Annotated in this window: 202 protein-coding genes, 6 tRNA genes, 4 pseudogenes, 2 riboswitches and 1 other annotated feature (1 of these 215 running past the window's edge); of the genes and pseudogenes, 52 read left to right on the plus strand and 160 right to left on the minus strand. The window is 46.8% G+C overall.

Annotation, left to right across the window (positions count from 1 at the left end):
- Positions 1-79: 79 nt before the first annotated feature.
- Positions 80-1168 (plus strand): M24 family metallopeptidase, encoded by a 1089-nt coding sequence (locus QF041_RS13085; RefSeq protein WP_307414514.1) that lies wholly within the window; start codon positions 80-82, stop codon positions 1166-1168.
- Positions 1169-1458: 290 nt separating this feature from the next.
- On the opposite strand, the gene QF041_RS13090 is transcribed toward QF041_RS13085, so the two are convergent.
- The 3 genes from QF041_RS13090 to QF041_RS13100 form a co-directional block, all read right to left on the minus strand.
- On the minus strand, positions 1459-1812 hold the full coding sequence (locus tag QF041_RS13090; RefSeq protein WP_307414515.1) for a hypothetical protein: 354 nt from the start codon (positions 1810-1812) through the stop codon (positions 1459-1461).
- A gap of 204 nt (positions 1813-2016) precedes the next feature.
- A complete protein-coding gene (locus QF041_RS13095) occupies positions 2017-2700 on the minus strand; it encodes a queuosine precursor transporter (RefSeq protein WP_062833172.1) in 684 nt (227 codons plus the stop codon).
- A 372-nt stretch (positions 2701-3072) separates the two neighbouring features.
- Positions 3073-4470 (minus strand): L-cystine transporter, encoded by a 1398-nt coding sequence (locus QF041_RS13100; RefSeq protein WP_307414516.1) that lies wholly within the window; start codon positions 4468-4470, stop codon positions 3073-3075.
- A gap of 352 nt (positions 4471-4822) precedes the next feature.
- Between QF041_RS13100 and QF041_RS13105 the strand changes: the two genes are divergently transcribed.
- Positions 4823-6523 (plus strand): methyl-accepting chemotaxis protein, encoded by a 1701-nt coding sequence (locus QF041_RS13105; protein WP_307414517.1) that lies wholly within the window; start codon positions 4823-4825, stop codon positions 6521-6523.
- A 126-nt stretch (positions 6524-6649) separates the two neighbouring features.
- On the opposite strand, the gene QF041_RS13110 is transcribed toward QF041_RS13105, so the two are convergent.
- The 11 genes from QF041_RS13110 to cobD all read right to left on the minus strand — a co-directional run bounded on the left by QF041_RS13110 (position 6650) and on the right by cobD (position 18014).
- Entirely contained in the window at positions 6650-8194 is a 1545-nt protein-coding gene (locus tag QF041_RS13110; protein ID WP_307416957.1) for a cobyric acid synthase, read from the minus strand.
- Positions 8195-8319: 125 nt separating this feature from the next.
- The gene (gene cobS / locus QF041_RS13115; RefSeq protein WP_307414518.1) at positions 8320-9210 is read right to left on the minus strand and encodes an adenosylcobinamide-GDP ribazoletransferase; all 891 of its coding nucleotides are present in this window, start codon (positions 9208-9210) and stop codon (positions 8320-8322) included.
- Entirely contained in the window at positions 9207-9767 is a 561-nt protein-coding gene (gene cobU / locus QF041_RS13120; RefSeq protein WP_307414519.1) for a bifunctional adenosylcobinamide kinase/adenosylcobinamide-phosphate guanylyltransferase, read from the minus strand. The genes cobS and cobU overlap by 4 nt, the downstream gene beginning before the upstream one ends.
- Positions 9764-10885, minus strand: coding sequence for a nicotinate-nucleotide--dimethylbenzimidazole phosphoribosyltransferase (cobT, locus tag QF041_RS13125; RefSeq protein WP_307414520.1), 1122 nt, complete (start codon positions 10883-10885; stop codon positions 9764-9766). The genes cobU and cobT overlap by 4 nt, the downstream gene beginning before the upstream one ends.
- A 45-nt stretch (positions 10886-10930) precedes the next feature.
- Positions 10931-11743: an ABC transporter ATP-binding protein gene (locus QF041_RS13130; RefSeq protein WP_307414521.1), complete on the minus strand. Its 813-nt coding sequence runs from the start codon at positions 11741-11743 to the stop codon at positions 10931-10933.
- The gene (locus QF041_RS13135; protein WP_307414522.1) at positions 11740-12786 is read right to left on the minus strand and encodes a FecCD family ABC transporter permease; all 1047 of its coding nucleotides are present in this window, start codon (positions 12784-12786) and stop codon (positions 11740-11742) included. Before QF041_RS13135 ends, QF041_RS13130 begins: the two co-directional genes overlap by 4 nt.
- Positions 12783-13781, minus strand: a complete 999-nt coding sequence (locus QF041_RS13140; protein ID WP_307414523.1) for an ABC transporter substrate-binding protein — start codon at positions 13779-13781, stop codon at positions 12783-12785. The genes QF041_RS13135 and QF041_RS13140 overlap by 4 nt, the downstream gene beginning before the upstream one ends.
- Before the next feature lie 217 nt (positions 13782-13998).
- A riboswitch (cobalamin riboswitch) is annotated at positions 13999-14147 on the minus strand.
- A 147-nt stretch (positions 14148-14294) separates the two neighbouring features.
- On the minus strand, positions 14295-14981 hold the full coding sequence (locus QF041_RS13145; RefSeq protein ID WP_307414524.1) for a histidine phosphatase family protein: 687 nt from the start codon (positions 14979-14981) through the stop codon (positions 14295-14297).
- Complete coding sequence (gene cbiB / locus QF041_RS13150; RefSeq protein WP_307416958.1) at positions 14972-15952, minus strand: adenosylcobinamide-phosphate synthase CbiB; 981 nt, start codon at positions 15950-15952, stop codon at positions 14972-14974. The genes QF041_RS13145 and cbiB overlap by 10 nt, the downstream gene beginning before the upstream one ends.
- Positions 15953-15996: 44 nt before the next feature.
- Complete coding sequence (locus tag QF041_RS13155; RefSeq protein ID WP_307414525.1) at positions 15997-16827, minus strand: adenosylcobinamide amidohydrolase; 831 nt, start codon at positions 16825-16827, stop codon at positions 15997-15999.
- Positions 16824-18014 (minus strand): threonine-phosphate decarboxylase CobD, encoded by a 1191-nt coding sequence (gene cobD / locus QF041_RS13160; RefSeq protein ID WP_307414527.1) that lies wholly within the window; start codon positions 18012-18014, stop codon positions 16824-16826. Before cobD ends, QF041_RS13155 begins: the two co-directional genes overlap by 4 nt.
- A gap of 189 nt (positions 18015-18203) precedes the next feature.
- Here cobD and lplA point away from each other — a divergent pair, with 189 nt between their 5' ends.
- Positions 18204-19208, plus strand: a complete 1005-nt coding sequence (gene lplA / locus QF041_RS13165) for a lipoate--protein ligase (RefSeq protein ID WP_036610740.1) — start codon at positions 18204-18206, stop codon at positions 19206-19208.
- 279 nt (positions 19209-19487) lie between these two features.
- Complete coding sequence (locus tag QF041_RS13170; RefSeq protein WP_062833159.1) at positions 19488-20291, plus strand: Cof-type HAD-IIB family hydrolase; 804 nt, start codon at positions 19488-19490, stop codon at positions 20289-20291.
- 327 nt (positions 20292-20618) lie between these two features.
- Here the strand turns inward: QF041_RS13170 and QF041_RS13175 are convergent, their stop codons facing one another.
- A complete protein-coding gene (locus QF041_RS13175) occupies positions 20619-22145 on the minus strand; it encodes an NAD(P)/FAD-dependent oxidoreductase (protein WP_307414528.1) in 1527 nt (508 codons plus the stop codon).
- 156 nt (positions 22146-22301) lie between these two features.
- Between QF041_RS13175 and QF041_RS13180 the strand changes: the two genes are divergently transcribed.
- Positions 22302-22871: a TetR/AcrR family transcriptional regulator gene (locus QF041_RS13180; RefSeq protein ID WP_307414529.1), complete on the plus strand. Its 570-nt coding sequence runs from the start codon at positions 22302-22304 to the stop codon at positions 22869-22871.
- Positions 22872-22935: 64 nt separating this feature from the next.
- On the opposite strand, the gene QF041_RS13185 is transcribed toward QF041_RS13180, so the two are convergent.
- Positions 22936-23874, minus strand: a complete 939-nt coding sequence (locus QF041_RS13185) for a DMT family transporter (protein ID WP_307414530.1) — start codon at positions 23872-23874, stop codon at positions 22936-22938.
- A gap of 120 nt (positions 23875-23994) precedes the next feature.
- Here QF041_RS13185 and QF041_RS13190 point away from each other — a divergent pair, with 120 nt between their 5' ends.
- Positions 23995-25416, plus strand: coding sequence for an aminotransferase-like domain-containing protein (locus QF041_RS13190; protein ID WP_307414531.1), 1422 nt, complete (start codon positions 23995-23997; stop codon positions 25414-25416).
- Positions 25417-25472: 56 nt separating this feature from the next.
- Here QF041_RS13190 and clpP read toward each other — a convergent pair whose 3' ends face one another.
- The 8 genes from clpP to cysT form a co-directional block, all read right to left on the minus strand.
- Positions 25473-26054, minus strand: coding sequence for an ATP-dependent Clp endopeptidase proteolytic subunit ClpP (gene clpP / locus QF041_RS13195; RefSeq protein WP_017689971.1), 582 nt, complete (start codon positions 26052-26054; stop codon positions 25473-25475).
- An 18-nt stretch (positions 26055-26072) separates the two neighbouring features.
- Positions 26073-26945 carry an RNA polymerase sigma factor gene (locus tag QF041_RS13200; protein WP_307414532.1) on the minus strand — a complete coding sequence of 291 codons (873 nt, stop codon included), beginning with the start codon at positions 26943-26945 and terminating at the stop codon, positions 26073-26075.
- Between the two features lie 118 nt (positions 26946-27063).
- Entirely contained in the window at positions 27064-27870 is an 807-nt protein-coding gene (locus QF041_RS13205) for an MBL fold metallo-hydrolase (RefSeq protein ID WP_307414533.1), read from the minus strand.
- 283 nt (positions 27871-28153) lie between these two features.
- Positions 28154-28600 (minus strand): hypothetical protein, encoded by a 447-nt coding sequence (locus QF041_RS13210; RefSeq protein ID WP_307414534.1) that lies wholly within the window; start codon positions 28598-28600, stop codon positions 28154-28156.
- A gap of 157 nt (positions 28601-28757) precedes the next feature.
- Complete coding sequence (locus tag QF041_RS13215) at positions 28758-29822, minus strand: sulfate ABC transporter substrate-binding protein (protein ID WP_307414535.1); 1065 nt, start codon at positions 29820-29822, stop codon at positions 28758-28760.
- A gap of 25 nt (positions 29823-29847) precedes the next feature.
- Positions 29848-30912: a sulfate/molybdate ABC transporter ATP-binding protein gene (locus tag QF041_RS13220; protein WP_036610770.1), complete on the minus strand. Its 1065-nt coding sequence runs from the start codon at positions 30910-30912 to the stop codon at positions 29848-29850.
- A gap of 1 nt (position 30913) precedes the next feature.
- Positions 30914-31711, minus strand: coding sequence for a sulfate ABC transporter permease subunit (locus tag QF041_RS13225; RefSeq protein WP_017689977.1), 798 nt, complete (start codon positions 31709-31711; stop codon positions 30914-30916).
- Complete coding sequence (gene cysT, locus QF041_RS13230) at positions 31708-32523, minus strand: sulfate ABC transporter permease subunit CysT (protein ID WP_307414536.1); 816 nt, start codon at positions 32521-32523, stop codon at positions 31708-31710. Before cysT ends, QF041_RS13225 begins: the two co-directional genes overlap by 4 nt.
- Positions 32524-33016: 493 nt before the next feature.
- Between cysT and QF041_RS13235 the strand changes: the two genes are divergently transcribed.
- Positions 33017-33418, plus strand: a complete 402-nt coding sequence (locus QF041_RS13235) for a secondary thiamine-phosphate synthase enzyme YjbQ (protein ID WP_145320375.1) — start codon at positions 33017-33019, stop codon at positions 33416-33418.
- A gap of 189 nt (positions 33419-33607) precedes the next feature.
- On the opposite strand, the gene QF041_RS13240 is transcribed toward QF041_RS13235, so the two are convergent.
- From QF041_RS13240 to tkt, 5 genes are all read right to left on the minus strand, one after another.
- Positions 33608-34210 carry a TetR/AcrR family transcriptional regulator gene (locus tag QF041_RS13240; protein WP_124113445.1) on the minus strand — a complete coding sequence of 201 codons (603 nt, stop codon included), beginning with the start codon at positions 34208-34210 and terminating at the stop codon, positions 33608-33610.
- Positions 34211-34215: 5 nt separating this feature from the next.
- A complete protein-coding gene (locus tag QF041_RS13245; RefSeq protein ID WP_036610785.1) occupies positions 34216-34848 on the minus strand; it encodes a YigZ family protein in 633 nt (210 codons plus the stop codon).
- A 176-nt stretch (positions 34849-35024) separates the two neighbouring features.
- Positions 35025-36380, minus strand: coding sequence for a glucose-6-phosphate isomerase (locus QF041_RS13250; RefSeq protein WP_091015272.1), 1356 nt, complete (start codon positions 36378-36380; stop codon positions 35025-35027).
- 236 nt (positions 36381-36616) lie between these two features.
- On the minus strand, positions 36617-36934 hold the full coding sequence (ppnP, locus tag QF041_RS13255; RefSeq protein WP_017689983.1) for a pyrimidine/purine nucleoside phosphorylase: 318 nt from the start codon (positions 36932-36934) through the stop codon (positions 36617-36619).
- A 334-nt stretch (positions 36935-37268) separates the two neighbouring features.
- Positions 37269-39311: a transketolase gene (gene tkt, locus QF041_RS13260; protein WP_307414537.1), complete on the minus strand. Its 2043-nt coding sequence runs from the start codon at positions 39309-39311 to the stop codon at positions 37269-37271.
- 434 nt (positions 39312-39745) lie between these two features.
- On the opposite strand from tkt, the gene QF041_RS13265 reads away from it, so the two are divergent.
- Entirely contained in the window at positions 39746-40225 is a 480-nt protein-coding gene (locus QF041_RS13265) for a hypothetical protein (protein ID WP_307414538.1), read from the plus strand.
- Positions 40226-40299: 74 nt separating this feature from the next.
- Here the strand turns inward: QF041_RS13265 and purU are convergent, their stop codons facing one another.
- Positions 40300-41193, minus strand: coding sequence for a formyltetrahydrofolate deformylase (purU, locus tag QF041_RS13270; RefSeq protein WP_017689986.1), 894 nt, complete (start codon positions 41191-41193; stop codon positions 40300-40302).
- Between the two features lie 42 nt (positions 41194-41235).
- Positions 41236-42342 (minus strand): deoxyribonuclease IV, encoded by a 1107-nt coding sequence (locus QF041_RS13275; RefSeq protein WP_017689987.1) that lies wholly within the window; start codon positions 42340-42342, stop codon positions 41236-41238.
- 170 nt (positions 42343-42512) lie between these two features.
- On the opposite strand from QF041_RS13275, the gene QF041_RS13280 reads away from it, so the two are divergent.
- Together QF041_RS13280 and QF041_RS13285 are read left to right on the plus strand one after the other, a co-directional pair.
- A complete protein-coding gene (locus QF041_RS13280; protein WP_307414539.1) occupies positions 42513-42980 on the plus strand; it encodes a DUF2621 domain-containing protein in 468 nt (155 codons plus the stop codon).
- A gap of 159 nt (positions 42981-43139) precedes the next feature.
- A complete protein-coding gene (locus QF041_RS13285; RefSeq protein ID WP_036610794.1) occupies positions 43140-44051 on the plus strand; it encodes a TIGR01777 family oxidoreductase in 912 nt (303 codons plus the stop codon).
- A gap of 12 nt (positions 44052-44063) precedes the next feature.
- Here QF041_RS13285 and QF041_RS13290 read toward each other — a convergent pair whose 3' ends face one another.
- The 16 genes from QF041_RS13290 to QF041_RS13365 form a co-directional block, all read right to left on the minus strand.
- A complete protein-coding gene (locus tag QF041_RS13290; protein ID WP_307414540.1) occupies positions 44064-45833 on the minus strand; it encodes a DUF6382 domain-containing protein in 1770 nt (589 codons plus the stop codon).
- Positions 45834-46170: 337 nt separating this feature from the next.
- Complete coding sequence (locus QF041_RS13295) at positions 46171-46686, minus strand: A24 family peptidase (RefSeq protein ID WP_307416959.1); 516 nt, start codon at positions 46684-46686, stop codon at positions 46171-46173.
- An 11-nt stretch (positions 46687-46697) separates the two neighbouring features.
- Positions 46698-47729, minus strand: a complete 1032-nt coding sequence (locus QF041_RS13300; RefSeq protein WP_373461390.1) for a pilus assembly protein — start codon at positions 47727-47729, stop codon at positions 46698-46700.
- 29 nt (positions 47730-47758) lie between these two features.
- Positions 47759-49876 (minus strand): hypothetical protein, encoded by a 2118-nt coding sequence (locus tag QF041_RS13305; protein WP_307414542.1) that lies wholly within the window; start codon positions 49874-49876, stop codon positions 47759-47761.
- A gap of 91 nt (positions 49877-49967) precedes the next feature.
- Entirely contained in the window at positions 49968-50642 is a 675-nt protein-coding gene (locus QF041_RS13310; RefSeq protein ID WP_307414543.1) for a TadE/TadG family type IV pilus assembly protein, read from the minus strand.
- A complete protein-coding gene (locus QF041_RS13315; RefSeq protein WP_150366477.1) occupies positions 50626-50814 on the minus strand; it encodes a Flp1 family type IVb pilin in 189 nt (62 codons plus the stop codon). The genes QF041_RS13310 and QF041_RS13315 overlap by 17 nt, the downstream gene beginning before the upstream one ends.
- A gap of 11 nt (positions 50815-50825) precedes the next feature.
- Positions 50826-51695: a type II secretion system F family protein gene (locus QF041_RS13320; RefSeq protein ID WP_307414544.1), complete on the minus strand. Its 870-nt coding sequence runs from the start codon at positions 51693-51695 to the stop codon at positions 50826-50828.
- Between the two features lie 12 nt (positions 51696-51707).
- Positions 51708-52451, minus strand: a complete 744-nt coding sequence (locus tag QF041_RS13325) for a type II secretion system F family protein (RefSeq protein WP_074096793.1) — start codon at positions 52449-52451, stop codon at positions 51708-51710.
- Between the two features lie 40 nt (positions 52452-52491).
- A complete protein-coding gene (locus QF041_RS13330) occupies positions 52492-53796 on the minus strand; it encodes a TadA family conjugal transfer-associated ATPase (RefSeq protein WP_307416960.1) in 1305 nt (434 codons plus the stop codon).
- Positions 53793-54872: a nucleotide-binding protein gene (locus QF041_RS13335; protein WP_307414545.1), complete on the minus strand. Its 1080-nt coding sequence runs from the start codon at positions 54870-54872 to the stop codon at positions 53793-53795. Before QF041_RS13335 ends, QF041_RS13330 begins: the two co-directional genes overlap by 4 nt.
- 300 nt (positions 54873-55172) lie before the next feature.
- Complete coding sequence (locus QF041_RS13340) at positions 55173-55556, minus strand: VOC family protein (protein ID WP_017690000.1); 384 nt, start codon at positions 55554-55556, stop codon at positions 55173-55175.
- Positions 55557-55700: 144 nt separating this feature from the next.
- Positions 55701-56564: a DUF6612 family protein gene (locus QF041_RS13345; RefSeq protein ID WP_076209460.1), complete on the minus strand. Its 864-nt coding sequence runs from the start codon at positions 56562-56564 to the stop codon at positions 55701-55703.
- A gap of 67 nt (positions 56565-56631) precedes the next feature.
- A complete protein-coding gene (locus QF041_RS13350; protein WP_047842029.1) occupies positions 56632-57054 on the minus strand; it encodes a thiol-disulfide oxidoreductase DCC family protein in 423 nt (140 codons plus the stop codon).
- A gap of 189 nt (positions 57055-57243) precedes the next feature.
- Positions 57244-57522 carry a hypothetical protein gene (locus QF041_RS13355; RefSeq protein ID WP_036610814.1) on the minus strand — a complete coding sequence of 93 codons (279 nt, stop codon included), beginning with the start codon at positions 57520-57522 and terminating at the stop codon, positions 57244-57246.
- Positions 57523-57621: 99 nt separating this feature from the next.
- A complete protein-coding gene (locus QF041_RS13360; protein ID WP_036610816.1) occupies positions 57622-57867 on the minus strand; it encodes a zinc ribbon domain-containing protein in 246 nt (81 codons plus the stop codon).
- Between the two features lie 210 nt (positions 57868-58077).
- Positions 58078-58497, minus strand: coding sequence for an organic hydroperoxide resistance protein (locus QF041_RS13365; RefSeq protein ID WP_036610819.1), 420 nt, complete (start codon positions 58495-58497; stop codon positions 58078-58080).
- 400 nt (positions 58498-58897) lie between these two features.
- On the opposite strand from QF041_RS13365, the gene QF041_RS13370 reads away from it, so the two are divergent.
- Positions 58898-60193 (plus strand): Nramp family divalent metal transporter, encoded by a 1296-nt coding sequence (locus QF041_RS13370; protein WP_036669231.1) that lies wholly within the window; start codon positions 58898-58900, stop codon positions 60191-60193.
- 136 nt (positions 60194-60329) lie between these two features.
- On the opposite strand, the gene QF041_RS13375 is transcribed toward QF041_RS13370, so the two are convergent.
- Positions 60330-61013 carry an HAD family hydrolase gene (locus tag QF041_RS13375; protein ID WP_307414546.1) on the minus strand — a complete coding sequence of 228 codons (684 nt, stop codon included), beginning with the start codon at positions 61011-61013 and terminating at the stop codon, positions 60330-60332.
- A gap of 138 nt (positions 61014-61151) precedes the next feature.
- The gene (locus tag QF041_RS13380) at positions 61152-61550 is read right to left on the minus strand and encodes an HAD family hydrolase (protein ID WP_235193755.1); all 399 of its coding nucleotides are present in this window, start codon (positions 61548-61550) and stop codon (positions 61152-61154) included.
- Between the two features lie 115 nt (positions 61551-61665).
- Positions 61666-61840: riboswitch (cyclic di-AMP (ydaO/yuaA leader) on the minus strand.
- A gap of 372 nt (positions 61841-62212) precedes the next feature.
- Here QF041_RS13380 and QF041_RS13385 point away from each other — a divergent pair.
- The gene (locus QF041_RS13385; RefSeq protein ID WP_036610823.1) at positions 62213-62692 is read left to right on the plus strand and encodes a glutathione peroxidase; all 480 of its coding nucleotides are present in this window, start codon (positions 62213-62215) and stop codon (positions 62690-62692) included.
- 148 nt (positions 62693-62840) lie between these two features.
- On the opposite strand, the gene QF041_RS13390 is transcribed toward QF041_RS13385, so the two are convergent.
- Positions 62841-62923 (minus strand) — tRNA-Leu (locus QF041_RS13390).
- A gap of 416 nt (positions 62924-63339) precedes the next feature.
- Between QF041_RS13390 and QF041_RS13395 the strand changes: the two genes are divergently transcribed.
- From QF041_RS13395 to QF041_RS13410, 4 genes are all read left to right on the plus strand, one after another.
- Positions 63340-64041 carry an urease accessory protein UreF gene (locus tag QF041_RS13395; RefSeq protein ID WP_307414547.1) on the plus strand — a complete coding sequence of 234 codons (702 nt, stop codon included), beginning with the start codon at positions 63340-63342 and terminating at the stop codon, positions 64039-64041.
- 266 nt (positions 64042-64307) lie between these two features.
- The gene (locus QF041_RS13400; RefSeq protein ID WP_017690011.1) at positions 64308-64511 is read left to right on the plus strand and encodes a hypothetical protein; all 204 of its coding nucleotides are present in this window, start codon (positions 64308-64310) and stop codon (positions 64509-64511) included.
- A 27-nt stretch (positions 64512-64538) separates the two neighbouring features.
- On the plus strand, positions 64539-64919 hold the full coding sequence (locus QF041_RS13405) for a hypothetical protein (protein ID WP_307414548.1): 381 nt from the start codon (positions 64539-64541) through the stop codon (positions 64917-64919).
- Positions 64920-64963: 44 nt separating this feature from the next.
- A complete protein-coding gene (locus tag QF041_RS13410) occupies positions 64964-65176 on the plus strand; it encodes a hypothetical protein (protein ID WP_307414549.1) in 213 nt (70 codons plus the stop codon).
- 30 nt (positions 65177-65206) lie between these two features.
- Here the strand turns inward: QF041_RS13410 and urtE are convergent, their stop codons facing one another.
- From urtE to urtA, 5 genes and pseudogenes are all read right to left on the minus strand, one after another.
- Positions 65207-65902, minus strand: coding sequence for an urea ABC transporter ATP-binding subunit UrtE (urtE, locus tag QF041_RS13415; protein WP_076209466.1), 696 nt, complete (start codon positions 65900-65902; stop codon positions 65207-65209).
- Positions 65880-66689, minus strand: a complete 810-nt coding sequence (urtD, locus tag QF041_RS13420) for an urea ABC transporter ATP-binding protein UrtD (protein WP_101314094.1) — start codon at positions 66687-66689, stop codon at positions 65880-65882. The genes urtE and urtD overlap by 23 nt, the downstream gene beginning before the upstream one ends.
- Positions 66652-67744 (minus strand): annotated as a pseudogene (urtC, locus tag QF041_RS13425) (urea ABC transporter permease subunit UrtC). The gene urtD and the pseudogene urtC overlap by 38 nt, the downstream one beginning before the upstream one ends.
- 21 nt (positions 67745-67765) lie before the next feature.
- The gene (gene urtB / locus QF041_RS13430; protein WP_307414550.1) at positions 67766-68671 is read right to left on the minus strand and encodes an urea ABC transporter permease subunit UrtB; all 906 of its coding nucleotides are present in this window, start codon (positions 68669-68671) and stop codon (positions 67766-67768) included.
- A 183-nt stretch (positions 68672-68854) separates the two neighbouring features.
- Positions 68855-70106, minus strand: a pseudogene (urtA, locus tag QF041_RS13435) (urea ABC transporter substrate-binding protein).
- A gap of 261 nt (positions 70107-70367) precedes the next feature.
- Between urtA and QF041_RS13440 the strand changes: the two are divergent.
- Genes QF041_RS13440 through QF041_RS13465 form a run of 6 tightly spaced genes read left to right on the plus strand, consistent with a single transcriptional unit; the run spans position 70368 to position 75151 of the window.
- Entirely contained in the window at positions 70368-70670 is a 303-nt protein-coding gene (locus tag QF041_RS13440; RefSeq protein ID WP_076209470.1) for an urease subunit gamma, read from the plus strand.
- A gap of 17 nt (positions 70671-70687) precedes the next feature.
- Complete coding sequence (locus QF041_RS13445) at positions 70688-71077, plus strand: urease subunit beta (RefSeq protein WP_211084139.1); 390 nt, start codon at positions 70688-70690, stop codon at positions 71075-71077.
- On the plus strand, positions 71074-72792 hold the full coding sequence (gene ureC / locus QF041_RS13450) for an urease subunit alpha (protein ID WP_017690019.1): 1719 nt from the start codon (positions 71074-71076) through the stop codon (positions 72790-72792). The genes QF041_RS13445 and ureC overlap by 4 nt, the downstream gene beginning before the upstream one ends.
- A 33-nt stretch (positions 72793-72825) precedes the next feature.
- Positions 72826-73521, plus strand: a complete 696-nt coding sequence (locus QF041_RS13455; protein ID WP_083677315.1) for an urease accessory protein UreF — start codon at positions 72826-72828, stop codon at positions 73519-73521.
- A 33-nt stretch (positions 73522-73554) separates the two neighbouring features.
- Positions 73555-74274: an urease accessory protein UreG gene (gene ureG, locus QF041_RS13460; RefSeq protein ID WP_017690021.1), complete on the plus strand. Its 720-nt coding sequence runs from the start codon at positions 73555-73557 to the stop codon at positions 74272-74274.
- On the plus strand, positions 74180-75151 hold the full coding sequence (locus tag QF041_RS13465; RefSeq protein ID WP_307414551.1) for an urease accessory protein UreD: 972 nt from the start codon (positions 74180-74182) through the stop codon (positions 75149-75151). Before ureG ends, QF041_RS13465 begins: the two co-directional genes overlap by 95 nt.
- Before the next feature lie 111 nt (positions 75152-75262).
- Here QF041_RS13465 and QF041_RS13470 read toward each other — a convergent pair whose 3' ends face one another.
- From QF041_RS13470 to QF041_RS13485, 4 genes are all read right to left on the minus strand, one after another.
- Positions 75263-75688 carry a helix-turn-helix domain-containing protein gene (locus tag QF041_RS13470; RefSeq protein ID WP_036610863.1) on the minus strand — a complete coding sequence of 142 codons (426 nt, stop codon included), beginning with the start codon at positions 75686-75688 and terminating at the stop codon, positions 75263-75265.
- Between the two features lie 169 nt (positions 75689-75857).
- A tRNA-Leu gene (locus QF041_RS13475) sits at positions 75858-75940 on the minus strand.
- Positions 75941-75957: 17 nt separating this feature from the next.
- Positions 75958-76033, minus strand: a tRNA-Lys gene (locus QF041_RS13480).
- Positions 76034-76139: 106 nt separating this feature from the next.
- Positions 76140-76211, minus strand: a tRNA-Glu gene (locus QF041_RS13485).
- A gap of 311 nt (positions 76212-76522) precedes the next feature.
- On the opposite strand from QF041_RS13485, the gene QF041_RS13490 reads away from it, so the two are divergent.
- The gene (locus tag QF041_RS13490) at positions 76523-77299 is read left to right on the plus strand and encodes a DeoR/GlpR family DNA-binding transcription regulator (RefSeq protein ID WP_307414552.1); all 777 of its coding nucleotides are present in this window, start codon (positions 76523-76525) and stop codon (positions 77297-77299) included.
- Positions 77300-77303: 4 nt separating this feature from the next.
- Complete coding sequence (locus QF041_RS13495; RefSeq protein ID WP_036610865.1) at positions 77304-78200, plus strand: Cof-type HAD-IIB family hydrolase; 897 nt, start codon at positions 77304-77306, stop codon at positions 78198-78200.
- Positions 78201-78264: 64 nt separating this feature from the next.
- Here the strand turns inward: QF041_RS13495 and QF041_RS13500 are convergent, their stop codons facing one another.
- Positions 78265-78936: an MgtC/SapB family protein gene (locus QF041_RS13500; RefSeq protein ID WP_091033649.1), complete on the minus strand. Its 672-nt coding sequence runs from the start codon at positions 78934-78936 to the stop codon at positions 78265-78267.
- A 93-nt stretch (positions 78937-79029) separates the two neighbouring features.
- Complete coding sequence (locus tag QF041_RS13505) at positions 79030-79689, minus strand: flavin reductase family protein (RefSeq protein WP_307414553.1); 660 nt, start codon at positions 79687-79689, stop codon at positions 79030-79032.
- A 106-nt stretch (positions 79690-79795) separates the two neighbouring features.
- On the opposite strand from QF041_RS13505, the gene QF041_RS13510 reads away from it, so the two are divergent.
- Complete coding sequence (locus QF041_RS13510) at positions 79796-80494, plus strand: ArsR/SmtB family transcription factor (protein ID WP_307414554.1); 699 nt, start codon at positions 79796-79798, stop codon at positions 80492-80494.
- 220 nt (positions 80495-80714) lie between these two features.
- Here QF041_RS13510 and QF041_RS13515 read toward each other — a convergent pair.
- The 3 genes from QF041_RS13515 to QF041_RS13525 form a co-directional block, all read right to left on the minus strand.
- Positions 80715-80803: transfer RNA gene (locus QF041_RS13515), tRNA-Ser, on the minus strand.
- Positions 80804-80809: 6 nt separating this feature from the next.
- Positions 80810-80885, minus strand: a tRNA-Asn gene (locus QF041_RS13520).
- 93 nt (positions 80886-80978) lie between these two features.
- A complete protein-coding gene (locus QF041_RS13525; RefSeq protein WP_036669054.1) occupies positions 80979-81440 on the minus strand; it encodes a SprT family protein in 462 nt (153 codons plus the stop codon).
- 119 nt (positions 81441-81559) lie between these two features.
- Between QF041_RS13525 and QF041_RS13530 the strand changes: the two genes are divergently transcribed.
- Positions 81560-81916: a hypothetical protein gene (locus QF041_RS13530; RefSeq protein ID WP_017690032.1), complete on the plus strand. Its 357-nt coding sequence runs from the start codon at positions 81560-81562 to the stop codon at positions 81914-81916.
- Positions 81917-82100: 184 nt separating this feature from the next.
- Complete coding sequence (gene cmpA / locus QF041_RS13535) at positions 82101-82244, plus strand: cortex morphogenetic protein CmpA (protein WP_017690033.1); 144 nt, start codon at positions 82101-82103, stop codon at positions 82242-82244.
- Positions 82245-82424: 180 nt separating this feature from the next.
- Here the strand turns inward: cmpA and QF041_RS13540 are convergent, their stop codons facing one another.
- The 6 genes from QF041_RS13540 to QF041_RS13565 all read right to left on the minus strand — a co-directional run bounded on the left by QF041_RS13540 (position 82425) and on the right by QF041_RS13565 (position 91026).
- On the minus strand, positions 82425-84647 hold the full coding sequence (locus tag QF041_RS13540) for a Tex family protein (protein WP_307414555.1): 2223 nt from the start codon (positions 84645-84647) through the stop codon (positions 82425-82427).
- A gap of 275 nt (positions 84648-84922) precedes the next feature.
- Positions 84923-87112: an alpha-galactosidase gene (locus QF041_RS13545; RefSeq protein ID WP_307414556.1), complete on the minus strand. Its 2190-nt coding sequence runs from the start codon at positions 87110-87112 to the stop codon at positions 84923-84925.
- A gap of 235 nt (positions 87113-87347) precedes the next feature.
- Positions 87348-87698, minus strand: a complete 351-nt coding sequence (locus tag QF041_RS13550) for a type II toxin-antitoxin system PemK/MazF family toxin (protein WP_024630714.1) — start codon at positions 87696-87698, stop codon at positions 87348-87350.
- A gap of 3 nt (positions 87699-87701) precedes the next feature.
- Positions 87702-87983, minus strand: coding sequence for a CopG family ribbon-helix-helix protein (locus QF041_RS13555; RefSeq protein ID WP_017690037.1), 282 nt, complete (start codon positions 87981-87983; stop codon positions 87702-87704).
- A gap of 260 nt (positions 87984-88243) precedes the next feature.
- Positions 88244-89431, minus strand: a complete 1188-nt coding sequence (gene alr, locus QF041_RS13560) for an alanine racemase (protein ID WP_307414557.1) — start codon at positions 89429-89431, stop codon at positions 88244-88246.
- Between the two features lie 395 nt (positions 89432-89826).
- Positions 89827-91026, minus strand: a complete 1200-nt coding sequence (locus QF041_RS13565; RefSeq protein ID WP_307414558.1) for an outer membrane lipoprotein-sorting protein — start codon at positions 91024-91026, stop codon at positions 89827-89829.
- 248 nt (positions 91027-91274) lie between these two features.
- Between QF041_RS13565 and QF041_RS13570 the strand changes: the two genes are divergently transcribed.
- A complete protein-coding gene (locus tag QF041_RS13570; protein ID WP_307414559.1) occupies positions 91275-92768 on the plus strand; it encodes a serine hydrolase in 1494 nt (497 codons plus the stop codon).
- Between the two features lie 54 nt (positions 92769-92822).
- Here the strand turns inward: QF041_RS13570 and QF041_RS13575 are convergent, their stop codons facing one another.
- Positions 92823-94706, minus strand: a complete 1884-nt coding sequence (locus QF041_RS13575) for an ABC transporter substrate-binding protein (protein ID WP_307414560.1) — start codon at positions 94704-94706, stop codon at positions 92823-92825.
- Positions 94707-94829: 123 nt separating this feature from the next.
- Here QF041_RS13575 and QF041_RS13580 point away from each other — a divergent pair, with 123 nt between their 5' ends.
- The 4 genes from QF041_RS13580 to QF041_RS13595 all read left to right on the plus strand — a co-directional run bounded on the left by QF041_RS13580 (position 94830) and on the right by QF041_RS13595 (position 99494).
- Positions 94830-96080 (plus strand): MDR family MFS transporter, encoded by a 1251-nt coding sequence (locus tag QF041_RS13580; RefSeq protein WP_307414561.1) that lies wholly within the window; start codon positions 94830-94832, stop codon positions 96078-96080.
- 174 nt (positions 96081-96254) lie between these two features.
- The gene (locus tag QF041_RS13585; protein WP_036669037.1) at positions 96255-96464 is read left to right on the plus strand and encodes a helix-turn-helix transcriptional regulator; all 210 of its coding nucleotides are present in this window, start codon (positions 96255-96257) and stop codon (positions 96462-96464) included.
- A gap of 1 nt (position 96465) precedes the next feature.
- Positions 96466-97236, plus strand: coding sequence for a DUF3169 family protein (locus QF041_RS13590; protein WP_307414562.1), 771 nt, complete (start codon positions 96466-96468; stop codon positions 97234-97236).
- Between the two features lie 50 nt (positions 97237-97286).
- Complete coding sequence (locus QF041_RS13595) at positions 97287-99494, plus strand: serine hydrolase domain-containing protein (protein ID WP_307414563.1); 2208 nt, start codon at positions 97287-97289, stop codon at positions 99492-99494.
- A gap of 152 nt (positions 99495-99646) precedes the next feature.
- Here the strand turns inward: QF041_RS13595 and QF041_RS13600 are convergent, their stop codons facing one another.
- The 3 genes and pseudogenes from QF041_RS13600 to QF041_RS13610 form a co-directional block, all read right to left on the minus strand.
- A complete protein-coding gene (locus QF041_RS13600) occupies positions 99647-99895 on the minus strand; it encodes a hypothetical protein (RefSeq protein ID WP_307414564.1) in 249 nt (82 codons plus the stop codon).
- Positions 99882-100697 (minus strand): hypothetical protein, encoded by an 816-nt coding sequence (locus QF041_RS13605; protein ID WP_307414565.1) that lies wholly within the window; start codon positions 100695-100697, stop codon positions 99882-99884. The genes QF041_RS13600 and QF041_RS13605 overlap by 14 nt, the downstream gene beginning before the upstream one ends.
- Positions 100697-102532: pseudogene (locus QF041_RS13610) on the minus strand (HSP90 family protein). Before QF041_RS13610 ends, QF041_RS13605 begins: the two are co-directional and overlap by 1 nt.
- 445 nt (positions 102533-102977) lie before the next feature.
- Between QF041_RS13610 and QF041_RS13615 the strand changes: the two are divergent.
- From QF041_RS13615 to QF041_RS13625, 3 genes are all read left to right on the plus strand, one after another.
- Positions 102978-103883, plus strand: a complete 906-nt coding sequence (locus QF041_RS13615) for an ABC transporter ATP-binding protein (RefSeq protein WP_307414566.1) — start codon at positions 102978-102980, stop codon at positions 103881-103883.
- Positions 103876-104709 carry an ABC transporter permease subunit gene (locus tag QF041_RS13620; protein ID WP_047842007.1) on the plus strand — a complete coding sequence of 278 codons (834 nt, stop codon included), beginning with the start codon at positions 103876-103878 and terminating at the stop codon, positions 104707-104709. The genes QF041_RS13615 and QF041_RS13620 overlap by 8 nt, the downstream gene beginning before the upstream one ends.
- A 137-nt stretch (positions 104710-104846) precedes the next feature.
- The gene (locus QF041_RS13625) at positions 104847-105641 is read left to right on the plus strand and encodes a MurR/RpiR family transcriptional regulator (RefSeq protein ID WP_307414567.1); all 795 of its coding nucleotides are present in this window, start codon (positions 104847-104849) and stop codon (positions 105639-105641) included.
- Positions 105642-105644: 3 nt separating this feature from the next.
- On the opposite strand, the gene QF041_RS13630 is transcribed toward QF041_RS13625, so the two are convergent.
- Positions 105645-106631 (minus strand): Gfo/Idh/MocA family protein, encoded by a 987-nt coding sequence (locus QF041_RS13630; RefSeq protein ID WP_307416961.1) that lies wholly within the window; start codon positions 106629-106631, stop codon positions 105645-105647.
- 32 nt (positions 106632-106663) lie between these two features.
- Complete coding sequence (locus QF041_RS13635) at positions 106664-107677, minus strand: Gfo/Idh/MocA family oxidoreductase (protein ID WP_307414568.1); 1014 nt, start codon at positions 107675-107677, stop codon at positions 106664-106666.
- A 242-nt stretch (positions 107678-107919) separates the two neighbouring features.
- On the opposite strand from QF041_RS13635, the gene QF041_RS13640 reads away from it, so the two are divergent.
- Together QF041_RS13640 and QF041_RS13645 are read left to right on the plus strand one after the other, a co-directional pair.
- Entirely contained in the window at positions 107920-109206 is a 1287-nt protein-coding gene (locus tag QF041_RS13640) for a DUF5050 domain-containing protein (protein ID WP_307414569.1), read from the plus strand.
- A 186-nt stretch (positions 109207-109392) separates the two neighbouring features.
- Entirely contained in the window at positions 109393-111024 is a 1632-nt protein-coding gene (locus QF041_RS13645) for a helix-turn-helix domain-containing protein (RefSeq protein WP_307414570.1), read from the plus strand.
- Between the two features lie 127 nt (positions 111025-111151).
- Here the strand turns inward: QF041_RS13645 and QF041_RS13650 are convergent, their stop codons facing one another.
- Positions 111152-111727 (minus strand): GbsR/MarR family transcriptional regulator, encoded by a 576-nt coding sequence (locus tag QF041_RS13650; protein ID WP_307414571.1) that lies wholly within the window; start codon positions 111725-111727, stop codon positions 111152-111154.
- Positions 111728-112228: 501 nt separating this feature from the next.
- Between QF041_RS13650 and QF041_RS13655 the strand changes: the two genes are divergently transcribed.
- Positions 112229-113458: a quaternary amine ABC transporter ATP-binding protein gene (locus QF041_RS13655; protein WP_307414572.1), complete on the plus strand. Its 1230-nt coding sequence runs from the start codon at positions 112229-112231 to the stop codon at positions 113456-113458.
- The gene (locus QF041_RS13660) at positions 113424-116012 is read left to right on the plus strand and encodes a glycine betaine ABC transporter substrate-binding protein (protein WP_307414573.1); all 2589 of its coding nucleotides are present in this window, start codon (positions 113424-113426) and stop codon (positions 116010-116012) included. The genes QF041_RS13655 and QF041_RS13660 overlap by 35 nt, the downstream gene beginning before the upstream one ends.
- A gap of 255 nt (positions 116013-116267) precedes the next feature.
- Here the strand turns inward: QF041_RS13660 and QF041_RS13665 are convergent, their stop codons facing one another.
- From QF041_RS13665 to QF041_RS13725, 13 genes are all read right to left on the minus strand, one after another.
- Complete coding sequence (locus QF041_RS13665; RefSeq protein ID WP_047842001.1) at positions 116268-116480, minus strand: immunity 17 family protein; 213 nt, start codon at positions 116478-116480, stop codon at positions 116268-116270.
- A gap of 133 nt (positions 116481-116613) precedes the next feature.
- On the minus strand, positions 116614-121770 hold the full coding sequence (locus QF041_RS13670) for an S-layer homology domain-containing protein (RefSeq protein WP_307414574.1): 5157 nt from the start codon (positions 121768-121770) through the stop codon (positions 116614-116616).
- A gap of 611 nt (positions 121771-122381) precedes the next feature.
- Positions 122382-123536, minus strand: coding sequence for a copper amine oxidase N-terminal domain-containing protein (locus QF041_RS13675; protein WP_307414575.1), 1155 nt, complete (start codon positions 123534-123536; stop codon positions 122382-122384).
- 187 nt (positions 123537-123723) lie between these two features.
- Positions 123724-125082: an ABC transporter substrate-binding protein gene (locus tag QF041_RS13680; RefSeq protein WP_133386752.1), complete on the minus strand. Its 1359-nt coding sequence runs from the start codon at positions 125080-125082 to the stop codon at positions 123724-123726.
- Between the two features lie 373 nt (positions 125083-125455).
- On the minus strand, positions 125456-126277 hold the full coding sequence (locus QF041_RS13685; protein ID WP_036669010.1) for a carbohydrate ABC transporter permease: 822 nt from the start codon (positions 126275-126277) through the stop codon (positions 125456-125458).
- Complete coding sequence (locus QF041_RS13690; RefSeq protein WP_074093958.1) at positions 126274-127236, minus strand: carbohydrate ABC transporter permease; 963 nt, start codon at positions 127234-127236, stop codon at positions 126274-126276. The genes QF041_RS13685 and QF041_RS13690 overlap by 4 nt, the downstream gene beginning before the upstream one ends.
- A gap of 343 nt (positions 127237-127579) precedes the next feature.
- The gene (locus QF041_RS13695) at positions 127580-129397 is read right to left on the minus strand and encodes an APC family permease (protein WP_036669004.1); all 1818 of its coding nucleotides are present in this window, start codon (positions 129395-129397) and stop codon (positions 127580-127582) included.
- 261 nt (positions 129398-129658) lie between these two features.
- Entirely contained in the window at positions 129659-130504 is an 846-nt protein-coding gene (gene rhaD / locus QF041_RS13700) for a rhamnulose-1-phosphate aldolase (protein ID WP_307414577.1), read from the minus strand.
- A gap of 525 nt (positions 130505-131029) precedes the next feature.
- Positions 131030-131551, minus strand: coding sequence for a GNAT family N-acetyltransferase (locus QF041_RS13705; RefSeq protein WP_307414578.1), 522 nt, complete (start codon positions 131549-131551; stop codon positions 131030-131032).
- 276 nt (positions 131552-131827) lie between these two features.
- On the minus strand, positions 131828-132115 hold the full coding sequence (locus QF041_RS13710; RefSeq protein ID WP_091033737.1) for a hypothetical protein: 288 nt from the start codon (positions 132113-132115) through the stop codon (positions 131828-131830).
- Between the two features lie 188 nt (positions 132116-132303).
- Entirely contained in the window at positions 132304-132792 is a 489-nt protein-coding gene (locus tag QF041_RS13715; RefSeq protein WP_091033740.1) for a DinB family protein, read from the minus strand.
- Between the two features lie 27 nt (positions 132793-132819).
- Positions 132820-133755, minus strand: coding sequence for a helix-turn-helix domain-containing protein (locus QF041_RS13720; RefSeq protein WP_307414579.1), 936 nt, complete (start codon positions 133753-133755; stop codon positions 132820-132822).
- Positions 133756-133995: 240 nt separating this feature from the next.
- Complete coding sequence (locus tag QF041_RS13725; protein WP_235431527.1) at positions 133996-134850, minus strand: helix-turn-helix transcriptional regulator; 855 nt, start codon at positions 134848-134850, stop codon at positions 133996-133998.
- Positions 134851-134955: 105 nt separating this feature from the next.
- Between QF041_RS13725 and lacZ the strand changes: the two genes are divergently transcribed.
- Both lacZ and QF041_RS13735 read left to right on the plus strand, forming a co-directional pair.
- Positions 134956-138075 carry a beta-galactosidase, LacZ type gene (gene lacZ / locus QF041_RS13730; RefSeq protein WP_307414580.1) on the plus strand — a complete coding sequence of 1040 codons (3120 nt, stop codon included), beginning with the start codon at positions 134956-134958 and terminating at the stop codon, positions 138073-138075.
- A 98-nt stretch (positions 138076-138173) separates the two neighbouring features.
- Positions 138174-138917 carry a hypothetical protein gene (locus QF041_RS13735; protein ID WP_307414581.1) on the plus strand — a complete coding sequence of 248 codons (744 nt, stop codon included), beginning with the start codon at positions 138174-138176 and terminating at the stop codon, positions 138915-138917.
- A 280-nt stretch (positions 138918-139197) separates the two neighbouring features.
- Here QF041_RS13735 and QF041_RS13740 read toward each other — a convergent pair whose 3' ends face one another.
- The 10 genes from QF041_RS13740 to QF041_RS13785 all read right to left on the minus strand — a co-directional run bounded on the left by QF041_RS13740 (position 139198) and on the right by QF041_RS13785 (position 146071).
- A complete protein-coding gene (locus tag QF041_RS13740; RefSeq protein ID WP_307414582.1) occupies positions 139198-139545 on the minus strand; it encodes a hypothetical protein in 348 nt (115 codons plus the stop codon).
- Between the two features lie 132 nt (positions 139546-139677).
- A complete protein-coding gene (locus QF041_RS13745; protein WP_101314131.1) occupies positions 139678-139914 on the minus strand; it encodes a hypothetical protein in 237 nt (78 codons plus the stop codon).
- A 122-nt stretch (positions 139915-140036) separates the two neighbouring features.
- Positions 140037-140477 carry a hypothetical protein gene (locus tag QF041_RS13750; protein WP_307414583.1) on the minus strand — a complete coding sequence of 147 codons (441 nt, stop codon included), beginning with the start codon at positions 140475-140477 and terminating at the stop codon, positions 140037-140039.
- A gap of 205 nt (positions 140478-140682) precedes the next feature.
- The gene (gene groL, locus QF041_RS13755) at positions 140683-142317 is read right to left on the minus strand and encodes a chaperonin GroEL (RefSeq protein WP_036611259.1); all 1635 of its coding nucleotides are present in this window, start codon (positions 142315-142317) and stop codon (positions 140683-140685) included.
- A gap of 73 nt (positions 142318-142390) precedes the next feature.
- Positions 142391-142672 carry a co-chaperone GroES gene (gene groES / locus QF041_RS13760; RefSeq protein WP_017690077.1) on the minus strand — a complete coding sequence of 94 codons (282 nt, stop codon included), beginning with the start codon at positions 142670-142672 and terminating at the stop codon, positions 142391-142393.
- A gap of 399 nt (positions 142673-143071) precedes the next feature.
- Entirely contained in the window at positions 143072-143854 is a 783-nt protein-coding gene (tatC, locus tag QF041_RS13765) for a twin-arginine translocase subunit TatC (RefSeq protein ID WP_091033760.1), read from the minus strand.
- A 78-nt stretch (positions 143855-143932) separates the two neighbouring features.
- Positions 143933-144181 carry a twin-arginine translocase TatA/TatE family subunit gene (gene tatA, locus QF041_RS13770; RefSeq protein ID WP_036611264.1) on the minus strand — a complete coding sequence of 83 codons (249 nt, stop codon included), beginning with the start codon at positions 144179-144181 and terminating at the stop codon, positions 143933-143935.
- A 209-nt stretch (positions 144182-144390) separates the two neighbouring features.
- Positions 144391-144876: a MogA/MoaB family molybdenum cofactor biosynthesis protein gene (locus QF041_RS13775; protein WP_017690080.1), complete on the minus strand. Its 486-nt coding sequence runs from the start codon at positions 144874-144876 to the stop codon at positions 144391-144393.
- 37 nt (positions 144877-144913) lie between these two features.
- Positions 144914-145417 carry a cyclic pyranopterin monophosphate synthase MoaC gene (moaC, locus tag QF041_RS13780; RefSeq protein WP_221819138.1) on the minus strand — a complete coding sequence of 168 codons (504 nt, stop codon included), beginning with the start codon at positions 145415-145417 and terminating at the stop codon, positions 144914-144916.
- Positions 145418-145432: 15 nt separating this feature from the next.
- Positions 145433-146071: a 5-formyltetrahydrofolate cyclo-ligase gene (locus QF041_RS13785; protein WP_076209635.1), complete on the minus strand. Its 639-nt coding sequence runs from the start codon at positions 146069-146071 to the stop codon at positions 145433-145435.
- 279 nt (positions 146072-146350) lie between these two features.
- On the opposite strand from QF041_RS13785, the gene QF041_RS13790 reads away from it, so the two are divergent.
- On the plus strand, positions 146351-148309 hold the full coding sequence (locus QF041_RS13790) for an ABC-F family ATP-binding cassette domain-containing protein (protein WP_307414584.1): 1959 nt from the start codon (positions 146351-146353) through the stop codon (positions 148307-148309).
- Positions 148310-148958: 649 nt separating this feature from the next.
- On the opposite strand, the gene QF041_RS13795 is transcribed toward QF041_RS13790, so the two are convergent.
- The 7 genes from QF041_RS13795 to QF041_RS13825 all read right to left on the minus strand — a co-directional run bounded on the left by QF041_RS13795 (position 148959) and on the right by QF041_RS13825 (position 155596).
- Positions 148959-150518 (minus strand): 2-isopropylmalate synthase, encoded by a 1560-nt coding sequence (locus tag QF041_RS13795; RefSeq protein WP_091033768.1) that lies wholly within the window; start codon positions 150516-150518, stop codon positions 148959-148961.
- A 334-nt stretch (positions 150519-150852) separates the two neighbouring features.
- Positions 150853-151189: a binding site (T-box leader), on the minus strand.
- Positions 151190-151705: 516 nt separating this feature from the next.
- Positions 151706-152761 carry a tRNA (adenosine(37)-N6)-threonylcarbamoyltransferase complex transferase subunit TsaD gene (gene tsaD / locus QF041_RS13800; RefSeq protein WP_017690086.1) on the minus strand — a complete coding sequence of 352 codons (1056 nt, stop codon included), beginning with the start codon at positions 152759-152761 and terminating at the stop codon, positions 151706-151708.
- Complete coding sequence (rimI, locus tag QF041_RS13805) at positions 152758-153279, minus strand: ribosomal protein S18-alanine N-acetyltransferase (protein ID WP_036668955.1); 522 nt, start codon at positions 153277-153279, stop codon at positions 152758-152760. The genes tsaD and rimI overlap by 4 nt, the downstream gene beginning before the upstream one ends.
- A 239-nt stretch (positions 153280-153518) precedes the next feature.
- A complete protein-coding gene (gene tsaB / locus QF041_RS13810; RefSeq protein ID WP_307416962.1) occupies positions 153519-154367 on the minus strand; it encodes a tRNA (adenosine(37)-N6)-threonylcarbamoyltransferase complex dimerization subunit type 1 TsaB in 849 nt (282 codons plus the stop codon).
- Positions 154368-154369: 2 nt separating this feature from the next.
- The gene (gene tsaE, locus QF041_RS13815; RefSeq protein WP_307414585.1) at positions 154370-154852 is read right to left on the minus strand and encodes a tRNA (adenosine(37)-N6)-threonylcarbamoyltransferase complex ATPase subunit type 1 TsaE; all 483 of its coding nucleotides are present in this window, start codon (positions 154850-154852) and stop codon (positions 154370-154372) included.
- Positions 154853-155118: 266 nt separating this feature from the next.
- Positions 155119-155295, minus strand: coding sequence for an H-type small acid-soluble spore protein (locus QF041_RS13820; protein ID WP_145321463.1), 177 nt, complete (start codon positions 155293-155295; stop codon positions 155119-155121).
- A gap of 4 nt (positions 155296-155299) precedes the next feature.
- A complete protein-coding gene (locus QF041_RS13825) occupies positions 155300-155596 on the minus strand; it encodes a hypothetical protein (protein WP_186327780.1) in 297 nt (98 codons plus the stop codon).
- 201 nt (positions 155597-155797) lie between these two features.
- Between QF041_RS13825 and ku the strand changes: the two genes are divergently transcribed.
- From ku to ligD, 5 genes and pseudogenes are all read left to right on the plus strand, one after another.
- Entirely contained in the window at positions 155798-156712 is a 915-nt protein-coding gene (gene ku / locus QF041_RS13830) for a non-homologous end joining protein Ku (protein WP_307414586.1), read from the plus strand.
- Positions 156713-157029: 317 nt separating this feature from the next.
- Positions 157030-157900, plus strand: a pseudogene (locus QF041_RS13835) (VOC family protein).
- Between the two features lie 177 nt (positions 157901-158077).
- Positions 158078-159190, plus strand: a complete 1113-nt coding sequence (locus tag QF041_RS13840) for a GerAB/ArcD/ProY family transporter (protein WP_307414588.1) — start codon at positions 158078-158080, stop codon at positions 159188-159190.
- 37 nt (positions 159191-159227) lie between these two features.
- Positions 159228-160178 carry an ATP-dependent DNA ligase gene (locus tag QF041_RS13845; RefSeq protein ID WP_307414589.1) on the plus strand — a complete coding sequence of 317 codons (951 nt, stop codon included), beginning with the start codon at positions 159228-159230 and terminating at the stop codon, positions 160176-160178.
- 40 nt (positions 160179-160218) lie between these two features.
- On the plus strand, positions 160219-161109 hold the full coding sequence (gene ligD, locus QF041_RS13850; RefSeq protein WP_307414590.1) for a non-homologous end-joining DNA ligase: 891 nt from the start codon (positions 160219-160221) through the stop codon (positions 161107-161109).
- 55 nt (positions 161110-161164) lie between these two features.
- Here the strand turns inward: ligD and QF041_RS13855 are convergent, their stop codons facing one another.
- Together QF041_RS13855 and cls are read right to left on the minus strand one after the other, a co-directional pair.
- On the minus strand, positions 161165-162076 hold the full coding sequence (locus QF041_RS13855) for a YitT family protein (RefSeq protein WP_237176580.1): 912 nt from the start codon (positions 162074-162076) through the stop codon (positions 161165-161167).
- Positions 162077-162425: 349 nt separating this feature from the next.
- Positions 162426-163865 carry a cardiolipin synthase gene (gene cls, locus QF041_RS13860; RefSeq protein ID WP_307414591.1) on the minus strand — a complete coding sequence of 480 codons (1440 nt, stop codon included), beginning with the start codon at positions 163863-163865 and terminating at the stop codon, positions 162426-162428.
- A gap of 376 nt (positions 163866-164241) precedes the next feature.
- Between cls and QF041_RS13865 the strand changes: the two genes are divergently transcribed.
- A complete protein-coding gene (locus QF041_RS13865; protein ID WP_307414592.1) occupies positions 164242-165600 on the plus strand; it encodes a hemolysin family protein in 1359 nt (452 codons plus the stop codon).
- Between the two features lie 120 nt (positions 165601-165720).
- Here QF041_RS13865 and QF041_RS13870 read toward each other — a convergent pair whose 3' ends face one another.
- The 28 genes from QF041_RS13870 to QF041_RS14005 all read right to left on the minus strand — a co-directional run bounded on the left by QF041_RS13870 (position 165721) and on the right by QF041_RS14005 (position 192978).
- Positions 165721-167310, minus strand: a complete 1590-nt coding sequence (locus QF041_RS13870; protein WP_307414593.1) for an alpha/beta hydrolase family protein — start codon at positions 167308-167310, stop codon at positions 165721-165723.
- A gap of 58 nt (positions 167311-167368) precedes the next feature.
- Positions 167369-168469, minus strand: coding sequence for a DUF1648 domain-containing protein (locus QF041_RS13875; protein WP_307414594.1), 1101 nt, complete (start codon positions 168467-168469; stop codon positions 167369-167371).
- A 24-nt stretch (positions 168470-168493) separates the two neighbouring features.
- A complete protein-coding gene (locus QF041_RS13880; protein ID WP_036611299.1) occupies positions 168494-168889 on the minus strand; it encodes a GntR family transcriptional regulator in 396 nt (131 codons plus the stop codon).
- Between the two features lie 215 nt (positions 168890-169104).
- The gene (locus QF041_RS13885; RefSeq protein ID WP_081745953.1) at positions 169105-170178 is read right to left on the minus strand and encodes an AI-2E family transporter; all 1074 of its coding nucleotides are present in this window, start codon (positions 170176-170178) and stop codon (positions 169105-169107) included.
- A 166-nt stretch (positions 170179-170344) separates the two neighbouring features.
- On the minus strand, positions 170345-171136 hold the full coding sequence (locus tag QF041_RS13890; RefSeq protein WP_307414595.1) for an ABC transporter permease: 792 nt from the start codon (positions 171134-171136) through the stop codon (positions 170345-170347).
- Entirely contained in the window at positions 171129-172037 is a 909-nt protein-coding gene (locus QF041_RS13895; RefSeq protein WP_307414596.1) for an ABC transporter ATP-binding protein, read from the minus strand. The genes QF041_RS13890 and QF041_RS13895 overlap by 8 nt, the downstream gene beginning before the upstream one ends.
- A gap of 32 nt (positions 172038-172069) precedes the next feature.
- Positions 172070-172321, minus strand: a complete 252-nt coding sequence (locus QF041_RS13900; protein WP_143760279.1) for a hypothetical protein — start codon at positions 172319-172321, stop codon at positions 172070-172072.
- A 251-nt stretch (positions 172322-172572) separates the two neighbouring features.
- Positions 172573-173094: a hypothetical protein gene (locus QF041_RS13905; RefSeq protein WP_307414597.1), complete on the minus strand. Its 522-nt coding sequence runs from the start codon at positions 173092-173094 to the stop codon at positions 172573-172575.
- A gap of 84 nt (positions 173095-173178) precedes the next feature.
- The gene (locus QF041_RS13910; RefSeq protein ID WP_307414598.1) at positions 173179-173763 is read right to left on the minus strand and encodes a VanZ family protein; all 585 of its coding nucleotides are present in this window, start codon (positions 173761-173763) and stop codon (positions 173179-173181) included.
- A 10-nt stretch (positions 173764-173773) separates the two neighbouring features.
- Positions 173774-175933, minus strand: coding sequence for a hypothetical protein (locus tag QF041_RS13915; RefSeq protein WP_307414599.1), 2160 nt, complete (start codon positions 175931-175933; stop codon positions 173774-173776).
- 21 nt (positions 175934-175954) lie between these two features.
- Positions 175955-176875: an LCP family glycopolymer transferase gene (locus QF041_RS13920; RefSeq protein WP_307414600.1), complete on the minus strand. Its 921-nt coding sequence runs from the start codon at positions 176873-176875 to the stop codon at positions 175955-175957.
- A gap of 13 nt (positions 176876-176888) precedes the next feature.
- Positions 176889-178220, minus strand: a complete 1332-nt coding sequence (locus tag QF041_RS13925) for a UDP-glucose dehydrogenase family protein (protein WP_307414601.1) — start codon at positions 178218-178220, stop codon at positions 176889-176891.
- Positions 178221-178252: 32 nt separating this feature from the next.
- Positions 178253-179635, minus strand: coding sequence for a sugar phosphate nucleotidyltransferase (locus QF041_RS13930; protein WP_105597661.1), 1383 nt, complete (start codon positions 179633-179635; stop codon positions 178253-178255).
- Positions 179632-180660: a polysaccharide pyruvyl transferase family protein gene (locus QF041_RS13935; RefSeq protein WP_036611316.1), complete on the minus strand. Its 1029-nt coding sequence runs from the start codon at positions 180658-180660 to the stop codon at positions 179632-179634. Before QF041_RS13935 ends, QF041_RS13930 begins: the two co-directional genes overlap by 4 nt.
- Positions 180647-182023, minus strand: a complete 1377-nt coding sequence (locus QF041_RS13940; RefSeq protein WP_307414602.1) for a lipopolysaccharide biosynthesis protein — start codon at positions 182021-182023, stop codon at positions 180647-180649. The genes QF041_RS13935 and QF041_RS13940 overlap by 14 nt, the downstream gene beginning before the upstream one ends.
- 8 nt (positions 182024-182031) lie before the next feature.
- Entirely contained in the window at positions 182032-182937 is a 906-nt protein-coding gene (locus QF041_RS13945) for a glycosyltransferase (protein ID WP_307414603.1), read from the minus strand.
- 43 nt (positions 182938-182980) lie between these two features.
- Positions 182981-184003 (minus strand): glycosyltransferase, encoded by a 1023-nt coding sequence (locus QF041_RS13950; protein ID WP_307414604.1) that lies wholly within the window; start codon positions 184001-184003, stop codon positions 182981-182983.
- Positions 184004-184014: 11 nt separating this feature from the next.
- Entirely contained in the window at positions 184015-184959 is a 945-nt protein-coding gene (locus QF041_RS13955) for a glycosyltransferase family 2 protein (protein ID WP_307414605.1), read from the minus strand.
- 21 nt (positions 184960-184980) lie between these two features.
- Entirely contained in the window at positions 184981-186048 is a 1068-nt protein-coding gene (locus QF041_RS13960) for a glycosyltransferase family 4 protein (RefSeq protein ID WP_307414606.1), read from the minus strand.
- Positions 186049-186086: 38 nt separating this feature from the next.
- A complete protein-coding gene (gene pssE, locus QF041_RS13965; protein WP_307414607.1) occupies positions 186087-186566 on the minus strand; it encodes a PssE/Cps14G family polysaccharide biosynthesis glycosyltransferase in 480 nt (159 codons plus the stop codon).
- Positions 186563-187021: a PssD/Cps14F family polysaccharide biosynthesis glycosyltransferase gene (gene pssD, locus QF041_RS13970; RefSeq protein ID WP_036611329.1), complete on the minus strand. Its 459-nt coding sequence runs from the start codon at positions 187019-187021 to the stop codon at positions 186563-186565. The genes pssE and pssD overlap by 4 nt, the downstream gene beginning before the upstream one ends.
- A complete protein-coding gene (locus QF041_RS13975) occupies positions 187018-188394 on the minus strand; it encodes an O-antigen ligase family protein (RefSeq protein ID WP_307414608.1) in 1377 nt (458 codons plus the stop codon). Before QF041_RS13975 ends, pssD begins: the two co-directional genes overlap by 4 nt.
- Before the next feature lie 34 nt (positions 188395-188428).
- The gene (locus QF041_RS13980) at positions 188429-189127 is read right to left on the minus strand and encodes a sugar transferase (protein WP_036668903.1); all 699 of its coding nucleotides are present in this window, start codon (positions 189125-189127) and stop codon (positions 188429-188431) included.
- Positions 189124-190026 (minus strand): UTP--glucose-1-phosphate uridylyltransferase GalU, encoded by a 903-nt coding sequence (gene galU / locus QF041_RS13985; protein WP_036611572.1) that lies wholly within the window; start codon positions 190024-190026, stop codon positions 189124-189126. Before galU ends, QF041_RS13980 begins: the two co-directional genes overlap by 4 nt.
- Positions 190027-190213: 187 nt before the next feature.
- Positions 190214-190891 (minus strand): CpsD/CapB family tyrosine-protein kinase, encoded by a 678-nt coding sequence (locus QF041_RS13990; protein ID WP_091033856.1) that lies wholly within the window; start codon positions 190889-190891, stop codon positions 190214-190216.
- Positions 190872-191621 (minus strand): YveK family protein, encoded by a 750-nt coding sequence (locus tag QF041_RS13995; protein WP_047841966.1) that lies wholly within the window; start codon positions 191619-191621, stop codon positions 190872-190874. The genes QF041_RS13990 and QF041_RS13995 overlap by 20 nt, the downstream gene beginning before the upstream one ends.
- A 38-nt stretch (positions 191622-191659) precedes the next feature.
- Entirely contained in the window at positions 191660-192418 is a 759-nt protein-coding gene (locus tag QF041_RS14000) for a tyrosine-protein phosphatase (protein WP_105597655.1), read from the minus strand.
- A 155-nt stretch (positions 192419-192573) separates the two neighbouring features.
- Entirely contained in the window at positions 192574-192978 is a 405-nt protein-coding gene (locus tag QF041_RS14005; RefSeq protein WP_127551237.1) for a hypothetical protein, read from the minus strand.
- Between the two features lie 378 nt (positions 192979-193356).
- On the opposite strand from QF041_RS14005, the gene QF041_RS14010 reads away from it, so the two are divergent.
- Complete coding sequence (locus QF041_RS14010; protein WP_017690127.1) at positions 193357-193725, plus strand: helix-turn-helix domain-containing protein; 369 nt, start codon at positions 193357-193359, stop codon at positions 193723-193725.
- Positions 193726-193821: 96 nt separating this feature from the next.
- On the opposite strand, the gene QF041_RS14015 is transcribed toward QF041_RS14010, so the two are convergent.
- From QF041_RS14015 to QF041_RS14030, 4 genes are all read right to left on the minus strand, one after another.
- On the minus strand, positions 193822-193977 hold the full coding sequence (locus tag QF041_RS14015; RefSeq protein ID WP_017690128.1) for a hypothetical protein: 156 nt from the start codon (positions 193975-193977) through the stop codon (positions 193822-193824).
- A gap of 230 nt (positions 193978-194207) precedes the next feature.
- Positions 194208-198806 carry a glutamate synthase large subunit gene (gene gltB / locus QF041_RS14020; RefSeq protein ID WP_307414609.1) on the minus strand — a complete coding sequence of 1533 codons (4599 nt, stop codon included), beginning with the start codon at positions 198804-198806 and terminating at the stop codon, positions 194208-194210.
- Between the two features lie 672 nt (positions 198807-199478).
- Positions 199479-201761 carry a YhgE/Pip domain-containing protein gene (locus QF041_RS14025; protein WP_307414610.1) on the minus strand — a complete coding sequence of 761 codons (2283 nt, stop codon included), beginning with the start codon at positions 201759-201761 and terminating at the stop codon, positions 199479-199481.
- 204 nt (positions 201762-201965) lie between these two features.
- Positions 201966-202547: a TetR/AcrR family transcriptional regulator gene (locus QF041_RS14030; protein ID WP_307414611.1), complete on the minus strand. Its 582-nt coding sequence runs from the start codon at positions 202545-202547 to the stop codon at positions 201966-201968.
- Between the two features lie 382 nt (positions 202548-202929).
- Between QF041_RS14030 and QF041_RS14035 the strand changes: the two genes are divergently transcribed.
- Positions 202930-204144 carry an MGDG synthase family glycosyltransferase gene (locus QF041_RS14035; RefSeq protein ID WP_307414612.1) on the plus strand — a complete coding sequence of 405 codons (1215 nt, stop codon included), beginning with the start codon at positions 202930-202932 and terminating at the stop codon, positions 204142-204144.
- A gap of 274 nt (positions 204145-204418) precedes the next feature.
- Here the strand turns inward: QF041_RS14035 and QF041_RS14040 are convergent, their stop codons facing one another.
- Both QF041_RS14040 and thpR read right to left on the minus strand, forming a co-directional pair.
- Positions 204419-205276, minus strand: coding sequence for a cell wall hydrolase (locus QF041_RS14040; RefSeq protein ID WP_307414613.1), 858 nt, complete (start codon positions 205274-205276; stop codon positions 204419-204421).
- Between the two features lie 130 nt (positions 205277-205406).
- Entirely contained in the window at positions 205407-206009 is a 603-nt protein-coding gene (gene thpR, locus QF041_RS14045) for an RNA 2',3'-cyclic phosphodiesterase (protein ID WP_307414614.1), read from the minus strand.
- Between the two features lie 207 nt (positions 206010-206216).
- Between thpR and QF041_RS14050 the strand changes: the two genes are divergently transcribed.
- Positions 206217-207173, plus strand: a complete 957-nt coding sequence (locus QF041_RS14050; RefSeq protein ID WP_307414615.1) for a D-2-hydroxyacid dehydrogenase — start codon at positions 206217-206219, stop codon at positions 207171-207173.
- A 301-nt stretch (positions 207174-207474) separates the two neighbouring features.
- On the opposite strand, the gene QF041_RS14055 is transcribed toward QF041_RS14050, so the two are convergent.
- From QF041_RS14055 to htpG, 5 genes are all read right to left on the minus strand, one after another.
- Entirely contained in the window at positions 207475-208452 is a 978-nt protein-coding gene (locus QF041_RS14055; RefSeq protein WP_307414616.1) for a TRM11 family SAM-dependent methyltransferase, read from the minus strand.
- 342 nt (positions 208453-208794) lie between these two features.
- Positions 208795-210507 carry a methyl-accepting chemotaxis protein gene (locus tag QF041_RS14060; RefSeq protein ID WP_307414617.1) on the minus strand — a complete coding sequence of 571 codons (1713 nt, stop codon included), beginning with the start codon at positions 210505-210507 and terminating at the stop codon, positions 208795-208797.
- 284 nt (positions 210508-210791) lie between these two features.
- A complete protein-coding gene (locus QF041_RS14065) occupies positions 210792-211817 on the minus strand; it encodes an MsnO8 family LLM class oxidoreductase (RefSeq protein WP_373461340.1) in 1026 nt (341 codons plus the stop codon).
- 21 nt (positions 211818-211838) lie between these two features.
- Entirely contained in the window at positions 211839-213254 is a 1416-nt protein-coding gene (locus QF041_RS14070) for a deoxyguanosinetriphosphate triphosphohydrolase family protein (protein ID WP_076209597.1), read from the minus strand.
- 588 nt (positions 213255-213842) lie between these two features.
- Positions 213843-215723 (minus strand): molecular chaperone HtpG, encoded by a 1881-nt coding sequence (htpG, locus tag QF041_RS14075; protein WP_307414618.1) that lies wholly within the window; start codon positions 215721-215723, stop codon positions 213843-213845.
- 1199 nt (positions 215724-216922) lie between these two features.
- Here htpG and QF041_RS14080 point away from each other — a divergent pair.
- Positions 216923-217060 carry a hypothetical protein gene (locus QF041_RS14080; protein ID WP_307414619.1) on the plus strand — a complete coding sequence of 46 codons (138 nt, stop codon included), beginning with the start codon at positions 216923-216925 and terminating at the stop codon, positions 217058-217060.
- A gap of 54 nt (positions 217061-217114) precedes the next feature.
- Here the strand turns inward: QF041_RS14080 and nikC are convergent, their stop codons facing one another.
- From nikC to QF041_RS14140, 12 genes are all read right to left on the minus strand, one after another.
- Positions 217115-218014 (minus strand): nickel transporter permease, encoded by a 900-nt coding sequence (gene nikC / locus QF041_RS14085; protein ID WP_074093899.1) that lies wholly within the window; start codon positions 218012-218014, stop codon positions 217115-217117.
- A 232-nt stretch (positions 218015-218246) separates the two neighbouring features.
- The gene (locus QF041_RS14090; protein WP_017690144.1) at positions 218247-219251 is read right to left on the minus strand and encodes an ABC transporter permease; all 1005 of its coding nucleotides are present in this window, start codon (positions 219249-219251) and stop codon (positions 218247-218249) included.
- 208 nt (positions 219252-219459) lie between these two features.
- Positions 219460-221106, minus strand: a complete 1647-nt coding sequence (locus tag QF041_RS14095) for an ABC transporter substrate-binding protein (protein WP_307416964.1) — start codon at positions 221104-221106, stop codon at positions 219460-219462.
- Positions 221107-222047: 941 nt separating this feature from the next.
- Entirely contained in the window at positions 222048-222995 is a 948-nt protein-coding gene (locus tag QF041_RS14100) for a glycoside hydrolase family 25 protein (RefSeq protein ID WP_307414621.1), read from the minus strand.
- A 252-nt stretch (positions 222996-223247) separates the two neighbouring features.
- Positions 223248-223745: a phage holin family protein gene (locus QF041_RS14105; protein ID WP_307414622.1), complete on the minus strand. Its 498-nt coding sequence runs from the start codon at positions 223743-223745 to the stop codon at positions 223248-223250.
- 123 nt (positions 223746-223868) lie between these two features.
- Entirely contained in the window at positions 223869-226904 is a 3036-nt protein-coding gene (locus QF041_RS14110) for a pyocin knob domain-containing protein (protein WP_307414623.1), read from the minus strand.
- Positions 226905-227450 (minus strand): putative phage tail protein, encoded by a 546-nt coding sequence (locus QF041_RS14115; protein WP_307414624.1) that lies wholly within the window; start codon positions 227448-227450, stop codon positions 226905-226907.
- Complete coding sequence (locus tag QF041_RS14120; RefSeq protein WP_307414625.1) at positions 227447-228505, minus strand: baseplate J/gp47 family protein; 1059 nt, start codon at positions 228503-228505, stop codon at positions 227447-227449. The genes QF041_RS14115 and QF041_RS14120 overlap by 4 nt, the downstream gene beginning before the upstream one ends.
- Positions 228498-228911, minus strand: coding sequence for a DUF2634 domain-containing protein (locus tag QF041_RS14125; RefSeq protein WP_063564533.1), 414 nt, complete (start codon positions 228909-228911; stop codon positions 228498-228500). The genes QF041_RS14120 and QF041_RS14125 overlap by 8 nt, the downstream gene beginning before the upstream one ends.
- On the minus strand, positions 228908-229165 hold the full coding sequence (locus tag QF041_RS14130) for a DUF2577 family protein (protein WP_051447218.1): 258 nt from the start codon (positions 229163-229165) through the stop codon (positions 228908-228910). The genes QF041_RS14125 and QF041_RS14130 overlap by 4 nt, the downstream gene beginning before the upstream one ends.
- Positions 229166-229171: 6 nt before the next feature.
- Entirely contained in the window at positions 229172-230182 is a 1011-nt protein-coding gene (locus QF041_RS14135) for an XkdQ/YqbQ family protein (protein WP_307414626.1), read from the minus strand.
- A 13-nt stretch (positions 230183-230195) separates the two neighbouring features.
- A protein-coding gene (locus tag QF041_RS14140; RefSeq protein WP_307414627.1) for a LysM peptidoglycan-binding domain-containing protein crosses the window boundary here: on the minus strand, positions 230196-230686 show its 3' portion. It continues 205 nt past the right edge of the window; the window shows 491 of its 696 coding nt (coding positions 206-696); its start codon lies off the right edge, out of view; its stop codon occupies positions 230196-230198.

A 230686-nucleotide genomic window follows, 5' to 3' on the forward strand; every position in this document is an offset into this window, starting at 1 on the left:
AATCACCACAGTTTGGAATTCCATCATAATCTTTTATAATAGAAGGATAGTATGAATGGAAAGGTGGACAACTACACTTATGAATCAAAACCCTTTATCTGGTCTTGAAGCCGATCTGTCCGGGCAAGGATTGGACGCCATGCTGATCACAGATCCAAAACATATCTACTATTTAACTGGATTTGCGAGCAATCCGCATGAACGTTTCCTCGGTCTGGTTCTCGCACGTGGCGAAGAACCCTTATTGATCGTACCTGCGCTTGATGCTGAAGCTGCCGCAGCCGCTTCCTCGGTATCCAACATTGCCACTCACACGGATACGGATAATCCATACGCTTTGTTTGATCGTTATCAGGGGCGCTTGGCCCGAGTAGGTCTCGAAAAAGAATATGTGACAGTATCACGTTATGAGCAGCTGACCGCCGCGCTAGGTGCTGCCAGCTTTGAAGATGTTGGCCCCCTGCTTCGCACATTACGTGTAAAAAAAACACCGGATGAGGTAGCCCGCATTCGCCACGCCATTTATCTGATTGAAGAAACATTGCGTCAAGGCCTCTCTCATGTTCGCACAGGTGTAACCGAGATCGAGCTTGTCGCCGAGATGGAGTATCAGATGAAAAAGCTGGGTGCCGATGGCCCTTCCTTTGATACCATGGTGCTCACGGGACCCAAAACAGGTCTGCCACACGGTACACCGGGTGAACGGAAACTGCAACATGGTGACCTGTTGATGTTTGACATGGGTGTGTATGCTGGAGGGTATGCCTCGGATATCACACGTACATTCGCCTTTGGTGACATCTCACCTGAACTCAAAACCATCTATAACACCGTGCTCGCAGCGAATGAAGCTGCTATCCAAATCGTGAAACCAGGCATCACCTGCGCCGAAGTGGATCGTGCAGCACGCCAGGTCACGGAAGAAGCGGGATACGGCGAGCGTTTTATGCATAGAGTAGGCCATGGTCTCGGTATTGACGTACATGAGTATCCTTCTCTCCACGGTGAGAATATGGACATCCTGAATGAAGGTACCGTATTCACGATTGAACCGGGCATCTATACCGCAGCAGGCGGCGTCCGTATCGAAGATGATGTAATTGTGACCGAGACGGGTATCGAAGTTCTGACGACATATCCAAAAGAACTGCAAATCCTTAGCGACTAATCCAATTGGATCTATGTCAAAACAGCCCATATACATCAATGCTCAGCCGATATTATGCATCATGAACTAAACTGCACAAAACTGTGCTGAACTGTATCTTCAAAATAATATACTCCTTTCGCGTACGCCTCAGGCCTGTATACAGAAAAAGTAGCAAGTACACACGCGAACGCAAAAATCCCGCAAATCCATGAATATCATGGTTTGCGGGATTGTAATTAATACAAAGCATATCCTAGATTACTCCGTCTGCATTCTACGTAATCTTATTCCTGCTCACTCATTTACCATTAACCAAACTCATGTGTGATATCCTGCCAAGACTCCAGCTGTGGCAGCTGTTGCTTCCCCCAGTAATCCAGAAACCATTGAATAATCCCGGTTAGATCTGTTGTGCTGCAGCTGTAATGCCGGAAACCTTCCTCGCCTTCCTGCAAACGAATCTCCGCCACCATTTGCCCTGGTTCCTCAAGCGCAGCAGCCTGCATATACATACTTCCCTCCACCAGCTCCGAAGGTTTAAGTACTACGTATTCATGCAATTCCAGATTGGAGATCAACTCCACCAATAACGAGGCATTAATGCTATCATTCTCGTAGGTTGTGCCATTGCTTTCCAGTGTATAACGCAGTGTAGAGTACATGTGCGATTCCCCTTTGTATGAAATCATCGTTGGCTTAATGATACACGCTTATAACGACAGGTCGTTTATATTATAACTTTTTCATAAAAATGTAAAAAGGATTTTTCTTGTTTCGAGTCTTTTCTATGAAAAAAACCCTTGCAGAGTCCGAATTACAATTGACTGCGCAGAGGGTAATTTCAAGTGATACTCTTTGAATATTGTCTAAGCCTCATCCTTAAACTTAAAGCTGCGTGCAGCATACAGAAACGGCGTTCCAACCGCAGTTAATACAAATTTGATAATATACGTCGTCAGGAAGATTTCCAGCCAAACATCCCAAGGGTAGATGAACGCAAACGCGATTGTGCAGAACACTAGTGTATCCACAAATGAACTGATGATCGAACTACCGTTGGTACGTATCCACAACTGATTACGCCCGGGGGCCACCTTGCGCAGCCAGGAGTATAATCGAACATCCAGGAACTGACTGATGAAGTACGCCGTCAGACTTCCGAGGGCCAGACGTGGCAGCAGACCAAACAATGTTTTCATCGAATCCTGTGCAAAGTCCGTTGGTGCCGGTTCAAAGAACAACACCATCTGCATCAACACCGTCGTCATGATGAGCGTGAAGAATCCAAACCATACGGCTTTGCGTGCCTCACCTGGTCCATATTTCTCATTGAGCAGATCACTGGTCAGATACATGCTGACATACATCGTGTTACCAAGCGTCAGCACGATTCCCATGATATCTATCGTTTTGGTCACCTGAATGTTGGCTATAACCGTAGCCACACCAATCCAGGCATAGAGACCTTTTTTACCGAACAAGCGGTAACACAACAGGAAAAATCCATAAGTTACGAGAACAAAAACTGCTCCCCACCCTAAGTTAAACATAAATACATACACTGCCTTCCTAGTTTTGATTACGCGGGATGGTTACGAACCGCGGTTTGGCTCAGGGCCAAAACATGAATACTCTATCACATTTCTCGTCCCATGAACAGAACTAAATAACTCCAAGTGTGCCTGAGTGACTACGACCCCTTCTATATTCCTCCCGCTTCCCTCTCGACCATACGATTGTTTTGTACTTTCTTGCCTTACTCCGTTTATAGAAAAAGAAGACTGCTTCACCACCGTGCACAGCATAGTTTGATTGCCGCAAAAAAACCGCCCTCCGGATTCCTCCGAAGGACGGCTTTTCTCACTTGATTTGTAGACGGCTCTAGCTATCTTAATGTGAGCTTCTATCTAATCCATTCTGTATTAAGCCTGAGCCGCAGAATCCAGCTCACGGCTCTGATCGTTAAACGTGTCCCGATCGTTTTCCTTCAAAATTCTGCTCGTCACGAGTCCTGATGTCATCGACCCGTTCACGTTAAGCGCTGTACGACCCATGTCGATCAGCGGCTCCACGGAAATGAGCAGTCCAACCAGAGCCACAGGCAGATTCATGGTGGACAATACGATCAGGGAAGCGAAGGTTGCCCCGCCGCCAACACCAGCCACACCAAACGAACTGATCATGACTACGAGGATCAAAGTCACAATGAAGTCCCAGCTCAGCGGGTCGATGCCGACCGTCGGAGCAATCATCACCGCCAGCATGGCCGGATAGATCCCGGCGCAGCCGTTTTGCCCAATCGTAGCCCCAAAGCTTGCAGACAGGTTCGCAATGCCGTCCGATACGCCGAGTTTCTTCGTCTGTGTCTCCACATTCAGCGGGATCGCCGCTGCACTTGAACGGGACGTAAAGGCAAATACCAGTGTTGGCAGCACCTTCTTCAAATACGTAATCGGGTTGAACCCGGACAGCGAGATAATGATCAGGTGAATAATAAACATCACGATGAGGGCCACGTAGGACGCAATGACGAATTTGATGAGCTTTAATATCTCTTCCGCATTGGTTGTCGCCGTTACCTTTGTAATCAGTGCTAGAATCCCGTAAGGCGTAAGCCTCAGCACCAGCGTAACAATTCGCATAACCACCGCATATACCGCATTAACCATACCGCGGAACGTCTCCGCCTGCTGAGGTTTTTTGCGATCCAGTCCAAGTACGGCTACACCGATGAACGCGGAGAAGATAACCACCGCCAGTGTGGATGTACGACGTTCTCCTGTCATATCTGCAAATGGATTCGAAGGAATGAATTCCAGCACTTGCTGCGGGATTGTCTGATCCTTCACATCAACAAGCCGTTCCTCCACCTTCTGAATCTGCGCATTCTCCCGGTCTCCTCCTTGAATCTCAATGGAAGTCAGGTTAAAGCCAAGGCTCGTTACAATGCTGACACCTGCGGCAATCGCTGTGGTGATCAACAGAATGGCAATAATGGAAACACTCATCTTGCCGAGATTTTGCTTGCCCTTCAGATTCATAATGGCCGAAATGATCGACACCATGATTAATGGGATCACGACCATTTGCAACAAACGAACATATCCTGAACCGACCAGATTGAACCAATCGACTGATTTTGTAACTACATCAGAGCCTGATGTGTACACCAATTGAAGAATAACCCCGTAAACAATCCCCAGTCCCAGACCCGCAAATACGCGTTTCGTAAAGGAGATATGCTTTTTCTGCATCCAGTAGAGGATGCCAAGTAAAACAAGCATAACCACTACATTCAATATGACTAGAAAAGTATCCATTTCTTTAAATCCTCCTCAGGCATGTGTGTAACCGGAACATATCCGGTTTTCTCTTCTATCTTTTGTACTTCCGACAAAGACATTTTACAATATAACATATAACAAACTATTCTGGTAGGTATTAATTGATATTATGTAATATGCATGTAACAGATTCATGTATTTCTGAAAAAAATACACCAAATCGTGAAAATTGTTCTATTCAACCTCCGGTTAATTTTGTAATATAGGTATATCCGCTTATTCCCAAGTTTTCTCAATGTATAATTTAGGTCTTTCTTCATTGGTAGATAGGTCTTAGGATTACGGAAAAGCGACAATGTTAATGAACTTGACGTGAAAGGATGATCATATGTTTCGTAATCGCACCGTTGCCGGTAAAATCAGAGGCACTTTGTTCCTCGTTCTGCTGGTTGCTTCCCTGTTGTTCAGTATTAGTTTTTACGCCGTATCGATGAACATCATTCAAAGTTACGTGCTTCCGCAGTTTGACAAAGTCCTAAACACGTCCATTCAGGATATATACAAGAATACTTCAGCATCCAAAATCCTGCAGGTACAGAGTGGCGGAGCCGGTTCTGAAGGTGCTGCCATGACCGTGGAATCATATCTGGCAGATAAAGCAAAAGAACATAATCTGGATGCTGCTTACGTTGTTGCTATTCAAGATGGCTCAGCCAACGTGGTTGTGGCCAACTCTTCCTCAGGCATGAAAGCCCAGGATGAGATTAGTGTAGAACCTGCAATGAATGCAGCTATTGAGAACAAAGAAATGGTAATCAGTGAGGTCTACTCCGATTCCTTTGGTGTACATAAAGCAGCCTTTATCCCCATTGCAGGAAGTAACATGATTATGGCTGTGAGCATGGATGCCCAGTTCATTCAAGACAAGATTACCCAGATTTTCTGGTTGTGTCTGGGGATTACAGCATTAGTGTTTGTGCTCGGCTGGCTTATCTCCACTAGTATGATCAAAAGAGTTACCAAACCAATCATCAAGCTCGTCCAACATAGTAAACAAATATCCCAAGGTGATCTGACCGCTAAACTAGAGATCAAAGGTAAAGATGAAATTGCCCAGCTTGCCGCTAGCTTCCAGACGATGACGCATAACCTGAAAGAAATGATTAGCCGTGCCTTGTCCACGTCCAATGAAGTTGTATCAGGCTCCAATGACCTGCTTCAGCGGGTTGAATCGATGTCCGGTATGGTTCGAAACTCCAGCCGCTCCGCAGAAGATGCAGAAAAAGGCAGCATCAGCATTGCGTCAAGCGCATCCGAGAACGCCAGAGCTATGGAAGAAATTACGCAAGGCATCATGCATATTGCTTCTTCTTCCGCTGAAGTGTCTGACCAGATTGGTGAAGCAGCCAACGAGGCAGTTAACGGTAACCGACTGGCTCAGAATGCCATTGAGCAGATGGAGCGTGTAGGCCAGACAGCAAGCGAATCGTTGCGTTATGTCGAAACTATGAATGAACGTTCGGTAGCCATTGGCACCATTGTTGCTTCCATTTTTGAAATTACCAAACAGATTAACATGCTGTCACTCAACGCCTCCATTGAAGCAGCACGTGCCGGAGAGCATGGCCGCGGATTCGCTGTTGTTGCTGGAGAAGTCCGCAAACTTGCCGAGCAATCCAAGACAGCCACCGAAGAAATTTCGGATTATCTGGGTACCATTCGTGAAGACGCTGAACGCTCTGTCGACGCCATGAACCGTGTAACCCAGGAGATTGGTTCAGGCACAACGGTCGTTCAACAAGCAGGCTCAGCCTTCCAGCAGCTGAATGAATTGATTCAGAACGTGAATCTGACCATCCAGACCGTCTCTGCTTCTACACAACAAGTATCTGCTGGTGCTGAAGAAGTGAGTGCATCCGTTGAAGAAACGGCACAGATTACGACCAAATCTCGTGAGAGCATGTTACAGATTGCTTCAACAGCAGACCTTCAGCTCAGCGAGATGGATTCCCATTCGAATACAGTTCGTCATCTGCATGAACAAGCTGTAGAGCTTCAATCCGCCATGAAAAATTTCAAAATAAACTAACAGGTTAACCATTAACCTATCATCACATGTTTTAAACCTCATATAATCATAGGATATACAATACCCCCATGCCGCTAACATTCCGTTTCTAGAGAACGGGTTGTCAGACATGGGGGTATTGTAGTTTCACTCGGGTGCCTGAACACCCATAATCTCGTACACGCGCTTCATATCCAATGCCGAACGCAACGATTCGGCTACCCGATCAAACTCCATCTCCTTACGTTCAAGCGCACTATACGTCTCCTGAAGCGGAGGCAATCCTTTTCCTTCACGCAAGGCATTCAGCCACGAACGTCGGAATTGATCACTTTCAAACAAACCATGCAGGTAGGTTCCCCACACCCTGCCATCTACAGAGCCCCAGCCTTCTTGGAAAGGTTGACCACCTGGATGAGAGATTTCAAACAACGCGGTTACACGTTCAGGCTCGTGGCACTCCGTAACGCCCATATGAATCTCATATCCATTAATGGGTAATGAAGATGCATCCTCATCTCGCTCACCATACAGACGAATCGGGTGATCAGGCTGCACCCATCCGGAAGCTCTGACGGTCTGCTTTTCCTGAAGAAACGTTGTCGATAGCGGGAGCCAGCCAAGTCCTTTTGCTTCCTGGATCTGATTCGCCTCCACAGCAAACGGATCCTTCAGATGACGTCCCAGCATCTGGTATCCGCCACATATTCCTACCAGCTGAACATGCTCACGCTCGGTCTGGCTCGCAATCGCCTGCTCCAGCCCAGACTCACGCAGAAATGCCAGGTCACCTATGGTATCCTTCGTACCCGGTAGAAGAATGGCATCCGGACTGCCCAATTCCTCTGGCGAGGTCACGTAACGTACATTCACATCCGGTTCACGGGAAAGTGCATCAAAGTCTGTAAAGTTGGAAATTCGCGGATATCGGATTACCGCCAGATCCAGCTCGGTTTTGCCGGATTTCCCATGACGCATGGAATCCAGCACCACTGAATCCTCTGCTTCAATCTGAATATCTCTTATGTAAGGCAATACACCTAATACTGGAATGCCTGTCCGTTCTTCGAGCCAGTCGAGTCCTGGCTGCAACAGGGATAGATCACCGCGGAACTTGTTGATAATGAATCCTTTGACACGCGCCACCTCATGGGGTTCCAGCAGTTCGAGCGTACCTACGATGGAAGCGAACACCCCGCCCCGATCAATATCGGAGATCAGAATCACCGGCGCATCGGCCCAGCCTGCCAGATTCATGTTGACGATATCCCGGTCCTTCAGATTGATCTCGGCCGGACTGCCCGCTCCTTCCATCAGCACAATATCATAGGTATCCCGTAGCCGGTTCAACGCATCCATAACCGTCTGCTTTGCTTCAGGCAGAAAATGCTGGCGGTAGTCCGATGCACTCATCTGGGCAAAAGGTACACCGTGAACCACGATCTGCGAATGCATGTCCCGTACGGGCTTAATCAGGATCGGGTTCATGTCGGTTGTCGCCTCAATACCACAGGCCTCGGCCTGTGCTCCCTGAGCCCGACCAATCTCCTTGCCATCTTCCGTCACATAGGAATTCAGTGCCATATTCTGTGACTTGAACGGAGCAGGCTTGAAGCCGTCCTGTTTAAAAATCCGGCACAATGCCGTTGTGATGACACTTTTGCCCACATCGGAAGCCGTTCCTTGCAGCATCAGTACCGCCGCTGGTTGTGATGGCCTATCTTCCACGCTCTCTCCCCCTGTCTCCGTGTATATCCAGATCACCTTGCTCCCAACCTCATGCGTAACGTTTTCCAAACTGCTCCATACTTCAAAAGTTACAGCCAGAACAGTCCTTGAAGCACACTTAGCACAGTCAACAAAGCCGCCTCCAGCAGCTCATTCATGGCACCATACGTATCCCCGGTTAAACCACCGAGCCGTTCACTGATCCGGGAAGCCACGAATCGGCCGATATAATAACACGCTACAGGCAGTATAATAACTGCCGTCACCGGGTATAGCCACCATGGCAGTGTTCCCAGACCACTCACCATCGCATCTGCTATCCCCATATCCGGCTTGAAAAGCCACACCGCGGCAAACGTAATTGCCCCTGCGATTAAGGTCAGGCCCACAGCTGAGCTGCGTGCACGCTGGACCTCCTTCCGCTCCCCGAGACCTTTAAACAATACGGCAAGTCCATCATCTTCGCGAGCATTCGGCCAGGCCGACATCGCATACACCATGAACCATCGGCTCCAGATCATGGGCAGGATCAGCAGCGCACCGTACACCCAGTGGCCCCGGGCAATAAAATCGGCGATCAGCGCAGCCTTCATCATCAGAAGCAACACGCAGGCGATCACGCCCATTGCCCCTACACGGCTGTCCTTCATAATCTCCAGCATCCGCTCACGGGTACGATAACTGAGCAAGCCATCTGCCGTATCCATCCATCCGTCAAGATGGAGTCCTCCGGTGAGCCATACCCATAACGTCAGGGTCAGGACGGCAGCCGGTAAGGCCGGAAGCACTGCACCACTTAAGGCTCCAAAGAGCCAGACACACAGACCGATTGCAGCACCGACCAGCGGGTAAAAGACTACACTTTCCCGCAGCAGTGGCGGGACAAAATCGATTTGCATTTTGACAGGGAAACGGGACAAAAATTGAAAAGCGGCTGCCGCCGCATGTTTACGCTGAGGAGCAGGCGTGCCATCCTTCATAAGCGGTACTCCTTGCTTTTTAGTTCAATCGCAATGCCTACGGTCACCAGAAACACTTCACCGCATATCGCCGCAATACGCTGATTCAGTACACCGGCCAAATCCCGATATTTCCTGCCAAGGGCATATTCCGGAACGATCCCATCTCCCACTTCATTTGTAACCAGAACAAGCAACCCGGGATAGGTTCGAATCGCTTCAACCAGCGCGTCCAAATGTCCCTGTAACAACTGCTTCTCGTCATGCTCATACGCTAGCAAAACATTTGTCAGCCACAACGTCAGGCAATCCACCAGAATGGTGGGTGCAGAAGTCCCTGTATGCCCTTCACCCATGCGGCTTATCAAAGCAGGCAGATGTATCGGCTCTTCCATCGTGTGCCACAGATACCCTGATGCCTCGCGCTGATGCTGATGCATGGCGATACGCTCACGCATTTCATCATCGTACGCCTGAGCTGTCGCCACATACCAGGCCTCCGAGGAACGCTGCATGCAGAGACGCTCGGCAAAGGAGCTTTTGCCACTACGTGCGCCGCCTGTCACCAGTACACTCATCGGGAACCCTCTCTTTGCACGGATGAATCACCCGACGCAGTGGAGTCCGAAGCAGGGCTTGTCCCATCCGAGACACCCGCGCTTGCAAAGGTCGCCATCTCGTTCAGAATGAGACATGCTGCGTCAATCAGATGAAGACTGAGCACGCCACCTGTGCCTTCACCCAGACGCATGTCCAGATCCAGCATCGCTTTCAGGTCCAGTTCACGCAGCAGCGCTCCATGTCCATTTTCGTGTGAAGTATGAGAAGCGATCATATAAGCCGTACTCAGAGGTGCAAGTTGTCTCGCCACCAGCGCTGCCGCGGTAGAGATGAACCCGTCTACAACGACTGGGCAACGATTAGCAGCAGCTGCAAGAATAACCCCGGCGAGTCCCGCAATCTCCAGCCCGCCCACCTTGCACAGAACATCCAGTGCATCTTCCGGGTTCGGTGCGTTTACGCTAAGCGCCCGGCTGACTACAGCAGCCTTGCGCTGCAAGCCTGCATCATCAATGCCGGTTCCTCGCCCCACGGCGGCAGCTGGTGCAACTCCGGTTAACGCGCTCATTACAGCAGCACTTGCGGTGGTGTTGCCAATTCCCATCTCCCCGGTGACAAACAGCTGTGTTCCCTTCGCCACCTCTGCCGCTACAACTTCGGCTCCTGCAAGGATAGCCCGAACTGCCTCATCCCGGGTCATCGCTGCCCCTCGGGCCATATTGGCCGTGCCTTTGCGAATTTTACGGGAAAGCAGGTCCGGATGTTCAAGATCGGCATTCACACCGATATCCACACAGATCACATCAGCTCCGGCGTGACGGGCAAGCACATTCACTGCAGCGCCTCCAGCGAGGAAATTCAGGACCATCTGCGGGGTCACTTCGGCGGGAAAAGCACTGATACCTTCTTCCACTACGCCGTGATCTGCGGCCATGACAATGACCGCCCTGTGATCAAAACGCGGACGTGTATTGCCCGTCATACCTGCCAGGCGGATCACCAGCTCTTCCAATTTGCCCAAGCTTCCCGGTGGCTTCGTCAACGAATCCACATGTGCAGAGGTTTCTGCCGCGACTTCCTGATCAGGAGCAGTAATCTTACTTGTTAAATGCTCCAACACCTGTTCATTATTCATACAACCAGCACTTCCTTCATCAAAATATGGGTTGTCCCGCTTCATTTAATCGATTTCACGCCGCAGCAGCAGTTGAGGTATGGCATGGTCGGGATGGGAGACAATCGCGGGTTTGACGCGAAATATGTCCTGGATATTCTCATCGTTGATCAACGTATGAGGCGTGCCCTTTCCAACCGCCATGCCCTCACGCAGCGCCAGAATGTGATCGCAAAATAACGCGGCCAGATTCAGATCATGCAGCACAGCCACAATTGTAATGTTATTTCTCTGTCGCCATGCCGATAACAATTCCATGAATTGCAATTGATATTTAATATCCAGAAACGTGGTCGGCTCGTCCAGCAGCAGTAACCTCGGCTCCTGAGCCATAACTTTGGCTAGTGCGACCCGCTGCCGTTGCCCGCCGCTGAGTGCATCCAGCGGTCTGTCCGCCAGTTCTGTCAATCCCAGGTCTTCGAGCACCCTGTCCACCACAAGTGCCCCATCACCCGTTTCCCGCCCCAGCCAGTTCTGGTACGGATATCTCCCCATCTCCACCACGTCTCGCACGGGATAGGAGATGGCTGGCAAACCATCCTGCTGCAATACAGCGATCATGCGCGACAGGTCCTTACGGCTGTAAGAGCCGATGTCTCGACCATCGATACGGATCTGACCTTCGTTTAACTGTTCCGTTCCGGCAATAAGCTGGATCAGGGTGGACTTACCACTGCCGTTTGGTCCGACAACTCCCCACCAGTCACCTTCGCCAACATGCCAGTCTACATTGCGCAATGCCTGGTGATTGCCATATGACTTCCCTGCTCCCTTAATGGAGATAAGTGAAGTCGAGTTGGAACTGGTACTGGAATTCATGGCATCATCCCCTTCTGCAACTTTTTGTTCCGGTGCAGCAGGTAAGCAAAGAACGGCGCACCAACAAAGGCGGTGACGACACCAAGCGGAATTTCAGTTGGCGCCAGCAACGATCTTGCGATGGTATCTGCCCACACCATGAAGATCGCTCCACCAATGGCAGACAAAGGTACCAGCAGTCGGTAATCCGGTCCCACCAGCAGCCGCAACATATGCGGGATCACCAACCCAACGAATCCGATGACACCCGATACCGAGACAGCACCTGCGGTCAGCAGTGTGCCAACTGCCAGCACCGACAGCTTGAGCCTGTCCACTCCGATCCCGATATGTGCCGCTTGACGTTCTCCCAGTGCAAGCACATTCAACGAGCGTGCGCGGCTCCAGAGAAAGACCAACCCTAACAGAAAATACGGGAAAAGGATGGCCGTATACGACCACCCACGCAGAGCCAGACTTCCCATCGTCCAGTATATAATTTCATTAATCGTCTGTTTCGACATGGTCGACAGGAAGGAAACAACTGCGCCCAGGAAACTTTGCATGACCACACCAGCCAGAATGAGGCTATGTGTAGGTATTTTACGCCCTTCACGAGCCAGTGCCATAACAAACCATAACGTGATTACACCCGTCAAAAACGCAATCAAAGGCAACGTCCAGATCCCAATCAGTGCATACTGCAATCCGAAGAAAATCAGAAAGGCTGCACCCACGGAAGCACCGGATGATACGCCCAGGGTGAACGGGTCTGCCAGCGGGTTCCGAAGAACCCCCTGGAATCCCGCACCGGCAATCGCCAACGATGCGCCAACGAGCACGGCAAGCAGTACACGTGGGAATCTGACTTTCCAGATAATCTGTTCGGCTGCCTTATTCCAATCCGGTGTAATCCAATCGCCCACCCAGGGAATTTTGTGAATCAGGATGCCTGCAATATCCCGGATCGGCAACGCTACTGAACCAATGCCCGTGCAGATGAGCACGGTGAGCACCAGCAGCACCATGCCCGTCGTTCCGAACAGGATCAGCTTTTTACTCATTGGAACAAGTCAGGGTAGATCGCTTTGGCTACTTCTTTCAACCCTTGAGTTACACGTGGACCCGGACGGCTCAGCAGGTTGGCATCCAGGCCAATAACCGCATCATTTTTCACAGCCGTAATTTGATCCCAGCCGCTGCGCGCCTTGATGATCTGATCCAGTGTTTTGGAGTTTTCGTCAATTACATCGTTGGCATACAGGATCACATCGGGGTTGGAGGCAATCACGTTCTCTTCATTAATTTCATACCAGCCCTCTTTGTCGGAAGCAATATTGCTACCACCGGCTACAGTGATGAGTTCATCCATGAATTCGCCTTTACCCACAGTCCAGCCTGGGGAGAACTCAACATATACTTTTTTCTTATCTTCCGGTTTAACTGCCTTCACCGCTTCGGTTACATCCGTCACGTCCTGTTTCATCTGGGTGATGATTTCTTGTGCTTTTTCCTGATGATCGGTAATTTTACCGAAAGTTTCAATATTGTTCATCACATCGTCGATGGATTTAGGGTCCGTTTTGAAAATGGTAATGCCCAGTTCGCGCAGCTTCTTCACCGCATCCTCACTCATCGAGATACCTGTGAAGACAATGTCGGCTTCAGCTGCAATGATGGACTCTTCATTGGGCTTGGTGATACCGCCCATTTTAGCTTTGGTTGTTGCCGCTTCCGGATAATCGTCATAGTCGGATACACCAACGATCTGATCGTCCAATCCTAGGGCAAACAGGGATTCCGTTTCAGCCGGAGACACGGATACGATTTTGGCCGGTGCCTTTTCAAAGGTGAACGATTCACCCGTTGCATCCGTAACGGTAAGTGGATATTGTGTTTTGAGGTCCGTCTGCGCCTGGCCTTGGGACTGCTCCTGTGCCGGTTGCTGTGAAGTACCTGTGCCCTCGTTTGATGTTGCATTGCCACATCCGGCCAAAGCCAGTGCGAGTGCCGCTGCACTTAGCAGGGACGCTACGTTTTTCCAATTCTTGAAATTCATTCTGTTATTCTCCCCTTCTCTATTTGTACTATTTTCTTGCATCGTGCTCGAACTTTTACTACCCATGCCTTGGTGTTCCTGTACAATAAAAAAATCCCTAATCCTTACGTCTAGGATCAGGGATGACGTCTCGCATATGGCGATCTGTACATGTTCAACCAAGGGTTGTCCATGCGCATAGAATAGCCCGAAACGCTGTCCTTTCCTCGAAGGAACACCGGTTTGTACGTCCAGGGCAGGTAACCTGACTTACAGGAATCATCCTGTTTTACAGTGGCGGGACCGTGCCGGATTTGCACCGGCTTCCCCATTTCACCCTTGTGTGTTCATGACTCGTACTAATCTGCCATGAAAACAGCCTTCACACGCGGGACCCTTGGTCGCTGATATGGTAAACCATTGACGTGTAATTTCTGCATGCTGCATACTTCTTCAGACTTCACAGCCTGTAACGTATCTGTACCCATGCTGAAGTCACACTTCTGTTGTGATTATAGGGTATATTGTACATCCTTACAACCCGATCGGCGGAAAAGTCACTCTGCTGCCAAACCACTGATTCCCCTGTTGATCAAGCTGAACCTGAATCACCTGTCCCGGTACGACATGTGTATCCCAGAACCCAAGCCCGGCAATCAGACGGGACAAGGCATACCGGATGACACCACCATGTGTGACCACAACTATGGTTGGCACTTGCCCCTCATCAACGTGCATCGAAGGACGATCCTCCAACAACATCTCTTGGAGAAAGGATTCCAACCGTCCGGTAAACTCCTGCCACGATTCCCCTCCGGGCGGAGTGACCTCCTGCGGCGCATCAATCCAGCTTCGGTACACAGGGTTATCCTTGAGCTGACCATACGTCAGCCCTTCCCACTTTCCAAAATCATTCTCACGCAGGCGCGAGTCGAACTTCACCTGTGCGCTGGCATCAGGAAGAATCTGTTCCAGCGTCTGCCGGCAGCGAAGCAGATCACTGCAATATACCTCGTTCCACGAAACACCGCTCAATTGTTCATGAAGCGGAGCCAGCTCTTCTTTGGCATTTGGCAGCAGACTGATGTCGGTATGCCCCAGGTATCTTTTTTCCACATTCCACAGCGTTGTCCCGTGACGGACCCACAGAATGTTTCGTTTCAGTGAGCCGGGTTGATCCGTATGTACTTCATTGCCTGCATTCCTTTCATTTATGACCATAACAGCGTCCCTCCTGCCAGCCATACCCCCAACGTTATGAGCAGGCACAGTACAACAAAAGCCCCTGCCGACCAGAACATCAGACGTGACGTATGCACAATATCCTCGGCTTCCATCGGCCTTGTGGCCTCGCCCATGTAGGCACGAAACGAAGCAACGCCGTGATACACGTTATGTCCGCCAAGCCGGATGCCCAGTGCTCCAGCCACCGCAGATTCGGGAAAACCGCTATTCGGACTCGGATGCAGTCTTGCATCCCGTGCGACCATGCGTGCTGCTCCATTGGCGTCCAGCTTCATGACCCAGGCACCCAAGATTAACAGAATCGCTGTCAGCCGGGCAGGTATCCAGTTCGCCACATCATCCAGACGGGCCGAGGCCCAGCCAAGATACAGATACTTGTCATTTTTATATCCGACCATGGAATCCAACGTGTTGACGGCGCGATAAGCCATGGCTAGTGGAGCGCCTCCAATGAGCGCATAGAATAACGGCGATACAATGGCATCCACGATATTTTCAGCAACCGTCTCTACCGTTCCCCGCACAACCTCGGGTTCATCCAGATGCGCCGTATCACGTCCAACAATCATGCCCAGTGAACGTCTGGCCGCCGGCCAATCCTGCTGCTTCAGATGACGATACACTTCCATGCCTGCATCCTTCAGCCCTTTTGAAGCAATGGTCGTTGCAATGAGCACCACTTCAGCTACCGCTGCAATGACAGGGTGGATTAACCCAAGCATATATATGAGTCCCCACGTGATGGCAAAAGAACTCCCCGCGATCACAATCGGGAACAACAGCCCTGCTCTCTTCAGCCCCGAATCTGTGCGCACACGCGAGCGAATGACACGCTCCAACGCCGAGATGCCTTTTCCCATGCCAATCACCGGGTGGGGAATCCAGCGCGGATCTCCAATACATCGGTCCAACAGGTACGCCAGTATAATAATCCAGGCTCCCGCCATGCCTGTCCAGAACGGCCAGGTCCATAGATGCTCCACCTCAAAAGTCATTTGTGCCTGATCCTCTCTTTCCATAACAGTCCGGCCCGAAGGCTCTCCGTCACCGTGTCGTATACCAATCTGCCAATCGCTGCCCCTGCCGTAGTCGCTGTCCCGGCATAAGTGATCATCGGCTGAGGTTCCTCCACTGCCTGACCTACCGCAAACACAATGGCATCGGTTGTGGTGCCGGTGGCGGGCAACCCGTTCTCCGAATCCAGAACACCCGCATCCGCCAGCGCTGCCGCTTTGGCTTCCACCGCCGTCTGTACCGCATTCACCATCGCCCCGGTGGTCATGCGTCCGTTCAACCAGAGCATGATGTTAATTGTACCCGGGACATAGGGGGCCATCGTTAGATTCCGTGCTGAAGGAGCAGAGCGCTCCCTGCCGGAAGACATCGTCTTATTTCCCGCCGCATCAAATACCGTTCTCTCCGACCCCGCGCGTGCTGCATTCGATACACCTGCAGTGGTGCAGCACAGAAGACCAAATTCATCACTTGTATATTCCTGAATGGAGGTATGCTCCAGCCTTACGGCCGTCAATAATCCGGCACATTGATCACGCGGCTCTTGCCATTCGTTCAGCGCTTGTTCGATATCACGCGGCGGATCATCACAGCGGTAATGCCTGTCCACATAGATGTTAAATATGCGATCCAGTTCAAACATCCCGCCGCCATATACCGCACTCGACAGCGCTTGGGCAGCTCTTGGGCTCTGTGCTTTGATATGTCGTTCATGTGCGGATATGTTCAGTCCAGGCCAGGAAGAGGCCGCATATTTATTCTCACCTGTTTCTCCATTCGCAAAGTAGTTATAAAACGGGAGTGTCACTGCCGCTTCCCTCCCTGTGCCTGTTCCGAATTTTTTCTCTGCTCCTGCTGACTTGATCGAAGAATGGAGGTCTGATCAACATTCGGATATCCCTTGGTTTCCAGCACGCTGCCCAGTACTTCGAGTAATGTAACATTGGCGTCTGCATCCTTGACCGCGAAACGTACATGCCCTTCGTCAAGCCCCGGATACATGGCACAGTTGCGAATCAGGATACCTCTTCGACCCAGCGCCTCCTGCATTGATGCCGCTGTCCAAGGGGCCGGCACACGTGCCAAAATAAAATTCGCCTCTCCCGGTGTCACCGCACATCCGTACACCTTCAGTCCTTCGATGAGAAGCCCCCGTTCCCGCGTGATCTGTGACATGGTCTCCTGTTCGTACCGTTCTCCACTGCGCAGACAGGCTTCCCCTGCCATGAGCGCCAGACCGTTGACACTCCAGGTCACCTGTTTCTTTGTCATCGCCTGAATGTATTCGGCACGGCCCAAAGCATATCCGAGACGCAAGCCCGGAATGGCATAAAACTTTGTCATCGAGCGAATGATGATCACATTCGGATAGTCATTCAGATGTGCTGCCAGAGAATGACGCCGGTCTACCGGAATAAAATCCATAAAGGCCTCGTCAATGACAAGTACGGTTCCCGTTTCTTCCGCTTTGCGGGCAAGCCTTTGTAATACCTCAAGTGGATATTGTACACCGTTTGGATTGTTGGGCTGGCCGAGGAAGAGCAGGTCTACCTTTTCCATGAGCTGCTCGATGTCCTCGGGTTCCGCTCGCCACGCCAGTTCTTCTCTTCCCTCCGTATGTACAACCTCGGCACCGAATTGTCGTGCCAACGCCCGGTACTCCGAGAATCCCGGTTCCACCGTACCCACCTTGCTCGGGGCAAGCCCCAGCAGAATGAGCGCCATGCTTTCGGCTGCACCGTTGCCCACGGAAATCTGCTCCTGCATCACACCAAGACGCTCGCTCAGCAGTGCTTTCAATCCTCGATGCGCCGGATCAGGATACCGAATCACCGACTGCAATCCTTGCTGTATAGCCTCCAGCACCTCTCTGGGCGGACCGAGTGGATTAATGTTGGCACTGAAATCCAGAAAATCGGCGGCTTCCCTCCCAAATCGTGACGCAGCCGTCTCCACGTCCCCCCCATGTCCGAACACTTCGATATAACCGGTCATTCTTCCGTCATCCTTTCTGTATGTCCTTTTTATTATGGATGGCACGGGAGGTGTGGGTCAATCCTGTTTTCTTTGTGTCCCAACCATAATTCGTTTACAATAGAAGAGGAATTTCGGTTCCTTTTGATATACAAGGTTCACTACATAAGGGACTAGCAATCCCTCACATACATTAATGGAGGAATGACCATGCTGTTTGTAGACAACCAGGGCATTACAGATCCTTCTGTAAACCTTGCCATTGAGGAGTACATTCTGAAGCATCTGCCGATGGAGGATGACAGCTATCTGCTGTTCTACATCAATCGTCCATCGATCATCATCGGAAAGCATCAAAATACGATTGAAGAAATTAATATCGAGTACGTTCAGGATAACGGTGTGCAGGTGGTTCGTCGTCTTTCGGGAGGCGGCGCGGTATATCACGATCTGGGTAACCTGAATTTCAGCTTTATTACAGCGGATGACGGTCAATCCTTCCACAATTTCCGCAAGTTCACCCAGCCTGTGGTTGAAGCTTTGCACGAGCTGGGTGTAAATGCCGAGTTGACCGGACGTAATGATCTGCAAGTCGGCGAAAAGAAAATTTCGGGCAACGCCCAGTTTTCCACACGTGGGCGCATGTTCAGTCATGGCACATTGATGTTTGATCTGAATCTGGAGCATGTTCAGGCTTCCCTGAACGTCAATCCCGAGAAGTTCAAATCCAAGAGCACCAAGTCCGTGCGCAGCCGGGTCGCCAACATACGGGATCTGATTGACACCAACCTGACGATTGAGCAGTTCCGCGATGAGCTGTTACGTCACATTTTCAGAATGGAGCCACAAGACGTCCCGCAATACAAGCTGACTGACAAGGACTGGGACAAAATTAAGGAAATCTCCGCTGAGCGTTATAATAACTGGGACTGGAACTATGGCTTGTCTCCGGAAAGCAATGTGAAGCACACTCGCAAATTCCCTGTCGGCATCATCGATCTGCGCATGAACATCAAGGATGGACGCATCGAAGATATCAAAATCTTTGGCGACTTCTTCGGCGTAGGTGATGTAGCTGATATTGAAAATATGCTGCGCGGCAAACGGTATGAAGAAACCGAGGTGCGTACTGCACTTGAGGGCCTGGATGTAAAACATTACTTCGGCAACCTTGAGCTGGAAGACTTTATCGGCCTTGTTTTTTTGGAAGAGTAAAATTTAGATGTAAGTATAGTTTTAGAACGAAGTCTAAGATCACACGTTAACGGAGAAGACAGAATTCATCCGGAGAAGCGAAGCGTTCGCTTAAAGCTTTTTGAAAAAAAGCTACATCGGAAGCATACGCTTATCAACGGATTTCTCCTTGGGGAAATGGAATCAAAAAACCGGGGATAACAGCGATCGAAAGATGAATCTGTATTCGGAGTGGCCTCGTGTAAAACTTATTTTTTCGTTCGTTAATATAGATACAGATAAAAAAGGAGAGAAACACAGATGACCTACAAATTGATTGCAATCGACATTGATGACACCCTGATCAACGACAACAAGGAAGTAACCCCTGCTACACAGACTGCACTGGAACAAGCGGTTGCCCATGGTGTAACTGTAACGCTGGCGACTGGACGTGCTTATGCTTCCGCACAAGCGCTTGCTCGTCAAACCGGACTTAACGTGCCAATCATTACGTATCAGGGCGCATTGGTGAAAAACTTGCTGGATGAAAAAGTACTTTATGAGCGCTACGTCCCACAGGAAGCTTCCCGTAAATTGTATGATTACTGCCTGGAGAACAATCTCCATCTTCAAACATACATTGACGACAAGTTGTATGCCCGTGAGGAAAACGACAAGCTGCGTGATTATGCCAAATTAAACGGCACCCAATATTACATTGAATCTGATTTCATCAAAGTCATCGAACAAAAAACACCAAAGCTGCTTATTATCGATGAGCCAGACTACTTGGATAAGGTTGCCGTTGACCTGCGTGAATTGCTCGGACCTCAAGTGCATATCACAAAGTCCAAACCTTACTTCCTAGAGATCATGCATAATGAAGGAACTAAAGGCCACGCCCTGACCTTCCTGGCTGACCATTTCGGTCACCAGCTCAGCGAGTGTATTGCCATCGGCGACTCCTGGAACGACCATGAGATGCTCGAAGTTGCTGGTCTTGGTGTAGCGATGGGAAATGCCATTCCTGCGCTGAAAGAGCTGGCAGACTACATTACGGCAAGTAATAACGAAGACGGTGTAAAAGAGGTTATCGAGAAGTTTGTGCTGAACGCAGAGTAAATAAGATCAACGAACAGCCCAGTCGGCGAATTTCGCCGTGCAGGGCTGTTTTTTTGATTTTAAAAATATGTTCATTATCCTATTTAGCGATTATATTAGGTATATTTTTCTATTATTTTTTATGTTTTGAGAGCAACAATGCGGTAATCAAGGATAATTGTAGTGAAATCGTAATCGCCATAGATAAAATGACACGATTTGTATCTTGGACATCGGCAAAAAACACAACAATAAAAAATACAATAAATGAGATTACAATGCTAGCTATGAAATTTGAAATTATTCGTTTCATGTTTTGCCTACTTTCACGCACCTCGAATTATTATCTTACTTGCTCATGGCATGCTGGAAAGACTCCAGCAGTTTTTTGATTTGCCCATCAAATTCCAGTTGAAATGACGGAATGATCTCATCTATTCTTTGCTGGAACAGCTCCGGATCTTGGACACCAAGCTCTGCTCTTAACTCCATTTCTTCTTCGGAACCATTGTCGTTCAGGATCATGTTCAGGATTTCACCTTTAAAGTATTCACTTGGAGGAAGGATTAGAGCATTCATCAGGAACTGGGTAAAAAAGAGATGTTTATTATTTTCCTGACTCGCCTTTTTCATCGCCTGCTTAGTAAACAAGTTTATATACTTCTGAGCAAACGCAACCCCTTTCATTCGGGAAGGCCCAACATCTTCGACCCCTTTCCATCGCAGATCAGCCACAGAACTGAGCCACCAGGCTGGTTCAATCGCCTGCTGCATACGAAGCAGCACTTGACGCTCAAACTGCGGCTCAGGATGCATTCGCTGCTCATTCAAACATTTCGCTATGGTCTCGGCTTCAATTGCAGCAACCGTCATGCCTTGGCCATGGATTGGATCGAAGCTGCAAAATGCATCGCCAAGGACGAGTAATCCGGAGGGCCAATTTTCCATCAGTTCAAAATGTTGACGGACAGACTCGGAAATACGGTATCCACGCGGTCCTTGAAAAGGCTCCAGCTGTTCTGCCAACGCTACGATTTCATCCGAAGCAAACAGATATTTGATTTGCTCTTGAAACTCATCGGGTTGAGTTGGAGGATATTCATCTCCTCCTGCGTTGAACAGTAATAGTCCAGCGATATCATTTTCAATGCGCCACAACATGCCTGCACGAGTTCCTTGCACAGGATCGGACTCTGTTATCACCGTTCCCCAGTCATTTTGAATAGAGGATGGTATCTTATAATAGCGGGTGCTGTAACCAAGAGACACCTTCAGCACTTCCGGCTCAGGCACGGACAACCCTATCTGTTCAAGCCATCTGATCAATTTGGAAGAACGTCCCGCGGCATCAATAACCATATCTGCTGCAAGCATTGCTTCCCGATTATCCCGACCTCTTTCTTTGGTATACACGCCTATAATCGAACGCTGATCCTCTGATGCCATTAACCCGGTAACTTCCGTACTCATTAAGAAGCTTATATGATCTATGCTATGGACTCGCTGACGCAATACCCATTCCAGCAGTGCTCTGCTGCTCGATGCAATTTTGAATGAGGAAGCGGCATTCGCCTTATTGACTAATGTACCATAGCGATTGGCAATCACAATTTTCTCTTCATGCGAAGGAATGGCACCAAGCGCGACCAATTCGTCATTGTATCCGGGAAAGTAATGTTCCAGAATGAGTCCGCCGCGCGGTAATACACGATGTGGATGAAAGGATTGAGGCACACCCTGCCGATTTGCCGGCTCAGAAGGCAATTCATCTCGCTCAATGATACATACCTCATCATAATAATCAGATAACATCCTTGCAGTGATTAACCCTGCGATACCTGCCCCGATCACCACAGCTTTTTTCATTTCGGACATCGCCACTTCACCCTCTCTAATCCATCATATTTTATCTACACTTGTAGCCCTATCAAAAAATTACTTATAATACCAATATACACTTGGAATCTCGTATCATGTAAGAATCATTTTGTTGATAATATATAGCTAAACTACAATAAGGAAATGATGTAGATGAAAATGATTGATAAAAAGGTGGATTTGAGAGTTACCCGAACTCATAAATTGTTAACGATGGCGCTACTCGATCTGTTATGTGAGAAAGGCCAGCTATTCAGCAACCTCACAATTAATGAAATATGTGACAAAGCTATGGTTCACCGAACAACGTTTTACAAACATTTCAAGGATAAATTTGCTCTGTTGTCCTCCACCCTAACATGGGCCCTTCGGGATTATTTACACATGAATGTAGAAGATCGATTACAGCAGCCTTTACAAAGCGTATCTAAAATTCTGTTTGGAAATGTACTGGAGACAATTGTGCAGAACCAACAGAATGATGAGGGGTTTAACAACTTTTTCATACATTATATCGGAGAGATATTCAGACAGGATTTTCTGGAATTGAAGAGAAGAGGTAAACAATTTTCACTTCCCATAGAACTTGTAGCGGAGTTTCACTCGGGGGTGATTCGTTTACTTGTGATGTGGTGGATACAACATTTCGAAGAAAATGTTACGGCAGAACAGATGGATGAATATTACTACCTACTGGTTAACGAGAATATCATGTTGAAATAACAAACAGCTCAACCTAAAATCAAGGGCTGATTTTGAGATTGAGCTGCATACCTTCAAACTTTACCTATTTTAAAACAGATTCGGAAGCCTGCACTGTCATCCTCGCACGCTTTCCTTTCTTCAACCAGCTGCTCACCTTCTCATTCATCGCCAGCAGACCTGAAACAACCAGCACCACACCGATCCACGTAACCCAGCTGACATGTTCACCATAGACAACAGCACCAAGCCCTACGGCAATGGGTGGCGAAATGTATAACCATGTTGCTGGAAACAACGGGTTGGTACGCGACATAATCCAATAGAACAGACTATGCCCCACCATGGAGCCAATAACAGTCAGATAGATCACCGACGAGACGGCAGGCACCCAGTCCAGAGCAGACATATTCCACGATTCCGTTCCGACCGAGAGCAGGGATAACAGCAGTCCCCCATACATCATCTGCACCGCATTGATCGCTACAGGACTAGCCTCCTTGAACTGATGAATAACCTTTTTGGAGTACAATGCACCTGCCGAATAACAGACTTCCCCTACCAGTACCGCGATACAGCCCCACATAAACAGGGAACCTGCACCAAGCGATACACCTGGCAACACAACCAGTACCACACCGGTGAACCCGATCAGGCAGCCTGTAATCATACGGGCAGATGTTTTTTGCCGTAACAGCGCCGTCTGCATCAACATAATCATCAGAGGCCCTGTCGCTGACAGAATGGCACCCACACCTGAGCTCACATGTTGTTCAGCCCAATATAATGTGGCAAAGGTACCGAAGGTCAGCCCCGCTCCCGTGAACAACATCTCCTTGCGGAACAGGAGCGACCAGCTCACTTTGCCCTTCATCCTCATCCATGCAAACATCAGCGCTCCCGCGATTAAAAATCGCAATCCGGCTGACAGAAAAGGCGGCATGCCTGCCTCTACTCCAATTTTAATAGCCAGAAATGTTGTACCGAAAATAAGACACATAACCGTAAATGCAATCCCCACCATGATAACCACTCCTTTATCTGTTCTTCATCATATCTCATGGTCTACAGAACAGAATGAACAAAACAGAACAGTTTTCTCCCATTAGCTGTTACAATAGAGTTCAAAAGGAGTGTGAGCCGGGTGGGCAAAACCTTGATGATGACAGATAACAGCCTGAAATTATATGAGCAAGTAATCCATTATCTCGTTGTACGGATAGAAGCGGGAGAGTGGGCCGAACATGAAAAACTGCCATCTGTACGAAGCCTGTCCGAGCTACTCGGCGTACATCGTCTGACCGTTTTCAAAGCCTATCAGGAGTTAAAAGAACGTGGGAATGTTTATGTGAAGGATAAGTCTGGCTATTATGTCAGCCCAGTGACTCCATTCTCAGTAACGGATCAGGCGGATGATCCCGCCGTGTCTGCCTGGCTGCATTGGGATTCACTTGCACGGGTACAGTCCCTTGAAGCAGAATACCAATTTTCCAAATCGTTAATCGATCCCTCTTTGCTGCCCAACCGTTATTGGGGTGAACTAATGCGTGATCTGCTAGATCAATATCCCCGTTTGCTCGGAACGTATTCCACAATTCAGGGTGATCTGGAATTGCGAAGCGCGCTGGCAAGCCATCTGACGAAAAAAGAACGCTTCTATCTCTCCGCAGACGAGGTGTTAATTACATCAGGTGCCCAGCAAGCGATCGACGTCATCTCGCGGACGCTGGTCAAACCCGGAGATCGGGTGTTGATGGAACGGCCTACGTACGGACCGGCAATGGAGATTTTCCGCAAACAAGGTGCTCGTCTGATCTTTACGGATATTCACTCGGACGGGTATGATCTGGAGCAGATCGAACATCTGATGAAAAGTGAGAAGCCGCGCCTCTTTTATATGACACCGACCTTTCAGAATCCAACCGGCATTAATGTTCCAGTAGAACAGCGCAAGCAGTTACCGGAACTGGCAGAACAGTATGGTTGTTTTCTGCTCGAAGACGACAGTACCTATGATATCTATTTTAAGGATAAACCTCCTGCACCGATTTTCACCTATGACACCACCGGACACACTCTGTACATTCGCAGTTACAGCAAGTATGTTGCACCCGGGCTACGGATTGCAGCCATCATTTGCCGTCAGCGTTTCATGCCAGGACTACAGGCTGTAAAATCACTGACAGATAACGGATCGCCCCTTCTGAATCAGAAGCTTTTTCTCCGTTATTTTCAGTCAGAACGTATGCATCAGCATCTATCCAAGCTGCGGACCGCCATCCAGCTACGGATGGAAGTAATGGAAAAATGTCTGCTGGAAACGGACTGGACGTGGACCCGGCCTGAGGGCGGACTCAACTTTTGGGTAGAGCTTCCTGAGGGTGTGGATACAGGGAGACTGCTTCACCGATGCATGGAACAATCCGTTGCCTTTGTACCCGGAACCGTATTTGATTCTTCGGATAATTCAGCCAGTCGCAAGCTGCGCCTGTCCTTCTCTTATGCACATGAGCAGCAGATTCGGGAAGGCATGAGCAGGCTTATTACGCTTGCAAAAGAAATGTAAGGTTTGGTTATAAATCGAAAAAAGCCCGAAAGGTCACATGACCTTCCGGGCTACTGTTATGAGCTGGATATGACCTTATCCACCAATCCATATTCGACTGCTTCAGCAGCGGTCAAGAAATAATCTCGATCCGAGTCCTTCTCAATCCGCTCAATTGACTGCCCTGTATGGTCGGCTAACAGCTTGTTAAGGCGCTGACGATGCTGAATGATGCGGTTAGCATGAATCAGCATATCGGATGCCTGCCCTCGCGTACCGCCATGTGGCTGATGGATCATGATCTCACTGTTGGGCAGCGCCATACGTTTACCTTTTGTTCCACCTACCAGCAATATCGTACCAAAGCTTGCCGCCATCCCTGTACAGATCGTGGAGATATCCGGCTTCACAAATTGCATCGTGTCATAGATCGAAAATCCTGCGGTCACCGACCCACCAGGGCTGTTGATGTACATCTGGATGTCCTTTTCCGGGTCCTCTGCAGTCAAAAACAACAACTGGGCCACGATGGCATTTGCCATCTGATCCTCAATTTCTCCGGACACCATAATGATCCGATCTTTGAGCAAACGTGAATAAATATCATAACTCCGCTCTCCGCGAGCTGTTTGTTCCACTACATACGGCACTACATTCATGTGTGTCGCCTCCTCGGTTTAGGCAACCATGTTGACCGTGTATCCGCCTCCATACGACATCGAGTTCATGCCAGAAGTGGAGTACCCGTACATCATTGGCTGCATGGATGGAGACGGCAAAGTCTGCTGCAAAATCGTGCCCGCCACAGCCATCGGATCATCGGTCCGATTCAGGCACAAATCAATGATTTGGGCTGTATCCCCATTACGAAATGCCAGCAGATAGCTGCGCAGTTCCTCCCGATTGTCCTCCACTGCGCCTTCCTCATACTGCAATTCTGTGTCCGATTGTTCCAACCTATGCCTCACTTCAGCTATGGCAGAGCGTGCACGACTTAACGCTGCTTTCACAGCACCTTCTGTCGTATCCAGCATTTCCGCAGTCTCTGCCGCCTTATAACCCATTAATTCACGTAATACATATATCACTCGCTGCCACGGTGGTAGCGTATTTACAAGAAGTTGTACGGCAGACTCCAATTCCTCGAATCGCCTTTCCTCCTCCATTTCGTGTAGGAGCGGCTTCAAGCTATCCAGTTTATATGCCAATCTCTCCCGCTGACGTAAGATATCAATCCAGCTGTTGCGTGCAATACGAATCAGATAAGCTTCCCAGTTTATATCTTTATTCATCCCGGAAGATTCAACCACTCTCAACGACAATACTTTGAGACAGGTCTCCTGAACCAGATCCTCCGTGTCTGGAACTGATTTCGTCAGAGATAAACAATACGCATACAACGAACCCATCAGATCGGGTAGTACGGTATGGATGCTCTGGTTCAATTGATTTTTTCTGTCGTTGCCATTGAATTCAATATCGAATTTATCTTGTTTACCATCATCATGTGGTCTGTTGATTCTGCAATCCACGGACTTCACAAAGGCCATCTTGGGGGCCCCCCTTTGCTGGTTCCTGATTGATTTTGACTTACACTATGTAAACGAAGAACTCCTTGTAAAGGATACGCTCTTCTGAATTTATTTTTGTAACGCTCATTAAGTTGAGTTACGCATTCGTTTCCAGCTTTAATGTTCCAAGCGGCACCTTCATCCCGGTAAGGGCAATCGTAATACCTTGATCCAGATTATAATTCTGCCGTACATCGACGTCATGAGACATATGTGTAAAATAAGTATGACCCGGTTTCAGTTCCCGCAGCAGCTCCTGCGCCTCGCGCATATCGTACACCGAACGTGTTGAGAATTCCGCAAGCTCATGCACAAAGCTTGTTCCAAGCACCAGCAGATCCAGTCCGTGCAACGGCTCTTTTTCGGATGTCTTCAGGTCAATGGCGTCTGAACAATACGCCCAGCTATACCCACCCTGATCCAATCGATAGGCGTACGAATACCCGTTATGTCCATGGCATACTTTCCAGGAATGCACCTTCCAGCCGCCTAGTTCAATACCGCCATCCGTTTCGAGAAAGTCCATATGACGACCCAGCCAGGGAAACTGTCCCTGAATGGTAGCAATCACTTCGCGTGGTGCATACAAACGTCCCTTTACCCCTAACCAGCGGCATGCATCCGCCCATTCTGGTAATCCTCCAATATGGTCAAAATGAGCATGAGTGATGAGCAGCGTATGCACCATACGTAACCCCTGATCCTCCATCTGTGATCTCCAGTCTGGTCCGCAGTCAATCATGAACTGTTCCCTCGCACCATCCCCACCACCGTCAATCAGAACAGAAGAACGTTTCCGTTTATTCTCTCCCGTAAGCCTTGCCTCTGTACATATTTCGCAATCACAATACACACGTGGAACGCCCATCGCATCGCCAGTGCCCAGAAATGTTAGCTGATTCAATCCGCATTCCCCCTGAATTAATGATATGTAAATTGTAATCGTCCACCTCTGTTTTTGCAAAAAAAAGACCATCCCGCTGCAGTTATCCACTGCAATTCGGGACAGTCTGTGGTCTGACACTTCACCTTCAGACTTTAATTCCATGCTTCGCTCCATTCGGGAGCGTACGCTTCGTCAGCATGTGGTGCAACCTTATAAGCGGGGCGTCCGCATGAAGATCAGGCCTTACCTTTTAAACAGGCCACGACCAATTAATTCGAGTCACATCCACTCCGCGCTGGAACTATACCAGTGCCCGCAGCTTCAACGTCAGTTCCTGACCCGCAGGTACATCCTTCGAATCCGTAATGACCCAGTTCGATGCAAGTCGCTTCGCCAGCACCTCTGCCTGTTCCGGTTTCAACTGCAATCCGGTGACAATCCCTTCACCCACTGTGAAGTCTTTCTCGTGCTGTACCTTGAAGGCTTTCTCTAACCAGATTCCCAATCCACCACGCGTGTTAAAGGTAATCCGGTACCCATCTTTTACTGCTGCCTCCAGATTTTCACCATGCTCGTCCGCATACGAGAAAAATTCGTTATATCGGTATTCCTCTTCAGACACGGCGTCAAAAGCGGAAATATCTTTGGCTTGAATGGCTTTTAATATTTCTTCCTCAGGCATCCCCTTACCGCGGGCCTGCTCCAGTCGAATTGCTGTACTTTGGGATAATTTGATCTCTGAACTCATCCAACTCACACCTTCCTGCTAGTACTATGTAACAATCATGATTCAGTATACCTCTATTATAACCTTTTGGCAGTAAAAAACCTCCATCTCTACTTCCATTGAAATGAAGGTTTAGTATCCACATGCTCGGTTAACTATTCGATTACATCAGCAATACTCATAATCCAGCGAGCACCTGATACCACACGCCGCGTTTGGAGTACAACGTACTGCGTACCTCATCCCATCCACCCAGATAATTGATATCAAATAATCCTTCTGGCGTTGGGAATGTCGACTCGGTCTGTGCAAATACATCCGGATCTACTGAACGAAAACCATGCTTGGCAAAAATGCGCTGTGCTTCTGGTGTACGCAGATAGGCGACAAAAGCTTCCGCCAGTTCACGATTCCCATGTTTATCGGCATATTTATTCACCACAACTGCCGGGTTCTCAATCAGGATCGTATTTTTCGGAATGACGATGTCATAATCTACACCTTTGGCGATCCGGGCAAGCAATTCATTTTCATACGTGACGATTACATCACCGACACCGTATTCGAATGCCGCCATCGAAGAGCGCCCACTCTTGTCCAATGATTCAACGTTACGATGTACCTGTTCGAGAAAAGCCTTGGCTGCGGAAGGATCTTTCTTCCCCTCTTGCTCCTCCGACAGTTTCAATCCGGCACCGTAGATGGCATTAATGTCCCATTGTGCGCCCCCGGATGTCTTTGGATTAGGGTAGAGCACCTTCACTCCCGGCTTGGTTAAATCCTGAAAATCATGAATCCCGAGCGGGTTGCCTGCTCTTGTGCCCAGAACAACAATCGAACGGGTGATCATGCCCTCATTAGGGGTCTGTTTCCAATCGGAGCTAACCAGATCGGCTTTGACCAGCTTCTCGATATCACTCTCCATCGCGAGCAAGGCCACATCAGCCTCGAATCCACCAACGATGGCTCTTGCCTGTGTACCTGAAGCTTCGTAGGACTCCTGGAAGTTAATTGTCTGTCCGGTTTTTGCCTTCCACTCCTCCTGGAACTTGGGCAGCAACTCGCCTACAGCGTCTTTCGCTACACTATAGGCACCAATCACCAGCGTATTGGATGAATCGTTACCAGAGGGCTCGTTCTGTTCGCTTGACTCCTCCTGCTTGCTGCATCCAGCGGTCATGCAGACGAGCAGAAGCATGAGGGCAGCATATAAGAGTATGGCTTTCTTCTTCCTCGTCTGCATGGGCAGCCCCTTTCTTCCACTTGATCTAAATCATCACCGGCATCGGATCTTCCTTCAGTCGGTTCTCAACCACCCAACTGTTGGAGTCATTGAACAGGTATGCACGGTGTACAAGGACTCGAATTTGTTGACCGATCTCCAATGTCGTTTTCTCCAGGGAACGATATGTGATTAACTTATGACCCTGTACGTCCACCTCTACCATCCATTCACTACCGCGGAAATGAAGATGTTTGACTGTACCTTTTTCCGTTGCAGACAACATGGTGAATTCGTTTTTCAAGCCGATTTCAATATACTCCGGTCGAATCAGCGCTTTGGTATGTTCACCTTCGACGGCATGTTCGAATCCTTTCAACTGGGAGGCATCCTCCACAACCGTAGACTCCCCGATAAATGTAGCCACAAACGGTGTCTGAGGGTTTTTGTAGATATCCCAAGGTGTGCCCTTCTGTTCCAGACGACCCTGACTGATAATCATAATCTCGTCCGCCACTTCAATCGCTTCATCCTGATCATGCGTTACAAAAATCGAAGTGATTCCCACTCGCTCAATCAACTCACGCAACCATGAACGCAGTTCCTGACGGATCTTGGCATCAATGGCCGCGAACGGTTCGTCCAGCAATAACAGCTGTGGCTCCGGGGCGAGTGCTCTGGCAAAAGCAACACGTTGACGCTGCCCACCAGATAACTGATGTGGATAGCGCTGTTCGAAACCTTTTAACCCGGTCAGTTCAACCAGTTCCATCACCCGATCACGGATCTGGGCTTTTGGTGTCTTCTTGACCTTGAGTCCAAAGGCGATATTCTCAAATACCGTCATATGTTTGAACAAGGCATAGTTCTGGAATACAAATCCGATTCCCCGCTCCTGTGGAGGCAGATGGTTCACGACTTTTCCGTGAAAGCGAATCTCACCGGAACCCGGATTCTCCAGACCCGCCAGCATCCGCAGAATGGACGTTTTCCCACCTCCGCTGGGTCCAAGCAGACCGATCAGATGGCCTTTGGCAATATCGAATGAGACATCTTTTACCGCATGAAAATCACCGAAATGTTTGTTCAGATCACGGACTTCTACATGCATATCAATGCACTTCCTTTCGCTTCTTGGCCCATTCCATCATGAGCAGCAGCCCGACGGAGAAGGTTACCAGCACCAATGCCACACCATTTGCGGCAGCCACATTAAAATTCTCAACATCCTGATACACCAGGGTTGTTGCGGTCTGCGTTTTGTTCATAATATTACCGGATACAACCAGCACTGCACCAAATTCCCCAAGCGAGCGCGCAACCGTCAAGACTAGACCGTATACCACTGCCCAGCGGATCGAAGGCCAGGTCACACTCCAGAACGTTCTCCAGCCGTAGGCGCCAAGTGTAGATGCAGCCTCCTCTTGCTGAGAACCGAGTTCCTGGAGGACAGGCATAACCTCTCTGACCATCAATGGAAAGGTAACAAATAACGTTGCGATCACCATACCCGGGAAGGCATAGACCACATTGAATCCAATCCCTTCAAAAAAAGCGCCCATAATGCTGTTAGGTCCCAACATCAACACAATCATCAAACCGCCAATGACAGGAGATACGGCATAAGGCAGGTCTACAATGCTGTTCAGCAGCCCTTTTATCCGTTCACTCAGCCATCCAGCACGAACCAGATACAGAGCCATCATGATGCCAAACAATGTATTTAACAGGGTGACCACCAGAACCACCAGTCCGGTCATCATCAAGGCATGTAACGCCTCAGGGCGCATCAGCCCTTTCAGGAATCCGCCTGCCCCGTCTTCAAATGCACCAATAAAAATGCGTCCGAGCGGGATGATCAGCAGTACAATAAATACCGCAAACGTCAGTCCGATTAACAGTCGTCTCATCGTCTTCTCCCCCGCATCTGCACCAGATTGATCAGCCAGAGGATCAGGAAGGAGAGTGTCAGGAGCAACACGGATACCGCAGCGGCTCCCGTTGGATTATCACTTTCAATCTCCCCGTAGATAAATACGGAAGCAGTCAGTGTTCTTCCCGGAATGTTACCAGCCACCAGCACGACAGCCCCGAATTCAGCCAGTCCTCTGGAGAAAGCCAACATCCCCCCACTGATCATGCCAGGTGCCATGGACGGCAGAATAACCTGCATGAACGTGCGAACTTTGGATGCCCCCATCGTGTACGAGGCTTCTTCCTCGGAAGGATCGATTTCTTCCAGCAAAGGCTGCACCGCACGAATAACAAACGGAAACGTGACAAAGGTCATCGCGATAACAATGGCGGGCTGGTGAAATACAATCTCAAATCCCATGGATTCTGCCAGTTTCCCGATGGCACTGACCGGACCCAGAAGCAGCATAATCATCAAGCCGCCCACCGCTGTTGGCAGTGCAAACGGGAGATCAACCAGACTGTTGAGAAACGATCGGCCCACAAAGCGATACCTTGTCAACACCCAGGCGATCATCGTGCCCAAAACCACATTAATCAGCGTGGCAATGACGGCCAGCCGAATGGTCAGCAGTACGGCTTTCCACGCGATGGGGTCCATAATGCTCTGAAGAAAGTTGCTCCATCCTTCAGAGAAGGAATTGACGTACACACCGATGATTGGAAGTACTATAAGTACGATAAAATATAACAATACGGTACTGCGGAATCCCCAAGTCCATCCCTTATGACGAAGAACGGTATTCATTGCTGCGTTCCCTCCCAGCCTCCGGCTTTAGCTCCGGTCGGCAGTCTTCCTGGCTTTAATACGACATTTTTCCTAAGTTGGATGATATTACTTTAATATTATTCCCATTAGTCTACTTGGTTTTGCTTTTCTGATACTTTACCAGTTTGCAGTGCTAATCGTCAATGCTTTTATTGAATATAATTGGGCCACATATGAGAACGATTAATAAAAATCGCACTGTACACTGCGCGGCCAGAACAACCTTCCGATCACTGTTATCCCCAGATTTCTTTGATCCCCTTTTTAAGGGGAAATCCGGTGATAAAGGCGCAGCTTATGCTTCCGAAGCAGCTTTCCTACAGAAAGCTTTTAGCTTCCGCTTCTTCAGGTTATTTCTGACCTCTCCGTTATTGTGCGATTCACATATCCGTCTTCATATGTGGTTTGTTTGGTATGTAGTGGTTAAGGTACAATCGAGGGTAAGAACAGAGATGATAAGGAGTGATCTAACATGTTATATACGAAGAATATATCCACTTCCACACGAGACGAAATGAAGGATATCACACGGGACGTAAAGCAGGTTGTCCAGAGTAGCGGGGTGCAGAACGGGACGGTGCTTATCTACTGTCCACATACGACAGCGGGTATTGCCATCAATGAAAATGCAGACCCGGATGTGAAACACGATGTATTGTTGCGCCTTGACGAAGTGTACCCTTGGGAGCACCCAGAGTATCGACACGCCGAAGGCAATACAGCCTCTCACCTCAAGTCGATCACAACAGGGCCATCACAGACGGTGATTATTCACGAAGGCAGATTGCTGCTTGGCCGCTGGCAAGGCATTTACTTTTGCGAATTCGATGGACCACGTGAGCGGGAGTATTTTCTCAAAATCATGGAAGGTTAGTTGGGTCCAATAGGCCTGCCACCTACTCGTTCATTTTTGCAAACACAAACAGGCGGTCCACCCTCATTCCGGGTCGGAGCCGCCTGACTTGGTCTGCTGCGCATACTAACTTTCGCAAGACAACGTTATAAAGAATTAAAGTTATGACAAATCACCGCCCTGAAGTGTAGGGGTGCAACAATAGCGCCATTATTGGACGCCAGGCTGCTGACCCAGATTGCGGCACAGCACTTTGACATGAGACAGCGCAGACGATTCAATCTCCACAAACGTTAAACGGTCCTGAATGTAATAAGAAATGAATCCGTGCATAGCCAAAAATAGCGTACGCGGTACCCTTTGAATATCCTCTTCCGTACAGTTCTCTTCATTCATATACTGCCTTACAATCGATGCAAACAATTCAAAGCAACGTCCCTGTTCGGTACGACAATAAGACAACAATTCTTCGTCCCTGATCATAAACATAATTTCGTATTGGTATGGATTCTCCAGACCAAAGCGAATAAACTCCATCATAATGTGCTCTACCTTGCTCACATCATCACGAACCGGCCTGACCATGGCTTGCAGCAGTAAATGCCCCAGATGATTAAAATCTTCAACCACGATGGCATAGAACAGCTCTGCCTTTTCCTTAAAGTGATAATACAGCGACCCATGACTATAGCCCAGATGCTGGCCGATGCTTCGCATCGAAATGGCGCGGTATCCTTTGGTAATAAAAAGGTGCCTCGCTGCCTCCAGTATCCGCTCCCTCGACAACTCCTGTTCGACTGCTCTTCTAGCCATATATTTTATTCCCCTTCAATAAAATAAAGCCGCTGTCCCTCCGTGATCCGGGATTGCCCTTGCGTCAAATCCGTGATCCAGGCTACAAAAGCCTCGGTTTCACTATCCGGCGGAAGACAAGTCAACGTAACCTTATCGGTGAATCCAGTTTCACCTGTACGGACTTCCCGGCTTCTTAACTCATTTTCCACTTTACCCAGCCACGTATAATCCAGTTCAACAAACACTTCACGATGCAGCACGTTGGTAATGGCTTCTCCGGCTTCAATGGCTGCTACAGCTCCATCCGTATAAGCACGAATTAACCCGCCAGCTCCAAGCATAATTCCCCCGAAGTATCGCGTAACCACAATTGCCACATTTTTTAATTTCTGATTTTTGATCACTTCAAGAATGGGTTTCCCTGCTGTTCCGCTGGGTTCACCATCATCGGATTGCTTCTGGATCTCGTCCCGCTCACCAATCATGTATGCAGAGCAGTTATGAGTCGCATTCCAATGTTTTTTCTTGATCTCATCGATGAAGGCAACAGCCTCTTCCTCTGTCGTGACCGGCATAATATGACCGATAAATCGCGACTTCTTGATTACAATTTCCAGATTGCCCGGTCCTCGAACCGTGCGATAACGTTCAATCATCCTAAATCCAACTTTCTGATCTTTTCCTGAGTCCATTTTACAAGAAAGCAGTTCACCGCGCGAACGCGGACGAACTGCCCTGGTTATCTACATCCGGGAACCCTGCCTCTTATACGAACAGTGATTCCCGGTTAGATTTACATTACCTTATTCAACTATATGAGCAGACCGATGAATTATTCGGAAAGTCTCGCTTCGAGCGCTGCTTTCTCTTCTTCAAAGCCTGGTTTGCCCAGCAATGCGAACATATTTTTCTTGTAAGCTTCCACGCCTGGTTGGTCAAATGGATTGACGCCCAGCAGGTAGCCACTGATACCGCATGCTTTTTCAAAGAAGTATACCAGATATCCGAAAGAATATGGAGTCATATCTGGAATGTTCACAATCAGGTTTGGTACTTGACCATCTGTATGTGCAAGCAGTGTTCCTTGGAACGCTTTTTTGTTAACAAAGTCCATAGTTTTTCCTTCAAGGAAGTTCAAACCATCCAGATCGTCCGGATCGGATTTGATTGAGATATGCTCAGCAACTTCAGTAACCTGAATAACAGTTTCGAAGATATTCCGGCTACCTTCCTGGATGAATTGACCCATGGAGTGCAAGTCTGTAGAGAAATCAACGGAAGCAGGATAGATCCCTTTGTAGTCTTTACCTTCACTCTCTCCAAACAGTTGTTTCCACCACTCGGATACGAAGTGCAGGGAAGGCTCATAGTTTACAAGAATCTCAGTTCCTTTGCCTTTGCGATACAATGCGTTACGAACTGCAGCATATTGATATGCTTCATTCTCAGCTACGTTCGGGTTGCTGTATTCTTTGGATGCGTCAGCCGCACCTTGCATCATTTCTTCAATGTTGATACCAGCTGCTGCGATTGGCAGCAAACCTACAGCTGTCAGAACGGAGTAACGTCCACCTACATCATCCGGGATAATGAAAGATTCGTATCCTTCTGCATTTGCCAGTTCTTTTAGTGCACCGCGCGCTTTGTCTGTTGTAGCATAGATGCGTTTGCGAGCTTCTTCTTTACCATATTTCTCTTCCAGTGCTGCACGGAAGATACGGAATGCAATAGCCGGCTCTGTTGTTGTACCGGATTTGGAGATAACGTTGACGGAGAAATCTTTGCCTTCTACCAGATCCAGCAAATGAGTTACATATGTGGAACTGATATTGTTTCCTGCAAAATAGATTTCAGGCGTTTTGCGTTTGTCTTTTGGCAGATTGTTATAGAAAGAGTGAGTCAGCATTTCAATCGCTGCACGTGCACCCAGGTATGATCCACCAATACCGATAACGATCAGTACTTCGGAGTCGCTTTGGATTTTGGCAGCCGCTTTTTGAATGCGAGCGAACTCTTCTTTGTCATAAGCCGTTGGCAGGTCAATCCAGCCCAGATAATCGGAGCCTGTTCCTGTTCCGTTGTGGAGCTGCTCGTGAGCCAGACGAATCGGTTCTGCGAAATAATCCACTTCGTGCTGATTTACAAATTGCAATGCCGTGCTATAGTCAAATGTCACTTTTTTTGCCATGATCTCAAAAACCTCCTGATTTCGATTATAGTGCGTGTTCAAACTTTGTAATCAAAAGCGGACTTTTTGAACAACCTCTTATATTATGTCCGTATTCCATTCTAAACAACTTGCCTTAAGGATACTTCAAATCCACGGGGCTGACAAGCTTGCAGCTCGAACTTTGTCGTTAGAATTCAAGAAGCAAAAAGGGTAAACCGAATCCGCGGGTTGCGGTTCTGCTTACCCTTCTTATGTTATTCCGCCGGGTACGAGCAGACGTAGTCAGTAACGCTGCGTATCTCCAGTTTAAATTTGGATTCGGCAGGCACGTGGAACGTAGCTTGACCTTGAATCTCTTGCCACTCTTCTTCTCCGGGAAGCAATACTTTCAGATCTCCGGACAGAATCTCCATAATTTCACGGGAATCCGTACCGAACTCATAACTGCCTGGAAGCATGATGCCCAGAGTCACTTTGCTGCCATCCCCCAAAATAACCGTTCTGCTGGTTACCTGACCATCATAATAAATGTTGGCCTCTTTCACTACACTGACTTGATCGAATTGTGACATGCGTACCCGCTCCCCTGAAGTTAATGAAAACAAAAGGCAAAACAGATTAGGGCGATAACGAGTCACCGCCCATCTCTGCGGAAATAACTTGCTGCCATGGATCAGGACAGCATGAAGCTCTCCCAACCATAGCAGCGCTTATGAAGCTATAAGTGCGTGTTCAAAAAGTCAGGTTTTCAGTACCGAGAAGATGGGATGAAGCTAGAAATGGACTAGCGGAGCGTAGGAGAAAACTACGTGAGCAACGGACATTTCGGCTGAATCCCATATTCGACGCTGATGATGCCGTGAGGCATCCTTCGTAATCAAAAGCAGACTTTTTGAACAACCTCTATTACAGCAATGCTTTTACGCGGCTAACCACGTTGTCCACTGTAAAGCCATATTCTTGGATAACACGGTCGCCAGGCGCGGATGCACCAAATGTGCTGATTCCGAGAATGTCACCTTGATCTCCAACATATTTCTCCCAGCCCATTGGATAAGCCATTTCAATTGCAAGACGAGCTTTAACATCCGGAAGAAGAACGGACTCTTTGTAAGCTTTGTCTTGTTTCTCGAACAGATCCCAGCTTGGCATGCTGATTACGCGAACTTGGATGCCTTGTTCAACAAGTGCTGCTTGAGCTTTAACAGCCAATTGCACTTCAGAACCTGTAGCGATGATTTGTGCTACCGCTTTGCCATCTTTTGCATCAGAGACAACATAAGCACCACGTTTCACGTTCTCACGTGAACCTTCAACCGTACCTTCCAGGATCGGCAGGTTTTGACGAGTGAGTACGAGTGCAACCGGATTGCTCTTGTTCTCAAGCGCGTAAGCCCAAGCAGCCGAAGTTTCATTACCGTCAGCCGGACGAATAACCGTCAGGTTAGGAATGATACGCAGGGATGCCAATTGCTCGATTGGTTCGTGCGTAGGACCGTCTTCACCAACAGCGATACTGTCGTGAGTCAGAACATACGTTACAGGCAATCCCATCAGGGCAGCCAGACGAACAGCCGGACGCAGGTAATCGGTAAATACGAAGAACGTACCTCCGAATACTTTCACACCGCTGTGCAATGCCATACCGTTCATCGCTCCAGCCATACCGAATTCACGGATACCGAAGTAGATGTTACGGCCGGAGTAATCTTCAGGTGTGAAGTTCTCCAGGTTGTTCAAGTGAGTCATTGTGGAGCTTTCCAAGTCAGCAGATCCGCCTGTCAGTTGTGGCACGTTGTGTGCCAGACCATTCAGAGCGTTACCGGATGCTACACGAGTGGAAAGAGCTTTGTCTGTTGCTGCATATTTAGGAAGATCACGGTCCCAACCTTCTGGAAGGTCGCCGTTAATCGCTGTTTCGAATTGAGCTGCAAGCTCAGGGAAAGCTTTTTTGTACTCGGCAAATTTCTCGTCCCAGGCTTTGTTAGCAGAGATACCACGATCTTTCACTTGTGCAAAGTGATCGCGAACTTCAGCTGGTACGTGGAAGTTTTCTTCGTAAACCCATTTGTAATACTCTTTAGTCAATTTGGCTTCGTCTGCACCCAGTGGAGATCCGTGAGTACCGCCGTGGCCGCCTTTACCTTGTTTGTTCGGGCTACCATAACCGATAACCGTTTTAACTTCGATCAGTGTAGGACGCAGTGTATCTGCTTGACCTTCCTGAATTGCTTTTTCGATTGCAGGCAGATCGTTACCATCTTCAACGCGCAGCACTTGCCAGCCATAAGCTTCAAAACGCTTCGCGATGCTTTCGGAAGAAGACAGATCCAATTTACCATCCAACGTGATGTCATTGGAGTCGAACAACATGATCAGTTTGCCCAAGTGCAAACGTCCAGCCAGGGAAGCTGATTCATGAGATACGCCTTCCATCAAGTCACCATCACCACAGATTGCGTAAGTGTAGTGGTCAACTACGTTGAATTTGTCTTTATTGTATGTTGCGCCCAGTTGAGCTTCAGCCATCGCCATACCTACAGCCATTGCAATACCTTGACCCAGTGGGCCGGTTGTTGCATCAACACCTGCAGTATGCCCGAATTCCGGGTGACCCGGTGTTTTGCTTCCCCATTGACGGAACTGTTTCAGTTCTTCCATTGGAAGATCATATCCGCTCAGGTGGAGCAAGCTGTACAACAACATGGAGCCATGTCCTGCAGACAGGACAAAACGGTCCCGGTTAACCCAAGTTGGGTGGTCCGGGTTATGAGTCATCGTTTTTGCAAAAAGTTGGTACCCCATTGGAGCGGAGCCCATAGGCATACCCGGATGTCCGGAATTTGCCTTCTCAATTGCATCAATCGCCAAAGTACGTACGGTAGTAATCGACAGGTTGTCGATTGTAGTGTTCTCGTCCTTTTGAATCGCTTCGTTCTTGTCAGTCATGGTTTGTCCTCCTCATGTCTTTAGATAAGTCGGGTGCGCAAGCGAATCCCTCTCATCATACAAGCAAACCGAATTTCACAATAAGTGAATCCGCTTGAGTGTTTCATTTTGACTTATTCACTTTTGTATTGTATCACTTGGCGTGAAGCTTTTCCATAACCTTCTTTTAGAAGTTCGTGAAAAATCGGTTGTTTGTGATGAATATTCCTTGGCTTATCAAGCAAAAATCGTACTGTACAAGGTACTAAATTCCAAAAGCAGACTTAAGGAGCCTCGCAAATCCATCGCATGAAGTATAACCTTTAACCTGAAAACCATGCATTTTTTAGATATTCATCCTCAATTCACATATAATGTTCCTTAATATGGATTCGAAAATCGGACTGTGGTTTACTTTTCAGATGTACACGCATCAATCATAGGAGGTCGAGATCATGCCAGATCCTGCTGCTCACCCATCAACATCGGTAAAACACTCATTACCCTGGATATCTGGTATTTTAACGGGGATTCTCTCCGGAGTTGTCCTAGGATTTTTCCTCAAAATGATTCAGGCCAGCACAGGTGAACAAGTATATACCCTGCTGCTGAATATTGATTTTGTGCCTGGTCTTCCACCAACCTTACCCGAAATCATTGAATTTTCTCTGCATCTTGTTGTGTCCGTTGTGATCGGCATCCTCTATGTGTGGTGGGTACGACGCACAGAGCGTCCCATGTTCAAAGGAATATTGCTTGGTGCCGCCTCGTCCCTGCTCTACATTCCACTCTCTCAATTGTCATCACGTGTGCCAGACCTGTACGATCTGTCCGCCATCCTCTACTGGATTGTAGGACATCTGCTATTCGGTATAGTGCTTGGCTTGTGCGGAAAGTATATCAACACAACAAAAAAAGCGACTCCCGTTTCGTAAACGAATTAGGGTCGCCTTTTTGTTAGTCTATTACGTGGTTCCGAATCAACCTTGCACAGTATTGAAGCGTGAGCTTAAAATACGACGGTTTTATTTTCGTGAACAAGAACACGGTCTTCGACATGCCATTTCACGGCACGTGCGAGCACAACACGCTCAATGGTACGTCCAATACGCTTCAGCTCGGTTACATCGTCCCCGTGGCTTACACGCTGCACGTCCTGTTCAATAATTGGTCCGCCATCCAGTTCTTCCGTAACATAGTGCGCTGTCGCACCGATAATTTTGACACCGCGGTTGTACGCCTGCGCATACGGTTTACCACCCACAAAGGCTGGCAGGAACGAATGGTGAATATTAATGATTCGATTGCGGTAATGCTCAATGAACATCGGAGAGATAATCTGCATGTAACGAGCCAAAATGATCACATCCACATCATTGCCAATGACGTCCAGTTGGCGCTGTTCCGCTTCTTTCTTCGTATCTGCCGTAACCGGAATATGATGATATGGAATGCCAAATGATTCTACATAGTCCTTCATGTCCAGATGGTTGCTGACCACAAGAGCAATATCAGCATCCAGATCGCCAGCCTGCCATTGCCACAACAATTCAACCAGACAGTGATCTTCTTTGGATACAAATATAGCCAGTTTCTTCTTGCGGCTAACCGCAGATAACGTCCATTCCATTTGGAAACGACTTGCCACTTCTGCAAAATCAGCTTCCAGTTTCGGCAAATTGACCAACAATTGCGGAAGATCAAACTCAATTCTCATAAAGAACATGCCGCCAGCAGGGTCCATTGTGTACTGGTCCGACTGAACAATGTTTGCACCATGCTGGTGCAGGAAATGAGATACGGCAGCTACAATTCCTGGACCATCCGGACAGGAAATAAGCATGCGCGCACGATCGGCGCGGTTTTTAGAATCAGGGCGTACTTGTTTAGCGTGGATCTCCATCGGGTTATTCTTCCTCCTTCAATTAAGCCATGACCTGCGGGATTAACCCGCAAGCCATGCAATCAAGCGATGATTCAGTTGTTCTTCATTCAAATGTGGGAACAAAGCAGCTTCAGTCACCATGTCATAGAGGCGTTCCAGCGGTTCGCGCGGATCTGCCTTTTTGGCTTTGGCATCATTCTTGAGCAACGTCCACACATCCAGAATATACGAACGAGACTCAATCTCTTTACCTTTGAAAAAGTGTTGCAACTGTTCTACTTCTGTCAGGAAATCCTGGCCGAATCGACCGGCAACATCCCCACGAAGCAGGGCAATCTCCACCTCATACATTGGACGCTGTGTTTTGGCCTCTTTACCAATCCAAGGTGTCTCTAGAATAAATGGACGTCCTTGAAGCTTCTCATGGTTGACGATGCGGTTAATCGCTTCAAACCCGATCCAGCCAGAGCCAATTGGTGTATGACGGTCCTTGTGCGCACCCACAGCATTCTTACTATCATTAATATGCATTACGGCAATGCGGTCAAGTCCTACCGTACGATCAAATTGTTCCAGTACACCGTCAAAATCATTAACGATATCATATCCGGCATCATGAATGTGACATGTATCCATACACACAGTCAGGCGCTCGTTATATGTTACTTTCTCGATAATCTGAGCGATCTCTTCGAAACTGCGACCCATCTCCGTACCTTTGCCAGCCATGGTCTCCAGAGCGATGTTCACATCCGTGTCTTTCACACCCTCCAGCACTTCATTCAATCCTTCTGCGATCCTTCCGATCCCATAGTGGGCATCTTTGTCTGTAAATGCGCCGGGATGTAATACGATGTTCTTCACACCAATAGCATGTGTCCGACGAATCTCTTCCTGAAGGAAATCTACAGCCAGTCTAAACGTATTATCTTTGTATGAGCCAAGATTAACAATGTACGGTGCATGGACAACGATATCTTCCATTCCACCCTCTTGCATGGCAACCTTGCCTTCTTCAATATACATGGACTCAATTGGCTTGCGACGTGTATTCTGTGGTGCACCCGTATATATCATAAACGAACTGGAACCGTACGAGGACGCTTCCTTCGTTGCACTCAATAATCCCTTGTCCGAAAAGGACACGTGGGAGCCGATTTTCAGCATTATTGATCCCCCTTATTCTGAATTATCCCTTATTCTAACGCGATTATCGAAATAAATCTAGAAATGCGCTATAATTCGGGATAGAGGCTATTTTTGACAGCTAATATGTGGAACATGGGTAGGCGGAATCCGTCTTTCCGTGAAAATCAATGAACCGAGGTGACTCCGCAATGATTTTCGACTCCTACGCGATAATACTGACCAGCTATTCCCCCAGCAATTGGTTTATGAATACGATCGCATTCTGGACTTTTTTATTGCTAGGCAGCATGTGTGTCGGTGGATTTTTCATGATGCGCAAGTTTTTGAAAGTGCTACCAAAAGCAGACGGAAAGTCCAAACTGGATTGGCAGAATTATTGGGTTGAAGCCAGCCGTCACTTATGGACAGATGAAGCCAAAGCTTTTTTGGATCAACTAGTGGAGCCTGTGCCCGGGCCATTTCGTGACATCGCCAAACATTCCATTGCTGCAGAAATCGGTAAGATTGCAGTTGAAGACAATGCCACGGAAGTATCGAGAGATCATTGCATCAAAGGATACATTATTGCCACACCGAAGCGGGATAATAAGTTTTTGGTAAAATTTTTGGAGAAAAACAAAATCGATTATTCCCCTTATCAACATTTGATTAAATAAAATAAAAGATGAGTTAAGTGGCATATAGATTTGGTTAATTAGATACAGATATGCTCCGTCAGGTAAGTTGTTCCCAACAGGCATTGCTTACCGTACGGGGCTGTTTGTCGATCCAACGGTATGTATCAGCGCAGTGAAAATACAGAGAGGATGTTTGATATGAAAATTGCCATTTGTGGAGGTACCGGATTTGTGGGAGGAGCACTTGTAGATTACTGGCTGCAAGCCGGGCACCATGTGAAAGTTATTACACGCAAACTGCCTGACTTGCATAATCCAAGTAAAAATCTTACATATATATCGTGGGAACAAGTCGAAGAACAACCTCACTTGCTGGAAGGTATGGACGCTCTCGTTAACCTTGCCGGAGAAACGCTGAATCAACGTTGGACAACCAAGGCGAAGCTGGAGATTGTTGAATCCAGAGTCACGACAGTAGCGCGGGTAGCCCGATTGGTAGAATCCCTGGAACAAAAGCCGGAAGTGGTCGTTCAGGCTTCTGCCATGGCCATCTATGGAACCTCTCCTAACGAAACCTTTGACGAGAGCAGTCCGCAAAAATCAATGAATTTCCCCTCCCGGGTCTCGGAACAATGGGAAGTTGCTGCAGATGCTATCAAAAATGTAAGACTCGTTAAAATCCGGGTGAGTCTGGTGCTTGGACATAAAAGAGGTGCTTTTCCATTGATGAAACTTCCTTATATGCTGGGTGTTGGTGGCAAGATCGGCAGTGGCAAGCAATGGACCAGCTGGATTCACATTATGGATATCGTAAGACTCATTGATTTTAGCATTCAAAATAAACAAGTGTCAGGTCCGGTCAATGCTTCCTCACCAAATCCTGTTACCAATGATGAATTCGGTCGTACGGTCGGTAAAGTGTATCATCGCCCTCACTGGTTCCCCGTACCCAGCTTCCTGATTAAAACCTTGGTTGGAGAACTATCCGTTGTCGTGCTTCAAGGGCAGAGAGTCATTCCGCAAAAAGCTCTCGACCACGGGTTCCAGTTCACCTTCCCAACCTTAACCCAGGCACTGGAAGATCTGAAGCACCGCGGCTTATCTGACTGATTGAACTATGTCTTATCCAACCGACCGATAAGTGTAGACTGATTCCGCAAGTGTAAATGTGTCTCCATCCGCCAATGGATACTCCTTATACGGAGCAAGAATATTGCCCTGAAGAATGGTGCCATTGACGGAACCCAGATCCTTAATCACATAGCCCGATTTGTTCCGGCTCAATTCCACATGAGCACGGGACACGCCGGTCGCTGTGTCCACCCACTGAACCATGTCTGCTGATCTTCCGATGACAAAAGATGCTCCTTGCACATCCATCCGTTCATGTTGGTCACCGGTGCCGGATCTTCGTTCAAGATAATAAGACGCCATCACCGGGCCTGCTGTAACATTACATCCACTCAGATTCTGCAAATTCACGGTTGCCTCCGCAACTGCATCCTGTCGAATTAGCTCTGAAGTTGAAGCTACCGTTTCCACATGGCGCTGAACGAACGGTGGTTCGGAGTGTTCAGGTGTCATGTGCAAATTTTGAAAGCGGGAATGCTCGCTACCACCTTCTGAGGCGGATGCGACCGTTTGGTTTATGCGTTCCTCTTTCCTATCAGCTGTATTCCAGCGCCAACTTTCCTGAAATTGTTCCTCATCCTCTTCCGTTTGCTTGCCTTTGTTCTTACCTAAATTGAATGAAAAAGACCGCTTATTCTCTGAGTCATTATGAGGACTTCCCTTGCGCTTCCACGTCCATCCTGCTACACCAAGCAAACCAAGGCTTAGTACCATGCACAGGATCATCTGCGTCTGTCCCGGTTGCTCCATGTAAATAAATCTCCATACCAATGCCATGGCAACCATGCAGCCCAATATGATATAGGTTACTTTGGAAGATCCCGACTTTTCCTCCACTTCCATATCAACACGCTCTAGCGAATCATACGGGTTACTTCCTCTCTTATCCATACCGTTTGAACTCTCCAATGGAAATTGCTCAGGTGAGCGCCTGCCTGGAAAGGTTCGAGATCTCACCAGAATGTCTTCAACCTCAGATTCACTCTTATTGTGCAGCTGACGGAAATTTAGTTGCGGCCCCACACCAGCATTTTGAACGGGAGGACCGGGTTGATATGGCCGAGAAGTACCAGTGGCTAGCCTGCTATCTCGCTCAGAAATCAACGAATGAAGATCACCTCTTGAATCATTGGGTGTTTCCGAAGTTCTGGACGAGAGAAATGCTGCGCCTCCTCCATTCTCTTGCTCGTCAGCGTATAATTCCAAAAGAAGCTCTCGCAACTGTCTGATATCCCAGCGTTCGTTGTCACATAACTGCAGAACACGCTGAATGCCTTCTCCCTGCAGTTCCTGTACATGTGCCATCAGCCTGATCACCAGCTCACGGAATTGCTGAGGTATTGGATCAACTTCAACCTTATCCATGATTGGTACATATACCATCCCAAGCTCACCCTGTTCGAATGAACCATTGATGAACAAGTACTCTTCCTGGATCAATAATTTACGAGGCTCCAGCATATATTGCCGGCATTCCGTGAAGGCATCAGCTAGTTGGAACAACAAACCGTACAGAACACGCAATTTGATTTTGCTTGACTTTAACATCTGGGATAACATCTTGTACCCTGATATGTCGTACTGCAAAGTTACATTTCGATCGACTTCCCGAATATGAACAGGAAGAAGTCGCGGAATCTGATTGGACGCCAACATCCCCATCTGTACCCGGCTCAATTCCTCCATTCGTAACCCGTCCTCTTTCTCCAAAACCATGAACGCTCCGCCGTTACGAATAAAATCTCTCGTTAATCCATACATGCCAATCCTCTCTTTCCATTGTTATATAGGATCAACTAAAGAAAGTTACACTGGGTACTTCGATGACAGAACAACCTTCCGATCGCTGTTATCCCCAGATTTCTTGATTCCCTTTGTAAAGGGGAAAATCCGGGGATAAAGGCAAAGCATATGCTTCCGATGCAGCTTTCTTTCAGAAAGCTTTTAGCTCCGCTTCTTCAGGTTTTTTCCGTCCTCTCCGTTCTCGTGTAAAAAGTTTAGTTGATATAAGTTGAGTTACAATACACCACACTCTTCCACTCCAATCGCAGTGCTATCTTCGATCACTGTTATCCTAACGTTTTCCAGATTCCTGATATCAAGGGAAAAGTCCTGAGACAAGGACCGTGATAAACCCGGGCAATACCGCCAGCATAAACGGAAACTTCAATGTCTTCTCTTTGTTCACCAGCTTGAGCGAACCAAGAATGAAGAACCCGGCAAGATTGCCTGCCATGCCCCGAATCCGTTTCGCTGAGTCCTTGCGGAATAGAAGTATCACTAAACCAATGGCTCCCGCATACAAAACGGAGTAAATAATGACATGAATGCCAAAAGCAAGTCCCGTCCATGCGCCAATCCCACCAAACAATTTCACATCTCCTGCCCCTACGGCTCCAATCGCATACATCAGAAACAAAATGCCAAAACCTGCTGCAAATCCAGCGGCTGAGAACAAGAAACCATCCCAACCTCCCCATATGATGTGGGCCAATACGCCTGCAACAGTCACGGGTAAAGTCAATCGATTTGGAATTTTCATTGAACGAATATCTGTAATAAAAGCTGCAATGACGTATATGCCACAGGCAATATAAAACCACTCCACCTCCATCATCCCCTTCCTTATTTTCTAGAGGCCACGGTAAACGTAGTCTCCGTCTTGGCACCTTCCCCTGTCTCGACAACAAAACTCCATGTTCCTTCTGTTGTCCGAGTACCAACAAACCAGTTCCACTCAATAATTCCATTCTCATCTGCGGTGGCCCAGCCGATGTGCTTTGCAGAACTTTCACCTGACTTGTAAAATATCGTTAAATTGGCTGTCGCTCCTGGTTCTACCTTCACCTTAATCGTTGCATTATTGCCTATGTAAGCCGGGTCAGGCTTCGACAGAACCGTTGCTGAACCCGCAGTATCCCCGTCTCCTGCGCTGCCATCTGATCCTTCTCCGGTATCTCCAATCCATACCCGTTCTGCCGCAGCAGCCTGAATCCGAAGCGGTTTACTGAGAAAGGGGACTTTTACAGGCAATTCATAACTCAATTCAAGTCGGAAATATGGATTTGTTTTGTTTTTGAGATCAGGTATCGAAATACCATTCACATGAACACGTTCCATATTCAGCAGCGTTGGTTCGATAAATGGTTGAAGCAGCGGTTTTACCGTGGGATCAAGTACGGTTTCCAAGACGGATGTTTTGATCTCCTGTAGTGGCTGTTCACCACTGGCCGCAGCTGAACGTACCCAATCACTTAATGGCTCGGGTAGAGAAGAAGCATAACCTTCTGCCCATTCCGTCAGAGATAACTCTGGTATCTTCCAACCCCCTCCAGAACCTTCTCCGCCGGCAGAATCAGAAGGTGTGAATGCAAGGGAAACGGGATATATTTTCGTTGATAACTGCTTCACCGCTTCACCCGCCGTGCTCTGTAACGCTGTGGAGATTAGAGTCATTTGCACTATGAAGATGAGAAACATGATAAAGAACAGAAAGACAGGTAACACCAGTGAAGCTTCCAGAACCATGCTGCCCTGTTCCTTTTTCGGAGAATATATTTGCTTATTCAGAGACTTCAAACGCTGCAATCTGATTATTCTTGTTAAACGAATCTGCATTTGTGCGCTTTTTTTTTCGTAATGTTGCTGCTTGTCCATAATCCCTCCACCGAAACGATCCTGATCATTCAATAGGAATAATCCGCCTTCCGCTCAATGAAAAATCGCCCATCTTCAACCTGGTCCGCACTACCCATAACAGCACCTATGCTTCTAACCACCCCTGGTAAAAACCACAGTTTGATGCTACTACTCATGTTACCCGAAGCATACGTCTGTTTCTCATCTGGATTCACACCCGTATTCAATCGAATTAGCGCCAGCATTCTGGACATTTTGCGTTCATTGTTACTATGCATCAATAGGAACAATCGGAGATGGTCCCTGTACGTCAGTTTGACTTTGATATACTTGGACAATTCCACACTGCCCTCTTTTGCTAATTTCACCATATCCGCGATGGCGTTTGTAATCCCGTATAAGATTGCCGCCGATAATACCAGAAGTGGGTTCCCAAGCTTGCTGTGCTCAATTAACCCTTCAGCCGTCCGAATAGCCAGCCGCATCCCAAATATCTCCGCATATGCCGCAGCGATGTTACCCGAAGGGTTATGAAACCCGTAGACGATATACTCCAGTTCCTGATTCTCCAATTTGAAGACATCACCAGCATCTCCACCACCTTCAGTCCAGGTAAATAACTGACCAAAGTCCATGGAATTGAAATAGGCTAGAGCGTACTCATTCTGAAATAATTCGTCACCAAGACTGTCCAGCAGACCGGACATCCCGCCAAACAAACTGTCCATTCCCTTCATGGCATCGCCACCAGAGTCATAGGGATCTCCAGCAATCTCTGCCTTTTTGGCTTCCTCACGACTAGCCTCGTTAAAAGAAATATTAGCGTTGTAATATTCCTCCAACTGTTTGAAAGCGTCCACGGAACCCGAACTTCCATTCTGAATCTGCGACAAGATTCGTTTGACTTCCTTCAATTTCCCTTTGGATTCTTTGTCATTCGCTTTGCGTTGGGCATCCGACCCACGACCACTCTCCAGCTGCTGCTTACTTTGGAGGATGAGATTGGCCGGACCGCTACGTACATAGTTGTCCATATATCGTTCCGTAACCTGACTTGCCTGTCTGACCGCTGGTTTAATCGGAACCCCACTCATGGCCATGACACTGTGAAGCTGTGTATTCAATTCCATGTTGTCTCTTCTGACGTTAGAGAAGTCCGAATTCTGGGAAACAACCCGTGTCTTCAACTGATCAAATAGGCTATCTGCCCTCACAAGCTCCGAAGCAAGAGAACGTGTACTTTTGGCTTCAGTGCCTGATCCAGTAGATACAGGACTCGTCCCAGGCAGATTCGAGTTGCCGACGTTGTCATAGCTCGCGTTCTGCGAACGGTTCTCCCCCTCCGCGATCACACGTTTCATTTCCTCATTGATCTTGCGTGCTTCTTCGATTTTGGACTGTGCTTCCTCCAGCTTCGTTTGATGGGCCTGTAACGCCGGTTGTATGATCATGCTGATGCCTGTCACCACATTACCAACACCAGTCCGATAACGAGCCAGTTCCAATATGTATTGTTGCTCTCTGAACGGCAGTCCCTCATCTGCCTGTTTCTTGTTAAGATAATCTGCATAACGTGCCGCCGCCTCGGCAGCTGTCTCTGGTGTTTCTTCCAACATTTCTTCATAGATAGCTTGTGAAGGCGGGTCCATGATCAACTTTGGAAGATTCTTCAGCTTCTCCGCGGATTCCGTCTGATTGGCAATGGCTTCGTCCAGTAACTCTTCACGTTTGTCATATAACTTCTGTAATTTTTTCAGCAAGTCTACCGTGTGCGCTGCTTCCTTCATCTCGTCTGATATCGGTTTGAACCGATTGATCACTTCAAGGGTAAAATCAACCGGAGCCCGATACTTCATGTCCTCCTGAATCTGGCGATTAAATATATCGTATTTGCCCAGTTCACGCTCCATGCTCAGCGTAGTTGTATCCCACTGGATATCCAGAATGGGGAATCCATCTTTTACAGATGAAGGCTTCACACTATCATTCAACACTTTAGCCATAATTGCATCCCCACTACTGTCGCCATACCCGAATAAACCATACTCCCGTAGTGAGGTGTCATAGGCTGACATGACGGATCTCATCGCAGCATGTGTCATGCGCTCGGTCTGCACCTTGAATGCCGCTATTCGAGCGTAATCAATAAATATAGCGACAAACATATAAACTCCGGCCAATATTAATATTAAAAAAAGGGTTACGGCTCCCGACTCACCGTCTTTTTTTCTAAACAGCTCCGCCCTCCTCCTTCTCTCACTTTTTGCTTTTGCCAAAATGCTGCACAACCTGTCCGGCTTCTGCCGCTGTACTGGTCGCTGCACCGCCTTTTCCTTTAAACTTGGCTGCGTAATAACGGACCAGATCGACCGTTCGAATGAATTCAACCGGTTCAACAACTGCGGACGATCCTTGAGTGAGGACACGGTTACCTGAATCGAACAAAAAAGAAGGAAGAGGCAAAGAAATTACTTGTTCCAGCTTGGTTGTTACTTTCCGCTGAATCAGAGAATTCTGAAACTCAATCGTTCCTTTCATAGCTGAGGGCATATGTTGCACCGCTTGTGCTAATTTCTGTTCCGAGAGATTGCCGCCTTCACCAGCAGGTATAGAAACGCTAACCTGATTATCCGCTCCCGCCCAGCCAAACAGCGCTCCAAGCATACGATCGTCCGTCAGTCTCCAATACAGATTGTCATGTTCTCCAGCAACATATTCACCTGTCATCGCCTGTTTGTGGCTGTTGTCCCAGCTATAGGCTGCACGTTCGGAAGCTGCATAGGCATGTTGATTCAGGAATGTCTTTTGATACATGTACATGGTAAAGAAAAGCAACAACACAAGAATAAACAGCACAACAGGGAAGATCAGGGAGGCTTCAACGGTGAAGCTCCCTTCTTCCTTTTTGAACTTGTTATTCGAAGAATTCATTACTTTTATTACTCACATTAGTTAACAGTCTTTCTACCAATTTTTTAATTTGGTCTTTAAAAATCAAAGCAATAATGATAATAACCCCGATAATCAGAATCAGCTCCAACGTGCCGAGCCCGTCCTCTTCTTTCCAAAATGCGCTTACCTTGTTTTTTAACACTTCCATCATCCCAATTCCTCCTACATATTCATCATCATAAAAGCAGGTGCCCCGATCATGACCACAATCGTAAAAAAGATCAGTACCATCGGAAACACCAGTTTGGAAGAAGCCTGTTCTCCCTTCGCCCGACTGACAGCCTTGCGTTTCTCCCACAACACATGTGACAGATCCCGCAGCGCCAATACAAAGTCACCTCCCCCACGCCGGAAATTCAGCAGCACTGTTGTCGTAAAAATCGTCACTTCTTGAACACCGCAGCGGCGACTGAACTGTTCAAATGATTGTTGAAACGAGTAACCATTATTCCAATCTCCCACCGTCTTTCTGAGTTCGTTGTACAACGGATGATTCCGTTCCCCCTGGCTTGTCACACAGTGAACGATGGCACGTTGCACGGTCTCCCCTGCGCCAACCAGCAGTACAATTCGGTTCAGCATCTCAGGCAGTTCCATAAGAATATCCTGGTCTCTTCGCTGCACCTTTGTATTAAGGTCTTTGTAGAGCGCAAAAGGCAACGCTGCACCGAGCGCGAGCCCACCCACCATACCTCCGATGCCCATATCTCCAACGAGTGATAACAGGCAGCCCAGCAGCAGCATGAGCCACGTATAGGTCAACATTTCGGCGCAATACAGCATCGTTTTCTCTCCACTGTGCTGTATGCCATACATTTTCTGAATGGCATGTTGCATCCGAAACATGAGCACAGGCAATCTGCGTCCAATCTCAAACTTGTCCAATATAAACAGGAAGGGGCCATGCAATTTTTTCAGTCGTAATCCTTCCATATCCAGCTTGCGCAGATGCCGGTAGGTCTGCCCCCGGGTTCGATCCAGCACCAGCCATCCCGCTCCGAGTATCCCTGCGACTATAACGGGAAGCAGCATCTTTTCAGCTCCTTATACTTTGATATCCATAATGCGATTAATCCACAGATAACAGCAGGCGAGTACTGCCAAGGCACCACTAGAGATGAGGTACCCCATCCCGCTATATAACGGCTCCATAAAGTCCTTGGCGGTCAGATTGAGAAATATCAGAAAAATAAATGGAGCGGCAAACATTACCTTTGATTCAAACTTTTTCTGCGATACCGCGACCATAATATCCTGCTGAATGTCCAGCTTCTCACCAATCACCGCAGAGGTACGACGCACAACTTCAACCAGATCCCCGCCAGTTCGTTTGCACGTAATGAACACATCTGCAAAGTTCGTAATATCTTCAATCTGCGCCCGATCCGAAAAATCCTGTAGTGCCTCTTCAATTGGTTGTCCATACTCCATCCGTGTCCGCAATATCGTGAACTCACGAATCAGATCGGTATCCGCTTCCGGGTTCAACATCCGCAGATCCTCTACGGATTCCTTGAATCCATTTTCCACCGATTTTCCTGCTGCCAGTGCCGAAGATAATGCATATAATGCTTGCTTAAAATGTAAACTGAGTGTCATTCTTTTTCGTTCCAACAGCACTTTAGTCCAATGTTTTGGTACCCATATGCAACCCGCAGCCAGGATCGCTCCAGCCAACCAGTGATGGTAGAACAGAATTCCGATGCCAAAAAACAGCAGACCACTAATCAGCATACAGACCATTCGTTGTCTCCGGGAAAGCGCATATACGGTGTAATCCGTCAACATCTGTCTGGCTTCACCCAACAGTAATCACCTTCCAATGACTTTAATTCACGTTGTTATCTGATGAACCTATTCCAACACTATATTGTTCTATGTATTCATCCAGCCATTTCCCGAGCCCAGCCATCTGAATTTTATCCACCTGATTCAACTTTCCAACCTGTACTAACCCTCCAATAATTTTGCCTCCACGCTCTTCTTGTTCCTGGAAACGAAACAGTGGATTCAGCATAACCTCACCGTCCTGCATGCCAATCACTTCACTAATCTCTGTCACCCGCCGTGAGCGGTCTCGTAGCCGGGACAGATGTACGAAAATATCGATTGCTGAACTAATCTGCTGCCGTACAACCGCAATCGGAAGATCCGCACCGCTGAGCACCATCGTTTCAAGTCTGCTGATCATGTCCGAGATAGTATTGGCGTGCCCAGTTGATAAGCTTCCATCATGTCCTGTGTTCATGGCCTGTAACATATCCAGCGCTTCTGCGCCCCTGACTTCCCCAATCACAATCCGGTTCGGACGCATCCGTAAGGAAGATTTGATCAGATCCCGAATAGATATCTGTCCCTTGCCTTCGGTGTTTGCATTCCGCGTTTCCAGTGATACCAGATTGGGTACCGTAACAATCTGTAACTCAGCCGAATCCTCAATGGTAATAATCCGCTCATCGGCAGGGATGAACTGTGATAATGCGTTCAGAAAGGTCGTTTTTCCCGATCCGGTTCCACCTCCAATGAAGATGTTGTATTTGCTCCGTACCAACTGCTGCAATAATTCTGCCGCCTCTTCATGCAGGGCACCCTTCTCAATCAGATCGGACATCTTCATCGGTTCACTGGGGAATTTACGAATCGTCATCGTGGGACCTTTCAAGGCAATAGGCGGCAACACGATATTAACCCGCGAACCATCCTTTAAACGGGCATCTACAATTGGAGAAGATTCATTCACAATTCGGTTTACCCCGGACACAATCATCTGGATAATATCCTCGAGCCGTTCCCTGGACTCGAATTCAAGGGTGATCTGGCTGACTTCACCTTCCTGCTCCACAAAAATCTCCTTGTGACTATTGATCATAATCTCCGTAATATCGGGATGATCCACAAGCGGTTGCAGAATATCCAATCCACGAAAGGAGTCAAACAATCGCTGTACCAGCGTATGACGCTCTCCTGAGGTCAGATCATCCAGCTTCGGGTCAGTGAGAACTTTGCGTTCTATCCCCTGCCACAGTTCATCATCTCCTGCGGAAGAGGTTAAATCGAGGCCAGCCCTGACTTCCCTGCGCATCATCTGAAACTGTTCTTCACGATCCAGTATTTTATTGGATGAATCCGTCATAGTGCCCACCGATCCTGCTTCTGAATTCGTCCCGTCTGCTTCAATTCTTCTTCGCCATCTTGTACCAGCATGGCACATAATCTCTTCACTTCACGTTGGAAGATCGGAGAACTAAGCATGACTTCCTCCTGACTGAGTTGTTTCCAAGAAGGGATGTAAGGCAACACTGCATCCAGATGCAGATCAGGGCGTGGGAGTGCATTGACGACATTGTCCCGATATTTGTTAACCACAAATCGTGAACGATCCAGCATACTTTCGTACAGGTCTGGCTTCGTACGCTCAGCATGCTGTAACCATTGTCCCCATCGATGCATGGCAGATATATCATCCTCAACCAGCCAGACAAATGCATCTGCTGCATCCAGCACCCCTTCACTGCGCCCATCCCAACCGGAATCCCCATCCAGAATCAGCACGTCATACTGTCCACAATCCGTTAAATAACGAAGCAGATTCGACGTATCCTCACGAGTCATTTGCAACAGTTCTTTCCGATTCGATAATGGCCAGAACACATCGGATTTCAGTGCTTCATGCCGGACCACATATCCATCTACGCCCTTCGATTGCACCTGTAACTGCTTGCCGGATTCCTTTCTGCCCACCTTCAGATCGTATAACAGGCGTGACAATCCCGTCTCCGCATCCGGGTGACGCTGCCCACTTCTAGTTAGTCCCTTTTCCAGAAACGGGAGCGTACTGTCCAGCGTCTCCAGATTCAGATAAAGAACAGCATATCCTGCAAGTCCCAATTGCTTCGCCATATGCAGGGCTACTGCCGTTTTGCCACTTCCACCCGAAGCGGATACTACACCGATGGAGAGAGTCTCTTGCCCCGGATGGTGAACCTTCTTACGGCGTGGCTGCCGGCAAGCATGCATCACAGCATCCAGCAAAGCAGGCAAGGGTTGATATTTCATCAGCCGCTTGGCCTCATCCACCTCTTCCATCCCTTCACTAAGCATTAGCCAAGGTACACCTGATACTTCTCCCCCGTTATTCAGCCAGTCATTCAGAAACTCCGGTTCCGCAATAACCAGATCCGGTAATTCTCTACCTTCTTGCTTATTCATGTGATCCCTGAACGAATCTTCTTGGAGAGAATGCCGTGAAACGCACATAAAGATCAGATGAATTTCCCTGTACATAATCAAGCCAGGCGCTAATGTAATCTCTATCCTTTGAAACCAGAACAACCTTCAGTACAATCAAATTTTCCTTCCCTCCCTGTCAAAAAGCACAAAGAAAGCACCGTCCAATAACCGCATGAATATGCAGTATATGGACGGTGCTTCCGTCACGTGCTATGAATGTATGGATAATATAGCATACAATTTCTGGGGGAGCAAGAGATTTATTCTAACCATTTTCCCTTAAGAGTTATACGGTGAATCGAACTCAATAATGTTACGGTCCGGATCAAGTACAAAAATCTGCGCGAATCCAGCCACACTGTCAGGTCTCGCTTCATACTCAATTCCCTGCTGCTCCAGCCAGGCTATAGTCCCTGAATAACTGGTGACCCAGATCGCAAAGTGACCGTCTGTAGTATCAATCCCAGCCTCACGTAACGTGTGACCCTCCGGGTGCTGTAACAGATGAAGCTGCTGGCTACCGATGGCATACCATGTACCTGTGGAGCGGAAAGGCGGACGTTCAATCTCCTGCATTCCCAGTAACCCCGAATAGAATTTCTTCGCGATTTCCAGATCACGTACAGCCAGACTTACATGGTGGATGTGCGCATATTCAATCATCTTTTATCTCCCCTCTCTACTTCAATATGACTATACTATAACACCTTGAACGCTGACCATAATCTCCGCTAAACAGAAAAACACCTCTGGTTCTAATCCGGTAAACCTCTCGGCTCACACAGATCTAGTTCAGAGGTGCCTGTTTTATTTAGCGCTATCCAATGCTTCTTGTGGAATCTTAATCTCTTCCACTTGATCTTGATTAGAAAATGTACTGTTCATCTTCATGTCCATCGTCATTTTCTGCCCATTCTGTTCCATCTCCATGACCATGGTTACGTCCGTACTTGCAGGCAGGTAGGTTTCTTTGTTGATCATGTATTTCATCTTCATGCTAGTGATATTCATCTGATCAAGCATGGCTTGCATCTGGGCATCCGATCCGTTCTGCTCCATCACGGCTTTCGCTAGTTCCTTCACATTATCACCGGATACGTCAGCGTTAATCACATAATTGTCGCCTTCTTCGGTCACTTCAGTATCTTCTTCAATCTTTTTGAATTGCTCCAATTCACCTTCCGGATTCATGCTTGCCTTCATCTGCTCAATCAGTTCCTTGGTTTGAGCTTCAGGAATCGCAACCCATTGATCCCCAACTTGAGAGTAGATTTTATCCGAAGTGATATACTGCTTCACGTTCTGAGCTTCCTGTCCCGACATTTCCATTTTCATCTCTTGATAGATCATCATTGGATCTTTGATAATATCCATCTTGAGCGATGTTTTAACCTGTTGATCCTGGGACTGTTCACCAGCATCCAGTTTCAGATTCTGATCAATATTTGCTTCAGTTGTGAAGCTTTTCATTTCTTTCGTTGCTGCATTGGTTTTGGTAATCAATTCGTCCAGGGTAGGGACCTTTGTTTCCTGCTCCGCAGGTGTATTACCCTCGTTAGATGTTTCGTTGTTAGTCGCTGGCGGCGTTGCCGTATTATCTGTATCGTTACCGCATGCTGCCAAGCTCACTGCTAATAATGCCCCGATAAATAATGTAGTCCACTTCTTCAAGTTGTTTTCCTCCCAAAATAGATATGATCTGTAGTCATTACCCAATTATTTCCGTTATTAATCACACTCACAAAAATCGATCTTTGATCTCCGGTGTAGGCAACATGCACGCTTCATCCTTGCCAAACCAGCGATAACGGTTGCGTGCCACCATGTTATAGACCGCATTACGAATGAATTTCGGTACAATAATGAATACATATAATAATGGATAAGGAAACTTCAGACCTTTGGCCAATCGCAGTGCGGCGGTTGAACGTGTATAGTATTTTCCATTTTCAATCAGAACAAAGGTATCCATACTGTCTGTCGACAAATTGCCCTTCGCCAGCAGTTCCTTGGCTACATCCGATTGAAGCGATGCAAAATGATATTTTCCTTCCGGGTCACGCTTGATAATCCATTTGGTTAAGCCCTGGCAGAAGTGACAGACGCCATCCACCAGTACGATGGGATGTCCCTGATGCACATCTGTTTGATTTGCTGTCATATTCGCTGCCTCCTATTGTTGCGGTTAGAGTAACTTACCCAATCTGGGCCATATTGTTCACTAATTCTAAAACTATTTCTAGAGGTAGTTCAAAAAGACTGAAAACCGCTCTTTTTTGAACACGCATTAATGGGAAATAAAAAGAAAAAGAGCGCAGGCATTGTGCCCACGCTCGTATCTGTCCGACAATTACTCCGTAACTGCCTTTTCCATCCATTGGTCATCGATCATCTGTTGATGCAGGTCACTTGCCCACTGGTCCATACATTTGCAAATGAAATCTTTGCGACATACTGGACAAGGGGTTTTCTGCAGACGGCTGATATTGGTCATCTTCCATTCCGGGGAACGGGTGTAGAATACACGGCATTTAGTACCGTCTACCAAATTCATTTTGAATTCATACAATCCGTCTTCCTTGTTACCATAAGCTAATTCTAAATCTGCAATACGCGGTCTATAAGACATGGATATCACCTGTTTAATTCAAATTTGGTTCATGCAATGACACTACTCAGTACTAAGTTATATTAAAGAAAATTCAGTTCAATGTCAACTCGCGCATGTCTACCCGCCAAACAGAATATCCAGAATAGTCCCGACCTGCCCCTGTTTTTTCCCTTTCAAAACATCCGGATCAAATACCTCAACATACCCGCAGGAAGCACAAGCCACGAACAGGTAGTGGTTATGCTGTATATCAAACATCTTGCTCAGGCCTGCTCCTGACATGGAAACTTCCTTAATGTTACAATCCGTGCCCCTGCATTTTGTACACACAAATCGCCGCTCGATCATCTCTTCAATACTCATCTTCGTTCCCCCTTTATGGAATGTGTAGCATGAAGTGGGAGTGCAATTATGTAAAATAGTACGCGATCTGGCATCTAATCTCCTGCACCATGTCCATATATTATAATCAACACAAAACCCTGCCGATTGCCAGCAGGGCTTTGTAGTCGAGCATCAGGTATCTGGGATACCCTGCTCTATATGTTCCCTTTACTTGCCAGGAGTCAAATCTTAGACTACGTTTAAAACAACATCAATGTTGCCGCGTGTTGCTTTGGAATATGGACAGAAATCATGCGCCTTGCGGGCCAGTTCCTCTGCTTGACTGTGATCTACACCAGGCATGCTAACGTCCAGACGAACAGACAGCTGGAAACCGTCATCCGCAGGGTCTTTACCAATGGATACGTTACTTGTAACAACCACATCCTCCAATTTCACACCTGCTTTGCGCGCTACATTGGCAAGGGCACTTTCATAACATGCTCCATATCCAGCGGCAAAAAGCTGCTCAGGGTTAGTACCTTCACCACCGGAGCCACCAAGCTCTTTTGGCATTTTCAGATCATGCTTAAGCACGCCATCCGAAGAAGTCACAGAACCTGTACGTCCACCTTTAACTGTCGCTACTGCTGTATATAAAGCTTCCATTTAAGAATCTCTCCCTTATCCATATAGTTTTTACTGCCTTCCTTTCAATTTAAACTTCTGGCTCATTTTGAAACGCAATTTTGTATCTTTATCAGCTTTTACAACTTTATTATTTTCATGCATTTCAATGCCATGGCTGTATTTTCTCCAAGGTTGGGTAATATACGAAGGGGCATCTTCAAGCTACAACCGGAATTTTGTGCTGATACATAAAAGTTGCACTAGACAAAAACAATTGAAGGAGTACAATGTAACAATAAACATAAAAATTTAGATATATCATGAGCGGGTTGTCCCGCAACAATATTTCCAAATCAATCATTCAAAGTCAGGTGATTATCGTATGAGTAAAAAAAATCCGTTCAACGCTCCTTCAAGAGAATCATTGTCTACTGCGGGCATGGCCCCTTCCCTTGGAGAAGCACATAGTTCCATGAAAGTTCCGCAGAATGCTGCATGGTGGAAGAAATTCCTCGCCTTTGTAGGCCCAGGATACCTCGTTGCCGTAGGTTACATGGATCCCGGGAATTGGGCAACAGATATCGCAGGCGGCTCGCAGTTCGGGTATACCTTGTTATCCGTTATCCTGTTATCAAACCTGATGGCCGTTGTCCTTCAGTCGCTGGCTGGCAAGCTCGGCATCGTCACTGGACGGGATCTGGCTCAAGCCTGTCGTGAACGATTCAGCATGCCTGTTGTCATGATGTTATGGATTCTGTGTGAGCTTGCCATTGCAGCCACCGATCTGGCTGAAGTCATTGGTTCTGCCATCGCGTTAAAGCTGTTATTTAACATTCCTATGTTATACGGCGTTATCATCACAGCAGTTGATGTACTCCTGATTCTTGTACTGCAAAACAAAGGCTTCCGCGCCTTGGAGACTCTCGTCATTGTGCTGATGGCAACCATCGCCCTCTGCTTCGGGATTGATCTGTTTCTGGCAAAACCGGATATGGGCGGTGTTCTCCATGGTTTTGTACCAAATGTTGAGATTCTGCAAAACCCGGCTATGCTCTATATTGCCATTGGTATTATTGGAGCAACCGTGATGCCGCATAATCTGTACCTGCATTCTTCCATTGTGCAGACCCGTCAGATCGAACAGACACCACAGGGCAAAAAAGAAGCCATTCGGTACTCGACCATGGATTCTACAATCGCGCTGACACTGGCCCTGTTCATCAATGCAGCCATCCTGATTGTATCTGCTGCTGTATTCCACAGTGCTGGTATGACGCAGGTTGCCGAGATCGCAGATGCCTACCATCTGCTGACACCTCTATTGGGTACTACGGTTGCAAGTATTCTGTTCGGTGTGGCGCTGTTAGCATCAGGTCAGAACTCTACCCTTACAGGTACACTCGCTGGGCAAATAGTTATGGAAGGTTTCCTGAACATTCGAATTCCGGCTTGGCTGCGCAGACTGGTCACACGTCTGATCGCCATCATCCCGGCGGTAATTGTGACAGCCATTGCAGGAGAACACGGCACAGAAGAACTGCTCATTTTGAGCCAGGTCGTGCTGTCGCTACAATTGCCCTTTGCTGTAATTCCCCTGGTGATGTTCACGAGTGATAAAAAAAGCATGGGTGCATTCGCCAACAAATTGTGGCTCAAAATCATCTCATGGGTCATTGCCGCGATTATCGTTGTGCTGAATGTATATCTGATCATTCAGACGATTCGGTTATTCTAATCTCGTTCTTATCGACTAAATACTAAAAAGGCTGATCAACTCCGGTATGCAATACCCAAGTTGATCAGCCTTTATTGTTGCAATACAGCAAGGTGTTTCCTTTTATAGTAAAACTCAAAATCCAATAAACAATCATCTAATCCTGATTTGGTATCAGTAACGGCAGGAGCTGATCCAATGAATCCACAGTCCAATCCGCACGTTTGTCATCCGATAGTTCTGGCTGGAATCTTCCGTAACCCTGCATAATTCGAATCGTACGCATGCCCAGCTTCCGAGCAGGTATAATGTCGTTATCGATCCGATCGCCGATCATGACGGCTTCCTCTGGTTCACAACCGGCCTGCTTCAAGGCTACAGCGTATAACTCAGGGTCTGGCTTGGACACTCCTTCTTCAGCCGAGCAGGCCAGAACATCAACATACTTCCGCAGTCCGTAACTCTCCAGTCTCTCTTCCGTTCCAGGACTCTGATTGGCAATAATGCCAATGTGATAATGCCGTGACAACTGCTGAAGAACGTAATCCGCTGAAGGAAAAGGACGTTCAAGATCTTTTTGAAATTTCAGCTTGTCCTGAATCTGTTTCTGGTGTCCCTCGTCTTCAACAAATGTGCGAATCGCCACTCTCATAGGCCATTGCTCATATTTCTGGTAACAGTTCGCGAACAGTTCGCGTACCGCCTCAATTGTCACCGGATACCCCAAAGCACAAGCTTCACGGACGAACTGTCCGATAATATCATCAACCGGCTCCCATTCATCTACCAGTGTATCTCCAACATCAAAAAACAACCATTTCAATCCACCTACATCCGGCACGCCAATTCCTCCTTGAACAACCTCTAAAACCATAAAAAAGAAGACTCACCATCTTGCATGAGTCTCCTCAAACTTCCGTTTATCGATACATTCAATTATAACAGGCACCTTACACCTGAGCAATCACAAGCTATGGCATTAACCATTGAGGAGAAAGCCAACTTCCCCATTAAGCGAATATACAATCCGGTCTGCGCCCATGCCCCGATAGATGCCCTTAGGATGACTCTGCTCCGTAATCACGCACAGGGATTTCGATGTCCATGAACGGCAGATCTGTAAATAACGACAGGTCAGATTCAGGCTGTTCTCGAAAATAAACACGTTGCCTACGCTGCCCTGCGGCAAAAACCATTTTTGAGCTGCAGCCGTGTTCATGCGAATGACATGTTCTACTCCGATTCTACGGAGTCTGCGCTCTTCCCCTGCACTGTTGGTTAGAACGGCAAACGGCATTTTTTTGTACATCAGCAATTTAATAAATTTGCGTCCTGCTTCATTTGGAGCAGTCACTAAGATCATCTCAGTATCCATCATTCGTTCCTCCCTTGGCGTGAAAAGACAACAAAAAAGAAGCGTGGGGGACCAAGGCCTCCCGAACGCTTCTTAAATAATCCATGGCGAAAACACCATGAACCAGCGTACGGCTTGTTGCCTCTCCCTTTAACGCTTACGAGGTTAGCTGACGGATTCGGGCGCGAGAGTCGCCCTATTTCCGGCTGTCACCGGAAAATTCACCCCATGAATGCCACTGTCCTGGACAGCGCATTCCGTTGGTTCCCCCGTTTTCCACTCATCAATGAATGGAAACTCAGCGATTAAAACATCGTTCGTATATCTTAAGGATAAGATCGAGCGATATTATCGTTTGTTTCGTTTTTCAGGTACAATTTAGTTTAAATTGAAATTACGTTATGAATCATACACCCGTGCCATGTCGGTGTAAAGTCCGCGCAGATCACCGAATCGGCAGATTTTTGCCAATTCCTATCCATAATAACGCTTACAACAAAGTTATACTCTATCTATCTCTTCAAGGCTATCTAATTCTCACTCTGGCGTAAATCACTTCGCAATTCATTCACGTATTCTGCACAACTTGCCTGTTTTGATGCTTTTAACACCATATTAGTTTTGCAATATTTAATTGCAACCAATATAATAGAAGATATAAGAGTAAATAAATGGAGGCGATTTAGATGACAGTCTACGATTACAAAGTGAATACACTTCGCGGTCAAGAAGTTGAAATGTCCGACTACCGTGACAAAGTGCTCCTGATTGTGAATACGGCAAGCTCATGTGGCCTTACCCCTCAATTCAAAGGTCTACAAGAACTGCAAGACAAGTTTCAAGATGCTCCATTTGAAGTTCTTGGTTTCCCAAGCAACCAGTTTGCACAGGAAAAAGGATCTTCCGACGATATTGCCGAGTTCTGTCAGATGAATTATGGCGTGAGTTTCCCCATGTTTGAGAAAATTGATGTGAACGGCTCAAGCGCTCACCCTCTTTTCCAACACCTTAGCACAGAAGCTCCTGGCCTGCTCGGCTCCAAAGCAATCAAATGGAATTTCACCAAATTCCTCGTGGATCAGAACGGACAGGTCATTAAACGTTATGCTCCCAAAACAACACCGGACAAGATTGAAGAAGATATCAAGAATTTGCTGCAAAAATAATACACAGGCCACCCGTAGCCGGAAGGTAGAGCACCATTGCCCCGGTAATGGATGGCCTTTTTTTCTCAACTTTGATGTCATACTGTTCGAAAAAGACAAAAAAGAAGCTTTCCATTAATGGAAAGCTTCTTTTTAATCGTTCATATGATGCGGTCGAGAGGACTCGAACCTCCACGGGCATACGCCCACTACCCCCTCAAGATAGCGTGTCTGCCATTCCACCACGACCGCATGTCGTAAATAATCGGCAACAGAATTGATTATACCGGGTTCAGAACTAAAAGTAAAGTGCTTTTTAATACTTCTTTTTCAGCTAGGCATTTTCATCAAAAATCGCATAATCTCGTCATCTTTACCCATGAACTGCATATCATTAGATTTGATCCCCTCTTTTCCGGCTTGAGCTGATCTTATTGATTCATTTATATATAGTCCTTCCTTTACCTATTCATTCATATGACATTACACGTTATTTAAAATAACACAATAATTTAGATTTAGATTCTATTCATTAAATTTCACTGATACTATTGACAAAAAGCGGACATTTATGGGATGATAACTATCATATAATTCGGATTCTCAAACAAAAAGGAATATAAACGTCACTTTAATTGACATTTAACGAACACAGGAGGCGAATGATTGTGAACCGTGGGAATAAGCTGCTCGATTATGTCAAACTGCTTGATTCCTCTATTCAGGTTGGAGGGTTCACCCATTCCTTCGGCATGGATATCCATATCAGGGAGGGTACCATTCGTAATGCTGAAGATCTCGAATCATTCATGCGTTGTCAGTTGCATCCGAGCATCGTTCGTCTTGAAGGTATGGCCATCAAAGGTATCTATACCGCAGCAGATCACAAGGATACATGGCGGATAGCTCTGATCGACAAGCTCGTCCATGTTCAGCGAACCCCTGGAGATCTCAGAGAACAAGCTGCCACCATGGGTAAACGATTGATCAGACTCGCACGCGCTCTGCACCCCTGGATTGAATTCAGCCAGCTCGAACAGATCTTTGCCAAATATGATTCGGTTGGCTGCCTCTCCACTGTTCACGCCTGGATTAACCACCACCTCGACATCCCGGTCGAAGAGGCGGTCCTTGGTTACCTGCATTCAGCCATGAATGCCTGCATAACCGAAGCCTCCAAAGTCATTCCCCTGAACAACGATACAACCAAGGATCTGATGGTCCGCCTGGCCACAGATCTGGAGAATGAATGGAAGACCGTCAGCGCCTCGGCTGCGGATGGACTGGCACAGCCAACCTCGATGTCCATGAAATCGTTTTTCCCCAGTTTCCATATGCTCGGAGCTGGGCTTCATGCCTACAGGGCCTAATCCTCTTCCTCCTCATACCTGCTCCCCTTCATTCAAACAAACTAAAAAACACGCGGCAACCTCCTTGCCGACGTGTTTTTTGTCATTTTATTTGTTTTATTTACGTATTTACGCCATTTATAATCACAAAATACACTTTTTTCCGTCTTTTTTAATTGTTAGATGACGAATTTACGTATATAATGAAACATACAGCTCGCATTTCTATATATTCTACATGAAGAAAGGGCGGCTGAATACTACATTCTAACCAGGGGTGAACCCTTTTGAACAAGAAAAAACCAGTTACTCCGTTCGGATGGGCCATCAAACGACGGCTAACCGAACTTCAAGTGGACCAGAAGACCTTTTGTGAACAGCATGGCATCCCACCCTATCGTTTATCCAATCTTATTCACGGCACACGCAAAGCAACCCGATTCAGGCACCTGGTCGCTGATATTTTGGATATTCCAGATGAACTGAGATAAGATTTCTGCCAAAGGAGGATCTCATCCATGAGACATGTTACATCCGATCTGGAGAGGCTGTCGTTCCAGTCCATACGTCACCAGCTCATCATCGTTGATGACAATTGGATTATCCAAAGTTGTAACCGTGCCTGGCAACAGGGACTTGGTCAATGCTCACCAAACCCGGATATACACAGTAGTCATAGACACTACCTGCACCTGACGGAAGCCTGGGCAAAACGAAGCAAGAACCCTAACACGGCACTTGTCGCACAGAATTTGAAAGAACGCGGAATACCCTTTAAACGAAATCATACATATGACATCTGCGTGTATACTGTATACAACGAAAAGAGGTGGTTTCGTGTAGAACTCACCCCTCTATCTTATTCAAATTCAATTCTGGTGATACCGATCTCGCTTTAATTTCACACATGGATATTACCGAACAAAGAAAGACAGAACACCAATTGAAGAAAGCATTGTCTGAAGTGCGCACATTGCGCGGACTGCTGCCTATTTGCGCCGTCTGCAAACAAATCAAGGACGAAGAGGAACACTGGAACTCCGTTGAGAGTTATCTGGAGAAGCATACCCACGCCGAATTCACCCATGACATCTGTCCGGAATGCATCCGGCGGTTATATCCGAAATACTCGAATATCCTGGACAAGCGTTCCTGAAACCTTTCTCCACTCGCCGACTAACTACAACTATACGGAGAGATGATGTTCAAACTGCGACATATCCAGCTCTTGCGGTGTCCCATGCAGGGTTATGGTTCCTTTGTCCATGATATAAATGTAATCTGCGGCACTTCGCACAAAATCAATACTCTGCTCTACCAGCAGAACCGAGAGGTTCCCCTTTGCCTTGAGCTGCAAAATAACCTGCCTAATGTCCTCCACGATAGAAGGCTGGATGCCTTCTGTCGGCTCATCAAGGAGCAACAACCCCGGACGCGAAGCCAATGCCCGAGCGAACGCCAACTGTTGCTGCTGTCCACCACTCAGATCCCCGCCCTGCCGTCCATACATCGTAGCAAGCACTGGAAACATCGCCAGTACATCCTCCGGGAACGTTTTTACTCCCGGTGCACTCGTCTCCAGACCGAGCAATAAATTTTCTTTCACCGTAAGCTGCGGGAAAATCTCCCGCCCCTGCGGTACATAACCAATCCCTGCCCTTGCCCGCTTGGCTGTGTCCAAGGTGGATAACTCCTGATTTTGCCACTGAATACTGCCCTTGCGTGTTTTGAGCAGCCCCATTAATGTTTTCATCAACGTTGTTTTACCTACACCGTTACGGCCCATCAGACACACCACCTGTCCAGGCTGTACATCCAGGTTCACACCACGAAGCACATTGCTTTCCCCGTAGCCGGATTCAATTCGTTGCAGCGACAGCATGGTCATCCCTCCTTTTGCCCAGATACACTTCTGCCACTTTCGGGTCTGCCTGTACCTCCGCCATCGTACCTTCCTTCAGCAGTTTTCCTTCATGCATCACCGTTACCTTGGCTGCGAACTCTCGCACAAACTCCATATCATGCTCCACCACCACAACCGAGCGCTCACGCGCAATCTCTTGCAGAAGTCGCCCGGTCTTGTGTGTTTCTTCATCCGTCATGCCTGCGGCTGGTTCGTCCAGCAACAACACCCGTGGCTCCTGCAGAAGCAGCATGCCGATCTCCAGCCACTGCTTCTCCCCATGCGATAACGCTCCTGCACGAGCATCAACGCGGTCTTGCAGACCAATCTGGAGGGTAACATGCTCCATGGCAGCACTCATTTTCCCATATCGACGAATACCGATGGCTTGCAAAGGGGAACGGCGAGTCTCCGCCGCCAGTGTCAGATTCTCCTGCACCGTCAGACCCGCAAAGATCGATGGCGCTTGGAATTTGCGTCCCACACCTTTGCGAACAATCTGGTGCTCCTTCAGTCGTGTTAATTCCGTGCCATCCGCCATCTTCACCGAGCCGGACATGGGTTTTGTTTTGCCGCATATCACATCCAGCATCGTTGTTTTTCCAGCACCATTGGGTCCGATCAGAAAATGCAGGTCATGTTCATGCAACTTCAGATTCATGCCTTTGACAGCAACGAACCCACCAAAGGCTACCGTAATATCCTCGGCTACCAACACCGCTGATTCCTCAGTAGACTTTAGGTTTTTCCCGAGTGACTTGGACATGCGCACTCTCTCCTCTCCGCTTCAGCAAGCGAACGACATGACGATATACACCTACAATACCGTTTGGCATGAACAAAACTACTGTTACAAAGAGTCCACCAATGACGAACAGCCACCCCTCGGGGTAAGCCTCACTTAAACCTGTTTTGGCTGCATTCAGCACCACCGCTCCGATGACCGCTCCAATAAGCGTACCGCGACCACCCAACGCAAACCCACAGGACCATCTCAATGGAGGGCACAATCCCCATCATCGATGGCGAGATAATACCCACCTGAAGTACAAACAACATGCCCGCGATGCCTGCAAGCGCACCGGAAAAAGCAAAAGCCAGCGTTTTATATCCTGCCGGATCATATCCGAGGAATCGCACCCGATTCTCCCCTTCACGCGCAGCTTCGAGCACTTGGCCGAAACGACTGTTCACCATTCGACGACAGAGCATATAAGCGATCACCAGAACAGCAAGCGTTATATAGTAGAGAACAATTGTTGTTCCTGCGGAATGAAGTGTAAAACCAAAGATCGAATTATATCCGGTAATGCCATTTGTTCCCCCCGTCCATTCCTGTTTACCAACAAAGAGTGTTACCGTAATGAGAACCAAGGCTTGAGTCAGGATGGTAAAATACACACCGGTGATCCGGTTACGGAACGTAAACCATCCCAGGGCAAAGGCGAGCAATGCCGGAAGGGCTATTCCCAATAACAGCGCCACCGGGAAGGAGCGAAACGGCTCCCAGAACCACGGCAAACCACTGAGACCACTCCATCCCATGAAGTCAGGAAGCGTTGCTCCACTAGCCTGAAGCTTCAGATACATCGCCATCGCGTACCCACCCAGACCAAAGAACACACCATGCCCCAGACTCAACACACCCCCATATCCCCAGATCAGATCGAGACCAATGGCCAGGATTGCCAGCGCCAAAAACTTGGCTAACAGACTCAGACGAAACTCCGTGGAGATCAGTGGAGCGAGACACATCATGATGAGTACAACCGCCCAGATAATCCTCATTTTCAGACTGCCAGTCTTGAGTAAAGCGGACATGAACTAACCCCCTTTTTCACGTTAATCGAGACTCCGTGTGCGCATCGCGACCAATCCGCGTGGTTTCCATTGCAGGAAAGCAACGATACATACAAACACAAGCACCTTGCCAATGGAGGCCGAGGTATAGGTTTCGAACAGCGTGTTGAACATACCAATCCCCAATGCACCACACACGGTTCCGACCAATTTCCCTACGCCACCCAGGACAACGACCATGAAGGCATCCACAATATAATACGTACCAAGTGAAGGACCAATCGGACCAATGAGCGTTAATGCACAGCCAGCAATTCCGGCAATGCCCGAACCAATCGCAAAGGTCATGCCATCCACCCGCCGGGTCGAAATCCCAAGACACCCCGCCATGCTCCGATTCTGCATCACAGCCCTCATTCGTCTTCCGGAAGATGTTCGATAGATATAGAGATACATGCACAGCAGCACAACCGCGACCAATGCGATAATGAAAATTCGTTTATACGGAAATACAATACCATCCGAGATCGCCAATCCCCCATTGAGCCAAGCCGGACTGGATACTCCCACATTGGGTGCTCCGAATATTGTACGGGCCAGTTGTTGCAGCATCATGCCTACACCCCATGTCGCAAGCAGACTGTCCAGCGGCCTACCATATAGATGCCTGATCAGAACCACTTCAAGCAACCAGCCAACCAGAGCAGCTACAATGAACGCAATCGGCAGAGCCACAACAAAATAGGCACCAAACCAAGCCGCTGGAGCATAGGACATGAACAGATTTTGTGTTACATACGTTGCATATGCACCGATCATGATCAGTTCACCGTGAGCCATATTGATGACATTCATCAGCCCAAACGTTACTGCAAGCCCCAATGCAATCAACAACAGAATTGAACTGATACTCAGACCGTTGAACATCTGCAGGATAAACATATCCATCGCTATCCCCTCCTCCATACCGTGACTCTCGATATTTCACATGACTTCAATTAGCGGCAGCAACATTTTTTTACATCACAGTAACGCTTTACCGCAATGCGGTGAGAGGATGTGTTATCACACCCTCGCTTATGTTTCAGCTACTTTGAAGCGAGTTGCCTGTTTTATTGCGAGGTTTCTATGTTATTTAGCGCTGAGGGTTGCTCCCCATTCATACGTTTTCAGATAAGGGGTCCGGCTTGACAGGCTCACCAGAATTCCACAATTCCTTGAACTGCCCATCTTCCTGCACCTCACCGATCCGTACGGTTTTGTAGATATGCTGATTCTCTCCATCCACGGTTACCTTACCTTCCGGAGCATCAAACTCCAGACCCTTGGCAGCTGCCTTTACCTTCTCCACGTCGGTTGATCCTGCTTTTTCCACCGCCGCCTTCCAGAGATAAACCGCCACATATCCCGCTTCAATCGGATCAGCTGTCACTCGATCAGCACCGTATTTTTCTTTATACTTGGCAACAAATGTAGCATTTTCAGTTGTATCGGTTGTCTGATAATAGTTCCACGAAGCCAGATGCCCCTTCAATACGTCTGCGCCGATGCCACGGATTTCTTCCTCCGCCACACTCACCGACAGGGTTGTCATCTGATCCGAGGAGATTCCGGCATCCTTCAATTGTTTGAAGAAGGCCACATTGCTATCTCCGTTCAGCGTATTGTATACAATATCCGGCTTCGCAGCTTTGATTTTGCTTATAATGGTACTGTAATCGGTATGGCCCAGCGGTGTGTATTCCTCACCCACCACTTCGCCGCCCTCTGCTGCGAGTTGTGCCTTAATGACCTGATTGGCAGTTTTCGGGAATACATAATCTGAACCGAGCAGATAAAACGTCTTGCCCCTGTTCTCCAGTAACCAGGTTACGGATGGAACGATCTGTTGATTGGTTGTTGCTCCTGTATAAAAAATATTTGGCGACGATTCCAATCCCTCATATTGCACCGGGTAAAACAATAAACCTTTATTCTGTTCGAACACTGGAAGCATAGCCTTCCGACTTGCAGAGGTCCATCCACCAAATACAGCAGCGACCTTATCCTGTTGCAGTAACTTCCCAGCCTTCTCCGCAAAAGTAGGCCAATCCGAAGCGCCATCCTCAATTACAGGCTCGATCTGTTTACCCAAAACTCCGCCCGCGGCGTTGATCTCTTCAATGGCAAGCATCTCCGCATCTTTAACAGATACTTCACTGATCGCCATCGTTCCGCTGAGAGAGTGAAGAATGCCAACTTTAATCGTATCACCGGATGCAGCCGGCTCTCCTGTACCACCTGAACCCGAAGCTTCAGGCGGCGCAGTGCCCTCCACGCATCCTGTCATCACAATGACCGCACCCAGCAAAATACTCCATAACTTGACCGACCTCTTCTTCAATAGCCTACACTCCCTTTTTTTAGTCTATTGACGAACATTAAGGTCATTTGCGTCCGAAATGTTCGTTGATCCAAATTATGGAGGGTTACTCTCTTCATGTCAATATAGCTTACATAATTTTATTTCATGCCTACTCTTTTCATGCATACTGCTAATATGCCTTGAAGCTTATTGACAAAGGATTCACCCTGTGTGAGTATATTTAACATACAATATGATCCATGAACATATCAGACATTATAAGCGAAAGGTCGGATTGCCTTGCACTGGACTGAGCAGGAAAAGGAAAAACTCCTGATTACCGTGGCCGCTAACCTCGCCCGTGAACGAAGAGCACGCGGACTTAAGTTGAATGTTCCCGAAGCCATCGCCTTGTTGACCTCCGAACTGATGGAACGAGCACGGGATGGAATGAGTGTTGCCGAATTAATGAGATACGGAGGCACCATCCTGACACGCGAAGACTGTATGGATGGTGTTCCCGATATGATTCCTGAAGTACAGGTAGAAGCCACATTTCCTGACGGTACAAAACTGGTTACTGTACATGAACCTATACGCTGAGAAAGGCAGGAGAAACCATGATTCCTGGTGAATACCGTTTGAAGCCAGATGACGACATCATCTGTCATCCGGATCGTTTAACCCTACGACTCCTTGTCCTTAACCGCGGCGACCGCCCCGTCCAAGTCGGCTCTCACGTTCACTTCTATGAAGTTAATGCAGCACTGGACTTTGATCGCACGTCAGCTTTTGGACATCGCCTGCACATTCCGGCAGGCACCGCAGTTCGCTTCGAACCCGGTGAAGAGAAACCTGTTGAACTCACAACCTTTGGCGGCAAACGTCAGATTCACGGGTTCAACGGGTTAACCGAAGGCTCTGCGGATCAAGCTCCTGATCCACTGAAACTGGAGGCATTCCTGAAGACATTCTCCCCTCCCATACCAGATGGAGGTGAACCTTCATGAAACGAATGAGCCGTGAACAATACGCGTCCATGTTTGGACCGACAACCGGCGATGCCGTAAGACTTGCAGATACCGAACTATGGGCAGAGATTGAACATGATTATGCCGTATACGGAGATGAGAGCAAGTTCGGAGGTGGCAAGGTTATCCGCGACGGGATGGGCCAGTCTACTACTGCTCTGCGAAGTGACGGCACTCCTGATACTGTTATCACCAACGCTATCATTATCGATCATTGGGGCATTGTAAAAGCGGATATCGGCATTCGAGATGGTCACATCTGCGCCATTGGCAAATCCGGTAACCCGGATACAATGGATGGTGTTCATCCCGCACTGGTCATCGGCGCTTCCACCGAAATCATCGCTGGTGAAGGCATGATTGTAACTGCTGGCGGCATTGATACCCACATTCATTTCATCTGCCCACAGCAGATTCAGACTGCGTTATCCTCCGGGGTCACGACCATGATCGGCGGCGGAACAGGACCAGCAACAGGAACCAAAGCCACCACCTGCACACCAGGAGCCTGGCACATCCACCGGATGTTAGAATCGGCAGAGGCTTTTCCCATGAACATCGGTTACCTCGGCAAAGGCAACAGTTCCAGCACCGCACCTTTAATCGAACAGATTGAAGCGGGTGTCATCGGCCTGAAGCTGCATGAAGATTGGGGCACTACCCCGAGCGCTATCGACGCTTGTCTGACTGCCGCCGGGGAACATGATGTTCAAGTGGCTATCCATACCGATACATTGAACGAAACCGGATTTCTCGAAAACACCCTGGCTGCAATCAACGGCCGGACGATCCACACGTACCATACGGAAGGCGCTGGTGGCGGACACGCACCGGATATTATCCGGGCCGCTGGGGAGTCCTACGTTATCCCCTCATCAACCAACCCAACACGACCGTACACACGCAACACTGTAGAAGAGCATCTCGATATGTTGATGGTGTGTCATCACCTGGACCCTTCCATCCCGGAAGATGTAGCTTTTGCAGATTCGCGGATTCGTCCCGAAACCATCGCAGCCGAAGACATTTTGCATGATCTTGGCGTGTTCAGCATCATCAGTTCCGATTCACAGGCCATGGGCCGAGTGGGCGAAGTCATTATCCGCACCTGGCAGACAGCCGACAAAATGAAAAAACAGCGCGGCAAACTTGAGCTCAACCCGAATTCTCCCTCCGATAACGATCGGATCAAGCGATATGTCGCCAAGTACACCATCAATCCAGCTATCGCACACGGAATCGGTCATCTCGTCGGTTCGGTGGAAGTTGGAAAGCTGGCAGATCTAATCATATGGAAACCGGCCTACTTCGGTGTTAAACCCGAGATTGTCATCAAGGGTGGCATGATTACATTTGCCCAGATGGGTGATCCCAATGCGTCCATCCCGACACCTCAGCCCGTATTTGGCAGACCGATGTTCGGAGCTTATGGTAGCGCCATTGCCAGCGGATCAATCACCTTTGTCTCCCAAGCCGCAGCAGATGCCGGGATCAAAGAGTCATTGGGCCTGAAAAAGCGGGTTGAACCCGTTAAAGGCTGTCGCTCAGTCAGCAAAAAAGACATGATTCATAACGACGTCACCCCTGTCATTGAAGTCGATCCCGAAACCTATGAAGTACGCGCCGACGGTGAGCTTCTCACCTGCGAACCCGCAGACGAGTTGCCTATGGCACAGCGGTACTTTATGTTTTGATAGGAATACGGATTAGCTAATAAGGGGGCACTCATGATGAATAGTGGCACGAAGCTACTCCGTTATGTTCAGCTGCTGGATTCGGCCCTGCCCATCGGTGGTTTCTCCCATTCCTTCGGTCTGGAAGCTTACACGCATGATGGCACCGTGCAAAATACCGCGCAGCTTGAACAGTTTATTCGCAGCCAGCTTCACTCCAGTCTTGTACGACTAGATGGTCTTGCCATCAAAGGCGTCTATCAGGCGATAAAACAGCAAGATGCCGCTCTACTTGCCCTGTATGACAAACGTGTCCACGCCCAGCGCTCCCCTCGGGAACTCAGGGAAAGCGGCCACAAAATGGGAAAACGACTGCTCAAGCTGGCTCGTTCACTCTATCCATGGATGGACTTTTCCCTGATCGATGAGGCTATACGGGAATACGGCGCGTATTGTGGCATCACGACCATTCACGGTTATATCAACTATCAATTGGAGATTGAATTGGATGAAGCCGTTACCGGGCATCTGTATACCTCAGTGAACGCTTATGTGAACAGCGCACTTCGCCTGCTGCCCATCGGACAAACCGAAGCGCAGATGTTGATTCAGAAACTGCTTGATGATATCGAAGCGGAATGGGCGCTCATTCGGGAAAATGACCCGGAAGATATGCACAGCTTCGGAATTGCCCAGGAAATCTACGCCATGCGGCACGAGACCTTACCCGCGCGGCTGTTTATGTCTTAACTACAACTTTTATCTAACTTAGGAGGAATTGTTATGTGTGGAGGAGCTAATCATACGCATCATCCGGAGTGGGAACGTAAGGCATTTGATCGGAGTCGTCCGATGCGAATTGGAATTGGCGGACCGGTAGGTTCAGGTAAAACAGCCCTTGTGGAGAAGCTGTCCAAGGCACTGCGTACACGTTATAGCCTTGCTGTCATCACGAATGACATTTATACCAAGGAAGATGCCGAAATCTTGCTGCGTCAGAATGCACTGGCACCAGAGCGCATTATCGGCGTCGAGACAGGCGGATGCCCGCACACGGCTATTCGTGAGGATGCCTCCATGAATTTCGAAGCAGTTGACGAGTTGATTGAACGCTTCCCGGATCTGCAACTGATCTTCATCGAAAGCGGCGGCGACAATCTCTCCGCTGCATTCAGTCCGGAACTCGCTGATGTGTTCATCTACATTATCGACGTTGCTCAAGGAGAGAAACTCCCTCGCAAAGGCGGTCCCGGCATCACGCGTTCAGATCTGCTCTTAATCAACAAAACCGACCTCGCCCCTTACGTTGGTGCAAGCCTGGAAGTTATGAAAAATGATACCGAACGGGTACGCGAAGGCCGCCCTTATGTCATGTCTAATCTAATGAGCGGTGAAGGTGTATCCGAGATTGTCCACTGGCTTGAACATCAATATATGGATGACGATGCTTCCGCTGCACATCTGCATTCACACAGCCATGAACATGGCACTCACTCGCATTAATTCATCTTCTGTACCCACGGGAACAGAGATAAATAGGAATGAAAGTGCAGGTGCGCCCGTCACACGCCGCAGCGAGCTTCGGGCCACCTTTGCCTTTCAAGGCGACCGAACTGTCATGACAGATCGTTATTACAGCGCACCACTCCGGTTTAGCCGATCCTTTCGACCTCCCGGAGGCGGAACCGAATTATGTGTGTACACGTCAGACGTCTCGCCCGGAGTCCTTAACGGGGATCATTATCATTCCGAGTGGGAATTAGGTGAAGGCACCCATGTCATGTTGAGCAGCACATCTGCTACCAGACTCCATCCCACACCTTCCATTCCTTCATCCGTTAATCATCACTTTCGGTTGGGAAAAGGGGCCACGCTGGAATACTTTCCTGAATGCGTCATCCCTTTCAAGGGTAGTTCATCATCGCTCACTGTAACCTTTGAGCTGGAAGAACAGGCAATCCTGGCCTATGCAGATATCTGGTCTGCCGGACGGATTCATCGGGGAGAAGCTTTCCAATTCGAGCGTTACCGCAGCTTGACGGAGATATGGCAAGGTGAGCAACTGGCTGTCTGGGATCGATTCGGACTTGAACCGGATACCGATGATCCCAAACACTCGGCGTCTCTCCTTCACTACACACATACTGCTGCGTTATGGATGATCGCCCCGGGGCTTGGTACTGTGGAGTTGGAGCAAGTCAGATCCGCGCTGCCACCAGATGGACGAATGCTCGCAGGTGCAAGTTTGCTGGCAACCGGAGGCATCGGCGTTCGACTCCTTGGCATGGCAGCTTGGGAGCTTCAGGAGCAGTGTCTTCAGATCTGGAACACACTCCGCCCCCATCTGATGGGCAAAGAAACTCTTGTCTTTCGTAAATAAGGGCATGAAGCATGCATGGTTAATACAAAAAACCTCTGAACTGTCTCCGAGTGTGTTCGGATTAGTCCAGAGGTTTTTGTACATTCAGTCTATGGATGCTGCTCATATCACTTACGCTTCATTTTCCTCAGAATCGTTCTCTGATTTGTTCTCAGGTTTGTAGCGATAGTCGCCTGCATCCTTACTTTCCTTGGATTTGCGGTAACGGGTGAACTCAATATATTCGCTGATAAAAGACTGTTCCACAGTCGATAATTCACTTTCTTGGCAATTCAATTGCCGCAAAACGTCAAAAAAATAATCCTCCCGTTTTTCCCGAACCATCGCTTCCTTCGATGGACGTCCAATCATGAGCCAGTCGAGGCTCACATCAAAAAACGAAGCAATCTCAATTAATTTATTCGTACTCGGAATAGACTTGCCACGTTTCCAATCACCCAGATTGCCTGTGCTAATCTTCAGCTGTTGGCAGAAAGCCTTCTTGGTCATTCCTCGTTCGGCAATCAGGTGTTCAATTCGCTCATAGATCGACTGCATACAAGAACCGCCTTCCAACCGTAATAATCAACTCATCTGCTTGAATTATACCACATTATTCCTGAATGCTCAGCCTTTATATGCCTGGAACAGGATGAGGTATATCGTATAACACAAAGATAGACTCCCATGAATGATCATAGAAGTCTATCTTATATTGTTGCTGTGATGCGGTCGAGAGGACTCGAACCTCCACGGGTATACACCCACTACCCCCTCAAGATAGCGTGTCTGCCATTCCACCACGACCGCATATTCAATTGTAAAAATGGTGAGCCATGAAGGGCTCGAACCTTCGACACCCTGATTAAAAGTCAGGTGCTCTACCAACTGAGCTAATGGCTCTTGCTGTAAACTTCACCGGATGTGCCATGCTTCATTCTTGTCTATAAGAGCAATGACTTTGAGGATTACTCATCGAAAATGTAGATCTCATGAGGTGGTGAAGATATGACCCGTAGGGGATTCGAACCCCTGTTACCTCCGTGAAAGGGAGGTGTCTTAACCCCTTGACCAACGGGCCTTAATAACAAGTTGTCTTTCTTGGCGACAAGAATGAGTATACCACAGGACAATTTGAACTTGCAATACTTTTTTTGAAATTTATTTTTCAAGCGTTTTTGTTTATTGCATACTGTAATTCAGAGCCCCGTTATTAGCCACCTCCCCATTCATGCATGCTAGTGTCATCTCCGTGCAGGAAAAATGTAAACCATCCATTAAAACACTTATAAAAACTTACGTTCACTTATAATATTGCAAATCACATTAAGAATACTTATAATTAAAGTATCAGTATAAGTACGGTCATCCATACACTCGGAGGTGACATGTTTGTTTCAAGAAGAACGAATGCAGCTCATTGTTGAACATCTACGCAAACACAATCGCATCTCAGCCGATGATATTGTCACCTTGTTTGATGTATCACGGGATACTGCACGCAGGGATCTGATTAAGCTTGAGGAACAGGATGCCATTATCCGAACACGTGGCGGCGCGATTCTCCCCCCTCCTCCGCAAGAATTCAGATCCTACAAAGACCGTTTACTCGATGTATCTGAGGAAAAGAGAGCCATCGGCAAACTCGCTGCGGCCATTGTAAGGCAAGGCGAGATCATTATCCTGGACTCTTCCACGACTGTGCAGGCCTGTGCCGAGAACTTAGACGGCAAATCCTGTACCGTCATTACTAATTCGATTCATTCCGCTGATCTTCTCTCCAATCACACTGCTGTCCAGATTCGTTTGCTCGGAGGCAAAGTAGATAAGGAACAACGTTATGTCTACGGTACCTCTGTTATCGAGACCCTCTCCCACTATTATGTAGATAAAGCCTTTATCGGAATTGGCGGTATCACCATGGATGGCTTCAGTGCTTCCGAAGAGGAAGGGAAAATTAAACACCAAATGATGAAAGCTGCCAAGAAAGTTGTTGTTCTTGCAGATCAATCCAAGTTTGATAGGCGGTATGGTTATCGTTTTGCCGACTGGTCATTGGTGGATGTATTGATTACGGATCAATGGCCAACCAAAGAATGGCTTGTTTTTCTAGCCGAACAACAGGTTGAGATTCTCATTCCTGAACCTACAGATGATAAGGAGTTGTAAATATATGAAATTATTTGCCACAGATTTAGATGGAACTTTGTTGAACATAGATAGCCAGATTAGCCCGGAGAATGCCGCAGCCATCCAAAAGGCCCAGCAATCCGGTATGAAAGTTACCATTGCTACAGGACGCGTCTATTCCGATGTTGTGACCATCAGCCGTGAAGGCGGAATCAAAACCCCAATTATCGGCTCCAACGGAGCGACAATTCATGACGCAGACGGTGAACGTTTATTCCATCTTCCGCTCGAGCGTGACACAGCAGCTTCCGTCATGCAGTGGCTGGAAGATCATGATGTTTATTATGAGGCTTCAACGCAACAAGGCATTTATGCCCCGCGTAGCAGTCATGAGACCTTGCTCGCCGAGATGGAACGTGTTCTTGGTTCGAACCCTGGTGAGGACATTGCACGCATGATTCGCTCCATCAAGAAACACTATGACAAAAAAGACTACCACCGCGTAAACAGCCATCTGGAAATTCCGGCAGAAGCCTACATCTATAATATTATGGCCTTCTCCATGAATCCGGACAAAGTAAAGACAGGACGAGAATACTTTGCTTCCCGATCCGATGTCGCCATGGTTGTATCCTTTGAGCATAACTTCGAAATGCAGCACCCGGACGTATCCAAAGGTAATGCCCTAACCAAACTGGCGGCTCACCTGAACATATCCATGGAGGATACCGTAGCTATTGGCGATAACTTCAACGATGTCTCCATGTTAAAAATGGCAGGACTCGGCATCGCCATGGGTAATGGCGAACCCGAAATCCAGGCACTGGCCAAAGCCATAACGCTGACCAATGTGGAGCATGGTGTTGCCCATGCCATCGAATGCCTGCTTGAAGGTAAACCGGTATCCCGCCCAGAAACGATTGTCGGAGAAGGTCAGTAATTGAACCCATACTGAATTAAATACTGAACCTGCATGATCACCTGTTGAGCCATGCAGGTTCGCTTCATTTTAACTCCGCAGATCTAACGTGAGGCACATCCTGTAACAAAATAATCAGTTGCTCGCCCCGGTATGAACCGGGCAGTTGCAATGTGAACTCAAGCACAGTCTCTTCCACGGAGTCTGTGCTTGTTTGCTGTTCTGTCTTAAATCCGATGACCGAGATCTTCTCCTGCCCCAGCAGTGCCAAAACAGTCTTCAGGGCCTCTCCCTCATTTTGCAGATGGATGGTTAAAGTCTCTGTTCGGGCGGATACCAGCCAGCGTGTGGGTCTATGCAGTAACATCTGTGCCACGACAATAAGCAGTGTCACGCCTGCACCCGTCCAATACAGACCTGAACCCACAGCAAGTCCCATGCCTGCCGTAGCCCATATGCCAGCCGCTGTGGTCAATCCCCTGACCGTGTGACGCTGTGTGAAGATCATCCCGGCTCCAATGAACCCCACACCGCTAACGACTTGTGCAGCAATCCTTGACGGATCAAGAGACAGATTAGCCCAGCCAGCTTGATCCTGGAATCCATATTTGGACACAATCATCATCAGGGCAGCACCTACAGCGACCACAAAATGAGTACGGATACCCGCTTCTTTCATTCGGTTCTTGCGCTCATATCCGATTAGCACACCACATATTCCAGCTATGAGTACACGCATCAAATATTCCACTTCCATGCACATCACCTCTTTCGTTATGTATATGCTTACATTAGTCTATCTTTACTATTACCCAATCTTTCACTGACTAATAAAAAGCCTCTACTCAGGTCAATTCTCTGCCCGGAAATTTTCCCCTTGTCTCTTGCCCAATCCGAAATAATGTCTGAAATTATATATCAGCGGATTCCATTCTTCTGGATTAATCTTGTTCGGTCCAGATATTAGTCTTGTGTGCGCGTGCACCTTCAACGCTTTCACTTCAACAATCGCCATGAACGGTGTATGTTCGGGAATACGTATGTGTTGTACAGCCGCTTCAATCTGGAGCGGACATTCAACTATTTTATCTGGTGCCACCTTAACCGAGCATTCAGATGTTAGTCCAGCTACAGTGAATTTATCATGACAATATTCATAGCCCATCTTCCTTTTCTCCTCAGGAACCGGTGTGACTCCCGTATAACGTCCTAATGCCTCAACCTGTCTCCACATGGTCGCATCTGGTAAATTAATCACACACTCCGGATGTCGACTCAGATTTTCATAGGCTTTGCCCTGTATACCTAGACCAAGAACCAGACAGTCCCCAAGCGCCCAAGACGAGGATAATGGTGACAGGTTGGTTGACCCATCCTCATTTAATGTGCTTAGTAGCAATACAGGCGTACCATAATATAAAATACTGGGATTAATCGTCTCATGTTGAATCACTTCTGGACTCTCGGACAACTGCTCTGTAGCAAAGTCCTGTTTCGTTATCTTTTTCATCCTGTACCTCTCCTGTTCCAATTCCAATGATTATAAGCTCAATCTGACCCATATGGGACGATACAACTGGATTGTAATACAGTAATAGTTCAGCTATGATCGAAGTATGAATGTATATCCGAATATTACTGTTATTGCGTCGTTAATCGCTGATCCAAGCCGCGCTATTTTTCTGTCATCCTTACTGGATGGCCGTGCGTTGCCTGCAGGAGAGCTTGCTCATATGGCAAGTGTCACTCCCCAGACGGCAAGCAGCCATCTAGCTAAACTCGTAGAGGGAGGATTACTCGAAGTTGAACAACAAGGGCGCCACCGATACTACCGTCTTGCAAACAAAGAAATTGCTAATCTGATTGAAAGCATGGCCAGTATTGCTCCGCCTGTACAGATCCGCTCTCTCAAACAATCCGATCAGCTTCAACAACTGAGTCATGCACGGACCTGTTATGGTCATCTGGCCGGGAAATTGGGAATCTCGCTCTGTGAAGCCTTAATACAGAAGGGGTATCTTTCAGAGCCCGAAGAGGCACACAGCAAGGATTATCAAGTTACAGAGAAAGGAATACAGTGGTTCACCACGTTTGGAATTAAACTTCAGATGAAGCCAAGATCACGCCGGGCCATCGCTCGCAAATGTCTGGATTGGAGCGAACGCCGTCATCATCTCTCAGGTATGCTTGGGGAACAACTCAGACATCGATTATCGGAACTGGACTGGATTCGTCAAAAAACAGGAAATCGCTCTGTCGAAGTAACGGAAGCAGGCAAGAAAGGTTTATACGAGGTGTTGAGAATTACACTTTAAGCAGAAGCGTATACAAGGGATAATCAAAGATCAGTAAACGCAAAAAATCCCCTTCACACTGACCGTTAACCGATCTAATGTGAAGAGGATTTTTTGTCAATCTGAACGGAGAGAGAGGGTTATTCTCACTTCGTTCGAGACTGCGGAGTATTGCTAACGAAGCTTATGCTCCGACGAACCTTTAGGGTTCTCATCCCTTTGCAGAGAAGTTAATTCAGAACGGAGAGAGAGGGATTCGAACCCTCGCACCGCTTACGCAGTCTAACCCCTTAGCAGAGGGTCCCCTTATAGCCACTTGGGTATCTCTCCAAGAAATGGCTCCCCGAACAGGGCTCGAACCTGTGACAACTCGATTAACAGTCGAGTGCTCTACCAACTGAGCTATCAGGGAAAATTAACTTGAATAAGATTAATTTATCATGATTAATAATCCAAGTCAACATCCCTTCCATCACTTTCTTTAATACATTGAACGATACACACATCAGATATTCTGAAGCCCCAGTTTTCCCGCACAACGGCCACAACGATAACGCTTAGGATCTATTTTCCGCTTGCGCAAATATTCCGTACCACAGCTCTTGCATACCAGCTTATAACGATAGGGTAGCGGCTTTCTGCCTTTGCCGTCAGGAAGTGATTGGCAATAACGCGAACCGCCTACCTTCTGCAATAAAGCCTTGAATTCCGGATCACGATGCTGATAGCCGCGCCCACGAATATGCAGATGATAGTGACACAGCTCATGCTTGATGATTTTCTCAACCTCATCTCGCCCATAGGCTTCGAGTTGATGCGGATTGATCTCAATCCGGTGACTTTTGAGCATATAACGCCCACCCGTCGTGGTCAGGCGACTGTTAAACAACGCTTCATGGGTGAACGGCACTCCGAAATGATCCAGTGATACCTGTTCAATCCATTGTTGCAATTCCTCATTTTCCATCGGTATCCTCTCCTTGCACCCCCTCGGAGCATTTGTTTTTCCGGCATAATACTTGAATTTTAACCGTTTCGTAGGCTACACTGTCAAGTAGAATGTATGAGGGGAGATTATTACTCGTTATGCCTACAATGCGCTATGTCATCCTGCAGCAGGAACAACAATTGCAGTTCGTGGAAATGCCGGCAGATTACGCCTATCAACTCAGTGCGCTCAACCTGCGCCTGCACAAGGAAATTGATAAACTCACTGCAGCAGATGTCCCTGTCCTGCCTTGGGCGATCGCCGAATGTGACAGTCTCGATCTCCTAAACGAAAATCTTACTATCATCGGCGGCCTTGATTATATCAATGCGCTTGAAGAATCTTTTGCAGCACTACGTGAAAGCCATTATCCTTTGATTTCTCTGCTTACCGAAATCCGGGCTCTTCAGGCCCAATTGGAACAATGGTATGAAGAAGAGATGGAAGCTCTCTAATTCACCGCAGGTATCCTTTAATGATGATGAGAACGAAAAGCACATCTCCCTGAATTGGGATTTGTGCTTTTTTTTGAGTCAACGAGACATTGATTTGCCGGAGGCCTCCACTTATCCCGCACAGTCCAGGCTATTGCCACATATGCTAACGTACAGATGAATTATGCAAGAGGAGGAGATACCCTTGCCTCAATGGCTTTGCAATCAACTGATGCGTGCATTTCACAAAAAGGATAGCCGACAAATCAAGTTGCTGAACGAATGCTGGTTCTTTTATCGTAACAAACCAGCAAATGGCACACCACGCAGCGCGGAGAACGAACTTTAAGAGGTTGTTTATAAAAGTCTGCTTTGGATTACGAAAGATGGCCTTTTGAACACGCACTTTAAGAAAATGCCATATTGCCCACCGTACTTAATAGAGGAATTAGAACGGACAACGGGACTATTACTGTCGACAACAAACAGCCTTCCTGGTTAGGGAAGGGCTGTTCTCCAATCCTACTATTTAAGAAGACTGTTGCGCAGAAGCAGGCTTCTTCATCGTAAGGCCGACACGGCCTTTTTTGGTATCCACATTCATAACCCAGACCGTTACATTATCCCCGACAGATACAACATCCATCGGATGTTTAACATATCCGTTGCTGAGCTGTGAGATATGGACAAGCCCATCACTCTTGATCCCAATATCAACAAAGGCACCAAAATCAATAACGTTCCGAACCGTACCTTGCAACTCCATGCCTTCCACCAGATCCTCAATTTTCAATACATCTGTACGGAAGATTGGCAACGGCATTTCTTCACGCGGGTCACGACCCGGACGCTGCAAGCTGTCCAGAATGTCACGCAATGTAGGCACACCTACGTCCAGTTTCACGGCCAATTGCTCTGGCTGTTGCTCCGACAGTAACACCGACAGTTCCTTGCTTCCCAGCTTGTCCAGTGCAACCTGAAGCTCCTTGAAAAGCTGATCCACCACCTTGTAGGACTCAGGGTGAATCGGTGTACGATCCAGCGGGTTCTCGCCCTCACCAATACGCATGAAGCCTACGCACTGCTCATAGGTTTTGGCACCCAGACGTGGCACCTTCTGAAGCTGACGCCGGTTCGTAAACCGGCCATTCTCTTCACGGTATTTCACAATGTTTTTGGCAATCGTAGCGTTAACTCCGGCAACATATGACAGCAACGAAGGTGATGCCGTATTCACGTCCACACCCACATGGTTAACTGCGGATTCCACGACAGCCTTCAGGCTTTCTTCCAGAATCTTCTGGGATACGTCATGCTGATATTGACCCACGCCAATGGCTTTTGGATCAATCTTAACCAACTCCGCCAGCGGGTCTTGTACCCGGCGTGCAATGGAAGCTGCACTGCGCTCGGCAACATCCAGATCCGGGAACTCTTCCTGGGCCAGCTTGGATGCAGAATATACACTCGCACCTGCTTCGTTAACAATCAGATACACAAGACTTTCATCACCGTTCTCCTGAATGATCTCGGCAACAAACTGCTCCGTCTCACGTGATCCGGTACCATTACCAATGACGATCAGTCCGATATCATATTGCTTGATCATCCGATGGAATACTTCCGCAGCTTCACGTTTCTTGTTGTGTGGTGGCGTTGGGTAGGTCACAGCCACTTCAAGCAGCTTGCCCGTATCATCTACTACAGCCAGTTTACAACCGGTACGATAGGCAGGATCGACACCCAGCACACGTTTGCCATGAATCGGCGGTTGAAGCAACAGGTTACGCAGATTGGCCGAGAATACCGATATGGCCTGATTTTCACCTTTTTCCGTAAGTTCTCCCCGAACTTCTCGCTCAATGGAAGGCGCAATCAGCCGCTTGTAAGCATCTTCAATCACATCACGCAGGATATCCTGCACGGCAGAAGCACCACGAATGATCTGTCCTTCCATATGGCGATGGGCCGGTTCTGCCTGTACGTCCAGGCCGACTTTCAGAATACTCTCACGTTCACCGCGATTAATTGCGAGAATACGGTGTGGGGGCATCTTTTTGGCTAGTTCGCGGTAATCATAATAATTCTCGTACACGGACTCTTCTTGAGCATCCTTCGCTTCTGAAGTCAGCATACCGTGATCCAAGGTGTACCGACGAATCCAGGCACGAATGGCAGCATCGTCTGCGATGTTCTCCGCGAGAATGTCTTTGGCTCCCTGAAGCGCCGACTCCGCATCTTCTACACCCAGTTCAGCATTGATATATTTCGCAGCTTCCTGGAGTGCATCTCCTTGTTTCGGTTGCCCCCAGATCCATACAGCAAGGGGTTCAAGACCTTTTTCCTTTGCCACACTGGCACGTGTTTTCCGCTTCTGACGGAACGGACGATACAAGTCTTCCACTTCCTGCAGCTTCACAGCCTGGGTAATGGATTGCTTCAGTTCTCCTGTCAGCTTGCCCTGTTCCTCTATAATACGGATGACTTCCAATTTGCGATCCTCAAGATTGCGCAGATAAACAATGCGTTCTTCAATCGATCGCAGCTGGTTCTCATCCAGCTCTCCAGTCATTTCTTTACGGTAGCGGGCGATAAATGGAATCGTATTGCCTTCGTCCAGAAGCTCCGACGTTGTGCGGACCTGCTTCAAGGACAGTGACAGTTCCTTGGCTACCTGTTTGATGATTCGTTCATGGCGTTCTGCCTTTATTGTTTCTTCATTGGGTTCCAGAACCGTTTCCTGTTCAGACAAAATAAATCCCTCTTTCCTTCCTGAATCGTTCGTTACAATCATTTCAGGGCAGCTTTGCTGCTGTAATTACAGTATAGTTGAACCATTTGTTTCTTCCACTCTACCCTATATTATCACAGAATCACGTCCAGATTTCCATCAATCCGCAAGCATACAAGTTCTGACAGAATGATGTCATCCTCCAGCCTTCCCCAATACGTCAAAAAAAGACCGAAAAACGTCAACACGACGCTCCTCGGTCCTCCCTTTTTTAAAACTTTATATGCAACTGCAGTCTAGACGCGCTCGAACCGGAACATCTCGCTCAGATAGTCTCCTGATGTGCTGCCTACCGAAATACCACCATACATGAGGGCATCGCCGGTAAAGGTCTCTGATCCGCCTTTCAGACGGTAATCCGCATTAGGGTCCAATCCTTTCAGCTTCAAGCGTTGAAGTGGCGCATTAGGCTCAGAGAGCACGCGGAAGTAGAATACCACGGCTTCGCTTCCGTCTGGTGCAATAAACATCCACGCTGTCTCATTGCCTTCAAACGGACTGAGCAAGCGACGGAATGTTCCATATTGAACCGTTCCACGAATCTCCTTGTACAGCTCAACCTGGGCTTTCACGATGTCGTTCTCTTCCTCGGTGAATTTCGTCAAATCCAGCTCATACCCGAAGTTGCCCGACATCGCAACATGTCCCCGAATCTCAAGCGAAGTGATCCGGTTGACCTGATGATTCGGTACCGCTGAGATATGTGATCCCATCGAACTTACCGGGTACACAAGACTCGTACCGTATTGAATCCGCAGGCGAGATATGGCATCCGTGTTATCACTTGTCCACGTCTGTGGCATGTAATACAGCATACCTGGATCGAAGCGGCCACCACCACCTGAACAGCTTTCGAACAGAATGTTCGGGAACGCCGAAGTGATTCGTTCCATGACGTCATACAGTCCGAGCATGTAACGATGCGCTGTCTCACGCTGTCTATCTGCCGGAAGCAACGCAGAACCCACTTCCGTCATATTGCGGTTCATGTCCCATTTCACATAAGTGATTGGTGCAGAACCAAGTACGTCTGTTAACATGCGCACAATCTCATCACGTACATCCTGACGAGAGAAGTCGAGTACCAGTTGTTGACGTCCTTCTGTCCGGCGACGATCAGGAACATGCAGACACCAGTCCGGGTGCGCTCGGTACAGCTCACTGTCTGGTGAGATCATCTCAGGCTCAAACCACAATCCAAACTGCATATCCAGACCTGTTACGCGGTTAGCCAGATCATCCAGTCCCTGTGGCAATTTGTTCTTATCTACAATCCAGTCGCCCAGCGAGGAGTTGTCACTGTCCCGATGTCCAAACCAGCCATCATCCAAGACAAACAGCTCAATACCCAGCTTCTGTCCAGCACGAGCGATCTGTTCAATCTTGTCTGCATTGAATCCAAAGTAGGTTGCTTCCCAGTTATTGACCAGAACCGGACGTTCCGCATTGCGGAATTTTCCGCGTGCCAGACGCTCCCGATACAATTCGTGGTAGGACTGTGACATGCCGTCCAAACCTGCAGCCGAGTACACCATAACCGTCTCAGGTGTCTGGAACGCTTCTTGCGGCTCCAACTTCCAGCTGAACTCGAACGGGTTGATCCCGAGCGATACACGTGTGGTGTGGAACTGATCCACTTCAGCCTGTGCGGTGAAGCTGCCACTATAAACGAGACTGAATCCGTAAACTTCACCTTGGTCTTCATCCGTGCCTGGTGTCATCAGCGCAATAAATGGATTCTGCTGGTGACTGCTTGAACCGCGACGGCTCTCAATCCCTTGCAGGCCTGACGCAAGCGGTCTGCGAACGATATCACGTTCCCGTGTCCAAGCTCCTGACAATTGCAACAATTCATAATCTGCATGCGGGAAATCAACAGAAGAACTGAGCGCACGCACCACATTCACTGAGGTAGCGCTCTCATTAACGATACGCATGGAGCGTGTAATCGCATTAAATGCCGTAAAGGCTGTATAGGAAAGCTCGATTTTGATGCCTGCAACGCGGTCTTCCAACTCAATAACCAGCGTCTCTGCTTCATCATCGGATTCAACATACGTTGCTGGCAGTCCGGTAAGCGCTGTCTTTCCTTTGACCAATCGATGGCCTGTATACGTAAACTCCGAAACCGTTGAGCCATTCTCAAGTTCCAATTGGATTGCAGGATTACGGAAATCACTCGTGCCATACACTGGCAACTCTACTGGCAACGTATCGAATGAGATCGTACGATCCTCTGGCACCGGGTTAGGGCTAAAAGACGCTCGTTCTGTCCGTACATGCAACCAGCTCAGATCGGTGTCGCGTAATTTTTTGCCATAGTACAAATGCACCAAATATCCTGAAGGCAGCACCTGAAATACGTAACTGGCCTCACGGGTCTGTAAATGAAATTGAAGTTTCTCCTGATTGATGTAAATGCTCATATGTCTCCTCCACCTCTATATATAGGTCTTTCGGGTAAACGGTTTCTCAGGTTTCATTATAGCGAAAAGATCGCCAATGTTCTACGCTTTCATCAAGCTTTAATCAAAAGAGCGCATAACAGCCCGAAGGATGTCATACGCTCTTTTGGTTACAGTCTGAATTCAGTGTGTTCCCTTACAGGAACATCCATTGCCAACGGACGGCAGGGCAACGTACAAGACGCTGGTTGCTGCCTTAAAAATCGATTAAACCAAGGCTGATCTGTAAGGCTTCGTTGACCAATTTCATGGTCTCCTCGTCCAGATGGGTAATCTTGTCAGTCAGCCTCTGTTTATCAATCGTCCGTATTTGTTCGAGCAAAATAACCGAGTCCCGGTCAAAGCCGTGTGCCGCCGCATCAATTTCAACATGCGTTGGCAGCTTTGCCTTCTGGATTTGGGCGGTGATAGCCGCCACAATACAAGTTGGACTGAACCGGTTGCCGATATCATTCTGGATCACCAGAACCGGCCTGACTCCACCTTGCTCGGAACCGACAACGGGAGAAAGATCCGCAAAAAAAACGTCACCACGTTTTACGATCAATGTCTACACCCCGCTAACTAAGCGGTCCAGAGTGCTGTCCGCATCTTCCTCCGCATGAAAGGCTTCGGATGCCATGGTCAGATTAATTTTTGCCATCTCCATGTACCCTCGCTGCATCGTTTCACGGATGTAACGTTTCTTACGCTCCGTTAAATACAGCTTCATAGCCTGCCTAATCAATTCGCTGCGGTTGGAATTCTCCAGCGCTACGATGCCATCCACTTCCTGCAAAAGATAATCAGGTAAACTGATCATGATCCGCTTGGTGTTCTGCAAGTTGGCCACCTTTCTTCCACCCCCACAAACCTTTCGCCATTGTGAACCAGTATTACGTTTTTCCAGAACTTTTATACAAAGGAATATATATGCCCCGAGTATATCAAGTATGCTGTACTCCATTATAAACACGGGGAACAATATTCGTACAGACCAAACATCTCAATTCAGGAATTAAATCCTTACCGTCATACATAATTCGAGATGCTCCGACAGTTTTCCTTCTGTTCTGAAAAAAAGTTTATTGGGAATGACGTCCAGTTTACCTGTCAGGATGTCAAAAGTGGATTGATTCTGGCGACTACTGCTCCACCACGGGTATATACCCGTGGAATGCGGTGCGCCATCATGCAGATCACTTCATAAGCAATCGTACCGAGCTGGGATGCCACCTCGTCTGCGGTTATTACGCCACCAGACTGATGACCGATGAGGACAACCTCTTCGCCGACTTGAATTTCTTCCGCCTCTTCCGCGAAAGATTGTAACGACACCATACACTGATCCATGCAGATCGTACCGATGACAGGGACGCGGCGGCCGCGTACAAGCACTTGTGCTTTACCTGTCAACATTCTCGAGAATCCGTCTGCATATCCGATCGGCAGGGTCGCTATTCGTTCGTAACCTTGCGTAAAATAACGGGTTCCGTAACTGATCCCCCAATGGGGTGGCAGTGTTTTGACCAGAACCGCTTTTGTCTTCAGCGTCAATACCGGGGACAGCTTCACCACCTGATGATTCACCTCAGCCGAAGGATACAGTCCGTACAGGCTTATTCCCACACGTACCATGTCATAGGACAATTCCGGTGTATCAATGGCAGCGGCGCTGTTCGCCGTATGTATAATCGGGATGGAACATCCCTGATCCCTGAGCGCGTGAACCACGCTTTGGAACCGTCTATACTGCTCCAGTGTATAGGTTTTGTCTTCTTCATCTGCTCTGGCAAAATGGGTAAACATGCCTTCCAGCATCACCTGATTGAGCGAAGCTACTTCCTGAATGAAAGCCAATGCCTCATCGCCAGGCAACAGACCTAATCGGCCCATGCCGCTGTCGATTTTAATATGAACCTTCAGTTGGTTAGCGAATGTGCTCGCATCCAGATGTCGAATGGCGTCAAGCACTTCCCTGCTGAACAGTGTGACGGTCACATCATGTTGCCATGCAGCAGCGATCCCTTCAGGCGGCGTATAACCCAAAACCAGAATTGGAATCGTAATCCCATGTTGTCGCAGTTCCAGAGCTTCGTCAAGAAAAGCCACACTTAAGTAATCCACACCCACTCGTTCCAGTTCTCTGGCCGTCTCCACCGCTCCGTGTCCATAGGCATTGGCCTTCACACAGGCGAGGAATTTCATGCCCTGAGGCAATGCCTCGCGGAAAGCTTCTACGTTAGTACACAAATGATCCAAATTGATGTCCGCTTGGGTCGGCCGATATTGTCCTTGCACGTTAAGTCACCTTCTCTAATCATCTTAATCCGGCTCACGTCAGACTCCATCGTAATGCTCCAGCATGTGACTGTCAAATGAACCGAAGTTTCGCATTCAAAAACAGATGTAAGGTGCGCCGTTTGAGGAACAAATGCGAACACAGAAGAAGACCAATAAGCGAGATTGGCAGGGCTAAATTCCACTTTCCCACCCCAGCAAAATCTGCTTATATCGATTATTTACCCGGTTCCCTCTGCGTAGAAGCGCATTTTGCATTATTGGGTGTATCGAGTAAGAAAAACGGCGCCAGATGAATACCTGTCTTACATCAAAGCAAAGCACCGGAGAACAGGTCTCCGATGCTTCTTAGCATTCCTTATGTTTATGCTACTATTCGTTCATTCGTTCAAAAATCATTTGCCTGACTCTTCCTGCATCGATGTTGCAATACGTACCATTTCGTTCTGAGGCAGGTCTGCACTGGTGATCCGATACTCTATACCATCTGTCATCCATGTCAGTGTCTGCAACGCATCTCCGCTGATCATCCCCAGTGTGAATCCAAGATCCACTACACTGGATGGAGCAAGCGATACGGCTCGATCCTGCGGTCTGGCTTCGAATATCGTGTAATTATATGTTCCTTCATAACGAAGCATAACCGAATAGTCCCCCGCCTCTTCCAGAATCTGATCATCCTTGAGCTGCACACCTTCTGGCGAATAGGTCGGCTGAATTACACCAAAGCTGTCTGCACCTTCCGGTTCTGCGAGTGTTGGCTCTTCGCCTTCCTGACCTGTTGCAGCACCTTCTGTACCTTGCTGCTCTGTGTCCCCACCTACACCCGTCTGTCCATCAGTGACAGCTCCGTCAGGTTCAGGCGCAGTCTGAGGATTGGCAGGTTCTTTACCGCCCTCATTACCGGTTTGTTCCACAGGAGTCACACCGGAGTCCGTCCCTGTTTTACCGCCTTCTTCTGTAGCGGCTGTCATGTTACGTTGCATATCAAAGGCATCTTTCTCAAATTCAGTCCCGAATTTGAAGGAGTCAAATTTCACATCGACTACAACATTGGCATTGGAGTCGGATACCTCCACCTGTTTAGGTGCATAATCGCTTTTGTTCAGCCAGATTTTCTGTCTGACAAGTGCGTGTGTATTATAATTGGCAGCTACATCAAATACATAGCTCTCCTTCTCATCCGCAAACTGGCGGGTTGTATCCCCCGTAATGCTCCGAATCAATGTTTCATAGAGATATACCTGTCCCTGATTATCTGGCCAATTGCTCTGAAAACGGAAGCTTTTGTTCTGGCTTGGCGTCAGAACAAACACACCTTCATCGTTACGCAGTACAATCTGTGTTACATCCTTTTTGGCATTCGTTAACGCAATACGATAATAGGAAGGCTTCTGATGCCATACCTCGACCTTGTACTGCTGCGGCGTATCTCCGGTATGCAGCGTCATCACGCCTGCCCCCTGGTAACTTTCCATCTCTCCTACGACTTCGTTCAGATCTTTGACCACAGCTGCCGCATCCTTCTTCCCGCAGGCGGCAAGCAAGACCGATAAGACCAATACCATGGCAAGCATCCATGATATTCGGCGCATGACATCATCCCCTTTAGCACATGTTTTCACTTCAGGATTGTGCTTGCAGCAGAACCCCTACTTGATTAGTACATGTTATGAGGGACTTGTTCGATATATGCGGACTAGTTTGACAAGCAATCGGTGAAGTCCGTTAATACGGCATTGCTACACAAAATCAGTCTCAGGGAGGATGTTAACTTTATCCAGAAAAGGCATAGTGAATTGTAGGAGATTATTCGTTTTATTGAATATTAGGAGGAAAAGGTATGACGACAACAAAGCTTCGCACATCACTGGAAGGACTGGATGAATTCATCGACGAGCAGCTTCAATTATGGAATGGTGTCGGCACAGCGGTGGCGGTGGTCCATAAGGATGAAGTCGTCTGGCAAAAAGGCTACGGTTATCGTGACCTGGAGTCCAAACTTGAAGTTACCCCTAATACGTTGTTTGCCATCGGTTCAAGTACCAAAGCCTTTACCGCAGCAACTGCTGCTCTGCTTGTGGATCAGGGGATACTGGACTGGGATACCCCTGTGAAGTCGTATATGAAAGACTTCAAGATGTTTGATCCGGTCGCAACAGAACGTATAACTATTCGCGACATGCTCTGTCATCGTTCCGGTCTTCCAAGGCATGAGTTGGTATGGTACAACTCCCCGCGTACAAGAGAAGAACTTGTTCGAACATTACAGTATCTGGAGCCAAATCAGGATTTCCGAAACAAATGGCAGTATCAGAACCTGATGTACATGACGGCAGGTTATCTGGTTGGACAGCTCAATGAAACTTCGTGGGAGCAGATGGTTCAGAAGACCCTATTTAATCCGCTGGGTATGAACTCAAGTCTGTTCTCTGTTGAAGAAATGCAACTTCAGCCTGACTATGCTTACCCTTATATGGAGAAGGATGGTCAGAATACGAGAATACCTTTTCGAGCCATTGATGCCATAGGACCTGCTGGTTCCATTAACAGCAATCTAGCCGATATGATTGCATGGCTTCAATTCCAGCTGCATCAAGGTCAATGGGAAGGAACGTCATTGATATCTAAAGAACAGATGAAGATTATGCATAGTCCTCAGATGCCTAGTGATTCGCCATTCATAAGCCAAGAACTGCCTATGAGTACATATGGTCTGGGTTGGATGATTGAGCCTTATCGTGGACATGCCATGATTCATCATGGTGGGGCTATTGATGGCTTTGCATCACAAGTTGCCTTTTTGCCAGAGGAACAGATTGGAATCGTGGTTCTGAGCAATACCAACGGAAGTATAATTCCGTATACGGTTGCTTTTCATATCATGGATCAACTGCTTGGATTGGAGCCCGTCAATTGGAGTTCCAAATTGAGCAAATTAATGGGGAAAGAATCAGCAGAAACGGAGGCTAATCCGGAGAATCCTCTGGAAGTACCTATTCAGCCAGACTCTGCCGTTGAGGAAAAAGTTGAAGAACCTCATGTCGCTCCTTGTGATCGTCCTCTCACCACTTATGCGGGTATTTACACGCATCCTGGTTATGGCGAGATGTCTATTAAGGAAACATCGGACGGGTTACAAGCAACCTTTAACGCCATCGAAATGCCCATGGAATACACCGGGAAAGATACGTTTTCCGTCGAATTTGTGTTATTCGGTCTGAAGATCACATATACGTTTACCCTCAATGAATCTTCAGAAGTTGCTCAATCCATCACCATTCCTTTGTTGCTTGAGCCGGGTACAAAGCCTATTGAATTCACCAGGGTTTCGTAAATAATCTGAACTGGTGAACGCCCGATTCATTTCCGTTGTGGTAGTCGTTCCTACCTACCACAACGGAATATACACTGGGTAACTCGCATCCTCTTCCTCGGCACCAGGTCTTCTCTTCACCCACAATCTGCGCAGATCAGGCAGACCATACCCCGCAAGACGATAATCTCGCAACGAATCATGATGGGCGTGTTCTTCCTTGAAGCTGTATGTGGGCAGAAGCAACGCCTCCTGAATCAGTCGATCTTCTAGCCGAATCAATCTACTCAACCGCTCCGCAGGTTCCTGGATCATGACCACTCGTCCACATTCCTGTTCCAGTTCATGTCTCCAGTGATCATTCATCGCAATCAGGAATAATGTGTTCTGGAAGGTGTACATCGTCACGAGACTCAGCACGACATGATCATTGAAGATTTCTCCTGTATAGATCAGATCACAATCCCCGAACCCATCTTGATAGACTGCATGGATCGGATCTCCCTGCATAATGTTGATATGTAGGCCAATCTGTTTACTTCTCTCTGCAAACCAGACCATATCTGCCTCCATCTTCTCGCCTTCTTCCACCCACAGACTTAAACTCTGCCCTTGATACGAGCTATGACGCAATAATGCTGAGGCCCGCGCCAGTGAGGTCTCCACGGAAAGTTCAGGTACAGGTGTGACCGAACCATCCGGTTGTTCCGATTGCTGTTTCCATGGCTCCCCTTGATCTGAACCCACCTTTAAAGGTTGCTGTACTCGTCCTCGAATCAGACTATAAGCAGCCTGCGTGTTCGTGCTTCCGAGCGCTTGCGACAACTCTTGCGCATTCAATAGCTGTTGAACAGCCCGGCGAAAATTCACATCATGCTGTGGCCCTTCCTTTTGCATATTAAACGTCATATACATGCCACCCTGCATCTCATGCTGCACGGCACGAGGCTCCGCATCCGGAAATATATTATGCTTGATGACGGACTCCACCCTCCCAGAATGGGGAAGTTGCCATATTTCAACGCGGTCAATATAGGCTCGGCCTCGGAAGTAGGAAGGGAATACTTCCAACACAAGTAGCTTGGAATCATGACGCGTCAACCGATAAGGTCCTGTTCCAATCGGATGGAGCGGATTCATCTCCACATGTCTCGGCAAGATCGATGCAGACATACTGCTCATCAGATCCGGGAACATGAAGTTAGGCTTGTTTAACACAAAACGTACAGTCAATTCGTCCAACGTCTCTACGCGCTCAATAGATCCAAACAGAGGCCTGCACGGGTTACTCTTGTCAGAGATAATGCGATCAAAGGTAAACTTCACGTCCTCTGAATCCAATATTCTGCCATGATGAAAGGGTATACCTTTGTGCAGATAAAAAGTCCATTCACTCCCCTCTGAATGACTCTCCCATGCCACAGCAAGACTCGGTTCACAGACCTGGTGTTCAGCATTATAACGAACCAAACGATCAAAAACCTCCGCAACAATAAAAACTTCTCCCCACATGGCCGTCTGCGTGGGATCCAATGTCTTAAAAGGGATATTCCGTGGAATCCGCAATGTATCCACTCGTCCTCTGTCCCCTCCATTCGAACGCAGACCGAATTGATGCTGCATTTGTTGCATCAGATGTTCTCTCATCGTAATTGGCAAGGTGGTGGCCAGTTCATAGGCATCCTCCATCCTGTTCCCATCCAGGAGATGGTCAAATCGTTCACGCGCCACTTCAAGCAACGGGACACAAAATACCAGCATCGATTTTTTGCTTCTTCCGCGTTGCGGGTTCCACCTGACCCATCCGTTCTCCTTGAATTTGTTCATAATAAGGTTCATATTGCGCATGGTACAACATAATAGATCGGCAAGTTCACCTATCGTCGTATGTACTTCTTGTTCATCTTGCACATGTGGAAAGTTTACTCGCAGTTGAATGTAATGTTCTGATACGTCCATATATGCCCTACCTTCTGCTAAAATACGAAATCTATCCGGATGCTTCTACAGTTTTTCTTCAGGTTTTCCTCCATTATACTCAGTTACATCAACATGACCAGTGGGAAGGAAGAAAAACGACTTATGAAATACGCCGATCTGCACCCTAACATCAGGATACGTATCATTACTGATTTTTTCACCGATCTGACCCAAAAGTCCATCATTCCATTCATGGCGATCTATCTGAGTATTCAGATTGGCGCAGGTTTGGCGGGGTTGTTATTGACTGTCAATATTGTGGCGTCCATGATTGTGGGATTGTGGGCAGGATATTGGTCTGACCGGATTGGACGGAAGAAATTGATGGTGATCGCACAAAGTCTCCAGGTCGTGGCTCTACTCGGCTTAGCCATCGCCAACTCGCCGTGGATGGATTCGATCATCGTCACTTGTCTCATGTTTCTGCTCAGCAGTCTCAGTTCAGGGATCACCGTGCCGATTGCTAATGCCATGATTGTCGACGTGAGCAGTGAACATGAACGTCATTATGTATATGGATTGCAATATTGGACAACAAACGTTGCTGTAACCTTTGGCGCTCTGATGGGCGGACTATTTTTCGAATCATTTCGTTTCCTATTGTTCAGTCTGGTATGCCTTGAAAGCCTAGCTACCCTGTTTATTTTGATCTTTATGATTCGTGAAACAATGGATAAACGTGTATTTGGTTATGACGATGCCCCCATCCAGAGGAACATACTGAAAACGTACTGGGCAGTCTTTCAGGACAAACGTTTCATGATATTTTTCACGGCTACTGTACTTGCAGTCTCCCTGGAATTTCAGTTGGATAAATACATCGCTGTTCGTCTAAAAAATGAATTCACCGCCCAACTGTTCGGCTCAGATGTCTCAGGTCTGCATATGTTCAGCCTGATCATGGTCATCAACACCGTAATGGTTGCCTTGGTTGCCATTCCATTCTCCAGATGGATAGGTCGCTTCCAGTCCCGATCTATTATGACTGTTGGTATGCTCCTCTACACCGCAGGTTTCACCGTACTTGCTTTCAGCAACTGGGCCTGGTTACTCATCTCATCCGCTATATTGCTAACCATTGGAGAATTGATGTACGCCCCTGTTCGTCAGGTCATGCTCGCGGGTATGATTCCAGATTCGGACCGTGCTGCCTATATGGCTGCTGACGGGTTGAGTTACAACGTTGCTGCCCTTCTCGGCAGTCTCGGGTTAACCATTGGAGCCTTTCTGCCCTCCTATGCGATGGCTGGTCTGTATGTCCTGATGGGGCTTGGAGCGCTCATCTTTTTCCGAAAGTTATTTCGGAAGGCAGAGGAACAGAATCAACATCTGCCGTGTGCAGATGCATCTTGATTTCACTTTTCCGACAACTTTTCCGACAACAAAATAATCATCCAAGGGAGCCCTGCAGGCTCTCTTTTCCATGCCCGTTATCAACGTTTAGAAGTAAATGATCATAAACATTTTGTATATTATAGTTTACATTTAGTCAAATATCATATACATTAGGTTCATGGAGGTGAGCAAGTGGAAGAATTACACAATCACGTTCGGGAGTTACGAGCCAGAGACCGGATATCCCAAGCAGAACTGGCCAAACTCATTGGTGCATCCCGTCAAACCATTGCCCTGATTGAGCGTGGAGATTACTCTCCGTCGGTCGTTCTGGCACTAAAAATAGCACATGTCTTTCGTGAACCTGTCGAAAAAATCTTTGAACTGAAAGGTGGAGATTAAAATGAAAAATTCATCATCCTCGTCCATCAAAAAGCGGTTGCGTCTTCCCTTGTATGCAGCAGGTGGCGCTGTAGTTGGTTTTCTCGGAGCTAGCGGAGTCAGTAAACTCCCTTCTGACTTGAACTGGACGCTGTCCGTGTATTATGACTATGATCTTTTATTCGCAATACTGGCGGCTCTTGTGGTAGTTATGACGGTGTGGAACATCTTCAGTCTCTCCCGCACGCCATCTGTCCCTCCCATGGAAGATGATGCTTATGGAGATTCCGATTCACTCATCTCTCCCGCAGAGCGTTCCCTCGGAAAAGCGATGATCCTCAGCGGATTCAGCGTTATTCTTACGTTTACCTGGGCAGCACTTGCCTTGTCCTTGTATGCATCCAACCGAACCATGCCGAATTCTCCAGAGCTGTTCAACCTCTTGAATCTCGTTGCTTCATGTACCTCTATTATCATCGTCGTGGTCGTGCAAACTCTGACTGTGAAGCGATACAACCGTTATTATCCTGAACGCACTCTGGATCTGAACTCGCGCAATATGAAAAAAGATCACTTCGAGAAACTAGATGAAGGTGAGAAATGGATCGTGTATCGCGCAGCCTATCGTTCTTTTCAGATGATGAATGTACTTCTTGGTGTTGGAATGGTCTCTATGGTTCTATATTCGATGCTCTTTACCTTTGCTCCATTCCCAATTGTAATGCTCTCTGTGATCTGGATTGCCAACATCGGAATCTATTATCGTGAAACCTATCGTGCGAGTAATCAGTAATACATGGGTAGGTAACTATTTTGTAAATATTTTCATAAAGGAGTGTTTGCATGCATTTATCCAAACGAAAGACCCGTTTCAGGTTCACCTCCCTAACAGGAGCTTTTATGGCGGTGGTTCTGTCTCTCAGTCTGTCGGTACCCGCAGTTCAGGCGGAGACCACGACTCCAGTAGCTGCTGAACAAGGAAAGACGAAAGCGCTGACAACCGAATCAGCTACAGCATTTTTGGATTCATTCTTCGATTCACCTGAGGCAAAGCCCCATTATGTGGGAGCCTCCGTGGTTGTTGTGAAAGATGGCAAAGTACTGGCGGAAAAAGGATATGGCTTTTCTGATGTGGAGAGCAAAACACCTATCGATCCGAAAAATACGGCCTTCCGTGTAGCCTCTGTCTCCAAAACGTTCACGTCAGCAGCTGTAATGCAGCTGGTGGAGCAAGGCAAGGTTGATCTGCAAGCTGATTTTCAGACCTATGTGAAAGGGCTTGAATTCGATAATCCTTTTGACAAACCTGTAACTGTGGAGAACCTGCTCACACACACGACCGGATTCGAGATCCGCGATCCGCAGCAGGAAGACATCCATACTGATTTTGACAAGTACATAGCGATGGAGGATTACGCACAGCAACATATGCCTCCTGTCGTTCGAGAGCCTGGTAGCGCCTACATGTACGATAATTTCTCATTTTTGCTGCTTGGCATGATTGTTGAGAATGTAAGCGGCGAGCCTTTTGAATCCTACATGCAACAACATATCTTCAAACCGTTGGGAATGAATAACAGCAGTTTCATGCTGGACAAAAAGTTCCAAAAGCAGCTGGCTACAGGCTATGATGCGGCACACAATCCGCTTGATCTGTACACCATCTCTCCAACACCAATGCCTCAAGGTGGCATGTTGTCTACCGCTGAGGACATCGGGAAGTTCATGATTGCGTTTCTGAATGATGGCGTGAAAGACAACGAGCGGATTCTCAAGGAATCCACGGTGAAAAGCATGGAACAGTATCGTTCTTCCATTCACCCACTGTTACCAAACACGACGTATGGATTCGAAGCTGCATTTCAGCTTCCCGGAGCAGGAAGTAGTCCAAAAGTTATTACAAAAGGAGGCGACCTGAACGGATTCAGCTCTTATCTCTTCCTTATTCCCGAGCAAAATACAGGCGTTTTCCTGACGTATAATCAAAATGGAGCACTTCGTAATCTGTTCTACCCTGCATTCATCCAGAGCTTCTTCCCGGAATATGCAGAGCCTGTACAGTTCAAGGAATACACGCCGCAATCCGCAGCTGAGCTGCAACGCTTCACCGGATTGTACGCGGATCTTCGACTTAGCACGATTGTAAGTTCCTTGAAAGGTGGCGGGGATAAGCCAGGACAACTAAGTATTAACGATGTATTCCTGGGTCAACGTAACCTGATTCAAGTGGAGGATAATCTCTTCAAAGATGAATTGACTGGTCAATTCACAGCATTCAAAGAATATGCAGATGGCACCACATACATGAAAGAACCTTACCTCAACCCTATGGGCTATGAGAAAAAAGGTCAAAAGCCTATGGGCTTCCGGGATGTTCGTGAGAACAGTCCTTATGCTGAAGCCATCTACGCCATACAATCTCTTGGATATTATGAGAATGATGGCAACAAGTCTTTCCAACCAAAAACAGGTGTGACACGAGCTGAATTTATTGAGAACACCCTTAAACTGAGTGGATTGAAGCCTAGCAAAACTACGCCTCCTGCTGGCACCGACTGGGCAGACCATACAGCGGCTGGATATATTCAACTCGGATATGAGTTGGGTATGATTACTGGCACGGACGAACAGCAGTTTAAGCCGGATCAAGTGATTATCCGACAGGAAGCCATGGTCATGATGTGGAGAATTATGCAACTGCAATATCCTAGCGAACTGTTCAATAATGTGAAACTTGCGGGGCACACAGATGCATGGGCTGTACCAGCCATTCAGATGATGTATACGCTCGGTATCCACGGACCCGAGGTAAAGGTACTGGAGGATGGTTCTGTTGATTTCCTTTCCCGCAAACCTCTGATTCGTCAGGAAGAGGCTGCGATCATGTATGCGCTGCTTACCCAGCCAACAGATCAAATCGTCGCTGAACTGATGGCTGCTCAGCAGCCGCAAGCAGAACCTGCTGAAGAAGCCGAAGCTGCAGAGGAGACATCTGAAACTGCACCGGTTCCAGTACCAGCGCCGGTCCCTTCTGTGACTTCAGCACAATAAAAATAAAACATCTTCATATCGATTAGATTGTTCATGCTTATGATGCAAGAAAAAACAGGCTTGTTCAGAAGGATACGATCCTTCTTGAACAAGCCTGTTTCGTTACTTTTCATAACTTATTATAGCGATCTGTTACTCAGTTATATCCGTCTCTATTCGATCAACGAAGATACATGGAGGTTCCCGTTGCGCTGATCAAACTTGGCTGCAGCGGTCTGAGCATGCTCCGCAAAGTAATCGGCCAGCTTGAGCAGGTCGCCCGGGTCACCTTCATACGGGAAGGATGCTGGCAGACGCAATCGGTATTCTGGAGATTCTTCCACCCAGCGGCGAAGCAACGATGCTGCTCTGGCATAAAACAACATTTTGGCGTAAGGATCTTCATGATCAGCAGCAAACACCAGTGTTTTCCTCCAGCACATCAATGCCTTTTGCCGGATTCGTACGTGTGAGATAATCCATCTGCTCCGCAAAACTCTGCACAAAATCGTTCTGGCCTTTAATCAGGCGATATCCTTTGGTCTGATGTTTATCTGCTTCCGCAGTCCGTCCCAGTCGATATAGCGGCATCAAAATTTCAGACAAAGTCAGATGCGGAATCTCTGCACAGCTCATACGCCCTTTCAGGATAGGCTGTGCCGCCTCCAACACCTTCTCATCGTCTCCTTTTAACAAGAAATATCGCATGATCTCATCCTGCTCACAGGCTTCGCAGTCACTCATAAAGTCACGATCCATCGTTCTGAATCGATCATAACTGCGTCCCGCTTCCTCCAGCTCCCCAAAATCCATAAAGATCCGGAACCGATAATACCAGTAGGAGCGTTCGCTGTAACCGTAGGACTTGAAACGCCGTCCGAAATCCTCCAACAGCACCAGGATCTTCTCACGTGATATTTCCGGGAAGTCGGGCATCTTGCCCAATATCCATTTGTACGACCACATCAACGTTTCTTCATCATATTCTTCGGGCTGTTGGTCGAACTTGCCCAGCTGCCAGGAAAAAGCAATCAGCGCTTTCATCGGATAACCGCAAAATGTTGCTGTCTCCACAATCTCCGATCTTGCTTCGTATGCCTCTTCCTCCATGCCGTTCACATCGGCAACTCTTGCCGCTTCCTCCAGCATACCAAGCTTCGCCGGACCATTGGGCAAACCATAGGCCTCGTCCATCAGTTCTTCAAAATCCATCTCTGTCTTCATCAGGCTTCCCCCTTACGGTCTGTATTTGCACGCAAACCCCAATCAATAAAACGAACAATGCCCTGATTTAACACTTCAAGCTCCTGCTTGCTCATGGCATAATGCCCCATCATCAGTGCATTGACGTATAACATTTCGATGGCAATCGGTGTCATCTGGTCATCCGGTGATGTCAGTACCCGCTGAATGATCGGATTACTCACGTTCAAATACAAGGTTGAGTACCCTGCTGAACTCATGCCAGAAGACAATGAACCCAGAACAGACGAGAACAATTCCGTGCTCTCCTCGCTTGCTTTTTCAAGCGCACGAAGTGTTGAGGATTCCTGAGACAGCGTGAACAACACCGGCAGATCCTAAGGTTTAAAACCTTTCACCTCAGCCCGACAACGGAAGCGCTGTAAGGCAGAATCGGCCAGTCGCAACGCATCATAATACTGATTACGCTCAGCGGGTGGCACATCGGTGAAACTCATCGAAACCTGATCCGGCTGTAGCCGCTCCGTGTGTACGTTGTGCACGGTCATCGGCAGTGTAGCCATCAACTCGCTGTCATAGATGTACCCACCGTTAATCACCAGCATCGATTGTGCGGATGCCACATGATGAATCTGACGGTACTCATCAACAGAGGACGTGAAATACAATGTCTCTCCTTCATCAATTAACTCACCCAGTTCACGGTGACCCCTCGTGCTCTCAAAAGGCAGCCAGCGATGAATCATCGCGTAGAATGCCTGATCCTGCACAGCCAATGCCTTCATGGACAGAGCATGCAGGCGAATCAGCTTCTGTAGCCGTTCCGTCTGGCTCTCAGCCATATCGGCCAGTCCCTTGCGAAGCGCGTCTCCGAGTTCGGAGCGAACTTCCTCCAGCTTTTCATTTTCATAAAAATGTTCCCGTGATGCCGTCGGTTGAAGCTCATCTGTCCAGATCAGGCATTTCACGAAGAAAGCCCACTCTGGCAAAATGTTCTCGGCCTTCTCCGAAATCAGCATTCGCTTCAAGTAAACCCGATGAGAACGCTTGGCATTCAGATTAACCGCGTGTGGCAGTACAAAAGCAATCCCCCCGGTACGGCCTGAAGCCGTTGTCAACGGAATGAAGTCCTGGAACTGCTCGCCAAGCAGACGTTCACCAAAAGCCAATACCTCCGCTCTGCGTGAACGTGCGAGTGCAGGGTCCATCAGCCAGATCGGTGTCTCGCTATTCACCACATGTTGCGCGCCGTCATGATACAGCGTGACCGGATATGGCAATAATGCTCCGTAATAGAACAGAGCTTCTTTCACATACTCTGGTTCAAAGTAGTGCGCCGCGTCCGGTGTGCAACGCAGATATACTTTGGTCCCCGGGGACAGCTGTGTGTCCAACTGTCGAATCGTATAGGTGCCATCCGGCTTGCCCCGCCACTCCATCGAAGGTCCACCCTTCGCGGATTGCGTCAGCATGACAATTTCATGACTCACCATGAAACAGGATAACAACCCGATCCCAAAACGTCCGATAAAGGACGTCTCTCCATCCAGCAGAGCTTGCTGCCCCCTCTTCGAGGATTGTCCAATCATGGCCAGGAATTCATGGATGTCAGCTTCAGTCAAGCCGATGCCGTTGTCCTCCACCATCATGGTCAATTGCTCACCTGTTCCCGTCAGTTCAACACGCACTTCACCCTGATACCCTGACTCCGCCTCCGTTCGTGCGGTAATCGCATCCGTCGCATTCTGCATCAGTTCTCGCAAGAACACTTTAGGACTGCTATATAGATGGTTGGATAAAATCTGGATCATCCCGCTCAGGTTCACTTGAAAACGATATTCATTGGATGCTGTCATGACTCACTCACCTTCCTCTACGTCCAAACACAATATGTACCCATACGATGTATTCATATGGATGTGTTAGACGAATTCATTATGTAATCGTTAGAAACAGACGTTCCCCGTGACAGGCACGCCAAAACATCACGTCAAGCCGGCCCTGGATAACCAAGACCGGCGTTATATGCATATTTCAGGCATTCATGAGACGTATGGCCTTATCTTTCATTACCACGTTATGAATAGCAATGAAACGGATGTTCTACCCTAAAATAAGGATACATGTTACAAGGCAGAGTGAAAACAAACCTGAGACCCGATTTCAGGCAGACTTCAGGGTAAATGTGCATCCTACATTCGGGACTATTGAAGGAGGAATAGATCTTTTTTGTCGTCCATTTGAACGATATCAGCCTACCACACGTATAATCTCCAAACTCAGATCGGACGGTGAATATACATGATCGAAGTACGCAACATATCCAAGCAATTCAAGGTGCATCAAGCACTGCATGATGTCAGTTTCACAGTTAAACAAGGCAGTGTCACCGGGTTGATTGGGCCCAACGGTTCGGGCAAAACCACACTGATCCGTATCATGAATGGGGTCTTGGGCGCTTCCGGTGGACAGGTAACCATTAACGGATTGGACGCCGCTTGTGAGGCAGAGAAAGTACTTGCCATGTGTGGCACTCTTACCGAGCAAAGTGGATTATATGAAAATATGAGCGGGCGTGACAATCTGACTTTCTTCGCAGATGTTTTTGGCCTGAAGCATGCCAAGAAACGAATCGACGAGCTTGTAACTCTGTTCGAGTTGCAGGATTATCAGCATCGAAAAGTCGGCACCTATAGCACAGGCATGAAGAAACGCTTGGGCCTTGCACGAGTACTCTTGCACCGTCCTTCCATCCTGTTTCTGGATGAGCCCACCAATGGCCTGGATCCGGATGGAATTCAGATGGTGCTACGCATTATCCGTCAGTTAAATAAGGAAGAAAAGATGACAATCCTGGTCTCATCCCATGTGCTGTCCCAACTGTCAGCCGTCTGTGATCATTATATTTTCATGGAAAAGGGGCGCATCGTGGAGGAAGGCACGGAACAGGAGATTGTTAGCCGGTACCTGTCCACTCCGAAGCTCGAAGTAGAAGCCGACATGCCAGAAGGATGGCACACGGCAACCGACTTTACACCTGAAATAATCTCCGCACATCAAGCAGTATTTCAGCTTACATCGCGTGAAGATATTCCATTACTGCTAAGACAATTAACGCAGCATGGTCAAGTCTATCAGGCCCGCATCACGGGCAGTGATCTGGAAAGTATCTATTTTGCCATAAGGGAGACACACCACCATGAATAACCGCCAAGCCATACGTGCACTGGTACGTAAAGATATCCGGTCCGTCACAGCCAGCATTCAGCTCTGGTTGCCCATGTTGATCGTTCCACTGATTATTGGAATCATCATGCCCTCCGCCCTTCTGTGGGCGGCCTCCAGAATGGAACTTCGTTCTCTGGGCAACATCAGCTTTCTACTCGAATCATTGGATGCGTTAACCCATGGTGGACAGATTCCTCAGCTTGCTTCCATGCCTACAGATAATCATCGTATTGTCTATTACTTGGCCATGTATATGTTCGCTCCCTTGTTTCTCATCATTCCGGTAATGGCCTCCAGTATTCTGACGGCCAATAGTTTCGCTGGTGAGAAGGAACGTAAGACGCTGGAAGGATTGTTGTTCACACCGATAAGTATGGACACTCTTTTTAAAGGTAAAGTGCTAGCTGCCCTGATCCCTTCCATTCTATTATCCTGGGTTACTTTCCTGATCTACGGAATCATTGCCAATATTCTGATGTACCCCATGTTTGGAACGTTGATGTTTCCCAATCTGAACTGGATCATACTTGTGGTGTGGGTTGTTCCCGCTTGCAGTCTTATGGTCATTTTATTAAACGTCCTGATCTCGGCCAAGGTCCGTGGATTCCAGGAAGCCTATCAACTCGGCGGATTAATTGTCCTTCCCCTCATCGCCTTAGTCGCTGGTCAAGCCAGTGGCATGTTGCTGATTGGTCCTTGGATGTTAGTCATGATTGGAGCAGTGCTCCTGCTCATAAGTGTGGTTCTTCTTCGTCTGGTCACGTCGTGGAATAGTCGTCAGCAACTGGCGGAAAGTCAGATCTGAATGATGTGGAGTGTAGCGACGAAATTCAACAATCTACACTGTCGCTCCGCTATACAGATTGAGAAATAAATAAGTGCAGGTTATGATGTGGAGATATATGCTATGGGATGATTTATAGAGAGGAATGGAACAACTGTATGGAATCCAAACTACTTCAAAAATTAAAATATGCTTCACAATTAACGGCACAGGAGAAGCATATTGTGGACTATATCCTGAACAATCCCGAAGTTGTATTTGATTCTACAGCCCATGAACTGGCTCAGCAGACCTATACAAGCTCATCCACCATTGTTCGTCTATGCAAAAAGCTGGGTACCAAGGGGTACCCAGACTTTCAGTTAAAGCTTGCTCTTGAATATCAACAGATACCTTCCGCGATGAAAACGCAGGATCATGCAATTGCAGAACAAGGCAACGTGCTGGCTGCCATCGACTCGGTTCCTTACCTGTACCAGCAGGCGTTGGAGGATACCCGCCGGATGTTAAACGCTCCTGTTTTGCTACGAATCGCGAACTGGGTCAAAGAATCCGTACGCATTGATGTCTATGGCAGTGATATGAATTATTATCTGGCTCAACAGGCCTGTGCCAAGTGGAATGAACTCGGCATATCTGCGATTGCTCACAATAGTCCGAACATGCATTATTTGAACACGATGAATCCCAATAGCCTGACGCTCTCTTTTGTTATATCACACACAGGTGAGAACCAATCCATGATTGAAGCCGCCAAAGTGCTGAGCAACAAACAGATGAAAGTCATCGCAATCACGGGCAACAACCATTCAACCCTGTCCAGACATTGTGATGAAACGCTACTGGCTTATGGATACAATGAACAATTACGACTGTCCAAAATGTCTTCGATGGTCTCGGTACTCTATATTTTCGACATGTTGTACATGGGTAGCATTAGCGATACGTATTAACGATTACCGTTGATCTGCTGCAAATACAATCCCGGCATCCTTACGTGCACTCATAAGTACACTCATCACAGAGTGGCTGTGTTCGAGTAGTTCGTAACACCGTTTGTGATCCCCATTTGCATGGATGTCCCTGAACGCTTCCCACTGATAGTACAGCCAATTAGATTCGGTCTGCGCATTATACGCCTCAACAGGCTCATTCCCGATTTGAAGCTTGATCTCCCGGCAACCGTTTGCTCCTCCCACAACCTGAAGATAACCTTTCTCGCCCTGAATGAGCACAAAGTTCATGCTGTTTGTGTCTTTGGCACCTACACATTCCGCAATAAACTCCGGATACTTAAGAACCACTACACCTGACGTATCAATGCCGTTTGCATGCTGGTTTGCGGTATACGATACCGTATTCGGACTGCCAAACAGATTCATGACCAGATGAAGATTATAAATATTGATATCCATCAGCGCTCCGCCGGAGAATTGTGGATTAAATACGTTCGGTGTTTCCCCTGCAAGCAGATCATTGTATTTGCGCGAGTATTGACTGTAGTTACACTGGATGAGTTTGATCGGACCAAGCTTTGGTAGCTGCTCCTGTATGACTTTAATATTAGGCAGATGAATGTTGGAGATGGCTTCAAACAGCAACAGATTCTTTTCTTTTGCAAGTGCAATCAGCGTTTCTGCTTCCTGAAGCGTGGACGTGAACGGTTTTTCGCAGACGACATGTTTGCCATGTTGAAGTGCCTGATAGGCCTGTTCGTAGTGCATGCTGTTTGGTGAAGCAACATATACCAGATCTACATTTGTATCTGAAAATAGGGATTCCAGGTCCGTATAGATTGTATCGACCTCATACTTCCCCGCAAGCTCCTGTGCTGTCTCTCTCTTCCGGGAGTACATCGCTGTACACGTAACATCTTCCAATTCATTGATCGCAGATAAAATGGCATCCACAATAGACCCTGTACCAATCGTTGCTATATTCATCATATCGTTTCGCTCCTGTCGTTGGTTGTTTGTCAGTTGGCTCTCTTCGCTGCTTCGATTCCGTCATGTAAAATATCCAATACATATAAAACCTCTTCATCCTTGACCGGCTTATCACCGTTATGTCGAATGGCTTGAAGCAGTTGATCATATAAAATGCCATAGTCTGTTGCTTCCGAAGGAACTTTCTCCGTATGTGATGTTCCCTCATCGTCCACATAACTAATCGTACCCCAGTTATCCTCCGGTTCAGCTTCAATGGATACCCTGGTTCGCCCATCTCCATTTTTCGTTTGATGCCCACTGCTATATTTAACAAAGCTCCCTCGATCCCCGTGAACAATGAATTTTGGATGCTCGATCTTCACAAGCAGGCTGCACTTAATCGTGGCCTTCATTCTTCCATATCGAAAATCAATATCGATGTAATCATCAGATTCACCCGGCGCGATCAAACTCCGAACATCATAATCAATTCGGTCAGCTACGCCATAGATGGAGATTAACTGATCAATGGTATGCACGGCCAAGCCATGCAGCAATCCAAATCCGCTTCTCGCATACTGTGGGTGAAAATAATCATAGTGGGACTGGATTTCAACAATATTCCCCAGTTTGCTGCTCTCAATCACTTTTTTTAATGTCAGGAAGTCACCATCAAATCTGCGATTTTGATTCGCCATGGCGATGAGATTTTTACGATTGGCTAGTTCAAAAATATCTTTGGCTGCCGCAGAAGTGGAGGCAAAAGGTTTCTCCACCAGTACATGTTTCCCGTGTTCCAATGCCAGCTTGGCGTACTCTACATGACTATCCACATGGGTGGCGACAACAATCAATTCAATCTCATCATCTTGCAATATATCTTCGATATTCGTTGTAAAAGTAATCTCGGGATAAAGTAATTCACGCTCTGTATCGCCAACCCGATCTTCCTCCCGACGGTATATCGTCTTCACCTTGATGTTTTCTTTTTTGTCCAGATAAGGCAAATGATAATTCACCACTGCATTCCCAAATCCGATGATCGCCATATTTAATACCATGATCGCTCACTCCTCTGCTCTGGTTGAATGTTATGTTATCACGATCAAGTCAGGCGGAGAATGCTTTGGGACGGGATTGGCAGCATCATGCGCAATTTGATTTCAGGTTTGAATGACTATGAAATTCAATTTCATCCTCTTCTTTTTTCATGTTTGAGATCTAACATATCTTCCATAGTTTACCGATATAACATAAGGAATTAACGACATACATATAGAAGAACGAAGGGGATGATGAACGAATGAAAACAGGGTATACATACGTACAACGCACCATCTGTACATTGCTGTTATTTACACTCATTGCAGCAGTGACATTGGGAGGTGGAACCGCAGCCCAGGCAGCTTCACTTAGCCAATCCACAGTGTATTATGAGTCCGACGGAGTTTTGTACAAAGTTTCCGCGGATGGAAGCAATACAACAGAAGTATTAATTGATTTCCAAGGTGTGGACTTGCTCGCGGCAGGCTCTTACCTCTACTACACGCAGACTGCTTCTTCCACAACCTTGCTTCGGGTTCCGAATGACGGGTCCAGCGATGCGGCAGAGACATTTGCTACAGATGTACTCAGCTATTATACGGATAACGGATTCATCTATTATCTGGATGCTACAGGTACCATTTATCGCGCGAATGGCAATAGTGACGCTTCAGCTGTCACCAAGATTGCTGACAAGGCCGATACCGATTTTCCATTTCTTCTGGTAGCCAAAGGGCGTGCCTACTATAACGCGCTGGTTAACGGGAACACGTGGATCGTGTCCAAAACGTCCAACGGCAGTGGAGCTGTGCAGCGGATTGCGGCAGGCGCAGTGGAAGGTCGTTATTTTACGAATCAAGCCAAAAACGAACTGCAACTGATGGTAAATACAGACCCCTACGAGGAGTTTTACTCCACCAATGCTGTTGTCCTGTATAAGGTGAACTACAACACTGGCAAAGCAACTGCGGTTAATCCCAAAGCCAAACTGGATGTGAATGCTGTATATTCCGGTGGTTGGGGAAACAATCTTTACGTGTATAACAAAGGAATCGCTCTCGACAGCAACAAGGATTACAATTATGCCAAAGGCAAAGCGTTTGCGTTAACAACTTCAGCCAAAACACTTCAGCTTCATAACAAAAGCGTTCGTGAAGTAAGTGCCCTAGGTACAGACAAGGTTGTCCTTATTGATGCAGACAAAAAGGCTTATGCCAAAACGGTCTCGGGCAACAAAGTGACCAAGTCTGCCAACCTGAACCTGACAAATGTAACGTATGTGGCGAATCAATTGACCAATGGTACATCTACGGCAGCATACATCTCGGGCAACAACGGACTCTATTCGGTTAATTCAGCCCTCAAGGTAACGAAACTTACCGGGGACGAATGGGATGCATTCCATATCAGAGATGATGTTGCGGGCCTCTTCTACATCAATGCCAAAGATCAATATCGCTTGTATCACGTGCAAACGGGTGGAACAGGGAAAAAAGTAATGAGTGACGTTTTCCTCGACAATATTCTATTGGTGACACCGTACTAACATATCATGTTGATTCAGGCGCATAGCCCATTCAACGGACTTGTCCATAACAAAAAGGATTACCTGGTAGCCATAACGGCTCTTGGTAGTCCTTTTTTGGTTGTCGAAAACTATTTTTCAAAAACATCTTCCATATGAGAATGATAATTGTTATCATTAAGAAAATAAGACAAAAGGATGGTCCGTATGACTGAACAGTTTCCCTTCATTGCTGAAACCTCATCTCTACCGCTCCTCTCCTCCATGTGCCGTGTGCGTCGTGGGGAGAATTTCCGTGTGCAAGGCAAGACGGTGTCACGGCCCATGCTCTGTCTTATTTTGCAAGGAGACGGTGTTCTGGTCCTGAATGATACAGTCTACACCGCTCAAGCGGGCAGCTTGTTTGTACTGAAGCCAGGAACAACCATTGAGGCCGCTGCACGCTCGAATGTGACCGAATGTATATTACTAAGCATGGATACGGTTTGTTTGCAGCAAGTGCGCGGTGAATGGAAAATGACCTCATCACCCGCCTTCCCGCTGGATTGGCAGACAGGCAGGTTGCTGGTTCGTCATGAGCAGCAGGCTGTATTACGTTTGGAACAACTGTATGAAACCTATCGCGGTCTTCAACCGGATCACTTTATCAGCATACATAGCCAGCTGCATGAGCTGTTGCAATTTCTCTCAGAGAACAGGCTGGAAGCCAATCATGAGAAAGTGGACCCTGCCTTGGAACGCAGCATTATGTATATGCGACGTTACATGAGTGAAGGAATCAGCATGGATCAGCTTGCCAAGATTGCTGGACTCACCCCCAGCTCTTATTCACGCAGTTTCAAGAAGGCCAAAGGCATGTCACCAACCGATTACCTGAATCGTTTACGTATAAACGAAGCCAAAAAACAGCTGACAGAGGAATCCTGTGTCCTCAAAGACGTCGCGGTATCTGTCGGGTATGGCAATGAATATTATTTTAGCCGCAAATTCAAACAAACCTTGGGGATTGCTCCCAGCGTATATATGAAAAGAGATCAACTTCGCGTAGCTACGGCATCCAGTATGGGATTCCATGAGAACTTGGCCTCGCTTGGACTGCGCCCGGTAGCTGTGCTGGAAGGTCAAAGTGTGTTTGACCGAGAATCGGATGAATATGAACAAGAACGCCGATTAACCAGACAATTCGATCAACTTCGGCAGGCGAAGCCAGACTTGATCATCGGTGACTTTTACCACAAGCCTTATTATGATCGCCTGAAAAGTGTTGCACCCACCATCATCATGGAGTCCACTGAGGACTGGAAAGAGAACCATATTCGCATAGCCGAACTGGTCGGACGTGAGAAACAAGCGTTGCTGAATTTCAAAGAACTTGAGTTTCGCAAGCTTGAAGCAAGCCTGAACCTGCAACCCTATTTCGGACAAAAACGGTTGGCTCTGATGGAGGTTACGAATCAGTTCATTCGCTTACAAGGGACTGGCGAGCATCCATTAGATCACTTGTTGTATGCTGAATTGGGACTCCAGCCTGCTCAGCTTGTATCTCCCGAAAGTTCCAGAAATGAGTATGCAGCGGATAGTATCCCTGTGCTGGACACGGATTACCTGTTGATCCATCGTGCTTCGCTTCAGCCTGTCAGTGAAAAGGTGTTCCGACGCATGAAACAAACGGCATCATGGAATCGATCCCCTGCTGTATTGTATGGTAACGTTCACGATATCTCGAACTGGCAACGGTTATGCTGGACCCCGGCTGGCCGGTTGCAGATTCTGAACGAACTGGAACAGATTGCTCAGCAGTCTGTGGTCTTTCCTCAGGCAGGTCTGATCGGACATTAGATGTGAACAGAGGTTGATACGATGGGCAAGATTATCTTTTACATCGTGTTTCTTCATTATAAATCAGTAAGTTATTGCACAGGCCAAAGGGCCCTCTCCTATAACGGAAAGGGCCCTTTGCATGTAATTATGAATGTTCCTTAATCTCTTCCTTCGGAACCAGCTTGTATATCTCTTCATCTTCCATGGTATCAATCAACCGATCCAACCATTTGTAATATGCTTCCGCTTGCAAAACTTTGTGTTTGTCTTCCATCAGAATGTGGATAAGTTCAGCGTCTGCCTGCTCATCCAGACCTTCGACTAACCGATTCAGTTCTTCAATTGATTTGCGTAGAATCTGAAGGTTACTCTCCACGGCTTTTCTCCATTTAATTGCAAAATAATCCGTAAACGTCTGATGCCAGTCATATTCCACTTCATATAGGTCTTTTCTGGAGCCCTTGCTCCACACTTTATTTACCATTTTCAAATCCAGCAGTGTTCGTACACCTGTACTCATACTCGTTTTGCTCATTTCCATTTCCCGTCCCATATCGTCAAGGGTCATTGGTTTGTCTGCAAAAAATAGCAATCCATATAAGTGTCCCGTCGACAGCGTAACGCCGTAAAGATCCATATTACGTCCAATGGCTTCAATGACGCGCTTACGAATCTTCAGCACGGTTGCCTGCTGTTCCTCTTGTAAATGGTCCAAGCCCATGCTTGCAACCTCCATTCTGAACATTCCACAGTCTTTGGCGAAATAATTGCAACACTTTAAAAGTCCTGCTTACATGGGAAAGCACTCGGCCGGACATCATATATGCCAGAGGGCTTTCATTCACCCAATGTATGAAAATGGGAACTTTACCAGGCTACAATTGCCTATGACTATCTTTTAACCAAAAAATTCAGCTTCAATTCAGCTCATTTTCTATTGTAGGAAAAGCAATGTCAAATGTAAAGCTGCCTTATTAGCCAGAATAAGGAGAATGACGGAGTATTTGGACGAAAAACTTTGTACAGTTTTTACTGTACAAACATTATGTACTGTTTATTCGGTTGATATACTGGTTAAGTATTGTTAGACTTAAAAACGTTACCCAGAAAGACGGGAAGCGAAGCAACAACTACCGGATTTCGTGGCTGGGCGCATAAGTGTATGGGCTTATGGATGCTGAAAGCCGTTCGAAGTGCACAACACATCAGAAGGGGTGAAAACATGACCATACTTGAAGTGAAAAACGTAAGTAAATTGTTTGGACCCCAAACCGAGCAAGGTCTGCAATTACTGGAGCAAGGTTGGGGTAAAGAAAAGTTGGCCAAAGAAAAACAGATAACGGTTGGTGTCAACCGGGTCAACATGGACATTAAGGAAGGCGAGATTTTCGTTATTATGGGACTGTCCGGGAGTGGTAAATCCACATTGGTTCGGATGTTCAATCGTCTGATTGAACCAACATCCGGAGAAATTCTGGTCCATGGTAAGGATCTACGCAAGATGAACAAAGAACAATTGCGCGAAGTGCGCCGGAAAACGATCAGCATGGTCTTCCAGAAGTTTGCGTTGTTCCCGCACCGTACCGTTCTTGATAATGTGGAGTATGGATTGGAAATACAAAAAGTAGATAAGGAAGTACGCCGGGAGAAGGCAAAAACCTCACTTGAGCTGGTTGGCCTTAAAGGCTGGGAAGACAAAATGCCAGATGAACTCAGTGGCGGGATGCAGCAACGTGTCGGCTTGGCGCGTGCACTTGCCAATGACCCGGAAGTACTACTGATGGATGAAGCCTTCAGTGCACTTGATCCATTGATTCGTCGTGATATGCAAGATGAGTTGATCGAGCTTCAGGATAAAATGAAAAAGACCATCATTTTCATTACCCATGACTTGGACGAAGCGCTGCGCATCGGCGATCGTATTGCCCTCATGAAAGACGGCGCAGTTGTGCAGATTGGTACACCGGAAGAAATCATGATTCAACCGGCCAACTCATATGTGGCCCGCTTCGTCGAAGACGTGGATCTGTCCAAGGTTCTCACAGCATCTCACGTAATGCGTCGCCCTGAAACAATTACGCTTGATCGTGGTCCTCGTGTTGCCCTCGAATTAATGCGCGAACGTGGTATTTCCAACCTGTTTGTCATTGACCGTTCGATCAAACTGCTTGGTGTTATTACAGCTGAAGATGCAACTCGTGCTATGCGCGAAAACAAATTATTGAACGACATTCTGATCACGGACGGGCCGACGGTGTCGCCTGAGACCCTGATCCATGAATTGTTCGAGATTGTAAGTTCTGCCCATGTGCCGCTCGCTGTTGTTGGTGAGAATGGCCGTCTGCAAGGTGTTATCGTCCGCGGTGCCCTGCTGGGTGCACTTAGCGGTGAAGTTGCAGTAAAGGAGGAACTTGTGAATGATTCCCAAAATACCACTAGCATCGTGGATTGAATCCATCGTTGACTGGATGAGCTCCTCGCTCTCCGGATTGTTTAATGTAATCTCTATTGTTATTCAGGCAGTAGTTGGATTCTTCTCCGGGCTGTTCATGCTGCCCCATCCACTCCTGTTCATTGCCATATTGGGTGTTCTTGCGTTCCTCGTAGGTCGACTCCCACTGACACTATTTACGGTTATCGGGTTCTTGCTCGTAGATAACTTGGGATACTGGTCCCAATCGTTGGACACACTCGGTCTGGTTATCACTTCAGGATTGGTTTCGATCCTGCTTGGTGTACCTGTCGGAATCTGGCTCGCATACAGTAAAACTGCGGCGCGTATCATTACACCGCTGCTTGACTTCATGCAGACGATGCCTGCATTTGTCTACTTGCTGCCTGCAGTTACATTCTTTAGTCTAGGTGTCGTTCCAGGTGTTATCGCGTCCGTTATATTTGCGATTCCGCCAACGATTCGTCTGACTCACCTGGGTATCAGACAGGTATCTGGCGAATTGGTTGAAGCAGCTGATGCATTCGGCTCAACTTCCATGCAAAAGTTGTTCAAAGTACAACTTCCACTCGCTTTGCCTACCGTGATGTCCGGTATTAACCAGACCATCATGCTGTCACTGTCCATGGTTGTTATTGCATCCATGATCGGTGCACAAGGTATTGGTGCAGAAGTCTATCGTGCTGTAACACAGCTTCAAATCGGTAAAGGTTTCGAAGCCGGTCTGGCCGTTGTTGTACTCGCGATTGTTCTGGACCGTTTTACACAAAATGTGTTTATGCCAGGTCGCAAAAAGAACTCACGCATTACAGCCAAGCAAAAAGCATGGATCACTGCTGCGGCAACATTCCTTGTGCTTGTAGCTGGTTTCTCACAATACTTCGTTGGTGGCACAACTTCCGCTGGTGGCAACAATTCAGCAGCCAATGCTGTAGGTCAAGAAGTGAACTATCAGATTATTGGTATCGATCCAGGGGCTGGTATCATGAAGTCCGCTGCAAAAGCGATCGAAGACTATAAATTGACTGACTGGACTCTGATTGAAGGCTCTGGTGCAGCCATGACGGCCACGCTGGACAAAGCGATCAAAAATGAAGACCCAATCATTATTACAGGTTGGACTCCGCACTGGATGTTCAACAAATATGATCTGAAATATCTGGAAGACCCTGAGAAATCTTTCGGTGATGCTGAAGAAATTCATACGATCGCCCGTAAAGGTCTGAAAGAAGATCACCCTGTTGCGTTTGAATTCCTGTCCCGTTTCCAATGGACATCGGATGAAATGGGTGAAATGATGACTGCTATCCAGGATGGCACATCCGCAGAAGAAGCAGCTAAAGCTTATGCTGAGAAACATGCCGATCAGATTGCTGAGTGGACCAAAGGTCTGACTCCAGTGAACGGTGATGCATTCAAACTAAGCTATGTGGCTTGGGATTCCGAAATCGCAAGTACGAACTTGCTGAAATATGTGATGGAAAACGAATTGGGTTATAAAGTTAACGCTCTGCAAGTCGAAGCCGGACCAATGTGGACAGGTGTTGCCTCAGGCGACGTAGATGCCTCTCCAGCAGCTTGGCTGCCATTGACACACGCAGACTACTGGGAACGTTACAAAGACCAGGTAGACGATCTGGGGGCCAATATGACAGGTGTACGTACAGGCCTCGTGGTTCCTAGTTACATGACTGAAGTCAATTCGATTGCAGATCTGGAGACAGGTGCCGCTTCTTCCACTCCATCGGCAAGTGCTAATGTGGGCGAAGAGGTTAATCACCAGATTGTTGGTATTGATCCAGGTGCAGGTCTGATGAAGGCCACAGCAAACGCCATTAAGCATTATGATTTGTCTAACTGGAATCTAATTGAAGGCTCTGGAGCCGCGATGACTGCATCGCTGGACAAAGCTTATAAAAATGAAGAACCAATCATCGTTACGGGTTGGACTCCGCACTGGATGTTTAATCAGTATGATCTGAAGTATCTGGACGATCCCGACTTAATTTTTGGCGATGCAGAGGAAGTTCACACGGTTGGACGTAAGGGAATCAAAGAAGATCATCCCGTTGCCTATGAGTTCTTCTCTCGTTTTAATTGGACTGCGGATCAAATGAGTGAAATCATGGTAGACATTCAAAAGGGCGTTTCGCCTGAAAAAGCTGCCAAGACTTATGCAGAAAAACATCCGGACCAAATTGAAGAGTGGACCCAGGGGTTAACCCCTGTTAAAGGTGACAATTTACGTCTCGGTTATGTTGCATGGGACTCTGAAATTGCGAGTACCAACCTGATGAAGTATGTGCTGGAGACGGATCTGGGTTATACAGTCAAAGCACTGCAAGTCGAAGCTGGTCCAATGTGGGCAGGCTTGGCAGCAGGTGATATCGATGCTTCTCCAGCCGTTTGGCTCCCTCTTACACATGGGGACTACTGGGAGACATATGGTGACCAGATTGAAGATATCGCTGTCAGCATGACAGGAGTTAAACAAGGTTTGGTTGTTCCAACGTATATGGATATCAACTCTGTTGAAGACTTAAAAGATAATTAAACCAGATTGAGATGGATAAACCTGAATTTGGTAAAAAAGACCACCGAAATTTTTCGGTGGTCTTTTTGTTTTGGCTATGATTTTTTGAGGCATGCTATTTGATTTGATATTCTATCCTGGTCATACTGCATACTGCTACTTTAAGCATTCAAACGCTTTTTCCATTTGACTCTTCTCACATATCCTCTTACTTTGCCTTAGCTCATGAATATCGTATGTAGATGATACTTGGTGAGTTCGTTTATTTCCCAATAACTATCCGATCAGTAACAGTAGTACACCAATGACAATCATAACAACACCGAGAATACCATATACCACTCTTGCGCCCTGCCGTCCAATGGTCTTTACAAAAATTCCTGCTCTGAAACTCTTCATAAACCAATCCCAATTGTTGATACCTCCGAGCAAACTAAAAATTCCTGCCGCTATGGCAAATAGTGCGATTAAAACGGGTTGATCTTGCATTACGTCAACACTCCTTCAATATAATCCTGTCTACTATACCTTCACTTGGTGAAAATTAACAGGCATAAATTAGAAAAAAACAGCTTGCAGATGGGAGTCTGCAAGCTGTTCTAAACCGTCTATATCATGCGTTTTATTGCTTTTCCAACTCGTTTGCCGCCAATAGCAAGGTTACCACTTCAGCACGTGTTGCTTCAGCGAGGGGGTTAAACATATTTTTGCCTGTTCCCTTCACCAGTCCTGCATCATATGCAGCAGCGATATATGGAACAGCCCACGCCGGTACTTTATCTGCATCCGCAAAACTCAGTGCCGGATTGGATTGTACCGGAAGACCGAGTGCTCTGACGAGCATAACCGTCATCTCTACCCGCGATACTTTACCCGATGAACGGAACGTATCATCCGTGTACCCACTAATGATGCCTTGATCCACTGCCTGAGCAATAAAGGATTGTGCCCATGCAGGTATCCCAGCAGCATCCTTAAACGTCAATGCCTTGTTGCTGGCTGGAAGTTCAAATGCTCTTCCCAACATCACAATGAATTCGGCGCGTGTCGCTGGTGCATTCGGACGGAAATTACCATCCTGATACCCGTTCACAATTCCCCGGGAAATGGCCTGCTCAATGGCAGCCGCTGCCCAGTGATTTCCGATGTCCTTCAGGTCAACAACCGGAGTAGTTGGATTAGGATTTCCTCCATTACCCGGAACAGTTGGCGTAGTTGGGTTTGTAGGATTGGTTGGTGTGGTTGGAGTTACAGGCGGGGTAGGTGTTGTAGACCCTCCATCACTGTTACCACTGCCCGGATTACTTCCATTATTCCCGCCACCATTACCAGGATTGCTTCCATTTCCGTTCCCCGGAAGTGGCGTACCTTTCAGATCCGTGCTGCGTCCTTCCGTCTTTTGATCGACTGTACCTACACGGTTCAGATGTTCATGGAAGATTTCATAATCGACCAGATTCAATTCGTAGAATCGATTAGCATCTTTTGCCGTTCTCATAGCACGATAGAAGTCTCCACCATTAGCCATGAACGAATTGGTAGCGACGATATAATACCCGTTCAGATCGATATCCGAGTAGGTACCATCTGTATTCTTAATCTGAACTTTGATCACACGTTGACCCACTTGGGTCACGGTATTGGTCGTTGCATCAATTTTTTCACCTGGCTTCGTGGAATCGTAGTAGAAACGCATACCTGCCACTTGCGGGAAGCGCCCTTCCCCCGTTTCCACACCACTAACGCCATTTTCCAGCGCGGCTGTGATTTCCTTGCCTGTCATTTTCAACGCAGACAGGTTATTACCGAACGGCATCACAGTCAGGAGATTACCCAGCGTAATATCACCTGTCTGGAATGAAGCACGAATGCCACCGCCGTTCTGGATCGCTACGTATCCTTTGACGTCATTTTCCTGTACAATGGATTTCACTTTCTCCAGCATACCGTCTGTCATCAGGTTTCCTAAATTGGTTTCCTGTTTCCGCACAGTGCCCCGTTCTCCATCCAGGAAGACATTTGTTTTACCGATAACTGTTTTCTTGAATTGTTCCAGCTGAGGCGCATATTCTTTCAGCTTGTTTGCGGCTTCCACATCATCAGCATAGACGAATTGGCCGTTAGCATCTTTGGCATCCAGACTCAATAATTTGCCGTTCCACATCTTCAATACGCCTGCTTCATCAAACGTAACATCCAATTGACCAAGAGAAACGTCATATTCCCCAGTCTGCACAACCAAAGTTGGGTCCGCATGGGTATCCACCAAAACTGGCGCGTTCAGAATGGTGTGTGAATGACCACCTACCACAATGTCGATTCCTTCTACGGCTTCAGCTAATTTCAGATCCTCAGAGTAGCCAAGGTGAGTCAAAGCAATGATTTTATTAATACCTTCATTTTGCAGCATTTGTACAGTTGCTTGTGCACTTGCCTTGTAATCCGCAAACTTCAAGTCATCTCCTGGTGAAGAAAGAGATACCGTGTCAGGTGTTGTCAGTCCGAAAATACCGACTCGCTCACCATTCACTTCCGTAATAATCGCCGGATAGATTTCAGCTTTCTCACCCGGATCACCGATGCTATTGTTGTACAAACCACTCAAGCTTGCATCCTTTGAATAATCAATATTAGCACTTACAAACGGGAACTCTGCTTTTTCAATAAATGCTTTCAGTACGCTTGGACCTTTATCAAACTCATGGTTTCCGAAGGTCATCGCATCATATCCAATCATGTTCATGAATTCCAGATCAGCCAGACCGCTAAACAGATTGAAGTACAATGTACCAGAGAATACATCCCCTGCATCCAGCACCAGGGTACTATCATTGCGTGCTTCCTTAATTGCCGTTACTCGGCGCGGGATATTATCCAGATGCGCATGTGTATCATTCGTGTGCAGTACACGCAGGTTGAAGTCCCCTTCTTCCACTGAATTTCCAATACTTAGTTGTGCGAGCAGTGGATCATGGTCGCTCACTCGTCCATCTGCTGTCTCAAAATCGGCATTCACATGTACCACTTCGATGGCTGCTGTCCCAGTCAGGTTTTTACTTACCAAAATGTGATCCAGTGTCTGAGAGTTTCCATCATAAATGTAGGAATACCGCTGATTTTCTGGAAGTTCGTTTACCAGATTATCCAGTTCATTACCTTCAACAATGTTCAATGTATTTGAGAATTGGAAGTCATTAAAATCACCGAGAACGACGACATTTACATCAGGGTCTTTGTTCAGTAACTCTTTCACAAATCCATTCACCAATGCAGCTTGCTTCGCACGTTGAACTTCACTGCTTCGAGTGGCAGGCTGTATGTTTCCAAAAGGTTTCAGGTCTCCACCTTTGGAATTGAAGTGATTGGCAATCACCACTACACGTTCACCATTGAATTCGAATTCAGCGGCAAGTGGTTTGCGGGAGCTGGCGAATGCCTCATCCCCTGGTGCAATACGACCCGGGTTATTGGAGAGACTGCCGTCAGCTTTGACTGTGATCGCTGTCGTAGCATTTCCTTTTCCGATACCAGTAGCCAACGATACACGGTTCGGTTGATAAAGGAATCCTACACGAATGTTGGCACCTGGTGCCCCACCATCCTTGTTATTTTCCGGAGAAATTTCACTATATCGATATGTTGGTCCATTGTTCGCTTTGATTGCATCAATTAGAGTCTGAAAACTCTCATTAGCTGCTGTTGTACCTGTGTCGGCATCACCATCGTTATCCTGAACTTCCATAATGCCAATGATGTCTGGCGTGTTCAGATTATCCACGATGATTTTACCGATTTTATTGGCTCGTGTGGCATCTTTTTTGCTGAAGTTCTCCACATTAAACGTAGCAATGGTCAGTTTATCTGCCGCTTGTTCAATGGAAGTAGTCGCTTGTTTCGTTTCTCCAGGGATAACTGCTGGCAAATTCCCTTCAGGACTCACCTTGAAATTGCCGCTAGAGTATGTCATTACTCCGATTACATTACCATCCAACTTATCGCCTGTTTTAACTGCTTTGGAAGGTTTCTTGCCGATAAACAGACGCTGCGGATTGAGATCACTCTCATTCACACCTTTCTTGTTATCGGTCAGAACAACACCACCATTAGGTGTGCGAAGTGGATTGTTCTCACCATTATCCACAACAACGGCCAGACCCGGTTGACTGGAGTAAGGACCTATAATTTCAGGCTTTTCCAGTTCAACACGCATGCCTTCCAGACTTTCATAGAAGTCTATAGCATCCGTCTCCGGATTAAATTCTGCAAAAGAGTCCGAGTCAATGACTGTTGGAATGATTCGTCCTTTGGCACCCAACTTCACAGGTACAGGTAGATCGACTTTTTCTAACACTTTTACAATCGTACTCGCCGTAATTTGCGTGGTGGTTAATTCGTTAACCGCCCCATATTCCGTAACTTTGCCGGATACCTTCACCTGGTTGCCAACGGTAACCCCATGGCTCGGTTTATATACCTGAATGGCTTCGGATGACCGATGATCATCGTCCATCTCATCCGGAAGCTCTTGCATGTAAAAACTGCTTGTACTGACGGAGGTAACAATACCTTCGATATCCTTAACATCGTATCCGTTAAAAACAGAAGTATGTCCTGCGCCCTGAATATCATGGATACGCACGTTTTCTTTATCAGGAAGTATTTGATACGTAAAGGTGTACACTGCACTGGATTGTCCATTAAGAATGGCAACAGCCTTGATTACGATGTCTTGATCAATCACTATTGGACTACTATACACGGCGGAAGAAGAAGTAGGCTCTGTATTATCCGTCGTGTAATGTACAACTGCACTCTTGGCTGGAGAGGTTAATGTGACTTCATTGTTCCGGGGAATCCCGCCAGATGGAACACTTGCCATCACAGACAGGCTATTTTCTACAACATCTGCGGCTGTTCTAGGCAAAAGCTCTAATCCGTAATTACTGTTGAAGGTCAGAACACCTTGCACATATTCGTAGGTTTTGCCAACAGTTAGCGCGGTAGGAGAGTTTTTGGCGTAAATCGTCATCTCAGCACCATGACTATCCGTAGCGTAAAACGTCGAACTACTGCCACGTGTTACCTGAATATCTCTTACTTCGACAAACATTCCCTCATACTTTTCGCCCGGACCTTTGTTACTTTGGTCTGCTGGTCTGACAAAGTCTGTGGACACCATATTTTTGGGTTCGGGGAGTGTTATATTTTGCTCAGTGACCTTCATGTATCCTTCGGAAAAACCTGACTTATCCTTCTCGATCTGGACGAGTCCGCTGTAGTGGGTAATTGGACCATACACTTCAATGCGATCCCCCACATCAACCTGATTTTTCGCTCGGACTACAATGCCAGCCTCTTCGTCTTGAATATAATAATTCGTGAATTCTCCGGAGAGTTCACTGTACGTTACGACACCTGAAACGGCTACATTTGTATTTGGTGCAAGGACTCTCGCATCAGCAATGGATATGATTCCAGTCTCGTCTGCTTCCTGTACTTCTGCATTATCCGTCTCAGCTGGTTCTTCACTTTCAGTTCCATCAAAATCACCATCTTCGTTAGTTGGTGACTCTGTCCTCTCCAGGTCTGACGATTCTTCAGTTGGGACAGTATTCGGTATGGAAGTCTCCTGATCACTTGAGTGCTGCTCTTCCGCTACTACACTTTCCTCATCAGCATATGCGGTGCTACTTAATCCACCTATTGGTGCCGCACCTGTAACGACAAGAACGAAAATCAGAAACCCTTGTACCCAACGTTTCACTTGCTTGTTGTTCATTCGTCCTACCCCCATGCTTTCAACTTGGCAATCATTTGTTCAGCCAGCTTGTACATTAGTTCAAATATAAGATAACTGAATAACAGACTTGTGTAAACAATATTTCTTCGTTATGAAAGAAAATAGAACACTTATATTACATTTTCTAAACTAATCTCTATAATAATGAATAAATAGTACTAACTTTTAACTAAAAACAAGTTATTAAGCCTATTAAAGTTATATAAGTGTTAGATATACGATTACTTAACGTCAATTAAATTAACATTTACAATGAATATATATACGAATTCGACATTTAGTGACAGTACCCATTTCTTTAAACCCACTAAAAACTGAGTCTTGAGACATGCATTTTCACATGATAAAACGATATGTACGGATCAATTTAGATCACCACATTAACTGAGTATAAAAGAGAACTATTAAGCGCAAAATCAGTATGAGTTAATAGAATGTTAATTATTACCTGATAATTAACAAAGACATATAACCACATCAAAAAAAACCACAAGAACATCTCCAATTACTCTCAGAGACTTTCTTGTGGGATAATACAAAATATGAAAAATGATACTAATCTCACTTTTTCGAAATGTTACAGACGGTCTTCAATACACTTCTGTGTCTGGTGTCAATGTAATATTACTTCCATAGGGTTCAATTAATCCTTGTTGCTCCAAGTACTGATCAACGTATCGATCTGCATTCAGTGAAGTTGACCCGATCCAGTCTGAATATGTTTTTCCAAACATTTTATATAGTATTTCACTAGTATATTCATTACTTAATTCCCCAAAAACAGTATATAACTGTTTTACCGTATTCGTGTGTTTTTTCCCCTCTAAATCGGTCCATGTTACTTTTTTATTCAGATCTACCTTCCTTATATCCTTAGTATATATTTGTACATTTGACCCATTGATTTTGAAGTACACACGGATGCTTTTTTCGTAAGGATGACCCTTTAGAATGCTCCACCCTTTCATATCTCCAGTAGCTGGCACAGCATAAAGTTTCCCTTTTGTTGGAGTTGTTCCTGTTACACTGTTTTGTTTTTGAGGTTGTTCAATATTAATAGTCATTTTACCTTTACCAATGGATACTTGCATCTGCTTAGCTTTAGAGTTATAAGTCACAGTTCCATCCAGAGCATCTGAGAGAACAGAAGCAGGAAACAAAGTTATGCCATTTTGAACAAGCAGCGGGGACTTGAGAGTTAATGGCTCTCCATTTAACGTTGCTTTTGTTCCCTTTTTCGGGAGAGTTAGTTTGGTAGAACCAACTTTAATCTCGAAGGCGTCCTGTTGAGCAATGTAACTAACACTCCCTCCCAGTGCCTTGAATACCTCTTTCATCGGAACAAGAGTCACACCATTTTTTATGTATCCTCCATCAATTGCTTCATCCAAACTACCTGAAATAGTAACTGATCTTTCAACATTTTCGACTTTAACAGTAATTGTTGAAGAACCTACACCTATTACCTTTACCATCCCAGTGCTCAGCACTTGAAGTATATGAGGTTCACTGATCGTATAATCTGTTTTTGTAAGACCTGTATTTCTTCTGTAGTATGGATCGTTATCGCTATGTATTGAATTTTCGTCATCATACACAACAACTATATTAAGATTAATCTTACCACCGACCGAAACTGTAGTATTAGGGATGAGTTCAATATCTTTAACTTTAAGTTCCTCCGCATAAACACTTGAAACAAACAACAACATAAATGCCATCATTAGAACCGTTACTCTTTTCATTCACTTGTACTCCTTCTTATTTTTAATATTGTCCATTGCTTTTCATGAATCCATGTATTGGGATACCCCTTTCAGCTTCCTATTCTATTTTCGGATGCATTAACAAAAAATGTTAGTCTTTTTCTTTAGTAAATCAAAAAAATTGAATGCAGCTTAATCACTGCATTCAACATGGATATAAATTAGATTATTTCTTCACCGTACTGTTATATTGCGCAATCTTGTCTGTAATTTGTTTAGCTGCTGCATCCAATGCTTCCTGTGGTGTACCTTGTCCATTCAGGACCGTTTCAATCGCTCCTTCGACAAGTTGTCTGGCTTCCGGGAATACACCCATTAATGCCCCGGATGTTGCTGTCGAATCCGCGGAAGCGTGCAATTGGTCGACTGCTGTCTGGAATTGCGGGTACTTCGCCATATTATCCTTTAATACTTGCTCATTGTAGGCTGCTGTCGTAATAGGGAAGTATCCTGTCGCAACACTCCAGTTTGCTTGTACCTCTGGTGTAGCCAAGTACTTGATGAATTCCCATGCCGCTTGCTGTTGTGCTTCCGATTTGTTGTTCATGATGTACAGGCTTGCTCCACCCACTACAACGCCGCCTTCTTTGGCATCCGCTGGACGAGGCAGGAAGCCTGTCCCCAGTTCAAACTTTCCACCTGAACCTTCTACGATTTTACGCAGGCCAGCCGTAGAATCCAGGGTCATACCGATTTGCTGAGCGGTAAATGCTGCTGTTGTATCGTCTGTGCTACGTCCCAGATTGGAGAGGGTTTTCTCGTCAATCATCTTTTTCCACCACGTTAATGTCTTCACTCCAGCTTCGGAGTTCAGCAGAGACTCTGTTGCTGCCTCAGTTCTTCCGTTTCCATTGTTTACATAATCTGCATTCTGGTTCGCAAAGAATTGTTCCATGAACCAGCCGTAGATCGCCATGGATGCACCTGGCTTACCGTCTTTCGCCAATGCTTTTGCCGCTTGCTCAAACTCTTCATACGTCTTTGGCGGGTTCTCCGGGTCCAGACCTGCTGCTTTGAACATATCCTTGTTGTAGTAAAGGATCGGGTTCGATGTGTTAAACGGCATGGCGTTCAATTTGCCATCGATGGTGTAGTATCTGATGATGTTTGGCTCCAGTTGGGACAGGTCGAACTGATCCTTGTCGATGAACTGTTGTACTGGCGTAATCATGCCCGAATCGATCATGAACTTGCTACCAATCTCATAGACTTGGATAATGTCTGGACCGCTGTCTGAGCCCATGGATGCTTTGAGTTTGTTCAGACTTTCATCGTACTTCCCTTGATAGATGGGTTTCACCTGAATGTCGGGATGGCTAGCGTTAAAATCGGAAGCGAGTTGGTTAATGGCTTTCTCCCCAGCGCCAGACATGGAATGCCACCACGTCAATTGTGTTGTTTCAGCTGCGGCCGCTTCTGCTTGTGCTCCACTTGCCGGGCTGCTTGTTTCAGCTTTTGTTCCGCAAGCGGAAATGACCAACATGAGTGCAGCTAGCATTAATGCGAATGTTCCTCTTTTTTTCAAACGAAATCGCTCTCCTTTTATATGGCTCGCTTCAACATAAGTGCTTTGGGTGCTGCAAGGTGGCCGTTCCGGATATGAATCGTTCTTTTGATCGCTGTTACCCCCGGATTTTTTCATTCTCCCTTTCAAAGGGGAAAATCCGGTGATAAAGGCGAACGCTTCGCTTCTTCAGAATCGATTCTTCTCCTTCACTACTTTTGCAGTTCTTCAAAGACTTATTGAAAGGCGAGCCTCATTTTATTCGCTCCTGGTATCCAAACCGTGGACCTTGTACGAAGATACAAGGTTTAATTCAAAACCTCTAAATCAAAATCTTTAGATCAAAACATTCAGACTTTCAATTTCAATTTAATAGTTGTAAACCTTACCCCTCTTACCCCTTCAGCGCGCCTGCGGCCATTCCGCGGACAAGCTGTTTCAACCCGAAGATCAATAACAGTAAGGATGGTAGAATGACCATGGCTGTTCCAGCAAATACCAGATTCCACGCTGTGGATTCCTGGAACTCCAGCATCGAGATTCCGATCTGTGCGGTTCTCATTTCCGGTGTGTTTGTCACCAGCAGCGGCCAGAGATACGAATTGTACATGCTAAGGAATGAATAGATTGCCAGTGTTCCAAGTGCCGGACGGGACAAAGGCAAGACATGCGATATGAAATAGCGAATATGACCACAACCGTCGATCCTCGCCGCCTCGAACAATTCCTTGGGTAGCTGCATGAAGAACTGTCTTAGCAGGAATGTACCAAACGCCGTTGCCAGAAACGGCACAGTAAGCCCCTGGTAACTATCCAGCCAACCCCAGCTGCGAACCGTCAGGTAGTTGGGGATCATCGTCACTTCCCACGGAATCATCATCGTTGCGACAAACATGCTGAAGATGACGTTTTTGCCTTTGAACTGCATTTTCGCAAAAGCATAGGCTGCCATACTCGCTGTAATCAATTGACCAAGCGTTGTCAGTCCTGCGACAAGAAAGGTATTGCCGATAAATCGACCGATCGGAACAATATCAAATACTTCGCTAAAGTTGGACAGATCGATTGAATTTGGAATGATATGCGGCGGATAAGCACTCGCATCTTCCGGCGTCATCACGGCCATGAAAAAGGTGTACATCACCGGATACAGCACAAGCGCTGCACAGATCGTCAGTAATACATACAACAGCGTTTTGGTCCATGTCGCACTCATTGGTAATGCACTTTCCTTTCTACCCATTTGAACTGGATCAGGGTCAGCAGCATAATCACCACGAACAGGATCAGTGCCTGTGCACTACCTGTACCAAAACGGAAATTAACGAAGGCTTCCTGATAGATGGAATAGACGAAAACATTCGTACTGTCCATCGGACCACCCCGGGTTAGAATGTTGATCTGACCGAACGATTGAAAAGCACCAATGATCGATACGACCGTAACAAAGAATAACGTTGGTGACAGTAGCGGCATCGAAATTTTGCGAAACGTCAGCAAGGGTCCTGCGCCGTCAATCTTGGCGCTCTCATAGATCTCATCCGGGATGCCTGCCAAACCACTGGATAGAATAATGTAGTTGAATCCAAGGTTCATCCAGATCGTCATGATGGAGATCGAGATCAATGCCCAATCCGGGCTGGTGAGCCAGGGAATTGGATCGATACCTACTTTGCCAAGCAGATAATTCAGCATGCCCAGGGTGGGATGGAACAGAAACTTCCAGATCACCGCTGACGAACCAACGGATAACACCACAGGCAGAGAGAATACAAACTGGAACACACGCATTCCCTTGAACCGATTGTGAGTCAGTGCAGCCAGAATCAGAGCAGCCAGCATACCTGTAGGCACTGTAAACAGGACAAATAGTAATGTCACTTTCATCCCTTGCATAAACAGTCCTGATTGGAACACGGCCTTGAAGTTATCCAGTCCAACATAAGCCGCAATCTGTCCCGTCGGATCTGTGGAATGCAGACTAAGGTACACGGACTTAAACATCGGGTAAAACAGAAACACTGCAAACAAAAGCAGCGATGGTGCCAGGAAACCATAGGCCAGCAGATTCTCCCGCATTCGCTGCACACGCAGCGAGGCTGTCCGGCGCTCACTCGTACCGGATACGCGCCGTTTGGCGGCGGGCAAGCTGATCCGGTTATCAAGCTCACTCATCGGATTTTCTTCCCCCTTGTTTCACGCATTCAGTGTGTGTGAAATGTTACATCAACTTCAGCACCACGTTATCTAGTGTAAGAGTCGAATGTCACAGCAAAATTCATTCTGAATCAACGTAACGTTAATCATGGACAAGGGACTTTACGGAAATGTGCATCCATTCGAAAGTGGTATCCAGACCGGATGTCACAACAAAAAACCGCAAGAACTCCCCTGTTTGGAGATGTCCCTGCGGTTTGATGTGTAAATGGAATATGAACATTTGCCTATTAATGAAAGTGACTCATTTTACAATAATCTGTAAATCTTCCAAACGAGGTGAATCGATTAACCGTTCGAGTTAACGATTAAGATGATATGGCACCGTTGTGACAATCACGTCTTTGTAATTGATCAGATAGGCTCGGATCATGAAGCTGGTCTGGTTGTGCAGTACATTTTGCCACCAATGCTTGGTGATGAATTGTGGAATTAGAATGGTGATATGATCGGTCTCAGCCGTTTTCCACTCTACAGTATCAATGAATTTCTTGAGCGGCCCCATAATGCTGCGGTATCTCGATTTGATCACGACCAGACGAACACCTGGATTCCACTCCTCCCACTTCTGCTCCATCTTGCGTATCGCCTCATCATCGAATCCAATGTACAGCGCGACCACGTGATCCGACATCGTCTGGGCGTAACTGATCGTATTCATGACAACCCGGGTAATGCCTGCAACAGGAATGACTATCGTATTGCCTTTTTTGGCTGGTTTATCAACCTGAATATCAATCCGCAGCTCATCTGCAATGTTGCAATAATGACGGTGAATACGCATGAACACATAAACAACGAGTGGCAAAAAGATAAAGATGACCCATGTCTGCGTGAACTTGGTGAAAATAAAGATCAGTGTAATCGATAATGTAGTCAGCATACCGACGGTATTGACCAGCAACTTCATCTGCCAGCCAGACGGTTTGACTTTGATCCAGCGAATCATCATACCGAGCTGTGACAGGGTAAATGGAATGAACACCCCAACCGCGTAGAGCGGAATCAGGCTTTCCGTATTTCCTTTGAACCCGACCACCAGCAGCGCAGACATCACACTGAGGAAAATGATCCCGTTCGAGAAACCAAGCCGGTCTCCTCTGACCATAAATGCATGCGGCATGTATTTATCCTTTGCCATCATGAAGGATAACAGCGGAAAAGCCGAATAAGCTGTGTTGGCAGCGAGGAACAGGATCAGTGCCGTTACACCCTGGATGATAAAATACATCGTGCCCCTGCCAAACGTCGCTTCAGCAATCTGGGAAATGACCGTTGCTTTGGGATCAGGCTTCACTCCGTACCCATAAGCCAGTAAGGTGATTCCGATGAACATGGCTCCCAATATACAACCCATGAGCAGTAATGTACCCGCGGCATTTTTCTCGGCAGGCTGCTTGAAGTTCGGGATTGCGTTACTTACCGCTTCCACGCCAGTCAAGGCCGAACAACCGGAGCTGAATGCTTTCAGTAACAGAAACATACTCACATGGGATAGACTTGTTCCGAATTCAGGTGCAGCTGCTTCCATCCCCCCGGCAAGAAATTTGATTCCGCCCGAGATAATCAGAACCGCAATTGAAAAGATAAACAGATAAATCGGGATCGCCAGCACAGACGCTGACTCCGTTACTCCCCGCAAATTCATAATCGTTAGAAAAACTATCATAATCAGAGCAATCACAACACTGTAGTCATGCAGCATAGGAAAAGCCGACGTAATCGCATCTGTCCCTGCCGACGAACTTACCGCAACGGTCAAAATATAATCGACCAGCAGAGATCCTCCGGCAATCAGACTGGATGTTGTACCCAGGTTATCCTTGGCTACGATATAAGCGCCGCCCCCTGTTGGATAAGCAAATATCGTCTGGCGATAGGAAAAAATTAAAATGACGAGTAATCCCAGCACGGCGATGGAAATCGGAACAGAATACCACAGGGCAGCGAATCCGGCCGCAACGAGCACCAGCAAAATCTGTTCCGTACCGTAGGCAACGGACGATAGGGCATCCGAGGACAGGATGGCGAGCGCCTTCCATTTCCCCAATTTTTCTCCATCCAGTTCAGCCGATTTCATGGGCTTGCCTATTAAGATTCTCTTCATTTTGCCAAGCATGATCATAACTTCCTTCCGTCTCTCATCTGTGAAGCATTGTTATTATGCAAAATCGCAGAGCCATTGACAATACGTCATTTCACCCGAAATTCGCCAGCGCGTGATAATGCATTCTACGATTCAATAATCGATAACAAAGCCATTCTTGTTCAGCAATTTGAACTTTTTTGAACCAAAATGACGATTGTTCGTCAAAAAAAAGGAAATGACCTCTGGTTCAATGAACCAAAGACCACTTCCTTGATCTATGCGTTAACTATATTAACTGCCCAGAATTCCGGGACGAGGAGTAACACCAAACGCTTGTGCCAGTGTGGTCAGCTGCTCATCCGTAATTCTCTGCCGGATCTCGTGACCAGCAACCAGCATATATACTTGGGCTGCCTTCTCAATGGTCTCAATCAGTCCAAATGCCTCGTCAATCGTTGTTCCTGTTCCAAAGATGCCATGTTGCGGCCAGATGACCGCGTGGTATTCTTTCATTTTCTCAGCCGTTTCGCTGCCAATCTCATTCGATCCAGGAATCATCCATGGAATAATGCCAATTCCATCCGGGAATACAACCACACACTCCGTGCACATCTGCCAGAGGGTCTTGGTGAATTTTGCTTCATCCAATTCGTGGATAAACGTCATAGCCAATACATGAGTGGCATGGTTGTGCATGACAACCCGGTGGTTGGGGTCCAATTTCAAACGTTCGATATGGCTCATGAAATGTGTAGGCAACTCACTTGTTGGATTCGCCCCCGTCTTCAATCCCCAGAGCACTTCCAGCTCCTGTCCATCTTGCGATACACGCAGCAACCCTAGATTACTTTCCGGATCAGCGAGTACATTTTTGAAATATTTGCCCGATGCGGTCACGATAAAATACTTGCCTGCCAGCTCCTTCACCGAAAATGCCGGTTTGATCTTGCGAATCACATGATGGATATCGATATATTGGGCAACTTCCTCTTCCTCCAACAGATAGCTGACATTCCCCCCATTGCGCTCATCCCAGCCATTTTTCCACATATGTTGTGTAATCTCAGCCATCTCACGGACAAATGGAATATGGAAACCGGCAGCCTGCGTTGTTTCATTGGTAAGGGTCACGTTCATGATGAATCTCTCCTTATATTGAAAATCAAATGGATTGCCACGTACATAGTAAGTTCTTTATTTCACATTCATTATACCTTTGTTTATCTTTGATAGTCAATAAAAAACACAGAAATTATCTTTTATTTATTTTTGTTTAGTTTTGTTTATTTGAAAATTAAACAAAAAAATACCCCACCGGCGCCCGGCGGGGTCAGTCACACATCTATTTAACACGAGAAGGGGTTTACAAGACTTATCTTACCTCTGCTACCTTAATAGAAGATGAAAGCGAAATAAAAAAAGCATGAAAACATATATCCCCTTGGACAGAAGATTGAGTACCTCCTTTTCATTCAGTACATATATCTCTCTGTCCAAACGCTTTTGTCGATTCTAACATATGCTATTCTAGCTTTTCTCAGGAAAAGTCATTCATAAAAAAGGAGTTGGACCTATGGCAGTCCTTTCTACAGGCCCGATCGAGAACAACCTCTCCGGTGTCGGTTAACACGCAATCCCTGTCCTTCATTGGTTGGGGGTTTCTTATTTTCGTAGCATATACGATGGATGCATCTTCCCTGTCGGTTCATAGCGTTCATCACCTGTATACTCAAATCCCAGCTTGATCAAGATGTGACGTGACACTTCATTATCCGGATGATGCCCGGCAAACAGTGCCTTCACATTCATTTTGTCAAAGGCATAACCAATCACCGCACGCGCTGCTTCCTGTGCATACCCTTTGCCCCAGTGATCCCGGGTTAGATGAAATCCCAATTCATAGATCTCCTCTTCTGGAGAATACGGACGCAGGCCACAGCAACCGACAAACACCTCTGACTCTTTCTCAAAAAGGGGCCAATATTGCACCCCCGCTTCCTTCTGCCTTTGAATCTCCTGAGTCAATCGCGCTTCTACTTCATCCTCGCTCAGAAACCCCTTGCTGCTAATCCATTTGGCGACCTCATGATCGCCCCACAATGCAAACGCCAGCGCACGATCTCCTTCGTTCCAAGTCGCACATTCCAACCGCTCGGTATCAAATAAGATGGTTCTGTTCATCATCCACTAACCTCCTGTATGCCAACACCAGTCTACGTGCAGCTTATACCTTAAATTAATCGAATGAACGCCAAAGTAAACAAACCTGTATAAAGGCACTGTTAAGTTTAAGAGTAATCGCATTTATTATTTACCAAGAAAAAATTTTAAAAGCACCGATACAGATGTAATCGTAAACCAGCCACTTAATTAATTTAAAACTATGTATATCCATAAAAAAAAGAAGACCCCCGTCGACAAGATGTCCGACAGAGGTCATTCCATTCCAGTCCACACCAATTACAAATCTGCTACGGCAAATTGAATTGTTCCGGAAGCTGCGCCTCCAAGGTTAGCTAACAAGGCAAAAACCAGAACTCCACCTGCAGAAATGGTAAGACTGCTGTTTACAGGAATAACGTAAGTGACTACAGGTTCATTAACACGTGTTATTACGAGAGATACTGGAAATGGTCCAAAGTTGTTCACTGTAGCGCTGGCATTGGTGCCTCCAGCCAAGTTTTCGTAGTAGGACTTGCCTACACCGGCTGGAAGATTGTAAAACTGTTGCGGTAAAAGGATGGCCATCGAAATCACCTCCTTTTGCTTTGATACGGTATTCTATGCTTAAAATCTATTAAAGCAACGGTGAATTACCAGCGTCATAATGTCCAATTTTGATAGACTTCATAGATTGATAGACGACTGTACGCAAAAAAAGCCCCACCGGTCTTCCGGTAGAGCCAACTAAGCTTACTTTAATATTACAGGTTTAGTTATGCATACAGCATGAAAAAGTTCAGTTCATGGCCCTGCTGCTTGAGATAGTTATACAGCTGCGAACGGTGATGGAATACATGCGTTACCGTTTCAATCTGCCATTGAACCTGCAAGTGACCATGTTCCATATAAAAAGCTTTCGTTGAACGATTCAAAAAGTCATCTTCGCTCAATCCTGTGATATATGCTTTGTAGGATTCGAAATTGCTCCATAATGTTGCTTCAAGCTTCTCGATATCCTCAATCCCCGACAGGCTATTCTCTACCAGCCCAACCTCAGCTTCACCTTTTTCCTGCATAATAGCAAGATCGGATGCGGTAATCTGGATAAAATGATGCACTAGCTCCACCAATGAACGCATATTCTCCTGTGGACGATAAGACCAATCCTCCGAACGGATCAAGCGAATTAACGAAGCCCCCGTCCGTACGCCTGTTTCCAATTCATTTAACAAGTGATCCCGAATTTGCAATGTTCCATTCATATATGATGTCTCCCTTATCTTTTATTCTCACGACTTCAGTATAACCGAAGGTGCTACAGATCTATTGTACAAATCGGACAACATTCTGCCATGCTCCCTGGCTGCCGTCAACGGAGTCTCTCCATAAAACTTGCGAAATTGCCGAATTAGATGGGCTTGGTCAAAAAATCCATGATTCTGGGCAAGCATTGCCCAGTCTGCCGTGTTCCCCTGATGAATATCACTCAGCACACGATGAAAACGAACCACCTCACTGAATCGCTTGGGGCTGATTCCGACCCATTCCGAGAACTTGCGATGCAACTGCCGTTCACTAATCACTTCATACATCGCCAGCTCTTGGACACTCGTACGTCCCCCATCTATAAAGATGCGGTGCAGCACGTTTTTCATCAAATTGTTCTCAGATGTGCTTGCCTGCACGGGCAACGGACTCAAGTACGCATTCATAACCTCTACTCGCTCTGCAAAACTATTCGTTTCGGCCATCTGTTCCTGAAGCTCGTTCAGCTTCTCCGGCCAACATTCCTGAAGGGCAATTCGCTTATCCGTAAACCACTCCAGAGGCATGCCATGGAAGACATGCGCTCCACCCGGGAAGAACCGGACACCAAAGGTGTAGTCTCCAGCAAGGGAACCATCATCGGATGGCTCAGGTAGAGCGAACGGCTGTGTATAATTGCCACAGTAAGCATAGGAGTGCTCTGAACAGACTGGGTTGTATGTAATCAGCATGTCCGTGCAACCATCCGGCAATACCCGGGCAGGTACCGTCGTCATCGATCGCTCTGGACCTTCTCTCTTAGCAACATCCGCATGCGAGTTCGGAAGAGATCCTGATTCCCAATAACAGGCCACATAAGCCATCAGACCGGCAGCAGGTATTTTCTCAACATAATAACTGTTAGGGTACGTTCCATTCATCTGAATCGGCTTAAACAACGGGTGCAGACTATGATCCACAATTCCATCCTCCGGTCACTAGAGTTGGTTACACATTATGTATTCATCTATCATACCACCAACCGAAGAAATGAAGAAAAAAAGTGCCCTACCGGAGGACAATCCGATAGGGCCAGTCACACATCTATTTAACACGAGAAGGGGTTTACAAGACTTATCTTACCTTCCCAACCTTAATGAAAACTGAAATTGGGATGAATAACAGATCAAAATTCAAAATGAATAATAGTATTCAGACTTTCAATTCAGTCCGTGCAGTTTGCGAAAACGTTCCGGACTCATGCCTGTATGCCTTTTGAACATCGCACAGAAATAACTGGCATTCTCGTAACCCACCCGATCAGCAACTTCATATATTCGAAGCTCTCTCTCACTGAACATAAGTTGTTTGCTTCGATTGATCCGTTCCTGGTTCACGTAAAATACAGGTCTGGTATGGAGCGCTCTCTGAAACAGCCTGCACAAATATTGGGGAGATACCACAGCCACATCGGCCAGTTCCTTCAGGGAAAGTGAACGATCCAGATGCTCTGCGATATAACGCAGCACAGGCTTCAAACGCTCCAGTTCATCATTATAATTGGCGGATGCGATGAGCAGTGGCTTCAGATCCAGTAGCAGGGCATATAATTGTTTGGAGCATTCCACATCGTAATCTGCGTAATCCGTATCACCGCCATTCTCTCCTCTAACCAGAAGTTGCTCCAGGCCACGCAGCAGCGTTGCTGTCCTGAGTCTGCATACGCGTGAACCGGTTATCCCCGCATATGATAATAATTGGCTGGCCTCTCTCCCCTGAAACGAGACCCACGCCAGCTCCCAGCGGTCACTGATGGGCATATATCGATGCGGGACATCGGGATACAGAAAGAAAACGTCACCCGGTCCGACGATATACTCGTCTTCTTGTATAATCAGTCTCCCCTGACCATGAATAATCTGGTGGATCTGATAATCCGGGAATCCCTCTGGACGCTCGGTTTCATATTGGTGTTCCCAGTAACCAACCGTGGTCATATAGATCGGCAGGCGAGCAGCTTCTTCTGTTTTACCAAAAAAAATCCGGGTATCCATCCAGTACACCACTTTCTTCATCGTTAGTTTCATATTGTGATATATATGGGCAATATTCTTTATTCTCTAAGTCATCATTCAATTCTATAATGACAATATTATAACATTTCAGAAGGAGTTACTGTTATGCGAAAGAAACTGGTACACACCCCTCCGGCAAATGGATACCCGGAATGGAACAACAATCCCGAGACTTTTCAAGTAGGCCGTCTACCCGCACATGCGTCTATGGTGGCGTTTCCATCTATAGCAGAAGCATTGTCCAATGATTCCAGCGCATCGCCATGGTACGAATCACTGAATGGTCAATGGAAGTTTGCCTTTGCGGAGACACCGGAGCAACGGATTACATCCTTTTATGAGAACAACTATGATGCCAGTGACTGGGACGAGATCGCTGTTCCTTCCAACTGGCAGCTGCAAGGGTACGATTATCCTCACTATACAAATATGACGTACCCGTGGGTCGAGCGTGAGCCTGAATTGAAGCCACCATTTGCACCAACAACTTATAATCCGGTGGGTTCGTACATCCGCACGTTTACTGTTCCTGCTGACTGGAAAGACCGTCCTGTCCTGCTGCACTTCGAGGGTGTCGAATCCGCCTTTTATGTATGGGTCAACGGGGAACTCGTCGGTTATAGTGAAGACACGTTCACGCCCGCCGAATTTGATATCACTTCGTATCTAACGGAAGGTGAGAACAAGCTCGCTGTGGAGGTATATCGCTGGTGTGATGCGAGCTGGCTGGAGAATCAGGATTTCTGGCGGTTAAGCGGCATTTTCCGTGGTGTATACCTGCATTCACCTTCACCAGTTCAGATCGCCGATTTCTTTGTTCGTACTGAACTGGATGACGCGTACCAGGATGCGGAGCTACTGCTGGACCTGAAGTTATTTAATCATAATGCTGCGCAGAATACTGCCGGATTGTCCGTTCAGGCGCAGCTGTATGATGCACAGCAGCAGACTGTACTGAAGCAACCACTTACTACGGCCGTTACTTTCCAGGGTCAGGATGAACTTTCATTTAATTTGTCAGCAGAGGTTATGAAGCCGCTTCTATGGAGCGCTGAGTCACCTAACCTGTATACACTTGTACTATCCATTCAGGACGAATCAGGCGAAACACTGGAAGCAGTCCGCAGCCGGATCGGATTCCGTAAGTTTGAACTGAAGGATGGCCTGATGCAAATCAATGGCAAACGCATTGTATTTAAAGGCGTCAATCGTCATGAATTTTCCCCGGATAAGGGTCGAGCCATCGGGCGGGAAGACATGATCCGTGACATCGAGTTGATGAAGTCCTATAATGTTAACGCGGTGCGTACATCCCATTATCCGAATCAGTCACTCTGGTACGAACTGTGTGATGAATATGGCCTTTATGTCATTGACGAAACGAATCTGGAAACTCACGGTACCTGGGAATATGGGCAAAAGGAAATGAACGAGAACAATATTCCCGCGAGCAAGCCGGAATGGCGTAGTAATGTAATAGATCGCTGTAACTCGATGTTCCAGCGGGACAAAAACCATCCGTCTGTTATTATCTGGTCTCTGGGTAATGAATCCTTCGGCGGCGATAACTTCATCGCTATGTACGATTATCTGAAACAAGTCGATCCAACCCGTCTCGTTCATTATGAAGGGACTTTCCATTATCGCCCTTCTGATTCGGCAAGTGATATTGAATCGACAATGTATATCAGTCCTGAAAATGTAGAGAATTATGCTCGCATGAAGGGACCTAAGAAGCCTTATATTATCTGCGAATACAGCCATGCCATGGGTAACTCCTGTGGAGGTCTGCATCTGTATTGGGATTTGTTCGATAAATATGATGTGTTGCAGGGTGCATTCATCTGGGACTGGGTCGATCAGTCCATTCGTACCACTACGGCAGACGGTGTAGAATATTTTGCTTATGGCGGCGATTTCGGTGAATCTCCTCATGATGGCAATTTCTGCGGGAACGGACTGATTCTGGCAGATAAGACAGTTACACCGAAGCTGGAAGAAGTGAAGAAATGTTATCAGAACGTTCGTGTGGAAACCGTTGATGTCAAAGACGGCCTGCTGCGCATCAAAAACCAGTTCCTGTTCACGGATCTGAGCGAATATTCACTCGTATGGACAGTAACACACGATGGCAAGCCCGTAGAGAACGGCACGCTGGATATCGCGGTACCTCCTGGTGAATCAGCAGAAGTCCGAATCCCGTACACGCCATCATCCGATTTGCTCCAGGAAGCAGTACTGACTGTATCTCTCGTTACGAAAGTGGCAACCAAATGGGCAGGAATAGGTCATGAGATTGCTTGGGATCAATTCGTGGTATCTCCGAGATTGCGTCCACTCCAACCGATGCGTCAAGGACTAGACAATGCGCCGCAGGTACAGGATCTGCAAGATGAATTGAAAGTATCTACAGGCCAAGTCACGTTGAGCTTCAATCCAGCCACTGGCGCGTTAACATCCTATCAGATCAACAATCAGGAGCAATTGCTCGCACCTGTCCGGCCGAATTTTTGGAGAGCCATGACAGACAATGATATGGGGAACCGCCTGAACGAGCGTTCTGCCTTCTGGAGAGATGCTCACGCTACCAGCAGATTAATTCGCTTTGAGCACCATGCAGACGAGCAAGGCATTCTCGTGACGAGCGATTATATGTGGGATCAACATCCGGGATGTACGCTGTCCATCACATACCGAATTGATGCGGATGGTGTATTGGAAATCAGTCAAACCCTTATTCCAGGCGTAGGCTTACCTGATCTACCGGAATTCGGTATGTTGCTGCAACTGAATAACCGCTTGGATACAATCTCTTGGTACGGCAGAGGCCCGCATGACAATTATGCAGACCGTCTAACCAGTGCACGTCTCGGCTATTACACAGGTGCGGTTCGAGATCAATTTGTTCCATATCTGAAACCACAAGAGTGTGGTAACAAAACGGATGTACGCTTTGCTGGAATTACGTCAGCGGATGGTCAGCTTGGCCTTCATGTTGAAGCCATCATACCATTTGAAATCAATGCGTTGCCGTGGACACCTGAGGAACTGGAAGCAAACGACCATGTGTACAAATTACCTCAGAGCACGCAGACTGTCGCACGCATCAATTACAAACAAATGGGTGTTGGCGGAGATGACAGCTGGGGCGCACGTACCCACGCTGAGTACACCTTGCCAGCCAACCGCGCGTATCACTTCACCTTTACGGTAAGACCTGTATAACATCAAGCAAGCAAGCACTGTTGGCAGCATGCCGGCAGTGCTTTTTTTGTTGGGACAGTGAATAGTGGGAGTTTGAACTTTGTCATGGGAACATTATAATGAATGAGGTGCAAGAAAGATTTGTACCAGCTATTACTCTATTACGAGGTGAGAATTTGCAATATCTGTTTACCACTCTCTTCATTCTTGGCTTTATTGCTTTTTTGGTATTTGTTGTTCTGATGATCTTATCTATTCGCAAAGGTAATAGGTTGCCGATCAGATATATTTTTCTAACGACGGCCTGTTTTGCGATTGCTTCAATAGGTTTGTATGGGATGCTGACTTTATCTTCGAACTCTACTCAATCTGAAATAGATCAGACCCCTTCACCCCAGATTAAACTTTCTGGCCTACACATGACTACCGATGAATTTAAAAAAAAGTTTAATAGCGCCGTAGGCAAATATCGACTAAATGGTTTGAGTATTACCCGCTTGAATATACAAGACTCTTCCGAGCAGGGCACTGGCTCTTTCGAGCATGTATTTAATGACGAATTGCGTTTGGTTGGTGCAGTGAATGCAGATAAAAGTGTACAGGAAGTTAGGTTATACACAACTGGTGATACGCGTAAACCAACGGGTGGAATTTTTTTGACTGCTATCGCTACACTCATTCTCACAACCAATAGTGAGTACTCGTATAACGATGCACAAGATGTCATCCAGGATATCGGTCTACTGGATCGTGATGTGAATCAGTCTGATTTTGATGGAGCGACTATTCGCAACGGATTGGAATATCGCTTCAGCGTACAGGATTCTGAGCACTCTACTTTTGAAATAACTGTTGCGAAATAAAATGCGATTGTGCAAAAAGGCCGCTCCATGAAGGAACGGCCTAACGTGTGAAATGTAATGTGTACTATAGAAATGATTAAGTAGTTTTACTTGTGATCTCTTTTTTTTTAGGAATTAAAGAGCCCTAATATCAAAGTAACCACGATACAAAACAGCGATACAGGGTACAATATCCATTTACTGATCCTATCTTTGAAAGTGATCATCAAACAAATAATGCATATCCACGTAATTAATAGTTGCCACCAAACCAATGATGAACACCTCCACCATGCGAGAGTTACTCAAAAGTTATAGTCTCGCTTTGATTGTTCCAACTCATTTTAAAGGTAATCGGGTCTTTCGTTTTCTCCGCCTCAGTAACCGTTCCCGACATACTGAACGGGACCTCTTGTTCTTCCAGCGCTTTCCCCTGCTGGTCTATATTATTGCCGGTAAGGTCAAACACAAAATCTTTTATACGCTTTTCATCACCAATGTAGGTGATACTATAGTTCCCAGTTGATCTCTGAAGAGACACATCCCAGTTATCGCTTTTTCCGTGTATAATATCATCCGCACCACAAGCTGACAAAATAGATAAAAGTAATATAGTACAAAGAATCAATGGCAATTTAAATAATTTCATAAAATCCCTCCAATACAATAAAATAACCAAAAATTGAAAAATCAATCTCCATAAACGGCTGATAAATCAATTGGCTAGATTATCAAATCAGAGCTAAGCTACGTTACGTGTGATAAATCATGTATGTGTTACCTATCTTGTGTATTGATCAATATCATCGATCGCAGACTGATGCTCTCTTCTATGATGATCCTCATGCTGCCGAACGTCGTTCTTTAACTTTGCTAAGAATCCCCATCCCATAAAGGCAAGTATAAGCACGGTAATTAGCGCATAAGCAAAGCTATATAGATTCATAAAAAAGTTGATAAAAATTGCAGCGAGCATCAAGCCCAGAATCCATAATGTCCACTTTGTACCCTTTCTCAAATCATTTCCTCCTCAAGTCGTTACTGATAAGCTCTCTATGTATCACAGTACATACGAAACCATAGGAACGAGGTTTCAATCACAGGGCTTCAAATCTACATTTAGAGCGAATTACCAAATCTTTAATTAACATCAGTTCCAAGAGAAACATCCAATATGCCCGACATCCCTTGCGCAGAAGAGGTACTTACATAATACGAACCCGTCGATAATGCTTTGTCACTATAATATATATGCTCTTTTCCATCTGCTGGAACACTGCCAGACGTTATCGCGGTTCCACTAGTAGATCCTTCATTGATCGTGAACGTGAAGTGTTTCGAACCCGTGTTTTTAAAAATCACTTTCACATAACTAAAACCTGTTGGAATATCAAACCGATGCGTATTTGTAGTACCTGCGAAATCCTCATTATTAATTACTGTGAATGTAGTTAATGGAGTATCACTAGCTTCATTTACTTTTACAAATTTTCGTTCAGAATTAGAAGTGAAATTATAAATAAAGATAATAACAGCAATAGAAACCAAAACTGCTAATATCATTTTTCTAATATGATTCATGATATATGCCCTCCATATCTCTTGATACTAACTTTGATTATACAAATACTCAACAACACAAAAACCACTCCTTAATAATTTCTAAGAAGTGGTTTTTGTATTATTTATAATTTGTAACAGTGACTGCTTCACAAATTCTTGTCACATCGTAACGAGAATTGGCTCTGCCAGGCACATGATGCTTTAAAGGTTTTTTACACCTTTATTACATCATGCCGCCCATTCCACCCATACCGCCCATGTCAGGCATTCCGCCGCCAGCACCTGCTGGTTCTGGTTTGTCAGCGATAACTGCTTCAGTAGTCAGGAACATTGCCGCTACGGAAGCCGCGTTTTGCAATGCATAACGAGTTACTTTTGCAGGGTCAACGATACCTGCTTCGATCATGTTAACCCACTCGCCAGTTGCAGCGTTGAAGCCGATTCCTGTTTGTTCTTTTTTCAGACGTTCCACGATTACGGAACCTTCTTCGCCAGCGTTAGCTGCGATTGTGCGGATTGGTGCTTCCAGAGCACGCAGGACGATGTTTACGCCTGTTTGCTCGTCACCGGACAGAGCTACAGCCGCAACCGCGCTATATACGTTCATGAGCGCTGTACCACCACCGGACACGATACCTTCTTCAACCGCAGCGCGAGTTGCGTTCAGGGCATCTTCGATGCGAAGTTTGCGTTCTTTCAATTCTGTTTCAGTAGCCGCACCAACTTTGATTACTGCTACACCGCCGGACAATTTAGCCAGACGCTCTTGCAGTTTCTCTTTGTCGAACTCGGAAGTTGTTTCTTCCAATTGTGTACGGATTTGGCTAACACGTGCATCGATATCGGATTTGTTACCAGCACCGTCAACGATGATTGTGTTTTCTTTAGTTACGCGGATTTGACGAGCTGTACCCAGTTGTTCCACAACAGCGGATTTCAGGTCCAGACCCAGTTCTTCCGTGATCAATTGGCCACCAGTGAGGGCAGCGATGTCTTGCAGCATTGCTTTACGACGGTCACCGAATCCTGGAGCTTTAACAGCTACAGCATTGAATGTACCACGCAATTTGTTCACAACCAGCATAGCCAGTGCTTCGCCTTCGATATCTTCAGCGATCAATACCAGCGGTTTGCCTTGTTGAACGATTTTCTCAAGCAATGGCAAGATGTCTTGCGTGCTGGAGATTTTTTTGTCTGTGATCAAGATGTACGGATTGTCCAAAACAGCTTCCATTTTGTCCGTATCAGTGATCATGTAAGGAGAGATGTATCCACGGTCGAATTGCATACCTTCAACCACTTCAAGCTCTGTAGCGAATCCTTTGGATTCTTCTACAGTGATAACGCCATCTTTACCCACTTTTTCCATAGCTTCAGCGATCAGTTCGCCTACTTCTTCGTCAGCTGCAGAGATTGCTGCAACTTGTGCGATGGATTGTTTGGAATCAATTGGTTTGGAGATGGATTGCAATTCAGCAACCGCAGCTTTAACCGCTTTGTCGATCCCTTTACGGATACCGATTGGGCTAGCGCCTGCAGTTACGTTTTTCAGACCTTCTGTGATCAGCGCTTGCGCCAATACAGTTGCTGTTGTAGTACCGTCACCGGCAACATCGTTGGTTTTCGTTGCTACTTCTTTAACCAGTTGTGCACCCATGTTCTCGAATGCATCTTCCAGTTCGATTTCTTTAGCAATGGTTACACCATCGTTAGTGATAAGCGGGCTTCCGAATTTTTTCTCCAGAACCACGTTACGGCCTTTAGGACCGAGTGTTACTTTTACTGCATTAGCCAATGCGTCCACACCACGAAGCATGGAGCGACGAGCGTCTTCACTGAATTTAATGTCTTTAGCCATCTTAAGAAAACCTCCCTAGTTTTTGTTGGAAAATGGTGGTGCTATATGGTTCGGTTATCCGATTAAATTTGAATTAGTCGAGAATCGCGTGAATATCGCTCTCTTTCATAATCAAATATTCTTTACCTTCGAATTTGATTTCTGTACCGGCATATTTGGAGAAAATAACGCGATCTCCTTCTTTCACTTCCAGAGCTACACGTACGCCGTCTTTCAATACTCCAGCACCAACTGCAATGATTCTACCCTCTTGCGGTTTTTCTTTGGCGGAGTCCGGGAGTACGATCCCGAAAGAAGTTGTTTGTTCTTGCTCCAGTGGTTCTACCAATACGCGTTCACCTAAAGGTCTGATCATGAAAAATAGCCTCCTTTTGAAATTATATAACGTTACATTGTAGGTTGTAGCCATATGTATTAGCACTCGACAGTGTTCAGTGCTAACAACCAACTTTATGATACTCAACTTGAAGCATGATTTCAAGTCCTTTTGACGAATTCCTGCGAGAATTTACGTTGAATTTACACAAACATAGCCAAATTACACCCGCTGTGCCTGGTTCTATGTTGCAATTCACTAATCTTATTCTACGAAATTGTTTAGCCCTTCTGCAACGTTAGCAGACAGTCCCTTTCCCATTGTATCCATTGTTGAACATAATATGCCTGCTTGTCCTGTAGTTTGGTCGGCAGTCTACAGAAATAGCCCGGATAAGAACATACCGTCTTTTCCGGGCACATTACAGCTTATCCTCATTCAGCCCGCATGTTTCTTATCCTCGGCACGAACGTAACGGGATTCGATCTCCTCATCGGCTGCAAGCTGCTTGCGGTATACGATTGCAGATAATAACACACTGATCTCATATAACAGGAGCAAAGGAATCATCACCAGCAGATCGGAAATAAAGTCTGGAGGCGTAATGACCACTGCAATGAAGATCAAGACAAAATAAGCAACTCTGCGCATCTTGCGAAGGCGAATTGGATTCAGAATACGCAGTCCTGTCAGAAACATAATAAGTAAAGGAAGTTCAAATAACAGGGACACAGGCAGCACAATGCCAAACAGGAAGCTGAAGTACTGTTTCATCCCGTAGGTTTCCACAAGCCCCATCTTCTCCGTAATTGCTGTTGTGAAGGCGAGTGCCATCGGAAAAATAACATAATACGAGAAAGCCATACCTGTCAGAAATAAAAGAAATACATAGGGTACATACTTCAGCGTTGCTTTTCGTTCGCGCGGCTTTAGCCCTGGACTAACAAACTTCCAGATCTGATACACCGTAAACGGCAACGTAATAATAAGTGAAAACAAACCGGCAATCTTCATGTAGATGCCTATCCCGTCCCAGAACGAGAAGGCATGTAATACAAAACCTTTTGCCGACTCTGCCTTGGTCAGATATTGGTATACCGGGTCCGCCACAAAAAATCCTGCAATCAGTCCCAGCACAAAAATGCTTAGTACATAGATCAGCCGCTTCCGCAGCTCGCTCAGATGTTCCGTAATCGACATTTCTTCCATTTGCTGCGTCATGCCTGCCCCCCATTATTGCCAGCTTAAAATACAAAACCCTTCCGGCAGGAAGGGATTTCTCTTTCATTGCCGTCAAGATTATTCCGGCAGGCGTTTATCAGCAGGCTTGTCTGCAGGTGTGCTCTCAGCCGCCAGCGGTTTCGCCTTCTCCTGCTCTTTGCGATTGGACGAGTCATCCTCAGAGATAATCTCGCGAGCGCCCTCTTTGAATTCACGGAAGGTACGCCCAACTGCACGTCCCAGTTCCGGAAGTTTGTTGGGTCCAAACAACAACAATGCAATCACGGCCAGCAAAATAAAACCCGTAGGTCCAATGGAACTTAACATTGATATTCCTCCTCGTCTCAAGCTTCGAAGATGCGCATATTCGGCCAGATGTTCATAGATGTCTCTGCTGCGTTCTTAATTTAAGCCCATCATACCATAGATGTAACCACTTACATAACCCGCAAAATTCACAAATAAGAGATGTCACTATAACAATCTAACAACGGTTCATGGCTAATCGGATATCTTGTCCCAGAGTCCATGCTCGATTATTGCTTGAACTGACCCGTAACCATCAGCAGCGCTTCCGGAAGCTGATCCATAATGGCAGCCAGATGTTCGTGCACACCCTTTGGTGTACCTGGCAGATTAACAATCAGCGTGCGTCCACGAATGCCACATACCCCACGGAACAGCATTGCAGAACGGTTTTTGCTCATTACACTGTACCGCATGGCCTCTGCCATCCCGGGAACTTCCCGCTCAATTACGCGCCGGGTCGCTTCCGGAGTGATATCACGAATGGCCAGCTCCGTGCCACCGGTTGTCAGCACCAGATCGGCGTGAAAATAATCCGTCATCTCAATCAAAGCCGCAATAATCTCATCGGGTTCATCCGGAACGATACGGTACTCCACGATTTGACCACCCAGCTCTTCTTCCACCAGCTCCCGAATGACTTGTGCACTCGTATCCTCACGTTCCCCGCGGGCTCCTTTGTCACTGGCTGTCAGGATTGCTGTTCTCCACACCATAAAGATCACCCTTCTCCTCTATGAAAATAAATATTGCCTATCGGCTGTAATCACCGTTTTTGCCACCACTCTTGGAATTCAGCATGGTTGGACCGATAATCATATCTTTTTGCATGGCCTTGCACATGTCATAGACCGTCAGTGCTGCAGCTGAGGCAGCCGTGAGCGCCTCCATCTCAACACCCGTTTTGCCTTCGGTTTTGACAGTAACTTCAATGTGTAATTCATCCACTCCGTTATCATGAAAACGAATATCCACACCCGTCAGTGCCAGTGGATGGCACATCGGAATCCAGTCCGACGTTTTCTTCGCGCCTTGAATCCCGGCAATCTGAGCCACAGCCAGAACATCACCTTTACCGATTCGGCCCTCCCGAATCGCTTCCAGTGTATCTGGATTCATCGTCACTTTCGTCACGGCCACAGCCGTACGTACGGTAATTTCCTTACCCGAAATATCAACCATCCGGGCCCGCCCCTGTTCATTAAAATGGGTAAGTTTACCTCCGGAATCCTGGCCGTTGTTCACTTCTGAACTCAATCACATCACAACCCTTTATTCGATATGTAATATACCTTCGGTTGTTATCAACAGATCAATCCGCAGATCGAGCAGGTCCATCGGGATCTCCTCTTGTAACTGACCCGGCAATACCATCGCAGCCATCAACGGTTTCTTGCCCGTCATCACACATGTTGCTGCAAGCGTCTCGGCAAAACGATCATAATAACCGCCACCATAACCAATACGCCCGCCATGGAGATCATAACCAAGCCCCGGTACCAATATGAGATCGATATCCGGCCAATCATCAGGCGTCAGGACTTCACAGGAATCCTTGGGTTCCGGTATCCCCCATATGCCTGGCTCCAGATCTTGTTCTCCAGTCACTCGCCGTAGCTCCATTCGAGGTGGATTCGCCAACACTTTTGGTGCAAACATCACATCTCCATGATTCCAGCCCTCTTGAAACAGAAAAGCTGTGGACGCTTCGCTTCCATAGGACAAATAACTGAATATAACGAGTGGTCTGTTCACGACCTTGCTCTTGGCCTGTCTAAGGCGCTCCAGCTCCCGCTTCACTCCAGCGTTAATCTTAGTCATCGCCTGCTGATGCATGCTTGCATCCATCAAATCACGGCTCTGTCTCAGTCTGGATCGAAGCTGACTTTTCAGTTCCGCATGATCCTGCATATCCTTGAATAACCTCCTGTTGATAGGGAAGGTAGAAAAAAGCTCTCATTAAAAACAATTTATATGTTATGACCAGTTGTCATCTTGTTGAAATGGTTAAAATGATTCATTTTCTGCAAAATCCTCATGTAATAACATGCCTTCTTTCAGTTTATCATTGATTGATCAAAAAGACTACATGCCCCATGCGTTCCCAATCGGTGCAATTGCTCTGTATTTCATGTAAACTGGGATATAGTTGTCATATCAAGAACTGGACCTATGGAGGAACTTAATTTTATGCTGCTGCAAGTATCCGGAATTATCAAACGTTTTGGTGTCGATCCAATCCTGGACGGCGTGAACTTACAAATATTAGAACGCGAGCGCATCGGCCTCGTTGGTGTAAACGGTGCAGGGAAATCCACTTTGCTCAAAATTGTAGCCGGTGAAATGTCCTATGACGGAGGACAGATTTTCAAGTCCAAAGAAACGACGCTCGGTTACCTCGCTCAGAACAGCGGGCTGCAATCCGACCGTAACATCTGGGAAGAAATGATGAACGTATTCGCTCACCTGACACAGGCTGAAGCCGATTTGCGTCAGATGGAACGCGATATTGCCGACCCTGCCCAGATGGAAGATGAGAAAAAGTACGCAGACCTGCTGGAACGTTATGCGAAACGCTCCGACTGGTTCAAGGACCATGGCGGTTATGAGATGGAAACCCGCATTCGTAGCGTACTGCACGGGATGGGATTCGGCGAATTTTCGCCAGACACCCCCATTGCTACTCTGAGCGGCGGGCAGAAGACACGCCTTGCGCTTGCTCGTATTTTGCTTCAGGCACCCGATCTGCTCATGCTGGACGAGCCTACCAACTATCTCGATATCGCCACCCTCACTTGGTTGGAAGATTATCTGAGAGGTTATTCAGGCGCACTGCTCGTGGTATCCCATGACCGGTACTTCCTTGATCGACTCGTAACAACCATCGTTGAGATCGAACGTCACCGCTCCAAAAAATATACGGGCAATTACAGCCGTTATATGGAACTCAAAGCTGCCGAATATGAAACTCAGATGAAGCAATATGAGAAACAGCAAGGCGAAATCTCCAAGATGGAAGATTTTGTTCAGAAAAACATCGTACGTGCGTCAACGACCAAACGCGCTCAAAGCCGCCGTAAAGCCCTCGACAAAATGGAGCGCCTTGATAAACCGATGGGAGATTTGAAAAAAGCCCATTTTTCCTTCGAAACCGCCGTTATGTCCGGCAAGGAAGTACTTCGTGTGGATCAGCTGTCCGTCGCTTATGACGAGGCCTCTCCATTGTTCCGCAACGTATCCTTCGATCTGCGGCGCGGGGAAACGGTTGCTCTGATTGGTCCAAACGGTATTGGTAAATCCACCATGCTGAAGTGTCTTACAGGAAGTTTACGTCCGGTAACCGGTGAGATCCAATGGGGAACAAAAGTGCAAATTGGCTATTATGATCAGGAACAGACTGGGCTCAATCCGTCCAACACGGTTCTGGAAGAACTGTGGAGTGCCTATCCCGGGATGGAAGAAGCACGCATTCGGACCGTACTGGGGAACTTTTTGTTCAGCGGTGACGATGTGCTTAAGAAGATCTCCTCCCTCAGCGGCGGTGAGAAAGCACGTGTCTCTCTCTCCAAGCTGATGCTGAAGGAAGCCAACATGCTCATTCTGGATGAGCCTACGAACCATCTCGACCTGTTTGCCAAAGAAGTGCTGGAAGCGGCATTAATGGATTATGAAGGCACCCTGCTGTTCATCTCCCATGACCGGTACTTCCTCAACAAAATGGCTGAACGCATTGTTGAGCTTCATCCAGGCGGCACAGAACAATATCTCGGTAATTACGATGATTATGTGGAGAAAAAACAGGAGCTTGAGGACATCGCACGTGAAGCTGCTGAGGCACGTCAGGCTTCAGCCAAGAACTCGTCCAAATCCGATCTGAACACAGCCACAACCGAAAAATCCGGAGCGGCTTCATTCGAAGCGGAAAAACAGGCGAAGCGTGAAGAGCGTAACCGGCAACGCAAGCAGGAAGCTTTGGAACAACAGATTGCGGAGCTGGAAACAAAGATTACCGAACTTGAGGCACAGATGGCTCTGCCTGAAATCTATCAGGATTATATGAAACTGCAAGAACTCCAGCAACAATCGGAGAAACACAAAGCAGAACTCACCAAGGCATACGAGGACTGGGAAGAACTAGCTATGGAATAGTACGAATAGTACAGACTTTGACCATGGCTTGATCGCGTCCATACAAGTATAGTTTTACCACCGGCTGATTCCTTATTGGAATCAGCTTTTTATTTGTTACGGAGGTATTGAAGGTATGCACCTTATGTTCTTTATGTTCCTTGAGATTGAACTCTAACATACGGAGGTTGGGAGAGCTGTTTTGGCTTTTGTCAAATTTACTCGAATGAAGAGAAATATTTTTATCCCCCTGTTCCTCACACTTATCCACAAGAAAGCAAGATAGCAAGCACATTAATAAGCTTAATTATACAGCGGTAGAATAGCCTTTTACACACAAAAACCATATTTATCCACTAAGTTATCCACTTTATCCACAACTTTGTGGATAGCAGGGTATCATTCTATCCCCTAAACCCTTTTCGTTTCGAAAACTATACTGGTTTGACTTTGCGGTAGTTACCCACAAATTACACTGGATATGTGGATAACTATAGTCACACCTTGACAAATGCATCCTTTCACTACTCAATGCTCCTCCATAATAAGACAAAAGCAGACCTTTGTCGTTCAAGGCCTGCCCGTCATTTATTTACTATATGCCATGGATATTTACATCAAATTGAAATTGCTACTATTGCCGCTGTAGATGCGATCTGGCAAAGATGTTTTATGCATGTGCTTCTTGTTCATGATGTTCGGAAGACTCCGCCTTCAGCCCAGCAGCATTACAAGCTGCTACATAAGCAAGACCGGCAGCCATGACGATATCATTATGCGTTGCCGTTCCCCGGAACTCACGTCCTGCACGCTCCACGGTAACTACAGCTTCTGCACTTGCACCCTCTCCCCCACTCAAGGCATGCATCTCCATATCAACAAATGCAATATCATCGGAAATGCTCTGACCAATCGCACGGATGGTTGCATCCACGGGTCCCCCGCCAACAGCGGAGTAAGATTGTTCTCCAGCGCTTGTGCGAATGCGAACGGCGGCCATTCGATCCGTCATGCTGCCCGCTGTCACCTGCAATTCAACCAGTTCATAGTCCTGTGCAGGAATATTCATGGTCTGGCTAACCATCTGTAATAACTGGTCGTCACTGACCACTTTTTGCTGGTCTGCGGTTTCTTTGAACACCTCATACAATTGCTCCATCTGTTGCTCATCCGGCTCAAAACCATATTTGCGAACCCGATCCTTCAGGGCGTGACGACCGGAGTGTTTGCCCAGAATAATCATGCTGCGTGGAATACCCAGCGCTTCAGGGTCCATAATCTCATAGGTGTTCCGATTCTTAAGCAGACCATCCTGATGGATGCCAGATTCATGCTGGAATGCATTACGTCCCACCACTGGCTTGTTGTACGCAATCGGGAAGTGCATCGCACGGCTAATCTGACGTGAGGTCTCATACAGCTGATTCAGCTTAATGTTCGTCGTTGCACCAATTGCGTCTCCCCGAGTCTCCAGCGCCATAATCAGCTCTTCCAGTGCACAGTTCCCCGTCCGTTCTCCGATACCATTGATAGTCACTTCAATCTGGGTAGCTCCATTGGCAATCGCAGCCAAGCTATTGGCTACGGCCAGGCCCAGATCATTATGACAGTGGGCACTATAGCGAACCTGATCGCCGCCTCTTGCACCCTCACGCACCCGACGGAACATCTCACCATACTCATGTGGCAGGGCATATCCTACCGTATCCGGCAGATTGATAATGCTCGCTCCAGCTTCAATGGCGACTTCAACCATTTCAATCAGATCGTCCATCTTGGTACGGGCAGCGTCCATCGCTGTGAACTCTACGATGTCCGTGAACTGGCGTGCATAAGATACCATCTCACGAGCGGTAGCCACCACTTCACTGCGCGGACGGCGCAGTTGATGCTCAATATGAATATCCGAAGAAGAGATAAACAGGTGAATTCGGCGCCGTGCTGCATCCGCTGTTGCTTGAACAGCTGCATCGATATCACCTTTGACCGCACGCGCGAATCCACAGATCTCCACGTTCTGCAACTGTCTCGAAATCGCCTGAACCGCCGCGAACTCACCTGGACTGGAGATCGGGAATCCAGGCTCAATGACGTCGATACCCAGAGAAGCCAGTTGGTGTGCCAGTTCAATCTTTTGCTCGGGCTGCAGACTTGCTCCCGGTGCCTGTTCTCCATCACGCAGCGTTGTATCAAAAATCTCAATCATGCGTTTGTTATTAGTTGTTGTCATATTCATCAACCTCCATCAAATTTTTATAAATATTTTCGTTACGATCCACGTGCCACAGAACACCCGCTAATCGCCGTCCCTGTTGTTATATATTTTGTTTGTAAACGCGTATGTTGTTTGTAGCTTAGTCCTGGGTGATCACTAATACCTGTTGAATGTTTAGTGCCTATACTTGTTGTTCAATGTTCATTACTCGTTCGTTGTATATCCTGCTTACCTTCATGACAGAGTGTACGTCGACTTACACCCTGACCTTCTGATTCTCAATCTCCATATGGTTCTTCCCATGCCCACCCTGCTGCCGGCAGCAAACACAAATAACCCGCCATCTCATATAAGAGACGGCGGGTTATTATCCCCTCCGCGGTACCACTCTCGCTTGATGGGCCAGGCTCGCGCCGGGCTCCATCCACCTCGTCGTCTCCGATCCGCTGGATGTACGTACACGCACGACACCACTGGAATTCGGAGAAACACCCTATAACGGGGGTTAACCGTTGCTGTGTAACACATGTTGTTGTCCATCAGGACAACTGGGCGATGGATATCGTCCCCACGCTTCCACAACTCCGTTCCCGGGCGAGATTCGAAGGATTCCAGCCACTGCGTCGCACCACCCCGCAGCTCTCTGAGCGCTTTATCGTTCTACTGCTCCCGTTCATCACATTTATAATATGACCTAACTTCATTCATCCTTATTTTGAAAATCAAAAAAGCCTGCCACCTCATGCAATAATGCAAGAGACGACAGGCTGTTCACCTTCGCGGTACCACTCTTGTTGACTTCCTTCCTGTTCATTCAAGACAACCCCTGAATGCTTTCGCATATCCGGATCACTTGAAGCAGCCTGAAAGCCCCCTCAGTTATCGTCAGTCGATCCTTGTAATAACGGTCCTACCGACAACGGCCCATTCACGGAGGCAACCCGTAACCATGTACTTTGGGCCATGATCGGCCTTCGGATTCTCCCGGGGAGTCACCGTGTTCCATCGTTCCGCTTCCAGGTGAGTTTCAGGTTTCCTTCGACTGCGTTGCACCATACCGCAGCTCTCTAAGACCGGGAATGACCTTACTATTCCTGTTCATCGCGTTTATCAGTTCAGGAATCTGAATTCCTGTTTAAATTTGTAACTAAATATACATTCTTTACATCCCTGCTGTCAACTCTTAATCTCAAACTGCTTGCCTATACGGACTGAACGGACCATTCCTCCAGGGAAAGTCCCGGATCTGCCTTCGCATCAAATTCAGCAATTTCTCCCCGCTGCCATTTCAGATACGCAGCTGCTCCTATCATGGCCGCATTATCCGTACAATATTCCATTGGCGGGATTAACAGTTCAAGCCCTTCCTTCGTGCATCGCTCCTGTAATGCCGAGCGTAACCCCCGGTTAGCTGCAACACCACCGCATAATAACAGTTGACGTGAACCATATTCACGAACTGCTCTAACCGCTTTCTCCACCAGTACTTCAACAACAGCTTCCTGGAAACCACGTGCAACCGCAGAAGGCTCCAAGGTTTCTCCGCGCATTTTGGCCTGGTTGAGCACATTCAGTACAGCAGACTTCAGACCACTGAGACTGAAATCGTACGAACCTGCTTCCAGCCATACCCGTGGTAATGGCACTACATCCTCCGCTTCAGATGCCATTCGGTCCACATGCGGGCCACCCGGATAAGGACAACCCAATGCACGTGCTACTTTGTCATACGCTTCGCCTACAGCATCATCACGTGTACGACCAATCAGTTTGAACTTACCCTCGGATTCCATATGCACGAGTTCTGTATGTCCACCAGATACGACCAGTGCCATAGCCGGATATTGCAGTTCATGAGTAAGTCGGTTGGCATAGATATGCCCCGCAATATGATGTGTACCAATGAGCGGTTTGCCCAGTGCCATCGCCATCGTTTTGGCCGCAACGATACCCACCAGCAGTGCTCCGACCAGCCCAGGCCCCTGTGTTACGGCAATTGCACTTAGATCACGTGGACGAATGCCGGACTGTTCGATCGCCTGTTCCAGCATCAACGTAATGACTTCAACGTGTTTGCGTGAAGCCACTTCAGGTACAACACCACCAAATGCCTTATGCGTCTCGATCTGACTTGAGATCAGATTGGACAGCACTTCCCGTCCATCTTTGACTACTGCTACCGATGTTTCATCACAGCTTGTCTCCACCGCCAAAATATAGGATGGTGCAGAATTTATTTTTTCATTGAGTTCGTTCATGAATCCAGTACGCTTCCTTCCTCTTCGCCGCTCCGGCCTGCAGACGGCAAGTTCGCCCACATAATCATCGCATCTTCCCCATTATCGGAGTAATACCCTTTACGAAGACCCGCCGATTCAAACCCTTTTTTCTGATATAAACGCTGAGCAATGCTGTTCGAGACTCTGACCTCCAGCGTCATTCGTTCCATCCCGAGATAAGCCGCTGTGCTCATTAATTCATCCAGTAACTTTTCGCCAAGCTTGCGTCCACGATACGCGCCTCTGACTGCAATATTGGTAATATGGGCTTCATCCATGATTGTCCACATACCTGCATAGCCGATGGCTTTTCCTTCTAATTCCATCACCATATATTTAGCAAAATGATTGTGTGTCAATTCATTTTGAAATGCTTCTTCCGTCCAGGGCAGGGTAAAGGCCTCATGTTCAATCTCCATCACATCGGGAATATCCGCGAGTGTCATGAACCTGAACTGAAGCGTTGCTTCCTGCTTATTATTCGCCACATTGTCCATCTGCTTCCCCTCCCCTTTAGTGCGTGTTCAAAAAGACCGGTTTTCAGTACCGAGAAGATGGGATGAAGCTAGAAATGGAGTAGCGGAGCGTAGGGTAAACTACGTGAGCAACCACAATGTTTCCAAAGGAAACATACTTCGTAAGCCTCCCGCTTATTTCGGCTGAATTCCATATTCGATGCTGATGATGCCACCAGGTATCCTTCGTAATCAATAGCGGACTTTTTGAACAACCTCTTTTAGCCTTTGCGCAGCAGATTGGCTTCCGCTTCAGACAGCTGGGTGTAGTTCGGCACCAGCGCATGCACGTCATCACGCTGACCTGCAAGCAGCGCCGCGGCACCAAGGCGCCCAACCCAGCGGCCTTCCAGCTCATAAGGTACGAGCTGGAGCGCCGTTCCTGCGGGGCAGCGAAGCTCCGCCGCTGCCGCAGCATGAGGGCCCGTCTCGCCGACGATCCAGACGGCTGCGGGCCGCTCTTCCGGCGCCGCCTCCGCCATGCGGGCGGCGAGGGCTTCCAGCCATCCGTCCATCTTGCGGATGGCATCAGGCGCCAGACGCCGGGGCGCATCGCTCCCGGCGGAGGCAAACAGCGCGGTGCACGCTTGACCGCGCCGTGCATCCACAAGCGGAACGATCCAGTGGACTGGGACAGCACCTGTGCTGCCCTGGTCCGCGGATGGCGTTCCGCCAGCCCCCGCTGCGGCATCCTCTGCCGCAGCTTCCGCCTTGGCGGCAAGGCCGCTGTGCCAGCCGCCCCAGGCGATGGCCTGAAGGCTGGACACCCCGGCTACAGGGATGTCCCACGCCCAGGCCAGTGTCTTCGCCGCAGTCACCGCAATGCGGATGCCCGTGTACGAGCCTGGGCCAACGCCAACGGCAATGCCGTCCAGTTGGCCAGGCTGTGTGTTGCTGGCGGCCAGCAGCTGCTCCATTACCGGTACAACGTGTACCGAATGGTTACGCTCAGCCCGTTCATTGCGTTCTTCCAGAAGCGCATGATCTTCCATCATCGCAGCTGCCATCACTGCGGTGGACGTATCCAACGCCAAAAACCGCTGACGCGGCTCTTTTTGTAAATCTTCCATCATCATTTGACTCCATTCTGTCTGAACTGTCGGCACATGGCTGCATAATTCTCGCCGTACCCATCCAGTGTAATCGTTCGATCCTCCAGGCCCGTTGTTTCAATCTGCACATGCAAGTGCTCTTGCGGCAGCAATTCAGGAATGATACTCGACCACTCCACCAGACTGACTCCGGCTCCATAGAAATATTCATCAAGTCCAAGCTCATCCGCTTCTTCCAGCGATATGCGATATACATCCATGTGATATAAAGGCAGACGCCCTTCGTACTCCTTGATTAGTGTGAATGTGGGACTGCTTACCACATCACGTACACCCAAATGCCAGGCAAATTTCTGTGAAAATGCCGTTTTTCCCGCGCCCAGATCACCATCCAGAGCAATCACCATACCGGCGTTTGCCAGTCTGGCGAGTGCGGACGCGAGCAATTCTGTATCTGCAATGCCATGGGATTGATACACCCACTGCTCGTGCGTCTGATTCAATATTCGCCCCACCTTTGGCGGTCCAGCCGCCTGAGTTCACTTTGAACCTTATTATATCGGTCCCTTTCTTCCCCCGCAACATCCAAGGAGGCAAGCGGAAATATAACATGCATTATTAGACGTGTCACAAGACTCGCTTCCTTCGAAGTTTCAGACACCCACTAGGAAAAACCAAAAACCGGCACCTCTCGGTACCGGCCGTGTTATGCATAAATTTCAGCTATTATTCATTCTCGAATCCCTCAATAACTATATGCTACTTGTATCTACTCCTCCAAACGATCCACACGTACCGTATGGGTATTTCCCGGGTTACTGCCCACCTGAACGGTTGCCATGCCATTGGCTTCATCCACACTCTCGATCCAGACCGGATCTCCTTCCAGCGTAACAGCAATGGTATCCTTCGAATCATAGATCGCCTTGGCGCGCTTCGCATCCATCATTTTATTCATACTCCCCTTCCGGATCTTCGTGGTCTTCCCTAATCATGGTGTCTGTTGTGCTATCACCAATATAACCGTTATCTTCCGTAACCTGTCCCCCGCCTAACCCTTCATTCACCATCCGGTCAATGTCGAGCATGAAGGACTCCCGATCAAGGGGCAATTCTTCCGAAGTGACCGCTTCCCAGTTTACAGCTGTAGCAGGTGTATAGAATTCTTCAGCACTTTCGGCTTCGGCAAGAGGATACGGAGAAAATGCATGCTTGTGTGCTTCTTCCTCATCACGTCTGTTCTTCAATATTGCACCTCCCGGCATATGTGCTGCGAGAATAACTACCTATCCCATGCTCGTCTTCCTGTCGGAATCCAAACATGTTTCTGTTATCATCCCCGAGTCTCGTCGAACCATACGAATTCGTTCGTCTACAAGACGATTATCCATCACACCAGATGCCCATACTATTGAATAAAAAGGTACCTCAATGAAAGGAGCCGATCTATGCATACCGTCTGGAAAGGTGCAATCAGTTTTGGCCTTGTGCATGTCCCTGTCAAAATGTTCTCGGCTACCGAAGACAAAGACATCTCGATGCGCTATATCCATAAAGTCTGCGGCAGCCCGCTCGCTTATGTTCGTCAATGTCCCTCATGTGAAGTGGACGTCAAGTGGGAAGAGATCACCAAAGGCTATGAATATGAAAAAGGAAAGTTTGTTCTCTTCGAGAAAGATGAATTGGAAGCGTTAAATGATTCCACCAGCAAAACCATTACCATACTGGATTTTGTCGACTTGACTGAGATTGATCCGATCTATTTCCAGAAAACATATTACCTATCGCCCGATCAGGCGGGTGGAAATGCCTACCAGCTCTTGATGAACGCCATGCGGGATACCGGCAAAATTGGCATCGCCAAAATCTCCATTCGCTCGAAGAGCAGCCTGGCTGCCATACGCGTGCTGGAAGATTGCCTCTCCATGGAGACGATTTTCTATCCGGACGAGATTCGTCCTGTCTCCCAGGTGCCCAACTTGCCGGAAGTGCAGAACGTGAATGAAAAGGAACTCACGATGGCAAAGCTGTTGATTGATCAATTGTCCACACCTTTTGAACCCGGTAAATACACCGATGACTATCGCAGCAAACTGCTGGATCTTATCCAGCACAAAGTGGCAGGCGAAGAAATCAAGATTGCTCCAGCCAAACCTGAAGCCAATGTGATGGATTTGATGGCAGCCTTGCAGGCAAGTATCGAGGCCGTGAAGCCTATTCCGGCTGACCCTGGGACAACAATGGCTAAGCCTAAGAAACGTGCACCGCGAAAAACGCCCGCTCAAGCGGTTGCCGGAGGCGAATCCGATACACCTGCTGCACCAGCCAAAAGAAAAAAGGCGACACCCAAACCAAAAGTTTGACTGTCGCCCAGGCAAGAACGATTCCATTATATAACTCATGTAATGATGTTTACTCCGATCCGGCTTCACAGTCGGATTTTTTTGTTTTACAGAACTATTGAAGCAGTTCTAGTCAATAAAACTCCAGTTATAATTGCAAAATGCGATTGACGAAAGCTGATTTATATTTTATATTAACTTATGAAAAGTAACTTATTTATGAATATACAGTCACCCTGTAATTCTGATTCAACAGTATGCAATTAAATAATCCGTTTTCAACACACATACACAATCAAACGAGAACCCATAATATCTATTATCAGGAGGAAACAATCATGAATACAACGTATCAAATCCCTGCCACAACCCATCTGGGTGAAGTGAGTCTCCGAATTATGAATCTAGACCGTTCAATTAAGTTCTATACCGATGTGGTTGGATTGAAATTACTTGAGCGGAGTGGCAAAGTGGCCACGTTGACAGCCGACGGAAAACAGTCCCTGCTGCGATTGGAAGAGCTCACGGATGGAATTACCCTGCCGGAACGCTCACACGCTGGCTTGTATCATTTCGCCATCCTGCTGCCCGACCGTAAGTCCCTGGGTCTTGCTCTTCGTAATCTGGCTGCATCCGGTATCGATATCGGCCAAGGCGATCACTTGGTCAGCGAAGCCTTCTATATCTCCGATCCCGATCAGAACGGGATTGAGATCTACGCCGACCGTGCACGTGATACCTGGAAAAGGGATAGCGACAATAACTACGTAATGGCAAGTGATCCTGTTGATGTGGAAAGCCTGTTTGCCATCTCGGAGAATGAACCATGGCAGGGTCTGCCTGCTGGCACCGTTATTGGTCATGTACATTTCCACGTCCGCAGCCTGGAAGAAGCCCGCAACTATTACACCGGCATACTCGGTTTTGATATCGTGGGTAACTTCGCCAACATGTCAGCACTTTTTGTATCCGCAGGCGGCTATCATCATCATCTGGGACTTAATATTTGGGCAGGAGTGAATGCACCTGTCAATCCAGATAACGCTACAGGAATTGACTACTTCACCATTGTGTACGCCACAAAGGAACAATTGGATCAGGCACTTGAACAATTGCGTCATTCCGGTGCCGTCGTTACACAAGTGGAGGGTACCTGGTTTCACGGTAGACCCACAAAATATTCGTATCCGTCTGACAACTGTGAACTGATCTTGTTTAGGCGTTACAATATGTTTGCTTAACCACATTTTTTTAAGCCCGGGTAACTGATTTCTCTACATCATAGAGAGATCGGCTGCACGGGCTTTTTGAGTTGGCTTTTATAAAACTGGCACAATTGGTGCATTCTAACCAATACACAGACAAGATATGTTAAGGAGATACCTCATGATCGAAAAGGGACGTTTGACTGTTAGACAGCTCGCTTCACTCATGTTCCTGTGCACAATTGGGGAGCAGATTCTGGTCTTCCCTTCCATGATCACATCCTACGCTCATCAGGATGCCTGGTTATCAGCCTTGTTGGGAGTCGCAGGGGGCCTTGGCATACTCTTCATTATGCTTGTTGCCTACAAACTGCATCCCCGGTTAAATCTGATTCAAAATGCCCTTCGAACACTGGGACCCTGGATCGGGACCTTGTTTGGCTCTTTTTATCTCTTTTATTTCCTGATCAGTACCTCAACGTTCATTAGGGAGATTGGCGATTTTATGTCTACCCAGATCTTGCCGGAATCTCCATTACTGATTCTGCATTTGGTTTTTATGTGTGCGCTTGTCTGGGGGCTTCTGTCGGGTCTGGAGAGCATTGGTAAAACTGCTGAGGTCTTTCTTCCGCTGATCGTGTTGTTTCTGCTTATTCTGACGGTATGTCTAATCCCTCATGTACATTTGGCCAATATCCAGCCTGTGCTTGCACAAGGATTTTTTGATCCATTCAAAGGTTTTGTTGCTGTACTCACATATCCCTACTGTGAACTATGCATCTTCATGATGCTTTTTCCCTACACAAAAAAAGAGCCCCATCTGGAGAAGGACATTCTGTTAGCAGGGATGATTGGCGGCTTGTTACTCACACTGACGCTAAGTATGTGTCTGCTCGTTATGGGACCATGGATGACCCAGCATCACTGGTTCGCTTCATTCATCCTTTCACAGAAAATCAATATCGGAAACTTTATGCAACGCATCGAAGCTTTCATAGCATCAGTCTGGATTATCACTGTTTTCTTCAAAGCGGCTCTGTTCTTCTACGGTTTTGTCCTGGGCGTCGCTCACCTGTTTCGCTTGTCCAGTCACCGTTCTCTGATCTTGCCGGGTGCCATGCTTATTCTCGCCATGTCTATTCTAATCTCTCCGAACGAGAACTTTTATCTCAAGGTTGTTATTCCCTATTGGATTGATTGGGATCTGACCTGTGGCATAGCACTTCCGTTACTGCTCATTCTAGTGCATCATATGAAGTCCCGCTTCAAAAAATATAGTAAAATACCGAATTAACCTGAGCTAATTGGTTAGATCGAGGAAGGAGTTCCCCATGTTCAAACCGTTGATTCCGTTCGAACCCATCTCAAGAGATACTTTGCCCACAGGGCCGCAATGGATTGCCCAGGTCAAGTGGGATGGAGTCCGCATGCTTGCCTATGAGGACGGGCATGAGCTGCGCCTGGTGAATCGCAGATTACATGATCGAACCGCACAGTACCCCGAGCTGGTAACACCACGCAATTTATGTTCAGGCTCCTCTTATATCTTGGATGGAGAAGTTATTGCGCTGGACCCAGACACCGGAAAACCTTCGTTTTATCACGTTCTTCGGCGGGATCGGATGAGCAGACCCGAAGGTATCGCCCAAGCCATACATCAGATTCCAGTCACATATATGGTATTTGATATCCTGTTCTTTGAGGGGAAATGGGTTACGGATCAGCCTTTGGCAGATCGACAACGCCTGTTGCACGAGGTCCTTAACACCGCTCCCCATGTTCAGGAGGTCACCAATACACTTGATGCCTCTTCCCTACTTACGGTGATGAGACAACATCAGATGGAAGGCATCGTCTGCAAGGATCTCACCAGCAGTTATGGCATACAGGGCAAGGACCAGCGCTGGCAGAAGGTCAAAATTATGCATGATGTATATGCCATGATCGGGGGAGTCACGTACAGGAGCGGTATTGTGAATGCCGTCGCGGTCGGTGTATATGATGGGCCAAACTTTGTCTATATTGGTCATGTCGGGACTGGCAAGCTGAACTCCAATACGTGGCGGGAACTCACACATCAAGTCGAGCCTCTGATCAGGCAGGACAGACCGTTCCATAATGTACCCGAGCGCAGTGCAGAGACCACCTGGGTGGAACCGCAAATAGGAGTCAAAGTGCAATATATGGAGTTGACTCATCATCACACTCTACGCCATCCCAGTATTCAGACCTTCGCGGATGTAACTCGTGAGGATTGTCTGGCGAACCAGCTTCTTCAATGAGTCAGGCCCAGATTGATTACACGTATAGGAGGTGTTCCATATGGCCCCCAAGATCCAGGGAACCATCATAATAGAAGGCACTGAGCTGACGGTCACAAACCCGGACAAGCTCTTATGGCCGGAAGCCGGTGTTACCAAAGCCATCTATCTGCAAAAGCTGGCCGCTCTGGCTCCTTATCTGCTCACGTATACGAGCAATCGACTTCTCACCACGATAAGATATCCCCACGGCGCTGGAGGAACATTTTTCTATCAAAAGAATGCCCCTGAGCCTGTACCAGATTATGTGCGCACCGAAGTTCACGACGGCATCCGCTATGTGGTCATGAATGGACTTCCCGAATTGTTATGGCTTGGCAATCTGGCCGCACTTGAATTTCATCCTTCTCTGCATACTGTGGGAAGCCATCTGCCCAGTGAATGGATGATTGATCTGGACCCCTCTCAGGAACATGAGCCCCGGATCATGCAAGCTGCACTCATCGTTGGCGAAACCCTGACCTCCCTTGGTCTGAGGTCCATTCCCAAAACTTCGGGCGCAACAGGAGTTCAAATCATCGTTCCCATTGTGCAGGGGGTAACCTTTGATGAATTAAGAGAGATCGGTTATTTTGTGGGCAAGTATGTCACTCAGAAGCACCCGGATCTGTTCACACTGGAACGACTCAAAAAGGACCGTGGAGACCGCATTTATTTTGACTATCTCCAGCATTATGGAGGCAAGACCCTTGCCGCTCCCTATACACCACGTGCCAAATCCGGCGCCACTGTCTCTACACCCCTTACCTGGGATGAGGTTAGAAGTAACGTCTCCATCCAGGATTACCATCTGATGAACATTATTGAACGCTTGAACCAAACCGGTGATTTAATCGCAGCTGTTGAACCCCAACCGGTAGAGCTCATTCTCAAACATTTGAAGAAAAAATAGCCGACTCCCTCATCACAAGGGTGTCGGCTATTATCATTCATGTATATATCAATCGCTAATGGATACCTTTTTTCTTGAAACGTCCGCCCTTCACGTCATGAATGTTACCGATAGCCACAAAGGCTTGCGGGTCCCAATCTTCAACGATAGTCTTCAGCTTTGCTTCTTCCAGACGGGTGATTACGACAAAAATGATCTTTTTCTCGTCCCCGCTGAATCCACCCTCTCCATCCAGGAAAGTTACACCACGACCAAGACGGTCTGTCAGGGCTGAACCGATATCACGATATTTCTCACTAATGATCCATACCGATTTGGACTGGTCCAGTCCTTCATTCACAATATCAATCATCTTCATCGCAATATAATATGCAATCATGGAATACAGGGCATTCGGCCAGCCGAATACAAATCCTGCACCTGCGAAAATAAACACGTTAATGAACAATACGATCTGGCCTACAGACAACGGTGACTTTTCACTAAGCAAGATGGCGACAATCTCCGTACCATCCAGTGAACCGCCAGAACGGATAACGAGTCCAACACCCACACCCAGGATCAATCCGCCAAATACAGCTCCGAGCAAAGGCTCTCCCGGTGTTAATGCAGGAACATGGTGCAATAATGATGTACCGATGGACATGACCACGATCCCCAGCAGTGTGGATAACGCAAATGTTTTACCAATCTGCTTGTATCCCAGAATCAGGAAAGGCAAGTTGAGCAAGGTCAGGAATATTCCGAGCGGCAGATGTGTAAGCTCTGACACCATAATCGAAATACCTGTAATCCCACCATCAATTACGCCATTGGGCACAAGGAATATTTCAAGTGATACAGCCATTAATGCAGCACCAATCAGAATCATCACAATACGTTGCAGCAGCTTTAATGTAAACACCGAGCTTTTGACCCCGCGGTCAGCTGGCTTGGCTGTTAGTTCTTTCACCGTTACATTGGACATGGTATCCCCCCCGTTAAATCAGTGTGTGAATCCATTTTATAAATCATTTAAATACTCAGGGTGAATCTACATCTAGAAAACAGCAAACTGCGTTCTACATGTACCCTGGCTATACAAGCACAAGCATCTAAAGGCGATATAAAATGGATTCAAAATGGTCTTCATCCCGGTTTGCACTTTCAAAAGAGAGCAAAAGGGAGCCTGTTTTCCCTCAGACTCCCCTCCTTCACCAAGACATAATTTATATATCTATTATATCATAAAAGATCAAATTTGCGCAAAATACTTAGCAAAAAGAAGATAAATTCACAAAAAGTGAACTTATCTTCAGAAATCTGCCCTAAATCGGCTAAAGAAGCGGAGAAAGCATCCGAGAAAGCATTTCTGCGCCTTTTTGCCGTCGTGAACGCTTCTGAAATACCTCCCCATCGATCTGACTGCATTCCCCGAGATCACGTTCAAAGTCAGTGATCAAACGACGAATCGGAGAGGACTCGAACAGGACAGCCGTCAACTCAAAATTGCAAAAAAAACTGCGCATATCCATATTGGCCGTGCCTACCGTTGCAAGCAACTCATCCACAATCATCACTTTGGCATGTACAAAACCTTTGCGATATTGGAAGAACTCAACACCTGCTCGCAGAAGTTCCTCTACATATGAAAGGGATGCCAAATGAACAAGCTTTGAATCGGATTGATACGGAATGATAATTTTCACATCAACGCCACTGACAGCAGCTGTTTTGAGTGCCTCATACAGGGCAGGATCAGGAATAAAATAAGGCGTGGTAATGTAAATCCGGTCACAGGCTACCGAAATAGCCCCAAAACACATTTCCTGAATGGCATCCCAGTCCTGATCCGGCCCACTGGCCAGAATCTGAATTCGTTCTTCCCCGCTACAGATATGAGGTGGAAACAATTCCACAAGCTGGGGTTCGGTAATTCGCTCTCCGGAAGCCAATTTCCAGTCGTTCAGGAACGTACTTTGCAGGAAGTACACGGCATCTCCCTCGATCTGCACATGTGTATCCCGCCAGAAACCCACCTCTGGATATCGTCCAAGGTAATCATCGCCTACATTAATGCCACCCACGAAGCCAACCTGTCCATCCACAACAACAATTTTACGGTGATTCCGGTAGTTGACTCTTCGGTCAATTGTTGCAATCAGTGGCGGTAGAAAATAATGAAACTCCACACCGGCATCCTGCAGTTTGCGGATAAAACTCCAGCTCATCTTGTGACTGCCGAGACCGTCACAAATAAACCGAACCTTCACGCCCTCCTGTGCCTTACGAATCATGACATCCTGAAACTTCGTACTGATCACATCATCACGGAAAATGTAAAATTCCACATGCAGATGGTGCTTTGCTTTTTCCATTTCCCTCAGTATTGCCGCAAATGCCTCTTCACCATTTGTGAGCACCGTACTGTGGTTACAACCTGTAATCGGGCTCTCCGACAGATGGGATAACAGGTTAAACAATCGATGCTGGTGACTGAAACGATCGCCAGGCATCTGTTCGACATCTCCAATGATGTGGGCTTGTTCCCAGATCGTTTCCTTCATTTCACGGAAGATGCGCGATCCACCCTTGCGGAGTTTTTTTCGTTTGTTATAATCCTGCGCCACGAAATAGTACACTACAAAACCGATCAAAGGCACGCAGAACAAAATAAACAACCAAGCCACAGCTTTAGCCGGATTACGAAATTCCAACAAAAGAATTGTGGCTGCCTGGAAAATAAATACGAGTAATATAATGACCAGCCAGAACATTCGGCTTCCTCCTCAAGCGGCAAGCTTCATGACCTTGCCCTTCTCTCACCTACACAGCTTTGACGATTATGTAATCAGCTAATCATAGATACCCAATGTACCCCCTATTCGTAACGTTTACTTAGATAAAACTTTACATAAGCAGACGGAATACTTGATTCTGGAAATTCAAATTTCTACTTTGTTCATTGTATATTCTGACTGTGTTACCTTCTACATATCAGTTTAATGATGGAACAGATTCGCATTGTGACACCAATCTGCTCATTTCACTTTCCAGACTCTTCCTCATTTCTTTGTCTGGAGGTGGTCTTCTTACGTAAAATTAGATATAATAATCGTTAAAAACTTATTACTTAAAGGAGAACAGTAGTGAATGGACAGTGAGAGGTATGCGTTAAATTTAGTATTGGTTGCGATTTTGATAGGACTTTCGGCGTTTTTTGTTGCAGTGGAATTCGCTCTGGTACGGGTTAGACCGAGCCGGATCGACCAAATGATTGCAGAAGGAAACAAGCGTGCGCTGGCTGTTAAACAAGCCGTTGCCAATCTGGACGGATATTTGTCTGCCTGCCAGCTTGGAATCACGATCACATCTCTGGGACTGGGCTGGCTGGGTGAACCAACGGTAGAGAAAATTCTCCACCCTGTGTTTGAAAGCTTGCAAATTCCTGAGGCGGTTTCTTCATTCTTATCGTTTGTTATCGCGTTTGCTTCCATCACGTATCTGCATGTTGTGGTTGGTGAACTCGCTCCAAAAACGATTGCAATCCGGAAAGCCGAGACTGTTGCACTGCTGACGTCTACACCTATCATCTGGTTTAACCGAATTATGTATCCTTTTATCTGGCTGTTAAACGGCTCAGCGAACCAACTGGTGAAACTGTTCGGAATCAAACCTGCTTCTGAACATGAAGATGCACACTCCGAAGAAGAGTTGCAGATCATCATTAATGAAAGCTTTGAAAGTGGTAAAATCAACCAAGCCGAGTTCGGTTATGTAAGCCGGATCTTTGCTTTTGATGAGATGTTAGCCAAAGAAATCATGGTACCCCGGACCGATATGGTCTGCCTTTATGTGAATAGAACAAACGAGGAAAACCTGGAGATCATTCGTGAAGAACAATATACACGTTTTCCAGTAGTGAATGAGAGTAAAGACGATATCATCGGTATCATTAATACGAAACAATTCTTCCTGGAACTTTACGGAAACGATGAACCTGTCGATCTATCCTCCCTGATTCAGCCTGTATCGGCTGTTCACGAAACAACTCCTGTGAAGGACTTGCTCAAGAAAATGCAGAAGGATGGCGTACATATCGCCGTACTTGTCGACGAATATGGAGGAACTTCCGGAATTGTAACCATCGAGGATGTGCTTGAGCAGATTGTTGGTGAGATTCGCGACGAGTTCGACGCAGACGAAGTGGAAGATATTCAAGTCATCAATGAGAACTATGTCATTATGGATGGCAAGGTTTCCTTATCAAAGGTGAACGACATGTTTATGTCCAGCCTGGATGCAGATGAGTGGGACACCATTGGTGGATGGCTCTACAGCCATCGTCCCGAGATGAACGAACAGGAAGAATATGAGTTCGAGAATCTAATCTTTGTTTTGCTGGAAAAAGACAAGAATCGGTTCTACAAAGTGGCCGTTGTTCCCAAGGAACCACTGACCATGTCTGATTATACAGATGAAGACGAGAAAGAGTCCAATTGGTCTAAATAAAGCAAATTTATAAATAAGAAGAGGAGCACTTGCCTATATTGGTAAGTGCTCCTCTTTTTATATCTCGCCCCATCTGTCACTTCCCCATGTTATCACTCAATTAAGATTGGAATCCCATTTTTAGTTTGATTTTAATACCCACTTCGCAATATCATCGATAATGGCTTTGGAGACATTAGATGGCTCAGCGTACTCTTGACCGATTGAAAGTCCATCATAGCTGGATAAAAGATGATTTACCTTTGGATAGCTATTGTACGTTACATTGGAATGACCTTGAAGAGACGATTTCCAGGTTTGGAATTGATTCATAGACACCTGCACATCGTTTTCGCCTTGTATAACAAGCATAGGTGTATTTTGTGTTTTAGCCAGTTCCGCAGGCACATAATCTCTCTGCTCAAACCACCAATAAGCAGGTTGAAGTGGAAACGCCTCAGGAAGATGATCTACAGAATATTTTGGATCTTTAACCATCGCAGCCACATTTTTATAAAAATCAGCTTGCCCTTGAATGACATCCGTGTCTAAACCAAGCTGCTTCATCCGCTCTACCAATTCGTCCTGCTGCTCGGTAAGCACATCCACAAAGCTACTACTTGGTGCAGCAAGTAGAATACTTCCTGCAATATCATGTTGCTTATCCTCAGCAATGATTAATGGCATTGCAAACCCACCTTGACTATGTCCAGCTACAAAAATCGCTGTAGAATCAATATGTGCATTCTTTTTAAGCAATTCCACTGCATCGTTTACCTGAACTACGCTCTCTTGTTTTAATGTGAATTTAGGCTGTGAAGCCACCTTATAGGTATGCTCATACGTGACCTTATCGTATCTTAATACAGCAACTCCTTGTGAAGCTAAACCTACCGCAAGATCGCGAAACGGCTTTGCACCACCAATGGCAGCATCTTGATTGCTAGGCCCAGATCCGTGTACCAGAATGACAACCGGGAAAGGTCCCTCTCCCTTGGGCAAAGTTAATGTCCCTGGCAAAGCTAAATCACCCTGACCAACCGTAATGTCTTGTTCTGTATAGGCAGATGGGTCGTCGTAGCTTGGTTTTTGATACACATCTGGCGTAGCGGCGGCAATATGCAAGTCATCCACAAGTCCGTTATGATTCATTCTGACCCTAATATTTAAACGAGTCAGCTCTGTTTTGAACGTATAGGTAACATTGCGATGCACTGTATTATTTTCTACATGCTTAGCTATGGCTTCACTTGTAATTTTGCCATTTTGTCCTTCTAAAGCTCCCCACAGCTGACTCAACAACGTGGGTGACAACACTCCACTCACAGAGGTATGAACATACTTGGCAGCCTCCTTGCCATCACCCTCACTTATAAGTGAAATGAATATGTCCTCGGGTGCTGCCTTCAGCGTCTCGGTAAGAAATCCCCCATCCATATAGGTAACTCCTTTCGTTAACTGAACAGGATTGTTTAAAGATATGGCTTGCCCATTCACCATCGCCTGTTTCTCTCCTACCTTAACTACAATCGTAAGCTCACTTTTTCGTATTGTGATTTCTCCTGTCTTTTGTTGCCAAGATACCTCTGCCCCATTCTTTTCTGCAATCTCACGAATAGGAACAAGATTTTCACTACCAGCGGATTTTTCAGCAGCTTCTGAGATGGATGTCACCGGAAGGATGAGACCTACGAAAGTAAGAGAAAGTAATAGCTTTTTCCAATTGTTCATTGTAATAACTCCTCCTAATAATTAATTTCATCTATTATATGCATAGAATTATGAGCATTTATTGGCTCAGGACTATGCTTATAACAACAATAGCAATGATGAATAACAGCAGGACCCAAGATAGTGGACGAGCGAAGTTAATTGTCCAGCCTATTCCATAACGCTTTTCTATGGTTAAAGAAGGATCATTGGCATTGAAGTAAATAAACCCAAGCTTCCAATAATCATCGTCATTCACAGGCTGCTCCTTAGATCGTTCGTGATCCTCTTGTTGATTACGAATTTTCCCACCGCCTTGTCTGCCTGTGAGAGACAGCCATACAACACTTAACACGATCACCACAGGAGTGATGAAGCTAATAGCTGTTAACAAGACCAGATTAGGGACAAACATATTGATCTGAATGAAGGCAAATAAAATGGTAAGAAGTAAGCCTGTTACAAGCGTAAATAGGGACCATTTACGGCGGAATTGAATATTCTCAGCAGCAAATTGGCCTGGATTAGACGTAGTAAGCTGTTGTTTGCTTGTTTTAATACTCCAGTTAACCAACATCATAAGTGCAATGATTCCTAGCTGTACAAAATTAATAACCAGTACCGAGAGGTAGGTTTTAGGCACACTGGAAGTGACATGGCCCTGAAGATCATATTTTATTGGAATGACGTTAGGGAGTGCCTTATAATTCAGGATCGAAATGATCGCAACGGCTGCAATAATAGCCATGCGAATGAGAAACCAATAGTTGGAATAGGTGAGTTTATTTTGGCGGAAGGTGGTATCGATTTTAACTCTTTGAGGTGCTTCTACAGTTGTAAGTGTTCCTTTTATCTTTTTCATCTTGAAATGGAATAAGATTTGTAGTGCTGCCCAGTACACAATAAATATCATTGTGCTAACACCGGTAATCATTGCGGTAGAATCTTCATTAGCAGATCGGAGAAAATACAGACAGACAAGTATAATCATCCCGTTTCCGATCAGACTTACTGTCGCAAACGTACTTCTTAGCTTACGTAAGATTGGTGTGTAGTAATTATATTGACTTACCGTAACCCCAAAGCTAATTGTTTCCCTTGTCACATATGGTGCAAAGGATAGAAGTAAGGCTAATGGAAGAAAGATTAAAATGATAGGTAATATACTAAATAGTTGCATACATAACACACTCCCTTGATTCCATTATTCTTTGTTGTGACCCATCTTTACATCATCATACATTTGGTCTAACACCGCAGATAGTTCCTCTTTGGTCATTCCCCGACATATCGCTTCCGCAATAATCGGTCTTAATTCTCTTTGTTGCTTTTTCAAAAAATCATCCGTTAAACCAGGCATTCCATCAGGGTTCACTACAACTCCCTTTTGTCTATGAACCAGAATGTATCCATCTTGCTTGAGTAGTGTATAAGCCTTATTGACGGTGTGAAGGTTAACACCGATATCTGCGGCCAAATTCCGAACCGAAGGTAACGCCTCACCTAGCTGTAACTCACCACTAGCAATACCTTCAATAATTTGATAAACAAGTTGCGAATAGATGGGAAGTTCGGATTGCATATCCAGTTGAATAATCAAGGGTTCACCTTCTTTTTGTTATCTGTTATATATCAAGTATAACAGGTATAACACGAGTGAGCAATATGTATGAAAAAAAGCCGCATACCAATGGCGAGGGCAAACTTACCTGACCCTTCACCATTGATATGCGGCTTATCCTGATGAGCTTATCGATGTGATTCAATAACAAACATTAGTAGTGGCACATGACTGCGTTGTATTTCAAATTCCATTTAAGTTTCAGTCTTATCTTCAACAATCCGATAATGGATTTTGCGAACTATAATTTTCAGAATCATATATAGGGGAATCACGATGATCATACCCAAGATATTTCCCAGGTCAGCACCCACGAGCAAAAGGATAACGGTAGTCAGTGGATGAATATCGAGCTGTTTGCCATAGACGTAAGGTGAGATCAGGTTATCCTGAATTTGCTGTGCGATTACAATGATGACCAGTGACCAGATCGCCATCGAAGGTGATTCGATAAACGCAACAATGACAACCGGAATAGCTGCCAGCAAAGCACCCACATAAGGGATGAAGTTCAGAATAATGGATACAACAGTCAGTAGCAAAGCGTAAGGCAAACCTAAGATGAGAAAACCGATGTACATCAGAATCCCCAAGGCTACATTAACAATAACCCGGCCAACAATATAGTTACTTAGTGCTTCATCGATCTCATGGACGGTTTCTTCCCCATCCTTCCGATAATGTCTTGGCAACAATAAGGTCAGATTCGTTCCAAACTTGCTGCCTTCCTTGAGCATGTAATACAACATGATCGGGAACGTTGCCAAAATAATAACCAGATTGGATACCACGGAGAATAACCCGGAGACATAATTGGTTACCTGAGTGATCCCTTGGCTCAGAACATCGGATAATCGTGAGAATAGATTGGAATCATCAGGCAGGTATCTGGATACAACATTGCTCTTTTCAAGTGCATTCAACTGATCGCTGAGTGAAGTAACCAACGCTGGAGCATTCTCCACGAAATTCATCAATTGTTCACGCAGGGAAGGCCATACAAGCACACTAAAACCTGCAAGTATTAATGCAATTACGACATAAATAATCAGAACTGACAATGCACGTTTGATCTTATGCCTTTCCATATAATCGACGAGCGGACGCAGCAGATAATAGAAGAAACCGGCAATCAGCAGCGGAATGATGATGATGTGAATCAGTGAGGTCAGGGGGCTGAAAATAAAGTTCACTTTTTCCCCCAGATACACGATGAGCAGCAGCAGAATAATCGCTGTGCATATGCGGTAGAACTTGTTATTTATCAAGAAACGTGATCCCTCCATGCGCTGCTCTGCCAAAGTGACTGCGGCGTTTATATGTATATCTAGTCATTTATAAGTACCCTTAAATGACAGTCATGCCACAGGCAATGCTGAATATACCCTTTTTTCTTTCCAAAACAAACATTGGAGCAAAAAAAAGAAGCAGGCGTTAGCCTGCCACATCTCTTTTGCTAAATACAACCCAGGAAATCACCATGAAAATAACGTAATACACCGCCAGAACTGCAATGGAGAAACCCAGTGTCATTCCTGCACTTGGACCACCCATTAGCGCAAAATCCGCCCCGGAGGTCATGTATTTGCTAAGATCCATGTTGTTGAATAGAACATACTTGGCCCACTCATAACGGACCGGATTGAATATGAGTGAGAAAATACTCTGTGAGAACATAATGAACAGGGATAATCCAATCGCAAGTGCACCTGAACGAAATACGGAGGACACCATAAAGGCAATCGCAAGTGTGATGAACAGATCAACGTACAAATATCCCCATAACGTCAGAGCATTCGTAGCCGGACTACTGCTTCCTCCCGGAGCATCATGCGAGAAAAGGATATAAGACGTTAGCATGGCCATCGCGATGATCAGCAATGTACTGACAATACTGAAGCCAACTACGGTCAGATATTTGGAAGCAAGAACTTTGCTTCGTGACCATGGACGGATCAGCAATAGCTTAATGGTTCCCCAGGTAAATTCGCCCGCGACCGATTCCGCTGCAATCACAACACAGAAGATCGTGTTCAGGAAAAACGTAATCTGGATGGTCGTTACAGCCGCTTCCCAGTACAAAACTTCATTGGACCCCATGCCTTCTCGCAGTAACACTGGCATTAATAGCGAGATCAGCGCCAGAATCGCTAACATGATCCAGGTACGGGGACGACGGAAAATTTTCATATTCTCATTCAATATCAGATTACCAAAACTACCCAATGCCTCCACCCCCAGTGACTTGCAAGAATTGTTCTTCCAGGGTGTGAGTCACGTTACGAATACCGTATACCTGAAACCCTTCGCTAACCAGCTTGGCATTGATATCCGGAATCTGCTCACGAGACACACGTGCCACCAGGACATTGCCCTGTACGGTAGCACCCTGAATCAGATCCGCAGCGCGGTCAGCATCATTCAGCTCAAAAGCAACTTCGATTAATGCATCCGAACCGGCTTCAGCCCGAAGGTTTCTTACATCAATCAACTTGCCATTCTGGATGATGGCCACCGTATCACACATCAGCTCCATCTCCGACAATAAATGACTGGATACAAAGACCGTAATACCTTCCTCTTGGGTGAGCTGACGCAAATAATCTCTCAGTTCCCGTATACCCTGCGGGTCCAAACCATTGGTCGGCTCATCCAGTACAAGCAGCTTCGGTTTATGTAATATCGCTTGCGCGACACCCAGACGCTGGCGCATGCCCAGTGAATAGGTTTTGACCTTATCGTGAATACGGGCCGTAAGCCCCACACGTTCAATCGTTTCCGCAATACGTTCTTTCGTAACTCCCGGCGACATGCGGGCAAAGTGAACGAGATTCTGGTACCCGGTCAGAAACTTGTACATTTCCGGATTTTCCACAATAGCTCCTACCTGGGCTACCGCTTTTTCAAATTCATTCTTCACACTGTGTCCCGAGATGAAAATGTCACCTTTACTGATGGACATCAATCCAACCATCATCCGAATCGTTGTTGTTTTCCCCGCGCCATTAGGTCCTAAAAAACCAAAAACCTGCCCCGGAGAAATATCCAGAGTCAGGTCGCTGACCAATGATCGGGAGGATATGATTTTGCTGACGCCCTGAATCCGGACGACCGGCTCCTGCTGCATTCAATCCCCTCCTTCATGGACGAGCACATCATTCATGCCCGTTTCTCATATGAACATAGTGTATCATAATCTTTAGTATATTGTCCCGCAAACTGGGATTTCCCCTGACGTTTCGCTTCAACTACACACGCTTCACAGCATCCAAGCGGCATTTCACTCCGGTAGAATCCGGTGCGAAATACGTGATTGCCTCCATTGCCCTCTTCCTTCATTTCGACAGAGCTTCTAGTGACCGACACAATCATCCCACAACTGACACAGTAAAAGCGGCCCGTTTCGATCAATGATATTCCTTCCCCTCACAAGGAGCTTAGAAGTCCTTGTTATTTGTCGTTAGACGCTGAAAATTGATACATTTTGTATCTATCTCGTAATTTACTTGACACCGGGACTAATGTCAAGGCTTTACCGCCATAAAAACAAGCAAAACGCAAAAAAAGCTCCATAAATGCGACAAAAGTCTCGCATTTATGGAGCCTCATGTTAGGTAAATGATACAATTCGGTTCAATGTATGGGTTAATATTATTTCCTGATCAGTCACTATTGTCGACATGCGAGGTATCCTCATTCTTCTGATTTGGATAATACCAGAGTAAGGTCCACTCATCGCCATCCTCTACCAGATAACAGGTCTGCACAATATCGAATTGGCCAAAGGTACCTGAGTACTTCTGGGTGACCCGGATTCTGTAGGCTTCAGAAAATGGCTTAACGCCATCGATCACGGTTACATCGAACTCGCGCTCCGGCTTCTCCATTTCCAGCTCAAACGTTTCCACGCCAAAATGCTGCATAAATATATGTGCTCTGTTCTGTACGTAAGCACTCTTGGGAAACCGCTCTTTCATAAGAGGATGAAAGAGTTCCCACGAACTGCCGAAGTCACCCGTCTGCTCATATTTGTAAAACTCTTCGGCAACAGCAGCAGCTTCATCCGTTGTATCTGCCTGAAACAAATACGGAATGGTTCTGGCAATCAACCACAGCAATAATACAATGATCGTGATGAACCCGATCTTTTTGAGCAAAGCATTCCGGTTCCTTCTTCGCAGCATGTCCAGTCCTCCTTGTCCTACTCCATACTTATGATGGATGGCAGACAAGTAGAAGTTGAACGATACATCTAATTTCCTGGGAAATCACTCGCTGTGAATGGAAGTACGCTTTCTTTTTCTGATCCTTCGGATAATGGACTGAAGTCCTGCATATATGGCAATCCCACAGCAGCCGCCGAGCAAGTCTACTCCAACATCACGTATCGAGCTTGTCCGGTCCGGGCTGAACTGTTGAATATACTCATCAATGGAGGCTATAACAAACACCACAGCCAGAGCAGAAACGATACTGGTTACAAGGGATGTTCTTCTGTACCGCAGCCCGCCATAGACAAGCACGGCGAGCACAGCGTATACAAATAAATGCGCACTCTTGCGAAAGATGAACTCTGCAAAATCATACGGCCTCTGCTTCAGCGAATACTCATATTCCCCGTAAGTGAATTGCACATCAGGAAGTGTAAAACCGATGTGCAATTTTTGGGACCATTTATGAAGCCAAGGCTGAATGTCTTGCTGTTGAGAGGATTGCGTGGACATGGACCAGATGACCAGAATCCAGATCACAATCAACAACAGAGCAATGAGAAATCCGTACGTTCTTCGTACATGCTTTTGTCTCGTGCGCCCGGAGCCCTCCTCCATCATTTTGATCTTCACCACTTTCATATCTCTCTCGTTATTCTATTGATCCAACATACATGCCTCTGCCATTTGTACCTACATATACCTGACCATAGATTTGACGGTCTGCCACCATAATTTGCGGTTCATTGCCCAGCCCGATTCCAGTACCTAAAGGACCTATATTGTTCCAGGTTACCCCCATATCATCGGAACGGAAGAATCCATTCACGTTATTTACGGTACCATATACATAGACAGCCGGAACCAATCTGCCGGGCTGAGCTTTACCAAAGGCAAATAATTTGGAATTCTGCACACCCTGGATCTTGGAAAATGTATTTCCCGAGTTCGTTGATGCATATAATCCATCGGTTCCCAGACTCACCCATACATTATTCGCCACGCCAGGTGCAGCCTCGACTTTAATGAAGCTTGTATTGATATCCGTATTAATCGGAAGGCGAACCGTATTCGCTTTGGACCAGTTGGCACCTGCATCCGTAGACCGATACAGATAACCAGCAGCATACATATAAAATTTATATCCATTGATGCGATCCGCAGCCAGTGGATGATTATAGGCAAAGACCATATTCCCCCCGATGGCCTGAAAAGGGGCACCATTCATATTTTGCCATGTTGCGCCACGATTCGTGCTTCTGACCGGATTACCGGTCTGGGGGTAATAAACAATTACATTCGGATTGATGGCCGAGTAGGCGACCCTCCCCAGTTTGGAGCCAGCCGGAACATTCATTGGAGTTACCGTAACTCCGTTATTGGAAGAGACAAATAAACGTGTGGTGGTACCATACCAGTCACTGCTTCCCAGAAATATCATGTAATTCGGATTTGCCTCGTGATAGTCAATACTCACAATTTCTCGCATACCTGAGAGCGGGATTTTATTAAGAGGAACATCGGTTACATTTTCATGTCTAAATCCGACTTGATCCGTTAAACCACTAAAAAATGAAACACCCTGAGGTGGTGTGGATGCCGTGAGTGCAACGACTTCTTCATGACCATCGGTAATGGCTTCCCAAGTACTCGCTGTATTGCCAGTCAATCCATTGGTACCATTGATATTTTCCGTTTTGTACACGCCAAACCAGTCTGTAGCGTATACGGTGCCCGGATTATGTGGATCAAACTTGATACTGGATGTCGCTGAGAAAAACATGTTGGGTGTCCACCATGACGGTTTGGATACCAGCGTTTTGCTCACTGTTGTCCAACTCTGTCCGCCATTAACGGAACGATACAGTGGCAGATTATCCCCGCCTGTTCGAACGGCTGCCAGGATGTGATTATCATTATTGGGATCAATCGTGATTCCATAATAAGATGAGTAACTGGAGCTGGGTGTTATATTCGTCCACTGCACACCATTGAACTTGTAAACGCCTTGATTATCCGTTGTCACATACAATGTCCCGTTCTTCGCCACAGTCATACGCGCAGGATATTCGGGGCTTCTCCCGGTAAGTTGCCAAGTGGTCTGACCATTGCTTCTTGGTGCTTTGCTATACACACCAATGCCGCGAACCCCCGCATACACAACTTGACCTTGCTTCGTCACGGGATTCAATCCATAAGCTACACTCCGAATTCCCTCACCGGACAGCCCGCTAGGTACATCCCATACCTTGCTCCACGTGGCTGCACCATCACTGGAAGTGTACAATCCATCATATCGTGTACCCACGTGCAGGTAATTGGAGTTCGTGGGATTAACCGCGATGCTCTCTCCCATGGCTCGATGGATATTTCCATTTGATTCATTACGAAGATTAAGTCCGGTTCGAATCCAGGTCTCTCCCCGGTCTGTGGATTTCAGAATATCACTCGGCCCCACGTTCCCGTACTTCCCAGCAGCGATATACACAACATTGGGGTTTTGCTGATCCAGCGCAATTCCATCCACGCCGTACAGATTGCTGTCCTCATCTCCGAAATGATCCAGTAGTGGGACCCAATCTCCTGAAGCTGCATCCAACCGATATACTCCTCCAACGTCAGTTCGAGCGTAAACCAGATCAGGCTCAGTCGGATGAATAACCACGCCTGTAACGTACCCCCCACCACCAATAGGTATATTCTTCCATTGATAGTTTTGAGCTGATTGAACATAATTTGTACTTGCCGGTATCATGAGCATATACATGAGTAGCACAATCAGGGACAATTTCATTAGCCTGGAGATACGCATCTGGTTCACCGCCCTATCCGATCATTTTGAATGTTCTTCAATCATCTGATGTATCCTGTCTCGTTCCGACTGTTCCACGATATAGTAATACACTCCGTCTATTTTCTTGCCCGTGCCTTTAATCTCAACGGATTCAATATGATCCAGTACCGAACGATAATTGGAGAACATCTGCTTCATCTCATCAAAGGTAACGTCGGTTCTGACGTGAGCACTGACTTCGTCCAGCAACGTCTCCAGTTGCAACACGTTGGATACCTGGACCGTATTCTTCAGCACTTGTTTGATGATCTCCCGCTGACGGTCATTCCGCCCGAGATCTCCCTTCGGATCATCATAACGCATCCGCGAAAATCCCAAAGCAGCTTCACCATCCAGATGAATATTCCCTTGCTCGAACCGGTAACCCTCATAGTCAAATGCAAACGGGTTATTCACATTCACTCCACCCACCATGTCGATGACTTGTGCAAAGCCCTCCATGTTCACTTTCATGTAGTAATGTATGGGAACGTTGAGCAATTGTTCCACGGTCTGCACAGACATGTTAACGCCCCCAAAAGCATAGGCATGGTTGATCTTATCCTCCGTGCCGTGACCAACAATATTCGTTCTGGTATCTCGGGGAATGTTAAACATAAGTGCGGATTGTTTCGCAGGATTAACACTTAATACAATCATGGTGTCGGAGCGCCCCCGATCATTGGAACGTTCATCCACACCCAGAATCAAAGCATTAAAAGGTTCTTCATTCTCCATGTCCACAGGGAAATCTCCCCCACCCCGCTGGTCGACAATAGATACCTGCTTGATGGGTTCCCGGGGTTCATACATTTGATCCGCCGCTGATTTAACATGCGAATACAGATACACAGAATATCCAATCATGACAACTGCAACAAGGGAAATGGCACCTAATGTTATTTTGATCCCGCGTCTCATGTTATGGCCTCCGTTAGATGACTGCCGTTTTTCTACCATCGATATTGGTTAGACCTGGACGACCAACGGAGTAGTATTGGAAGGACGTATCTTTAATCTGATCTTCTCCGTAGATGTTTCTTCCATCAATCAGGATGGGTTGATTCATATGCGCTGCCAAATCAGTCAGATTAACCTCCATGAACTCTTTCCATTCCGTCAGAACACAGAGTGCATCAGCACCTTCCGCCGCTTTCATGGCACGCTCTTCCCACGTAATGGATGGGGAATCCACCTCTTTGCGGAAGTTCTCGGTAGCGATGGGGTCATACGCCCGAATCACTGCACCCTGCTCAAGCAAACGCTGAATGATCTCAATCGCCGGAGCATCACGAACGTCATCGGTATCCGGTTTGAAAGCAAGCCCCCAGATGGCAATCTCCTTCCCTTCGAGTGAGCCTAGTGCGTCTTCCAGTTTACGAATGACGTTGAAGCGTTGATCTTTGTTCACTTCCACCACGGACTTCAGCAGTTTGAAGTCATAATCCACATTACCTGCAATTTGAATCAGAGCCTGTGTATCCTTAGGGAAACAGGAACCTCCGTAACCAATGCCTGCCTTGAGAAAGGAGGCACCGATTCGTCTGTCATAGCCCATGCCTTCGGCAACGCGGCTGACATCTGCTCCTACTTTTTCACAGATGTTAGAAATTTCGTTGATAAATGAGATCTTGGTTGCCAGGAAAGCGTTGGATGCATATTTAATCATTTCGGCCGAGCGAATATCCGTAACAATAATCTGATCGGTTAATGGCTGATGCAGCTCTTTCAACGTGGCGACTGCCCGCTCACTATGTGTCCCAATGACTATCCGGTCAGGATAGAGCGTATCCTGGACAGCGGTACCTTCTCGCAGGAACTCCGGTACCGATGCCATGTCGAATGGATGATTCGTCAAACTGCTGATCCATTCCTGAATACGATCGTTGGTTCCGACAGGAACAGTGCTTTTAGTCATTATTATTTTATAATTATCCATATAAGAACCTATTTCTCGCGCGACAAGTTCAATAAAGCTCAGATTTGCTTCGCCATTAGGCAGGGATGGCGTACCCACCGCGATAATGATGATATCCGAACGACTGATAGCTTCCTGAATGTTGGTGGTGAAGGACAGCCTTCCTGCTTTCATATTGGCATTCATGATATCTTTCAGACCCGGTTCATAGATCGGAACATGACCGTCCGTTAACATATTCACTTTTTCCACATTGTTGTCGACACAGATCACGTTATTTCCCAGTTCCGAAAAACATACGCCCGATACCAAACCCACATACCCTGTGCCAATCACCGTAATATTCATTCCATAATCTCCCCCATGTTCTAATGTGTTGGTTACGCGTGCTTCACATATGTCTGAACAATGTCCTGCCATTCGGTAGACACTCTAACGATATCTTCCTCAATCAGCTGGCTACCGATCTGTACTTCAATGATCTCCAGTTCCGTAACGGCTCTGACGGAATGAAGCATACTCCGGTCAATGATCACCGTATCTCCTTGCCCGATCATTCGGCTCTGCCCATCCAGAATCAATTCCCCTGTTCCCGATACAACCGTCCATACCTCATTGCGAAGCAAATGGTATTGATAACTCAGGTTTTTCCCGGCACTGATGCAGATTCGTTTGGTGAGAACCTCACCGCCAGCTTCGTTTCTTGTGTAATCCAGAACCCGGTAGCAACCCCACCTACGCTCCTCATACATGGGGCGTTGATCTTCATTCTTCAAGATTTCCTTGATACGTGGGCTGGCTTCTTTGTCACTGACGAGAATGCCATCCGGACTCACGGCGACCACTACATCCGACAAGCCCAATATGGCAACCGGAATGTTCAATTCATTGACCAGGTGGGTATTCAGGGAATCTCCCGTAATCCACCCTTTTCCTACCACCGAGCTTCCCATCTCTTCCGTGAGTGTGTTCCACGTGCCTAGATCTTTCCAGAAGCCGTTATACGGAATAGCGATAATCTGATTAGCCTTCTCGACAACCTGGTAATCAAAGCTGATCTTGTTCAATCTTCCGTATTGCTTCAGCATTTCGTCATACTGGATCGGCAGTTCCATCTCAATGAGCAGATTAATCAAATAACCAAGCTTAAAAGCAAAAACCCCGCAATTCCATAATGCGGCCTGCTCAATCATGAGGACCGCATCGGATTCGCAGGGTTTCTCCTGGAACTTCGCTACATTCACGTATTCATTGTTATTTTCACTGGAAGATAGGGATTGCGGAATGATGTATCCGTACTTTTCTGACGGGTACGTCGGCACAACTCCCATCAAGGCCAGATCAGCACCAGACTTATCAAGCATCTCCGGTAAGGTTGCCAGCACTTCGAAGAATTCTTTTTCAACAAAGGGATCTACAGGCAACACTGCAATTGTCTCATTCAGACTCACACTCTCTACGGAATACAGATAGGAGGCTGCCAGCGCAATCGCAGGAAACGTATCTCTGCGCTCGGGTTCCACAACCAGTCTCACATCGTCTCCCAGCTGAGAAGTCAGAATCTCCACCTGTGGCAAACTGGTCGCAATAAGTGCCTCTGATGCAAGTCCGGCATGATTCAGCTGTCGCCATACCCGCTGTACCATGGATTCCGGATTTCCCTCTGGCCCATGAAGAACTTTAAGAAATTGCTTGGATCTGGAATCGTTGGATAACGGCCAGAGACGCTTGCCAGAACCACCGGATAACAGAATGCTTCTCATAGGGCTGCACCATCCGACAGCACAACCGTACTTGCTCCCTTGCCGGTCTCGGTTGGCTTGTTATATGTGCTGGTCTGATTGGACTCCAGTCTGCCTGCCGGATTGCTCTTGGTCCAAGCTGCATAATAATTCGAGTTCTTGCCGTATGAATTATCCAGCAGGATGTTCGGTTGATCCAGGAGACAGGCCAGAATATGTCCATGCAGACGGGATGTCGTGATGGTTCGGTATTGATTGAATTCCTTAATGGCCGTATGTACCATCCGATCAGAGTATTTGTACCACAACCAGCGGGCAAAAGAGCTACCCTTCCCTGACTTTAACCGGGACGTAATCATGCGAATGATCTTCCGGTCTACCCGGTTGTACAATGTCTCCCAGTCTTTAAACGTGGCCTTAGGTCCACTGACGGATTCGTAATGCACCTGATTCTGAGTTTTCTCAATGTCTTTCCGGAAGAAATACAACATCTCTGCGGTAGGCTTGCTCTTGGACTTAAGAGGCCACAACTGATGCGCCATATCCGGAGATAGATACACATTGGTTTGTTGAAATTCTTTACTGGCTATCTCATAAGATAAGGTATCCCGGACAAAAAAGTGTACATCCTTATGACGATTGAATACTTGGGCTGTCTTTTTCAATTCAATATCACTCTTATAAAACATCGTCTGTGGCAGAATGACAATCCGGTGATTCGGATGCTGGGCAATCATGCGCTCTCTCAATTTCTGATGGGCAGGGTACAGATCACCAAAGTTACCTCCCCCGTGCAACACAATCGTGATACCTTCCGGTACCTTGAGGGACAAAGGGCAATCCAGAATGCTGTATCTGGCACGTACATGAATATCATTGTCCCGGAAGAAAGCCTCAGTACCTTTCATAATCAACAAGTCGCCACCATTGCTATGCACCGGGTAATCCAAATAATAGATTTCGGTACGCGGTGGAATGACCTTCAAAATCTGACGTAAATGTCCCTTCAACTCTTCCATTGGATGAATATTGTTAGTGCCCAGCATCTCCATCTCCTCCTTGGGTGACTCTTCTTCTTTTTTTGTTTAACCGTTCATAGAGAAACGGTATATCTTCCTTGTCATAGAACATGGCGGCAAACTTCACCTTAAATACAATCTTCATCGCGGCGACAGTAACCACCATTCGTACAATGGATCCGATCAATAAGGCAATCGCAATTCCGTTGAGCCCCCACAGCGGGGTGAATACAAAGAACAAAGCCACCGTCACCGAGAGTGCAATGAGCTGTCTGATCATTACAAGTCCTGGCCGACCAAGTGCATTAAATGCGGATGCCAGAATCCAGGAGCCTCCACCAATGATGCATTCCACAGCCAAAATATAAAATGCAACGCTCGCTTCCAAAAATTCGGAGCCAAACAGAAGACCCATCAGGTAGTTCCCCACAAACATAGTGGGTATTACAATGATCATCATGACCATGAGCGAGATGCGGAAAGCTCTGCCGACCGTTCGAATAATCTGCTCTTGGGGTAATCCGGTCACTTTTGGAAAAACAACATTGCTAATCGCCGTCTGAACCGCATTGTAGATTCGGGATAACGCAAATACGACGGAATACAGTCCAAAATCACGCGGGGTGAGCAAAGCCAAAATAATGATTTTATCAAATTGGGTATACAGCGTTCCTAACAATTCAACACCATACACCCTGCTGCCATAACCAAAAAGTTTCTTGGCCGAACTCTGGTCCACCCGATCCTTGAACCATCTCAGTCTTAATTCATTACGGTTCGCATAGATAGCCCACGCCACCACTGAGAAGCTGGTTACAAAATAGATCGCAGCCGCGAGCTGAATGCTCAGCATGCCCAGGCCCCATAACACAAAAAGCCCGCCTACATTAAACAGGGGGATCATTAACCGGATACCATTATATACAGCGAATTTCTCCCGACTCTGCGAGAGGGCTGATATGAGATTGATGACAATAAGTACAGGAACGGTAGCAATCGTATACCATCTGGATATCTGCACGACCTCCGGCGGAAAGCTGGAGAGCCAGAAAGGCAATCCAAACCAGGCCACAATGCCAATGATGATGCACACCGGAACTTGAAAAAGAAAGCTTAACCGAACATACTGCGCACTCTTCTCGGTTGCGCTCTGTTTGATGTTATAAATGATAGAAGTTGGTAGTCCAAATCCGACCAATCCGGTTAAGAGCGCTGGCCAGAACAGGATGGCCGAGAATGCGCCCTTTCCCTCTACCCCGAACATGCGTGACGTCAAAATGGAAGACAACATCGTCAGTGTCATGACCAGCAGATTGGTTCCACTTGTCTGAAATATGGCACTCATTAAGCCGTTTCCTCTGAATACTTTGCGAAGTGCAACTTGCGCCATAGCGATCCTCATCCCTTACTGTTTTGACGAAGCGACCCAACAATCATGCCGTTTCGGTAACATACTTTGGCAAGCTGACGTGTGAACCGATCTGCATTATAAATGTAGATCAGTGAGGTTGTGATCCCCTGTGCAAGCTTGATGCCATGTTTGGCCGTACGCACAACACCACGATCCTGATCACGAATGGCATCACTCACACCTTGCCAATAGATTCGGCGCAGAAACCAGTTCTTTGTCGTTCGCTCTTTGGCTACTTTATGTTGTACCGCGCCGTACGGCGTGTAATATACCTTGAACTTTGTCCGTATTCTTGCAATCAACTCACTCTCTTCGCTGGAGAGGAGGTTGTTCCCCACTCTTCCAAGATCTTCACGGAAGGGAGCCAGTTGATCAAAGACAGATAAACGAAAAGCCACATTTGCACCAAATGGAATATAAGGACTTTTCATTTCAGTGACTTCATCTGCAAAATCCAGAATGGTGAACAGTGACCTGTTCTCCGGTGGAATCCACATTGGCTCAGGCACTTCCCAGATCGGATCAATCTTGCCTCCGACACAACCGATATTTTCATTCATCTCAAACACGCTAACGATCTGGTGAATCCAATCCCTGCAAGCAAAAGCATCATCGTCAAGGAACAGGATATACTCGCCGCGCGCCTCGTGAATGGCCCGGTTACGGGCGACAGACAAGCCTTGCTTTTCTTCCAATACATACCGGATCGAATGGTTCTCATGCTGCAAGATGGTCTGGAGCACGATTTCCCGTGTGTTGTCTTTCGAATTGTTATCAATGAGTATGATCTCATAGTCGCTGCTTGCGTAATTCTGTTGTATCGCACTTCGTATGGCCTCTACCGCATCCTGTGCACGGTTATACGTACAGATCGCGACGGTTACTTTCATCATTTCATCCCCATATTTTTCAATTAGGTCCACTCGTTCATCTGCACTAACTGGAGTACAGGGTAAGTGTCCTTTGGGCAATCACTGGCCAATCCAGCCGCTCCAACGCTTTGACAAAACCACTGCCTTCCTGAAACTCCGATTGTTTTAACCGGATCATATTCATTGCCTTGAGCAATCCATCCGGATCGGAAGGTTCATAGAGTACCGCACAATCTTCGGGCAGGTATTCCTCCAACAAGCCAATCCGTGGTGCCACCACCGGTTTACAGAAGGTTAATGCCAGAATCGCACTACCAGAAGTGGCAATTTGCTTGTATGGAAGAATGATCGAATCGACTGCATCAAAATAATCCGAATATTCATCATCTTCGATAAAATGAAAATGGGTATGGATATGTCCACTCTTGAGAAATTCATCTCCAAGGTCATAATCCTTTACCTTTTTGCCGGCAATCAACAGATGGGCTTGTTCGGAATCCAGATCCTTGAATGCCTCCAGCAAATCATCCACGCCCTTGTAAGGCGAGACCTGACCGAAGAACGCATACACATAACTATCCTCCGGGATGCCAAACCGGGAGCGGATATTCACGCCTTTTCCCTGATACACTCCCTTGTAATGTCCATGCGGAATAACCTCGATCCGGCTGGAATCAATCCCAAACGTCGAACAGATCTCAGAGATCAAGGGTTTACCCATGACAATCAGCTTGGAGCAATTTTGGACCAGTATTTTTCTCATCCAATAATCGAACCGCGTCTTGCCGCTGTTGTGAGGCCAGATGTTATGCACCGTCCAGAACAATTTGGCCCCTCGCAAGCGTGCAAAACAAATCATCAATACATACAGAATGGACTTGATCACTGTTGTCAGCACGGAAGAGCCCCTGTAATAGAAGCTGGGCCAATGAAAATGCAGCACATCATTTTTATTCAGTTTGAGTAGATCTCTTTTGGTAAACTGTTTCACTTCCCATCCCTTGTTCTCAATGGAATCGGATAACAGCTCATTGAATTTATTGTTTTCAATCATCTTGGGCAGCATATACACCGTCGGATTTTCCATCCAGGCACCTCTTACTTTAGTTTCATTCGCACAGGTTCCTCTGTATACGTTCCAACTGCGCGCCTTGCATGAAATCTCATTAGAAATCCTTGCATCATAATTTTGGTATTACGCTTGAGCAGCACCCAATCTTTCCACCAAGGATACAGCGATAATGCTTTTTTCAAATAAACGTTATTACGAAGTGTATTTCTCGACCATTCGAGCATTCGATAATGGTGTAACTGACGGCGCTTCTGTTCCTTGGACATATCATTGTAGTATTTCAAAATAATCTTGCGTTGGCCCTTGTACTTGGCCGTTGTAGAGGTTGAAATTCGTGGACCACTATGGATGTTAATATCCACCAGCGGTTCTTTTACATTCACGGCGATGTAGCCTCGTTTCAATATACGCAGATAAAAGTCATAATCCTGAGCGGATGTCAGATTTTCATCGAATCGAACTTCACGGGCCAGTGAGGTAAGTACCATGATTTTGGACGTTTCCCCAATCCAGTTGAATGTAAGCAGATCCTCATACCGAATAACATCGCGAGGTTCCACCGACAATTTCCGTTTGACGACCTGATGCTGCTCATTCGTGTATGCGAGATACTTGCTGCAAAAGGTGAATGATTCCTGTGTTCGTTCCAGCACTTCCGCCTGGGTTTTTATTTTGTCAGGCATCCATTCATCATCATCGTCCAGGAAGGCAATGTACTTGCCATTGGCTTGGGATATCCCTACATTCCGTGCATGGTTGGCTCCTTTGGGATATGGAACCCGGATGTACCGAATCCGTGAATCTTCCCGGGCCCAAGCCTGACAGATCTCTGGCGTCTGATCTTCTGATCCATCATCCACAATGAAAATCTCCAGATACGGATGTGTTTGCTCACGTACACTTCTCAACGCATTTCTCAATAACTCGGCCCGGTTATGGGTCGTAATGATGCAAGATACCAAGGGGTTCATTTCATCACCTTTTCCTGTTCACTAGGATACCTTCACTTGAAGTGCATCATATATTCCTGACAATCGGCCTACGAGAAGATTCATATCGAACTTATCCGATATAATCGCTCTGTTATGTGAACCCATTCTTGCTCTAATCTCTTCATCCCTGATGAGATATTCCAGCGCTGATGTCAGCCCGTGCACATCTCCCGGCTCGATTAACAGCCCATTATGACCGGATGTGATCACTTCGGGGATGCCTCCGACGGTGGTCGATATAATGGGCAAGCCACAATTCATTGCTTCAAGTATGGCCATAGGTAATCCCTCATGATAAGAAGGCAGGACCAGTAGATCCGCTTCCCGCATCAGCTTTTCCTTTTGCTCTCCGTTAATCCAGCCGAGTACATTGACACGATCCTCTATTCCATACTGCTGCACGATTGCTTTGACTTCTTCGACTTCACCATCCCCTGCCAGATTAAAGGTAGCTGTAACGCCTAGCGCCTTCAATTGCTGAATGGACTGAAGCAGATCGTAGACTCCTTTTCGCTCACCGAGTCTGCCCATGAAGAGAGCATTAACGGCTGCTTGTTGTTCTCTCACAAACGGTTCTTTGACAAAGACCCCGTTATATAGAACCTCAATCGCTGTCTCCGGCACAATCGTGACAAAGTATTCTTTCCACGTCTGGGACAAGACAATCAACTTATCTGCCTGATTCAGAATGTAGTGACAATACTTGCGCTGCAGAGCAAATTGATTGTAGAAATCATCAAAGCTGGCCGCATGAATATGCAGAATGACTGACTTTCGAAACAACTTTCGTGCGGTTAGCAGAAATAGAGACTTCCGATAAAAGCTCCCATTGTTTGCCATATGAATATGCACGATATCCGGCTTGAACGTGTACAGCTTCATCCAGAATTGCATGAATCCCCTTATAAAAATAAGCAGCCGTGAGAACACGCTGCCCGTGATATACGTTTCGACCCGCTGCATGGCATACATTTCCGAGATGGAGGAATCCTCAATGTTTTTGATGACACTCACAATTCCGCCCATATCCTTCAAGGATGATCCAACAACCAATACTTTTGGTTTCATGATAGACTCCTTTTTTTCATGGTTAATCTTCATACCTCTTACAGACTATTCACGTAATTTTTAATGGATGAGATCAAATCAGACTGTTTTCTCACATAGGGCTGGAACGTCAGCTCCTCTATGCAAGGAACCAAATTTTGCAATTCAGCCCGACTCTCCGCGACGGCCACATAGCCGTTTTCCTGAAAAACCTTGGAGATCTCAAGCTGATGGTCATCCACATGCTCGCCCCATTCTTTCCGGCGTGGAATGACAATAACCGGCTTGCCACGTTCAAGACAATTTGTGATGGAGCCCACACCCGCATGAGAAATAATGCATCTGCTGCGCTCCACATATTCATTCATCTCTTCCTGCGTGAGGAAAGGAATCACAGTGAAATTTCGCGGCTGATACTCGGTATATCCGGATTGGGCGACAACCTCTTCTTCAATAATTCCCGCCTCAATCGCCTCATCAATAAGCTCAAACATCCGATTGAAGGGAAAGCGCTGCGTTCCAACGATAGCAAATATCAAAATAAAGCCCCCCTGTACTTCGCATTGGGATAGCTATCCTGCAACGTTTCCCATTGGATGAAGAACTCATCCGAGATTTTGTACATCAATCTCCCGGTTGCGCTGGAGGAATAGATTTTGGCATAACTTTCGATATAAATCAGCTTGGCACCGAAGATTTTACCGATGAGGCAAAAAGGATAGGTAGCTCCTGCCCCTGTTGTAATGATCACCTTTGGGCGCTCACGCAGATATAGAAAGAATGATTTTATAATATTAGCCACAAAGATTAGCAAGAACATCGCATTTTTCCGCTCTTGCTGCATCAAGAAGTATACTTTTCCCTGTGCCGAATCTACTTTTCTGCTTTTATTTTTCTCGGTAATCAGGAAATAATCATGTTCTTCAACCGCAGGAATAATTTTGGTTAATTCATCAAAATGACCGCCTGTAGAACTGATCAAACAGACCTTCATGTTCTAATCTCCTTTGAAAAGGATACGTCCTTGGCTCGCTGTATCTGTATATCCACTTCTGCTTCAGCCCCTGACTTGGATTGAACTCCATTTCCCGTAGCATATAACGCGTTCAGGAAGATACAGAATGGAGCAATCAGATGAACCGTGGACAGGGTATTGTCAAAAAAGGAATAGGTCAGGAAACCGATAATCATACCGGCAAAATACAACCGGATCATGCCGCCCAATCGGAAGTAAACAGCCCGAAACACCAGCAGCAGCGATAGAAACAACAGGATGGCTCCAACTAACCCGCCATCGTAATAAAAACGAATGTATTCATTATGCGGAACGACGAATCCAGAAAAAATACTTCCATCATTCGCTACAAGAGTTGAGCCGAGTCCACGTCCAAATATCGGATACTCATTTGCTTTGCCAATAAAATAATTCCATGCTACATCCCTTCCCGACAAGCCTTTGCTCTCTGACCTCATCTCATAATTGTCCCACTGCGCAATCACCATATAGGCCACAGCGACAACAAACAGAATGAGAGGAATAATGGCACTGACTCTGCCTTTGATGAAGGCTTTCAGTTGATCAAAAAGATAGACCAGAATAATCGGAATAAGCGCAATAAGCGGCCCCCTCGTTCCCGTCTGGACCAAAATAACCAGATGTGTCAAGGTAAGCATGTAATACAGAACAACCTGATGGCCTTGCTTGATCTGAATCAGACAGACGCAGATGGAGATAAAACACAACATGGCCAGATGCGCGGCGATGTTAGCTCCCTGTAACCGGGTTACACCCGACATCTCCAGGTTAGTAATGGACAATATGCCGGCGAGTTGCAGAATATAACCACCAGCAAGACTGAACAGCGGCAACCATGCGAGTACACGTATAATTCGTTGACTGATCTCTCTTGAAAAATGGGGCATCAGCAACAAAAAAGGAACAATGACTCCCAGAAAGGCCTTGAATGGATCGAGCGGACTAACCTTACTGGGCAGATCAGATAGAAAATAACTCTCCACAAATAAAAAACCAATCGCCAGTGCAGGATATATCAGATCTTTGCGAATACCAAAGCGTAAAAAAAGAGAGACGACAAAACCCAGAATCGCCAGCTTGTAGAAGGACAGCGAATCCAGTCCTGCCAGATGAATGCTAAATATTTTATCAATGGACAATGAAAAACTTACGATGAGAATCATAAAAATCCAGCTGGGCTGTTTAATATAAACGCCCAGCAGAATCACAGCTATGAGTGCAACAACCGAGACTAGCGGAAGATAGATTGCTGCGAAGACAATTACCAGCGAAAAAAGAATGATATTAAACGACTTCATATTCAATGCAGCAAGTATACCGGTCTTTTGCATATCTGCTATGCCACCTCAAAGCCAGAATCGTGTTTCAAAACGCATCCTTCGAACCTACCAGCACCTTGAACGTTCTGAAGATAATTTTGATATCCACCATCATGCTGCGCTCACGGGCATACGTCAGATCCAGCTCTACCATTTCTTCAAAACCAACACTATTTCGACCGCTGACTTGCCATAATCCCGTACATCCCGGAATCATCTGAAGACGTTGTCTGTCATAGGAAGTGTAGTTCTTCACTTCTCTGGGCAGAGCCGGTCTGGGTCCAACGAGACTCATCTCTCCTCTGAACACGTTCCACAACTGTGGCAGCTCATCCAGACTGGTTTTCCGAATGAACTTGCCAATCCGGGTAATCCGGGGATCATTTTTCATTTTGAACATATTCCCGTTCACTTCATTCTGATCAATCAGCTGTTCCAGCAGATCTTCTGCATTCGCAACCATGGACCTGAATTTGTACATATGAAACTCTTTTCCATTCTGTCCGACCCGTACCTGACGAAAAAAAACAGACCCCTGCGGGGCCTCGATTTTGATCAGTAATCCGATGACCGCAAACAAGGGGCACAAAATGATCAAACCTATGAAAGAACCCAGCAAATCGAGCATTCTTTTCATAAATAGATACACTTTATCCGCATTTTGTCCTGACATCGTTGATGCATTGTACCCCAGACTTGGGTCCATAACGATCTCCGCTTCCTTCGTTTGGGGAGATGGACTCATTCAAACTCCCCCCCGGCTACATGTTCTACCGACTCTTTTTCCAGAATCTGTTGCAGAGCTTGCAGCATTGGAATTCTAAGTTCCTGTTTTTGCAGAGCGAAGTCGATGGTTGTCAAAATGAATCCCAGTTTCTCGCCCACGTCATAACGTACTCCCTCGAAATCGTAAGCATACACTCCTTGTGTCTCATTTAAGCGCTGAATCGCATCTGTTAATTGAATCTCTCCCCCTTGACCAATCTCTTGTTGCTCCAGATGTTCGAAAATCTCTGGACTCAGTACGTATCTCCCCATAATCGCCAGGTTGGAAGGCGCTGTGCCTTGGGCAGGTTTCTCTACGAATCTGAGAACCTCTGTCAAACGGCCATCCGATTGAAGCGGGTCCACAATGCCGTATCTGTCTGTTTGTTCAGCAAGTACGGTTTGTACGCCAACAATGGAATGTTGAACCTGATCATATTGATCAATCAATTGTTTGGTGCATGGCACTTCCGATACGACGATGTCATCTCCGAGCAACACGGCAAAAGGTTCGTCACCGATAAAGTTACGTGCACACCAGACAGCATGACCAAGTCCTTTGGCCTCTTTTTGTCTTATGTAGTGGATATCCACGTTAGAGGATTTGCGAACCTCTTCAAGCAGGCCCAGCTTCCCTTTTTCCAGCAAGTTATGTTCCAGTTCAAAAGCGTTGTCGAAATGATCTTCAATTGCCCGCTTCCCTTTACCAGTTACAATGATGATGTCTTCGATTCCAGAGGCAATGGCTTCCTCAACGATATACTGTATAGTTGGTTTGTCCACAATAGGGAGCATTTCTTTGGGCATCGCTTTTGTGGCTGGCAAAAATCGTGTACCTAGTCCAGCTGCAGGAATGATTGCTTTTCTCACTTTTTTCATAAATACCACCCTATCCTCTTTTTTTTTAGTTTGATAAAAGTTGAACCAGGGCATCTAACCCGTCCTCACGTCATACCTTCGACGATTAACGTCTAAGGTTCATTGAACCCACAGCATGACCGAGTGCCTACAGTGATAAAGGTGCAGTAGACATTACCTGTTTACTTGGGAGCATTGGATGGAAGGTTTACTTCTCTCCGTAGCCCACCGGAACTGCAACGTTTTTGATATTGTTCAGGATTGCGCCCAGGATTCGTGCATTCACATGCTCCAGAGCAGCCTTGGTTTTCTTCACCAGTTCCTTCTTGACCTTGCCCGAGTTCACGACCAGCAGCACACCATCACACAGCGAACTCACAATGAGTGCATCCGTTACCGCGAGCACCGGCGGTGTATCAAACATGATGACATCATATTGATCCTCTAACTTCTCAATCAGCCTTTTCATCCGGTTGGAACCGATCATCTCGGAAGGGTTCGGCGGAATTGGGCCAGAAGTGAACAATTGGAGATTGTCGATATAACTCTCTCTAAGCACGTCTTCCACACTGTACTGATTAGACAGCACACTACTAAGACCGATATGATTCGGTACGGAAAACACCTGGTGCAAGGAAGGATTACGCAGATCCGCATCGATCAGCAGAACTTTTTTGCCTTCCTGGGCATAGGTTACCGCCAGGTTGCTAATGGTTGTGGTCTTGCCTTCGCCGGATTCGGCGGAAGCCACCATGATTTTTTTGATATGACTGTCGATTGAGGAGAACTGGATGTTCGTCCGTAATTTACGGTATCCCTCCGAGATTTGAGATTTGGAGTTAAAATAGGTCACCAGACTGTTATTTTCATTGGTTAGCCGCGACATATTTGCCATCCCCCACTTTCTGTTGAGATACGTAATTTTTCGTATTTTTCAGATCATCTTTTTTCATTTTGGATATCACTGTAAGCACAGGCAGGCCCAGCTCTTTTTCAAGTTCAGCTTCGGATTTGAATGTGTCATCCAGATAATCCAGCAGGAATACGAGTGCAATCGCGAGTACAAGACCTGCGAACAGACTGACAATGATGCTTAATGTGGTTTTCATATTGATTGGAGATGCGTTACTATCCACTTTTGCTTCACTGAGGATGGCCACATTATCGATTTTCATGATTAGGGGGATTTGAGATTGGAACACGTTGGAGATGGCATTGACCGTTTTTGCGGCTTTTTCGTAGGTAGTCCCTTGTACAGTTATGCTCATCACTTGGGATTCGCTGGCTGTAGAGACGGAGGTGCTATTCATGAGCTGAGCAGAGGTTAAGCCTAGGTCCGGATACGTGGTAGCGACTTTATCCATAATGGCGGAAGATTTAATAATTTCTCTGTAAGAGTTAATGAGTTTGATATTGGTTTGAATCATGCTGAAGTCCATCATCGCCTGGCCTTGAACGTTAGAGGTCTGGTTCACGATCAGTTTGGAACTTGCTTCATAGATGGGCTGGGTGAAGAAAATGCTTTTAACCCCTGCACCCACACCGGCTATCAAAGCAATTGCAACAATCAACCACAGTTTCTTTTGTAAGAGTCGAAAATATCCTTTCAGTTCCACTTTCATTCCTCCTATACGTTGTGATCTATCCTATGTAACTACCAGATGGACAGTAGCCATTTGCGAGGTTTCCAGCGTTCTGTGACCAGGCACGAATTCGATAGAATGTGCGACGCATTCTCTGCCAGCCTTTTAACGGCTTCAGCTCCAAATCGACGCTCGATGGCCCGCTCTCCTTCACTTATGGCAAATGTCCTTTTGCACGTATCATGTGCATCTGATGAAATGAAATGAAACCCGTTTTCTTTGCAAAAATGAAAACACCACTGCCGAACTTTCCGTCCGAAAAGCCCAGTGAAAGATTGAGCTGTGAGCTGACATAGTCCGCCTTGACTCAAGTAATCAGCCAACAACCTTGGCTTCTTCAAAATGACACGATTACGTTCCGGATGAGCAATAATAGGGGTAATTCCCGCTATTCGTAATTCATGCAGTATCCTGGGGAACTGTGAGGGAATATGACCAAAGGGCAGTTCCAGCAACATGTAACGACTTCCGGCGAGTGTGCAGCACTTTCCTGCATATAAGTCTCCAATCAGGTTGTCATGCACCCTGATCTCCTGTCCGGGACGGATCTCCAGGCGAATGTTACGTTTGCGAAGTTCTGCATGAAGCAGGTTCACGGCCTGATTGACCACCATCGGTTCATTGTTGTATTGCCCGTTCAGGTGATGCGGAGTAGCAATAATGGAGGTAATTCCTGAGGCTGCCGCCTTCTCAGCCATTGCAACGGACTGCTCCATTCGAACAGGACCATCATCTAGGCCGGATAATATGTGGCAGTGCATTTCAACCATATCCAAACTTCCTGAAATAGTATGAGCCCCCTCGCCCCTTTATTCATTGCGCAAATGCTTTTGGTGTTAAAGAACTAATGCATAACGCTATGAAATATAGTAAAATGGCGTTAAGTACATGTTTTGTTCAGAAATTGTTAAGAATCGACTTGGAATTATATGGTGAAATCAATGTAATGATAGGGTTCCTGCAGAGCCTTTTGTTCTGTTGCCTTTTCATACTGAAAACGGGAAACCGCGGGAAATTGAACTTCAGTAAGCATTGTGTTTAACTGTCCAGTTATATATAGTTTCTGTTCGTGCTGAATATGCAAGTTTGAATGATACATTGTGAGCTCTCCGAAGGGCTGTTTCCATTGCAACCTTGCGTGAAGTCGTACACATACATGTTGATCTTCAACATCCAAACCAATGAGCATTTCTGATGATACCGGCAAGTTCAGGTCGCTCAGGAAGGTGATTGCTTGAGTGTCCATTCCAAGTAACAGAACAGGGCGTCTTTTGCGGTCTACCATTTTCCCATGAAACTCCTGAATGTACATATGGACATTTAATTTCATATCAGCCCATTCCTGAATTATTGAATACATGATTTCATTCCTTTAGAATGGATTAGCCTACATGGACTGCCTCCACTTCCTTCTCACAGGTATATGGTCCAGGCAACAAGGAGATACTTAAAATATTCCAAATGATACATTTTGTAACTCCATACGTCCAATTTACGATACAATACGTATCATGTCAAGCGGTATTTGGACATGGTTCTTTTGATTTACGACAATTTGAGATGTCCTTAGACAGACCTATTTACAAATGGAAATGGGTTAGAGGAAACATATGAGGAGTTACTCTTTTGCAGGAAAGCTGCCCTGATCAAACACTTGGCTCAGGATTGTTTCAATATATATTTGATGTCGTTCAGGGGGAAATAGCTTATGAGCTACGGAAATCGCATTGCTGAATTACGGGAACAGCGGGGACTTACTCAAGAAGAACTTGCGAGCTCCATTCATATTACCAGAGCTGCTCTCTCCCACTACGAGAAGAACCGTCGTAAACCGGATTTCGAAGTGTTAACGAGACTTGCTGACATCTTTGAGGTGTCTATTGATTATCTTATAGGACGTACAAAGCAAAGCGATGTTGTGATGGATGAAGATGTACGTGAATTCGTTGATACCTTGGAGTTATCGGATAAGGAAGTGTTGGAACGCTTCGATCTGATGATTGATGGGAAGTCCTTAACAGAAGAAGAGGCACGTCGTTTTATTGCGTTTGTCCGAATGGAACGCAGTATGGACTAAACCCGAAAAGAGGACCCAGTTCCCGAGAGATAACTCTCTGGCTTCTGGGCTTTTTTTGTGTCTTAATTCCCTTCCATTCCATGCTTGTCTATTGTGTCAAGGACGCTTGTTGTTGACGGAGGATACGAAATGGTTCCAACGCTCCGGGTCGATTCCGCATTGCAGTAAAACCTTCATGATGTCCATCTGGGTTGCTTCGACTTGTTTACCTGTCGGCCTACGATCGTCCCTGTTTGGATGCTTCATATTCATTCCGCTAACCTCTCTTATCTTTATACTTTCCCTGCCCTCCAAAACTAGCCTTATTATACTTGAGAAAGTTCCTCGATGTTGTCGTCTCATGGCGATAACGTTTTTTGAAGGGGTTCTAATTTTGTCGAAAGCAAAATAGGAGCAATATGGTGCCGGAATGGCAACCATATTGCTCCTATTATTCTTAATACAACCTGTTCATGCACTTATACCTTTGAACAAGGAAGTTATTAACCTCCAGCACGTGCAAGTTCACGCATATTCGCTTCAAACGCTGCAAGCAGCGCTGCTTCTCCAGTCAAACCTGTTGCCTGAATCCGTTCGATCTGTTCTGTCATACGTTTGAAGTCCTTCGGAATAACCCGAACGAACTGATTCAGCGCATCTTGCCAGTTATCCAGAACGCGCTGACCAACAGCACTTCCTGTATTGGCAACATGACGTTGAATCATGCCTCGCAGATCTGCACTTTCGGCCACATCTTCGATACGCTCCAAAAGAACCATTTCCAGATTACAACGTTTCAGGAATGTGCCTTCCGGATCATACACATAGGCAATACCTCCGGACATCCCTGCTGCAAAGTTACGACCTGTATCGCCCAGTACAACGACACGTCCACCTGTCATATACTCACAACCATGGTCGCCTACACCTTCAACGACTACTTTGGCGCCCGAGTTACGTACAGCAAATCGCTCACCCGCAATACCACGGATATACGCTTCGCCGCTTGTTGCTCCGTAGAGAGCCGTGTTACCGATAATGATGTTATCTTCCGCCTCAAACGTTGCTTTCGGAGAAGGCATCACGATCAGTTTACCTCCGGACAGTCCTTTACCTACGTAGTCATTGGAATCCCCTTCAACGGTCAAGGTCATACCTTTAGGTACAAAGGCCCCAAAGCTTTGTCCGGCAGAGCCGACAAATTTGAATTTAACCGTATCTTCAGGCAATCCTGCGAGTCCATATTTGCGTGTGATCTCACTACCCAAAATGGTACCTACTGCACGGTTAACGTTTGTAATTGGAAGCACCGCTTCAACCGGTTGACCGGATTCAATAGCAGACTGTGCCAGTGGCAGCAATTGTTGCATATCCAGCGTTTCTTCCAATTGGTGATTCTGATGCTGTGTGCGGTAACGTGCAGAGCCTTCCGGCATTTCAGGCACATGCAGCAATACAGACAGATCCACACCTTTTTTCTTCCAGTGATCTACGGCTTCTACCGTTTCGAGGCAATCTGTACGTCCGACCATCTCCTGAATAGTACGGAAACCAAGATCAGCCATGATCTCACGCACATCTTCAGCAACAAATCGCATGAAGTTAACCACATGAGCTGGATCACCCATATAATTTTTACGCAATTCCGGATTCTGTGTCGCTACACCAACCGGACAAGTATCCATTTGACAGACACGCATCATGATACAGCCAAGTGCAACGAGCGGTGCTGTAGAGAAACCATATTCTTCTGCTCCAAGCAAGGCTGCAATCGCCAAGTCACGACCGTTAAGCATTTTGCCGTCTGTTTCGAGGACAACACGGTCACGCAGATTGTTCAGCATCAACGTTTGATGTGTCTCTGCAAGACCTAGTTCCCAAGGCATACCTGCGTGGCGAATCGAACCTTGCGGTGATGCACCTGTACCACCGTCATAACCGCTGACGAGGATAATATCGGCACGGCCTTTGGCTACACCAGCTGCGATGGTACCCACGCCCACTTCCGATACCAGCTTCACGTTAATCTCAGCACGCGGATTGGCATTTTTCAAGTCATAGATCAACTCTGCCAGATCTTCGATCGAGTAGATATCGTGATGCGGTGGTGGCGAGATCAGACCTACACCTGGTGTTGAACCACGGACTTCAGCAACCCAAGGATACACTTTGCGTCCTGGCAGCTGTCCGCCTTCACCTGGTTTAGCTCCCTGAGCCATTTTAATCTGAATCTCATCGGCATTAACCAAGTAGTTGGATGTAACACCAAAACGTCCGGATGCTACCTGTTTAATCGCACTGCGACGGGAATCCCCGTTGCTATCTTTAATGAAGCGAGCCGGATCTTCTCCACCTTCACCGGTATTGGATTTACCTCCAACACGGTTCATAGCAATGGCAAGATCTTCATGCGCCTCTTTACTGATCGAACCAAAGGACATTGCACCTGTTTTGAAACGACGCATAATATCTTCTACGGATTCAACTTCTTCGAGTGGAATGGAATCTCCAACTGGTTTCAGTTTCAGCATGGAGCGAATGGTCAACAGTTGATCATTCTCACCTTGTACAAGTTTGGAATATTTTTTATACAGCTTGTAATCCCCAGTGCGTACCGCATGTTGCAGGGTATGAATGGTTTGCGGATTAAACAGATGCTCTTCTCCGTCGTTACGCCATTGATAATCCCCACCGGAATCCAATACTTTATCGTTACCGTCTTTTTCCGTAAAGGCACGGTTATGATGTGTCAGCGCTTCGGCTGCCACTTCTTCCAACCCAATTCCACCGATACGGGAAGGTGTCCAGGTAAAGTAACGGTCAACGAAGTCTGATTTCAGACCTACCGCTTCGAAGATTTGAGCTCCACGATACGATTGAATCGTAGAAATCCCCATTTTGGACAACACTTTAGTAACGCCTTTGGTAGCAGCTTTAATGTAGTTTTTCACTGCTTTCTCATGCGAGATACCACGCAGCAACCCTTGCTGGATCATGTCATCCAGCGTTTCAAAGGCCAGATAAGGGTTCACCGCACTTACACCGTAACCCAGCAGCAACGCGTAGTGGTGAATATCACGCGGCTCTGCCGATTCAAGCATAATGCTGACTTTTGTTCTGGTTCCCTGGCGAATCAGATGGTGATGCAGACCTGCTACAGCAAGCAATGCAGGAATGGCAGCATTCTCTGCGTCCACACCGCGGTCAGACAGGATCAGAATGTTATGACCTTTGTCGATGACACGATCTGCAGCTTCGAAGAGCAAATCCATCGCTTTGCGAAGTCCTTCTGCTCCTTCCGCAGCGGTGAAGAAGATTGGAATCGTCATGGAGCGGAAGCCTGGGCGACGCACATGGCGAATCTTCGCAAAGTCTTCATTGGACAATACCGGTGTATCCAGACGGATCTGGCGACAACTCTCCGGTTCCGGATTCAGCAAGTTGCGCTCAGGACCGATGGTTGTTGCCGTAGACGTTACAATCTCTTCACGGATTGCATCGATTGGCGGGTTGGTTACCTGGGCGAACATCTGTTTAAAGTAGTTGTACAGACGCTGCGGACGATCCGACAGAACAGCCAGCGGTGCATCATAACCCATCGAACCCGTAGCTTCCATACCGGTTGTTGCCATGGGCTCCAGGATTTTACGCAGTTCTTCAAATGTATAACCATATGCCAGTTGAAGCTGGGTCACGTTATCATGTTTTGGATCAGGAAGTTCCGGTGCTTCCGGCAACTCGCTCAGATCCATCAAATGCTCATCAAGCCAATCCTGATACGGATTCTCGGCTGCAATGATTGCTTTTACTTCCTCATCCGCGATAATGCGGCCTTCTTGTGTATCCACAAGCAACATCCGACCTGGACGCAGACGATCTTTGTACAGGATCTCTTCCGGCGCGATATCAAGTACCCCAACTTCGGAGGACAGGATAATACGGTCATCCTTGGTTACATAATAACGAGCTGGACGCAAACCGTTACGGTCAAGTGTTGCACCAATTTGCAAACCATCTGTAAAGGCCATTGCTGCTGGTCCATCCCAAGGCTCCATCATCGTGCTGTGATACTCATAAAATGCTTTTTTGGCAGGGTCCATTCCCTCATCCGTGCTCCAAGGTTCAGGAACCATCATCATGGCCACGTGTGGCAGAGAACGGCCGCTCAGATACAGGAACTCCAGCGTGTTATCAAACATGGCTGTATCCGAGCCGTCCGGATTGATGACCGGTTTTACTTTCGCGATGTCGTTACCAAACAACTCGCTCTCGAACAAGGACTGTCTAGCATGCATCCAGTTCACGTTACCACGCATCGTGTTGATCTCACCGTTGTGGATCATGAAGCGATACGGGTGGGCACGTTCCCAGCTTGGGAAGGTGTTTGTACTGAAACGGGAATGCACGAGTGCAATAGCCGATTCAACAAGGTCTTGCTGCAGATCCAGATAGAACTCTCCCACCTGTTCCGTTGTCAGCATGCCTTTATATACAATTTTGCGACAAGACAAGCTTGGTAGGTAGAATGAACCGCCTTCTGCTTCATCTGCCGAATAACGAATAGCCAGCTCAGCGCGTCTGCGAATAACATACAGCTTACGCTCGAATCCAAGCTCATCCTTCACATCTGCTGATCTTCCAATGAACACCTGACGTACATAAGGTTTCGCTGCAAGTGCAGAACGGCCAAGCATTTCATCAAAAGTAGGAACATCCCGGAAACCCAGGAACGTCTGTCCTTCTTCTTCAATAATCTTCTTAAGGCTCTCTTCATGTGCACTACGAATGGCAGGGTCTTGGGAAAGGAACAACATCCCTACGCCATAGAAGCCCTGTTCAGGCAATGCAAAACCAAGACGTTCCGCTTCCTGTGCAAAATAGCGATGTGGAATCTGAATCAGGATACCTGCTCCGTCACCGGAATTCGGCTCACTTCCCTGTCCTCCACGGTGCTCCATGTTACTAAGCATGGTCAGTGCCTGACTAACGATATCGTGTGAAGGTACTCCTTTGATATTGGCAACAAAACCCATTCCGCATGCGTCTTTTTCGAACTGCGGGTCATACAGACCCTGTTTTGGAGGTAATCCGATGTGTCTCATGGAACGCAACCTTTCTATAATGAAGTATTTCGGAAAGATCAAGAACATAGGCAACAGGCAACAATGAAACGGGAGGAGCTGGCCTTTCGCTTGCGATAGAGCCTGCTAGATAGAAGAGGTGACAGCATGAGACTGTCAAAAATAATGCCTGCTATTGGGCAGAAGCCATTGTAATGAGATGAGCTGATCCGGACGATCCGGCAAACAGCCTGTATAAATCAACACGCAGCCGCTGGCACGGCTACTGAAATGGAGCGACGTTTTTTTGATATAGTTCTATTATTTTAACACCGACCTAACATCAGCGCAATTTAAACTTTTTAATACCTCTGATAAGAAATGTTTTGCAGTACAGCTTTACAGTAGTGACGTTTAAATTCATCTCTTTTTCGAATAATTATACACTTTTTATGCCAGAGTACAACTGAATTAAATTGCTGACAGAAGAAAATCATTCCATGTGCAGCCTGCGTTTATCCATAATTCCACCAAATTTTCACTGCTTAAGCCAGCGAAACTTTACTTCTCTATGCATTTGTATACAAAATAGCCTGCAACCCCTTTTTGGGGCCACAGGCTATTTGCACTATTTGACTACTATATTGCATAATTTCACTACAAGAAAATAAAGTTTTTTTCAAAAATATGACCCTGCTGAAGATCAGGTTCGACTTATGCCGTCACAACTTGACCAGAATCAGCCTGTTCGACTTCTTTTTTCGGACGTCTGCCATTCCAGAGGAAGTAAGCAAGCGTCAGCAGAATGGATACCCCTGCATAGATGCTAAGAATACCTGCCTGATGCCACATCACATCCAGATTACCACTCGATACAACGGCTTTGAAGCCCATAATGCTGTGTGTCATTGGCAACCAAGGGCTAAATGCTTGAAGCCATGATGGTATCAGTTCTACCGGGAAGGTTCCTGCACTAGCCGCAAGCTGGAAGACCAGAAGCAGAATGACAACATAACGTCCAGGCAGATCCAGCCAGGTTACAAGTGCCTGAACAATCAACATGAAGGTCAGCCCCGTAATAATGGTAAACAGGTAGAACAACCCTACGCTGTGCGTCTCCAGTCCAAGACCATATAACATGAAACTTGCCACAATAACCGATTGGAAAATGCTCACGGAGCCAAATACCAGTGTCCGGCTGACAAAACGATTCCAGCCTGTTGCACCAGGTACGGACGTTTCCCGCATTTTCAATACAATCGTGGAAATCAACGATCCCACAAACAGACCGATCGACAGGAAGAACGGTGTCAATCCTGTACCATAATTGCTTACGTTCTCTGCTGTGTTCTCCGAGGAGTTTACAGGTTCAGCGAACATGTTCACCACATCATCCGTTTTCTTAACTTCGGATGTTTTCTGAGCGGCATCATTCAGCTTGGTTGCCAGTTCACTTGAGCCATCTTTTAGCTCGGTAAGACCGTCAGCCAGTTTGCCCGCGCCATCACCCAGTTGCTTGGAACCATCGGTTAGTGAATTAACGCCACCACTTAGTTTACCTACACCCGTTTGCAAAGCTGTTGTCCCTGAGCCCAGCTGCTTGGCACCATCTGCAAGCAATGTACCGCCACTTGCAGCATCACCCAATTTGCCACTGAACTGCTTCAGACCATCGGAGAGCTGTGCTCCTCCTTGCTTAAGCTGCCCGGCACCAGCCAGCAATTGCTGCTGACCATCCACCAGTTGGTTCGCACCAGCAAGAAGTTGCTCCTGACCTCCATGAAGCTCGGCTGCACCCGCAGCCAGCTGCTGGTTACCCTGATGCAGTTGATCTGCACCCTGTGCAAGTTTCTGCTCGCTTTCATGCAGTTGTGCACTGCCGTCAGCGACAGCCTCACTTGCCGCAAGCAGTTTCTGTACATCCGCATTTTCGGCCAGTTCGGGGTTTGATGCAGCAAGCTGTTTCAATCCGGCGGCTACACCCTGTGCTCCATCAGCCACCTTGGAACTGCCATCTACAGCCGATTGCAGGCCTGTTGCCAGTGTACCGCTGCCCTGAACGGCACTTTGCAGACCATCGGACAGCTTCGCACTGCCCTGTTCTGACGATTTCAGGCCAGCCTGCAACTTACTTGTGCCATCCAGTGAAGACTGGAGTCCGGTTTCCAACTTCGCACTGCCATCCTTCAACTGATCTGCTCCGCTCTGAAGCTGGCTCGAAGCAGCTGCCTGAAGTTGTTGCAGACCCGATACAAGATTCGATGTTCCACTTTCAAGCTTGGTTGCCCCTGTATGCAGCGCGTTAACACCATCACTTAATGGAGAAAGTCCTTCCTGAAGTTCAAGCGTTCCGGATGCAAGCTTCGCCAGGTTATCCTTGAGCTTAACCGCACCATCATCCAGTTTGCCTGCACCCGTATTCAGTTCACCAGCCCCGTCGCCTGCCTCAGCCAAGCCATCCGATACTTCGGAGAACTTGTCGAGCAATGTCTCTGCATAGGATTCCGTTACTTTGGCTGAAACTTTTGCTTTCAGGTCCTTAATAGCGGTCTTACCGATCTGCGCACCGACAAAGCTGTAATTGCCATTCGGTTCATAGATCAAATCAGCCGGCTCCGGCTTGTCATCGAGCAATGTTGTTGCTTGGGATGAGAAGTTCTCCGGAATCGTAATTTGCATATAATATTTGTCATTACTCATGCCTTCTTTGGCTTGACTGGCACTGACAAAATCCCATTTGAAATCGGCATTTTTCTTCAGCTCATCCACCAGATCACTACCTACATGGAGGGATTTGCCCTCCAGCTCAGCGCCTTTGTCCAGATTGACAACGGCAACCGGCATCTCATCCACATGACCATACGGGTCCCAATAGGCCGCCAGATAGATGCCACTATACAGGATCGGTATAAACATAATTGCAATAACAGGGATCAACACCTTCGGGTTTCTCACGGCCGATCCCACATCCTTGAAAAACACGGATAAAGATTTCATGTCATTTTCTCCCCTTAATCTCTCTGCTCCATGAGCAGGAATAACCATAATGAAATACAATGTCGCATTCCAGAAAACATACTGAAACACGAAGTGACCACTTTCCTCAAACGGTCACTTTAGGACAAAAAAACAACCTGTCTTCCGACAAGCCTCCCTGCTTGATACGTGAAAATCCATATATTATAGTAGATTAAATTCGGATTACGTTATAGCAGCAATTCCTTCCATTAAGAAAAGGCGAAAGTAAGTCTTGATTTCCTCTTTGCTCAGCGGTTGATGTTGTTTGCTCCAGTCTGAGGTGAGTGCAATGTACAGGCGAATCATCATAAATGCGACAACTTGTGGATCACAATCTCGAATCTCTCCATTGTCTTTTGCTTTCTCAAGCTCCTTAGCCAGAAAGTCGGAGATTACTTTCTCCACCTTGTCCAAACCTTCCTTGGCCTGCAGCGTTCCAAAGTCCTTCAGCTCCTGAGATAACTTAACGAGCAGGTCGTGATCACGACGAAACTCTAACAAGGCATCCAGTACCCGAAACAGATTATCGAAAAATGCACTTTCCAGATGTACTTCACGATGCGCGATGTTTTTCATTTCCTGAATCACTTCTACCAGGATCTGATCAAACAACTGTTCCTTATTGGTGAAAAACGTATAGATCGTTCCTTTGCCAACGTTCGCAATCTTGGCGACCTGATCCATCGTCGTTGCTTTGTATCCAAACATGGCAAACGACTGGGCTGCTGCATGAATAACCTGCTGTCTCCTGTCAATCGGAGCCATCGTATCCCTCCTTTAATCACATTCATTGTTCAATCGCTCTACATAAATGACCAAAAATACAATTCAGTCATTCGGTCAAAAACTACAATACCACCTTCGAAAACAGATTGCAACCCTAACATTTTAAAAATTGTGTTAATATTTTTTAACCTAAATGCAGTGGAAACTCCTTCTGTCGTCGTCTATAGTGTAAGATGACTCAGATAATACGTGTATATAATGAAGTTTAAGTTGTCTCATTGTAAGATATATGGTGTAAATATTTATAGAAGAAACATGATTTTGTGCTTCAATGTATATTCTTGTAGTAACGCATTCCATAGCTAGAATAAACAATGAATATCTTCATTTTGAATTAAAACTTATGAATAAAGGTGAACTCATGCGAAAACCAAGAGTGCTCTTATTATCGGAAGGTTTCGGTACCGGTCACACTCAGGCCGCTCATGCGCTGGCACATGGCATCAAAAAAGTCAGTCCACATGTTCACAGTCGTGTCATTGAACTAGGCAAATTTTTGAACCCAACGGTAGCTCCACTAATTTTCTCTGCATATCGAAAGACACTATCGGTTCAACCCAAACTGGTCAGCCTGTTGTACCGCACACAGTACAATAAATCATTAAATGGTTTTACCAAGCTGGCGTTGCACCGAATTTTCTATACACAGACGGCACAGGTCGTATCCCAACTGAAACCCGATGCGGTGATCTGTACCCATCCTTTTCCGAATGCTGTTATCTCCCGGCTCAAACGCCAGGGTCTGAATATCCCGCTCTATACGGTTGTGACGGATTATGACGTGCACGGAACATGGATTAATCCGGAAGTGAACAAATATCTGGTCTCTACCCCTCAGGTCAAAGCATTGCTTGAGATTCGGGGTGTCGATCCCTCCCATATTCAGATCACGGGAATCCCTGTGCATCCAGACTTCTGGGAAGCAGGAGATAAGGTGAAGCTACGGGAAGAGATGGGGCTTCAGAACATGCCTACGGCGCTGCTTATGGGTGGTGGATGGGGACTTTCGTTTGATGAGGACCATATGAAAGCTCTCACGTCATGGGCAGATCGTGTTCAATTGGTCTTTTGTCTAGGAAGCAATGAAAAAATGATTGCAAAAATGAAGGAAATGCCTTGCTTCCAGCATCCGAATATTCGTATTCTGGGATACACACGGGAAGTAAGCAAACTGATGGATGTATCCGATGTACTGATTACGAAGCCAGGTGGCATGACATGCACCGAAGCGCTGGCCAAGGGTCTACCTATGTTGTTCATTCCTCCGATTGCAGGTCAAGAGGAAGAGAACTGTGAATACTTTGTACAAGCCGGATATGGCCAGGTCATTCACTCTGCCGACGTGATTACCAATCGTTTCAGACAACTAGTTGAGCAGGCATCTACTCAAACTGAAAGCCCGCTGAACGTAGCGCATATTTCAGGTAACCATTCGGTCTATGATCCGAAGTGCTGTGCTCAAGCTGTTCATGACTTATTGTTCCCGACTACAGCCGAAGTCACAACAACCTCCGTGGAGCGCTTCACAGCCGGAATTGCTACCACGTCCTTGTCAGGTACCAGAATACCATTCTGATGCCTCTGGGGGCCTATAGAACAGCTCTCACGAGGTGTTATAGGGGACAAGACAATTGCTCACGATATACAAAGAAGGTTCCCTTCCAAATTTTTGGAAGGGAACCTTCTTTTATTTTCACTAATTCCACCGTATGATTTGGTAGAAAAAAGGGTAATTTAGAGTATAACGATATTTTAAATAACGAAATAAAACTACGATTCAGGCTTTTTCTAGGGCCGTGTGATGCACACACAGTTAACTACCCTGCCTGTTTGCAGAATTTACGGGTCGATTACTTGTAAAAAGTATGATGACCGATCGTTTTTACTTTTTTCTGCGAGCGAGCAACTGTCAGATCGTCGGCAAGCGTCAATGATAAGAAATAATACGTATCATCGGCAACTTCCTTCTTCCCGTTCAACGCAGCATTCACTGCTTTGATGCTGTCCTCGTTGGGAACCACACGTTTCATACGTCCGTTCGCTACAGGACTAAACTGGGATTTCTGATAGATGACCTTGTAAATGGTATCGGGAAAATTGGCTGACCGCAGCCGGTTTAAGACAACATTGGCAACTGCCACTTTGCCTTCGTACGGTTCACCTTCCGCTTCTGCCATGACGATTTTTTGCAGCAGATGCAGTTCTTTATCGGACACACTGTATGACCAGGTTGCAAGTTTCGAGTCTTCCTGGTTCAGAAGTTTGGTCCGTGTAAAGTATAGTTTTTGGGGGGGAGTTGTTACAGCAGCGACTTCTTTGGCACGTTTCACTTTGGCCAATTTCAGTGCAGCTTCTTTTTTGGCTTTGGCCGCAGCTACCGCTCTAGCTTTGTTCTTGGCCTTGGCTTCTTGCAGTTCCTGCTCTTCTTGAGCAGTCGTAAGCCAGTTCTTCGCTGGCAGAGATTCAGTCCACGCTACGGTTTGGGCAGACAGATTAGAAGACAGACTTGTCCCATCTTCCATCATGCGCCTCTCTTCTTGCGTAGATGTTTGGTTATTTTGCACAGAAGCCGCAAGTTCGGTCATCTGTTTACTTTCACTAGCTTCATTCCACTTCCCCGTCGCCTGAACGACATTTACCCCCACTATACATACAAGCAGCACTGATAACATCGGTGCTACCCAACGATTTTTGCTTATAATGTTCATTCGAAGATTCCTCCTGTCGAAACAATTCCCTTAACTAAGTAACCCAAAAAAAAGAATTTGAATAACGTTGGCTAATATTACATAGGGATAAACGTTATGTCAATGTGATTTTATGGCATAAAAATGATTATCAGGAAAAAGTGAACGTATCCACGACCTCATACATTGGCGATTGCCCCAGCCTTGTCACATAAAGTACAATGTCCTCCACCATCCATGAATTAGCACCTGTGGAATGTTCCGGAAGCACTCCAGATACCCCTTTATTTTCATTACCTGGAAGCTGTCCCAGATATTTTCTGGCAATGGTAATGTGCGGAGCATAAGGTCTTAATTCAGCTTCATACCCAAGGGGCGAAGTCGCCTGCACGATTTGTTTTTGCAATGAAAACAAGCGTTCTAACTCTCCGCTAACACCTTTCCAAAGCACCTTAGGTGCTTCTTCAAGTCCAAATGTGCCCCAGTCGGAAAGCTGAAGTTCAAACGGCTGAAATCCGCTTGCTGCTGAGCGCAATGCTTTTCGCAGGTGCCCGATGTCACTAACTAACGTATCCCCCAGAAATTGCAAGGTTATATGATAATCTCTATGATCTGTCCATTTACGAAAATCTAGCTTGTTCTGAACAAGCCTCGCATCCATCTGAAGAGACTGCTGAACAGCAACAGGAAGACGAATTGCTACAAACAATCTTTCCCGTCGGGATGAATGATCCTGATGTGATTGGTTATTCATTGCATACACCTCTCTAAAGTTCGCTCTATTATTTCATAACTATACATATCGTTTCAAGTTGGGTAAGTATAGAGTGACACAAATATAACCATTTGCAAATAAGGCTAGATTCCTGCATTTCCCACCTTAATGCACATCCAACACCAAATCTGATACACTTTAATTATCAAACTCATCAAACTATTTATCTCAGGAGGACCACACATTATGGGTAAAATTGTATGTTTTCCATCTCTATCCGAAGAACAGCAACAACGCATTCAGAATGCTGCACCGGGATACACCCTGAAATTCGGAAAAGCCAAGGAATTGGACCCCGCTGAGTTGAAAGAAGCTGAGATTATTCTCGGCTGGTCCCCACTTGTCACAGAACATGCATTGAAACAGGAAAGCCTGTTGAAGTGGGTTCAGGTCTGGTCTGCTGGCGTGGACAATCTCCCCTTCGCAGATTTGCAACAAAAGAACGTTCAGGTCACCAGTGCAAATGGAGTTCACGCGATTCCAATCACCGAAATTATTCTGGGCATGATGTTGTCCCACAGCCGCTGGCTGAGACAAGCTATGCTGCATCAACAGCAGGCCGAATGGAAAGCTCCTGCCAAACCACTGCCAGAACTGCATGGCAAAACAGCGGTCATCGTTGGTGTAGGTGAGATAGGTACGGAAACAGCCCGTATTCTCAAAGCACTCGGCATGCGCACGATCGGAGTTCGCCGCTCAGGTAAGGATGTCCCCAATGTGGACCAAATGTACGACATGACCGGTTTACATGAAGCCTTGAGCCAGGGCGATTATGTAATTAACATTTTACCGCTAACCGATGAAACCAAACATATATATGATCAAACTGCATTTGAGCAGTTCCGATCTGGTTCATGCTTCGTCAATGTGGGCCGTGGCCCCAGTGTGAAAACGGAAGCGTTGCTGAATGCACTCCAAAACGGCCAAGTTGCCTTCGCCGCACTGGACGTGTTCGAAGAAGAACCTCTTCCCGCAGACCACCCGCTATGGGGCATGGATAACGTGTTAATTACGCCCCATATCGCAGGAAGTACAGAGCAATACGCGGATCGAGCAGTCGATATTTTCGTCAAAAATCTGGAAGCTTACGTCGCTGGCGATACCCTGCCGTTGAACCTTGTGGATTATAGTCATAAATATTAACACAAACACCCGTTCCCATGCAATATTGTGCAAATCAGATCAACGATATCAATTGAACTAAAGAATACTTACACTTACAACTTCGATGACAGAACAACCTTCCGATCACTGTTATTCCCAGATTTTTTTAATTCACTTTTATAAAGGTGAAAATCTGTGAATAAAGGCGAACGCTCCGCTTCTTCAGGTTATTTCTGTCCTCTACGTTCTAGTGTAAACGGTTAGTTCAAAGGATATGTAAGCAATAAAAAAATCTACCTCTGGAAATTTCCCTAGAGGTAGATTTTTTTGTTTTTTACGCTTACATACACAGCCAAATATGACGTATAAACGTGCCTTTGTGTACTGTTCGGTACTCTTTTACCGTCCATCCCGCTTCCAACAAGTGCTCTTCTACCCACTCTGTGGAAACAATCACCGCCCGTTTTGCCAATCTGCGCAAACTCCCCAGCATGGCTCGTTGCTCAGCATCCGGAAGTACAGAGCAGAGGTTATAGGGCATGTCCAGAATTGCTGCATCATACAAATCTTGCAGTTCATTCATATCCCCCAGTGTGATTCGATCTGAATCATATCCATAATGCGGCAAATTGATTCGCGCACCTCGGACAGCCAGCGGATTGAGATCGTTACCTTTTGCATCAATTCCCATGGATAAAGCCTCAATCACAACCGTTCCCATACCACAGCATGGATCAAGCAAGCGATGACTTTCTACTCTCGGAACGGCAATATTAACCAGCGCTCTGGCGAGCATGATGCCAAATCCAGTTGAGTAATTTTGCGGCTTCTGCCGGTGAATCTGCCATGATCGATCCACTTCTGTCCACTGGCCCAAGATCCATTTTTCTCCTGTTCGGATTAGGCCGAAAGTCACCTTAGGTTGTTTCATCTGTGCCTTGCCCTTAATGCACATGCCGATTTCTTTTTCCAGTTGACGAGACTGTGCATAATCAGGGGGTTGATCCCCTTCTTTCAGACAAATCACCTTAAATGTCTCTTCTGGCAACAGCTGGATCTCTTTGGCAAGAGGAAGCAGATCAGTCACGCTGCCCCCTTCGCCGATCACGTCCAGTCTGCCATGGATAAAAGGACTGCGTCCAGGTGAAATACATCGTTCGGACCACACATACGACCCCATATCCATACGGATCTCCGAACTCGGTTCAAGCAGCGTATTCAGCTCCAGCATGCATAATTCTTGCTCGTTCTCGTGGCAAGCAAAGGTGTAGAGGTGTTTCCCAGAAGTAGCGTAAATACCAAGTGTTTCATCAGGCAAAATCCCCCTCTCCTTCCTTCATTAATCATGTTTCTTCTATATAAATAGTAAGCTCATTGAAGACATATCAAATACGACTCATACGTTTGCTTTCAGGTAGTCATTGTATACAATGTTAAGCTCCTAGACAACTATCTATTTCCTTGCACGTATCTATTTGGAAAGAAAAAAAATAAGGTGTTCCCATTGTTTAGGAACGCCTTACTTTATTTTGAGATTATAACATTGGAAACCTAATCATTCTTGCCAGCAAACGTTATAGGCCAACAGCTCATATATCATACTGATTTCTCACCAATTGCCGCCTGCGTGATTCCAGCTTCTTCTATTATAAGAAGAAGGTTATATTTTTAATTTTTCAATGGATGTAAGCAAATCTTCCGATAATTCTTTCAGACTTTGAATGCTGCCGCTAATCGTCTCCATGGAACTTACCTGTTCTTCCGCCGATGCAGAAACTTCTTCCACACTCGCTGCCGATTGTTCCGAAACAGCGGAAATCTGCTGACTGAAATCATTCATTCTTCCGCTTGCTTCCTGCATGCCTGCCAGTCCATCTGTCATAGTACTGATGACACCAACCATGCCTTCCACCGATTCATTAATTGTACGGAAGAGTTGACCTGAAGTAAGCACATGTTCCTGACCCAGTTCGGTCTCCTGAACGTTCGTACGTAATTCCGCAACCACCCCTTGTGACTCCTGCTGAATATCCTCGGTAATCGCCGTGATCTCTTCAACCGAAGTCTGCACAGCCTCAGATAACTTCCGCACTTCTGATGCCACTACGGCGAATCCGCGTCCACTCTCTCCCGCACGTGCTGCCTCAATGGAGGCATTCAATGCCAGCAGATTGGTTTGGCGTGCAATGTCATGAATGACCTGAACCAGCTTGGAAATATCTTCATTTTTACGATTCAACCGTTCCATTTTGTTCATGGAAGCCGAGACCGAACCGGAAATCTGTTGCATCTGCTGCACGGACTGTTCCATCGCCTTGCGACCATTCAACCCTTGCTCCAGTACAAGATCCGACATGACGCGCAGTTGGCTGCCTTGTTCCGTATGATTTTGAATGTGATCATTCAACACTTCAACCGTACGGGCTGATTCCACGGCTGTCTCTGCCTGGCTCTCCGCGGCCTTGGCTGACTCTTCCATGGTCACAGCAATCTGGCGACTACCAATCTTAACCTCTTCTGAGGATATTGCCAGTTCCCCACTTTGCAGATTGACAGCTTCCGCAATTCGTCTGACGCTCAGAACCATGGAAGTCAGGTTACCTTTCATGTCATTCACCGCTTTGGCCAGAACACCAACTTCATCCTCATGTTTGGTATGTATGTCCTGAACATTCAATTGGCCTTCTGCAATCAGTTTCACCGCACTAATGACACGTAGCAGTGGTTTCACGACCTGTGAACGAATAATCGGAATGCTGATCGCTGTAATGGCAATCATCACAAGAACACCGATAATGATGATTAATCTACCATCCTGTACCGATCTGATCGTTTGGGCCGCCGCAAGATTGGATTGTTCCTGATTGTATTCCACAAGATAATCGAGATCGACTTGCATGGTGTCAAAGGAATCAGCACCTTTATCAGCTACTTCCTTCGCCAGCTGTGTCTGACCCTCATCACTCAGCTTGATCGATTGCGTATTAATCTTGAGATACGCTTCCCATTTGTTCTTGAACGCGGCCCAGTGTTCGAGCTCATCCGCAGACTTCTCCTGCTGATCATAGATTTTAATCGCCTGCGTCGTTTCACGAATATACTTGGTACGCTCTTCTGACAAGAATGCCTTGTCTGTTTCTTCCGCGTCAAAGTGACGATAACTTAGTGACAGGACATGCTCTGTGGTATAATTTAAACGGTTAATTTGCTGGATTGATGGCATCCAATTGTTCGTAATTTCATTAGTGTTGGTTTCAATTGAATTCATCCGGGTGACAATCGTGACACTCAAAATAATTAAACAGAGGATTAACAAGTAGAACGCGATGCTGATACGCAGACCGATACTCTTGATCTTGAATCTGCTGAACATATGATTTCCCCCTTGACCTCTTCGGTCATCCCGAATTCAGGTGCTTATGTCATTGTTTTCCCTTCTTTTGACCTCTTGTCAAAAGAACTTCTCTATATTATATCGATAGGAAAATAGACGTAAAGTATTATAACATTATTTTGTCATTAAGATGCTTGATTTTGTAAAAGATTGTTGAATCTTGACAAAGTCCAAACCGAAGAGCTGCAGCATACGGTAAAGTCCCGATCTGCAGCTCTTCGGTTTGTTCGGATTTCAACGGCTACCGTCATAAAGCGATCAGCCTAGTTCAGTATTGCTGTCACATGCTCAGCCAGCAATCGATATGAATCCAATCTGCGTTCATAATCTGGTCCTGCCGTAACCAGAAGCAACCTTTCCGTATCCAGCCTGCGACTCACCTGTTGCAATCGCGCCCATACCTGCTCAGGTGTACCTGCATAGTGCCGTACCGATTCATTTTGATCACTAACGGCCTCATCATTCGGATTAGAGACCGCGATACCACTTGAATTCGGCTCGGTTGAACGTTCTTTTCCATCCAGTTTGCGTCTCTCCGCCATGTTAAGACTCCAGCCCAAAGCATCCGTCTCTGACTCGGCACACAATACGCTGACTGCCACCATTACCTCAGGCTCCTTCATCGTTGCACTAGGAATAAATCCTTCTCGGTATCGCCTTACAGCCTCTGTACCATCGGCATCACTCATGAATTGACCAAAGACATATCCCATGCCAAACCGTGCCGCAAATTCTGCACTCTTCACGTTAGTTCCCAGCATCCAGAGTGATAACGGAAGCTTGGGAATCGGACGAGCTGTCACGGGATGATCCTCGTACATGTAGCGGTCTTCGAGCAGTTCTGTGAGTGCCGCGAGCGATTCAGGCAGCTTGGACACATGCTGCAAGTAATTGCCACTGAGTGCCATCGTGGCATGAGGTCCACCGCCAGGAGCACGTCCGAGCCCAAGCTCAATGCGCCCTGGATAGAGCGCAGCCAGCAGGCGGAACGACTCCGCAACCTTGAGTGGGCTATAATGCGGCAACAAGACCGCACCAGAGCCAAGTTGGATCGTTGTTGTCCTTGCTCCGATGTGCGATAACAGTACTTCGGGAGAGGCCGATGCCAGTTCAGCCATATCATGATGCTCTGATGTCCAGTATCGGGCGTATCCCCAAGCCTCGGCATGTTGCGCAAGTGTCACCGATTGTTGAAGTGCCTGTTCCGCTGTGGCATCGTTTAACCTTGGCACAAGGTCAAGTACGCCCAGACTGAACGTCTCACTCATTCGCTTAGCCACGCGTCTCATCTCCCTTTATATCGGTTAGTTTTAATCCAGATCGTAGATGGAACCCACCTTCAGACCGTATAGTTCATTATATATTTTCTCGGCAAATGCATCCGTCATTCCTGCGATGTAATCGATCACCATGTGTTCCCAAGTCCAGATCGGCTGGGCTTTGGCTTGATCCTTCTCATACCGCTGCAGCCAGTCGGATGGAATAATGGATTTGGACGTTTCCGGATCGAGGAATGCATCCCATAATCGCTTAATCATCCACTCACTGCGCTTCTGTAGCCGCTGTACACGTAGATCACGAATCATGGTCACCCAGGCAAAACTCTTGAGCACACTCACCGTACGCAGCATATCAAGGTCTTCAGCCCCTTCACGGACAAAAGTTACCTTCTTCCAGTCGCCGTCGTCAATAACGCCCAGGCTGCCTACAAAAAAGCTCACCCAATAGGCTTTCACTTCACGACGGGTACGCGAGTAATCATGCTCGCAGAACGGCATCTTCTCATTCCAGATGCGCAGGAACGAAGCGAGGACCTCTTCTACCTTTTGTCCAATCGCTTCTCGGGTCCATCCGTTCCAGAACAGATCCTCCAGCGTTGTAATTTTATCCACAATCAGTCGATTCACATGCGGATCTTGCAGGAAATGCTCATGTACTTCAATTTTGCCTGCTTTGATGCCATCCTCCAGGTCATGTGAGGAGTACGCAATATCGTCGCAAAGGTCCATCAACTGTGCTTCCAGCGTCTTCTTGCCTGCCGGCACGTTCCAGCGATCACGGATCTCCCGAATATATTGCCACTCATGATGATACATGCCTTTTTTGCTCTCTGTCCCAGGGTACGGATATTTGTTGATTCCTAGTAATACCGCATCAGACAGGTTCAGTCCGTCGATATCTTCACGTTTCTCCAAGTGCATAATGAGACGGAAGTTGTGCGCATTGCCTTCAAAATGCTCGTATTTCCGTTTTAACTCAGCACGTACTTCAGACTCGACCTTGGGAACTTTGGCGCTGCGGCTTTTTTTCATGATTTTCTTAGCCTCGGTGTTGATGAGGTCATCCAGAATACCATCTAATACTTCCTCACCTTTATGTCCAAACGGCGGGTGACCAAAATCATGTGCGATTGCAGCGCACTCCACCACTTCTGAATCAATAATAAGGCCGGGGTTATCCGCGCGGTCCCAGTCTACCTCAGGAAAACGGCGAATCAGACTTCGGGCAGCCTCTCGTGCAATCTGTGCCACCTCCAGGGAATGGGTCAAGCGAGTACGATAATAATCACCCGTCCCTGCGCCAAACACCTGCGATTTGCCCTGTAACCGACGGAAGGTCGGTGAATGAATGAGTCTCGAATAGTCCCGTTCATACGCTGCACGAGATCCATCCAATTTGGTTAATTCAGGATATTGTCTATGTTCTCTCAGATCGTTCCATTGCATGGGGATCACTCCTAGCCGACTGTCTCTATTTTGAGTGATTATACACAACATCTGTGGTTTCGAAAAGTAAAACCTGTCTGCGATTGTCATCTCTTCTTACATCAACTTGTAATGAACAGTCATCTTCTCTTATTATACCCTGCCAGACTATCATCCGTGCATCTAAATAACAATGATTCATATTGAACTCATTATTCACATATGCTCGCCCCCATAGCAGAACAACCATAAGTACTCACTGTGCCACCAGATGGCCGTTCCGGTTACGGATCGCTCTTATGATCGCTGTTGTCTCCAGGTTTTCTGAATTCCCTTTACTAGGGAAAAACCCGGAGACAAAGGCGAACGCTTCGCTTCTTCAGAATCTATTCCGTCCCCTTCACTACTTTTGCTGTCCTTTAAATACAATAATGGTATTCATCATTCAGCTCGCTAAAATCAAGTGAAAATCAAGTTCAATTTAGAAAATATCATCATTTGATTCAATGATAGTCTGTCTCCCCCGCGCCCTACCCGTTGTGGGTAAAAACAAAAAAACCGACAGGACTGAAACGCCCTGTCGGGGTGGAGATGGTGGGTGTAACGGTATTACACCATCACCTTACAGATATCGTTGGTGAACTCTACTGGATCTTGAATTGGCAATCCTTCGATTAACAATGCTTGGTGGTACAGGAGGCTAGTGTAGAGGTTCAGCTTTTCCTGATCCTGTGCGAAAGCGTCTTTCAACGATTTGAAGACATCGTGATTCACGTTGATTTCTAGCACTTTGTCGGCTTGTACGTTTTCGCTGTTCGGCATAGCTTTCAAGATTTTCTCCATTTCAATCGTCAGCTCACCTTCGGTGGACAAACATACCGGGTGGCTTCTGAGACGTTTGGAAGCTTTAACCGCTTTGACTTTACCCGCTAATTGAGCTTGCATCGCTTCAAACAACTCTTTGTTGTCGTTGTCCTGTGCGTTCGTTTCTTCTTTGTCTGCGCTATCTTCGATGCCCAGGTCACCACTGGAGATGGATTTGAATTCTTTCTCCTTGTAGTTCGTGATCATCTTGATTGCGAACTCGTCGATGTCATCGGTAAAGTACAATACTTCGTACCCTTTCTCAAGAACACCCTCGATCTGCGGCAGCTTCTCAATACGGCTAATGGACTCACCAGATGCATAGTAGATGTACTTCTGATCTTCCGGCATTCTGGAGACGTATTCGTCCAGGCTCACGAGTTTGCTCTCTTTGGAAGACGTGAACAACAGCAGATCCTGCAATGTATCCTTATTCACACCATAGTCGCTGTATACACCATATTTCAATTGACGACCAAACGCTTGGTAGAACTTCTCGTAGTTCTCACGCTCGTCCTTCAGCAGGCTTTGCAGTTGACTCTTGATTTTGTTCTTAATGTTCTTCGCGATCAGGCTAAGCTGACGGTCATGTTGCAACATCTCACGAGAGATGTTTAGGGAAAGATCTTCGGAATCCACCATACCTTTAACAAATCCAAAGTAATCTGGCAACAGATCCCCGCATTTATCCATGATCAATACACCGTTGGAGTAGAGTTCAAGGCCTTTTTCATACTCTTTGGTGTAGTAGTCAAACGGCGTGTTCTCCGGGATAAACAGGATTGCATTGTATACCACTGCGCCATCTGCGCTGATGTGCAAGTGTTTGAGCGGTTTGTCAAAACCGTAGCGTTTTTCCATATAGAAGTTATTGTAGTCTTCTTCGGTCAACTCGCTTTTATTTTTACGCCAGATCGGCACCATGCTGTTCACGGTTTGTTCTTCTTGGTATTCCTCGAACTCGTTCTCCGTGCCCTCTTTCGGACGTTGACCCGTTACATCCATCTTGATCGGGTAGCGAATGAAGTCGGAGTATTTCTTGATGATGGATCTCAGGCGGTACTCTTCCAAAAATTCGTCATACGAATCTTCTTCGGTATTTTCTTTGATCGTCAGGACGATCTCTGTACCTACGGAATCTTTTTCAGCTGGTGTGATTGTGTAACCATCCGCGCCTTCGGACTCCCATTTCCAAGCCTCGTCGCTGCCCAGCGTTTTACTCGTTACGGTCAGCTTGTCCGCCACCATGAATGCCGAGTAGAAACCAACCCCGAATTGTCCAATGATGTTGTGGCCGTCTTTAGCCTCATTTTCCTTCTTGAACGCCAGGGAACCACTCTTCGCGATAACCCCCAGATTATTCTCTAGCTCTTCCTGCGTCATACCAATACCGGTATCTGTCAGTGTGAGCGTGCGGTTTTCTTTGTCAATCGTAAGCTTGATGAAGTAGTCCTCTTTGTTGAAAACGAGCGCATCGTCCGTAAGTGCTCTGTAATAAATTTTATCAATGGCGTCACTGGAGTTGGAGATCAATTCTCTCAAAAAGATTTCTCTTTGGGTGTAAATGGAGTTGATCATCATATCCAGCAAACGTTTGGATTCTGCCTGGAATTCTTTTTTAGCCATGAATGGTTGGACTCCTTTCAAATTGGATATCGAATGATTTGATTAAAATAGAAAGTAAATCCTTGAGTTTTCCATGCAAAACATACGGGTGCCAGAAAATCATTCGAAGCTTAAACGCTTGATCATCATATCCAATAGATTGGCTAATCTTCAAAATGTATGACGTTCTGCAATGTAGCCGTTCCGGTTACGAATCGTTTTTCGGATCGCTGTTATCCCCGTATTTCTTTGATTCCCTTTTTAAAAGGGAGAAATCCGGCGATAAAGGCGAACGCTCTGCTTCCTACAAATCGATTTCGTCCCCTGCACTACTTTTGCATTTGATCAGGAACTTATTTAAGGATTAGAGCCTTCTATTAAAATGGATTCTGTTGATTAAGCAAACATTTCGCTTCTTCCGGTTCTGTTGCATACCTTGGCTTCGCATGTCCTACTCAGGTTCAATATCTATTTTCGAAAACAGAATCATTCCATATGTAGTCGTGTAGTAAAAACATCATCTGTTAGCACTCTAATGATCGGAGTGCTAAACCCTTCCTTTTATATAACATATGGGAAAATTGGGTGTCAATACGTAGGCGGTTATTTTAACTAAAAGATCAAATAACTCTTTAACTTTTGCACATTACCAATTATTTTAACGTAATCCCGCGGGTAAAACAAAAGCCGCCTCGAACCAAAGTTCGAACCGGCATGGGGAAAGATTGTGATGTGTCTGTGCTTTAGTAGATAGCGTTAAAACATATCCATCTAATGTACCTTGGAGTATCCTCGGCCTTACTGTGTTGAGACTGATGTATTAGCATGTTCGCATGTTGGTATTGTGGTTGCTTGAATGTCTTGAGCAGCATGACAGTCATGCGCTAACGAATCTCAGAGGCGTTATTTAGCCTTTTTGGGATGACTTCATAAACTAAGAATCGTAATCACGCTATTTCTCGACTTTAGCCAACCTTTTGAGACTTTCCGCAGGTTTTCGCAAAATAGCGCGTGTGAGGTTCGTTAGAATGGGGAATTGAGTGGAAATCGTAAAATAAGGTCTCCCGAGTTCGTTAGAGTTGAAGCAAATGTTGGCGTTACAGCTTCAGATAGGATTGTGATAATAATTAGTGCTTACGGTTAGTGTTAACGTTAGCTTTGGCACGCATGCTGCGTTACAGAAGAAGTTAGGCTTGCAGAGCTAGAGTTTCAAATCAAAGTTGCAGTTTGAGTTCGAGCTTGGGTTACAAGTTACGGTTACGGTTACGGTTACGGTTACGGTTACGGTTACGGTTACGGTTACGGTTACGGTTACGGTTACGGTTACGGTTACGGTTACGGTTACGGTTACGGTTTGAGTTTGAGTTTGAGTTTGAGTTTGAGTTTGAGTTTGAGTTTGAGTTTTGATAATTCTACTTTTTCGCCATTTTAGGATCAAGGGTGTCACGCAGGCCATCGCCCATTAGGTTGAAGCCGAGAACGGTCAACATAATGGAAACGCCGGGGAAGATCAGTGTCCACGGTGCTTTTTGTATAAACTGACGGGAGTCTGACAGCATTTTACCCCATTCGGGATCGGGTGGTTGTGCGCCCATGCCTAGAAATCCGAGCGCAGCAGCTTCGATGATCGCAGTCCCAATTCCAAGTGTACCCTGCACAATCAGCGGAGTAAGGCTGTTGGGCAAGATGTGGCGAAACAAGATTCGCCCATTGCCCGCTCCAAGTGTCCGTGCCGACGTAATGAATTCCTCCTGTCTCAAGCTGAGTACCCGTGAACGCACCAATCTTCCGTAGGTCGGGATGTTCACGATGGCGATGGCGAGCAGTGCATTTTGCAACGACGGGCCCAATATCGCCACAATGGCGATGGCTAGCAAAATCCCCGGAAAGGCGAGCAAGATATCAAATAGACGCGAGATAAGCATGTCCGCCCATTTTCCATAAAATCCGGCAATCAGACCAAGCAGCGTACCCGCAATAATGGAACCAATGACGGAGAAAAAGCCCACCCACAAGGAAATACGCGCCCCATGCAGCACTCTGGAAAACACGTCACGCCCCAGATCATCAGTACCAAACCAATGCTCTGCCGAAGGGGCCTGAAGCCGATCCACCAGCACCTGTTCCTTGTAATCGTAAGGTGCGATGTATGGCGCGAGGAAGGCCAACAGGATAAAAAATACGATAATAATCAGACCTGCAAGCGCAAGCCGATTTCTCCGAAACGTTCTCCACGCTTCCCGCCATGGACCGGATGTGCTCGCCGACGCAGCGTCAATGGATGGTCCGGTATTGGTCGATAATTTGGCCATGCGGTGTCTCCTTTCTTGGATATGAATATAACAAAAGATCAGCGCGTTCTATTACACTCAAGCACTACGATTGGCAGTATCATCTTCTGATTGCTGTTATCCCCCAGATTATATTGATCCACCTATTTAAAGGTGAAAATCCGGTGATACATGCACAGCCTATGCTTCCGATGTAGCTTTCTTTTAGAAAGCTTTTAGCTTCGATTCTGCAGATTGGTTCTTGATGGAGTTCCTATTTATAACTAATACGAGGATCAAACACGGCGTAGAGCAAGTCCACAATCAGGTTGATTACCACGAAAAAGAACGCCACGATCAGAATGCCACTCTGGATCACCGGATAGTCCCGCGAACTAATTGCTTCATATATATAACGTCCCACGCCCGGCCAGGCAAAGATCGTTTCGGTCAACACCGCACCCCCGAGCAATGACCCAGTCTGGATGCCGATAACCGTGAGGACGGGAATAAACGCATTTTTGAGCGCATGTCCATATACGACAAAAAACGGACCCAGTCCCTTCGCCTTTGCTGTACGAATGTAATCGGAACTCATCACTTCCAGCATGCTGGAACGGGTCATCCGGGCAATAACAGCCATTGGAATCGTTCCCAGTGCAACACTTGGCAGAATCAAATGTTTCGTTACGGTCCACAACTGATTCCATTGTCCAGCAATCATCGTATCCAGCACATACAAGCCCGTAATGGCTTCCACCGGATCACGTGCATTCATGCGCCCAATGGACGGCAGCCACTGCAACTTGTTCGCAAACAGCCATTGTTCCATCAGACCGAGCCAGAAGATCGGCATGGATACACCCACCAAAGCAATGACCATACAGCAATAATCAAACCAGGAGTTGTGCTTCCATGCACTGACAATACCGGCATTCACCCCAATAATGACAGCAAACAACATACTTGCCATCGTTAATTCAAGGGTTGCTGTCAGATAAGGCACAATTTCCTGGGCAATAGGCACCTTGGTTCGGATGGATGTTCCAAGGTCGCCTTTGAGCAAATCGCCCAAGTAGGCGAAATATTGCTGGAACCAGGGTTTATCCAGACCGAGCTGGTCACGGAGGGCCTGCTTGGATTGTTCGGTTGCCTTTTGCCCAAGTATGGTCTCGGCCGGGTCACCCGGGATGGCGTGGATGATGGAAAAGACAATCAGAGTCATGCCCAGCAGTACGGGCAGCAACACAAGCACACGTTTGACAATATAGCTGTTCAATCCTGTTCACCTGCCTTCGACATATCGTGCAAAAATAAAAAGCGCCGGCAGACACGTATGCTTTGGATAGTTACGTCCGGATGTGGGTTCTGCCAAGCATTGCGTCTCACCAGCGCTTTGAGAGAAAGAATTAAAACGTAACTACTCCGAACTGTAGTGCCATCTTCAGATCGCAGTTATCCTGAAATGGATAAGTTCAGCTTACAGCTTACTCAAAATAAGCACCGGCATAGGATTCGGTGCCCAGTGGAGAAGGGACGAAACCTTTCAGGTTGGCTTTACCCGCCAGAATTGGCGTCGTGTGTACCAGAGGAATCCATGGTGCGTCTTCCTTGATCATCGCCTGCGCTTGTTTGTACAGTTCAGCACGCTTGTCCTGATCGGTTTCTTTCTGTGCACCCGTCAGCAATGTGTGTAATTCTTCGTTTACATAATAACTGCGGTTATTGCTTGGAATGGCATCTTTATCCAGCAGTGTATACAGGAAGTTATCTGGGTCACCATTGTCACCTGTCCAGCCGAGCATGTAAATGTCGTCCTTCTCCCCGGCCTTTGTATCTTCGAGATACGTTGCCCACTCCGGTGATTCGATGGTGACGGTCACTCCGATTTTCTCAAAATCAGCCTGGATTGCTTCCGCAACCTTCTTGCCATCAGGCATATACGGACGGGATACCGGCATCGCATAGAAGGTTACCGGATCAGGCAATCCGTCAGGGAAGCCAGCTTCGGCGAGTAGAGCTTTTGCTTTTTCCAGATCATATGGGTAATCCTCAATGGTATCGTTGTATCCCCACAGCGTTGGAGGCATCGGGTTCACAGCAGGCTCTGCTTGTCCAGCAAAAAACGCATCAATGAGGGCCTGTTTGTTCACCGCATGGTTGAGGGCTTGTCTGACTTTGACATTATCAAATGGTTTCTTCTTGAAGTTAAAGCCGATGTACGCCACGTTGAACGGTGGACGCTCGATCTTCTGTAACTCGCTGTTGCCCTCAAGAATGGACAGATCGTCCGGGTTCAGGTCTTCCATGACATCAATCTCGCCGTTTTGCAGGGCATTGAAGCGAGCTGTATTATCCGGAATGGAACGAACGATTACTTTGTTCAGCTTTGGGAGTCCTTCTTTCCAATAGTCCGCGTTTTTCTCCAGGGTGATGGAGTCGTTACGCTTCCACTCTTTGAATACAAATGGGCCGGTGCCCACAGGCTCGCTCTTGAAGTTTTCTTTCTTCTCCTGAATCGCGGTTGGGCTGGCAATGCCAAATGGCGTCATCGCAATATTTTGCAGGAAAGGCGCTTGTGGCTGGTTCAAAGTGAACTCCACCGTAGTCTCGTCCGTCGCCTTCACTTCCTTGATCACACGTCCGTCCTCTGGACCAAACATGGAGTCGTAATAATCGAAGGAATCTCCCTCGAATTTATATTCACTCGCCGGATCGCCCCAGCGGTTGAAGTTGAACACAACAGCCTCTGCGTTGAAGTCAGTTCCATCATGGAATTTCACACCGGACTTCAGCTTAAACACATACTTGAGCCCATCCGCCGAAATCTCCCAGCTCTCTGCTAGTCCAGGAATGACCTCTGTTCCGCCTTCCTTGTAGTCCAGCAATGAATCAAACACCTGATGCCCAATCTTCAGCGACTCCCCATCGGTTACAATCGCCGGGTCGAGTGCTACGGAATCCCCACCACGCCCCATAATCATCGTATCCTGCGCTACCGTTTCGGTTGGAGGGTCGGTTCCTTCTGCCGGAGCAGGCGTAGTCTCTCCACTCTCGTTACTGGAGCAACCAGACAACACCAATACGGTACTTAAGGCCATCGTTAGAACACCGGACATCCATTTTTTTCTCATTCGCATACGTACAACACCCTTCCCTGTCTCATAATGTGTGTGATGCTGGCATGAAAGATCTCCAATGTTGGCAATCGGTTTGGTGCTATGTATCATATAAAAGGCTTTAGATGCCTGCGATACCTGTGTTAAGGTTCTGGGAAAAGTAAGGCATGTATATGAAATGTAAAAATAGCATGGGATACGTATGGAATACAGGTAAATATCAGATCAACGTGCACTGGATTAAGAACATGAATTGATTACTTTTATAGAAAAAGAAAAGGTTCAACAACGTATCTTGTGAGATGAATCTATGAAATTGAATGAAATTGTTGCGTTTTATTTGAACTAAGGTCAATAAGCAACAGCGAATGGGTACGGACCGATAAAAGCAAGTTTAAGTTGGTAGATTAAAAATACTGATGGGCATATGGATACTACGCTGCTGGCTATGCTATAAAGTCTGCTCCTTGAGCGGGTCGCGGATCATTTTGAGTATGGAGTATGGAGTATGGGAGCTGGACTAGGTATCGTTTGCAATACGGACGAAAGAAACTCAACATAGGCTAGGTTGTTTGATGAATCGTGTAAGTTGTTTAAGGTGGTGGCTTTCTCTTGCAGATTGGATGTGTAAAATGTATGAACGAGTCATCTTGAGATGTTGGATTGTACAACAGGGAGACATTACAATAACGTCATATGTTATGGTTTTGTCATGATGAGGAGGATTGTGTAAATAAACTGTGGTGAAAAACAATTTCGTGTAACTTACTTTACATCACATTAATCAATTAGACAAGAGATTTACAGACATAAGTCTTCAACTTTATTATATGTGTTAATATCACTTACACAAAACACAAAAAAGGAACACAGTTCGACAAAAAAGCGTCTCGTGTTCCTTCTCCACTCAATCCACATTCAGATAAAATCAACATATTAATTTGCTGAGAATCAGCTCACTTTTTAAACAAACCTCTGCGATGCATCACGGTAATAAAACGGTAAAAATCATAACTCGCCCCATTATCGATACTGAACAATGGATTTTTGGTGTCATATGCCAGTGCTGCATCCACAGCTGCCTTTGCCCATACTGGAACTTCCATTTGCTGACGCGCCTGCAGTTTGTCGACCTGGGATTTGAGCGCATCAAACGCTGCTTTCTCTTCGGCTGTCATCGGTTCGCCCCCTTTCGGTGGTTCGGTTGGTGGATTCGGATGACTTGGATTCGTTGGATTGGATGGCTCCGGTGGTTTCGGAGTGGCTGCTGCGTATCTTGCTCTGAGCTGTGCCGCTGTTCCCTCGAATTCATTCATATCCACGTTGCCACTAATACCATTCACCTTGCCCGAATCCGTATACTGCCAGAACGTCCAACGCTTCCATGCCGGCTGGTCTTCCGGTACACGGGTGTTGCTGTAACGTGCGATCCACAGATCGTATGAGCTGAGTGATGTATCAAAATTCCCGGCAAATGAATTGCCCGTGTATATGATCGGTTTCACACCTGTCAGACGTTGTAATTCGGTTAAAAAAGCTTTGGCAACTGTATTCATCTGCGCTTTGCTCAGGTTGCCGGGGTTGTTCTCGTAGTCCATGACGGGTGCAAGTTGTAACGCTTTGGCCCCTCCAACTTTGTTAAGTGTGTTGGCATAATGCGCCGCTTCGGCCTTGGCACCATCGGTAGATGTCGCACGGAAGAAGTGATACGTTCCGACCAGCATGCCCGCCGCCAGTGCACCGGTTACATTTTTCTGGTAATTTGGATCGGTATATGTCTGTCCCTCGGTTGCCTTGATGAATACAAATGTCATGCCACTCGCCTTCACCTTCGCCCAGTCAATATTGTCCTGGTAACGAGAGACGTCAATGCCCTGTGTGTTGCCCGAACTTCTCGTTTGCATGTTTCTCACACCCTTTATGCGGCAAATTGCCGTTTGTATCAGCATTTTACATCATTCGATTCAAGCGTTCCTAAGTACAAGTATAGACAGATTAGAGCATTCTGATCTATACATTGCTGATTGGATGTCACTCTCTGGATTGATACAAAATGTTCCTATAGTTAATGCGGTTGGATCAGGGGTTGCTTGTGTGCGTGTCCTTGATGTGTTTTATATATGTGTAGTTTCACGTGCTAGCTTGCTATAGTCGCATTACTTCTTACTATCCCCAGCCTGTGAATCTATGTCATCCGGATCTTCCTGTGAAAAAGAGTCTTTGGCACTTGGGGAGAAGTTACCGGGGAGCTCCCCGGTTCCCCCTTTGCCCTTTAGCACTTCAATGGCTTGCCGAATCACAGGCGGAATGGGAGCGCCCAACTTGCCTCCATTCTCGATAATGGACAATAACTCATTTGCGATATAAAAAAAGGCGACCGCATCCCTGAACAAATGTCCGTCTCCCAGAACACCGTCCACCAGATGAGCCACCGATACCATTGCAAATATAAATACCTTTCGTGCGATGCCGAACATCCCAACGTTACTTTCTAACTTGCCACTCATACCCGCCGCTGCGATGCCCGTTAGGTAATCGAGGATGACGAATACGAGTAGTACACCGAGCACGCCTGACCAGCCTCCGAAGAAGTAGGTTACTGAGCTGCTCATGAGTGCAATTCCCCATTTCCATAGGGTATCCCATCTTTCCATGGTTTCACCTCCATTAAGTTACTTCTATTGCTTAAATTACATAATAGTATAGTTTCAATCCACTTTAGAAATCTTAATCCTGAACAACATCTCACTTTAATGACCATATTCGATGGGGCGCTGCTATTCTGTTGCGAAATAATTGTATGTTCTTTGATTTGTTATTCCTGTACCACTGACATTAAATCCATCTACAGTAGGTACTATTTTATCATCAACTGACAAGCCGTTATCCAGACCTGCTATTCTGTTAAAAAAACTTGTACCTCCTAAACTGTAATTATTTCTTGGTGATTCTTCACTATAAATACCAAAATAAATATACATTGGTGTATTAGTAGCATTTGCAAACGTAATGTGCCGCGGTTTAAATCCCAATCCAGTTACTGATCCGGCTCCATTCGACCCTATAACAAATTGTCCTGTAGCAAATCGCTTACCAGTCTTAATTAACTGCACCTTGCTTGCAAGCGTTGACCATGTGTCATTCATGGATGCACTACCTCCCATGGCGTTAACGGCATCCACGATCCCATTTTTAGCGTTAACGCCAGATTGAAAAACATCAGGACTCCATGCGCTCCATATATTATCCATACATGTTCGCATGTACAACGTTGGTGTATTATGCGTATCCAATCTTGATGCACGTTGAATTACATGAGTTGGTGCGTTTGAATGCACAAGGACTTCGACGTAAAACCAAGCGTTAGCCACACCACCCGGTCCATTTATAGCGTTGAAACAATCGTACTGTCCACCAGTCTTTATATTATTCAAGTTAGAACTGTGGGCGAGTTGAATAACGCTACCGTTATCCTGTGTAATTTTGTACTTCTGCCATGGCTTATTGTCTACGTAGTTTTTAAGTGTATCTCCACTTGGAATAGCAATTTTTAACATGGATAAGGCTGCCACATTCTGCTGCACGGTATCAGTCAGATTCATAAGCAACGCCTTTTCGTTGTCTGCGATTGAGCCAATAAATGACACTACCGGAGATGTGTCCATCATCAGGTATGTGAAGCTGTAACCCGCGGATGGATCATATAAAGCTTGAGGTATTTGGGATGTTATCCCATTACTTCCTCCATCCACATAATCTAACCATTTCGGTTTGTCTGGTTTGCTGTCACGGAAAATACTGTTGATCTTACGCGGCGTGTGTTTTGTAAGGCTACCAGATAGTACCTTGGAGTTAATGTAATACTTATCGCCGCTTAATTGGGGCTTAACGCTTTCCCGCAACACAATCCCTGTACCAACCTCAACCTGATTATCGCCCTCTACAAACGTCAATTGCCCCTCTGACGTGATAGGCTCGACTACAGGTGTTGCAAGTTTGTATAGGAGTTGGTATGGTGCGTAATTAGGTACTTTTGATGTTGGTAAAGTACTCGTGGCAGATCCGTCTACAGTGTTTGCATCTCCTACTGGTATATTTATATATCTCCAGTACTTTGATCCACTACCCGTATAAGCAGAGTCAGATGCATCCCCAGTGTACATCTTCCATCCCATGAAATACGCCTTAATCTCATCTGCTGTCGGTGTGTATGAGTCTCCCCATCCACTGTCGGTGTTGGCTATAGAAATTTGAAAGTTATCGAATACGTCATTAGCACCGGATGATCCTATGTTCAGATTATCAGCTTGACTACTAACGGTTGCATAATCTGTTTCCTTAATAATTTTCCCATGGTATTTAGTCAGTAAACCTGATCCATCTGCGGCTGGAGACCCAGGTAAAAGTGCATTGACAACCTTAAAACCTGTACCTGATCCAAAAAAGGAATGCGTTAATGTTCCATCCAGGGCAATCCGCTTCCATTTCATCAATTTGAAATATTGACCGTCCTTCTCAAATACTTCGTCTGCATCCGTATCTGTTAATGGATTAGCGTATAACTCCGTTTGCAATGCGAGCATAACGTCTTCACGTGGTTTGAATGGTTTGGCTGTTGTTCCAATCGAGAGCATTGGATTACTGAAGAAGTATGATCCATCTTTTGGGATATTGTAGATGTTTGAAAAGTAAATACGGACGGTTAATGCTTCTGTTGTGGTGAAAGTTAGTGATTGGTTAGGAGTATTCTCCACAATAACTTTATTATTAATTGGATCGGTTACGGACAAATAGCCATTATGCTCCGCGCTATAAGTGTAAGAAACCCCTCCCGAAAGGACTAAGTCTAAATAATAATAGGCGTTCTGAGAATTTGTAACTGTGTACGTAGATTTGTAAGCACCCTTTATAGATGCAGGATTGATCCCAACAGTGTTCCAATCATAAAGTGGCGACAACAAATTCTCTCCATATCGAATTGCATATGGATTCTTTACTGGTTGCAAGCTGTCAACGTAAGGGTATTTAGCTGCGACTTGATCATCTGTCAACGATAAATCAGCTTCTGATATTTTATAAATTGCTGCCTGAGAGTATTGCACTTGTGACCCATTTGAAGCCGCCACTGTAGCATATGTTGCCGCTAATTTTAATCCTAAGCTTGAATCCCACCCATCTACGATTGCTTGCGTTACTGTGATAGATCCAAACATGTCATAAGTTGTTCCGTTTAGCGGATTACTAATGTTTTTGGCAGTGACTCTGCTAAGATTGGCCGAATAAAGGTAGAGCTGCAATTGTTGAACAGTTCCAACAACAGGTGTTGCTCGAACACGTAAGAACAATTTATCCCCAACTTTTGGAGTTAAAGAGGAAATAAATTTATTGTTGGACACTTGAGGATTAATATCAGATCCGTTACCTGTTACAGTGATTACGTTATTTGCTACTGCCTTTGTACCAGCGAATTCACTCCAATTATTAGCTACTCCGAAATTACCATCCCGTCCCAACAAATTCACCAGCGTGCGACCCTTCAATCCTTCCAACTTAAATGCCGAGGCACGCTCAGCATTAATGATTTGCAATCCTGGCTCCAACGTCACTGATCTACGCTTCTCCGTATCCAGCCGCTCTTGAATACTACTCACCTGTGCCGCGGTTTCCTCAGCCTTTTCTTCCACTTGCCCTACACCCTCATCAACCTTCTCCCAGTTCTGATCCAGATACTTATCCAGATCAAAATAGGTCGTCGATGGCGAGGAACGGTCAATCTTGTTCAATCCCAAATTCGGTGTTTTTGGTTCATTCATTTAAGCTCCACCTCCTGCAAATTTATCCTGTCGGGTCTGTTCGATCTCATCCAGCGTCATGCTTTCAACCTCCGCAATCGTCAAATACCGCAGACGATAGTCCACGGTCATATGTGCTGGTTTAATATCCTCAATCGCTGCCTTCAGATCGTCCAGATTGGGCGGTAAGCCCCATGTGTCGATGAAGCGGATTCGGATCAAGTATTCCTCAGGCGTAACGGATACATCGATCCCGCCACTTTCGTAGGCCTGCGCCACGTTCTTGAGCATGGAGCCAGAGACTTTGCCGCTGCCGCGCATTTTGGAAATGATTACGGATCTCCGCTGGTCTTCTGGCTTGGCTTGATTCGTCGGAATCTGCAAATCCCGCTCATAACGTTCCAATGCCCAGGTCGCAGACTCCGGGTAGAATTGATCCAGCACACTTTCCAAACCCACCGTAAGCTTGTCCAGCTCTACACCTTCTGTCTCCGTGAGAAGCTGCATCTCAAGCACATTTTCATACAACGGGGGCAAAAGAGTCATTAACGCCTCTGCTTTACTCATGTCACCTTCACCGTCCCAAGAACAGCTACTGCGCCGGGAGCGATCTCCAGATTGGACATACCACCATTCACCAGCAGATCGCTATAATCGATCACAGGCGGGATATCCAGAATGACATTGGCAATACGTGTCCAACGAACCAACGGATCGGCAAAAGCCAGTTCTTTCAGATACGCCGTAACACCCGTTTCAATCAGTGTCTTCACGCCCTCATACGTTGAACCAGAAGCAAGCGTGACCTGCACCTCCACATCAATAGGTATCTCTTGCGCTCCCACTACTGTGACCACGGGTCCGATTGGAGCAGCACCTTCGCCCATTCCATCCTGGGTTGGATCGATATACTCCTGCACCGCCTTAATGACCGCATCAGCAGGTGTTTGCATTTCATTATTCAGCAATGCCACTTTGACTGTACCGGGACCGTCCCACAGTGGAAAAGCCTTTGCTTTGCCCACACCGGAGTTTTCCCGTGCCCATAGCTCATACTGATATTTGTTCGCACTCGTGACCGGACGGGAAACTTTGTCCTGATAGCGATCATATAAGGCCTGATCCGTTTCCTCGTCTTCGCCAGGAACCAGCAACTGTGTCAATTCAGCTGTCGTCAGGCCGGCAATATAATCGATGGGTAGCAGTGCCCCCGTATATTCATTACCTTCCGCTCCCGCGACTTCACACTCCAACACATATTGTCCTGCCGCGATGCGCTCCACAATAACGTACACCCGATCCCCCGTGGAAAAACGACTCTCTAAAGGAACCTCAACAGGCTTACCTTCGTTATCCCGAAAACTTCCAACCCAACGTGCCTTCGTGGCCGCTTTCCGACTAATGCCAGACCAAGCCACCGCACGATCCAGATACTCTCCAGATGCTGTATCCGCAAACTTCAGGTTGGCGTTCACATCCAGCTCGATATACATCTGAGCCATTTCCACTGCCGCTGGCGCAAGCGCATCATAGATAATGCTGCCTTCACGTTTATCCACACCATCCGGTACCCTGTCCAGCATTCGGTTTAAAATAACTTCAAACGTCTGCTCTTCATACATCCATGTTCACCTCCGTCTCTTCCCTAAAGCTGCCAAAATCCGTTTCCACGGTAAAAGACACACGCACTCCATCGGCCTCGTGGACAAAATCGAACTCGGTTACATCCGAAATGCGATCATCCGGAAGCAATGCTTCGCGAATCCAGCGTTCCAGTTCCGATTCAACCATGGATCTCCCGGCCATTCCTTCCCAGGACCATTCCATACCATAATCCGAAGAATAGATTAGATGCTCGTAGCGGCGTGTGGACAACGCTTTATACACCGCCTGTTTTACCGCATCTTTTCCATCCAGTTGCAATCTTCCAATTCGTTGTCCCGAAGCTTGAAACACATAGGTCAGACTTGGAAGCACAGCGGCTTCTTCCTGATCTTCTGCGCTAATCTGCGCCCCCTGTGGAATCATGGATTCACCAGCCGATCCAGTACGACAAAGCTGTCTCCACCTTGAACACGTAACAACAAGACATGGTCACCCACGGTCCAAGCTTTGTTCACTACGGATTCCGGCAGTACCAGAAAAGGTTCAGCCAATGCCAACCGTTGTTCAACGGTGATCTCCAGAGGCTGTGTGTTTGTCACGCTTCCGTACATTATCTGAACGGGAGACTTGGCATCTACAGCGGCCACCGCCGCCTTTTTAATCACGTCCAGCATCATTTATCGTTACACCACCTTCAAATCCAGTGACATCGTATGCACGCCCCCCTGTACCTTATGCGTACATTCGTCTACCAGAAAATATTGATTAATCTTGAGTTCATTGATCTGGATGTTGACAAAACTGCCTGCCCTTACCTTGAAATCGCCAAGCGCGTCCACTTTCATTGTCTGCGTCTCGCGGTTACGGAGGGTCATCAGCGTCTTCAACATGGCATCAATCTGACCTTCGTTCAGGCCATCATCCGCTTTTTGGTACAAAAAAAGCAGCCCCCATTGACGGATGCTGCCTGAATCCTGATGAACATAGGTTTCTCTTTTTCCCGTATCCTTGTTATCCCGATACAGCTTGATCTTGTTATATGTCTGGTCGTCAATCGACCGCGTATAACTGTAATCCGTGAGCAGACTGTTATCCCCGATGACAAAGCCGTAAGGCATCTCTTCCACATCCCGAAGCACAAGTTTGCCGAAATCATCGTAGAAGATATAGTTTTTACCGCCATAGATCAGCGTTCGGTCCAACGCCTCACAGATCATGTCAATCAGCTTTTTGTTATCGAATAACATACGCGGAATAACATATTTCGGCTGAATCAGATCACCAGTCTTCAACAGGAAATCCTTTGAAATTCGTTTAATTACATCCGCAGCAGTGGCATTAACGAACTTGTACGTCTGATTCGCGGTTAGATAACGAGTCTGGTCGTAGGCCTTGATTTTGACACTTTCGTCCTTACCGCTATCCACCGAGAAGATATATCCGTAAAATATGCCTACCTCGTTGCTGATATATTTCACGACATATCCATTCTCATATGTGAATTTCTTATTCTGGTACAGACTGCCCTTGATCAACGTGAATTCCAGAGAGGAAGGTTTGCCGATGCGGGAGGTTTTGTACGTAATGTCACCGGCAATTTCGCTAATGTCCCAGATGTTGCCCTGCTTGTCATCCAGTAATAACCGTTCCTTCATGTTTGCCAGCTTATCATCCAGCCTGATCTGCTCTTGCATATTCCCTCTCCTTTCACGGAAGCTTGATCACAAGTCCAATCGGCAGCTTCTTCAGTTGTGCATCTTTGATGCTATTCAGCTTTTGCAACTCTTTCCAGCGAGATCCATCTCCCAGATGGGCTTTAGCTACAGACCACAAGGAGTCTCCGGCTTTGAGTGTGACGGTCTTTGGCTGAATTTTTTCATTGGGCCGAGAGGCTTTGGTTTTTGTTTTCGAAGCAGCCGTATCCTTGCTGTCCTTGAGTGGCACTACTTTTTTGGCGGCATAAAAAATGAACTGCTTCAGCTTGATATCGTACTGGATATCGCCCACCGTACCCGCTGTCTCCTTCCAGTCGAAGCTCTCAATGGAAACCGCCATATTAATGGTGTACCTTGCACTGGAAAAGAACAGTCTGACGGGTCTGCCCGTCTGCATCCAGCGGATGATCTTTTTCACATATTCATAGGGATCACGGTAAAACTGCTTCTGAATTGCCGGATGTCCTGCATCGTAGTTCAGAT

Origin of the sequence: Paenibacillus sp. W2I17, assembly GCF_030815985.1 — a bacterium.
Lineage (GTDB): Bacteria > Bacillota > Bacilli > Paenibacillales > Paenibacillaceae > Paenibacillus.

What these genes read in the sequence shown, in the direction of transcription:
- QF041_RS13100 (WP_307414516.1), bottom strand. Translation starts at nt 4,470, where the DNA reads ATGGATACTTTTCTAGTCATATTGAATGTAGTGGTTATGCTTGTTTTA.
- cobS (WP_307414518.1), bottom strand. Translation starts at nt 9,210, where the DNA reads ATGAAGGATGGCACGCCTGCTCCTCAGCGTAAACATGCGGCGGCAGCC.
- QF041_RS13905 (WP_307414597.1), bottom strand. Translation starts at nt 173,094, where the DNA reads ATGCTGCGAAGAAGGAACCGGAATGCTTTGCTCAAAAAGATCGGGTTC.
- QF041_RS13135 (WP_307414522.1), bottom strand. Translation starts at nt 12,786, where the DNA reads ATGAGTAAAAAGCTGATCCTGTTCGGAACGACGGGCATGGTGCTGCTG.
- QF041_RS14010 (WP_017690127.1), top strand. Translation starts at nt 193,357, where the DNA reads ATGAGCTACGGAAATCGCATTGCTGAATTACGGGAACAGCGGGGACTT.
- QF041_RS13935 (WP_036611316.1), bottom strand. Translation starts at nt 180,660, where the DNA reads ATGCTGGGCACTAACAATATTCATCCAATGGAAGAGTTGAAGGGACAT.
- QF041_RS13330 (WP_307416960.1), bottom strand. Translation starts at nt 53,796, where the DNA reads ATGACGGATTCATCCAATAAAATACTGGATCGTGAAGAACAGTTTCAG.
- QF041_RS13140 (WP_307414523.1), bottom strand. Translation starts at nt 13,781, where the DNA reads ATGAATTTCAAGAATTGGAAAAACGTAGCGTCCCTGCTAAGTGCAGCG.
- QF041_RS13795 (WP_091033768.1), bottom strand. Translation starts at nt 150,518, where the DNA reads ATGACAACAACTAATAACAAACGCATGATTGAGATTTTTGATACAACG.
- QF041_RS14000 (WP_105597655.1), bottom strand. Translation starts at nt 192,418, where the DNA reads ATGGTTGAAATGCACTGCCACATATTATCCGGCCTAGATGATGGTCCT.
- QF041_RS13595 (WP_307414563.1), top strand. Translation starts at nt 97,287, where the DNA reads ATGCATTTATCCAAACGAAAGACCCGTTTCAGGTTCACCTCCCTAACA.
- nikC (WP_074093899.1), bottom strand. Translation starts at nt 218,014, where the DNA reads ATGGCCAAATTATCGACCAATACCGGACCATCCATTGACGCTGCGTCG.
- QF041_RS13910 (WP_307414598.1), bottom strand. Translation starts at nt 173,763, where the DNA reads ATGAAAGTGGTGAAGATCAAAATGATGGAGGAGGGCTCCGGGCGCACG.
- QF041_RS13235 (WP_145320375.1), top strand. Translation starts at nt 33,017, where the DNA reads ATGTTATATACGAAGAATATATCCACTTCCACACGAGACGAAATGAAG.
- QF041_RS13670 (WP_307414574.1), bottom strand. Translation starts at nt 121,770, where the DNA reads ATGAACAACAAGCAAGTGAAACGTTGGGTACAAGGGTTTCTGATTTTC.
- QF041_RS13710 (WP_091033737.1), bottom strand. Translation starts at nt 132,115, where the DNA reads ATGGCCATCCTTTTACCGCAACAGTTTTACAATCTTCCAGCCGGTGTA.
- QF041_RS13295 (WP_307416959.1), bottom strand. Translation starts at nt 46,686, where the DNA reads ATGGAGGTGGAGTGGTTTTATATTGCCTGTGGCATATACGTCATTGCA.
- QF041_RS13530 (WP_017690032.1), top strand. Translation starts at nt 81,560, where the DNA reads ATGCCTACAATGCGCTATGTCATCCTGCAGCAGGAACAACAATTGCAG.
- QF041_RS13665 (WP_047842001.1), bottom strand. Translation starts at nt 116,480, where the DNA reads ATGCAAGATCAACCCGTTTTAATCGCACTATTTGCCATAGCGGCAGGA.
- QF041_RS13625 (WP_307414567.1), top strand. Translation starts at nt 104,847, where the DNA reads ATGGAATCCAAACTACTTCAAAAATTAAAATATGCTTCACAATTAACG.
- QF041_RS14120 (WP_307414625.1), bottom strand. Translation starts at nt 228,505, where the DNA reads ATGTATGAAGAGCAGACGTTTGAAGTTATTTTAAACCGAATGCTGGAC.
- QF041_RS13570 (WP_307414559.1), top strand. Translation starts at nt 91,275, where the DNA reads ATGACGACAACAAAGCTTCGCACATCACTGGAAGGACTGGATGAATTC.
- galU (WP_036611572.1), bottom strand. Translation starts at nt 190,026, where the DNA reads ATGAAAAAAGTGAGAAAAGCAATCATTCCTGCAGCTGGACTAGGTACA.
- QF041_RS13370 (WP_036669231.1), top strand. Translation starts at nt 58,898, where the DNA reads ATGGCCCCTTCCCTTGGAGAAGCACATAGTTCCATGAAAGTTCCGCAG.
- QF041_RS13840 (WP_307414588.1), top strand. Translation starts at nt 158,078, where the DNA reads ATGATCGAAAAGGGACGTTTGACTGTTAGACAGCTCGCTTCACTCATG.
- QF041_RS13580 (WP_307414561.1), top strand. Translation starts at nt 94,830, where the DNA reads ATGAAATACGCCGATCTGCACCCTAACATCAGGATACGTATCATTACT.
- QF041_RS13950 (WP_307414604.1), bottom strand. Translation starts at nt 184,003, where the DNA reads ATGGAAAATCCGACGGTGTATATGCTGCCCAAGATGATTGAAAACAAT.
- QF041_RS13335 (WP_307414545.1), bottom strand. Translation starts at nt 54,872, where the DNA reads ATGAATAAGCAAGAAGGTAGAGAATTACCGGATCTGGTTATTGCGGAA.
- groES (WP_017690077.1), bottom strand. Translation starts at nt 142,672, where the DNA reads ATGATCAGACCTTTAGGTGAACGCGTATTGGTAGAACCACTGGAGCAA.
- ligD (WP_307414590.1), top strand. Translation starts at nt 160,219, where the DNA reads ATGGCCCCCAAGATCCAGGGAACCATCATAATAGAAGGCACTGAGCTG.
- tatA (WP_036611264.1), bottom strand. Translation starts at nt 144,181, where the DNA reads ATGTTAAGTTCCATTGGACCTACGGGTTTTATTTTGCTGGCCGTGATT.
- QF041_RS13545 (WP_307414556.1), bottom strand. Translation starts at nt 87,112, where the DNA reads ATGAGCATTTACATCAATCAGGAGAAACTTCAATTTCATTTACAGACC.
- QF041_RS13185 (WP_307414530.1), bottom strand. Translation starts at nt 23,874, where the DNA reads ATGGTGGGGATTGCATTTACGGTTATGTGTCTTATTTTCGGTACAACA.
- QF041_RS13145 (WP_307414524.1), bottom strand. Translation starts at nt 14,981, where the DNA reads ATGGTCATAAATGAAAGGAATGCAGGCAATGAAGTACATACGGATCAA.
- QF041_RS14050 (WP_307414615.1), top strand. Translation starts at nt 206,217, where the DNA reads ATGGGTAAAATTGTATGTTTTCCATCTCTATCCGAAGAACAGCAACAA.
- tsaB (WP_307416962.1), bottom strand. Translation starts at nt 154,367, where the DNA reads ATGGAAGATTTACAAAAAGAGCCGCGTCAGCGGTTTTTGGCGTTGGAT.
- QF041_RS13285 (WP_036610794.1), top strand. Translation starts at nt 43,140, where the DNA reads ATGAAAATTGCCATTTGTGGAGGTACCGGATTTGTGGGAGGAGCACTT.
- QF041_RS13645 (WP_307414570.1), top strand. Translation starts at nt 109,393, where the DNA reads ATGACTGAACAGTTTCCCTTCATTGCTGAAACCTCATCTCTACCGCTC.
- QF041_RS13740 (WP_307414582.1), bottom strand. Translation starts at nt 139,545, where the DNA reads ATGAAATTATTTAAATTGCCATTGATTCTTTGTACTATATTACTTTTA.
- QF041_RS13130 (WP_307414521.1), bottom strand. Translation starts at nt 11,743, where the DNA reads ATGAATTCCAGTACCAGTTCCAACTCGACTTCACTTATCTCCATTAAG.
- QF041_RS14065 (WP_373461340.1), bottom strand. Translation starts at nt 211,817, where the DNA reads ATGAGACGCGTGGCTAAGCGAATGAGTGAGACGTTCAGTCTGGGCGTA.
- cbiB (WP_307416958.1), bottom strand. Translation starts at nt 15,952, where the DNA reads ATGGCGGGAGCCTGGATTATTATACTGGCGTACCTGTTGGACCGATGT.
- ppnP (WP_017689983.1), bottom strand. Translation starts at nt 36,934, where the DNA reads ATGTCACAATTCGATCAAGTCAGTGTAGTGAAAGAGGCCAACATTTAT.
- QF041_RS13820 (WP_145321463.1), bottom strand. Translation starts at nt 155,295, where the DNA reads ATGGATGCGAAGCGCGCCAAGGCGATCTATGATTCGAAGGATACCATT.
- QF041_RS13975 (WP_307414608.1), bottom strand. Translation starts at nt 188,394, where the DNA reads ATGCAAAAGACCGGTATACTTGCTGCATTGAATATGAAGTCGTTTAAT.
- QF041_RS13915 (WP_307414599.1), bottom strand. Translation starts at nt 175,933, where the DNA reads ATGCGTATCTCCAGGCTAATGAAATTGTCCCTGATTGTGCTACTCATG.
- QF041_RS14100 (WP_307414621.1), bottom strand. Translation starts at nt 222,995, where the DNA reads ATGCAAACGAGAAGTTCGGGCAACACACAGGGCATTGACGTCTCTCGT.
- QF041_RS13240 (WP_124113445.1), bottom strand. Translation starts at nt 34,210, where the DNA reads ATGGCTAGAAGAGCAGTCGAACAGGAGTTGTCGAGGGAGCGGATACTG.
- QF041_RS13870 (WP_307414593.1), bottom strand. Translation starts at nt 167,310, where the DNA reads ATGAACAATTGGAAAAAGCTATTACTTTCTCTTACTTTCGTAGGTCTC.
- QF041_RS14005 (WP_127551237.1), bottom strand. Translation starts at nt 192,978, where the DNA reads ATGAAATTAAATGTCCATATGTACATTCAGGAGTTTCATGGGAAAATG.
- QF041_RS13855 (WP_237176580.1), bottom strand. Translation starts at nt 162,076, where the DNA reads ATGTCCAATGTAACGGTGAAAGAACTAACAGCCAAGCCAGCTGACCGC.
- QF041_RS13180 (WP_307414529.1), top strand. Translation starts at nt 22,302, where the DNA reads ATGAAAATGATTGATAAAAAGGTGGATTTGAGAGTTACCCGAACTCAT.
- QF041_RS13925 (WP_307414601.1), bottom strand. Translation starts at nt 178,220, where the DNA reads ATGAATATTACGGTGATTGGCACAGGGTATGTGGGTTTGGTATCGGGC.
- QF041_RS14025 (WP_307414610.1), bottom strand. Translation starts at nt 201,761, where the DNA reads ATGAAATCTTTATCCGTGTTTTTCAAGGATGTGGGATCGGCCGTGAGA.
- QF041_RS13675 (WP_307414575.1), bottom strand. Translation starts at nt 123,536, where the DNA reads ATGAAAAGAGTAACGGTTCTAATGATGGCATTTATGTTGTTGTTTGTT.
- QF041_RS13085 (WP_307414514.1), top strand. Translation starts at nt 80, where the DNA reads ATGAATCAAAACCCTTTATCTGGTCTTGAAGCCGATCTGTCCGGGCAA.
- QF041_RS13990 (WP_091033856.1), bottom strand. Translation starts at nt 190,891, where the DNA reads ATGTCGCGGCTAACCAATGAAAATAACAGTCTGGTGACCTATTTTAAC.
- urtB (WP_307414550.1), bottom strand. Translation starts at nt 68,671, where the DNA reads ATGGATATGTTTATCCTGCAGATGTTCAACGGTCTGAGTATCAGTTCA.
- QF041_RS13875 (WP_307414594.1), bottom strand. Translation starts at nt 168,469, where the DNA reads ATGCAACTATTTAGTATATTACCTATCATTTTAATCTTTCTTCCATTA.
- QF041_RS14115 (WP_307414624.1), bottom strand. Translation starts at nt 227,450, where the DNA reads ATGAGTAAAGCAGAGGCGTTAATGACTCTTTTGCCCCCGTTGTATGAA.
- cls (WP_307414591.1), bottom strand. Translation starts at nt 163,865, where the DNA reads ATGTTCTGGCTGGTCATTATATTACTCGTATTTATTTTCCAGGCAGCC.
- QF041_RS13225 (WP_017689977.1), bottom strand. Translation starts at nt 31,711, where the DNA reads ATGAGACGACTGTTAATCGGACTGACGTTTGCGGTATTTATTGTACTG.
- cysT (WP_307414536.1), bottom strand. Translation starts at nt 32,523, where the DNA reads ATGAATACCGTTCTTCGTCATAAGGGATGGACTTGGGGATTCCGCAGT.
- QF041_RS13575 (WP_307414560.1), bottom strand. Translation starts at nt 94,706, where the DNA reads ATGGACGTATCAGAACATTACATTCAACTGCGAGTAAACTTTCCACAT.
- QF041_RS13785 (WP_076209635.1), bottom strand. Translation starts at nt 146,071, where the DNA reads ATGCAGGATCATGCGGAACTGAAAAGTCAGCTTCGATCCAGACTGAGA.
- QF041_RS13175 (WP_307414528.1), bottom strand. Translation starts at nt 22,145, where the DNA reads ATGTCCGAAATGAAAAAAGCTGTGGTGATCGGGGCAGGTATCGCAGGG.
- cobT (WP_307414520.1), bottom strand. Translation starts at nt 10,885, where the DNA reads ATGAATAATGAACAGGTGTTGGAGCATTTAACAAGTAAGATTACTGCT.
- QF041_RS13715 (WP_091033740.1), bottom strand. Translation starts at nt 132,792, where the DNA reads ATGAATGGAACATTGCAAATTCGGGATCACTTGTTAAATGAATTGGAA.
- ku (WP_307414586.1), top strand. Translation starts at nt 155,798, where the DNA reads ATGCATACCGTCTGGAAAGGTGCAATCAGTTTTGGCCTTGTGCATGTC.
- QF041_RS14130 (WP_051447218.1), bottom strand. Translation starts at nt 229,165, where the DNA reads ATGATGCTGGACGTGATTAAAAAGGCGGCGGTGGCCGCTGTAGATGCC.
- QF041_RS13105 (WP_307414517.1), top strand. Translation starts at nt 4,823, where the DNA reads ATGTTTCGTAATCGCACCGTTGCCGGTAAAATCAGAGGCACTTTGTTC.
- QF041_RS13245 (WP_036610785.1), bottom strand. Translation starts at nt 34,848, where the DNA reads ATGATTGAACGTTATCGCACGGTTCGAGGACCGGGCAATCTGGAAATT.
- rimI (WP_036668955.1), bottom strand. Translation starts at nt 153,279, where the DNA reads ATGGACAATGTGGCGAATAATAAGCAGGAAGCAACGCTTCAGTTCAGG.
- QF041_RS13200 (WP_307414532.1), bottom strand. Translation starts at nt 26,945, where the DNA reads ATGGCCTTTGTGAAGTCCGTGGATTGCAGAATCAACAGACCACATGAT.
- QF041_RS13305 (WP_307414542.1), bottom strand. Translation starts at nt 49,876, where the DNA reads ATGTTTGTCGCTATATTTATTGATTACGCTCGAATAGCGGCATTCAAG.
- QF041_RS13635 (WP_307414568.1), bottom strand. Translation starts at nt 107,677, where the DNA reads ATGGTATTAAATATGGCGATCATCGGATTTGGGAATGCAGTGGTGAAT.
- QF041_RS13605 (WP_307414565.1), bottom strand. Translation starts at nt 100,697, where the DNA reads ATGAAGACAGAGATGGATTTTGAAGAACTGATGGACGAGGCCTATGGT.
- QF041_RS13655 (WP_307414572.1), top strand. Translation starts at nt 112,229, where the DNA reads ATGACCATACTTGAAGTGAAAAACGTAAGTAAATTGTTTGGACCCCAA.
- QF041_RS14060 (WP_307414617.1), bottom strand. Translation starts at nt 210,507, where the DNA reads ATGTTCAGCAGATTCAAGATCAAGAGTATCGGTCTGCGTATCAGCATC.
- QF041_RS13170 (WP_062833159.1), top strand. Translation starts at nt 19,488, where the DNA reads ATGACCTACAAATTGATTGCAATCGACATTGATGACACCCTGATCAAC.
- lacZ (WP_307414580.1), top strand. Translation starts at nt 134,956, where the DNA reads ATGCGAAAGAAACTGGTACACACCCCTCCGGCAAATGGATACCCGGAA.
- htpG (WP_307414618.1), bottom strand. Translation starts at nt 215,723, where the DNA reads ATGGCTAAAAAAGAATTCCAGGCAGAATCCAAACGTTTGCTGGATATG.
- QF041_RS13565 (WP_307414558.1), bottom strand. Translation starts at nt 91,026, where the DNA reads ATGCGCCGAATATCATGGATGCTTGCCATGGTATTGGTCTTATCGGTC.
- urtE (WP_076209466.1), bottom strand. Translation starts at nt 65,902, where the DNA reads ATGCTGTCGCTGCAACGAATTGAATCCGGCTACGGGGAAAGCAATGTG.
- tatC (WP_091033760.1), bottom strand. Translation starts at nt 143,854, where the DNA reads ATGACGCAGCAAATGGAAGAAATGTCGATTACGGAACATCTGAGCGAG.
- QF041_RS14135 (WP_307414626.1), bottom strand. Translation starts at nt 230,182, where the DNA reads ATGCAAGAGCAGATCAGGCTGGATGATAAGCTGGCAAACATGAAGGAA.
- QF041_RS13250 (WP_091015272.1), bottom strand. Translation starts at nt 36,380, where the DNA reads ATGGCAAAAAAAGTGACATTTGACTATAGCACGGCATTGCAATTTGTA.
- QF041_RS13735 (WP_307414581.1), top strand. Translation starts at nt 138,174, where the DNA reads ATGAATGAGGTGCAAGAAAGATTTGTACCAGCTATTACTCTATTACGA.
- QF041_RS13095 (WP_062833172.1), bottom strand. Translation starts at nt 2,700, where the DNA reads ATGTTTAACTTAGGGTGGGGAGCAGTTTTTGTTCTCGTAACTTATGGA.
- rhaD (WP_307414577.1), bottom strand. Translation starts at nt 130,504, where the DNA reads ATGAACGTGACCCTTACCAATGAAACAACGCAGGCTGCCGGTTTCCAT.
- QF041_RS13930 (WP_105597661.1), bottom strand. Translation starts at nt 179,635, where the DNA reads ATGAGAAGCATTCTGTTATCCGGTGGTTCTGGCAAGCGTCTCTGGCCG.
- QF041_RS13660 (WP_307414573.1), top strand. Translation starts at nt 113,424, where the DNA reads ATGATTCCCAAAATACCACTAGCATCGTGGATTGAATCCATCGTTGAC.
- QF041_RS13690 (WP_074093958.1), bottom strand. Translation starts at nt 127,236, where the DNA reads ATGAGTGAGCTTGATAACCGGATCAGCTTGCCCGCCGCCAAACGGCGC.
- QF041_RS13500 (WP_091033649.1), bottom strand. Translation starts at nt 78,936, where the DNA reads ATGGAAGTGGAATATTTGATGCGTGTACTCATAGCTGGAATATGTGGT.
- tsaD (WP_017690086.1), bottom strand. Translation starts at nt 152,761, where the DNA reads ATGAACGAACTCAATGAAAAAATAAATTCTGCACCATCCTATATTTTG.
- QF041_RS13360 (WP_036610816.1), bottom strand. Translation starts at nt 57,867, where the DNA reads ATGAGTATTGAAGAGATGATCGAGCGGCGATTTGTGTGTACAAAATGC.
- purU (WP_017689986.1), bottom strand. Translation starts at nt 41,193, where the DNA reads ATGGAGATCCACGCTAAACAAGTACGCCCTGATTCTAAAAACCGCGCC.
- QF041_RS13385 (WP_036610823.1), top strand. Translation starts at nt 62,213, where the DNA reads ATGACAGTCTACGATTACAAAGTGAATACACTTCGCGGTCAAGAAGTT.
- QF041_RS13630 (WP_307416961.1), bottom strand. Translation starts at nt 106,631, where the DNA reads ATGAATATAGCAACGATTGGTACAGGGTCTATTGTGGATGCCATTTTA.
- thpR (WP_307414614.1), bottom strand. Translation starts at nt 206,009, where the DNA reads ATGAATAACCAATCACATCAGGATCATTCATCCCGACGGGAAAGATTG.
- QF041_RS13685 (WP_036669010.1), bottom strand. Translation starts at nt 126,277, where the DNA reads ATGAGTGCGACATGGACCAAAACGCTGTTGTATGTATTACTGACGATC.
- QF041_RS13275 (WP_017689987.1), bottom strand. Translation starts at nt 42,342, where the DNA reads ATGCTGAAAATCGGCTCCCACGTGTCCTTTTCGGACAAGGGATTATTG.
- QF041_RS13325 (WP_074096793.1), bottom strand. Translation starts at nt 52,451, where the DNA reads ATGTTGACGGATTACACCGTATATGCGCTTTCCCGGAGACAACGAATG.
- QF041_RS13615 (WP_307414566.1), top strand. Translation starts at nt 102,978, where the DNA reads ATGATCGAAGTACGCAACATATCCAAGCAATTCAAGGTGCATCAAGCA.
- QF041_RS13495 (WP_036610865.1), top strand. Translation starts at nt 77,304, where the DNA reads ATGAAATTATTTGCCACAGATTTAGATGGAACTTTGTTGAACATAGAT.
- QF041_RS14125 (WP_063564533.1), bottom strand. Translation starts at nt 228,911, where the DNA reads ATGATTCCACAGGGGGCGCAGATTAGCGCAGAAGATCAGGAAGAAGCC.
- QF041_RS14015 (WP_017690128.1), bottom strand. Translation starts at nt 193,977, where the DNA reads ATGAATATGAAGCATCCAAACAGGGACGATCGTAGGCCGACAGGTAAA.
- QF041_RS13960 (WP_307414606.1), bottom strand. Translation starts at nt 186,048, where the DNA reads ATGAAACCAAAAGTATTGGTTGTTGGATCATCCTTGAAGGATATGGGC.
- QF041_RS13110 (WP_307416957.1), bottom strand. Translation starts at nt 8,194, where the DNA reads ATGCTGCAAGGAACGGCTTCCGATGTGGGCAAAAGTGTCATCACAACG.
- QF041_RS13310 (WP_307414543.1), bottom strand. Translation starts at nt 50,642, where the DNA reads ATGAATTCTTCGAATAACAAGTTCAAAAAGGAAGAAGGGAGCTTCACC.
- QF041_RS13265 (WP_307414538.1), top strand. Translation starts at nt 39,746, where the DNA reads ATGCCAGATCCTGCTGCTCACCCATCAACATCGGTAAAACACTCATTA.
- cobU (WP_307414519.1), bottom strand. Translation starts at nt 9,767, where the DNA reads ATGAGTGTACTGGTGACAGGCGGCGCACGTAGTGGCAAAAGCTCCTTT.
- QF041_RS13290 (WP_307414540.1), bottom strand. Translation starts at nt 45,833, where the DNA reads ATGTATGGATTAACGAGAGATTTTATTCGTAACGGCGGAGCGTTCATG.
- QF041_RS13280 (WP_307414539.1), top strand. Translation starts at nt 42,513, where the DNA reads ATGATTTTCGACTCCTACGCGATAATACTGACCAGCTATTCCCCCAGC.
- QF041_RS14070 (WP_076209597.1), bottom strand. Translation starts at nt 213,254, where the DNA reads ATGCAATGGAACGATCTGAGAGAACATAGACAATATCCTGAATTAACC.
- QF041_RS13945 (WP_307414603.1), bottom strand. Translation starts at nt 182,937, where the DNA reads ATGATGAAAGTAACCGTCGCGATCTGTACGTATAACCGTGCACAGGAT.
- QF041_RS13505 (WP_307414553.1), bottom strand. Translation starts at nt 79,689, where the DNA reads ATGAAAAAGATAACGAAACAGGACTTTGCTACAGAGCAGTTGTCCGAG.
- QF041_RS13650 (WP_307414571.1), bottom strand. Translation starts at nt 111,727, where the DNA reads ATGGGCTTGGACCATTTACAAGAGGAACAGCAGGCAACCGTGCTGAAG.
- QF041_RS13455 (WP_083677315.1), top strand. Translation starts at nt 72,826, where the DNA reads ATGATGAATAGTGGCACGAAGCTACTCCGTTATGTTCAGCTGCTGGAT.
- QF041_RS13215 (WP_307414535.1), bottom strand. Translation starts at nt 29,822, where the DNA reads ATGCAGACGAGGAAGAAGAAAGCCATACTCTTATATGCTGCCCTCATG.
- QF041_RS14035 (WP_307414612.1), top strand. Translation starts at nt 202,930, where the DNA reads ATGCGAAAACCAAGAGTGCTCTTATTATCGGAAGGTTTCGGTACCGGT.
- QF041_RS13775 (WP_017690080.1), bottom strand. Translation starts at nt 144,876, where the DNA reads ATGGTGTGGAGAACAGCAATCCTGACAGCCAGTGACAAAGGAGCCCGC.
- QF041_RS13895 (WP_307414596.1), bottom strand. Translation starts at nt 172,037, where the DNA reads ATGCAGCAGGAGCCGGTCGTCCGGATTCAGGGCGTCAGCAAAATCATA.
- QF041_RS13090 (WP_307414515.1), bottom strand. Translation starts at nt 1,812, where the DNA reads ATGTACTCTACACTGCGTTATACACTGGAAAGCAATGGCACAACCTAC.
- QF041_RS13445 (WP_211084139.1), top strand. Translation starts at nt 70,688, where the DNA reads ATGATTCCTGGTGAATACCGTTTGAAGCCAGATGACGACATCATCTGT.
- QF041_RS13940 (WP_307414602.1), bottom strand. Translation starts at nt 182,023, where the DNA reads ATGGCGCAAGTTGCACTTCGCAAAGTATTCAGAGGAAACGGCTTAATG.
- QF041_RS14030 (WP_307414611.1), bottom strand. Translation starts at nt 202,547, where the DNA reads ATGGCTCCGATTGACAGGAGACAGCAGGTTATTCATGCAGCAGCCCAG.
- QF041_RS13845 (WP_307414589.1), top strand. Translation starts at nt 159,228, where the DNA reads ATGTTCAAACCGTTGATTCCGTTCGAACCCATCTCAAGAGATACTTTG.
- QF041_RS13705 (WP_307414578.1), bottom strand. Translation starts at nt 131,551, where the DNA reads ATGATGAACAGAACCATCTTATTTGATACCGAGCGGTTGGAATGTGCG.
- pssD (WP_036611329.1), bottom strand. Translation starts at nt 187,021, where the DNA reads ATGAAGGTCTGTTTGATCAGTTCTACAGGCGGTCATTTTGATGAATTA.
- QF041_RS13955 (WP_307414605.1), bottom strand. Translation starts at nt 184,959, where the DNA reads ATGAACCCCTTGGTATCTTGCATCATTACGACCCATAACCGGGCCGAG.
- QF041_RS13320 (WP_307414544.1), bottom strand. Translation starts at nt 51,695, where the DNA reads ATGCTGCTTCCCGTTATAGTCGCAGGGATACTCGGAGCGGGATGGCTG.
- QF041_RS14040 (WP_307414613.1), bottom strand. Translation starts at nt 205,276, where the DNA reads ATGAACATTATAAGCAAAAATCGTTGGGTAGCACCGATGTTATCAGTG.
- QF041_RS14110 (WP_307414623.1), bottom strand. Translation starts at nt 226,904, where the DNA reads ATGAATGAACCAAAAACACCGAATTTGGGATTGAACAAGATTGACCGT.
- QF041_RS13790 (WP_307414584.1), top strand. Translation starts at nt 146,351, where the DNA reads ATGCTGCTGCAAGTATCCGGAATTATCAAACGTTTTGGTGTCGATCCA.
- QF041_RS13620 (WP_047842007.1), top strand. Translation starts at nt 103,876, where the DNA reads ATGAATAACCGCCAAGCCATACGTGCACTGGTACGTAAAGATATCCGG.
- QF041_RS13340 (WP_017690000.1), bottom strand. Translation starts at nt 55,556, where the DNA reads ATGATTGAATATGCGCACATCCACCATGTAAGTCTGGCTGTACGTGAT.
- QF041_RS13525 (WP_036669054.1), bottom strand. Translation starts at nt 81,440, where the DNA reads ATGGAAAATGAGGAATTGCAACAATGGATTGAACAGGTATCACTGGAT.
- gltB (WP_307414609.1), bottom strand. Translation starts at nt 198,806, where the DNA reads ATGAGACACATCGGATTACCTCCAAAACAGGGTCTGTATGACCCGCAG.
- QF041_RS13750 (WP_307414583.1), bottom strand. Translation starts at nt 140,477, where the DNA reads ATGAATCATATTAGAAAAATGATATTAGCAGTTTTGGTTTCTATTGCT.
- QF041_RS13220 (WP_036610770.1), bottom strand. Translation starts at nt 30,912, where the DNA reads ATGCATGTAGAAGTCCGTGATCTGAACAAACATTTCGGTGATTTTCAT.
- QF041_RS13405 (WP_307414548.1), top strand. Translation starts at nt 64,539, where the DNA reads ATGAGACATGTTACATCCGATCTGGAGAGGCTGTCGTTCCAGTCCATA.
- QF041_RS13865 (WP_307414592.1), top strand. Translation starts at nt 164,242, where the DNA reads ATGGACAGTGAGAGGTATGCGTTAAATTTAGTATTGGTTGCGATTTTG.
- QF041_RS13725 (WP_235431527.1), bottom strand. Translation starts at nt 134,850, where the DNA reads ATGAAGAAAGTGGTGTACTGGATGGATACCCGGATTTTTTTTGGTAAA.
- QF041_RS13695 (WP_036669004.1), bottom strand. Translation starts at nt 129,397, where the DNA reads ATGCTTGGCAAAATGAAGAGAATCTTAATAGGCAAGCCCATGAAATCG.
- QF041_RS14095 (WP_307416964.1), bottom strand. Translation starts at nt 221,106, where the DNA reads ATGAGAAAAAAATGGATGTCCGGTGTTCTAACGATGGCCTTAAGTACC.
- QF041_RS14105 (WP_307414622.1), bottom strand. Translation starts at nt 223,745, where the DNA reads ATGGAAAGATGGGATACCCTATGGAAATGGGGAATTGCACTCATGAGC.
- QF041_RS13210 (WP_307414534.1), bottom strand. Translation starts at nt 28,600, where the DNA reads ATGAGTTCAGAGATCAAATTATCCCAAAGTACAGCAATTCGACTGGAG.
- QF041_RS13350 (WP_047842029.1), bottom strand. Translation starts at nt 57,054, where the DNA reads ATGACAGCAAATCAAACAGATGTGCATCAGGGACATCCCATCGTACTG.
- QF041_RS13510 (WP_307414554.1), top strand. Translation starts at nt 79,796, where the DNA reads ATGAATGTATATCCGAATATTACTGTTATTGCGTCGTTAATCGCTGAT.
- groL (WP_036611259.1), bottom strand. Translation starts at nt 142,317, where the DNA reads ATGGCTAAAGACATTAAATTCAGTGAAGACGCTCGTCGCTCCATGCTT.
- QF041_RS13365 (WP_036610819.1), bottom strand. Translation starts at nt 58,497, where the DNA reads ATGGAAGCTTTATATACAGCAGTAGCGACAGTTAAAGGTGGACGTACA.
- QF041_RS13980 (WP_036668903.1), bottom strand. Translation starts at nt 189,127, where the DNA reads ATGAGTCCATCTCCCCAAACGAAGGAAGCGGAGATCGTTATGGACCCA.
- QF041_RS13300 (WP_373461390.1), bottom strand. Translation starts at nt 47,729, where the DNA reads ATGGACAAGCAGCAACATTACGAAAAAAAAAGCGCACAAATGCAGATT.
- ureC (WP_017690019.1), top strand. Translation starts at nt 71,074, where the DNA reads ATGAAACGAATGAGCCGTGAACAATACGCGTCCATGTTTGGACCGACA.
- ureG (WP_017690021.1), top strand. Translation starts at nt 73,555, where the DNA reads ATGTGTGGAGGAGCTAATCATACGCATCATCCGGAGTGGGAACGTAAG.
- urtD (WP_101314094.1), bottom strand. Translation starts at nt 66,689, where the DNA reads ATGTCCAAGTCACTCGGGAAAAACCTAAAGTCTACTGAGGAATCAGCG.
- QF041_RS13355 (WP_036610814.1), bottom strand. Translation starts at nt 57,522, where the DNA reads ATGTCTTATAGACCGCGTATTGCAGATTTAGAATTAGCTTATGGTAAC.
- QF041_RS13380 (WP_235193755.1), bottom strand. Translation starts at nt 61,550, where the DNA reads ATGATGGATACTGAGATGATCTTAGTGACTGCTCCAAATGAAGCAGGA.
- tkt (WP_307414537.1), bottom strand. Translation starts at nt 39,311, where the DNA reads ATGACTGACAAGAACGAAGCGATTCAAAAGGACGAGAACACTACAATC.
- lplA (WP_036610740.1), top strand. Translation starts at nt 18,204, where the DNA reads ATGCTGTTTGTAGACAACCAGGGCATTACAGATCCTTCTGTAAACCTT.
- QF041_RS13640 (WP_307414569.1), top strand. Translation starts at nt 107,920, where the DNA reads ATGAAAACAGGGTATACATACGTACAACGCACCATCTGTACATTGCTG.
- QF041_RS13590 (WP_307414562.1), top strand. Translation starts at nt 96,466, where the DNA reads ATGAAAAATTCATCATCCTCGTCCATCAAAAAGCGGTTGCGTCTTCCC.
- QF041_RS13470 (WP_036610863.1), bottom strand. Translation starts at nt 75,688, where the DNA reads ATGCAGTCGATCTATGAGCGAATTGAACACCTGATTGCCGAACGAGGA.
- QF041_RS13315 (WP_150366477.1), bottom strand. Translation starts at nt 50,814, where the DNA reads ATGATGGAAGTGTTAAAAAACAAGGTAAGCGCATTTTGGAAAGAAGAG.
- cobD (WP_307414527.1), bottom strand. Translation starts at nt 18,014, where the DNA reads ATGACCGGTTATATCGAAGTGTTCGGACATGGGGGGGACGTGGAGACG.
- QF041_RS13920 (WP_307414600.1), bottom strand. Translation starts at nt 176,875, where the DNA reads ATGAGACGCGGGATCAAAATAACATTAGGTGCCATTTCCCTTGTTGCA.
- clpP (WP_017689971.1), bottom strand. Translation starts at nt 26,054, where the DNA reads ATGAATGTAGTGCCGTATGTAGTGGAACAAACAGCTCGCGGAGAGCGG.